General features: G+C 71.2%; 197 protein-coding genes and 1 pseudogene. 99 read left to right on the plus strand and 99 right to left on the minus strand.

Going from position 1 to position 223,499, the window contains the following annotated elements:
• Positions 1-86: pseudogene (locus HNQ01_RS10205) on the plus strand (IS5/IS1182 family transposase); the annotation flags it as partial.
• Between the two features lie 99 nt (positions 87-185).
• On the opposite strand, the gene HNQ01_RS10210 reads toward HNQ01_RS10205, so the two are convergent.
• Positions 186-749 (minus strand): PEP-CTERM sorting domain-containing protein, encoded by a 564-nt coding sequence (locus HNQ01_RS10210; RefSeq protein WP_173805291.1) that lies wholly within the window; start codon positions 747-749, stop codon positions 186-188.
• 128 nt (positions 750-877) lie between these two features.
• Positions 878-6,601: an excinuclease ABC subunit UvrA gene (gene uvrA / locus HNQ01_RS10215; RefSeq protein ID WP_173805293.1), complete on the minus strand. Its 5,724-nt coding sequence runs from the start codon at positions 6,599-6,601 to the stop codon at positions 878-880.
• A 206-nt stretch (positions 6,602-6,807) separates the two neighbouring features.
• Here uvrA and HNQ01_RS10220 point away from each other — a divergent pair, with 206 nt between their 5' ends.
• Entirely contained in the window at positions 6,808-8,985 is a 2,178-nt protein-coding gene (locus HNQ01_RS10220) for a glycoside hydrolase family 9 protein (RefSeq protein WP_173805295.1), read from the plus strand.
• Positions 8,986-8,998: 13 nt separating this feature from the next.
• Here the strand turns inward: HNQ01_RS10220 and HNQ01_RS10225 are convergent, their stop codons facing one another.
• The 9 genes from HNQ01_RS10225 to HNQ01_RS10265 all read right to left on the minus strand — a co-directional run bounded on the left by HNQ01_RS10225 (position 8,999) and on the right by HNQ01_RS10265 (position 19,534).
• Positions 8,999-9,496: a SixA phosphatase family protein gene (locus HNQ01_RS10225; protein ID WP_217427492.1), complete on the minus strand. Its 498-nt coding sequence runs from the start codon at positions 9,494-9,496 to the stop codon at positions 8,999-9,001.
• Positions 9,497-9,846: 350 nt separating this feature from the next.
• Positions 9,847-10,383, minus strand: a complete 537-nt coding sequence (locus tag HNQ01_RS10230) for a hypothetical protein (RefSeq protein ID WP_173805298.1) — start codon at positions 10,381-10,383, stop codon at positions 9,847-9,849.
• A gap of 208 nt (positions 10,384-10,591) precedes the next feature.
• The gene (locus HNQ01_RS10235) at positions 10,592-12,676 is read right to left on the minus strand and encodes an acetoacetate--CoA ligase (RefSeq protein WP_173805300.1); all 2,085 of its coding nucleotides are present in this window, start codon (positions 12,674-12,676) and stop codon (positions 10,592-10,594) included.
• Between the two features lie 96 nt (positions 12,677-12,772).
• Positions 12,773-14,605, minus strand: coding sequence for an ABC transporter substrate-binding protein (locus HNQ01_RS10240; RefSeq protein WP_353621682.1), 1,833 nt, complete (start codon positions 14,603-14,605; stop codon positions 12,773-12,775).
• Positions 14,606-14,667: 62 nt separating this feature from the next.
• Positions 14,668-15,492: an orotidine-5'-phosphate decarboxylase gene (gene pyrF / locus HNQ01_RS10245; RefSeq protein WP_173805302.1), complete on the minus strand. Its 825-nt coding sequence runs from the start codon at positions 15,490-15,492 to the stop codon at positions 14,668-14,670.
• Positions 15,493-15,515: 23 nt separating this feature from the next.
• The gene (gene purB / locus HNQ01_RS10250; protein ID WP_173805304.1) at positions 15,516-16,892 is read right to left on the minus strand and encodes an adenylosuccinate lyase; all 1,377 of its coding nucleotides are present in this window, start codon (positions 16,890-16,892) and stop codon (positions 15,516-15,518) included.
• A 171-nt stretch (positions 16,893-17,063) separates the two neighbouring features.
• The gene (locus tag HNQ01_RS10255; RefSeq protein ID WP_173805306.1) at positions 17,064-17,522 is read right to left on the minus strand and encodes a hypothetical protein; all 459 of its coding nucleotides are present in this window, start codon (positions 17,520-17,522) and stop codon (positions 17,064-17,066) included.
• Between the two features lie 187 nt (positions 17,523-17,709).
• Positions 17,710-18,678, minus strand: a complete 969-nt coding sequence (locus HNQ01_RS10260; protein WP_173805308.1) for an AfsR/SARP family transcriptional regulator — start codon at positions 18,676-18,678, stop codon at positions 17,710-17,712.
• A 94-nt stretch (positions 18,679-18,772) separates the two neighbouring features.
• Positions 18,773-19,534, minus strand: a complete 762-nt coding sequence (locus HNQ01_RS10265; protein ID WP_173805310.1) for a Crp/Fnr family transcriptional regulator — start codon at positions 19,532-19,534, stop codon at positions 18,773-18,775.
• A gap of 93 nt (positions 19,535-19,627) precedes the next feature.
• On the opposite strand from HNQ01_RS10265, the gene HNQ01_RS10270 reads away from it, so the two are divergent.
• Positions 19,628-22,618 carry an ATP-binding protein gene (locus tag HNQ01_RS10270; protein ID WP_173805311.1) on the plus strand — a complete coding sequence of 997 codons (2,991 nt, stop codon included), beginning with the start codon at positions 19,628-19,630 and terminating at the stop codon, positions 22,616-22,618.
• On the opposite strand, the gene HNQ01_RS10275 is transcribed toward HNQ01_RS10270, so the two are convergent.
• The 3 genes from HNQ01_RS10275 to HNQ01_RS10285 form a co-directional block, all read right to left on the minus strand.
• The gene (locus HNQ01_RS10275; protein ID WP_173805313.1) at positions 22,619-23,503 is read right to left on the minus strand and encodes a DUF7092 domain-containing protein; all 885 of its coding nucleotides are present in this window, start codon (positions 23,501-23,503) and stop codon (positions 22,619-22,621) included.
• Positions 23,504-23,676: 173 nt separating this feature from the next.
• On the minus strand, positions 23,677-24,711 hold the full coding sequence (locus HNQ01_RS10280) for a DUF898 family protein (protein WP_173805315.1): 1,035 nt from the start codon (positions 24,709-24,711) through the stop codon (positions 23,677-23,679).
• A gap of 122 nt (positions 24,712-24,833) precedes the next feature.
• The gene (locus HNQ01_RS10285) at positions 24,834-26,021 is read right to left on the minus strand and encodes a YjgN family protein (protein ID WP_173805317.1); all 1,188 of its coding nucleotides are present in this window, start codon (positions 26,019-26,021) and stop codon (positions 24,834-24,836) included.
• Positions 26,022-26,187: 166 nt separating this feature from the next.
• Here HNQ01_RS10285 and HNQ01_RS10290 point away from each other — a divergent pair, with 166 nt between their 5' ends.
• Genes HNQ01_RS10290 through HNQ01_RS10310 form a run of 5 tightly spaced genes read left to right on the plus strand, consistent with a single transcriptional unit; the run spans position 26,188 to position 32,321 of the window.
• Complete coding sequence (locus HNQ01_RS10290) at positions 26,188-27,225, plus strand: SPFH domain-containing protein (RefSeq protein ID WP_173805319.1); 1,038 nt, start codon at positions 26,188-26,190, stop codon at positions 27,223-27,225.
• A 1-nt stretch (position 27,226) separates the two neighbouring features.
• Entirely contained in the window at positions 27,227-28,894 is a 1,668-nt protein-coding gene (locus HNQ01_RS10295; protein ID WP_173805321.1) for a DUF4178 domain-containing protein, read from the plus strand.
• 33 nt (positions 28,895-28,927) lie between these two features.
• Positions 28,928-29,143 (plus strand): DUF350 domain-containing protein, encoded by a 216-nt coding sequence (locus HNQ01_RS10300; RefSeq protein ID WP_173805323.1) that lies wholly within the window; start codon positions 28,928-28,930, stop codon positions 29,141-29,143.
• The gene (locus HNQ01_RS10305) at positions 29,140-30,717 is read left to right on the plus strand and encodes a polyamine aminopropyltransferase (protein ID WP_173805324.1); all 1,578 of its coding nucleotides are present in this window, start codon (positions 29,140-29,142) and stop codon (positions 30,715-30,717) included. The genes HNQ01_RS10300 and HNQ01_RS10305 overlap by 4 nt, the downstream gene beginning before the upstream one ends.
• Complete coding sequence (locus HNQ01_RS10310) at positions 30,714-32,321, plus strand: FAD-dependent oxidoreductase (protein ID WP_173805326.1); 1,608 nt, start codon at positions 30,714-30,716, stop codon at positions 32,319-32,321. Before HNQ01_RS10305 ends, HNQ01_RS10310 begins: the two co-directional genes overlap by 4 nt.
• Here HNQ01_RS10310 and speD read toward each other — a convergent pair.
• On the minus strand, positions 32,266-32,661 hold the full coding sequence (gene speD / locus HNQ01_RS10315) for an adenosylmethionine decarboxylase (RefSeq protein ID WP_173805328.1): 396 nt from the start codon (positions 32,659-32,661) through the stop codon (positions 32,266-32,268). The two genes, HNQ01_RS10310 and speD, sit on opposite strands and share 56 nt — an antisense overlap.
• A gap of 203 nt (positions 32,662-32,864) precedes the next feature.
• Here speD and rplC point away from each other — a divergent pair, with 203 nt between their 5' ends.
• The 11 genes from rplC (at position 32,865) to HNQ01_RS10370 (ending at position 38,270) form a co-directional block, all read left to right on the plus strand.
• Positions 32,865-33,536: a 50S ribosomal protein L3 gene (rplC, locus tag HNQ01_RS10320; protein ID WP_173805330.1), complete on the plus strand. Its 672-nt coding sequence runs from the start codon at positions 32,865-32,867 to the stop codon at positions 33,534-33,536.
• Positions 33,536-34,159 (plus strand): 50S ribosomal protein L4, encoded by a 624-nt coding sequence (rplD, locus tag HNQ01_RS10325; RefSeq protein WP_173805332.1) that lies wholly within the window; start codon positions 33,536-33,538, stop codon positions 34,157-34,159. Before rplC ends, rplD begins: the two co-directional genes overlap by 1 nt.
• Positions 34,156-34,470 (plus strand): 50S ribosomal protein L23, encoded by a 315-nt coding sequence (gene rplW / locus HNQ01_RS10330; RefSeq protein ID WP_173805334.1) that lies wholly within the window; start codon positions 34,156-34,158, stop codon positions 34,468-34,470. The genes rplD and rplW overlap by 4 nt, the downstream gene beginning before the upstream one ends.
• On the plus strand, positions 34,470-35,294 hold the full coding sequence (rplB, locus tag HNQ01_RS10335) for a 50S ribosomal protein L2 (protein ID WP_173805336.1): 825 nt from the start codon (positions 34,470-34,472) through the stop codon (positions 35,292-35,294). Before rplW ends, rplB begins: the two co-directional genes overlap by 1 nt.
• Positions 35,295-35,307: 13 nt before the next feature.
• Positions 35,308-35,583: a 30S ribosomal protein S19 gene (gene rpsS, locus HNQ01_RS10340; protein WP_173805338.1), complete on the plus strand. Its 276-nt coding sequence runs from the start codon at positions 35,308-35,310 to the stop codon at positions 35,581-35,583.
• A 12-nt stretch (positions 35,584-35,595) separates the two neighbouring features.
• Entirely contained in the window at positions 35,596-35,925 is a 330-nt protein-coding gene (gene rplV, locus HNQ01_RS10345) for a 50S ribosomal protein L22 (RefSeq protein WP_173805340.1), read from the plus strand.
• Between the two features lie 16 nt (positions 35,926-35,941).
• Positions 35,942-36,739 (plus strand): 30S ribosomal protein S3, encoded by a 798-nt coding sequence (gene rpsC, locus HNQ01_RS10350; protein WP_173805342.1) that lies wholly within the window; start codon positions 35,942-35,944, stop codon positions 36,737-36,739.
• A 12-nt stretch (positions 36,740-36,751) separates the two neighbouring features.
• Positions 36,752-37,168 carry a 50S ribosomal protein L16 gene (gene rplP / locus HNQ01_RS10355; protein WP_037480914.1) on the plus strand — a complete coding sequence of 139 codons (417 nt, stop codon included), beginning with the start codon at positions 36,752-36,754 and terminating at the stop codon, positions 37,166-37,168.
• A gap of 15 nt (positions 37,169-37,183) precedes the next feature.
• On the plus strand, positions 37,184-37,384 hold the full coding sequence (gene rpmC / locus HNQ01_RS10360; RefSeq protein WP_173805343.1) for a 50S ribosomal protein L29: 201 nt from the start codon (positions 37,184-37,186) through the stop codon (positions 37,382-37,384).
• Positions 37,381-37,653, plus strand: a complete 273-nt coding sequence (gene rpsQ, locus HNQ01_RS10365) for a 30S ribosomal protein S17 (protein ID WP_173805345.1) — start codon at positions 37,381-37,383, stop codon at positions 37,651-37,653. The genes rpmC and rpsQ overlap by 4 nt, the downstream gene beginning before the upstream one ends.
• A gap of 110 nt (positions 37,654-37,763) precedes the next feature.
• Positions 37,764-38,270 carry a peroxiredoxin gene (locus HNQ01_RS10370; protein ID WP_173805347.1) on the plus strand — a complete coding sequence of 169 codons (507 nt, stop codon included), beginning with the start codon at positions 37,764-37,766 and terminating at the stop codon, positions 38,268-38,270.
• Positions 38,271-38,288: 18 nt separating this feature from the next.
• On the opposite strand, the gene HNQ01_RS10375 is transcribed toward HNQ01_RS10370, so the two are convergent.
• The 12 genes from HNQ01_RS10375 to HNQ01_RS10430 all read right to left on the minus strand — a co-directional run bounded on the left by HNQ01_RS10375 (position 38,289) and on the right by HNQ01_RS10430 (position 51,699).
• Positions 38,289-40,151: a zinc-ribbon and DUF3426 domain-containing protein gene (locus tag HNQ01_RS10375; RefSeq protein WP_173805349.1), complete on the minus strand. Its 1,863-nt coding sequence runs from the start codon at positions 40,149-40,151 to the stop codon at positions 38,289-38,291.
• 28 nt (positions 40,152-40,179) lie between these two features.
• Positions 40,180-41,109, minus strand: a complete 930-nt coding sequence (prmA, locus tag HNQ01_RS10380) for a 50S ribosomal protein L11 methyltransferase (protein WP_173805351.1) — start codon at positions 41,107-41,109, stop codon at positions 40,180-40,182.
• On the minus strand, positions 41,109-42,464 hold the full coding sequence (gene accC, locus HNQ01_RS10385) for an acetyl-CoA carboxylase biotin carboxylase subunit (protein ID WP_173805352.1): 1,356 nt from the start codon (positions 42,462-42,464) through the stop codon (positions 41,109-41,111). Before accC ends, prmA begins: the two co-directional genes overlap by 1 nt.
• Positions 42,465-42,477: 13 nt before the next feature.
• The gene (gene accB, locus HNQ01_RS10390) at positions 42,478-42,930 is read right to left on the minus strand and encodes an acetyl-CoA carboxylase biotin carboxyl carrier protein (protein WP_173805354.1); all 453 of its coding nucleotides are present in this window, start codon (positions 42,928-42,930) and stop codon (positions 42,478-42,480) included.
• Between the two features lie 385 nt (positions 42,931-43,315).
• On the minus strand, positions 43,316-43,903 hold the full coding sequence (locus tag HNQ01_RS10395) for a TlpA family protein disulfide reductase (protein WP_173805356.1): 588 nt from the start codon (positions 43,901-43,903) through the stop codon (positions 43,316-43,318).
• Positions 43,903-44,502: a hypothetical protein gene (locus tag HNQ01_RS10400; protein WP_173805358.1), complete on the minus strand. Its 600-nt coding sequence runs from the start codon at positions 44,500-44,502 to the stop codon at positions 43,903-43,905. The genes HNQ01_RS10395 and HNQ01_RS10400 overlap by 1 nt, the downstream gene beginning before the upstream one ends.
• Before the next feature lie 38 nt (positions 44,503-44,540).
• Entirely contained in the window at positions 44,541-45,356 is an 816-nt protein-coding gene (locus tag HNQ01_RS10405; protein WP_173805360.1) for a transglycosylase domain-containing protein, read from the minus strand.
• A 24-nt stretch (positions 45,357-45,380) separates the two neighbouring features.
• Positions 45,381-46,226, minus strand: coding sequence for a shikimate dehydrogenase (aroE, locus tag HNQ01_RS10410; protein WP_173805362.1), 846 nt, complete (start codon positions 46,224-46,226; stop codon positions 45,381-45,383).
• Between the two features lie 73 nt (positions 46,227-46,299).
• A complete protein-coding gene (locus HNQ01_RS10415; protein WP_173805364.1) occupies positions 46,300-47,193 on the minus strand; it encodes an energy transducer TonB family protein in 894 nt (297 codons plus the stop codon).
• A 38-nt stretch (positions 47,194-47,231) separates the two neighbouring features.
• Positions 47,232-49,304 carry an RNB domain-containing ribonuclease gene (locus HNQ01_RS10420; protein ID WP_173805366.1) on the minus strand — a complete coding sequence of 691 codons (2,073 nt, stop codon included), beginning with the start codon at positions 49,302-49,304 and terminating at the stop codon, positions 47,232-47,234.
• Between the two features lie 59 nt (positions 49,305-49,363).
• Positions 49,364-50,983: a sensor histidine kinase gene (locus tag HNQ01_RS10425; RefSeq protein WP_173805368.1), complete on the minus strand. Its 1,620-nt coding sequence runs from the start codon at positions 50,981-50,983 to the stop codon at positions 49,364-49,366.
• On the minus strand, positions 50,980-51,699 hold the full coding sequence (locus HNQ01_RS10430; protein WP_173805373.1) for a response regulator transcription factor: 720 nt from the start codon (positions 51,697-51,699) through the stop codon (positions 50,980-50,982). Before HNQ01_RS10430 ends, HNQ01_RS10425 begins: the two co-directional genes overlap by 4 nt.
• Positions 51,700-51,925: 226 nt before the next feature.
• Between HNQ01_RS10430 and HNQ01_RS10435 the strand changes: the two genes are divergently transcribed.
• Both HNQ01_RS10435 and HNQ01_RS10440 read left to right on the plus strand, forming a co-directional pair.
• Entirely contained in the window at positions 51,926-54,139 is a 2,214-nt protein-coding gene (locus tag HNQ01_RS10435) for a tetratricopeptide repeat protein (RefSeq protein WP_173805374.1), read from the plus strand.
• 117 nt (positions 54,140-54,256) lie between these two features.
• The gene (locus tag HNQ01_RS10440) at positions 54,257-54,901 is read left to right on the plus strand and encodes a DUF3592 domain-containing protein (protein WP_173805375.1); all 645 of its coding nucleotides are present in this window, start codon (positions 54,257-54,259) and stop codon (positions 54,899-54,901) included.
• A 141-nt stretch (positions 54,902-55,042) separates the two neighbouring features.
• Here the strand turns inward: HNQ01_RS10440 and fabG are convergent, their stop codons facing one another.
• The 3 genes from fabG to mpl form a co-directional block, all read right to left on the minus strand.
• A complete protein-coding gene (gene fabG / locus HNQ01_RS10445; protein WP_173805376.1) occupies positions 55,043-55,783 on the minus strand; it encodes a 3-oxoacyl-ACP reductase FabG in 741 nt (246 codons plus the stop codon).
• Positions 55,784-55,878: 95 nt separating this feature from the next.
• Positions 55,879-56,481, minus strand: coding sequence for a YqiA/YcfP family alpha/beta fold hydrolase (locus HNQ01_RS10450; RefSeq protein ID WP_173805377.1), 603 nt, complete (start codon positions 56,479-56,481; stop codon positions 55,879-55,881).
• Positions 56,482-56,486: 5 nt separating this feature from the next.
• Positions 56,487-57,869 carry a UDP-N-acetylmuramate:L-alanyl-gamma-D-glutamyl-meso-diaminopimelate ligase gene (gene mpl, locus HNQ01_RS10455; RefSeq protein WP_173805378.1) on the minus strand — a complete coding sequence of 461 codons (1,383 nt, stop codon included), beginning with the start codon at positions 57,867-57,869 and terminating at the stop codon, positions 56,487-56,489.
• A gap of 125 nt (positions 57,870-57,994) precedes the next feature.
• Here mpl and HNQ01_RS10460 point away from each other — a divergent pair, with 125 nt between their 5' ends.
• A complete protein-coding gene (locus HNQ01_RS10460) occupies positions 57,995-59,056 on the plus strand; it encodes a 6-phosphofructokinase (RefSeq protein WP_173805379.1) in 1,062 nt (353 codons plus the stop codon).
• A gap of 17 nt (positions 59,057-59,073) precedes the next feature.
• Here the strand turns inward: HNQ01_RS10460 and HNQ01_RS10465 are convergent, their stop codons facing one another.
• The gene (locus HNQ01_RS10465) at positions 59,074-59,571 is read right to left on the minus strand and encodes a hypothetical protein (protein WP_173805380.1); all 498 of its coding nucleotides are present in this window, start codon (positions 59,569-59,571) and stop codon (positions 59,074-59,076) included.
• 371 nt (positions 59,572-59,942) lie between these two features.
• On the opposite strand from HNQ01_RS10465, the gene HNQ01_RS10470 reads away from it, so the two are divergent.
• Complete coding sequence (locus HNQ01_RS10470; protein ID WP_173805381.1) at positions 59,943-60,587, plus strand: response regulator; 645 nt, start codon at positions 59,943-59,945, stop codon at positions 60,585-60,587.
• Positions 60,588-60,605: 18 nt separating this feature from the next.
• Here the strand turns inward: HNQ01_RS10470 and HNQ01_RS10475 are convergent, their stop codons facing one another.
• The 4 genes from HNQ01_RS10475 to thiD form a co-directional block, all read right to left on the minus strand.
• The gene (locus HNQ01_RS10475) at positions 60,606-62,348 is read right to left on the minus strand and encodes an ATP-binding response regulator (RefSeq protein WP_217427493.1); all 1,743 of its coding nucleotides are present in this window, start codon (positions 62,346-62,348) and stop codon (positions 60,606-60,608) included.
• A 37-nt stretch (positions 62,349-62,385) separates the two neighbouring features.
• Entirely contained in the window at positions 62,386-63,261 is an 876-nt protein-coding gene (locus HNQ01_RS10480) for a D-hexose-6-phosphate mutarotase (RefSeq protein WP_173805383.1), read from the minus strand.
• A 19-nt stretch (positions 63,262-63,280) separates the two neighbouring features.
• Positions 63,281-64,573, minus strand: coding sequence for a glutamate-1-semialdehyde 2,1-aminomutase (hemL, locus tag HNQ01_RS10485; RefSeq protein WP_173805384.1), 1,293 nt, complete (start codon positions 64,571-64,573; stop codon positions 63,281-63,283).
• A gap of 85 nt (positions 64,574-64,658) precedes the next feature.
• Positions 64,659-65,594 carry a bifunctional hydroxymethylpyrimidine kinase/phosphomethylpyrimidine kinase gene (gene thiD / locus HNQ01_RS10490; protein WP_173805385.1) on the minus strand — a complete coding sequence of 312 codons (936 nt, stop codon included), beginning with the start codon at positions 65,592-65,594 and terminating at the stop codon, positions 64,659-64,661.
• Positions 65,595-65,720: 126 nt separating this feature from the next.
• On the opposite strand from thiD, the gene HNQ01_RS10495 reads away from it, so the two are divergent.
• The 7 genes from HNQ01_RS10495 to HNQ01_RS10525 all read left to right on the plus strand — a co-directional run bounded on the left by HNQ01_RS10495 (position 65,721) and on the right by HNQ01_RS10525 (position 77,134).
• Positions 65,721-65,894, plus strand: a complete 174-nt coding sequence (locus HNQ01_RS10495; RefSeq protein ID WP_173805386.1) for a rubredoxin — start codon at positions 65,721-65,723, stop codon at positions 65,892-65,894.
• 131 nt (positions 65,895-66,025) lie between these two features.
• A complete protein-coding gene (locus tag HNQ01_RS10500) occupies positions 66,026-66,394 on the plus strand; it encodes a response regulator (RefSeq protein ID WP_173805514.1) in 369 nt (122 codons plus the stop codon).
• 57 nt (positions 66,395-66,451) lie between these two features.
• Positions 66,452-66,817: a response regulator gene (locus tag HNQ01_RS10505; protein ID WP_173805387.1), complete on the plus strand. Its 366-nt coding sequence runs from the start codon at positions 66,452-66,454 to the stop codon at positions 66,815-66,817.
• Between the two features lie 18 nt (positions 66,818-66,835).
• Positions 66,836-67,366 carry a chemotaxis protein CheW gene (locus HNQ01_RS10510; RefSeq protein WP_173805388.1) on the plus strand — a complete coding sequence of 177 codons (531 nt, stop codon included), beginning with the start codon at positions 66,836-66,838 and terminating at the stop codon, positions 67,364-67,366.
• Positions 67,367-67,416: 50 nt separating this feature from the next.
• A complete protein-coding gene (locus tag HNQ01_RS10515; protein WP_173805389.1) occupies positions 67,417-69,747 on the plus strand; it encodes a methyl-accepting chemotaxis protein in 2,331 nt (776 codons plus the stop codon).
• 34 nt (positions 69,748-69,781) lie between these two features.
• Positions 69,782-76,027: a hybrid sensor histidine kinase/response regulator gene (locus HNQ01_RS10520; protein WP_353621683.1), complete on the plus strand. Its 6,246-nt coding sequence runs from the start codon at positions 69,782-69,784 to the stop codon at positions 76,025-76,027.
• Positions 76,028-76,039: 12 nt separating this feature from the next.
• On the plus strand, positions 76,040-77,134 hold the full coding sequence (locus tag HNQ01_RS10525) for a GGDEF domain-containing protein (RefSeq protein WP_173805391.1): 1,095 nt from the start codon (positions 76,040-76,042) through the stop codon (positions 77,132-77,134).
• A gap of 8 nt (positions 77,135-77,142) precedes the next feature.
• Here HNQ01_RS10525 and HNQ01_RS10530 read toward each other — a convergent pair whose 3' ends face one another.
• Positions 77,143-78,642 carry a cryptochrome/photolyase family protein gene (locus tag HNQ01_RS10530; protein ID WP_173805392.1) on the minus strand — a complete coding sequence of 500 codons (1,500 nt, stop codon included), beginning with the start codon at positions 78,640-78,642 and terminating at the stop codon, positions 77,143-77,145.
• Between the two features lie 34 nt (positions 78,643-78,676).
• On the opposite strand from HNQ01_RS10530, the gene HNQ01_RS10535 reads away from it, so the two are divergent.
• From HNQ01_RS10535 to HNQ01_RS10575, 9 genes are read left to right on the plus strand one after another with little or no spacing between them, the layout of a single operon-like run.
• Positions 78,677-79,258: a YqgE/AlgH family protein gene (locus HNQ01_RS10535; protein ID WP_173805393.1), complete on the plus strand. Its 582-nt coding sequence runs from the start codon at positions 78,677-78,679 to the stop codon at positions 79,256-79,258.
• Positions 79,255-79,725 (plus strand): Holliday junction resolvase RuvX, encoded by a 471-nt coding sequence (gene ruvX / locus HNQ01_RS10540; protein WP_173805394.1) that lies wholly within the window; start codon positions 79,255-79,257, stop codon positions 79,723-79,725. Before HNQ01_RS10535 ends, ruvX begins: the two co-directional genes overlap by 4 nt.
• A 4-nt stretch (positions 79,726-79,729) precedes the next feature.
• Positions 79,730-80,239: a bifunctional pyr operon transcriptional regulator/uracil phosphoribosyltransferase PyrR gene (gene pyrR, locus HNQ01_RS10545; RefSeq protein WP_173805395.1), complete on the plus strand. Its 510-nt coding sequence runs from the start codon at positions 79,730-79,732 to the stop codon at positions 80,237-80,239.
• Positions 80,239-81,201: an aspartate carbamoyltransferase catalytic subunit gene (locus HNQ01_RS10550; protein WP_173805396.1), complete on the plus strand. Its 963-nt coding sequence runs from the start codon at positions 80,239-80,241 to the stop codon at positions 81,199-81,201. The genes pyrR and HNQ01_RS10550 overlap by 1 nt, the downstream gene beginning before the upstream one ends.
• On the plus strand, positions 81,198-82,490 hold the full coding sequence (locus HNQ01_RS10555) for a dihydroorotase (protein ID WP_173805397.1): 1,293 nt from the start codon (positions 81,198-81,200) through the stop codon (positions 82,488-82,490). Before HNQ01_RS10550 ends, HNQ01_RS10555 begins: the two co-directional genes overlap by 4 nt.
• A gap of 15 nt (positions 82,491-82,505) precedes the next feature.
• A complete protein-coding gene (locus HNQ01_RS10560; RefSeq protein ID WP_173805398.1) occupies positions 82,506-83,264 on the plus strand; it encodes a lysophospholipid acyltransferase family protein in 759 nt (252 codons plus the stop codon).
• A gap of 57 nt (positions 83,265-83,321) precedes the next feature.
• Positions 83,322-83,645, plus strand: a complete 324-nt coding sequence (locus tag HNQ01_RS10565; protein ID WP_173805399.1) for a DUF1840 domain-containing protein — start codon at positions 83,322-83,324, stop codon at positions 83,643-83,645.
• Between the two features lie 50 nt (positions 83,646-83,695).
• Entirely contained in the window at positions 83,696-84,331 is a 636-nt protein-coding gene (locus tag HNQ01_RS10570; protein WP_173805400.1) for a YbhB/YbcL family Raf kinase inhibitor-like protein, read from the plus strand.
• Between the two features lie 11 nt (positions 84,332-84,342).
• On the plus strand, positions 84,343-85,020 hold the full coding sequence (locus HNQ01_RS10575) for a histidine phosphatase family protein (protein WP_173805401.1): 678 nt from the start codon (positions 84,343-84,345) through the stop codon (positions 85,018-85,020).
• Positions 85,021-85,026: 6 nt separating this feature from the next.
• Here the strand turns inward: HNQ01_RS10575 and ruvB are convergent, their stop codons facing one another.
• From ruvB to HNQ01_RS22595, 4 genes are all read right to left on the minus strand, one after another.
• Complete coding sequence (gene ruvB / locus HNQ01_RS10580) at positions 85,027-86,106, minus strand: Holliday junction branch migration DNA helicase RuvB (RefSeq protein ID WP_173805402.1); 1,080 nt, start codon at positions 86,104-86,106, stop codon at positions 85,027-85,029.
• Positions 86,107-86,165: 59 nt separating this feature from the next.
• The gene (gene ruvA / locus HNQ01_RS10585; protein WP_173805403.1) at positions 86,166-86,744 is read right to left on the minus strand and encodes a Holliday junction branch migration protein RuvA; all 579 of its coding nucleotides are present in this window, start codon (positions 86,742-86,744) and stop codon (positions 86,166-86,168) included.
• A 21-nt stretch (positions 86,745-86,765) separates the two neighbouring features.
• Positions 86,766-87,437, minus strand: coding sequence for a response regulator (locus HNQ01_RS10590; protein ID WP_173805404.1), 672 nt, complete (start codon positions 87,435-87,437; stop codon positions 86,766-86,768).
• 154 nt (positions 87,438-87,591) lie between these two features.
• A complete protein-coding gene (locus HNQ01_RS22595; protein ID WP_173805405.1) occupies positions 87,592-89,643 on the minus strand; it encodes a sensor histidine kinase in 2,052 nt (683 codons plus the stop codon).
• A 121-nt stretch (positions 89,644-89,764) separates the two neighbouring features.
• On the opposite strand from HNQ01_RS22595, the gene HNQ01_RS10600 reads away from it, so the two are divergent.
• From HNQ01_RS10600 to HNQ01_RS10620, 5 genes are all read left to right on the plus strand, one after another.
• Positions 89,765-90,772 (plus strand): PhoH family protein, encoded by a 1,008-nt coding sequence (locus HNQ01_RS10600; RefSeq protein WP_173805406.1) that lies wholly within the window; start codon positions 89,765-89,767, stop codon positions 90,770-90,772.
• 61 nt (positions 90,773-90,833) lie between these two features.
• Positions 90,834-91,295, plus strand: a complete 462-nt coding sequence (gene ybeY, locus HNQ01_RS10605; RefSeq protein WP_173805407.1) for an rRNA maturation RNase YbeY — start codon at positions 90,834-90,836, stop codon at positions 91,293-91,295.
• Entirely contained in the window at positions 91,292-93,409 is a 2,118-nt protein-coding gene (locus HNQ01_RS10610; protein ID WP_173805408.1) for a prolyl oligopeptidase family serine peptidase, read from the plus strand. The genes ybeY and HNQ01_RS10610 overlap by 4 nt, the downstream gene beginning before the upstream one ends.
• 11 nt (positions 93,410-93,420) lie before the next feature.
• Positions 93,421-95,124 carry an ABC1 kinase family protein gene (locus HNQ01_RS10615; RefSeq protein WP_173805409.1) on the plus strand — a complete coding sequence of 568 codons (1,704 nt, stop codon included), beginning with the start codon at positions 93,421-93,423 and terminating at the stop codon, positions 95,122-95,124.
• Positions 95,125-95,262: 138 nt separating this feature from the next.
• Positions 95,263-95,526, plus strand: a complete 264-nt coding sequence (locus HNQ01_RS10620) for a hypothetical protein (protein WP_173805410.1) — start codon at positions 95,263-95,265, stop codon at positions 95,524-95,526.
• Positions 95,527-95,655: 129 nt separating this feature from the next.
• Here HNQ01_RS10620 and HNQ01_RS10625 read toward each other — a convergent pair whose 3' ends face one another.
• Positions 95,656-96,837, minus strand: coding sequence for an acetyl-CoA C-acyltransferase family protein (locus HNQ01_RS10625; RefSeq protein WP_173805411.1), 1,182 nt, complete (start codon positions 96,835-96,837; stop codon positions 95,656-95,658).
• Positions 96,838-96,946: 109 nt separating this feature from the next.
• On the opposite strand from HNQ01_RS10625, the gene HNQ01_RS10630 reads away from it, so the two are divergent.
• Together HNQ01_RS10630 and HNQ01_RS10635 are read left to right on the plus strand one after the other, a co-directional pair.
• Positions 96,947-97,954, plus strand: coding sequence for an endonuclease/exonuclease/phosphatase family protein (locus tag HNQ01_RS10630; protein WP_173805412.1), 1,008 nt, complete (start codon positions 96,947-96,949; stop codon positions 97,952-97,954).
• A gap of 83 nt (positions 97,955-98,037) precedes the next feature.
• On the plus strand, positions 98,038-99,405 hold the full coding sequence (locus tag HNQ01_RS10635) for an NYN domain-containing protein (RefSeq protein WP_173805413.1): 1,368 nt from the start codon (positions 98,038-98,040) through the stop codon (positions 99,403-99,405).
• A gap of 31 nt (positions 99,406-99,436) precedes the next feature.
• Here the strand turns inward: HNQ01_RS10635 and HNQ01_RS10640 are convergent, their stop codons facing one another.
• The 3 genes from HNQ01_RS10640 to icmF all read right to left on the minus strand — a co-directional run bounded on the left by HNQ01_RS10640 (position 99,437) and on the right by icmF (position 104,902).
• Positions 99,437-100,075 (minus strand): response regulator, encoded by a 639-nt coding sequence (locus HNQ01_RS10640; protein WP_173805414.1) that lies wholly within the window; start codon positions 100,073-100,075, stop codon positions 99,437-99,439.
• Positions 100,072-101,523: a histidine kinase gene (locus HNQ01_RS10645; protein ID WP_173805415.1), complete on the minus strand. Its 1,452-nt coding sequence runs from the start codon at positions 101,521-101,523 to the stop codon at positions 100,072-100,074. Before HNQ01_RS10645 ends, HNQ01_RS10640 begins: the two co-directional genes overlap by 4 nt.
• A gap of 88 nt (positions 101,524-101,611) precedes the next feature.
• Complete coding sequence (gene icmF / locus HNQ01_RS10650; protein WP_173805416.1) at positions 101,612-104,902, minus strand: fused isobutyryl-CoA mutase/GTPase IcmF; 3,291 nt, start codon at positions 104,900-104,902, stop codon at positions 101,612-101,614.
• 472 nt (positions 104,903-105,374) lie between these two features.
• Here icmF and HNQ01_RS10655 point away from each other — a divergent pair, with 472 nt between their 5' ends.
• From HNQ01_RS10655 to HNQ01_RS10675, 5 genes are all read left to right on the plus strand, one after another.
• Positions 105,375-106,628 carry a CmpA/NrtA family ABC transporter substrate-binding protein gene (locus HNQ01_RS10655; protein ID WP_173805417.1) on the plus strand — a complete coding sequence of 418 codons (1,254 nt, stop codon included), beginning with the start codon at positions 105,375-105,377 and terminating at the stop codon, positions 106,626-106,628.
• A gap of 61 nt (positions 106,629-106,689) precedes the next feature.
• Positions 106,690-107,571, plus strand: coding sequence for a nitrate ABC transporter permease (gene ntrB, locus HNQ01_RS10660; protein WP_173805418.1), 882 nt, complete (start codon positions 106,690-106,692; stop codon positions 107,569-107,571).
• Between the two features lie 34 nt (positions 107,572-107,605).
• Complete coding sequence (locus HNQ01_RS10665) at positions 107,606-108,445, plus strand: ABC transporter ATP-binding protein (protein ID WP_173805419.1); 840 nt, start codon at positions 107,606-107,608, stop codon at positions 108,443-108,445.
• A gap of 236 nt (positions 108,446-108,681) precedes the next feature.
• Positions 108,682-109,197, plus strand: a complete 516-nt coding sequence (locus tag HNQ01_RS10670) for a hypothetical protein (protein WP_173805420.1) — start codon at positions 108,682-108,684, stop codon at positions 109,195-109,197.
• Positions 109,198-109,240: 43 nt separating this feature from the next.
• On the plus strand, positions 109,241-110,011 hold the full coding sequence (locus tag HNQ01_RS10675; RefSeq protein WP_173805421.1) for a type III pantothenate kinase: 771 nt from the start codon (positions 109,241-109,243) through the stop codon (positions 110,009-110,011).
• On the opposite strand, the gene HNQ01_RS22415 is transcribed toward HNQ01_RS10675, so the two are convergent.
• The 7 genes from HNQ01_RS22415 to HNQ01_RS10710 form a co-directional block, all read right to left on the minus strand.
• Positions 109,990-110,805, minus strand: a complete 816-nt coding sequence (locus HNQ01_RS22415; RefSeq protein ID WP_286180686.1) for a potassium channel family protein — start codon at positions 110,803-110,805, stop codon at positions 109,990-109,992. The genes HNQ01_RS10675 and HNQ01_RS22415 overlap by 22 nt on opposite strands.
• Positions 110,806-110,848: 43 nt before the next feature.
• Complete coding sequence (locus HNQ01_RS10685) at positions 110,849-113,239, minus strand: putative bifunctional diguanylate cyclase/phosphodiesterase (protein ID WP_173805422.1); 2,391 nt, start codon at positions 113,237-113,239, stop codon at positions 110,849-110,851.
• Between the two features lie 115 nt (positions 113,240-113,354).
• A complete protein-coding gene (gene hslU / locus HNQ01_RS10690) occupies positions 113,355-114,734 on the minus strand; it encodes an ATP-dependent protease ATPase subunit HslU (protein ID WP_173805423.1) in 1,380 nt (459 codons plus the stop codon).
• An 8-nt stretch (positions 114,735-114,742) separates the two neighbouring features.
• Entirely contained in the window at positions 114,743-115,285 is a 543-nt protein-coding gene (gene hslV, locus HNQ01_RS10695) for an ATP-dependent protease subunit HslV (protein ID WP_173805424.1), read from the minus strand.
• A gap of 87 nt (positions 115,286-115,372) precedes the next feature.
• Positions 115,373-117,121 carry an STAS domain-containing protein gene (locus HNQ01_RS10700; protein ID WP_173805425.1) on the minus strand — a complete coding sequence of 583 codons (1,749 nt, stop codon included), beginning with the start codon at positions 117,119-117,121 and terminating at the stop codon, positions 115,373-115,375.
• Between the two features lie 60 nt (positions 117,122-117,181).
• Complete coding sequence (dksA, locus tag HNQ01_RS10705; protein WP_173805426.1) at positions 117,182-117,655, minus strand: RNA polymerase-binding protein DksA; 474 nt, start codon at positions 117,653-117,655, stop codon at positions 117,182-117,184.
• Between the two features lie 172 nt (positions 117,656-117,827).
• Positions 117,828-118,898 (minus strand): CobW family GTP-binding protein, encoded by a 1,071-nt coding sequence (locus HNQ01_RS10710; RefSeq protein ID WP_173805427.1) that lies wholly within the window; start codon positions 118,896-118,898, stop codon positions 117,828-117,830.
• A 132-nt stretch (positions 118,899-119,030) separates the two neighbouring features.
• Here HNQ01_RS10710 and HNQ01_RS10715 point away from each other — a divergent pair, with 132 nt between their 5' ends.
• Positions 119,031-119,903: an HlyC/CorC family transporter gene (locus HNQ01_RS10715; protein WP_353621684.1), complete on the plus strand. Its 873-nt coding sequence runs from the start codon at positions 119,031-119,033 to the stop codon at positions 119,901-119,903.
• Positions 119,896-121,419: an apolipoprotein N-acyltransferase gene (gene lnt, locus HNQ01_RS10720; RefSeq protein WP_353621685.1), complete on the plus strand. Its 1,524-nt coding sequence runs from the start codon at positions 119,896-119,898 to the stop codon at positions 121,417-121,419. Before HNQ01_RS10715 ends, lnt begins: the two co-directional genes overlap by 8 nt.
• Positions 121,420-121,443: 24 nt before the next feature.
• Here lnt and HNQ01_RS10725 read toward each other — a convergent pair whose 3' ends face one another.
• Together HNQ01_RS10725 and HNQ01_RS10730 are read right to left on the minus strand one after the other, a co-directional pair.
• Positions 121,444-122,571: a YbdK family carboxylate-amine ligase gene (locus HNQ01_RS10725; protein ID WP_173805429.1), complete on the minus strand. Its 1,128-nt coding sequence runs from the start codon at positions 122,569-122,571 to the stop codon at positions 121,444-121,446.
• Positions 122,572-122,631: 60 nt separating this feature from the next.
• A complete protein-coding gene (locus HNQ01_RS10730) occupies positions 122,632-123,951 on the minus strand; it encodes a cation:proton antiporter (protein WP_286180687.1) in 1,320 nt (439 codons plus the stop codon).
• Between the two features lie 223 nt (positions 123,952-124,174).
• Between HNQ01_RS10730 and HNQ01_RS10735 the strand changes: the two genes are divergently transcribed.
• Positions 124,175-126,070, plus strand: a complete 1,896-nt coding sequence (locus HNQ01_RS10735) for an ATP-binding cassette domain-containing protein (RefSeq protein ID WP_173805430.1) — start codon at positions 124,175-124,177, stop codon at positions 126,068-126,070.
• Between the two features lie 8 nt (positions 126,071-126,078).
• Here the strand turns inward: HNQ01_RS10735 and HNQ01_RS10740 are convergent, their stop codons facing one another.
• Together HNQ01_RS10740 and HNQ01_RS10745 are read right to left on the minus strand one after the other, a co-directional pair.
• Positions 126,079-126,507 carry a TerB family tellurite resistance protein gene (locus HNQ01_RS10740; RefSeq protein ID WP_173805431.1) on the minus strand — a complete coding sequence of 143 codons (429 nt, stop codon included), beginning with the start codon at positions 126,505-126,507 and terminating at the stop codon, positions 126,079-126,081.
• Between the two features lie 38 nt (positions 126,508-126,545).
• On the minus strand, positions 126,546-126,920 hold the full coding sequence (locus tag HNQ01_RS10745; RefSeq protein ID WP_173805432.1) for an HPF/RaiA family ribosome-associated protein: 375 nt from the start codon (positions 126,918-126,920) through the stop codon (positions 126,546-126,548).
• 153 nt (positions 126,921-127,073) lie between these two features.
• On the opposite strand from HNQ01_RS10745, the gene HNQ01_RS10750 reads away from it, so the two are divergent.
• The gene (locus HNQ01_RS10750) at positions 127,074-127,994 is read left to right on the plus strand and encodes a LysR family transcriptional regulator (protein ID WP_173805433.1); all 921 of its coding nucleotides are present in this window, start codon (positions 127,074-127,076) and stop codon (positions 127,992-127,994) included.
• Positions 127,995-128,010: 16 nt separating this feature from the next.
• Here HNQ01_RS10750 and HNQ01_RS10755 read toward each other — a convergent pair whose 3' ends face one another.
• The 4 genes from HNQ01_RS10755 to HNQ01_RS10770 form a co-directional block, all read right to left on the minus strand.
• On the minus strand, positions 128,011-128,301 hold the full coding sequence (locus HNQ01_RS10755; protein ID WP_173805434.1) for a metal-sensing transcriptional repressor: 291 nt from the start codon (positions 128,299-128,301) through the stop codon (positions 128,011-128,013).
• 98 nt (positions 128,302-128,399) lie between these two features.
• Positions 128,400-128,630, minus strand: coding sequence for a YgaP family membrane protein (locus HNQ01_RS10760; protein WP_173805435.1), 231 nt, complete (start codon positions 128,628-128,630; stop codon positions 128,400-128,402).
• A 1-nt stretch (position 128,631) separates the two neighbouring features.
• Positions 128,632-131,844, minus strand: a complete 3,213-nt coding sequence (locus HNQ01_RS10765) for an efflux RND transporter permease subunit (protein ID WP_173805519.1) — start codon at positions 131,842-131,844, stop codon at positions 128,632-128,634.
• Between the two features lie 32 nt (positions 131,845-131,876).
• Positions 131,877-132,965 carry an efflux RND transporter periplasmic adaptor subunit gene (locus HNQ01_RS10770; protein WP_286180688.1) on the minus strand — a complete coding sequence of 363 codons (1,089 nt, stop codon included), beginning with the start codon at positions 132,963-132,965 and terminating at the stop codon, positions 131,877-131,879.
• A 110-nt stretch (positions 132,966-133,075) separates the two neighbouring features.
• On the opposite strand from HNQ01_RS10770, the gene soxY reads away from it, so the two are divergent.
• Together soxY and soxZ are read left to right on the plus strand one after the other, a co-directional pair.
• Positions 133,076-133,543: a thiosulfate oxidation carrier protein SoxY gene (soxY, locus tag HNQ01_RS10775; RefSeq protein ID WP_173805436.1), complete on the plus strand. Its 468-nt coding sequence runs from the start codon at positions 133,076-133,078 to the stop codon at positions 133,541-133,543.
• Positions 133,544-133,568: 25 nt separating this feature from the next.
• Positions 133,569-133,874 carry a thiosulfate oxidation carrier complex protein SoxZ gene (gene soxZ, locus HNQ01_RS10780; RefSeq protein WP_173805520.1) on the plus strand — a complete coding sequence of 102 codons (306 nt, stop codon included), beginning with the start codon at positions 133,569-133,571 and terminating at the stop codon, positions 133,872-133,874.
• A gap of 4 nt (positions 133,875-133,878) precedes the next feature.
• Here soxZ and HNQ01_RS10785 read toward each other — a convergent pair whose 3' ends face one another.
• Both HNQ01_RS10785 and HNQ01_RS10790 read right to left on the minus strand, forming a co-directional pair.
• Positions 133,879-135,156 (minus strand): NAD(P)/FAD-dependent oxidoreductase, encoded by a 1,278-nt coding sequence (locus HNQ01_RS10785; RefSeq protein ID WP_173805437.1) that lies wholly within the window; start codon positions 135,154-135,156, stop codon positions 133,879-133,881.
• A complete protein-coding gene (locus tag HNQ01_RS10790) occupies positions 135,156-135,488 on the minus strand; it encodes a c-type cytochrome (RefSeq protein ID WP_173805438.1) in 333 nt (110 codons plus the stop codon). Before HNQ01_RS10790 ends, HNQ01_RS10785 begins: the two co-directional genes overlap by 1 nt.
• 106 nt (positions 135,489-135,594) lie before the next feature.
• Here HNQ01_RS10790 and HNQ01_RS10795 point away from each other — a divergent pair, with 106 nt between their 5' ends.
• On the plus strand, positions 135,595-136,665 hold the full coding sequence (locus HNQ01_RS10795) for an adenosine deaminase (protein WP_173805439.1): 1,071 nt from the start codon (positions 135,595-135,597) through the stop codon (positions 136,663-136,665).
• Between the two features lie 5 nt (positions 136,666-136,670).
• Here HNQ01_RS10795 and HNQ01_RS10800 read toward each other — a convergent pair whose 3' ends face one another.
• Positions 136,671-137,087, minus strand: coding sequence for a tautomerase family protein (locus HNQ01_RS10800; protein ID WP_173805440.1), 417 nt, complete (start codon positions 137,085-137,087; stop codon positions 136,671-136,673).
• A complete protein-coding gene (locus tag HNQ01_RS10805; protein ID WP_173805441.1) occupies positions 137,075-137,284 on the minus strand; it encodes a hypothetical protein in 210 nt (69 codons plus the stop codon). Before HNQ01_RS10805 ends, HNQ01_RS10800 begins: the two co-directional genes overlap by 13 nt.
• A gap of 81 nt (positions 137,285-137,365) precedes the next feature.
• On the opposite strand from HNQ01_RS10805, the gene HNQ01_RS10810 reads away from it, so the two are divergent.
• Positions 137,366-138,307 (plus strand): LysR family transcriptional regulator, encoded by a 942-nt coding sequence (locus tag HNQ01_RS10810; protein WP_173805442.1) that lies wholly within the window; start codon positions 137,366-137,368, stop codon positions 138,305-138,307.
• A gap of 22 nt (positions 138,308-138,329) precedes the next feature.
• Here the strand turns inward: HNQ01_RS10810 and HNQ01_RS10815 are convergent, their stop codons facing one another.
• Positions 138,330-139,577, minus strand: a complete 1,248-nt coding sequence (locus HNQ01_RS10815; RefSeq protein ID WP_173805443.1) for a glycosyltransferase — start codon at positions 139,575-139,577, stop codon at positions 138,330-138,332.
• Positions 139,578-139,694: 117 nt separating this feature from the next.
• Here HNQ01_RS10815 and HNQ01_RS10820 point away from each other — a divergent pair, with 117 nt between their 5' ends.
• Positions 139,695-141,329, plus strand: a complete 1,635-nt coding sequence (locus HNQ01_RS10820; RefSeq protein WP_286180690.1) for a hypothetical protein — start codon at positions 139,695-139,697, stop codon at positions 141,327-141,329.
• Here the strand turns inward: HNQ01_RS10820 and fusA are convergent, their stop codons facing one another.
• The 11 genes from fusA to HNQ01_RS10875 form a co-directional block, all read right to left on the minus strand.
• Positions 141,330-143,387: an elongation factor G gene (fusA, locus tag HNQ01_RS10825; RefSeq protein ID WP_173805445.1), complete on the minus strand. Its 2,058-nt coding sequence runs from the start codon at positions 143,385-143,387 to the stop codon at positions 141,330-141,332.
• A gap of 545 nt (positions 143,388-143,932) precedes the next feature.
• On the minus strand, positions 143,933-144,337 hold the full coding sequence (locus HNQ01_RS10830) for a hypothetical protein (RefSeq protein ID WP_173805446.1): 405 nt from the start codon (positions 144,335-144,337) through the stop codon (positions 143,933-143,935).
• 364 nt (positions 144,338-144,701) lie between these two features.
• Positions 144,702-145,040, minus strand: coding sequence for an antibiotic biosynthesis monooxygenase family protein (locus HNQ01_RS10835; protein ID WP_173805447.1), 339 nt, complete (start codon positions 145,038-145,040; stop codon positions 144,702-144,704).
• A 59-nt stretch (positions 145,041-145,099) separates the two neighbouring features.
• Positions 145,100-146,305, minus strand: a complete 1,206-nt coding sequence (locus HNQ01_RS10840; RefSeq protein ID WP_173805448.1) for an ABC transporter permease — start codon at positions 146,303-146,305, stop codon at positions 145,100-145,102.
• Positions 146,302-147,033, minus strand: a complete 732-nt coding sequence (locus HNQ01_RS10845) for an ABC transporter ATP-binding protein (RefSeq protein ID WP_173805449.1) — start codon at positions 147,031-147,033, stop codon at positions 146,302-146,304. The genes HNQ01_RS10840 and HNQ01_RS10845 overlap by 4 nt, the downstream gene beginning before the upstream one ends.
• Positions 147,030-148,358, minus strand: a complete 1,329-nt coding sequence (locus HNQ01_RS10850) for an efflux RND transporter periplasmic adaptor subunit (RefSeq protein WP_173805450.1) — start codon at positions 148,356-148,358, stop codon at positions 147,030-147,032. Before HNQ01_RS10850 ends, HNQ01_RS10845 begins: the two co-directional genes overlap by 4 nt.
• 13 nt (positions 148,359-148,371) lie before the next feature.
• Entirely contained in the window at positions 148,372-149,847 is a 1,476-nt protein-coding gene (locus tag HNQ01_RS10855) for an efflux transporter outer membrane subunit (RefSeq protein WP_173805451.1), read from the minus strand.
• 142 nt (positions 149,848-149,989) lie between these two features.
• Positions 149,990-151,147 (minus strand): GGDEF domain-containing protein, encoded by a 1,158-nt coding sequence (locus tag HNQ01_RS10860; protein WP_173805452.1) that lies wholly within the window; start codon positions 151,145-151,147, stop codon positions 149,990-149,992.
• A gap of 81 nt (positions 151,148-151,228) precedes the next feature.
• Positions 151,229-152,719 carry an AMP nucleosidase gene (locus HNQ01_RS10865; protein ID WP_173805453.1) on the minus strand — a complete coding sequence of 497 codons (1,491 nt, stop codon included), beginning with the start codon at positions 152,717-152,719 and terminating at the stop codon, positions 151,229-151,231.
• 91 nt (positions 152,720-152,810) lie between these two features.
• The gene (locus HNQ01_RS10870; RefSeq protein WP_173805454.1) at positions 152,811-153,587 is read right to left on the minus strand and encodes an SHOCT domain-containing protein; all 777 of its coding nucleotides are present in this window, start codon (positions 153,585-153,587) and stop codon (positions 152,811-152,813) included.
• A gap of 58 nt (positions 153,588-153,645) precedes the next feature.
• Entirely contained in the window at positions 153,646-154,572 is a 927-nt protein-coding gene (locus HNQ01_RS10875) for an MBL fold metallo-hydrolase (protein WP_286180693.1), read from the minus strand.
• A 147-nt stretch (positions 154,573-154,719) separates the two neighbouring features.
• On the opposite strand from HNQ01_RS10875, the gene HNQ01_RS10880 reads away from it, so the two are divergent.
• Positions 154,720-155,340 (plus strand): Tll0287-like domain-containing protein, encoded by a 621-nt coding sequence (locus HNQ01_RS10880; RefSeq protein ID WP_173805455.1) that lies wholly within the window; start codon positions 154,720-154,722, stop codon positions 155,338-155,340.
• Positions 155,341-155,374: 34 nt separating this feature from the next.
• On the opposite strand, the gene HNQ01_RS10885 is transcribed toward HNQ01_RS10880, so the two are convergent.
• Together HNQ01_RS10885 and HNQ01_RS10890 are read right to left on the minus strand one after the other, a co-directional pair.
• Positions 155,375-156,895, minus strand: coding sequence for a VWA domain-containing protein (locus HNQ01_RS10885; protein WP_173805456.1), 1,521 nt, complete (start codon positions 156,893-156,895; stop codon positions 155,375-155,377).
• Positions 156,896-156,909: 14 nt separating this feature from the next.
• The gene (locus HNQ01_RS10890) at positions 156,910-158,346 is read right to left on the minus strand and encodes an AAA family ATPase (protein WP_173805457.1); all 1,437 of its coding nucleotides are present in this window, start codon (positions 158,344-158,346) and stop codon (positions 156,910-156,912) included.
• A 116-nt stretch (positions 158,347-158,462) separates the two neighbouring features.
• Here HNQ01_RS10890 and HNQ01_RS10895 point away from each other — a divergent pair, with 116 nt between their 5' ends.
• Positions 158,463-160,250 carry an alkaline phosphatase D family protein gene (locus tag HNQ01_RS10895; protein WP_173805522.1) on the plus strand — a complete coding sequence of 596 codons (1,788 nt, stop codon included), beginning with the start codon at positions 158,463-158,465 and terminating at the stop codon, positions 160,248-160,250.
• Here the strand turns inward: HNQ01_RS10895 and HNQ01_RS10900 are convergent.
• The 9 genes from HNQ01_RS10900 to HNQ01_RS10940 form a co-directional block, all read right to left on the minus strand.
• Positions 160,231-160,779 carry a type I restriction endonuclease gene (locus tag HNQ01_RS10900; protein ID WP_353621686.1) on the minus strand — a complete coding sequence of 183 codons (549 nt, stop codon included), beginning with the start codon at positions 160,777-160,779 and terminating at the stop codon, positions 160,231-160,233. The two genes, HNQ01_RS10895 and HNQ01_RS10900, sit on opposite strands and share 20 nt — an antisense overlap.
• Before the next feature lie 319 nt (positions 160,780-161,098).
• Positions 161,099-161,314 carry a hypothetical protein gene (locus tag HNQ01_RS10905; protein ID WP_173805458.1) on the minus strand — a complete coding sequence of 72 codons (216 nt, stop codon included), beginning with the start codon at positions 161,312-161,314 and terminating at the stop codon, positions 161,099-161,101.
• A gap of 23 nt (positions 161,315-161,337) precedes the next feature.
• Positions 161,338-162,198 (minus strand): hypothetical protein, encoded by an 861-nt coding sequence (locus tag HNQ01_RS10910; protein ID WP_173805459.1) that lies wholly within the window; start codon positions 162,196-162,198, stop codon positions 161,338-161,340.
• A gap of 18 nt (positions 162,199-162,216) precedes the next feature.
• Positions 162,217-162,609, minus strand: a complete 393-nt coding sequence (locus tag HNQ01_RS10915) for a hypothetical protein (protein ID WP_173805460.1) — start codon at positions 162,607-162,609, stop codon at positions 162,217-162,219.
• Complete coding sequence (locus tag HNQ01_RS10920; RefSeq protein ID WP_173805461.1) at positions 162,606-163,070, minus strand: M15 family metallopeptidase; 465 nt, start codon at positions 163,068-163,070, stop codon at positions 162,606-162,608. Before HNQ01_RS10920 ends, HNQ01_RS10915 begins: the two co-directional genes overlap by 4 nt.
• Before the next feature lie 47 nt (positions 163,071-163,117).
• The gene (locus tag HNQ01_RS10925) at positions 163,118-163,876 is read right to left on the minus strand and encodes a 3D domain-containing protein (RefSeq protein ID WP_173805462.1); all 759 of its coding nucleotides are present in this window, start codon (positions 163,874-163,876) and stop codon (positions 163,118-163,120) included.
• A 58-nt stretch (positions 163,877-163,934) separates the two neighbouring features.
• Positions 163,935-164,738 (minus strand): hypothetical protein, encoded by an 804-nt coding sequence (locus HNQ01_RS10930; RefSeq protein WP_173805463.1) that lies wholly within the window; start codon positions 164,736-164,738, stop codon positions 163,935-163,937.
• A gap of 21 nt (positions 164,739-164,759) precedes the next feature.
• Positions 164,760-165,347, minus strand: coding sequence for a YiiX/YebB-like N1pC/P60 family cysteine hydrolase (locus HNQ01_RS10935; protein WP_217427494.1), 588 nt, complete (start codon positions 165,345-165,347; stop codon positions 164,760-164,762).
• A gap of 117 nt (positions 165,348-165,464) precedes the next feature.
• A complete protein-coding gene (locus HNQ01_RS10940; RefSeq protein ID WP_173805465.1) occupies positions 165,465-165,683 on the minus strand; it encodes a hypothetical protein in 219 nt (72 codons plus the stop codon).
• Between the two features lie 263 nt (positions 165,684-165,946).
• On the opposite strand from HNQ01_RS10940, the gene HNQ01_RS10945 reads away from it, so the two are divergent.
• Together HNQ01_RS10945 and HNQ01_RS10950 are read left to right on the plus strand one after the other, a co-directional pair.
• Complete coding sequence (locus HNQ01_RS10945) at positions 165,947-167,344, plus strand: HlyD family secretion protein (RefSeq protein WP_173805466.1); 1,398 nt, start codon at positions 165,947-165,949, stop codon at positions 167,342-167,344.
• Positions 167,345-167,352: 8 nt separating this feature from the next.
• The gene (locus tag HNQ01_RS10950) at positions 167,353-169,554 is read left to right on the plus strand and encodes a peptidase domain-containing ABC transporter (protein WP_217427495.1); all 2,202 of its coding nucleotides are present in this window, start codon (positions 167,353-167,355) and stop codon (positions 169,552-169,554) included.
• Between the two features lie 83 nt (positions 169,555-169,637).
• Here the strand turns inward: HNQ01_RS10950 and HNQ01_RS10955 are convergent, their stop codons facing one another.
• The 3 genes from HNQ01_RS10955 to HNQ01_RS10965 all read right to left on the minus strand — a co-directional run bounded on the left by HNQ01_RS10955 (position 169,638) and on the right by HNQ01_RS10965 (position 171,666).
• The gene (locus HNQ01_RS10955; RefSeq protein ID WP_173805467.1) at positions 169,638-169,799 is read right to left on the minus strand and encodes a hypothetical protein; all 162 of its coding nucleotides are present in this window, start codon (positions 169,797-169,799) and stop codon (positions 169,638-169,640) included.
• Positions 169,800-169,973: 174 nt separating this feature from the next.
• A complete protein-coding gene (locus tag HNQ01_RS10960; RefSeq protein ID WP_173805468.1) occupies positions 169,974-170,795 on the minus strand; it encodes a diacylglycerol/lipid kinase family protein in 822 nt (273 codons plus the stop codon).
• A gap of 22 nt (positions 170,796-170,817) precedes the next feature.
• The gene (locus tag HNQ01_RS10965) at positions 170,818-171,666 is read right to left on the minus strand and encodes a 3-hydroxybutyryl-CoA dehydrogenase (protein ID WP_173805469.1); all 849 of its coding nucleotides are present in this window, start codon (positions 171,664-171,666) and stop codon (positions 170,818-170,820) included.
• Positions 171,667-171,863: 197 nt separating this feature from the next.
• Between HNQ01_RS10965 and HNQ01_RS10970 the strand changes: the two genes are divergently transcribed.
• Positions 171,864-174,725, plus strand: a complete 2,862-nt coding sequence (locus HNQ01_RS10970) for a valine--tRNA ligase (protein WP_173805470.1) — start codon at positions 171,864-171,866, stop codon at positions 174,723-174,725.
• Here HNQ01_RS10970 and HNQ01_RS10975 read toward each other — a convergent pair.
• Positions 174,676-175,701 (minus strand): NAD(P)-dependent oxidoreductase, encoded by a 1,026-nt coding sequence (locus HNQ01_RS10975; protein ID WP_173805471.1) that lies wholly within the window; start codon positions 175,699-175,701, stop codon positions 174,676-174,678. The two genes, HNQ01_RS10970 and HNQ01_RS10975, sit on opposite strands and share 50 nt — an antisense overlap.
• A 195-nt stretch (positions 175,702-175,896) precedes the next feature.
• Here HNQ01_RS10975 and galU point away from each other — a divergent pair, with 195 nt between their 5' ends.
• A complete protein-coding gene (galU, locus tag HNQ01_RS10980) occupies positions 175,897-176,766 on the plus strand; it encodes a UTP--glucose-1-phosphate uridylyltransferase GalU (protein WP_173805472.1) in 870 nt (289 codons plus the stop codon).
• A 47-nt stretch (positions 176,767-176,813) separates the two neighbouring features.
• Here the strand turns inward: galU and HNQ01_RS10985 are convergent, their stop codons facing one another.
• From HNQ01_RS10985 to HNQ01_RS10995, 3 genes are read right to left on the minus strand one after another with little or no spacing between them, the layout of a single operon-like run.
• On the minus strand, positions 176,814-177,068 hold the full coding sequence (locus HNQ01_RS10985) for a sulfurtransferase TusA family protein (RefSeq protein ID WP_149502444.1): 255 nt from the start codon (positions 177,066-177,068) through the stop codon (positions 176,814-176,816).
• 46 nt (positions 177,069-177,114) lie between these two features.
• Positions 177,115-179,169, minus strand: a complete 2,055-nt coding sequence (gene ppk1 / locus HNQ01_RS10990) for a polyphosphate kinase 1 (RefSeq protein WP_173805473.1) — start codon at positions 179,167-179,169, stop codon at positions 177,115-177,117.
• A 41-nt stretch (positions 179,170-179,210) separates the two neighbouring features.
• The gene (locus tag HNQ01_RS10995; RefSeq protein ID WP_173805474.1) at positions 179,211-180,758 is read right to left on the minus strand and encodes a Ppx/GppA phosphatase family protein; all 1,548 of its coding nucleotides are present in this window, start codon (positions 180,756-180,758) and stop codon (positions 179,211-179,213) included.
• A gap of 188 nt (positions 180,759-180,946) precedes the next feature.
• Between HNQ01_RS10995 and HNQ01_RS11000 the strand changes: the two genes are divergently transcribed.
• The 10 genes from HNQ01_RS11000 to HNQ01_RS11045 all read left to right on the plus strand — a co-directional run bounded on the left by HNQ01_RS11000 (position 180,947) and on the right by HNQ01_RS11045 (position 191,701).
• A complete protein-coding gene (locus HNQ01_RS11000) occupies positions 180,947-182,173 on the plus strand; it encodes a YncE family protein (RefSeq protein ID WP_434801497.1) in 1,227 nt (408 codons plus the stop codon).
• Positions 182,173-182,973, plus strand: coding sequence for a polysaccharide deacetylase family protein (locus HNQ01_RS11005; protein WP_173805475.1), 801 nt, complete (start codon positions 182,173-182,175; stop codon positions 182,971-182,973). Before HNQ01_RS11000 ends, HNQ01_RS11005 begins: the two co-directional genes overlap by 1 nt.
• 22 nt (positions 182,974-182,995) lie before the next feature.
• Positions 182,996-183,973: a sterol desaturase family protein gene (locus HNQ01_RS11010; protein WP_173805525.1), complete on the plus strand. Its 978-nt coding sequence runs from the start codon at positions 182,996-182,998 to the stop codon at positions 183,971-183,973.
• Between the two features lie 44 nt (positions 183,974-184,017).
• Positions 184,018-184,932: an EI24 domain-containing protein gene (locus tag HNQ01_RS11015; protein WP_286180694.1), complete on the plus strand. Its 915-nt coding sequence runs from the start codon at positions 184,018-184,020 to the stop codon at positions 184,930-184,932.
• Positions 184,929-185,723, plus strand: a complete 795-nt coding sequence (locus tag HNQ01_RS11020) for a competence/damage-inducible protein A (RefSeq protein WP_173805476.1) — start codon at positions 184,929-184,931, stop codon at positions 185,721-185,723. The genes HNQ01_RS11015 and HNQ01_RS11020 overlap by 4 nt, the downstream gene beginning before the upstream one ends.
• A gap of 237 nt (positions 185,724-185,960) precedes the next feature.
• Positions 185,961-187,376 (plus strand): type I glutamate--ammonia ligase, encoded by a 1,416-nt coding sequence (gene glnA / locus HNQ01_RS11025; protein ID WP_173805477.1) that lies wholly within the window; start codon positions 185,961-185,963, stop codon positions 187,374-187,376.
• Positions 187,377-187,591: 215 nt separating this feature from the next.
• The gene (locus tag HNQ01_RS11030; RefSeq protein WP_434801498.1) at positions 187,592-188,146 is read left to right on the plus strand and encodes a hypothetical protein; all 555 of its coding nucleotides are present in this window, start codon (positions 187,592-187,594) and stop codon (positions 188,144-188,146) included.
• Positions 188,143-189,240, plus strand: a complete 1,098-nt coding sequence (gene glnL / locus HNQ01_RS11035; protein ID WP_173805478.1) for a nitrogen regulation protein NR(II) — start codon at positions 188,143-188,145, stop codon at positions 189,238-189,240. The genes HNQ01_RS11030 and glnL overlap by 4 nt, the downstream gene beginning before the upstream one ends.
• 54 nt (positions 189,241-189,294) lie before the next feature.
• Entirely contained in the window at positions 189,295-190,830 is a 1,536-nt protein-coding gene (ntrC, locus tag HNQ01_RS11040; protein WP_173805479.1) for a nitrogen regulation protein NR(I), read from the plus strand.
• A 100-nt stretch (positions 190,831-190,930) separates the two neighbouring features.
• A complete protein-coding gene (locus HNQ01_RS11045) occupies positions 190,931-191,701 on the plus strand; it encodes a Crp/Fnr family transcriptional regulator (protein ID WP_286180695.1) in 771 nt (256 codons plus the stop codon).
• A gap of 25 nt (positions 191,702-191,726) precedes the next feature.
• Here HNQ01_RS11045 and HNQ01_RS11050 read toward each other — a convergent pair whose 3' ends face one another.
• On the minus strand, positions 191,727-193,751 hold the full coding sequence (locus tag HNQ01_RS11050) for a YhgE/Pip domain-containing protein (protein WP_173805480.1): 2,025 nt from the start codon (positions 193,749-193,751) through the stop codon (positions 191,727-191,729).
• Between the two features lie 128 nt (positions 193,752-193,879).
• On the opposite strand from HNQ01_RS11050, the gene rpoH reads away from it, so the two are divergent.
• Complete coding sequence (rpoH, locus tag HNQ01_RS11055; protein WP_149502454.1) at positions 193,880-194,812, plus strand: RNA polymerase sigma factor RpoH; 933 nt, start codon at positions 193,880-193,882, stop codon at positions 194,810-194,812.
• A 126-nt stretch (positions 194,813-194,938) separates the two neighbouring features.
• Positions 194,939-196,921: an SNIPE associated domain-containing protein gene (locus tag HNQ01_RS11060; protein WP_286180697.1), complete on the plus strand. Its 1,983-nt coding sequence runs from the start codon at positions 194,939-194,941 to the stop codon at positions 196,919-196,921.
• Positions 196,922-196,931: 10 nt separating this feature from the next.
• Here the strand turns inward: HNQ01_RS11060 and HNQ01_RS11065 are convergent, their stop codons facing one another.
• Positions 196,932-198,383, minus strand: coding sequence for an aminotransferase-like domain-containing protein (locus HNQ01_RS11065; protein WP_286180699.1), 1,452 nt, complete (start codon positions 198,381-198,383; stop codon positions 196,932-196,934).
• A gap of 104 nt (positions 198,384-198,487) precedes the next feature.
• Between HNQ01_RS11065 and HNQ01_RS11070 the strand changes: the two genes are divergently transcribed.
• Genes HNQ01_RS11070 through HNQ01_RS11080 form a run of 3 tightly spaced genes read left to right on the plus strand, consistent with a single transcriptional unit; the run spans position 198,488 to position 201,581 of the window.
• The gene (locus HNQ01_RS11070) at positions 198,488-199,480 is read left to right on the plus strand and encodes a DMT family transporter (protein ID WP_173805481.1); all 993 of its coding nucleotides are present in this window, start codon (positions 198,488-198,490) and stop codon (positions 199,478-199,480) included.
• Complete coding sequence (locus tag HNQ01_RS11075; RefSeq protein ID WP_173805482.1) at positions 199,477-200,703, plus strand: aminotransferase-like domain-containing protein; 1,227 nt, start codon at positions 199,477-199,479, stop codon at positions 200,701-200,703. The genes HNQ01_RS11070 and HNQ01_RS11075 overlap by 4 nt, the downstream gene beginning before the upstream one ends.
• 2 nt (positions 200,704-200,705) lie before the next feature.
• The gene (locus HNQ01_RS11080) at positions 200,706-201,581 is read left to right on the plus strand and encodes a PhzF family phenazine biosynthesis protein (protein ID WP_173805483.1); all 876 of its coding nucleotides are present in this window, start codon (positions 200,706-200,708) and stop codon (positions 201,579-201,581) included.
• A gap of 22 nt (positions 201,582-201,603) precedes the next feature.
• Here HNQ01_RS11080 and HNQ01_RS11085 read toward each other — a convergent pair whose 3' ends face one another.
• On the minus strand, positions 201,604-202,056 hold the full coding sequence (locus HNQ01_RS11085) for a c-type cytochrome (RefSeq protein ID WP_173805484.1): 453 nt from the start codon (positions 202,054-202,056) through the stop codon (positions 201,604-201,606).
• A 98-nt stretch (positions 202,057-202,154) separates the two neighbouring features.
• Between HNQ01_RS11085 and HNQ01_RS11090 the strand changes: the two genes are divergently transcribed.
• The 12 genes from HNQ01_RS11090 (at position 202,155) to HNQ01_RS11145 (ending at position 212,041) form a co-directional block, all read left to right on the plus strand.
• Positions 202,155-202,853, plus strand: coding sequence for a cytochrome b/b6 domain-containing protein (locus HNQ01_RS11090; RefSeq protein WP_173805485.1), 699 nt, complete (start codon positions 202,155-202,157; stop codon positions 202,851-202,853).
• Between the two features lie 11 nt (positions 202,854-202,864).
• Positions 202,865-203,374, plus strand: coding sequence for a GNAT family N-acetyltransferase (locus HNQ01_RS11095; protein ID WP_173805486.1), 510 nt, complete (start codon positions 202,865-202,867; stop codon positions 203,372-203,374).
• 90 nt (positions 203,375-203,464) lie between these two features.
• Positions 203,465-204,364 (plus strand): SMP-30/gluconolactonase/LRE family protein, encoded by a 900-nt coding sequence (locus HNQ01_RS11100; protein WP_173805487.1) that lies wholly within the window; start codon positions 203,465-203,467, stop codon positions 204,362-204,364.
• Positions 204,365-204,612: 248 nt separating this feature from the next.
• Entirely contained in the window at positions 204,613-205,134 is a 522-nt protein-coding gene (locus tag HNQ01_RS11105) for an ATP synthase subunit I (RefSeq protein WP_173805488.1), read from the plus strand.
• Positions 205,135-205,168: 34 nt separating this feature from the next.
• On the plus strand, positions 205,169-206,065 hold the full coding sequence (gene atpB / locus HNQ01_RS11110) for a F0F1 ATP synthase subunit A (RefSeq protein ID WP_173805489.1): 897 nt from the start codon (positions 205,169-205,171) through the stop codon (positions 206,063-206,065).
• Between the two features lie 162 nt (positions 206,066-206,227).
• Entirely contained in the window at positions 206,228-206,476 is a 249-nt protein-coding gene (atpE, locus tag HNQ01_RS11115) for a F0F1 ATP synthase subunit C (protein WP_163456789.1), read from the plus strand.
• Between the two features lie 59 nt (positions 206,477-206,535).
• Positions 206,536-207,006 (plus strand): F0F1 ATP synthase subunit B, encoded by a 471-nt coding sequence (locus tag HNQ01_RS11120; protein ID WP_173805490.1) that lies wholly within the window; start codon positions 206,536-206,538, stop codon positions 207,004-207,006.
• A 3-nt stretch (positions 207,007-207,009) separates the two neighbouring features.
• Entirely contained in the window at positions 207,010-207,543 is a 534-nt protein-coding gene (locus HNQ01_RS11125) for a F0F1 ATP synthase subunit delta (protein WP_173805491.1), read from the plus strand.
• Between the two features lie 79 nt (positions 207,544-207,622).
• Entirely contained in the window at positions 207,623-209,161 is a 1,539-nt protein-coding gene (gene atpA / locus HNQ01_RS11130; protein WP_173805531.1) for a F0F1 ATP synthase subunit alpha, read from the plus strand.
• A 15-nt stretch (positions 209,162-209,176) separates the two neighbouring features.
• Positions 209,177-210,061: a F0F1 ATP synthase subunit gamma gene (gene atpG / locus HNQ01_RS11135; RefSeq protein WP_173805492.1), complete on the plus strand. Its 885-nt coding sequence runs from the start codon at positions 209,177-209,179 to the stop codon at positions 210,059-210,061.
• A 49-nt stretch (positions 210,062-210,110) separates the two neighbouring features.
• Positions 210,111-211,523, plus strand: coding sequence for a F0F1 ATP synthase subunit beta (atpD, locus tag HNQ01_RS11140; RefSeq protein ID WP_173805493.1), 1,413 nt, complete (start codon positions 210,111-210,113; stop codon positions 211,521-211,523).
• Positions 211,524-211,624: 101 nt separating this feature from the next.
• Positions 211,625-212,041, plus strand: a complete 417-nt coding sequence (locus HNQ01_RS11145) for a F0F1 ATP synthase subunit epsilon (RefSeq protein WP_173805494.1) — start codon at positions 211,625-211,627, stop codon at positions 212,039-212,041.
• A gap of 120 nt (positions 212,042-212,161) precedes the next feature.
• Here HNQ01_RS11145 and HNQ01_RS11150 read toward each other — a convergent pair whose 3' ends face one another.
• The 3 genes from HNQ01_RS11150 to HNQ01_RS11160 are packed head-to-tail and all read right to left on the minus strand — an operon-like array spanning position 212,162 to position 214,270.
• Positions 212,162-212,671, minus strand: coding sequence for a TPM domain-containing protein (locus HNQ01_RS11150; RefSeq protein ID WP_286180701.1), 510 nt, complete (start codon positions 212,669-212,671; stop codon positions 212,162-212,164).
• 35 nt (positions 212,672-212,706) lie between these two features.
• Positions 212,707-213,630 carry a TPM domain-containing protein gene (locus HNQ01_RS11155; protein ID WP_173805495.1) on the minus strand — a complete coding sequence of 308 codons (924 nt, stop codon included), beginning with the start codon at positions 213,628-213,630 and terminating at the stop codon, positions 212,707-212,709.
• A 7-nt stretch (positions 213,631-213,637) separates the two neighbouring features.
• Positions 213,638-214,270, minus strand: coding sequence for a LemA family protein (locus HNQ01_RS11160; protein ID WP_173805496.1), 633 nt, complete (start codon positions 214,268-214,270; stop codon positions 213,638-213,640).
• Positions 214,271-214,405: 135 nt separating this feature from the next.
• Between HNQ01_RS11160 and hemE the strand changes: the two genes are divergently transcribed.
• The 6 genes from hemE to HNQ01_RS11190 all read left to right on the plus strand — a co-directional run bounded on the left by hemE (position 214,406) and on the right by HNQ01_RS11190 (position 223,387).
• Complete coding sequence (gene hemE, locus HNQ01_RS11165; RefSeq protein WP_173805497.1) at positions 214,406-215,488, plus strand: uroporphyrinogen decarboxylase; 1,083 nt, start codon at positions 214,406-214,408, stop codon at positions 215,486-215,488.
• 123 nt (positions 215,489-215,611) lie between these two features.
• The gene (locus tag HNQ01_RS11170) at positions 215,612-217,723 is read left to right on the plus strand and encodes a primosomal protein N' (RefSeq protein WP_173805498.1); all 2,112 of its coding nucleotides are present in this window, start codon (positions 215,612-215,614) and stop codon (positions 217,721-217,723) included.
• Between the two features lie 319 nt (positions 217,724-218,042).
• Complete coding sequence (locus HNQ01_RS11175) at positions 218,043-219,296, plus strand: GNAT family N-acetyltransferase (protein WP_173805499.1); 1,254 nt, start codon at positions 218,043-218,045, stop codon at positions 219,294-219,296.
• Positions 219,297-219,360: 64 nt separating this feature from the next.
• Entirely contained in the window at positions 219,361-220,638 is a 1,278-nt protein-coding gene (locus HNQ01_RS11180; RefSeq protein ID WP_173805500.1) for a carboxylate--amine ligase, read from the plus strand.
• Positions 220,635-221,966 carry an FAD-dependent monooxygenase gene (locus HNQ01_RS11185; RefSeq protein WP_173805501.1) on the plus strand — a complete coding sequence of 444 codons (1,332 nt, stop codon included), beginning with the start codon at positions 220,635-220,637 and terminating at the stop codon, positions 221,964-221,966. Before HNQ01_RS11180 ends, HNQ01_RS11185 begins: the two co-directional genes overlap by 4 nt.
• 152 nt (positions 221,967-222,118) lie before the next feature.
• Entirely contained in the window at positions 222,119-223,387 is a 1,269-nt protein-coding gene (locus tag HNQ01_RS11190; RefSeq protein WP_173805502.1) for a carboxylate--amine ligase, read from the plus strand.
• Positions 223,388-223,499 lie beyond the last annotated feature (112 nt).

Below are 223,499 nucleotides of genomic sequence, written 5' to 3' on the forward strand. Positions count from 1 at the left end.
TGTGGAAGAACTGCGAGCGCTGGCTCAACACCAGCCTGCAGTTCGTCCATCTCGCCTTTCTGGCCTTGCTCCTCAGGAGATCGTGAACACGCTCTGAGAGCGCACCGCCGCTGCCGCGCCACACCACCCCAAAAACAAAGGCCGGCAAAGCCGGCCTTTGATCCCATCCGAGGCGAGGCGCCTGATCAGTCCATCTTGCTGCGGCGGCTCATGAAGGCCAGCGCGCCGAGGCCGGCGATCATCAGGGCGAAGGTCTCGGGCTCGGGGACGGGCGGGGTGACCGGGGCGACCGACACGTTGTCGATGCCGGCGTAGCCCGGGGTGGTGAAGTTCAGGTAGCTCAGGCCGGTCCAGCTCAGCTGGGCCGTGCCGGAGCCGTGCGTGAAGTTCTGCGACAGCGAGCCGGACGAGACCTTCAGGACCGAGGTGGTCTGCCAGTCGAAGCTCGACACGTCGAACGCGGCGCCGTCCTGGCGGGTCATCTGGATGTAGGCGCTGTGGCCGTTGTCGTAGCCGTCGTGCCAGTTCAGCGTGCCCGGCACGTTCGTGCCGTCGCCGATGTGCGGCACCGAGGCGTTCGGCGCGACCAGCGTGAAGACGTAGCCGTCTTCCAGATAGCTCGAGAAGGACGTGTAGTCCGACATCGTCAGGCCGTCGAACGTGATCGTGTCGGCGGCGCGGGCCGGGGCGCACAGGCCGAGGGCGGCGGCGGCCACCAGGCCCAGAAGGGCGGAAGACGTGGACTTCATGGGGATCTCCCTGCTTGAAACGGATGCAGCAAGGATCCATCGGATGCGCTCGCGCCTTAACCCCACGCCCCCGGGAGCATCTGCGCCGCCAAATGAAACCGGGGATCAGAAAGCGCAGTTTTTCGGCTTCACCGCCTGAGCAGCGGCTTCAGCGCCACCCCCGTGTGGCTCCGGCTCTTCACCACCGCCTCCGGCGTGCCGGCCACCACCACGCGCCCGCCGCCTGAGCCGCCGTCCGGGCCCAGGTCGACGATCCAGTCGGCCTCGGCGATGACGTCGAGATCGTGCTCGATGACGATGACGCTGTGGCCGGCGTCGACCAGGCGGTGCAGCACGCGGATGAGCTTCTCCACGTCGGCCATGTGCAGGCCCACCGTCGGCTCGTCGAGCACGTAGAGCGTGTGCGGCGCCTTCTGCCCGCGGCGGGTCACGTCGTCGCGGACCTTGCTCAGCTCGGTGACGAGCTTGATGCGCTGCGCCTCGCCGCCGGAGAGCGTGGGCGAGGGCTGGCCCAGCGTCAGGTAGCCCAGGCCGACGTCCTGCAGCAGCTTGAGCGGGTGCGCGATGCTCGGCATCGAGGCGAAGAACTCCACCGCCTCGTCGACCTCCATCTGCAGCACGTCGCCGATGCTCCTGCCGCGCCAGGTCACGGCCAGCGTCTCGGGGCTGAAGCGCGCGCCGAAGCACTGGTCGCACGGCACCTTCACGTCGGGCAGGAAGGCCATCTCGATCGTGCGCATCCCCTGGCCCTCGCAGGCCGGGCAGCGGCCGTCGCCGGTGTTGAAGCTGAAGCGCCCGGCGGCATAGCCGCGCGCCTTGGCCTCCAGCGTCTCGGCGAAGAGCTTGCGGATGGTGTCCCAGAAGCCGATGTAGGTGGCCGGGCAGGAGCGCGGCGTCTTGCCGATCGGCGTCTGGTCGACTTCGAGCACCCGGTCGACGTTGCTCCAGCCGTCCAGCCCGGCGCAGCCGACCCAGGCCGGGCGCTCGCCGGCCTTCTTGCCGGCAGCCTTGTGCGTCACCACCGCCTGCACGTTGCGCAGCAGCACGTCGCGCGCCAGCGTCGACTTGCCCGAGCCCGACACGCCGGTCACCGCCACCAGCCGCGCCAGCGGCACCGCCACGTCCACGCCCTGCAGGTTGTGCAGCGTGGCGCCGCGGAGCAGCAGGCCCGGCGTCTCGGCGTCCACCGGGCGGCGCGGCCGGGTCGGGTGCTTGAGCGGCGCGTTCAGGAAGCGGCCGGTCAGCGAATCGGCGTTGCGTTGAAGCTCGTCCGCGGTGCCCTGCGCGATCACGCGGCCGCCACGCTTGCCCGCGCCCGGGCCGATGTCGATGATGTGGTCGGCGCGGCGGATGGTGTCCTCGTCATGCTCGACCACCACCAGCGTGTTGCCGCTGGCGCCCAGCTTGTGCAGCGCGTCGAGCAGGATGCGGTTGTCGCGCGGGTGCAGGCCGATGGTGGGCTCGTCCAGCACGTAGCACACGCCCTGCAGATTGCTGCCGAGCTGCGCCGCCAGCCGGATGCGCTGCGCCTCGCCGCCGGAGAGCGTGGGCGCGGCGCGGTCCAGCGTCAGATAGCCCAGCCCGACCTGGCCGAGGAAGGCCAGCCGGCTGCGGATCTCGACCGCCACGTCGCGCGCGATCGCGGCCTCGCGGCCGTCGAGCTTGTGGCCGTCGAGCCAGCGCCGGGCGTCGTCGACCGACTTCGCCGCCACCTCGGCGATCGAGGCGTCGCGGAAGCGCACCGCCTGCGACACCGGATTGAGCCGCGCGCCGCCGCAGGTGCCGCAGGGCTGGTCCTCCAAGCCCTCGACCTCGGGTTCGGCAAAGGTCTTCTCGCGGCCCTTGTCGTCGTCCTGCTGGCTGTCGTCCAGCGCCTTGCGCTGCTCGCGGGTCAGCGCCAGGCCGGTGCCGACGCAGTCCGGGCACCAGCCGTGCTTGCTGTTGTAGCTGAACATGCGCGGGTCCAGCTCGGGGTAGCTGGTGGCGCACTGCGGGCAGGCGCGCCGGGTCGAGAACACCTTGGCCTTGCTGCGGAAGGCGCTCGACTGGAAGCCGGCCTCCAGCGACGCGGCCAGCGCCTTGGCGCTGGTGCCGGCGGACTTCAGCGGCGTCAGCAGATGCAGCACGCCCTTGCCGTGCTCCAGCGCCTCGGCCAGCGCGCGGCGCAGCTCGGCCTCGTGGTCCACGTCGACCAGCAGGCTGGCCACCGGCAGCTCCAGCGTGTGCTCCTTGTAGCGGTCGAGCTTGGGCCACTTGTCGGTCGGCAGGAACTCGCCGTCGACGCGCAGCTGCGTGTAGCCCTTGCCCTTGGCCCATTTCGCCAGGTCGGTGTAGAGGCCCTTGCGGCCGATGACCAGCGGCGCCAGCAGCCCGATGTGCTGGCCGCGGTACTCCTTCAGCAGCTGCGAGGCGATGGATTCCGGCGTCTGCGGCCGCACCGCGACCCAGGTGTCGGGCGGCGCGTGGAAGTCGCTGCAGGCCGGGCAGTACTGCACCCCCAGCTTCACGTAGAGCAGGCGCAGGAAGTGCCAGACCTCGGTGGTGGTGGCCACCGTGCTCTTGCGGCCGCCGCGCGACAGACGCTGCTCGATGGCGACGGTGGGCGGAATGCCCCAGACCGCGTCCACCTCCGGCCGCCCGGCGGGCTGCACGATCGAGCGCGCGTAGGCGTTCAGGCTCTCCAGATAGCGGCGCTGGCCCTCGTTGAACAGGATGTCGAAGGCCAGCGTCGACTTGCCCGAACCCGACACGCCGGTGATGACGCTGAACTTGCCGCGCGGAATGTCGACCGACAGGCCCTTGAGGTTGTGCTCGCGGGCGTTGACGATCTGGATGGCGTCGCTCTGTGCCTGGCGGGCGAGGTCGCGGCGGGCCTTGGCGATCGTCTGCAGCGGCGTGCCTTCCTCGGCGCTCAGCGCGGCGGGCTGGCCGAGCTGGTGTTCGTACTCGCGCAGCGCCCGGCCGGTGTGGCTGGTGGGGTGCGCGCGCAGATCGGCCGGCGTGCCCTCGGCGACCAGCTCGCCGCCGGCGTCGCCGCCGTCGGGGCCGAGGTCGACGATCCAGTCGCTGGCGCGCACGACGTCCAGGTTGTGCTCGATCACCAGCAGGCTGTGGCCGGCCTCGAGCAGCTTGCGGAAGGCCCGCATCAGCTTGGCGATGTCGTCGAAGTGCAGGCCCGTGGTCGGCTCGTCGAACAGGAAGAGCGTGCCCTTCTTCGCCACCTTCTGCTTGCTCGCGGTGGCGTTCTTCGCGGCCTCGGCCAGGAAGCCGGCCAGCTTCAGGCGCTGCGCCTCGCCGCCGGAGAGCGTGGGCACCGGCTGGCCGAGCTTGACGTAGTCCAGCCCGACATCGGCCAGCGGCGAGAGCGCGCGCACCACCTCGCGGTCGTCGGCGAACAGGCGCACGGCGTCGGCCACCGTCAGCTCCAGCACGTCGGCGATCGACATCGCCTTGCCCAGGCGCTCGATCTGCACCTCGCGGATCTCGGCGCGGTAGCGCGTGCCGTCGCAGTCCGGGCAGCGCAGGTAGACGTCCGACAGGAACTGCATCTCGACGTGCTCGAAGCCCGAGCCGCCGCAGGTCGGGCAGCGCCCGTCACCGGCGTTGAAGCTGAACATGCCGGCGCCGTAGCCGCGCTGCTGCGATTCGGGCAGCGCCGCGAACAGCTCGCGGATGGCGTCGAACGCGCCGACGAAGCTGGCCGGGTTGGAGCGCGCCGTCTTGCCGATCGGGCTCTGGTCGACGAAGACCGCGTCGGTGAGCTGCTCGGCGCCGAGCAGGCGGTCGTGCTCGCCGGGCGATTCGGTCGCCTGGCCGAAATGGCGCGCCAGCGCCGGCGCCAGCACGTCCTGGATCAGCGTCGACTTGCCCGAGCCGCTCACGCCGGTGACGCAGACCAGCCGCTGCAGCGGGAACTCGGCGGTGACGTTCTTCAGGTTGTGCTGGCGTGCGCCCTCCAGGATCAGCCGCGGCGTGCTGTCGAGCACCGGCCGCGCCAGGCCCAGGCCGATGGTGCGCCGCGCGCCGAGGTAGGCGCCGGTCAGCGTCTCGGCGCCTTTCAGCTCGTCGGGCGTGCCGTCGAAGACGATGCGCCCGCCCTGGGTGCCGGGGCCGGGGCCGAGGTCGATGATGCGGTCGGCCGCCAGCATCACCGCCGGGTCGTGCTCGACGACGACCAGCGTGTTGCCGGCGTCGCGCAGCCGCGCCATCGCCTGGTTGATGCGGTCCATGTCGCGCGGGTGCAGGCCGATGGAGGGCTCGTCCAGCACGAAGAGCGTGTTCACCAGCGACGTGCCCAGAGCGGTCGTCAGGTTGATGCGCTGCACCTCGCCGCCGGAGAGCGTGCGGCTCTGCCGGTCCAGCGTCAGATAGCCCAGGCCGACGTCGCAGAGGTATTTCAGCCGGTGGCGGATCTCGTCCTGCAGCAGCTCCAGCGCGTCGTCGAGCAGCTGCGAGGGCAGGGCGAGCGTGTCGAAGAACTGCCGCAGCCGCGCGATCGGCATCAGCATCAGGTCGTGCAGGCTCAGGCCGGGCAGGGCTTCGAGCTGCTCGCGCGACCAGGCCACGCCGACCGGCAGGAAGCGCTTCGCCGGCGCCAGCACCGCGTCGGCCTCGGCCTTCTCGCCCAGGCGCCACAGCAGCGATTCCAGCTTGAGCCGCGCGCCGCCGCAGGCGCCGCAGGGCGTGTAGCTGCGGTACTTCGACAAGAGCACACGGATGTGCATCTTGTAGGTCTTGCTCTCGAGGTACTCGAAGAAGCGGCGGATGCCGTACCAGTGCGTCTTCCAGTCGCCGTTCCAGTCCGGCGCGCCGTCGATGACCCAGGCCTGCTGCGCCGGGCTCATCTGGTTCCAGGCGGTGTCGCGCGGGATGCCGGCGTCGCCGGCGCAGCGCATCAGGTCGGCCTGGCATTCGGCCCAGGCGGGCGTCTGCAGCGGCTTGACCGCGCCGCCGCGCAGCGTCTTGCGCCCGTCCGGAATCACCAGCCCGAAGTCCACGCCGATCACCCGCCCGAAGCCGCGGCAGGCCTCGCAGGCGCCGTAGGCCGAGTTGAACGAGAACATCGCCGGCTGCGGATGGCCGTAGCGCCGATCCGACTCGGGGCAGTGCAGGCCCTGGCTGTAGCGCCAGATCGCCTGCGCCTCGTCCGCGCCGGCGTAGACGTTGCAGCGGCCGCTGCCGCGTTTCAGCGCCGCCTCCAGCGCCTCGACCACGCGGCCTTTCTCGGCGTTCGAGAAGCGGAAGCGGTCAGCCACCACGTCGAGCACCTTGCGCGGCCCGGTCGGCGTGGCGACCTCGCGCTCGGCCTGCACGCGGGTGTAGCCGCTGGCGGCCAGCCACTGCTCGATTTCCTCGGGCGTGACGCTGCCCGGCAACTCGACCGGGAAGGTCACCACCAAGCGCGGATCGCCGGCGGCCTCGCTGCGCGCCTTCAGGTCCGCCCAGATGCTCTGCGGGTCGTCCTCGCGCACCGGCCGCGCGGTGTCCTGGTCGAACAAGCGCGCCGCGCGCGCGAACAGCAGCTTCAGGTGGTCGTTCAGCTCCGTCATCGTGCCGACCGTGGAGCGGCTGGTGCGCACCGGGTTGGTCTGGTCGATGGCGATGGCCGGCGGCACGCCTTCGACCGCGTCCACCGCCGGGCGGTCCATGCGGTCGAGGAACTGGCGCGCGTAGGCGCTGAAGGTCTCGACGTAACGGCGCTGTCCTTCGGCGTACAGCGTGTCGAAGACCAGCGACGACTTGCCCGAGCCGCTCGGGCCGGTCACCACCGTCAGCTCACCCGTGCGGATGTCGAGGTCGAGGTTCTTCAGGTTGTGCTGGCGCGCACCACGGATACGGATCAGGCCGGACATCGCGGGAGGTCTCTCTGACGGGCGAAACGGAACATTCTAGGGATGGCCCGTACCGCAGGGGGGCTCCGGGTTACTGCCGTTCGAGGCCTGATTCCGTGCTTGATGTCGATCATCCTCAAATGAAAAAAACGAAAAATGTCGCACAATACCGCCCGGTTTCCGTGAACGGGTGCACGGAGGACCATCGGAAGCCATCGGGGGAATCCATGAACACCACCAAGTCCTCGCGGCCGCGCCTGTGCGCCGGCCTGTCGTTGCTGCTGTCGTGCGGGGCGGCCGTCGCGGCGCCGTCGGCCACCGTGCCGTGGCTCAAGGTCGATCAGTTCGGCTATCTGCCGTCGATGCAGAAGGTGGCGGTGGTCGTCGACCCCCAGGCCGGCTTCAATGCCGCCGAGGCCTTCGCGCCGGGCACCGGCAGCGGCCAGTACCAGATCCGCCGCTGGGCCGACGATGTCGTCGTGCACACCGGCACGCTGCAGGCCTGGAAGAGCGGCGCCACGCACGCGCAGTCCGGCGACCGCGGCTGGCACTACGACTTCTCGGCGCTGACCGCCGCCGGCTCCTACTACGTCTGGGACAGCGCGCGCCAGGTCGGCTCGGGCCGCTTCGAGATCGGCGCCGGTGCCTATGACGCGGTGCTGCGCCAGGCGGTGCGGATGTTCTACATGCAGCGCCTGAACCACGCGAAGGTCGCGCCCTACGTGGACGCGCGCTGGGCGGACGCCGCCGCCTACGAGCGCGCCGGGCAGGACCGCTCGGCCACCAGCCGCTGGGCCAAGGGCAATGCGACGACCGCGCGCGATCTCTCCGGCGGCTGGATGGACGCCGGCGACACCAACAAGTACGTGACCTTCGCGCAGTCGGCGGTGCTGCAGCTGCTCGACGCCTACCGCATGAGCCCGGCCGTGTTCCGCGACGACCTCGGCATTCCCGAGTCCGGCAACGGCCTGCCCGACCTGCTCGACGAGCTGAAGTGGGAACTCGACTTCCTGCGCCGCATGCAGGACGCCAGCGGCACGAAGGGCCTGTTCCTGAAGGTCGGCGTCGACAACTACAACGACGTCTCGCCGCCGAGCGCCGATGCGCGCCCGCGCTACTACCTGCCCGAATGCACCTCGGCGACGCTGGCCGGCGCGGCGATGTTCGGTGCGTCGCATGTCGTCTACCGCGGCTTCGCGTCGCAGGCCGCCTACGCGGCCGACCTGCTGGCGCGCGCCGAGGCCGCCTGGGCCCGCGCGAAGGTCACCACCAGCGGCTTCACCAGCTTCCAGACTTCCTGCGACGACGGCGACATCAAGGCCGGCGACGCCGACGTCGACGCGCAGGGCCAGCTCGAGTCCTCGGTGCTGGCGGCCATCGCGCTGCACGAGGCCACCGGCAAGGCCGAGTACCGCGCCCATGTCGAGGCGAACTACGCCCGGGTGCGCCCGTACAGCCTCTGGTGGTGGGGCCCGTACTGGGCGCCGATGCAGGTCGCGCTGCTGCGCCACGCCGGCCAGCCGGGCGTGTCGGCCACCGTCGCGTCCAACCTGCGCAGCCAGAAGGCGGCGCAGAACGGCGTCGTCTCGCTGACCGACTTCAACGGCGGCAGCAACGGCACCGATCTCTACCGCGCCCACCTGGCCGACGCCGAGTTCAACTGGGGCCATGACATGACCCGCTCGAACGCCGGCCTGATCAACCTCGACTTCGAGGCCTTCAGGCTCAACACCGGCAGCGCCGCGCTCTACCGCCAGATCGCCGAGCAGCACCTGCACTGGCTGCACGGCGCCAATCCGCTCGGGCTGGTGATGCTGTCGAACATGGGCGCCTGGGGCGCCGAGTCCTCTTTGACCGAGATCTATCACACCTGGTTCGCCAACGGCACCGTCTGGGACAGCACGAAGACCTCGGCGCGCGGCCCGGCGCCGGGCTACCTGGCCGGCGGACCGAACCGCACCTACACCGGCAGCGTCGCGGGCGTGTCGAGCCAGCCGCCGCAGAAGGCCTACAAGGACTGGAACACCGGCTGGCCGGAAAACTCCTGGGAGCTCACCGAGCCGGCGATCTACTACCAGGCCGCCTACGTGCAGCTGCTCGCGCGCCTGATGGCGCCGGCCGACACCCAGGCGCCGACCGCGCCGGCCAAGCTGACGGCCGGCTCGATCACCGCGACCGGCGCGGTGCTGAACTGGAGCAGCGCCAGCGACAACGTCGGCGTCGCGGGCTACGACCTGTACAACGGCTCGACGCTGCTGGCCGGCGGCCTGCTCGGCAGCACCCGCACGCTCACCGGCCTGAGCTGCAACACCAGCCACACGCTGACGCTGCGCGCGCGCGACCTGGCCGGCAACGTCTCGGCCGCCAGCCCGGCGCTGACGCTGAAGACCGCCGCCTGCCCCTGAGGCCGCCTCCGGGTCAGTCCATCAGCGCGCAGGGGATCGACCACAGCAGCCGCGCCGGCGCGCCGCTGCCCGGCTCGATCTCCAGGCAGGTCAGCGAGGCCTTCTTGATGCGCAGGATCGGCTGCTCGCTGCCGAGCAGCCGGCTGATCAGCGCCGACAGGTCCGGCTCGTGGCCGACCAGCCACAGCGGGCCGTCGCCGTGCGCGACCTGCTCGAGCACGCCGGCCAGCGCGAGCTCGGTCGGCGTGTCGAGCTTCAGCCAGTCGACCACCTGCGGGCGCGGGCATTCGGGCAGCTCGTCGCCGAGCAGCGTCGCGGTCTCGATCGCGCGGCGCAGCGGGCTGCACAGCAGCCGCGCCGGCAGCAGCGTCTGGCGCTGGCAGAAGCGCGCGACCGCGCGGGTCTGGCGCCTGCCCTTGTCGATGAGCGCGCGCTCGGCGTCGACCGGCGCGAACAGCCGGTCCTCGGCGGTGGCATGGCGAAGGAAGAGGATCTGCTGGAGCACGGGCACGGGCGCGGGGACGGGCGCAGGAGCGAGGACGCGGGCGCCCAGTATCCCGTGCGGGCATGACCCGCCCATGACAGCGGCGTGACGCGCCGCCGGAGGAAAGAGGCGTGGAAGCGGAGCGGGAACGGTGCGGGAATGGCGCGGGCCAAGAGGGTGGCCCCGCCGCGCTGCGGCGGGGCCCGAGGGATGACGAGGAGGCTGTTGGAATCCGTTTCCGGATCGACCGGGGGGCCGTTCTGGCGCTCGCTGCACCGGGTCCCCGTGGCGATGGAATCTCGACAGATTCCAACAGCGCCATCCCCGGTGCGGCACGCCCGCCGGGGGGCCTGCCGCACGGGTTTCTTATCGGCGTCTCAGAGCTGCCACTGCAGCATGACGCTCATCTGGCCGCGGTTCTGGCCGGGCATATTGCCGACCTCGACCTGCAGCGTCGTCTCGTTCGACAGCTGCCAGCTCACGCCGGCACCGGCGCCGACCTGCAGCGCCCGGCCCGGCTCGTCGCGCCGGGTCTTCATTTCGGTCTCGATGCGGCCATAGGCGCGGGTGCGCGCATCCAGCGGCAGCTCGGCGATCGCGCTGCCGCGGATCCGCGAGCCCGGCCGGCCGGAGGCCGCCTGGGGCGCGCCGAAGCTGGCGATCTGCGCGTTCCAGCCGCTGCGCGGCTGGACCGGCTCGCTGTAGCGCAGGCGGATCTGGCGCCCGATCTTCGTCTCGCCGGTCACGCCGGCGCCCTTGGCCTGGGCTGCGCCGCCGCTGCCGAGCAGCGTGCCGCCCATCAGCGCCAGCAGCGTCGCCACCGAGCCCGGACGCCGGCGCACGATGCGCACGACGCGGCGCATGCGGCTGGCGGTGCGGTGCAGGGCGTGGCGGGCAGCAGGTCGGCTGGGCATGGCCGTGATTGGCGCATGCCTCGTTGGCCAGGACGTAACCAGATCTGGTGCCGACAGGTTTTTCAGCCGCCTCCGACAGGGAGCTTTTTCCCCCTCTTTCGGATGAATCTGTGAAAAATTCCCATCAGAACCACGATTTCCGCCTCAGGGTGATTGTTTCATTTGGCGGCTGTTTCGAAGCGCCTGGTAACTGGATCGATGCAGATCGTCACATGATCCCGCCTGCCGGCCGGGGTATTCCCTGATCCGCGACAAGCTGCTCGAGCCAGTCGACGATCTCGGGCGGACTGACGGCGTCGCGGCTCATGACCCGATCGGCCGGCTCGCCCTGCAGCATCCGGCGCACCGGCAGCTCCATCTTCTTGCCCGAGAGCGTGCGCGGGATGGCCGGCGCGGCCAGGATGCGGTCGGGCAGGTGGTGCGGCGAGACCTGGGTCGCGATGCGGGTGCGGATGTGCCCGGCCAGCGTCTCGTCGAGCACCGCGCCGCGGGCCGGAACGACCAGCATGACGATCTCGCCGTCCGGATGCCCGGCGTCGTGCAGGTCGACGACCAGGCTGTCGGCGATCTCGGGCAGCGCCTCGACCGCGCTGTAGATCTCGGCGCTGCCCAGGCGCACGCCGCGGCGGTTCAGCGTCGCGTCGCTGCGGCCGAGGATCACCGCGCCGGTGCGACCCTCCTGCGGGTGCGGCACCAGCCGGATCCAGTCGCCGTGGCGCCAGACCGCGCCGACGCCGTCGTGGCCGGGATAGGTCTCGAAATAGCTCTCGATCAGCCGGCGGTCGCCCTCGTCCTTCCAGAAGTACAGCGGCATCGACGGCAGCGGCCGGGTGCAGACCAGCTCGCCGACGGCGTCGGTCAGCGGCTCGCCGCGGCCGTCGGCCTGCGGCGGCCCCCAGGCCTCGACCGCGGCGCCGAGGCAGCGGCACTGGATCTCGCCGGGCGGGTTGGCCAGCGTCGGCAGGCCGGCGACGAAGGCGCCGGCGAAGTCGGTGCCGCCGGCGATCGAGCTGATCCACATCGGCCGGCCCTCGTCCTGCGGCGGCAGCTGCTGCTGCAGCCAGGCATGGACCTCGGCGGGCAGCGGCGAGCCGGTCGAGCCGACCGCGCGCAGCGCCGACAGGTCGGCGGCCTGCGTCGGCTCGATGCCCGAGCGCGACATCGCGGTCAGCACCGCGGCGCCGGCGCCGAGGTGGGTCGTGCCGGTCTCGGCGGCGAAGCGCCACAGCAGCCCCCAGTCGGGCGCGTCGGCGCGGCCCGCCGGGTGGCCGTCGTGCAGCGCGATCGTCGTGCCGCCGAGCAGCGCGCCGACCTGCAGGTTCCACATCACCCAGCCGCTGGAGGTGGTCCAGTGGAAGACGTCGCCGGTGTCGACGCTGGGGCCGAGGTTGTTGTGCAGCACGTTGAGCTTGAGGTGCTCGAGGATCACGCCGCCGTGGCCGTGCACGATCGGCTTGGGCAGTCCGCTGGTGCCGCTGGAGTAGACGATCCACAGCGGGTGGTCGAAGGGCAGCCACTCCGGCTCGAAGTTCCACGGGTTGCCGGCCAGCAGCGGGCGCAGGTCCCAGGCGCGCCGGCCGGGGGCGGCGAACTCGTCGGCCTCGGCGTCGCGGTCCAGGCAGGGCCACAGGATCATGTGCTCGACCGAGGGCAGGCCGTCCAGCAGCGTGTGCAGCAGCGGGCGTCGGTCATGGTCGCGCCCGCCCCAGGTGCTGCCGTCGCAGCCGATCAGCACCTTGGGCTCGATCTGGCGGAAGCGCTCGAGCACCGCGCCGGCGCCCATGTCGGGCGAGCAGACCGACCAGATCGCGCCGAGGCTGGCGCAGGCCAGGAAGGCCACCACCGTCTGCGGCGCGTTGGGCAGGTAGGCGGCGACACGGTCGTTGCGCTGCACGCCCATGCCGCGCATCGCCACCGCCAGCGAGGCGACCTCGCGGCGCAGCTCCGGCCAGCTCACCCGCAGCGTGCGCCCGGCGTCCTGCAGCATCTCGTTGCGGAACACGATGGCGGGAATGTCGGCGCCGTGCGCCTCGTCGGCGTGGCGGAAGACCTGGCGCGCGTAGTTCAGCTGCGTGCCGGGAAACCAGACCGCGCCCGGCACCCGCCCGTCGGCCAGCGCGACCACCGGCTCGACCGGCGACTCGATGTCGAACCAGTCCCACAGCGCGCCCCAGAAGGCGTCCTGGTCGTCGACCGACCATTGCCAGAGATCGTCGTAATGCTCGAAGCGAAGCCGGCGTTCCTGCGCCAGCCAGCGAAGAAAGAGGGTGATCCGGGGCTCGGGGAGCGCCATGGGCGGGGTCCTGTCCTGAGGTTGGATTGAATTTGCCAACTTTTTATCAGAAACGGCCCGCCTTCCGGGGTCGCGCCCCGGACTGTCAGCGCATCTTCAGCTCGACGAAGCCGCGTCGTCGTCGATGTCGATCCAGCTCCACCAGTTCAGCCAGAACGGCGGGCGCCGGTAGCCGACGACCTGGCGGTGCATCAGGTCGGTGACCATGCGGTGCACATGATGGCGGTAGGGCGCCCAGGCGATCAGCAGCCGGTTGGCCTCGCGGAAGGCCTCGAGCCGCTCCGGGCCGTCGGGCAGCGCGGTCAGGCGGTCGTAGACCCGGTCGAAGGCCGGCAGCACGAAGCGCGCGAGATTGCCCTTGCCGACCGCGGGGCTGTAGCCGCGCTCGAGCGAGCCCTGGCCGTCGGGCGAGCCGGCCGAGGAGCCCACCCGCCACATCATGAACTTGCCCGAGCGGGTCGACTTGAGGTTCTCGCTCCACTGGCCGACCTTCAGCTCCAGGCGCAGCCCCAGCGTGTCCATGTTCTTCTTGTAGATCTCGTCGAGCTGGCGGCTGGTCTGGTCGGACTGCGACAGCATCACCAGCGTGAGCTTCGTGCCGTCGGGGCGCTCGCGCCAGCCGTCGCCGTCGCGGTCGGTCCAGCCCCAGGTGTCGAGCAGCGCGCGGGCGCGCGCCGGGTCGAAGCGGCCCTGCTCGGTGCGCAGCAGCGGGTCGAAGCCGTAGGTGCCCGGCGGGACGCCGGCCTGCGCGGGAATGGCCTCGCCGCGCCGGCCCAGGCGGATCTCGCGCGGGATGTCCAGCCCGAGGCAGATCGCGCGGCGCAGCGCCACCTGCTCCGGCGCCAGGCCGCCGACCACCGGATCCTCCATGTTGAAGACGGTCAGCGTGACGTCGCTGGCGGCGACCCGGCTGTGGCGGATGCCCTTCTTCGCCAGATGGGGCGCGAGCTCGCCCTTGACCAGTGCCTGCGGGATGTAGTCGGACGGCACCCGCTCGAGCAGGTCCTGCTCGCCGTTCAGGAAGGCCAGCCAGCGCGGCTGCGCCTCCTCGATGATGGCGATCTCGACCCGGTCGATCATCGGCAGGCGCCGGCCCTTGAAGCGCGCCAGCAGCGCCTGGCCCTCGGCGTCGTCGGCGTTGGGCTGGGCGTCGTAGCGCAGGTCGCGGTAGCCCTTGAAGCGCTCGAGCACGATCTTCGAGCTGCGCCGCCACTCGGCGAGCCGGAACGGGCCGGTGCCGACGGGGTGCTCCATGATCTTGTCGCCGTGGAACTCGACCACCTCGCGTGCCATCGCCGGCAGGCCGGTGAGCGTGTAGAGGAAGCGCGGGCGCGGCTCGCGCAGGCGGATGCGCAGCGTGTGGCGGTCGATCGCGGTCAGACCCTCGACCGGCCGGTCGTAGTCGAAGGGCTGCTTCGACTTCAGCGCGGCCTCGCGCAGCTCGCGCAGGCCGACGATGCCCTGCTCCTCCAGCGAGCTGTGGCCGGGGCTCTTGGTGGCAGGGTCGTAGAAGCGCTTGATCGTGTAGATGTAGTCCTCGGCGACCAGCTCGCGGGCGCGGCCCTTGAAGGCCGGATCGTCGTGGAACAGGATGCCCGGGCGCAGCTTCAGCGTGAAGCTGCGGTGGTCGTCGGCGATCTCGGGCAGGGCCAGCGCGGTGCCGGGCCGGATCAGGAAGGGCCGGGCCAGCGGGTCGTAGTCCAGCGGGGACTCGAAGATGTTGGCGGTGACGGTCAGCGAGTAGATGTCGCTGAGCTGGACCGGATCGAAGCCGGTCTCCGAGGCCGGAAAGGCGTAGCGCAGCACCTTCGGCCGGGGGCCGGCCGCGGTGCCTGCGCTCGCCGGGGCGGCGTGCAGCCAGTCCGGGGTGCCGGTCAGTCCGGCGCCGGCGGCGGCACCGGCCAGCAGATCACGTCGCGTCAGGGTCACGGCAGCGGCTCCAGCAAAGGCATCGCCGCCGATTATCGTCACCCCGGGCGCCGTGCTCCGCTTCAGGCCCGCGCGGCGTCGAGCTGGTCGCGGGTGGCCATCGCCACGCGGCGCGCCGCTTCGGCGAAGTCCTCGCCGCGGCTGGCGTAGAGCACCGCGCGCGAGCTGTTGACGACGATGGTGCCTGCCTCGGTCAGGCCGGCCTTCACGGTGGCCTCGGCATCGCCGCCCTGCGCGCCCACGCCCGGAATCAGCAGCGGCAGCGTCGGCGCGATCTCGCGCACCCGCGCGATCTCGGCGGGGAAGGTTGCGCCCACCACCAGGCCGATCTGGCCGGTGGTGTTCCACTCGGTCTGCGCCAGGTGCGCCAGGTGCTCGAACAGCCGCGGCTGGCCGGGAACGTCGGCCAGGCGCTGCATCTGCCAGTCGTTGCCGCCGGGGTTGGAGGTGCGGCACAGCAGGATCACGCCCTTGTCCGCGTAGGCCAGGAAGGGGTCGATCGTGTCGCGGCCCATGAAGGGCGACAGCGTCACCGCGTCGGCCTGGAAGCGCACGAAGGCCTCGCGGGCGTACTGCTCGGCCGTCGAGCCGATGTCGCCGCGCTTGGCGTCCAGGATGACCGGCACGTCGGGCGCGACCGCCTTCATGTGCGCCATCAGCCGTTCGAGCTGGTCCTCGGCGCGGTGCGCGGCGAAGTAGGCGATCTGCGGCTTGAAGGCGCAGACCAGATCCTTCGTCGCGTCGACGATCGCCGCGCAGAAGTCGAAGATCCTCGAGGCGTCGCCGGCCCAGGCGCCGGGAAACTTCGACGGTTCCGGATCGAGGCCGACGCACAGCAGGGACTGGTTCTGGCGCGTGGCGCGGGCGAGCTGGTCGGTGAAGGTCATCGCGGGACTCCGGCGGCCGGGACTCAGATGCGCTGCGCCAGCGCGGTGGCCAGGCCGGTGTAGCTGCCCGGCGTCATCGCCAGCAGGCGGTCCTTCTCGGCCTGCGGCAGGTCGAGCGCGGCGACGAAGCCGCGCATCAGCTCGGCCGTCATCGGCTGGCCGCGGGTGAAGGCCTTGAGCTGCTCGTACGGCTCGGGCAGGCCGTAGCGGCGCATGACGGTCTGGATCGGCTCGGCCAGCACTTCCCAGGCGCTGTCGAGGTCGGCGGCCAGCGCGGCCTCGTTGAGCTCGAGCTTGTCCAGGCCGCGCATCAGGCTGTCGCAGCCCAGCAGCACGTAGCCCAGCGCCACGCCCATGTTGCGCAGCACCGTCGAGTCGGTCAGGTCACGCTGCCAGCGGCTGACCGGCAGCTTCTGCGCCAGGTGCGTCAGCAGCGCGCTGGCGATGCCGAAGTTGCCTTCCGCGTTCTCGAAGTCGATCGGGTTGACCTTGTGCGGCATGGTCGAGGAGCCGACCTCGCCCGCCTTGGTCTTCTGCTTGAAGTAGCCCAGGCTGATGTAGCCCCAGACGTCGCGCGCCCAGTCGATCAGGATGGTGTCGACGCGGGTGAAGGCGTCGAACAGCTCGGCCATGTAGTCGTGCGGCTCGATCTGGATGGTGTACGGGTTGAAGGTCAGGCCCAGCGAGCCCTCGACCACCTTGCGGCTGAAGGCCTCCCAGTCGTGCTCGGGATAGGCCGAGAGGTGGGCGTTGTAGTTGCCGACCGCGCCGTTCATCTTGGCCAGCAGCTTGACGCCGGCGATGCGCTCGCGGGCGTTCTTCAGGCGCGCCACGACGTTGGCGACTTCCTTGCCCACGGTGGTCGGGCTGGCGGTCTGGCCGTGGGTGCGGCTGAGCATCGGCACCGACGCGAAGGTGTGCGACATCGCCGTCATCTTGGCGATGATGCGGTCGAGCATGGGCAGCATCACCTCGTCACGCGCGCTCTTGAGCATCAGCGCGTGGCTGGTGTTGTTGATGTCCTCGCTGGTGCAGGCGAAGTGCACGAACTCCTGCATGCGCTCGAGCTCGGCGTGGCCCGCGATGCGGCGCTTGATCCAGTACTCGACCGCCTTGACGTCGTGGTTGGTGGTCTTCTCGATGTCCTTGATCGCCTGGGCATCCTCTTCCTTGAAGTGGATGACCAGCGAGCGCAGCAGGCCGCGGCTGGCCTCCGACAGCGCCGGGAACTCCTTGAAGCCGGCGTCCGACAGCGCGATGAACCACTCGATCTCGACCTGCACGCGGCGGTGCATCAGGCCGTACTCGCTCAGCAGCGGGCGCAGCGCGGTGAGCTTGCCCGCATAGCGGCCGTCGAGCGGCGACAGGGCGTTGAGGGCGGTGAGCTGGGAGAAGGGCATGGTGGGACTCGGGCGGGCAGGAGGGCACGAATGCCGCGCGGCGTGCGCGCGGCCCGGGCGCCCGTCGGCCGCTCCGGACGGACGGAGCGGGCGGCGGCGGATCGGGGCGAAAGGCGGGATTTTACCGGCCCCGCCGCCCCGCGCCATCCCCGCCCGCCGCTCCCGCGCCGATCAGTAGAACTGCAGCAGCGGCCCGTCACCGACGCCGCCGAGCGGGCCGGGCACATGGCCGGGCGCGGGGCCGCGCATCGTGATCGTGACGGCCAGGCGGTAGGCGCCGGCGGGGATGGCGCCGGCCGGGAAGCTGAAGTCCACCGCGTAGGCCTGCGGCGTGGCGGCGATCAGCGGCGTGGTCTGCTGGCCGCCCGGCACCGAGAACGGGCCGCCGCCCATGCGGTCCATGTACAGCGTGACGACCCAGTCGCCGGCCAGCAGCGGGCTCAGCGCCCCGCTGGTGCTCCAGCGCACGCGCACGCCCCAGCCCTGCGTCGGCCCGATGCTGTGCACCGGCGTCACCACGGCCGGGAAGGGGCCGGAGGCGGGCAGCTCGAAGACGGTGGCGGTGGCCGACGGCGCGACGTCGAACAGCGGCAGACCGTCCTCGACGAGGATGGTGAAGGGGTTGGCCATGATCTTGCTCCTTCTGGACAGAGGTTGAGGAAGGGGTCTCTGATGTGTCCGGCATGCCCCCCGGCCTGCCGGCAGAAACGACTGTCCGCCGCCCGGCTTAGCGCGCCGCCCGGCCGGCGCTTGCGCCCGCGCTTACAGGGCGGCCGGCGCGGGCGTAAGCGGGGCCGGTGCGGAGGCCCGGTCCGGCTCAGACCGGCTCGCGCCGGCCGATGCGCCGGTACAGCGCGGTCAGCGCCTCGCCTGGCGGCAGGTCGAGCTGGCGCCGCAGCGCGCCGACGCACTGGCGGTACTGGCGCTCGGCGAGCTGGGGCTGGCCCAGGCGCGCGTAGCAGCGCATCAGCCGCGCATGGGCGGCCTCGTTGCACTCGTCGAGGCCGAGATGGCGCTGCGTGGCGCGCACGCAGCCATGCAGGTCGCCGCTGCCTTCGCGCAGGTCGGAGAGCCGCTCGAGCACCTGGTTGAGGCGGTCGCGCAGCGTCTGCGCATGCATCTGCAGCGCCCGCTCGGTCTCGTTCTCGTCGACCAGATCGGTCCGGTACAGCGTCGCGGCGATCTCGTAGTGGCCGGCGGCCGCGTCGGGCCGGCCGGCCTGCTCGGCCGCCTCGCCCAGCGCCGCCTGCTGCTCGAAATGCTCGACGTCGATCCAGGTCTCGCCGTCGCCGGCGATGCGGTAGCCCTGGTCGTCATGGCGAAGCAGCGCCGGATCGCCGAGCGCGCGGCGCAGGCGGTGCAGCGTGACGTTGAGGCTGTTGCGCGCGGCGGCCGCCTCGGCCTCGGGCCAGAACAGCCCGGCCAGCCGCTGCCGTGCCAGCGGCCGCCGCCGGTGCAGCAGCAGCCACATCAGCAGCGCGCGGGCCTTGCCGTGAGGCAGGTCCTGCAGCGGCCGCTCGCCGATCCAGATCTGGAAGCCGTCGAGCATCTGCACGCTCAGCACCGGCGGGGCCGGCTGCACCGGGGCCGCCGACGCCAGGCCGTCCCGGGCGGGCAGGCGCGGCGGCCGCTCGCCCGGCGTGGCAGGCGCCGGGGGCGGACGCGGCGCGGTGTTCCAGCGCGACAGCGTCGCATCCCAGGCGCCGAGCAGCTGTCGGGTCGCGGCCAGCATGTCGGCCAGCTCGGGGCCGGCCAGGGCGGCCGGCCACATCGGAGGTGTGCTCACTTGGAGCTCCCTGTGGGTCGATTGCTGGGGGGCGGCGCCAGTCTGCCGCGCTCGAGTCGCGACAGGATGTGAGAAAAGTCACGGATTATTTGTTTCAATTCGTGTCGTCGGCGCCCCCCGCGAGCCCCTCCGCCAGACCCTGCGCCAGCCGGCGCAGCCGCCGCGGATCGCTCAGGCACAGCGCGGTGCCGTCGCGCCGCAGCAGGCCCGAGCGCACGAGCCGGGCCAGCGTGCGGCTGACCTGCTCGCGGCTGCTGCCGATGCAGGCGGCCAGGTCGGGGTGGTGCGGAGCGGGGTCCAGGCGCGGGCCGCCGGCCTCGGCGCGGCGCAGCAGCTCGGCGGCCAGACGCTGCGGCACGCTGAGTGCGCCGAGCTCGTAGCAGCGGCCGGTCAGCTCGCGCACCGCGCCGGCCAGGCGCAGCAGCAGCGCCTCGCAGACCGGCCAGTGCCGCTGCAGAAGCTGGAGGAAGTCCTGCGGCGCGAGGTGGCCGAGCACGCTGTCCTCGAGCGCGACGACGCTGGCGCTGCGCGGTCCGCCGTCGATCGCGGCGATCTCGCCGAACAGCTCGCCGGCGCCGAGCTCGCGCAGCCGCAGCTCGCGCCCGCCCGGCGACAGCAGCGTCACGCGCACCCGACCGCTGGCGATCAGGATCAGGTCGCGGCCGGCGTCGCTGTGGCGCACGATGGTGCGGCCGCGCCGCCAGTGGTGCCAGCGCGCGGCCTGCGCGATCTCGGCCAGCTCCGGGTCGGCGAGCCCGTCGAGCAGGTGGATGTGGCGCAGCGCCAGCAGCGGCGCGGGCATCTCCCGGGGGCGGCGACCCGGGGCCGCGGCGGGCGGATCTGTGCGCATCGTCATGAGGGGCTCTCCTGAAGCGATACCTGACAGTTTCGCAGCAGCGATTGCCGGCAGAATGTTCCCGGTTGCCGCGATCGCCCCGATGAGTCCCGAGTGAGCCCTGAGTCCGTTCTCGCCGATGAGGCCCGTGAACCCGCTGCGGGCCAGGAGCGGCTGTCCGAGCCGCCCGCCTGGCCGGTGCTGACGGTGGTGTTCTCCGACCTGGGCGGCGCCGGCGTGGCGGGTGGGCTCGAGAGCGAGCATTACGCGCGGCTGCTGCAGGCGCTGCGGCAGCTCGGCGACACGGTGCTGAGCGCCCACGGCGGGCAGGTGCTGCGGCTGCAGGGCGACGGCGTGCTGGCGGTCTTCGGCCTGCCGCAGCCGCAGCCGGACGACACCCGCCGCGCGATCGAGGCGGTGCTCGACCTGCACGAGCGGGTGCGTGCGCTGCGTCCGCCGGTGCGGCCGGCCGGGCTGCCGGCGCTGGTGCTGCATTCGGGCCTGCATGCCGGGCCGGTGCAGGTCGGTCCGGGCGACGCGCAGCGTGGCCGGCTGACGCTGTCCGGCGACGTGCCCGACCTGGCCGTGCGGCTGTCGATGGCAGCCGGGCGCGACGAGCTGCTGGTCAGCCTGGAGGCGCTCGGCCCGCAGGCGCAGGCCTTCCTGACCGAGCCGCGCGAGCCGCTGATCCTGCCCGGGCGTGACCGGCCGGTCGCGCTGTGCCGGGTGCGCGCGCGGGTGGACCAAGCCGGCGCTCGGGTGCCCCGGCGCCAGCGCGCCCTGCTGCCCTTCGTCGGTCGCGAGGCCGAGCTGGCCTGGCTCGAGGAGGCGGCCGCCACGGTCGGCCAGACCGGGACGCCGGTCTGCCGGCTGCTGCTCGGGGTGCCGGGCCTGGGCAAGACACGCCTGCTCGGCGAGTTCGCCGAGCGTTCGGCCTCCCGGTTCCGGCGGGTGCTGACCGGGCACTGCGAGCGCCAGCTCAGCGCCGAGCCGCTGCAGCCCTTCCTGCAGATGCTGCCCGGCACGGAGCCGCCGCGACGCATCGACGCGCGGGACGCGGCCGGCGATCCGGTGACGCGGCTGTGCGAGCGGCTGCTGGAGGAGGTGCGCGCCGACGCGCCGGTGCTGCTGTGCATCGACGACTGGCAGTGGGCCGACGAGGCAGCGCTGCAGCTGCTGATGCGGCTGCGCCGGCAGGCTGCCGGACTGCCGCTGATGATCGTGCTGACCGCCCGCGATCTGTCGGGCGCCGAGCGCAGCCGGCTCGACATGCCGGGGCGTGTGCTGGTGCCCTTCAGCGACGAGGAGGCGGACCGCACCGTGCACCAGCTGCTGCCCTCGATCGAGCCTGTCGAGATCGACTCGATCCGGCGACTGTCCGGCGGCAACGCGCTCTACATCGAGGAGCTCTGCCATGCGCTGCTGGTGCATGCCGAGCTGCGCCGCCAGGCCGGCCGGCCCTATGGTGGCGCCGCGTGGCTGGACCGGCTGATCGAGGCGCGGCTGGCGCGGCTGCCCGAGCCGGCGCGCGAGGTGCTGCAGATCGCCGCGGTGATCGGCGTGCATGTGCCGGTGGTGCTGCTGTCGGCCGTCACCGGCGAGCCGGTGGAGGGTGCGCTGGCCCGCCTGGCCGCCGAGGATGTCCTGTTCCCTGACGTGTCCGCCGGCCGGCTGCGCTTCAAGCATGGCATCACCCGCGACGTGATCTACCGGTCGATCGGGCTGGCGCAGCGCCAGCAGCTGCACCGCCGGGTCGCCGCGACGCTGGCAGGCACCGATGCACAGGCCCACGAGGCGCTGGCGCATCACTGGCATGCCGCCGGTGTGCCGGAGCAGGCCCTGGAGGCGGCCGAGCGGGCCGCCGACCGGGCGCAGGCGCTGTCATCGCTGGACCGCGCCCGCGAGTTCCATCGCCTCGCGCTGGCCGCGATCGAGGCGCTGCCGTCGACGCCGGCGCTGCGCCAGCGCTGGTTCGACCGCGTCCAGCGGCTGGCGCTGGCCGGGGTCTTCGATGCGGCACGGGCGGATCTGGAGGTGGTGCGGCGCGCGGTGTCGCTGGCGATGCAGGGCGACGATGTCGGGGTGCAGGCGCGCATGCGCTACTGGCTGGCCTACATGCACTATGCGCTCGGCGAGGCGCGCGAGGCGGTACGCGAGGGCCGCGAGGCGCTGGTGCTGGCGCGGCGGGCCGGTGATGCCCCGCTCGAGGTGCAGGTCCGTGCGACGCTGGGCCAGGCCCTGGCCTCGGCGGCGCGGTATCCGGCCGCGCTGGCGCTGCTCGACGATGCCGGCGGCATCAAGCGTCGCCATCGCTCCGGGCGGCGACCCTCGGTCGGCCTGGCCTACACGCTGACCTGCCAGGCGGCGATCCACGGCGACCAGGGCCGCTTCGAGCTGGCCGGGGAGCTGTTCGGCGAGGCGCTGGAGGCGGCTGGCGAGGGCATGCACGAGATCGGCGCGTCGATCCGGGGCTGGCAGGCGGTCGTGCTGCTGTGGCAGGGCCGCTGGCAGGAGGCGGCGACGGCGGCCGCCCAGGCGCACCGCATCGGCGAGCAGGTGCGCAGCCTGTTCTCGTTCTCGATGAGCCATGCGGCGGGCAGCTTCGCGCGCTGGCGCCTCGATCCGGACGGACCGGGGCTGCAGGGCGTGCGCGACGCGACGGTCTGGCTGGCGCCTCGCGACGGCGGGCTGTTCGCCTCGCTCAACCACGGCTGGCTGGCCGAGGGCGAGGTCGAGCGAGGGCAGCCCGATCGCGCGCGCGAGCAGGCCGCGCTGGCGCTGGCCCGCGCGCGCCGCGGCGACTGGCTCGGGGCGGCGATGGCCTCGCGGGCGCTGGCGCGGCTGGCCGGCGGCAGTGCGCCGCCGCAGGCCTGGCACCATCTGGTGCGTGCCGAGCGGGCGGCACGCTGCCGCCATTCGGCGCACGAGCAGGCGCTCAACCGGCTGGCCCGGGTGCGCTGGCTGCTGCAGTGCGGCCGCGACCGCACGCCGGAGGGCGAGTCGGCCGTGGCGCTGCTGGACGAGGCCGAGGCGGCCTTCACCGCGATGTCGATGTCCTGGCATGTCGCGCAGATGGCCCGGCTGCGCGGCATGACCGGCACCTGATCAGTGCCGTGTCATCAGCGGCAGCCAGCGCGACAGCACCGGCCAGGCGACCGCGACCGTCGCGCTGAAGTCGTCGAAGAACAGTCCGAGCAGCAGCGACAGCGGTTCCTGGCGCGCCAGCGTGCGCAGGCCCTGGCGGCGCTGCATCTGCTGCAGCTCCTGGCACAGCGTGTCGAGCAGCGCCGGATCGTCGCCCGGTCGGGACGGCACCCGGTCGTCGGTGATGACGATCGTGCCGCCGGGCAGGCCGAAGGCTGCCGGCGCCCCGAGCCGGCCGCGGGCGCGGAACTGCGCGTCCCACGGCGTGGGCGCGCCGGTCGGGCAGCGGCTGGCAGTCAGCTGGCCGAGCTGCTGGCGCAGGTCCTGCTGGGTGGTGGCGGGCAGCTGGCTGGGCAGCACCCAGCGGGTGTCGAGCTGCGACAGCAGCTCGCGGCCGATGTGGCGGTCGACCTGCGCCGGCACCCGATCGACGAGATGCTCGGCGGTCGCCGGCAGCGCCAGCCAGGCCGCAGCCAGCGCCAGCGCCACGGTCGCGGCGGTGCGCCAGCGGCGCAGGCCGCCGCGCGCAGGGCCCGTGTCCGCGTTCGTCCGGTCGAGCCAGCGCTCGAGATCGCAGTCGGCGGGGCAGTCGAGCAGCGCGCCGTCGGGCAGCTGCAGCAGGCAGCGGCCGCTGGCGCTGCGGTGGCCGATCTGGGTCTGGCCGGGCAGGAAGCGTTCGACGAAGTTGCAGCCGCGCACCTGCAGGTGCCGTTCGTCCAGCGTCAGCAGCACCGGCTGAGGCGCTCGGACCCGGCTGCCGAAGTAGTCGGCCTCGATCTGCCGGTCTTCGCGGGCGGCGGTGGCCGGCGTGTCGAATGTCCCCGTGCCTGCACTGGTCGTGCCCATCAGCTGCTCCCTGTGATTCCCCTGGGACCGGCGGCACGCTCGAGAGGGTCTGGTGGGTGTCTGCCGGTCCGGCGGGGAGGGCGGATCCCCGCTTTGTCAGTGGAACTCTAGCGGCCGGCCGTGGCGCTGGCAGTCCCCATGAGGGTGGAGCAGTTGTTTCAATTCATGTGCATTCATGCGCGCGCGATCCGCACCTGCACCGCCTCGAGCCGCAGCCGCGCGACCGCGACGGCCGCGAACGGCCAGTACAGCCCCAGCGTGACGGTGCACAGCAGCATGTTCTTCAGATAGAGCAGCACCAGCCGGTGCACCGGCAGCGCGCTCGAGAACGACAGGTGCTGGCTGCGCATGCGGTTCCACAGCAGGTCCTGCGTGCGGGCGACCCAGTAGGCCCGCGCGGTCAGCAGCAGGCCGATGTCGACGAGCAGGCCGGTCAGCAGCGGCGCGATCGCCTCGGCCGCCGCGATCAGCGGCGCGCACAGCAGGTGCAGCAGCATCAGCCCGAGCAGCAGGCCGAGCAGGCCGGCGTGCATGCGGTAGAAGTCCCGCGGCGCGATCGCCTCGAGGTGGGTGCTTTCCTCGCCGAGGCCGAGATGCGCATGCAGGTAGCGGCTGCGGCGCTCGTGCAGCCACGGGACCAGGCCGAGCAGCGCCAGCAGCGCCAGGCTGACGACGACCGCCAGCAGCCAGCCGCCGGGCGGATCGGGCTGCGCCAGCAGCGCCTGCCCGATCAGCAGCACCGCCAGCGGCACCACCGCCGGCCGGAAGACCTCGCGCGCATCGGCCGGCGTGCCCTCGAAGCGCAGCGGCTGGCCACGCCAGCGCGTGTGGTTGATGCGCCAGCGCAGCGCGTCGCGCATCCGCCAGGGCCAGGCCGGCGCCAGCGCCAGCAGCAGGATCGCCGCCACCAGCGGCGCCGAGTGCGCGATCAGCGTGTAGACCGCCAGCGCGCCGAGCATCAGCAGGTGCGGCCGCATCTGCTCGCGGCCGTCGCCGTCGAAGGCCAGCGGCTCGCCGCCGACCAGCGTGTGCTCGCGCCAGTAGCGCAGCCGGCGCGCCCGGGCCATCGGCAGCAGCACGCCCAGCGTCAGCGCCACCATCGCCAGGTTGCCCAGCCACAGCCGCGCGTAGTCGCGTCCGGTGCCTGTGAAGCGGATCGGCAGCACCGCCGCGGTGCTGCCGTGTCCGGCCTGCGGATCCTTGGTCATTCCTGAATTTCCCCCACCTCTGCGGCCCGCTTTATAAACAAAAGCGGGCCGCATTCCTGCGGGGCGAGGCTGCCAGGGGCTGGAAATGTTCCCGTGGCGGTCGGAGCGGGGGGACAGTGTGATCAGAGCGCCACGTCGAGCCCGAGCAGTTCGCCCGCCGCGTCGCCGATCGTGCCGGCGGGCTGCTCGGGTCCGGCCGGGGCGCCGGCCAGCTGCTCGAGCGGCAGGCTGCTGCGGATCGTGACGGACTCGAGCCGCAGTCGTGCCACCGCGACGGCCGCGAACGGCCAGTACAGACCGAGCGTCAGCACGGTCAGCAGCGTGTTCTTCATCAGCAGCATCCACAGTGCGGTGGCCGACAGCTGGCTGTCGAAGCGCAGGTGCTGGCTGCGGGTGTGGCTCCACGCCAGGTTCTGCATCCGGCTGGTGGAGTAGGCCATCATCGCGGTGACGATCGCCATGTAGCCCAGCGGTCCGGCGACGAGGGCCAGCGGCGGCAGGACCATGGTCGCCGCGATGCCGGCCGCGCCGAGCGCCAGCCCGAGCACCATCAGCACCAGCATCGACTTGAAGCCCATCGTGTAGAGGTCGCGCAGCCGCACGCCCTCGAGCCGCGTGCGCTCGCCGGCGAAGGTGAAGTGGCCGTGCCGGTAGCGCAGCATGCGCAGCAGGGTCCAGGGGCCTGCCAGATAGACCGCCAGCGTGCACAGCAGGACGGCCCCGATCAGCCAGGCCGACGGCCCCTGCGGAGCGGCCGCGTCCTCGGCGAGCTCGGGCGACGAGGCCAGCAGCGGCGTCAGGCCCAGCAGCACCGCCATCGGCACGATCATCGGCAGGAAGACCCGGTAGGCTTCGGCGACCGTGCCGCTGAAGCCCAGAGGGCGGCCTCGCCAGCGCACATGGCCGAGCCGGAAGCGCAGCGCCGAGCACATCAGCCAGGGCCAGGCGGCGGTGCCCGCCAGCGCGACCGCCAGCGCCAGCATCGGCGCGAACTCGCTGCCGATCAGGTAGCCGGCGACCACTGCGCCGACGATCAGGTGGCCGCGCAGCATCTTCCACGGGTCGCCGTCGAAGCTCAGCGGCGTGCCGTCGACCAGCGTGTGCTCGTGGAAATGGCGCAGCTGCCGGGCGCGCGCGAAAGGCAGGTACAGGCCCAGCGTCAGCACCGTGCGCAGCAGGTTGACGATCCAGATGCGGAAGTACGCGCGTCCGGTGGCGGTGAAGCGCAGGCTCGGCGCCTGTGCCGCCGCGGGGGCTTCGGGTGGCGCCGCGCTGGCGTCGGGTGTGGCGAGACCGGTGTCCGGATGCATCATGCCCTCCCCCTCGTGTCGTCGAGGTTTTTCGCGTTATAGCGCGGTCCCCGGCCGGGGATGATGAATTTCATGGTGTCTGCGTATGATCCCGATCGGTGCCGGGCCGGCCGCCTGCCGAGGACCTGCGCCGTCGTGTCCAGGCCGATTTCCGGGAGAGTGCGCCATGTCGCTGTTCGATTTCATCCGCAAGCAGTTCATCGACGTTCTCGAGTGGACCGAGACCGGCGACGGTACGCTGGCCTGGCGCTTCCCGATGGCCGACAACGAGATCCAGAACGGCGCCTCGCTCACGGTGCGCGAGTCGCAGGTGGCGGTGTTCGTCAACGAAGGCCAGGTGGCCGACGTGTTCGGCCCGGGGCGCCACACGCTCACCACCCAGACGCTGCCGCTGCTGACCAACCTGAAGAACTGGGACAAGCTCTTCGCCTCGCCCTTCAAGAGCGATCTCTATTTCTTCAGCACCCGCCAGCAGGTCGACCAGCGCTGGGGCACGCAGCAGCCGGTGACGATCCGCGACAAGGACTTCGGCGCGGTGCGGCTGCGCGCCTTCGGCAACTTCGCCTGGCGGCTGGTCGATCCGCGCGCCTTCATGAAGGAGGTCAGCGGCACGCGCGAGCGCTGCACCGCCGCCGAGATCGACGGCCAGCTGCGCGGCTTCCTGCTGCAGCACCTGTCGGACGCGGTGGCGCAGTCGGGCATCCCCTTCCTGGACCTGGCGGCCAACCAGGTCGAGTTCGCCGCGCGGCTCAAGGCGGCCACGGCGCCCGAGTTCGCCCGTCTGGGCCTGAGCCTGGAGACGGTCACGCTGCAGAACGTCTCGCTGCCGGAGGAACTGCAGAAGGTCCTCGACCAGAAGATCGGCATGGGCATGATCGGCCAGAACATGGGCCAGTTCATGCAGTACCAGACCGCGCAGGCGATTCCGAAGCTGGCCGAAGGGGCCGGCCAGGGCGGGGGCGTGGCGGGCGAGGCGATGGGCCTCGGCGCCGGGCTGGCGCTGGGCCAGACGCTGGCGCAGACGATGCAGCAGGGCCTGCAGCCGGCAGCCGCGGCGGCACCGGCGGCCGCGCCGGTCGTGGCGCTCCAGCCCGACGAGATCATGGCCACGCTGGAGAAGCTCGCCGACCTGAAGGCCCGGGGCATCCTCACCGACGAGGAGTTCACCGCCAAGAAGACCGAGCTGCTGAAGAAGCTGGTCTGAGGTGGCCGAGACCTACCGCGCCTACCGCGCGGCCTGCCCGAACTGCGGCGCGCCGGTCGAGTTCCGCTCGGCGGCCTCGGCCAGCGCGGTGTGCAGCTTCTGTCGCTCGACGCTGGTGCGCGAGGGCGAGGCGCTGCGCCGCATCGGCGAGAGCGCCGAGCTGTTCGACGACCACTCGCCGCTGCAGCTCGGCGTCACCGGGCGCTGGCAGGGCGTGGCCTTCACGCTGGTCGGGCGCCTCCAGTACGCCTATGCCGACGGGCGCTGGACCGAGTGGCATGCGCTGTTCGACGCGGGGGGCGCGGGCGACCCGGGCGACTCCGGCGGTGCCGCGTCCGCCGGGCGCAGCGCCTGGCTGTCGGAGGACAACGGCGCCTACGTGCTGGCGCTGGATCGGCCCCTGGCCGACCGCGTGCCGCAGGCCGGCACGCTGTTCCCCGGCCAGAAGGCGCTGATCGACGGACGCGCCTGGGAGGTCGCCTCGGTGGTGCAGGCGCAGGTGCACGCCGCCCAGGGCGAGCTGCCGCGCCCGCCGCAGCCCGCCGGGCCGGATCACGCCTTCGTCATCGCCGACCTGCGCAATGCCCAGGACGAGGTCGGCACGCTCGACTACGCCGAGCCGGCGCGGCCGCAGTGGTCGGTCGGCCGCGCGGTGCGGCTGGCCGAGCTGCAGCTCGCCGGCCTGCGCGAGCTGGGCAGCGAGAAGACGCTGGCCGGGCGCAGCATCGAGTGCCCGAGCTGCGGCGCCTCGCTGGAGATCCGGCTGGACAGCACCCGGTCGGTCACCTGCGGCCAGTGCCGCGCGGTGGTCGACGTGTCGCAGGGCGTCGGCGCCGATCTGGCGCACTTCGCGCAGAACGCGGTCACCGAGCCGCAGATCCCGCTGGGCACGGTCGGCACGCTGGCGCTGGGCACGCCGCAGCCGCTGCCCTGGCAGGTGGTCGGCTACCTGGAGCGCTGCGACCTGCCTGAGCCGGGCAGCGACGACGAGCAGACCTTCTGGCGCGAGTACCTGCTCTACCACCCGACCGAGGGCTTCGTCTTCCTGGTCGACACCGAGGAGGGCTGGAGCTGGGTGCGGCCGCTGACCGGCGTGCCGGTGGTGCAGGGCGACCGCGCCACCTGGGCCGGCGCCCGCCATGCGCAGCGCTGGCACTACCGCGCGAAGACGGTCCATGTGATCGGCGAGTTCTACTGGCGCATCCGCCGCGACGAGCCGGTCGAGGTCACCGACTACGAAGGCGAGGGCCCGAACCGCCGAAGGCGCCTGAGCCGCGAGCAGACCGCCGGCCCCGGCGGCGGCGAGATCACCTGGTCGGCCGGCGAGACGCTGGAGGCGCGGGCGGTGGCCCAGGCCTTCGGGCTGGACAGCCGGGCCGGCGCGGCGCTGGCGCGCGATGCCGCGCCGGTGGCGGCCGGCCGGGGCGGCGGCATCGGTGCCGCCGGTGTCATCATCCTGGTGCTGCTGGTGCTGTTCGTCGTGCTGCTGATGGCGCGCTGCAGCGACGACGGCTGCGCCGATGTCCGCAGCACCTTCGGCGAGACCAGCGCCGAGTACCGGCAGTGCCTGGCGCGCCAGCGCACCTCCTCGTCCTCCTCGGGCGGCTCCTATGGCGGCTCGTCCTGGGGTGGCGGCAGCAGCGGGGGCGGCGGAGGCGGCCACAAGTAACCCGCAAGTCACGCGCAACCCGGAGAAGATTCCATGGAGATGCTCAAGCCCGCGGTGATCCTCGGCTCGATCCTGTACGCCGTCATCGGCGTGGTCGTGCTGTGGGTCAGCTTCGTCGTCATCGACAAGCTCACGCCCTACAAGCTCTGGGAGGAGCTGGTCGAGCACAGGAACGTGGCGCTGGCCATCGTGGTCGGCGCGATGTTCATCGCGATCGGGCAGATCGTGGCCGCGGCGATCCACGGGTGAGCGGCGCGGTCGAGGCGCCGCCGGGCCGCGCGCGCATCTCGCCGGCCGAGATCACGCTGCTGGGCTCGGTCTTCCTGATCGCCGCCTGCGGGCTGGTCTACGAGCTGGCGGCGGGCGCCCTGGCGAGCTACCTGGTCGGCGACTCGATCCGGCAGTTCTCGACCGTCATCGGCACCTACCTGTTCGCGATGGGGCTGGGCTCGTGGCTGAGCCGCTTCGTCGAGCGCCAGCTGGTGGCGCAGTTCATCGGCGTGGAGCTGCTGGTGGGCGCGGTGGGCGGGCTGATGCCCGCCGGCCTGTTCGTCGCGCACAACCTGCTGCCCGCCTCGGCCGCCGGCGCCTTCCAGGCGATCCTGCATGCGCTGGTGCTGGCGGTGGGCGCGCTGGTCGGGCTGGAGATCCCGCTGGTGATGCGGCTGCTGCAGCGGCGCTTCCGCGAGCGCTACGGGCTGAAGGACCTGGTGTCGCAGGTGCTGACCTTCGACTACCTGGGCGCGCTGGTGGTGGCGCTGGCCTTCCCGCTGCTGCTGGTGCCGCAGCTCGGGCTGATCCGCACCGGGCTGGTGTTCGGGCTGATGAACGCGGGCGTGGCGGTGTGGGCGCTGTGGCTGTTCCGCGCCGAGCTGCGCCGGCTGCAGGCGCTGGCGCTGGCCGCGGGCGCCACGATGGCGGTGCTGCTGGCAGCGCTGGCCGGCGCCGAGCGGCTGACCACCTGGGCCGAGGACCGCTACTACGGCGACCACATCCTGCATGTGGCCTCCAGCGACTACCAGCGCATCGTCGTGACCGGCGGGCGCGCGGGCCTGCGGCTCTTCCTCAACGGCAACCTGCAGTTCCACGAGCGCGACGAGTACCGCTACCACGAGGCGCTGGTGCATCCGGCGATGGCCGCGCACGGCGCGCCGCGCCGGGTGCTGGTGCTGGGTGGAGGCGACGGGCTGGCGGTGCGCGAGATCCTGAAATACCCCTCGGTCGAGCAGGTCACGCTGGTCGACCTGGACGCGCAGGTCACGCGGCTGTTCTCGACCGAGCCGCGGCTGGTGGCGCTGAACCGCGGCGCGCTGCGCTCGCCCAAGGTCACGGTGGTCAACGCCGACGCCTTCGCCTGGCTGGAGGCGCAGCGCGACCCGGCCGCCACCTGGGACGTGATCGTCATCGACTTTCCCGACCCCGGCAACTTCGCGGTCGGCAAGCTCTACTCGACGAGCTTCTACCCGATCGTCGACCAGCACCTGGCCGCGGGCGGCTTCATGGTGGTGCAGACCACCTCGCCGCTGGTGGCGCGGCGCAGCTTCTGGACGGTGGCGGCGACGCTGGAATCCGTGGGGCTGACGATCACGCCCTACCACGCGCTGGTGCCCAGCTTCGGCGAGTGGGGCTTCATCCTGGCCGGCCACCGGCCGTGGCATCTGGCGCGCGCGCTGCCCGAGGGCTTGCGCTTCCTGACGCCCGAGGTGATGGCGACGCTGCTGCGCTTCCCGCCCGACATGGCCCGCACCGAGGAGGCGCCCAACCGCCTGTCCGACCAGCGCCTGGTGCGGCTGTTCGAGGAGGAGTGGGGGGCGCCGCGTTGAGGCGCCGCGAGCTGCTGGCCGGGCTGGCTGCCGGGCCCGCGCTGGGCCTGGCCGGCTGCGACACGGCACGGCCTGCGCTGGACGGCGGCTGGATCGGCGCCGACTCGGCTGCGCGCGGTCACCGGCTGCGTGAGATCGGCGGCGCCCGGTCCGGCACGCTGCCGGCGCCCGCCCTCACGCGGCGGGTGGCGGTGCTGGTGGTGGGCGCGGGCATCGCCGGGCTGGCGGCGGCGCGTGCGCTGGAGCGCGCCGGCATCGACGACGTTCACCTGATCGAGCTGGAGGACGAGGCCGGCGGCCATTCGCGCGGCCATCGGCTGGCGGGCTTCGACTGCCCGCTCGGCGCGCATTACCTGCCGGTGCCGGGCGAGGCGGCTGCCGAGGTGCGCGAGCTGCTGCAGGACTTCGGCCTGGCGCGGGTCGAGTTCGGCCGCTGGCAGTGGGACGAGCGCCACCTGTGCCACGCGCCGCAGGAGCGGCTCTTCATCGACGGCGCATGGCACGAGGGCCTGCTGCCGCCGGCCGAGCCGGGCAGCCGCCTGCAGACGCAGTACCGCTCCTTCGCCCGCCTCGTGGCCGAGGCGCAGCGGCAGGTCGGCTTCTCGATGCCGGCGCTGCGCACGCCGTGGACGCCCGCGCAGGCCGCGCTGGAGGCGCAGACCTTCGCCGCCTGGCTGGACGTGCACGGGCTGGACGAGCCGCGGCTGCGCTGGTACCTCGACTACTGCTGCCGCGACGACTACGGCGCCGACGCCGCGACCGTCTCGGCCTGGGCCGGGCTGCACTACTTCGCCAGCCGCCACGGCTTCCACGCGCCGGGCGATGCGCAGGCCGAGCGCGAGCCGGTGTTCACCTGGCCCGAGGGCAACGCCTGGCTGGCACGGCGGCTGGCCGCGCCCTTCGCGGCCGGGCGGCTGCATGCCTGCCGGGTCGCGCTGCGGCTGGACGAGGCGCGCGAGGGCGTGCAGGTGCTGGCCTGGGACGCACGGGCCGACCGCCTCGAGGCCTGGCAGGCCGATCGGGTGGTGCTGGCGCTGCCGCTGCATGTGGCCGCGCGGTTCTGGCCCGAGGCGCCCGAGGCGCTGCGCCAGACGGCGGCGCAGGCCCGCCATGCGCCGTGGCTGGTGGCCCATCTGCATCTCGACGGGCCGCTGCTGCAGCGCGTCGGTGCGCCGCCCTCGTGGGACAGCGTCGCCTTCGGCACCGCCTCGCTCGGCTATGTCGACGCGATGCACCAGTCGACACGGCCGCACGCCGGTCCGACGGTGCTGACCGCCTACCTGCCGCTGTCCCCGGCCGAGCGGCCGGCGCTGCTGGGCGCGGACTGGCGCCCGTGGGCGCAGCGGGTGCTGGCCGACCTGCTGCCGCTGCATCCTGACCTGCCCGCCCGGCTGCGCCGCATCGAGCTGGCGCGCCACGGCCACGCGATGCGCATTCCGCTGCCGGGCACGCGCTCGGCGCCAGCGCATCAGGCCCTGGTGCAGTTGCCAGGCCGGGTCACGCTGGCGCATGCCGATCTGGCGGGCTACTCGGTCTTCGAGGAGGCCTTCACGCTGGGCTCGCTGGCGGGGCGCAGGGCGGCGGACCGAGCGCGCCGCGGATGATCTCGCGCTCCTCGACTCGGGCCGGATCCAGCAGCGCGCGCAGCGCCGCCAGCAGCTGGCGCGCCTGCCGGGAGTGATCGCCCGAACGGTTGCAGACATAGACGTCGAGCGTCACCGCCGCCAGCTCCGGCCAGGTGTGCAGCGCCAGGTGCGACTCGGCCAGCAGCACCACGCCGGTCACGCCGCCGGGCTCGGGAAAGGCGTGGAAGACCTCGCCGACGACGCTCAGGCCCGCCTCGCGCGCTGCGCGCACGCCGGCCTCGCGCAGCGTGTCGCGGTCGCGCAGCAGCGCCGTCGCGGCGCAGTCATGCCACTCGGCGCAGAGGTGAAGTCCGTCCATGTTCCGGGTCCGTCATGTGACCAGCATACACATGCCTTGCGGGCACAGGGTGACTGTGCGATACTCGCGAGCTTTTCGGGCGTTGGGATTCCTGCGCCCCATTTCGCCGTTGCGCGACCGGGCCGTCCTTCGCGGGAAGGATCCGAGCGTGCAGCAAGACAAGTCAGCCCGGCCAATCGTTGTCGGGTTATTGGAGAAGAACCATGAGTCTTAGCAATCGCCTCGGGTTGCTGGGCCGCAAGGTGGGCATGATGCGCATCTTCACGGACGACGGTGATACCGTGCCCGTGACCGTGCTGGACGTGTCCAACAACCGCGTTGCCCAGGTCAAAACCGCGGAAACGGACGGCTACACCGCTCTGCAAGTCGCGTTCGGCACCCGCAAGGCGTCGCGCGTGAACAAGCCGGAAGCCGGTCACCTGGCCAAGGCCGGCGTCGAAGGCGCCGAGCTGCTGCAGGAATTCCGCGTCGCTCCGGAAGTCGCCGCCGAGTACAAGGCGGGTGCCGCCCTGTCGGTGTCGATGTTCGCCGCCGGCCAGCTGGTCGACGTGCAGGGCACCTCGATCGGCAAGGGCTTCGCCGGCACGATCAAGCGCCACAACTTCGGTTCGCAGCGCGCCTCCCACGGCAACAGCCGTTCGCACAACGTCCCGGGCTCCATCTCGATGGCGCAGGATCCGGGTCGCGTGTTCCCGGGCAAGAAGATGACCGGCCACATGGGCGACGAGACCGTCACGACCCAGAACCTCGACGTCGTCCGCGTCGACGAGGCTCGCCAGCTGCTGCTGGTCAAGGGCGCTGTTCCGGGTGCCAAGGGTGGCTTCGTCACCGTGCGCCCGGCCGTGAAGGTCAAGGTCAAGAAGGGAGCCAACTGATGGCACAGCTGGAACTCCTGAACGAGCAGGGTCAGGCCGCGTCGAAGGTCGAGGCCGCCGATGCCGTGTTCGCGCGTGACTACAACGAGTCGCTGATCCACCAGATCGTCGTCGCGTACCAGGCCAACGCCCGCCAAGGCACTCGCGCCCAGAAGGACCGCGAGCAGGTCCACCACTCGACCAAGAAGCCGTTCCGCCAGAAGGGCACCGGCCGCGCTCGCGCCGGCATGACCTCGTCCCCGCTGTGGCGTGGGGGCGGTCGCATCTTCCCGAACAGCCCGGACGAGAACTTCTCGCACAAGATCAACAAGAAGATGTACCGCGCCGGCATGGCCGCCATCTTCTCGCAGCTGGCCCGCGAAGGCCGCCTGGTCGTGATCGACTCGCTGTCGGTCGAGGCGCCGAAGACGAAGCTGCTGGCTGCCAAGCTGAAGGCCCTGAATCTGGATCACGTCATGGTCATCGCCGACCAGGTCGACGAGAACCTGTTCCTGGCCGCTCGCAACCTGGCCAACGTGCTGGTCGTCGAGCCGCGTTACGCCGATCCGCTGTCGCTGGTCTTCTACAAGAAGGTCGTCGTGACCAAGGGCGCGATCGACAAGCTGCAGGAGATGTTCGCATGAGCGCACTGAAGTTCGAAGAAGGCCGTCTGGCCCAGGTGCTCGTCGCGCCGATCATCTCGGAGAAGGCCACCAGCGTCGCCGAGAAGCACAACCAGGTGATGTTCAAGGTCCTCCAGGACGCCACCAAGCCCGAGATCAAGGCCGCTGTCGAACAGATGTTCGGCGTGCAGGTCGCGTCGGTGCAGGTCGTCAACCAGAAGGGCAAGACCAAGCGCTTCGGCGGCCGTCCGGGTCGTCGCAACAACGTGCGCAAGGCCTATGTGTCCCTGAAGGAAGGCCAGGAACTCAACTTCTCCGGGGAGGCCGCGTAATGGCTGTCGTCAAGGTCAAACCGACTTCGCCCGGCCGCCGTGCCGTGGTGAAGGTGGTGCACAAGCACCTGCACAAGGGCAAGCCGGAAGCTTCGCTGCTGGAGCCGCAGAAGCAGAACGCCGGCCGCAACAACAACGGTCACATCACCACCCGTCACAAGGGCGGTGGTCACAAGCACCACTATCGCGTGGTCGATTTCGTCCGCAACAAGGACGGCATCCCCGCGAAGGTCGAGCGCATCGAGTACGACCCGAACCGCACGGCCCACATCGCCCTGGTGTGCTACGCCGACGGCGCGCGTTCGTACATCATCGCGCCGCGTGGCCTGGAAGTGGGCCAGACCGTGATCAGCGGCGCCGAGTCGCCGATCAAGGCCGGCAACACGCTGCCGATCCGCAACATCCCCGTGGGTTCGACCATCCACTGCGTCGAGATGCTGCCGGGCAAGGGTGCGCAGATCGCGCGCTCGGCCGGCACCAGCGTCACGCTGATGGCCCGCGAAGGCACCTACGCCCAGGTCCGCCTGCGCTCGGGTGAAGTGCGCAAGATCCACATCGACTGCCGCGCCACCATCGGCGAGGTGTCGAACGAAGAGCACAACCTGCGCCAGTACGGCAAGGCCGGTGCGATCCGCTGGAAGGGCATCCGCCCGACCGTCCGCGGTGTCGCCATGAACCCGGTCGACCACCCGCACGGTGGCGGCGAAGGCCGTACCGGCGAGGGTCAGGTCCCCGTGTCGCCGTGGAACACCCTGACGAAGGGCTACCGTACCCGCAACAACAAGCGCACGCAGAACATGATCGTGTCGCGTCGCAAGAAATAAGGGGTAGCACGACATGTCTCGTTCGCTGAAGAAGGGTCCGTTCGTCGATCATCACCTGCTCGCGAAGGTCGAGAAGGCGGTTGCCACGAAGGACAAGAAGCCCATCAAGACCTGGTCGCGTCGCTCGACGATCCTGCCGGAATTCATCGGCATCACGATCGCCGTGCACAACGGCCGCCAGCACGTGCCCGTGTACGTGTCCGACCAGATGGTCGGCCACAAGCTGGGCGAGTTCGCGCTGACCCGCACGTTCAAGGGTCACCCCGCGGACAAGAAGGCCAAGCGCTAAGGAGCACTGACGATGGAAACGAAAGCAGTCGTCCGCGGCGTGCGCCTCTCGTGCGACAAGGGTCGCCTGGTGGCCGACATGATCCGTGGCAAGAAGGTCGACCACGCGCTGAACATCCTGACGTTCACGCAGAAGAAGGCCGCCGGCATCATCAAGAAGGCGCTGGAGAGCGCGATCGCCAACGCCGAGCACAACGACGGCGCGGACATCGACGAGCTGCGCGTCACCTCGATCTATGTCGAGCAGGGTGCCACGCTGAAGCGCTTCGCCGCCCGTGCCAAGGGCCGTGGCAACCGCATCAGCAAGCCCACCGCTCACATCTACGTGACCGTCGGCAACTGAGGCAGGAAAGAGAACCATGGGACAGAAAATCCATCCGATCGGTTTCCGCCTGCCGGTCACCCGTAACTGGTCGTCGCGCTGGTACGCTGGCAACCGCCAGTTCGCCGCGATGCTGGCCGAAGACATCGAAGTCCGCGAGTTCCTGAAGAAGAAGCTCAAGAACGCCGCTGTCTCGCGCATCCTGATCGAGCGCCCCGCCAAGAACGCGCGCATCACGATCTTCTCGGCACGTCCGGGCGTCGTGATCGGCAAGAAGGGCGAGGACATCGAGAACCTGAAGGTGCAGCTTGCCAAGATGATGGGCGTGCCGGTGGCCGTCAACATCGAGGAAGTGCGCAAGCCGGAGACCGATGCCCAGCTGATCGCCGAGTCGATCACCCAGCAGCTCGAGAAGCGCATCATGTTCCGCCGCGCGATGAAGCGCGCGATGCAGAACGCCATGCGTCTGGGTGCCCAGGGCATCAAGATCATGTCGGGTGGCCGTCTGAACGGCATCGAAATCGCTCGTACCGAGTGGTATCGCGAAGGTCGCGTGCCGCTGCACACGCTGCGCGCCGACATCGACTACGGCTTCTCGGAAGCCAAGACCACCTACGGCATCATCGGTGTCAAGGTCTGGGTCTACAAGGGTGACCGCCTGGCCAACGGCGAGCTGCCGGCCGCCGCGCGCGAAGAGCGTCCGGAAGAGGACCGCCGCCGCCGTGGCCCGCGCAACGATCGTCCGGGCGAGCGTCGTGGCCCGCGTGGCAACGGTGACCGCCGTGGTGGCGCGAACGCTGACGGCGCCAAGCGCGCTGCGCGTCCGGCCGCATAAGGAGAACAAGGAATGTTGCAACCTTCGCGTCGCAAGTTCCGCAAGGAACAAAAGGGCCGCAACACCGGCGTCGCCACCCGTGGCGCCCAGGTGTCGTTCGGCGAGTTCGGTCTGAAGGCCACCGAGCGCGGCCGCATCACCGCTCGCCAGATCGAAGCCGCCCGTCGTGCCATCAGCCGCCACATCAAGCGCGGTGGCCGCATCTTCATCCGCATCTTCCCGGACAAGCCGATCTCGCAGAAGCCGGCCGAAGTGCGTATGGGTAACGGCAAGGGCAACCCGGAGTACTACGTCGCCGAGATCCAGCCGGGCAAGGTGCTCTACGAGATCAACGGCGTGCCGGAAGCGCTGGCGCGCGAGGCGTTCACGCTGGCTGCTGCGAAGCTGCCGCTGAGCACGACCTTCGTGACCCGCCAGTTCGGTTCCTGAGCCGGGAGAGATTGAATGAAAGCATCTGAACTCCGCGCCAAGGACGTCGCTGCGCTCGAGAAGGAAATCAGCGATCTGCTGAAGGCCCATTTCAGCCTGCGCATGCAGAAGGCGACCCAGCAGCTGGGCAACCACCAGCTGCTCGGCAAGACCCGCCGCGACATCGCTCGTGCCCGCACCATTCTGGCCGAGAAGAAGAAGGAGGCCGCGCAATGAGCGAAGCCCAAGCCACCAAGAACGTGCGCACGCTGATCGGCCGCGTCGTCAGCGACAAGCGCGCCAAGACGATCACCGTCCTGGTCGAGCGCCGCGTCAAGCATGAGCTGTACGGCAAGATCGTCGCTCGCTCGCGCAAGTACCACGCTCACGACGAGAACGGCGAGTACAAGATGGGCGATCTGGTCGAGATCGCCGAAGGCCGCCCCATCTCGAAGACCAAGAGCTGGGTCGTGACCCGCCTGATCGAGAAGGCGCGTCTGGTCTGACGCCTGATCGGATCTGACCGATGTTTTCCGGGGTCTTTTGACCTCGGACAACAGAAAAACCGGCACGCTGGAATACTGGCGGCCGGTTTTTTCATTGGAGATGACTCATCATGCTGAAGATCGGTGACGCCCTGCCGTCCGCAACCGTCTACGAATACATCGAGGTCGAGGGCAATGGCTGCTCGCTGGGCCCGAACGCCTTCGATGTCGCCAAGGAAGCGGCCGGCAAGAAGATCGCGATCTTCGCGCTGCCCGGCGCCTACACCCCGACCTGCTCGGCCCAGCATCTGCCCGGCTATGTCCGGACGGCCGAGGAGCTGAAGGCCGCGGGCGTCGACGAGATCTGGTGCCTGTCGGTCAACGACGCCTTCGTGATGGGCGCCTGGGGTCGCGAGAACGCGGCCGGCGGCAAGGTGCGCATGATGGCCGACGGCTCGGCCGACTTCACCCGCGCGGTCGACATGGTGCTCGACCTGACCGCCAAGGGCCTGGGCGTGCGCTCGCAGCGCTACTCGATGCTGGTCGACGACGGCGTGGTCAAGACGCTCAACGTCGAAGGCCCGGGCAAGTTCGAGGTCAGCGACGCCGCGACGATGCTGTCGCAGGCCCGCGGCTGATCCCGCGCGCCTCCCCGCTCAGGGATAGAAGGCGGCCAGCGTGTAGCCGGTGATCCGGCTGTCGCTGCTGGTGAACTCCAGCGACCAGATCGCGTCCGCCTGACCCGGCAGCATGCCGGGCTGGCGGAACTCCGTCGGAGTCAGCACCCGCCGCAGCACCACCTGGCCGCGGGTGTCGGTCAGGCTCAGCTCGATGTGCGGCGCGGCCACCGGGTGCTCGGCACGGTTGTGCAGCGTGACGCCGAGCAGGAAGCCGCTGGCGCCGGGGGGCCGGGTCAGCGAGGTGCTGTCGACCACCAGCGCGTCGAGCAGGCGCGGCGGCTGAAGCTGGCACTGGCACAGCGTCTCCAGCAGCGGCTGCAGCACCGGCCAGCGCGCGCCGAAGCGGTCGCGCCACTGCACGCCCACCTGTGCCATCAGCGTCAGCGTCAGGCACAGCGCCGACGCGCCGAGCGCGCCGCGAACCCAGGGCCGCTGCCAGCGCGCCTGGTTGTTGGCCTTGCGGATGAAGTCCAGCGTCGGCTCCGGATCGATCTCCGGGCCGCCCGCAGGCGTCGCATCCGTGGCCGCATCCTGCGCCTCGGTGCGCGAGGTCGCCGCCTCTTCGGGCGGCGTCTCTTCGACGACGGGTTCTCTCGGCGGCAGTCCGGCGGGTTCGGCCTGAGTCGCCTGTGCATTCGCGCCGGGGCGCTGCGGCGCCAGCAGTTCGCTGGTCAGGTCGATCGTCTTCTCGAAATGGTCCTCGCCCGATCGCGGCACCGCGGCGGGCATCGTGTCGGCCAGCGCTGCATCGGGTCCGGCGGTCGCTTCCACCACGTCCTGTGCCACCCGCTCAGCCGGCGTCTCCGCTGCGGTCGCGGTGAGCGGCTGCATCTCCGCCGGAGGCAGCTGCACTTCTGACCCTTCCTGTGCCTCGTGCGAGGCGCTCGCCTCGGGGGCGGTGGGGGGCGGCTGCGGCGCTTCGGCTTCCGGGGGCAGCGGCTCGTCGTCCGGCGTGGCGGTCGCGACCTGCGCTGCCGCGGCGTCGGCCACCTGCGGCAGGGGGATCCCGCTGGCGGCGGGTTCTTCCTGAAGAGGCGCCTGCTCCGGTTCCGGCTCCGCGAGGGCCGATGACCGCGGTGGCGTGGACGGGGCGGCCTCCTCCTCGGGCTCGGGTCGCACCGGAGCCGGAGCCGCGGCGGGCTCCTGGCGTGGCGCGAACGCGGGCATCGGCCGCGGCGGCGGCGGCATGACCGGGGCCGGATCGGGCAGCGTCAGGTCGACGTCCGGACGGCCGTGGCGCTGCTGCAGCTTCGCGGACGCGAAGGCGCTGAAGGCCTCGGAGCGGAACTCGAGCGTCGTGGCCGGATAGCCCTGGTCGTCGTGCGGCTCGCTCGGTGCGGGTGCCAGCAGGCTGTCGCTGGCGTCGGCCTCGGTCGCGAGCGCCCCGTCGGGCGAGGAGGGGTCGCGCAGCAGCCGCCATGAGCCGGTGTCGGGCTGCGTCGGCGCCATCGACATGCCGGAGTCCTGCACGGACGGATCCCAGGTCGCGGCATGGCGCGTGCCGATGTGCACCTGCTGCTGCGGTCGCGGCGGCGCGGGCGGAGGCAGGCTCGACTTCGAGCCGGAGAACATCGCCGGCCGCGTCTCGGCCCAGGCCGGATCGTTCGGATCGTGGCCGGGGGGCGGCAGGGACGGCTGGGGAGCGGGGCGGGGCGTCTGCGCGATGCCGCTGCGCGTGGTCGCCGAGGATTCGCGCCGGTCGAGGTCGAACAGCCCTTCGAGCGCGTTGAAGACCTCCTGGCACTGGCCGCAGCGGACCCAGCCCTCGGAGGTCTTCAGCTGGTCCTGCACCACCCGGAAGACGGTGCCGCAGGAGGGACAGGAAGTGGCCAGGCTCATGACCGGATCATGCCATCCGCCCCCTGGATCAGGGGCGCCGACCGCTCAGCAGGACCCAGCCTTCTTCACGATCTGCCACTTCCAGCGCGATCCAGGGCGCGTAGGCGGCCTGCAGGTCCTCGATCTGGCGCTCGAGCAGGCCGGCCATCACCAGCGAGCCGCCCGGCGCGACATGCTGGCTCAGCAGCGGTGCCAGCAGCTTCAGCGGCGCGGCCAGGATGTTGGCCAGCACGACCGGATAGAGGCCCTCGGCCTGGTCGGGCAGGCCGACCCGGTTCAGGCTCACGCCGTTGGCGGCCGCGTTGGCGCGGCTGGACTCGACCGCCGCCGGATCGATGTCGACCGCGTCGATGCCGGTGGCGCCGTGCAGGCCGGCGCCGATGGCCAGGATGCCCGAGCCGCAGCCGTAGTCCAGCACCCGCGGCCACGGGGCCGACAGGTCGGCGTGGCGCGCGATCCAGCGCAGGCACATGCGCGTCGTCGGATGCGTGCCGGTGCCGAAGGCCAGGCCCGGATCGAGCCGCATCACGCGCGTGGCGCCTTCCGGCGCCTTGTGCCAGGACGGCACGATCCAGAAGTCCGAGGTGATCAGCACCGGCTCGAACTGCGACTGCGTCAGACGCACCCAGTCCTCGTCGGCCACCGGCAGCAGGCCGTGGATGTGCAGGTCGTCGAACAGCGGCGCGCCGCTGTCGTCGTCCTGCGCCAGCAGCAGCGTGGCGGCCTCGGTGGCGCTGTCCTCGTCGCCGAACAGGGCCTTGACGATCGAGCGCTGCCAGCCGCCGATCTGCGACGACAGCGTCGCCGGCATGCCCGGCTCGCCGAAGATCGGGGCCTCGTCGGGCGTGTCGGCGTCGGCATCCTCGACGGTGACCGCGAGCGCGTCGAGCTCGTCGGTCAGCGCATCGCTCAGCGCGTCGACCTGGTCGGCGCGGGCCAGAAGGACCAGCTCGAACATCACAGCGCCGCCTTCCGTGCCGCCAGCCAGCCTTCCAGGTAATGGATGCTGGTGCCTCCGGCGATGAAGGCGGTGTCGGCCATCAGCTGGCGGTGCAGCGGGATGTTGGTCTGGATGCCCTCGACCAGCATCTCGCTGAGCGCGCTGCGCATGCGTGCCATCGCCTGCTCGCGGGTGTCGCCGTGCACGATGATCTTGCCGATCATCGAGTCGTAGTTCGACGGCACGTAGTAGTTGCTGTACGCATGCGAGTCGACGCGCACGCCCGGGCCGCCCGGCGGGTGCCACATCGTGATGCGGCCCGGCGACGGGGTGAACTTGTACGGGTCCTCGGCATTGATGCGGCACTCGATCGAGTGGCCGCGCAGGCCGATCTGCTTCTGCGTGAACGGCAGCGGCTCGCCCGCGGCGATGCGGATCTGCTGCTGCACGATGTCGATGCCGGTGATCAGCTCGGTCACCGGGTGCTCGACCTGCACGCGCGTGTTCATCTCGATGAAGTAGAACTCGCCGTTCTCGTACAGGAACTCGAAGGTGCCCGCGCCGCGGTAGCCGATCTTGCGGCAGGCGGCGGCGCAGCGCTCGCCGATCTTCTCGATCGTCTTGCGCGGGATGCCCGGCGCCGGCGCCTCCTCGATGATCTTCTGGTGGCGGCGCTGCATCGAGCAGTCGCGCTCGCCCAGCCACACGGCGTTGCCGTGCTCGTCGGCCAGTACCTGGATCTCGACGTGGCGCGGGTTCTCGAGGAACTTCTCCATGTACACGGCCGGGTTGTTGAAGGCCGCGCCGGCCTCCGCCCGGGTCGTGTCCACCGAGTGGATCAGCGCCGACTCGCTGTGCACCACGCGCATGCCGCGACCGCCGCCGCCGCCGGCGGCCTTGATGATCACCGGATAGCCGACCTCGCGGGCCATGCGGATGATCTCCTTCGGATCATCCGGCAGCGCGCTGGCCGAGCCGGGCACGGTGGGCACGCCGGCCTTGATCATCGCGTCCTTGGCCGAGACCTTGTCGCCCATCAGGCGGATCGACTCGGGGCGCGGGCCGATGAAGGCGAAGCCGCTCTTCTCGACGCGCTCGGCGAAGTCGGCGTTCTCGGACAGGAAGCCGTAGCCGGGGTGGATGGCCTCGGCGTCGGTCACTTCCGCCGCCGAGATGATGGCCGGCATGTGCAGATAGCTCTTCTGCGACGGCGGCGGGCCGATGCAGACCGCCTCGTCGGCGAGCTTGACGTACTTGGCGTCGCGGTCGGCCTCGGAGTAGACGATCACCGCCTGGATGCCCATCTCGCGGCAGGCGCGCTGGATCCGCAGCGCGATCTCGCCGCGATTGGCGATCAGGATCTTCTTGAACATGGCGCAGGCCCTGTTATTCGATGATGAACAGCGGCTGTCCGTACTCGACGGCCTGGCCGTTCTCGACGAGCACCTTCGAGACCGTGCCGTCGAATTCCGACTCGATCTCGTTCATGATCTTCATGGCCTCGATGATGCACACGGCCTGGCCCTTCTTGACCTGGGTGCCGACGTCGGCGATGGCCTTGGCGCCCGGGCTCGACGCGCGGTAGAAGGTGCCGACCATCGGCGACTTGATGACCTGGCCGGAAATGGCCTCGGCGGCCGGAGCGGCGGCCGGGGCCGCGGCGGCCGGTGCGGCGGCCGCCGCCGGCGGCGCGGCGTAGACCGGTGCCGGCATCGCGACGACCTGGGTGGCGCTCTGCTTGACGATGCGCACCTTGCCGTCGGCTTCGGTGATCTCGAGTTCGGAGACGTTGGATTCCGACACCAGGTCGATCAGGGTCTTCAGCTTGCGAAGGTCCATGGAGGAGGCTCCGGGATTCTTGGGTTGCAGTGGACGGGACCGGCCAGGCCGCCTCGGCGGCCGGCCTGCGCGGGCAGCGCGCAGGGCTCAGGTCGTGTCCGCAGGAAAAGGCCGATGGCCGGCCTGGGTCGGCGCGGTGTCGTTCATGCCGGTCCGCATCCTGCGGGGATGCGCGGGACGGACCGACGGGAAGCTCTGGAGGCTGCCGATGTGCATGGATACCGCGAGTTTCTGGAGGAAGTCCCGACTTTACGCGCTTTTCGTTTCAAGTCGAGCAGCGTTGCAACGAAGTTGCGGTCGGACAGGATCCCGGCCGGCCGGCGCGGGGGCGCGATGATGCCACGGCGCGGACCCGCCCGGAAACCCGTCGAGGGTATCCGGGGACTCAGGAGCGGGGCAGCGATGCGTCCTGACGACGCCAGTCTTGCAGTTCCTTCAGATCGGTCGATCCGAGCTTGCGCTGCATCACGCGGCCGTCGGCGCCGAGCACGACGGTGAAGGGCAGGCCGCCGCCGTCATTGCCCAGCGAGCGGGCCAGCTCGGTGCCGCCGAAGCCGGCCAGGCCGACCGGAAAGCCCACCGGCGTGCGCGCGAGGAACTCGCGCACCGGCGTCGGGCCGTCCACCGCCAGGCCGATGACCTGCCAGCCCTGCGCGCCCAGCGCCGCCTGCTCGCGCGCGAAGCGGTCGAGCTCGGGCATCTCCTTGACGCAGGGCGGGCACCAGGTGGCCCAGAAGTTGATCAGCAGCGCGCGACCGCGCAGCGAGGCCAGCGCCAGCGTGCCGCCTTCCGGGCGATCGAACTGCAGCGACCACAGCGCGTCCGCCCCGCCGCCGGCCGAGGCGGCCGGGCCGGTCGGCGCCGGTGCCGCGCCGGTGCTCGCGCCCTGACGGCGCAGGCCGGTCCAGAGGCCCGCGCCGACGCCCGCCAGCGCGGCGCCACCGGCCAGCATCATCCAGGTCCTGCGTTGCATCACGCTTCCTCCGAGTCCAGAAGGCGGCGCAGCGCCGCCAGGTCGCCGCGCTGGGTCATGCCGCGCGCGTCGGCCTTGAGCGCGCCGCGCAGGTCGTCATGATCGAGCACCGACAGGAACACCGTCACCGTCTCGCCCAAGGCAGGACAGCGCGAGGCCAGCGACAGCACGTCGATGTCGCGTCCCTGCGGCCCGCGGGTGCTGGCGATGTCGAAGTCGACGCCGCGGTCGAGCAGCGCGATCTCGGCCGACTTGCCGTCGTCGCAGTAGAGCTCCAGGTGCAGCGCCGACAGCCGGGTCGCGGTGCCGCGCCAGACCGCGCCGGTCAGGTGCGGGCGGAAGACGGCCAGGCGCTCCATCCAGACCGCGGCCAGCTCGCGCAGCGCGCGCAGCTCGCCCGGCTGGGTGTCGGCGCAGAAGATGTCGAGGTACTCGCGCACCGCGTCCTCGACCTCGTCGTTGCCGGGCAGCTCGGTCTGGCGCGCGCCGCGGCCGAGGTCGCGCGCGGCGCGGCGCTTGGCCGCGCCGTACTCCAGGCCCTCCTCGACGACAAGGCGGGCGGCGGCGGCGGCGATCTCCGCGGTCAGCGACGAGGGCATCGGGGGCTCTCCTTCAGGAAGGGCTGAGGGCGTGGGGCTCAGCGCGGGGGCTGCACCGCGCCCATGCGTGCGGCGATCGTGCCGGCGCGGCCGACCAGGTAGCCGGAACCCGGGCGCTGCTCGAAGCGCTTCGGGGCCGGCAGCATCACCGCCAGGCGCGCGGCCTGCGCGGAGCCCAGCCGGTCGGCGTCGGTGTGGAAGTAGTGGCGCGCTGCGGCCTGCGCGCCGAACAGGCCTTCGCCCCACTCGACATGGTTCAGGTAGATCTCGAGGATGCGCCGCTTGCTCAGCAGCGCCTCGAGCATGAAGGTGATGGCGAATTCCTGCGCCTTGCGCGCGGCGGTGCGCTCGCCCGACAGGAACAGGTTCTTGGCCAGCTGCTGCGTGATGGTCGAGCCGCCGACCACCCGGGCCTCGACCCGCGCGGGCACCGCGGCCGGCGCGCGGCCGCGCGCCAGCGCCTGCTGCTGGCGTCGCTCGAGCTGCTCGTTGCGGCGCTCGGCCACCGCCTCGGCGCGCTGGTTGCGCTCCCAGGCCTTTTCCAGCGCGTCCCACTCGACGCCGCTGTGCTCGACGAAGCCGGCATCCTCGCTGGCGATCACCGCGCGGGCGATCGGCGTGCCCAGCGCGGCATAGTCGCGCCACTCCTGCGCCCACTCGATGCGGCCGCGCTCGGTGGCCAGGCGCCAGATCTCGCTGCGCTGGAAGGTGGTCGAGGCCGGATCGAGCACCGTCATCAGCGCGATGCGCAGCACGAAATACAGCTGCAGCGCCACGCCGGCGAGCAGCACCAGCGCCAGCAGCCGGCCCAGACGGGCCGGCCAGGACAGCGTCGCGACAGGGGCGTCCGACATCGCGCGTCTCTCCGGGCGGGATGCTCAGCGCGGCGCGTCGACCCGCGCGCGCAGCTCGGCCAGCACCGGCGCGGTGTCGGGCCGCACGCCGCGCCAGGCCAGGAAGGCCTCCGCCGCCTGCTCGACCAGCATGCCCAGGCCGTCGCGGCCGGTGGCGCCGTGCTCGGCCGCCCAGGCCAGGAAGCCGCGTGCGCCGGCGCCGTACATCATGTCCAGCGCCAGCGCGCCCGGGCGCAGCACCTCGGCCGGCACCGGCACGCCGGCGCCCGACAGGCTGGAGGCGGTGCCGTTGATGACGACGTCGAAGGCTTCGCCGGGGGCCTCCAGCGGCGCGATCTGCAGCGCCACGCCGTGCTCGCGCGCCAGCGCGGCATGGCGCAGCGCCAGCGCCTCGGCCTTCTGCGCGGTGCGGTTGGCGATGACGATGCCGGCGGGCCGCGCCTCGATCAGCGGCCCCAGCACGCCGGCTGCCGCGCCGCCGGCGCCGATCAGCAGCACGCGCCGGCCGGCCAGCGCGACGCCGGCATTCACCGTGATGTCGCGCACCAGGCCGGCGCCGTCGGTGTTGTCGCACCACCAGCCGCCGTCGGCCTCGGCGTCGAATCGCAGCGTGTTGGCGGCCTGCGCCAGCTCGGCGCGCGGCGTGCGGCGCGCCGCCAGCTGCCAGGCCTCGAACTTGAACGGCACGGTGACGTTGCAGCCGCGTCCGCCGGCCGCGGCGAAGCCGCGCACGGTCTCGACGAAGCCGTCCAGCGGCGCCAGCAGGCGCTCGTAGACCAGCGCCTGGCCGGTCAGGGCGGCGAAGCGGGCGTGGATGGCGGGGGAGCGGCTGTGCTCCACCGGGTGGCCGATCACGACATAGCGGTCCATGGCAGCGGGCGGGGAAAGGCGTGGGAGGAGGAAGCGCGACGGAGTGGCGATGCGGCGGGTCGGGCGGAGGACATCAGGGCCGCTCCGCGGCGTCGCGCGGTGCGTGCTGGTTTTCCTCGACCGTGGCCTGCAGGCCCTGCTCGCGGGTGAAGCGGAAGCGCGAGACGAAGACCAGTCGGTCGAACTGCGCGCGCATCGCGGTGGTGAAGGGGCCGTACGGGGCGCCGCCGCGCACGATCGACTGCGCCTTGCGGTCGAGCAGGCGGTTGCCCGAGGACTTGATGATCTCGGACTCGACGACGCGGCCGAGGCTGTCGATCTCGATGAGCATGCTCAGCTCGCCGTAGAGCTTGACGCCGCCGGACTCGGGAAAGTTGCGCGTGCCGATGTCCTCGATGCGGCTGCGCAGCGAGTCGTAGTACAGCGCGTGCACGCCCTCGCGGGCGGCCGGGCTGACATAGCGGCGGCGCGGTCTCGCGTTCTCGTCGTTGATGCGCTTCTCGATCTGCGCGAGCTGGTCGATCAGCTGGCGGCGGCGCTCCTCCTCGGCGCGCGCGGCCTGCGGGCTGCGCTCGGCCTGCGCCGCGTCGGGCGTGCTGATCTTCGCCAGCTCGCGCTTCATCTGCGCCAGCAGCTGCATCTGCTGCGCCTGCATCTGCTCGATCTGGCGCTGCGCGTCGTCGAGCGCGTTGCCGGCCTGGTTGGCCGGCGAGGGCGGCAGCGGCGAGGTGGCGCGGCCCTCGGCGGCGTCGCCGCCGCCGGCCAGATTGCGCTGCGCGATGACCTGCGCCTTCGTCGGCTTCTCGGCGGTGCTGGCGTTGACCAGCACCACCTCGAGCGGCGTGTCCTGCAGGATGCGGTCGAAGGCCTCCGGATCGACGACCCGGAGCGTCAGCACGGCGGCATGAAGGCCCAGCGACAGCAGCAGGGCGATCTGGAGGGTCGAGAGTTGCTTGAGGCGCTGCATCGGCGGGGCGTCGGGGCGGAGAGGCGAAGGGATCGGACTCAGGCGGCCGGTGCGGCGCCGCCGTCGGCCGCGGCCGGCGCGTCGGCATCGGCGACGTCGATGGCCAGTGCCAGGCCGGTGGCGGCCGCCTCGGCGCCTTCCTCGGCCTCGTCCTCGATCACCGCGTCGTCGTCCGAGCGGGTCGGATCATCCAGGCGGGCGATCACGCTGCCGCCGATCTCCAGCGTCAGCAGGTCCGGCTCGCCCAGGCGCACGCGCACCCGCGCGCCGCGCGGCAGGCCGTCGGCGCCGACCGCACGCAGCACCAGCGGCAGCGTGTCGGCGCGCACCAGGCCGTCCTTCATCGCGGCGCAGTCGAGCTCGGTCACGCCGTTCTGCTGCAGCCAGCGCAGCGTCCAGTAGCGCTCGATGCCGTTCTGGAAGCCGTTGTAGGCCGAGTAGGCGGCGTCGAAGCCCGAGATGATCGCGAACAGCGCGGTGTCCTTGGGCTTGAAGTGCGCCGCCAGCGCCGCGGTGCGGCCGTGGCGCGCGCAGGCGATGATCTGCCACTGGTTGACCAGGTCGACGTAGCGGCGCAGCGGCGAGGTCGCCCAGGTGTAGTGCGCGACACCCATGCCGGCGTGCGGCAGCGCCTTGGTCGACATGCGCACCTTCACGCCCGGCGCCATGCTGGCCTGGCTGCGGTAGATGCCCGGCACGCCCAGCTCGGCCAGCCAGCCGCCCCAGGTGTTGTTGGCCAGGATCATCGCCTCGGCGACGATGGTGTCGAGCGGCGCGCCGCGGCGGCGCTCGCTGATGACGACCGTCTCGCGGCCGTCGGGCGGCGCGCTCGGCGGCTGGCCGTCGGCATCGACGAGGCGGAAGTTGTAGTCGGGCCGGTTGAAGTTCTCCGGCTTGCCGCGCACCACCTCGCGCTGCGCCTTCAGGTGCCGCGCCAGCCGCCAGCCGAAGGCCAGCTCGGGCGCGAAGTCGAAGTCGGCGGGGGCCTCGCCGCTCAGCGCCGCCTCGGTCACGACCGCGTCGAGCCGGTCATGGCGCAGGTTGGCGACGATGGGCACGCGCTCGAGCTTCGTCACGCTGGACTTCACCTCCAGCGTGGCCTCGTCCATCGTGACGTAGAGCGACACGGCCGGGCAGTCGCGGCCCTCCTGCAGCGTGTAGCTCTGCACCACCTCGTCGGGCAGCATGGTCAGCTTCCAGCCCGGCATGTAGACGGTGGAGAAGCGCTCGCGCGCGACCTTGTCGACGGCCGAGTCCGGCTGGATCGCCAGCGCCGGCGCGGCGATGTGCACGCCGAAGACGATGGTGCCGCTGCCCAGGCCCTGCACCGACAGCGCGTCGTCGATCTCGGTCGTGGCCGAGTCGTCGATCGAGAAGGCGCGCACGCCCTCGGCCAGGGGCAGCTCGTCGCGGATCTCCGGCGCCACCAGCGAGGCCGGAAAGCCCGCGCCCTTCGGGAACTGCTCGAACAGGAATCGGCGCCAGTGGAACTGGTAGGGGCTGTCGATGGCGCCGGCGGCCACCAGCAGGTCCAGCGGCGCGCGCTGGGCCTTCTTCGCGGCATCCACGACGGCCTTGTATTCCGGCGCGTTCTTGTCCGGCTTGAACAGGATCTTGTAGAGCTGCTCGCGCACCGGCTGCGGACACCGGCCGGCGACCAGCTCGGCCGCCCAGCCCTCGATCTGCGCGGCGAGCTGCGCCTTCTTCTCGATGGCGAGCAGGGCCGCCTTCACGATGTCCTCGGGCGCCTTGCGGAACTGGCCGCGGCCCATGCGGCGGAAATAGTGCGGCGCGCCGAACAGGCGGAACAGCGCCGCGGCCTGGTGGCTCGTGCCGGCGCCGGCGTCGAAGTAGTCGCGCGCCAGATCCGCGAAGCCGAACTCGCCCTCGGGCGCGAATTCCCAGGCCAGGTCCAGGTCGATCTCCTCGGCCAGGCGCTGGCCCTCGGCGATCAGCACGGCCGGCGCGGGCTTGTCGAACTTCAGCAGCACGTTGGCCGCCTTGACCTTGACACGCTTGCCCGAGTCCAGCTCGACCTGCATCGAGCTCTCGGCCTCGGACAACACGCGGCCGGCGAGGAACTTGCCGGCGTCTTCGAAGAGGGCATTCATAGGGGCCGGATTGTCGCCGATGGCGGGCCCCGATTCGCGCCGCGGGCCACGCGCGCCTGTCAGCAGGGCGAGGACATCGCGTGCGCGATGCCGGCACCGGCGCCGATCTCGCCGGGAGCCAGCGGCAGCGAGACGGTGAACACGACGCCGTCGCCGCGCTCGTTGTCGCGGGCGCCGACCCGGCCGCTGTGGTACTCGGCGACCAGCCGCACGACATGCAGACCGATGCCCAGGTGGGGGGGGGCCGAAGGCGTCTCGGGCGACGTCGCTCGCAGCGACAGGAAGGGCTCGAACAGCGTGTCGGCCGCTCCCGGTGGCAGGCACGGTCCCTGGTTGGCGACGCTGATGTCGACCCGGTCGCCGCGACGCCGGCAGTCGACCACGATCGGCGTGGCCGGGGCGGCAAAGTCGCAGGCGTTCGACAGCAGCTTGTCGAGCATCTGTGCCGCCCATTCGGGATGGCCGAGCACCGGAACGGCGCCGGCCTCGGTGCGGATCTCGAAGATGTGCTCCGGCCGGCTGGCCGCCCAGGCATCGACATGTCCGCGCAGGAAGTCGGCCAGGTCGAAGCGCATGCGCGGGCAGTCGGCCAGCATGTCCTCCAGCCGCGAGGCCTCGGTCATGGCCGTCAGCACCAGGTTGACCCGTTGCACGCCCCGTCCGGCGCGCTCGAAGTAGATGGCGTGTCCGGGCGTCGTGTCGAGCTCGCGCAGGTTGTCGAGCGACATGCTGATCGACGTGACCGGCGTGCGCACCTCGTGGGCCAGCAGCCGGGCGAGCTTCTGCAGGTAGTCATGATGGCGGTCGAGGCGCTCCAGCAGCGTCGAGAAGCTGCGCGACAGGTCGCCCAGCTCGTCGTGCGCGTCGCGGCAGGCCTGCAGGCCCTGCCCGCGGCGCATGCGGCCGCGCATGTCCACGCTGCTTTCCGCCTCGGCCTGCAGCTGCAGCAGGCGGCGCGTCAGCCTTCCGGCGTAGAGAGCCAGCACGCCCGCCACCGCCAGGCAGGCCAGCAGCGTCATGAGGCCGAGTCGCTCCCGGGCGTGCCAGACGGCCCGCGTGATCGTTTCATCCCCCTGCTCGACGATGAGCACACCCTCGACGCCGGAGGGGCCCCAGATCGGCGCGGCCACCGAGAAGACCTGCGCGTCGCGCCCGGGCAGACGGACGGGCCGCATGCCGATGCTGCCCTGGGCGGCGGCTCGCACCGTGTCGTCGATCGGCGGGGCCTCGGCCGGCTCGAGGTCGGAGAAGTCGACGCTCCGGGGCACCACCCAGGGGTGGACCCAGCGCACGATCCATCTGTCCAGCGCATCGGCCGGCTCCGCGGCCGTCTCGTTCATGAACAGCGGATCGCGCCGCACCAGGCTGCCCCAGTGGTCGCGCACCTGCAGCCGGGTGTCGAGCCGCCAGATCTGCAGGCCGCTGCGTGCGACCGAGACCGGCGGCGGCCGGCGCGACGCGTCGGTCCCGGCGGGCGCGGACTGCAGCGCCCTCGCCCAGGCCTCGGCGATGTCGAGCAGTGCGCGCTGCTGCGCCTGCTGCAGGCGCTGGCGCATCTCCTCGACATGATGCTCGTGCATCCAGGGCAGCACCGCCAGCAGCAGCAGCGCCACCCCCACGCCCTGGGCACGCAGGCCCGGCCACCTGCGCAGGCGCCGACCAGAGCGGGCGGCGTTCATCGGCCGGCTGCGCCGTTCCAGCGGTAGCCGCGTCCGTAGACGGTGTCGATCATCGAGAACGAGGGGTCGACCGCCACGAACTTGTCCCGGATGCGCTTGATGTGCGCCGTCATGGTGTTGGGCTCGACATAGATGTTGGCCGAGCGCATCAGCGTGTCGCGGTCGCGCAGGTGGCCGACCTGCCGAGTCAGCGCGCGCACGATCTCGAACTCGGTGATCGTCAGGTCGACCACCTTGTCCTTCCACCGGGTCTCGAGGCGGTCCAGGTCCAGGCGCAGCGCGCCGATGTCGAGCGGCTGCTGTGCGCTGCGCACCTGCTCGAGCGCATCCTGGCGCCGGAACAGCGCCGAGATCCGGGCCAGCAGCTGTGCCATCGTGATGTGCGCCTTGACAAGGTAGTCGTCCGCCCCCAGGCGCAGTCCGCTGACGATGTCGATCTCGCTGTCCATGTTGCTCAGGAAGATGATCGGCAGCGCCGGATCGCGCGCACGCAGGTCGCGGCACAGTGTCATGCCGGCTTCGCGGTCGGCGCCGAGCCAGATGTCCAGGATGGCCAGATCCGGCAGCCGACGGGCAAAGGCCGCCTCGGCCTCGGCCCGGGTGGCATGGCCCTCGACCTCGTGGCCGGCGCGGGCCAGGGCCTCGAGATAGTTGTCCCGGATGTCCTGCTCGTCCTCGACGACGGCGATCCGGCGTGCTGCGCTCCGTGCTGCCATGGCGTGCTCCCTGCTCCCCGCAGCGTGATGACTGCGATGCCTGACATTGGAGCGCATGTGCCGCCCGCCGGGGGCGGAATCGGGCACCGCGGTCATCATTCGTCATCACCGGCCCGGGATCGGGCAGGATCCGGCCGGTTTCGATGCGTGATCCTCGGGCGGCCCTGGGCTAGGGTCGACCTGTTGCAGCGCATTGCCGCAGCACACGACATGAAGGGAGGTCGGCATGATCGGTTCGACGGGGCGGGCGAGCGTGCCCGTGCTTCTGGCCTGGGTGGTGGCGGGGCCGGTGCTGGCCGCCGACGGACGGGCGGCGGGTCTGGAGCAGGCGGTGGGGCAGGCCGAGTCCTGGCTGGAGCAGGGGCGCCTGGAGCAGGTGGTCGACCGGCTCGAGCCGCTGCTGCGGCTGCAGGCGGAGCCTGTCGGCCTCGGTCCGTCCGACGACGGCGCGACCGCAGCCCTGCTGGGGCGGGCCTGGGCGCTTCTGGCCGAGGCCCAGGAGCGTCGTGGCCAGTTCGCGGCGGAGCTGCGCGCCCGCACGCACGAGATCGCCCAGTGGAGCCGTGCCGTCGGTGCCGCTCACCCGGTGGTTCTCGGTGCCCGTGTCCAGCGGGCTCTGGCGCTGCGCCGGCTGCAGCAGCCCCGCGAGGCCGAGACGGCGTTGCGCGAGGTGCTGGCGCAGCGCATGGCCCTGCTTCCGGTCGGCGCCATGCCGGCCGCACGCGACCATCTGCTGCTGGCACGCCTGTTCCTGATGCCGCAGCGCCGCTTGGCCGAAGCCGAGGCCGCGGTTCGCCAGGCCCTGCAATTGCTGCAGTCCGCCGCGGCCGCCGGGGTCGGCGTGACGCCGGCCGACCTCCTGCCCTGCCGGCTGGCGCTGGCGGCCATTCTTCTCGAGCGGGGGCGGGCCGAGGATGCGCAATCGGTGCTGCTGCGCGTGCTGGCGGTCCTCGACGAGCAGGGGGCGCCCGCGCTGCCGAAGGTGCGACTGGACGCGCTGCGCCAGCTCGGGGAGGTGCAGATGGTCCTGGGGCAGCCGGCTCCCGCCGAGCGCACGCTGCGTGCCGCGCTCGAGGTGGCTGCCGTGCATCCGGGGCCGCGCGACATCGATCTCGATCTGGCACGCACGCGTCTGGCCGAGGTGCTGGTCTTCCAGGAGCGGCCCGCCGAGGCCCTGGTGCAGGTGATGGCCGTGCTCGACAGCCGTCGCCGCGGCGTGCGGGGCGCCTTCCACCCGGATCTGCTGGCGATCTGGACCCGGATCGGCGATCTGCTGATCCGTCTCGATCGTGCCCGGGAGGCGGCGGACCTGCTGGCCCGGCTCGTCGACGAGACCCGGGCACAGCGCGGGGCGCAGCATCCCGAGACCGCACAGGCGCTGGCCTCGCTGGCCCGGGCCCAGCATGAGACCGGCCTGAACGAAGCCGCCGAGCGGCATCTGCGCATCGCGCTCGACATCGAGGCCGCCCAGCCTGCCGGTGCACTCACCGAGGGTCGCATGGCCGGCCTGCGCAACCAGCTGGGCCTGGTGCTGCTGGCCCAGGGGCGGCCTGCCGAGGCCGCGCCGGTTCTGCGCCAGGCGCTGCAGGCCGAGCAGTCCCTGCGGAGCGCGACTTCGCCGGACATCGTCACGCTGCAGTCCAACCTGGCCCTGGCGCTGCGGCAGCAGGGGTTGCTGGGCGACGCGGCGGCCGTCCTGCGGCAGGCGCTGGCGGCACAGGAGTCGCTGCAGGTCGCGGCGCCTTCCCGGCAGGTCGATCTGCTGCAGGATCTGGGGGCGGTGCTCGCCGAGATGCAGGATCTGCCGGCCGCCGAGGCCGCCCTGAACCGGGCCATCGAGATCCGGCGCCGGCAGACCGGCGATCCGCGGGACCTGCGCCTGGCCCGTCTGCAGGGCGCGCTCGGCCGGGTCTGGGTGCAGGCCGGGCGGCTGTCCGAGGCCGAGGCGACGCTGCAGGCATCGCTGATCCTGCTGGAGGCGGCCGATCCTGCCGACCCGGACCTGCCGGGCCTGCTGGTCAGCCTGGGCGGTCTCCATCGTCGTCGCGGCGAGTTCGATCTGGCCCTGGCCCGCGTCGGGCGTGCCGTGGACCTGAGACGGCTGCGCTGGGGCCGCCGGGCGGGACCGACCGCGATCGCGGAGATCGCGCTGGCGCAGGTGCTGGATGCGGCCGGTCGTTCGCGGGCGGCGGAGCCGCTGCTGCGCCAGGTGCTGGAGGTGCTCGATCGTGGCGGGACCCGCGGCACGCCCGCGGTGGCCCAGGCGCACCTGCGTCTGGCCGAGGTGCATCTGCACGCCGGTCGCTTCCCTGCGGCCGCGGGCGAGGCGCGCTCCGCTCTGCAGATCTACGAGCGCACCTATGGGCTCGCCCATCCGGATGCTGTGGCCTGCCGCGACCTGCTCGGGGTCGCGAAGGCCGGGGGGCGGCCGGGCCGCTGAGGCCGCGCCGCGGCCCGCGGTGCCTGTCATCGTTCATCACCGTGGCGTGATGATCGTGTCCGGCCGGATCGGCACGATGGCCTCACGCGATCCGCGTGATGCCCAGGAGGAGATCCGATGACGCTACCGAACGAACCGCCCGTTGCGGGTCTGAGCCCGGCCTGCCGCCGTCTGGCCTTCATCTGCAGGCTGGCGACGCTGGTCGTGCGCATCCATCTGGTGCTGGTCATCGGCCTGGCCCTGGCCGCGGCCTGGACGAGAAGCGGCAGGGATCTGTCGGAGCTGTTGCGATCTCCCCCGCTGACGGTCTTCTTCCTGGCGCTGGGCGTGCAGTTCCTGCTGGCCTCGATGTTCGACGTGCTTCAGGCGTATGTCCTGGGCTGCGCGATCCCGGACTGGCCGCAGGTGCCGGCACGGGTCACCGGGCACCGCACCGAGGTTCGCCACACCGGCGGCGAGGTCAGCGAGGAGTACGACGTGGTCGTCTTGTCCTGCGTCTATGTGCATGACGGCCAGGTGCGCTCCGCCCTCTGCGATCTCCAGGAGACGATGGCCGAGGCGAGGCAGCGGCTGCCGGACGGGCATGAGCTGCGCATCCGTGTCGATCCTGCCGGGTGCTTGCCGCCGGTCTTCCCTTGGCAGGAGGCCGCCGCCCGGCGCGGCCTGCCGGGCACGCTGCTGTCGCTGGCCCTGCGTCTGGCGGGCTACGTCGTGTGCGTGCGCATCGCGCTGGTGCTGTGGCAGGCGAGCGCAGGACTGTGACCGGACGGGGGCGGATCCTTTTTCATCACGATCCGCGGAGGATCTTCCGGATCCGTCTTCCCACAATCGACTCCATTCACCCGAGTCGTGCGTGCCGGGGGTGGCGGGCGGGTCTAGGCTGCGCTGCAGCAAGCGGCAGGATCAGACCGTCAGCCCGCCCGCCACCTCCAGCACCGCGCCGTTGACATAGCTGGCCTCGTCGCTGGCGAGGAAGGCGTAGACATTGGCGATCTCCTCCGGCCGGCCCAGGCGGCGCAGCGGCACCTCGGCGCGCATCTGGTCCATCACCTTGTCGGGAATGGTCGCCAGGATCGGCGTCTCGATGAAGCCGGGCGCCACCGCGTTGACGCGCACGCCCTTGGGGCCGAGCTCGCGGCTCCAGGTCTTCGTGAAGCCGATGACGCCGAACTTGGTCGCGGCGTAGTTGGTCTGGCCGAAGTTGCCGTAGATGCCGACCACCGAGCTGGCGTTGAGGATGACGCCCGCGCCCTGCGCGACCATCGTGTCGGCCACCGCCTGCGCGCAGTGGAAGACCGCGCGCAGGTTCACGTCGATGACCGCGTCGAACTGCTCGAGCGTCATCTTCTGCAGCCGCGCGTCGCGGGTGATGCCGGCGTTGTTGACCAGCACGTCGATGCGGCCGAACTGCGCCTTGACGGCGGCGACCATCGCGTCGACCGCCGCGCGGTCGGTGACGTCGACCGCGAATCCCGTCGCCTGCGCGCCGGCCTCGCGGCACTGCGCGACCGCGGCGTCCACCGCCTCGGGCTTCATGTCGCAGACGATGACGATCGCGCCCTCGGTGGCGAACTTCAGCGCGGTGGCCAGGCCGATGCCCTGGGCGGCGCCGGTGATGATCGAGACCTTGTCCTTCAGTCGCATGCGGGCTGTCTCCTCGTGCAGCAGGGGGAAAGTGGCGGGATGGGCGGGCAGGGTGGGGCGACCCGGCGGGCCACCTCCGGTTTGTAGGCCAGGAATCAGGGGCACAGGTTGAGGAAGCGCAGCATCGCGTCGCGGTGCGTGTCGAAGCTGCTGAGCGCGTGGTCGCCGCCTTCGAGCACATGCAGCTCGGTGGCGGCGTGGCGCGCGGCCATCTCGCGCCAGTCCAGCACCTCGTCGCCCTGCGCGATCCAGGTCTGGACGGCGGCGGGTTCGCGCGGCGCGCCGGGGTCGATCGTCTCCAGCTCGGCGATGAATTCCGCGCGGAAGAAGAAGCGCACGTCCGGATCGTGCCAGGCGGTCTGCTCGCCGATGTATTTCGCCAGGTCGCGTGCCGGATGCACCGCCGGGTTGATCAGCACCGCGCGCCAGCCGCCGTCGCCCGCCAGCGCGGTGGCGTAGAAGCCGCCCAGCGAGCTGCCCATCACCGCGCGCCGGCCGGCCGGCCAGTGGCTCGTGCCCTCGCGCACCAGCGCCATCGCCTCGGCCGGCGAGGGCGGCAGCTGCGGGCACCACCAGGTCAGTCCCGGCTGCTCGGCCGCCCAGGCCGCCATCTTGGCCGCCTTCATCGACTGCGGCGACGAGCGGAAGCCGTGCAGATAGAGCAGATGGGTGGTCGAGGGGGGCGCGGCGGAGGTCATGCGCGTCAGGCCTTTTTCGCGGCGAGGGCGTCCAGCAGCCTGGCGTGGATGCCGCCGAAGCCGCCGTTGCTCATGCACAGGACATGGTCGCCGGGGCGCGACAGCCGCACCACCGCGTCGACCAGCTCGGGGATGCTGCCGTAGACCCGCGCCTGCTTGCCCATCGGCGAGAGCGCCTCGGCCGCGTCCCAGCCCAGGCCGCCGCTGTGGCAGAAGGAGAGGTCGGCCTCCTCCAGCGCCCAGGGCAGCTGCGACTTCATCGTGCCGAGCTTCATCGTGTTGGAGCGCGGCTCGAAGACGGCCAGGATGCGTGCCTCGTCGCCGATGCGCCGGCGTAGGCCGTCGACGGTGGTGCGGATCGCCGTCGGATGGTGGGCGAAGTCGTCGTAGACCTTGATGCCGCCGGCCTCGCCGCGCAGCTCCATGCGCCGGCGCACGTTCTCGAAGCGGCCGAGCGCCTCGGCGGCCACCGCCGGCGTCACGCCCACATGCTCGGCCGCGGCAATGGCGGCCAGCGCGTTGAGCTGGTTGTGCTCGCCCAGCAGGCTCCATTCGACGCGGCCGACCTTCAGGCTGCCGCGCAGCACGTCGAAGGCATGCGGCTCGCCGCGGGCGCGCAGCGCGCCGGGCTCTTCCTTGCGGGCGCCGAAATGCTGCACCGGGCTCCAGCAGCCGCGCGCCAGCACCCGCTTCAGCGCCTCCTCGCGGATGTTGACCACCAGCCGGCCCTGCGACGGCACGGTGCGCACCAGGTGGTGGAACTGCGTCTCGATGGCGGCCAGGTCCGGGAAGATGTCGGCGTGGTCGTGCTCGAGGTTGTTCAGGATCGCGGTGCGCGGGCGGTAGTGGACGAACTTGCTGCGCTTGTCGAAGAAGGCGGTGTCGTACTCGTCGGCCTCGATGACGAAGGGCGTGCGCTCGCCCGGGGCCCCGAGGCGGCCCAGCCGCGCCGACACGCCGAAGTTCTGCGGCACGCCGCCGACCAGGAAGCCCGGCTGCAGCCCGGCCGCCTCCAGGATCCACGCCAGCATCGAGGTGGTGGTCGTCTTGCCGTGCGTGCCGGCCACCGCCAGCACATGGCGCCCGGCCAGCACGTTCTCGGCCAGCCACTGCGGGCCGCTGACATAGGGCAGACCGGCGTCGAGGATGGCCTCCATCAGCGGGTTGCCCCGGCTGACGACATTGCCGACCACGAACAGGTCGGGCTTGAGCGCGAGCTGGTCGGGCGCGAAGCCCTCGATCAGGTCGATGCCGAGCGCGCGCAGCTGGTCGCTCATCGGCGGGTAGACATTGGCGTCACAGCCGGTGACGCGATGACCGGCCTCGCGGGCCAGCGCGGCGACGCCTCCCATGAACGTGCCGCAGATGCCGAGGATGTGGATGTGCATGGACGGCGATTCTAGGATCCGGCTCAAGGTCCGCCGAGCGGAGTCCCCCTAGACTGGAAGCCTTCCGGACCCCGCATCTGCCGGGGCCGCGGTTCGACAGAAATGAAAACCGAGAGGTACCTCTGATGCGCATCGGCATGCTCACCGGCGGGGGCGACTGCCCCGGCCTGAACGCGGTCATCCGCGCCGTCACCAAGTCGCTGATCCGCCAGTGCGGCGCCGAGGTGATCGGCATCGAGGACGGCTTTCTCGGCCTGATCGAGCGCCGGGTGCGCCCGCTGGGCTGGGACGAGGTCGGCGGCATTCTCGCCACCGGCGGCACCATCCTGGGCACCAGCAACACCGCCAGCCCGTTTGCCTGGCGCGGCCGCGACGTCTCGGCCGAGGTCGTCGCCTACCAGCGCGAGCTCGGGCTGGACGCGCTGGTGACCATCGGCGGCGACGGCACGATGACGATGGCCGCGCGGCTCGGCGAGGCCGGCGGCGTGCCGATGGTGGGCGTGCCCAAGACCATCGACAACGACATCGCCGGCTGCGAGCGCAGCTTCGGCTTCGACACCGCGGTGGCCACCGTGACCGAGGCTCTGGAGCGTGTCGAGACCACCGGCCAGAGCCATGGCCGCGTGATGATCGTCGAGACGATGGGGCGCTACGCCGGCTGGATCGCGCTGGAGGCGGGGCTGGCGGGCGCGGCCGACGTGATCCTGCTGCCGGAGATCGACTTCGACGTCGAGCGCGTCGCCGCCGTCTGCCGCGAGCGCCATGCGCGCCGGCGTGCCACGCTGATCTGCATCGCCGAGGGCGCCAAGCCGGTCGGCGGCGCGCTGACGGTCGAGCGCACGGTCGCCGGCAGCCCCGATCCAATCCGCCTCGGGGGTGTGGCGCACCTGCTGCGCGAGCAGCTGCAGCCGCGGGTCGACGCCGAGGTGCGCGCGACCGTGCTGGGCCACGTCCAGCGCGGCGGCAGCCCCACGCCCTTCGACCGGGTGCTGGCGACGCAGTACGGCAACGAGGCCGCGCACCTGCTGCGCCGCGGCCAGTTCGGCCGCATGGTCACGCTGCAGGACGGGCGGCTGGCCAGCGTGCCGCTGGCCTCGGTCGCCGGCCAGAACCGCCGCGTGCCGCTGGATCACCCGCTGCTGGTATGTGCGCGGGAGATCGGGGTGTGTCTGGGGGAGGCCGGCTGACGCGCCAGCCCGACCCCTCAGAGACTGCTGAGATAGGCATTCAGGGTCGCGATGTTCTTGTCATAGGCCGACGAATCCCCCAGGGTCAGGTCCGGCTTGCGGACATAGAAGGCGAACACCAGTTCGCGCGTGGCGAAGAACGGCAGGAGATTGTCCGGCTGCAGCGTGTCGCCATTCAGGCCGATCGCCCAGTTCTTGGCCTTGTAGTCGTTGAGGGTGGCGATCGTGGCCGTGACCAGGGCCTTTTCATTGGCCTTGATTCTGGCCATGTAGACATTCAGGGTGTTGATGTTGTTTTGATAGGCGGTGGGATCACCCAGGCTCACGCCTTGCTGCGAACGGACATAGTAGGCGAAGGGCAGTTCACGATTCGTGAAGAACGCAAGGAATTCGTCGGGAACAAGGGTGTTGCCCGTCAGGCCGATCGCCCAGTTCTTCGACTTGTAGTCGTTCAATTTGGCGATGAGCGCGGTGACGGACTTGATCTCGGTCTTGGCGTTGACATTGATGCTCATGATTTCTCCAGTAAATATCTGAAATGAAAGAGAAGGTTTTCCTACTCGTCTGGCTTTTCGGTTCCGCCCCGGATGGATGTGGTTTCCGGATCCCACTGAAATGATTTTTTGTCGTCGATGAATTGATTCTTTCGGATCTGGAAGAGCTTGCCAATGAGGCTTTGGTCGTAGGTTCGGACCGGGACTGGGACATTGGTCCCGGCGAGCGTGTGCTAATTCATGCGGCCTTTCGTTTGTGTGCCAATGGCTTCCCCTTGAGCGGGGGGATCCGTGAGATCTGTCGGGACAGAGGCCGACACCGATCGATCGGGGCCTAGGCATTCATGCCCCGAAGTGATCAAATCATCCGATTCCCGCTACCACGCTGTCCCATGAAGTTCCTGCTTGTGGATGACCACCCGATGTGGCGGCAGGGCATGGTCTTTTTCCTGCGCAGCCATGCCGCCGCGACGGCCGTGCTGGAGGCTGCCAGCGGGGCCGAGGCGCTGGGGCTGGTCGATCGGCATGACGATCTGGATCTCGCCCTGGTCGACCTCGACATGCGGGGCATGGACGGACTGGAGACCGTCGCGCGGCTGCGCGAACGCCGGCCCGACCTGCGCTCCGTGGTGCTGTCGGCGTCGGACCGGCAGGAGGACGTGTGGCGCAGCCTGTCGGCCGGGGCCTGCGGCTTCATTCCGAAATCGGCCGAGCCCCAGGCGATGAAGTCGGCGCTGGTCGAGGTGATGGGCGGGCGCCCCTGCGTGCCGACGCTGGAGGCCGTGGGCGGCGTCTCGCGCCGGGCCCCGGAGGCGCCGTCGGATTCAAGCGGCGATCTGACGCTGCGGCAGCAGGAGGTGCTGGCCTTGATGTGTCAGGGCCTGCCCAACAAGTGCATCGCGCAGGAGCTGGCGCTGACCGAGAAGACCGTCAAGGTCCATGTCGGGGCGATCTTCAAGGCTCTGGGGGTGACGAACCGGACCCAGGCCGTGATTGCCGCACGGGCATGGCCGGGGTTGGGCGCGGCATTGCTGTAGCGCCACCCCGCGGTCTGTTCAGGGCGCACCGACCCTGGCCAGTCGTTCGATCGTCGCCTTCAGCCGGTCCGGATCGACGGGCTTGTGCAGCAGGGCATGGCCGGCGGCGCGCGCCTCGCGCAGACGCTCGGGCGCGGTGTTGCCGGTGATCAGCAGGGCGGGCAGGTCGCTGTTGAATTCCTCCCGCAGGGCCTCGATGGCCTCCAGGCCGCCGGTGCCGTGCTCCAGGCCGAGGTCGGTGATGATTAGCGCGGGGCATTCATGGTCTTGCGTGGCCCGCTCGCGCAGGGATTCCAGCGTGCCGGCCAGGACCGGCTGCCAGCCCCAGCGGGTGAGCAGCAGCTCCAGCGCGATCAGGATCGACGGGTCGTCGTCGAGCACCAGCACCCGCCGGCCGGTGGCGATGTGGGGCGACGGCGGGCGTGCCGGGGCCGGATCGGCGGGCTCGGGCGTCGGGGTCGTCGTCGGCAGGACGATGCCGACGGCGGTGCCACGGCCGGGATGCGAGCGCATGTGCAGCGGATGCTCCAGCAGCCGGGCCAGGCGCTGCACGATGGCCAGGCCCAGCCCGATGCCCTGCCGCTCCGACGAGGCGGGCTGAAGCTGGACGAACTCCTGGAAGCAGCGCCGCTGATCCTCCTCGGTCATGCCCAGGCCGGTGTCGATGACCTGCACCTCGATGCGCAGGCCGCGCCGGCGGCAGCCCAGCACGACGCGGCCCCGCTCGGTGTAGCGGATGGCGTTCGACAGCAGGTTGCGCACGATGCGCTCCAGCAGCACCGGATCGGTCCGCACCGTGACTTCGGGGCCGTGCAGGCGCAGCCCCAGTCCCTTGGCCTGGGCCAGCGGCCGGGCCTCCTCGGCCAGCCGCGTCAGCAGCGGGCGCAGGGCCACCGCGCGGGGGCGGGCCTCCATCACGCCGGCGTCCAGGCGCGAGATGTCCAGCAGCGACGAGAACAGCGTGCCCAGCGTGCGCACCGCCTCGCCGATGTGATCGACGATCGGGCGGGCGGTGTCCGGCAGGGGTTCCTGTCGCAGCGTGCCCACCAGCAGCGACAGGCTGTGCACCGGCTGGCGCAGATCGTGGCTGGCCGCGGCCAGGAAGCGCGACTTGGCCATGTTGGCCTGCTCGGCGGCGTCCTTCTGCTCGCGCAGGCGCTCGGCCAGGGCCGCGATCTCGAAGCGGGCCCGCAGCGACTCGACCAGCTTGCCGTTGAGGGTGTGCGCGAAGCGGATCGTCAGCAGCACATAGGCGAACACGGCGAAGGCCACCGCCTGGTAGAGCGGTCCCCCCAGCCCGAGGCTGCCGCCCACCGCCCCGACCGCGCAGGGCAGGAAGAAGGCCATGAAGGCCGGCAGGTGGATGGTCTGCGAATGCAGCGAGCTCGACACCATGCCGGCCAGCATGAAGATCACCAGCAGCCGGTGTTCGATCTGGCCGTGCGGCAGGAAGGCCAGGGCGCCGCCCGCCCACAGCAGGCCGGAGGTCAGCGAGAGCGCGGTGTGCCGCCGCAGGAGCGCGTCGACTTGGGCGGGCCAGTCCCGGCGCCGCGCGGTGTGGCGCCACAGCGCCAGGCGCAGCACCGAGTGCAGGCCCAGCAGCGCCAGCCAGGGAAGCAGCCGGCGCGCCGGCACGACGCCCGCCAGCACGCCGGTCTGCGCGGCCGCCACCAGCAGGCTGCCGAGCACGATGAACGGCGTGTTGCGCTGCAGCGCCGCCAGCTGGTGGAGCCGGACGCGGCGGGCATGCATGTCAGGCATGGCGCATGGCGGCGGCGCGTCCCGGCGTCCGGAACGATCAGTCCTCGGCCACCAGCGTCTGCATGCCGGCCCATTCCTCGCCCGGGCTCAGGCGCACCGGGTTGCCGATCTGCGCGGCCTCGACGCAGAGCATCAGCGGCCAGTCCTCGTCGGGCATGTCGGGCAGGCTGGCGCACTTCTCGGGGCCGGGGTTCCAGACCACCGTGTCCTCGAACTGGCTGGCGATGATGCGCACCTTGCGGCCGGCCTCGCGCAGCAGCAGCTCGCGCGGCGCTTCCCAGTAGATGCGGTCGAGCTCCTGGGCGATGGTGACCACGTCGACCCACTGCTGGCGCGGCTGGTCGATGACGGCGTCCTGGTAGTTGACGTTCTGCAGACCCTCGAGCTGCGCGCGGCGCACGTCGCCGCAGCGCAGGTAGGTGTGCAGCGCGGCCTGGAACTCGATCGTGCTGTCGCCGGTGTTGATCACGGCCAGCTCCATCTCGAGGCGGCGCGCGTCGACGCTGATGGTCATTTCCACCGCGAAGCCGTGCGGCCAGATCGCGCGGGTGGCCTCGTCGGCGTCCAGGCGCAGCACCGCGAAGGCGTGCTCGCCGCGCACGGTGGCCTCCTGCAGCGTCCAGGCGCGGTTGCGCGCGAAGCCGTGCTTGGGCAGCGGGCCCTGCTGGTTGAACTGCGGGAAGATCACCGGCACGCCGCCGCGCACCGCGGCCGTGCCGCCCAGCGCGCTGGTGGGCGAGAGGTAGAGCTGCTCCTCGCCGAGCGCCGGAATCCACGACACGACATGCGCGCCGTGCAGCAGGACGGTGGCCTGCGCGCCGGCGGGCGAGCGCAGGTGCACGGCCGGCTGGCCGTCGAACAGGCAGGCGCCGGTGGGTTGCGAGGCGCGGGGCAGGGCGGTGTCGTCGCTCATCGTGCGTGGAGACTGGGGATCAGAGGGTGCGGAAGACCTCGGCGGCGGCGGCCACCGTCGCGGCGATGTCGGCGTCGGTGTGCGCGGCGCTGACGAAGCCGGCCTCATAGAGCGCCGGCGCCAGGTAGATGCCGCGGTCCAGCATGCCGTGGAAGAAGCGGTTGAAGCGCGGCTGGTCGGTGGTCATCACCGTGGTGTAGTTCTGCGGCAGCTCCGGCATCAGGAAGAAGCCGAACATGCCGCCCTGGCTGTCGACGCAGAAGGGCACGCCGGCGGCGTCGGCCGCGCCCTTCAGGCCGTCGACCAGCGCGCGGGTCTTGGCGCCCAGCGCGTCGAAGAAGCCGGGGCGGCTGATCTCGCGCAGCGTGGCCAGGCCGCAGGCGGTGGCCACCGGGTTGCCGCTGAGCGTGCCGGCCTGGTAGACGCCGCCCAGCGGCGCCAGGTGCGCCATGATGCGCCGCGAGCTGGCGAAGGCCGCCAGCGGCATGCCGCCGCCGATGACCTTGCCGAACACCGAGATGTCCGGGCGGAAGCCCGGAATCGCCGCGGCGTACAGGCTCTGCGCCGAGCCCGGCGCGACCCGGAAGCCCGTCATCACCTCGTCGAAGATGAACAGCGCGCCATGCTGGTCGCACAGCTCGCGGATGCGCTTCACGAAAGGCACGGCCGCGCGCACGAAGTTCATGTTGCCGGCGATCGGCTCGATCATCACGCAGGCGATCTCGGGGCCATGCGTCTTGAAGGCTTCCTCGATCTGCTCGACGTTGTTGTACTCGAGCACCAGCGTGTGCTGCACCACCTCGGCCGGCACGCCGGCGCTGGTGGGGTGGCCGAAGGTCGCCAGGCCCGAGCCGGCCTTGACCAGCAGCGCATCGGCGTGGCCGTGGTAGCAGCCCTCGAACTTGATGATCTTCGAGCGGCCGGTGGCGCCGCGCGCCAGGCGGATCGCGCTCATGCCGGCCTCGGTGCCGGAGCTGACCAGGCGCACCTGCTCGATGCTGGGGACGTGGCGGATGATCTCCTCGGCCAGCTCGACCTCGCGCTCGGTGGGCGCGCCGAAGCTGAAGCCCTCGACCGCGGCCTTCTGCACCGCCTCGAGCACCGCCGGGTGGCCGTGGCCGAGGATCATCGGGCCCCAGGAGCCGATGTAGTCGATGTACTGGGTGCCCTCGGCGTCCCACATGTACGCGCCCTGGGCGCGTGCGATGAAGCGCGGCGTGCCGCCGACGGCGCGGAAGGCACGCACGGGGGAATTGACGCCGCCGGGAATCACCTGGCGGGCGCGCTCGAACAGCTGGTCGTTGGTGGTCATCGGTCGCGGGCCGGTCGGAGCCGGCGGTCTTGTTGGAGCCGCGGGCATCCGTCCGGTCCGGGCGGACCCCGATCGGCCGAAGGAATCAGTGGATGCTGCGCGGCTTGCCGGGCGTCGGCTCCAGGCCCGCCGTCATCGGGTCCTCGGCACCTTCCTCGCCCTCCTCGTCCTCGGGCGGCAGCGCCCAGAAGAAGCGGTCGGGCACGACATTGCCCATGCCCGGGCGGAAGCCGGCGTCGAGCGACTGGTCGAGGAAGGCCAGCGCCTCCGACACCGCCAGGTGCAGTTCCTGGCCGGTGGCCAGGAGCGCGGCCAGCGCCGCCGACAGCGTCTCGCCGGCGCCGACGAAGCTGGTGTCGAAGCGCTCGAACTTCTCGCCGGTGATCGCGCCCTGCGGCGAGGCCAGCACGTTGTCGACCTGGTTGTTGGGCAGCTGCACGCCGGTCACCAGCACGTAGCTGGCGCCATGCTCGCCGGCGGCCACCGCCAGCTCGCGCGCCGAGGGCGGGCGCTCGGCGTCCCACTCGGGCAGCAGGAAGTCGGTCAGCGTCTTCTGGTTGCCCACCAGCACCTCGGTCTGCGGCAGCACCAGCTCGCGCAGCGCGTCGTGGTAGGCCTGGGCCTCGTCCTCGTCGTCCATCCAGGACAGCGTGGGCAGGTAGGTGACCAGCGGCACGTCGGGGTAGTCGGAGAGCACCTCGGCGACCGAGCCGACCGTCTCGGCATTGCCGAGGAAGCCGACCTTCCAGGCCGACAGGGTCACGTCCTCCAGCACGCCGCGGGCCTGTTCGGTCACGGTGTCGGCCTCGAGCGTGACCTGCTCGAAGACCTCGGCGGTGTCGCGCATCACGATGGTGGCGACCACCGGCAGCGCATGCGCGCCCATCGCGGCGATGGTGGCGATGTCGCCGGCGATGCCGCCGGCGCCGGTGGCGTCGCTGGCGTTGAAGCTCATCACGCAAGCCGGGGCCGGCAGGTCCTGGGGGTCTTCGCTGGCGGTATCGGTTGCGGCGGGGTTCATCCGGGGAGCGTGAAGGCGCTGGAAGTTTCTGGGAATTGTTGTGGAGGTCGCTGCCTGTTCTTGCTTTTCGGGCAAGGCCAGTGGCTACAATCCTCAGCCATTGTAGTGACAAGCTGACCCTCTGCCGTGAGTTCTCCGAAAACCTGGATGTGCCTGATCTGTGGCTGGATCTACGACGAGGCGGCCGGCGATCCGGAGCATGGCATCGCTCCCGGCACGCGCTGGGAAGACGTGCCGATGAACTGGACCTGCCCCGAGTGCGACGCCCGCAAGGACGACTTCGAGATGGTGCAGATCTGACGGGTGCAGACCTGATCCGCCACCCGGATCCCTGAGACCGCGAGGGCCGTGCCCCGCCAGAACCGAGGAACGCTGCCGTGGAACTGGAACCTGCTCCGACCCCCGCCGACGCCGGCCGCGACCGTGCCGCGATGCGCGTGCTGGTGATCGACGACAGCAACACGATCCGGCGCAGCGCCGAGATCTTCCTGAAGCAGGGCGGCTGCGAGGTCGTGCTGGCCGAGGACGGCTTCGATGCGCTGGCCAAGGTCAGCGACCACCGCCCCGACCTGATCTTCTGCGACATCCTGATGCCGCGCCTGGACGGCTACCAGACCTGCGCGATCATCAAGCGCAATCCGCATTTCGCGTCGGTGCCGGTGATCATGCTGTCGTCCAAGGACGGGCTGTTCGACAAGGCGCGCGGCCGCATGGTCGGCTCCGAGGACTACCTGACCAAGCCCTTCACCAAGGACCAGCTGCTGCAGGCCGTGCAGCAGCATGGTCGGGTCGAAGCCTGATGCCGGGCATCGCCACGGGGCGCGGCTGAGGCCGCACCCGCACGGAGAACCGACCCGATGCCGATCCACAGCATCCTGCTCGTCGACGACTCGAGGACCGAGCTGCATGTCCTGTCCGAACTGCTGGTGCGCCAGGGCTACCGGGTGCGCACCGCCGAGAACGGCGACGAGGCGCTGCGCCGCATCGCCGAGGAAAAGCCCGACCTGATCCTGATGGACGTGGTGATGCCGGGCCTGAACGGCTTCCAGCTGACCCGCACGATCACCCGCGACCCGCGCTACGCCGACGTGCCGGTCATCATGTGCACCAGCAAGGGCCAGGAGACCGACAAGGTCTGGGGCATGCGCCAGGGCGCGCGCGACTATGTCGTCAAGCCGGTGGACCCGGGCGAGCTGGTGCAGAAGATCCGCGCCTTCGGCTGAACCGGGAACCGACACCCCATGGCCAACAAGGAAGCGCTGCGAGAACTGCAGGGCCGGCTCGCCGAGCGGCTCCAGGAGGTGCGCAGCCTCGAGCACACGACCGGCTGGCTCGCGGTGGAATGCGCCGGCCGGCCGCTGCTGTTTCCGCTGGCCGAGGCCGGCGAGATCTTCCAGCCGGGCGCGCTGCTGGAGGTGCCGCATGTGCGGCCGTGGTTCCTCGGCGTGGCCAACCTGCGTGGCGCGCTGACCGGCGTGATCGATCTGGCCGGCTTTCTCGGGCTGCGCGAGCGGGTGCCGCCGGCGGTGCGCGAGCAGGCCCGGGTCGTCGCCTTCAATCCGGCGCTGGAGATCAACGCGGCGCTGCTGGTCGACCGGCTGGCGGGGCTGCGCAATCCGGAGCAGCTGGTCGCGGTGCCGCCCGACGGGCGGCCGGCGCCGGCCTTCGCCGGGGGCTGCTGGCGTGATTCGGCCGGCCGCCTGTGGCAGGAGGTCCGCCTGTCGATGCTGCCCAGGGAGGAGCGGTTCCTGCGCATCGTCGACGCCGGATGAGCGAGGCGCGGGCCGTGTCCGCACACCAACAACAGGACGACGAGGCGTGGATGAGTTTCATTGACAGGCTCAAGGGGCGCGGCACGCGGGAGCCGCGTGCCGGCATGCACGACGCGGAGGACTCGTCGATCGTCGGTCCGTACACGGGCAGCGAGGACGACGGCCGCGACACCGTCCAGGATCATCTGCTCGGCACGACCATCTCGGTGCCCGACGCGATCATCAGCGAGGCCTCGCCTTCGGTGCTGTCGTCGATGGCGGGCCGGCGCAGGCCGGCGCCCACCGGACCGGCGGCGCGGCCGCCCCAGCCGGGCTCGGGCGCGCGGCTGCCGCTGATCGGCCACTGGGGGTCGGATCGCCAGCAGCGGCTGCTCGGCGGCGTGCTGGCGGTCGGCGTGCTCGGTCTGGTGCTGGCCTCGGCGCTGACGGTGCGCTCGGCCAGCGGCAGCGCGGCGCAGGTCGGCGCGACCGGCCAGGCGCTGATGCAGTCGCAGCGGCTGGCCAAGTCGGTGCTGCAGGCGCTGACCGGCCGTCCGGAGGCCTTCGTCGAGGTGCGCGACGCGGTGGCGGTGCTGTCGGCCGACGTGCGCGGCCTGCACGGCGGGCGGCCCGAGACCGGCCTGCAGCCGCTGCCGCTGAGCGTGCGCGGCCAGATCGAGCCGCTGCTCGGCCTGGTCGAGAAGACCGAGCGCAATGCCGCCACCGTGCTGGCGCAGGAGAAGCTGCTGACCCAGGTCGCGCAGGCGCTCAAGGCGATCAACCGCCAGTCCGGCGCGCTGCTCGACACCGCCGAGGCGATCGCCGCGGCCAAGGTGCAGCAGGACGGCCTGCCCAACGACGTCTCGGCCGCCGGCCGGCTGGTGATGCTGACGCAGCGCATCGGCAAGTCCGCCAACGAGGCGCTGACGCTCGACGGCGTCTCGCCCGAGGCGCTGTTCCTGCTCGGCAAGGACCTGAACACCTTCCGCGACATCGCGCGCGGGCTGCTCGACGGCAACGCCGACCTGCGCCTGACCGCCACCCGCGATCCGACGCTGCGCACCCGGCTCGACAGCCTGCTGAAGGCGCACGAGGACCTGCGCGTGCAGGCCGGCGCCATCCTGGCCAACCTGCAGGGCCTGGTGTCGGCGCGCGAGGCGCAGACGGCGATCATCCACGACGCCGAGTCGCTGCGCCGCGGGCTCGAGCAGGTCCAGTCCGAGGTGTCCTCGGCCGGCGGCCTGGGCTGGTTCAACGTCGCGCTGCTGGGCGTGTCGCTGCTGCTCGGCGCCGTCGGCGGCTTCGGGCTGCTGGTCGTGTTCATGCACGACCAGCGCGCGCGCGCCTCCTTCTCCGACCTGCAGCGCCAGGAGGCCGAACGCCAGGAGCGCGAGGCCAAGCGGGTCAACGACGCCAACCAGGCGGCGATCCTGCGCCTGATGAACGAGCTGCAGGTGGTCGCCGAGGGCGACCTGACCCAGCAGGCCACCGTGACCGAGGACATCACCGGCGCGATCGCCGACTCGGTCAACTACACCGTCGAGGAGCTGCGCTCGCTGGTGTCGCAGGTGCAGGGCACGGTCGCGCGCGTCACCGACACCACGCAGCAGGTCGAGGCCACCTCCACCGAGCTGCTGGCCGCGTCCGACGAGCAGCTGCGCGAGATCCGCGAGACCGGCGAGGCGGTGCTGCAGATGGCCGGGCGCATCCAGCGCGTCTCGGGCCAGGCGCAGCAGTCGGCCGACGTCGCGCGCCACTCGCTGTCGGCGGCCACCTCGGGCCTGACCGCGGTGCTCGACACCATCGGCGGCATGAACACCATCCGCGAGCAGATCCAGGAGACCTCCAAGCGCATCAAGCGCCTGGGCGAGAGCTCGCAGGAGATCGGCGAGATCACCGAGCTGATCTCCGACATCACCGAGCAGACCAACGTGCTGGCGCTCAATGCCGCCATCCAGGCCGCGTCCGCCGGCGAGGCGGGGCGCGGCTTCTCGGTCGTGGCCGAGGAGGTGCAGCGCCTGGCCGAGCGCTCGGCCGACGCCACCCGCCAGATCGCGGTGCTGGTCAAGACCATCCAGACCGACACCGCCGACGCCGTGGCTGCGATGGAGCGCTCGACCCAGGGCGTGGTCGAGGGCGCCAAGCTCTCCGACAATGCCGGTACCGCGCTGACCGAGATCGACCGCGTCTCGCGCCAGCTCGCCGAGCTGATCGAGTCGATCTCCGCCCAGGCCCATGTCGAGGCGGAGTCGGCGACGATCGTCGCCCAGAACATCCAGCACATCTTCGCCGTGACCGAACAGACCGGCGAGGGCACCCGTTCCACAGCGCAGCTGGTCCGCCAGCTCTCGCGCACCGCCGAGGAGCTGCGCCAGTCGGTCGCGCGCTTCAAGATCAGTTGAGCGAGCCACCATGCCATCGCACCGAGACCCTGCCGTGACCGACGACCTCAGCGCCCTGGCCTGGGTGCATGACGAGCTGCGTCGCACGCTGGAGGCGGCGCAGAAGTCGCTGCGCCGCTATCTGCGCGAGGTCGACGCGGCCGACGGCTCGGACCTCGACGATGTCGATCCGTCGATCCTGCGCCAGGCGCGCCAGCAGATCCACCAGGGCGTGGGCGCGCTGGAGCTGGTCAACCTGCCGGAGGCCGCGCTGGTGATGCGCTCGGCCGAGCAGCTGGTGCAGCGCTTCGTCGCGCGGCCGCAGCGCCTGGACGCCGCCGGGGTCGAGGCGGTCGAGCGCGCGCTGTTCGCGCTGCTGGACTTTCTCGCGCGCAAGCTCGCCGGCCAGCCGGTGCAGGCGGTCGGCCTGTTCGCGCAGTGGCGCACGCTGCTGGAGCTGACCGGCGCCGAGCGCATCCATCCGGCCGACCTGTGGCTGCGCGACTGGCAGTGGCATGCGGTGCCGGCGGCCGTCGAGGTGCCCGCGCATGCGGTCGACGCGGCGCAGCTGGCGCGCTTCGAGAAGGCGCTGCTGGTGCTGATGCGCCAGAACCATCCGGGCGCGGCGGCGGCGCTGTCGCGCGAGTGCGCCGCGCTCGGCCAGGCCAGCCACGGCGAGGAGCAGGCGCTGTGGCGGCTGGCCGCGGCCTTCTTCGAGGCCTGGGCGCTGGCGCTGCTGGTGCCCGACATGTTCGCCAAGCGCACCGCCTCGCGGCTGATGGCGCAGCTGCGCGGCCGGCTCAAGGGCGAGACGGACGTGTCCGACCGCCTCGCGCATGACGTGCTGTTCCACTGCGCCCGCGCCTGGCCGGCGCCGGGGCAGGCCGCGCCGTGGCTGGGCGCGGTCCATGCGGCCTGGCTGCTGCGTCCGCAGCCGGTGGTCGACTACAACGAGCCGCAGTTCGGCCAGCGCGATCCGGCGCTGGTGCAGCAGGCGCGCAAGCGGCTGCAGGCGGCCAAGGAGGTCTGGAACGCGGTCGCGGCCGGCGACATGCAGCGCGCCATCCACCTCGGCGAGACCTTCGCGCTGGTCGGCGACTCGGTCAGCCGGCTCTACGCCGGCGGGCGAGAGCTGGCGCAGGCGCTGTCCGAGGCGGCCGAGACGACGCTGCGCGGCGCGCGCGCGCCGCAGACCGCGCTCGGCATGGAGGTCGCGACCAGCCTGCTCTATCTCGAGGCGGCCGTCGACGAGGGCGACTTCGACGGCGGCGGCCCCGAGCCGGCGCAGCGGCTGGCCGAGCGGCTGCGCCATGTGCTGTCGGGCCAGCCGGCCCAGCCGCTCGAGCCGTGGATGGAGCAGCTCTACCGCCGCGTCAGCGACCGCCAGACGCTGGGCAGCGTGGTGCAGGAGCTGCGCGGCGCGCTGCTCGAGGTCGAGCGGCAGATCGACCAGTTCTTCCGCGCGCCGCAGGAAAGCGGCCTGCTCGCGGCGGTGCCGGGCCAGCTCGGCTCGATGCGCGGCGTGCTGTCGGTGCTGGGCCTGGAGGCCGGCATCGCGACCATCCTGCGCATGCGCGCCGACGTCGAGCTGCTGCTGCACGGCGATCACGCGCCGAAGGATCCGGCCACGCTGGGCGCCTTCCAGCGCCTGGCGGCCAACCTCGGCGCGCTGGGCTTCCTGATCGACATGCTCAACGTGCAGCCGCAGCTGGCCAAGTCGCTGTTCGTCTTCGACGAGCGGCTGGGCGTGCTGTCGCCGCTGATGGGGCGCACCACGGTCGACGCCGGTGTCATCGAGCGCGCCGAGGCGCTGGCCGAGGCGGTGCGCACCGACGTGCTGCCGCTCGAGCAGGTCGCCTCGCAGCTGCAGGAGCTGCAGCGCGACGCCCAGGTGACGGCGCAGCCGGCGCTGGCCTCGCGGCTGGAGGCGGTGCAGCAGGCGCTCGACCAGGCCGCCACCCGGCCGCAGGAGCTCGAGCCGGCGGGCGCACGCGAGCAGATCGCCCGCGCGGTGCAGGACTTCGCCGCCACCGCGGCCGCGCCGCCGGACTTCGATCCGCTGGGCCCGCCGCTGACCGAGCGGCCGGTCGAGGCGCCGGTGGCGCACGCGCCGCCGGCCTTCGCGCCGACCGGGCTCGAGGACGACGACGAGATGCGCGAGGTCTTCCTCGAGGAGTCGCGCGAGGTCATCGCCGAGGCGCGCGATGCGCTCGGCCAGCTCGCCGGCGAGCCCTCGAACATCGCGCAGGTCACCCGCGTGCGCCGCGCCTTCCACACGCTCAAGGGCAGCGCCCGCATGGTCGGCCTGAACGCCTACGGCGAGGCCGCCTGGTCGTGCGAGCAGCTCTACAACCACTGGCTGGCCGGACAGACCTCGGCCAGCCACGACCTGCGCACGCTGACCGGCGACGCGCTGGACTACTTCGCCGCCTGGACCGAGGCGATCGAGGCGCGCGATGCGCAGGACTTCCTGCCCGAGCCGCTGATCGCCGCGGCCGAGGCGATGCGCCAGGCCGGCGAGCTGATGCGCGTGGCGCTGCCGTCGCACGATCCGGCGCTGCCGCCGGCCCCGCCGGCCGAGGTGCCGCCGCAGCCGGGCGAGCCGGTGGAGGCGGTCGATCTCGAGGTGCCGATCGGCGCCGCGCCGACGCCGGTGGTGCAGGAGCTGCAGGCGACGCGCCCGATGGAGCTGACGGCGCTGCCGTCGCCGGACCCCGAGCCGCAGCCGGCCGCCGTCGATCTGGCGCTGGATCTGGCGCTCGACCTGGACGAGCCCGTGGAGCCGGCGCCGGCCGAAGAGGCCGCGGCACCGCCCGAACCCGTCGAGCCGGTCGAGTCCGCCGGGCCGGCAGCGCCGGACGAGCCCGACATCGCGCTGGACCTGGTGTCGCAGGCACCGGTCGATCTCGAGCTGCCGGACCTCGATGCGGCCGCGCCGGCGCCGGTGACGTCGATCGACGAGACGCTGGTGCTGCCGGCGACCCGCCCGGGCGGGCTGATGCACGAGTCCGACCTGCTGCGCGCGCCGCCGTCGCCGGACATCGTGCTCGAGCCGCTGGAGCTCGACACGCTGCTGTCGGCGCCGATGCCCCAGCCGCCCGAGACGGTGGTGCCGGCCGGGTCCGTCGCGGCCGAGGAGCCGGTGCCGAGCGAGCCGGTGCCGAGCGAGCCGGGCGCACTGCCCGAGGCCGGCGGCGCCGAGGTCATCCGCCTCGACGAGATCCGCGCCCAGGTCGGCGCCGAGGTGCTGCGCGCGGCCCAGCCCGAGCGCGATCCGGACGCCGACCAGGTCAAGGTCATCGGGCCGCTGCGCCTGCAGATCCCGCTGTTCAACATCTATCTGAACGAGGCCGACGAGGTCTCGCGCCGGCTCGGCACCGAGCTGACGCTGTGGTCGATGGAGCTGCCGCGCGCGCTCGGCGACGAGGTCGTCGTGCTGGCGCACCGGCTGGCCGGCAACTCTGCCACCGTCGGCTTCTCCGACCTGGCGCAGCTGGCGCGCTCGCTCGAGCAGGCGCTGCAGCTGGTGCAGGGCCTGCAGCGCCACGGCGCGGTCGACGCGGGCGACGCCGAGCTGTTCGTGATGGTCAGCGACGACATCCGCCGGCTGCTGCACCAGTTCGCCGCCGGCTTCCTGCGGCCGGCCTCGCCGGCGGTGTCGACGCGGCTGCAGGACTGGATCGACAGCGCCGGTGGCCGCCTGAGCGAGCTCGACGGGCTGATGAGCGTGCCGATGCCGCTCAGCGGCCCCGGCGAGCTGGCGCCGGTCGCGCCTTCGCCGGCCCTCGAGGCGGCGCTGGCGCCGCGGGCGCCGCACGACCACGAGTTCGAGGGCGACATCGACCAGGTCGATCAGGTCGATCCGGACCTGTTCCCGGTCTTTGCCGAGGAGGCGCAGGAGCTGCTGCCGCACCTGGAGTCGCAGATCGCCGCGTGGCAGCGCGATCCGGCCAGCAGCGAGCCCGCACCGGCGCTGATGCGCACGCTGCACACCTTCAAGGGCAGCGCCCGCCTGGCCGGCGCGATGCGCCTGGGCGAGATGGCGCACCGGCTCGAGTCCGCCGTCGAGGCGCTCGGCGCCGTGCCGGGCGAGAGCGGCCTGGCGACGCTGTCGCGCCGCGGCGACCTGCTGTCGTCGGCCTTCGAGGCGCTGCGCGAGCGCCAGGCCGGCGCGCCCTCGACGCTGACGGTGTCCTGGGCGACCCGGCCGGCCCCCCTGGCGCCGCCCGCGCCGTCCCGCCCGAACCATCCGCCTGCGGCGGCGATGATCTCGCTGGCCGACACGCCGGCCGAGCGGGCCGCGCACCTGCCGGCGTCCGCCCCGGCCCCGGCCCCGACACCGGCGTCGGCGGCCGAGCCGATCCGTCCGGGCGAGGCGCTGGACTGGAGCGCCTGGCTGGCCGACGCCGCCGCGCTGCCGGCGACGCCGGCGCCGGTCGACCGCTCGCCGGTCAATCCGCAGCCGCTGCGGGTGCGGGCGCCGCTGCTGGACCGGCTGGTCAACCTGGCCGGCGAGGTCAGCATCACGCGCTCGCGGCTCGAGTCCGAGCTGGGCCAGATCCGCGGCTCGCTGGGCGACCTGACCGACAACCTCGAGCGCCTGGGCCGCCAGCTCCATGACGTGACGCTGCAGGCCGACACCCAGCTCGAGTCGCGCAAGGAGGCCGCGCGCGCGGCCGCGCAGGAGTTCGATCCGCTCGAGCTCGACCGCTACACCCGGCTGCAGGAGCTCACCCGCATGATGGCCGAGTCGGTCAACGACGTGGCCACGGTGCGCAGCGCGCTGCAGCGCACGCTGCAGACCGCCGAGGACGAGCTCGCCGCGCAGGCCCGGCTGACCCGCGAGCTGCAGGGCGACCTGCTGCGCACCCGCATGGTCGAGTTCGAGAGCCTGTCCGAGCGCCTGTACCGCGTCGTGCGGCTGGCGGCGAAGGAGACCGGCCGCCAGGTGCGCTTCGACATCGTCGGCGGCTCGATCGAGGTCGACCGCGGCGTGCTCGACCGCATGAACGCCGCCTTCGAGCACCTGCTGCGCAACTGCGTCACCCACGGCATCGAGCCGCCCGAGCAGCGCCAGGCCGCCGGCAAGGACCCGACCGGCAGCATCGTCATCACGCTCGAGCAGGAAGGCAACGAGGTCAGCGTCGAGATCCGCGACGACGGCGCCGGGCTGGACCTGCCGCGCATCCGCCAGCGCGCCATCGAGATGGGCCTGGTCGCCGAGGCCGACCGGCTCGACGAGTCGGCGCTGGCCAACCTGATCTTCGCGCCGGGCCTGTCGACGGTGTCGGTGCTGACCGAGGTCGCCGGCCGCGGCGTCGGCATGGATGTCGTCAAGTCCGAGGTGCAGGCGCTGGGCGGGCGCATCGAGATCCTCAGCCGGCCGGGGCGTGGCACGCGCTTCCGCCTGGTGATGCCGCTGACGACGGTGGTCACGCAGGTGGTGCTGCTGCGCGCGGGCACGCGCTCGATCGCCGTGCCGTCCAACCTGGTCGAGCTGGTGCAGCGCCAGCCCGCCGAGCAGGTGCTGCAGGCCGCGCATGAGGGCCACTACCAGTACGGCGGCCTGAACCTGCCGTTCTACTGGCTGGGCGCGCTGATCGACGGCAGCGGCCGCAGCCTGGAGACGGCCGGCGCGCGCACGCTGCCGCTGGTGGTGGTGCGCTCGGCGCAGCAGCGCGTGGCGCTGCAGGTCGACGAGGTGCTCGGCAGCCACGAAGTCGTGGTCAAGAACCTGGGCCCGCAGCTCTCGCGCCTGCCGGGGCTGGCCGGCATGACGCTGCTGGCCTCCGGTGCGGTCGCGCTGATCTACAACCCGGTCACGCTGGCGGCGGTCTACGGCGCCGAGGCGCAGCAGCTGATGCAGGTGCCCGAGGCGATGCCGGCCGACGCGACGCCGGTCGAGCCGGTGCGGCCGGCGCCGCTGGTGCTGGTGGTCGACGATTCGCTCACGGTGCGCCGCATCACCAAGCGGCTGCTCGAGCGCGAGGGCTACCGGGTCGCGCTGGCCAAGGACGGCATGGAGGCGCTCGAGCAGCTCGCCGGCGAGCGCCCTGTGGCGGTGCTGTCCGACATCGAGATGCCGCGCATGGACGGCTTCGACCTGCTGCGCAACATCCGCGGCGACCTGGCGCTGTCGGCGCTGCCGGTCATCATGATCACCTCCCGGATCGCGCAGAAGCATCGTGATCTGGCGCACGAACTCGGCGCGGACGACTACCTCGGCAAGCCGTACAGCGAGGAGGAACTGCTAAGGCTGATCGGTCGACATGCCGATGTAGCGGCACCCCTTCCGCATTGACGGAGTTCCCCGATGTCCCAGAACCCCCCGAGCCGGTGTGCACCCTCGATCGCAGCCCCGCTGGACCTGCTGATCGAGATGACCTGCACGCGCGAGCGGGTCATGATCGATTCGGCCCTGCTGGCCGCGCTGTCCGACACCGACGGGGTTCGGGAAGCCCGGCTGTGGCGGCTGATCGGCGAGCCGGACGGCCCGCGCTTCTGGATCCTGTGCGGCATCCAGCGGGCCGGGCGCGAGCCCCCGCTGGTGGCCGATCAGCTCCCTGACGACGAGCGCGAGCCGCTGCCGATCGCCAGCTTGGCGTCGCACTGGCAGTGCTTCGAGCGCGCCGAGGTGACCCGCACCGTCGACAGTCGCAGCGGCCACCATCTGCTGCTGCTGCCGATGGCCGGCGACATGCACACCGCCGGCGTGCTCGAGGTGCGTGCGTCCTGCCCGGTCAGCGACCATGTGCGCACGCTCCTGGCCTGCGTGCTGCGGGTGCACGGCAACTACATGTCGCTGCTCGACTACAGCGAGCGCGACACGCTGACCGGCCTGCTCAACCGCAAGAGCTTCGACACCACCTTCCTGCAGGCGACGGTGGTCGACGCGCACCGGCTCTACTCGGTGGTCGACAGTGCCGCGGTCGTGCCGGACCGGCGCCAGGAGGGGCCGCGCCGCTACTGGCTCGGCGTCATCGACATCGACCACTTCAAGCAGATCAACGACCGCTTCGGCCACCTGGTCGGCGACGAGGCGCTGACGGTGATCGCCCGTCTGATGCGCGCGACCTTCCGCTACGACGACCGGCTCTACCGCTTCGGCGGCGAGGAGTTCGTCGTGCTGCTGTCGGCGCCCGACGAGGTCGGCGCCCGCGCCGCGTTCGAGCGCTTCCGCCACGCGGTCGAGAGCCACTACTTCATCGGCATCGGCCGCTCGACCGTCAGCGTCGGCTTCAGCGACGTGCGCGCCGGCGACACGCCGCAGGCCTGCTTCGACCGTGCCGACAAGGCCGTCTACTACGGCAAGACGCACGGCCGCAACCAGGTCTGCTCGCACATCGCGCTCGTCGCCGCCGGCGAGCTCGAGGACAACATGAAGTTCGGCTCGATCGAGCTGTTCTGAGCGCAGCCTCAGGGCCGCGCCGCCACCTTCTTCACCGCGTCGAAGCGCGCCAGCGTGCGCGCCCGGGCCTCGTCATGGTCGACTACCGGATGGGGGTAGCTCTTGCCCAGCTCGACGCCCGCCGCCAGCCGCTCCATCGGCCGGGCCTGCCAGGGCGCGTGGATCGCGTCGTCGTCCAGCGCGGCCAGCTCCGGCACGTAGCGGCGGATGAAGCGCCCCTCCGGATCGAACTTCCGGCTCTGCGTCATCGGGTTGAAGATGCGGAAATAGGGCTGCGCGTCGCAGCCGGTGGACGCCGCCCACTGCCAGCCGCCGTTGTTGGCGGCCAGGTCGAAGTCGTTCAGGTGCAGCGCGAACCAGGCCTCGCCGCGGCGCCAGTCGATCCCCAGATGCTTGGTCAGGAAGCTGGCGGTGATCATGCGCAGCCGGTTGTGCATGTAGCCGGTCTGCGCGAGCTGGCGCATCGCCGCGTCGACGATCGGGTATCCGGTCCGCCCGGTGCACCAGGCCTCGAACAGCGCATCGGCCGCCTTGCCGTGCTCCCAGCGGATCGCGTCGTACTCCGGCTTGAAGCAGTGGCCGACGACGCGCGGGTGGTGGTGCAGGATCTGGAAGTAGAAGTCGCGCCAGATCAGCTCGGACAGCCAGACCTCGGCACCGCGCGAGCCGGCCGTCATGCGTTCGTGCGCCAGCCGCGCGAGCTGGCGGATCGACACCGTCCCGAAGCGCAGGTGCACGCTCAGGTAGCTCGGGCCCTTGATGGCGGGGAAGTCGCGGCTGCTGTCGTAGCGGTCGATGCGCTCGAGGAAGTCCAGCAGCAGGTGCTCGCCGCCTGAGGCGCCGGGATGCAGGCGCGCGGCCATGTCGGTGGGCGTGAAGCCGAGCGCCTCCAGCGTCGGGATGCCCAGGTCGAAGTCGGTCGGCACCGGGGCGAGATGGCGCGCGTGACGCTCGACCGGATAGGCCTTCAGGTAGAAGCCGCCGCCCTCGGCCAGCTTCTTCAGCCAGGCGTTGCGGTAGGGCGTGAAGACCGAGAAGGGCGTGCCGGCGGCGGTCAGCACCTCGTCGGTCTCGAAGATCACCTGGTCCTTCCAGCTGAGGAAGGAGATGCCGGCGTCGGCCAGCGCGCCGCGCACCTTCGCGTCGCGCGCGATCGCGGCGGGCTCGTGGTCGCGCGCGACATGCACGGCCTGCACATGCAGCGCCTTCGCCAGCCGCGGGATCTCCTCGCGCGGGTCGCCCTGGCGCACGATCAGGCCGCCGCCGAGCGCGCGCAGCCGCCGGTCGAGCTCGTGCAGCGCGTGCCAGATGAACTCGACGCGGCGGTCGGCCGGGGGCAGGCCGGCCAGGATCGTGGTGTCGAGGATGAAGACGCACCAGACCTGGCGGGCCTGGCGCAGCGCGCGGTGCAGCGCGGCATGGTCGTCGACGCGCAGGTCGCGGCGCAGCCAGACCAGCGCCCGGTCGACCGGGTCGAGCGAGGGGGAGGGGGGCAGTCGCGTGGGCATCTGCGCAGTGTGCGCGATCGCTACAATCCCTGCCATGTCCGTCCCCGGCAGCATCAATCTCACCAACCAGTTCCTGATCGCCATGCCCGGCATGGGCGACGATCATTTCGCCGGCTCGGTCGTCTACCTGTGCGAGCACACCGAACGTGGCGCGCTCGGACTGGTGATCAACAAGCCCATCGACATCACGATCGCCAACCTGTTCGAGCGGGTCGAGATGGCGCTGGAGCGCGAGGACCTGGCGGCCACGCCGGTCTACTTCGGCGGTCCGGTGCAGACCGAGCGCGGCTTCGTGCTGCACGACCGCCCGGCCGACGACGCGGCGGCCTACGCCTCGTCGCTGCTGGTGCCCGGCGGCCTGGCGATGACCACCAGCCGCGACGTGCTCGAGGCGCTGTCGGGCGGCAACGGCCCGCGCCGGGTGCTGATCACGCTGGGCTACGCCGGCTGGGGCGCCGGCCAGCTCGAGGACGAGCTCTCGCGCAACGGCTGGCTGACGGTCGACGCCGATCCGTCCATCATCTTCGACACGCCGGTCGAGAGGCGCTACCAGCGCGCGCTGTCGCTGCTGGGCATCGATCCCGGCTTCCTGGCCCAGGAGGCGGGGCACGCATGACCGCGCCGCGCCCGCCCGAGACCTACCTGGCCTTCGACTACGGACTGCGCCGCACCGGGGTGGCCAGCGGCAGCCGGCTGCTCGGACGCGGCTCGCCGCTCCGCACCATCGCCGCCGAGGGCCAGGCCCGCTTCGCGCCGATCGAGGCGCTGATCCGCGAGTGGCGCCCCGACGCGCTGGTCGTCGGTGTGCCGCGCCATCCGGACGGCGCCGACCACGAGAACACCCGCCGCGCGCAGCGCTTCGCGCGCCAGCTCCAGGGCCGCTTCGGCCTGCCGGTGTTCGAGGTCGACGAGCGCTACAGCACCACCGAGGTGCTGGCTGCGGGCGTGCGCGATGCCGATGCCTCGGCCGCGGCGCTGCTGCTGACGCAGCACTTCGACGAGCTCGACCGGGCCGCGCGCGCCGCCGCGCTCGCGCCGCCGCAAGAACAAGACCCCGAAGAAACGAACCCACCGAAGGATTGATTCCATGAGTCTGCATCTCGATGCCGAGGCGCTCTACGGCGAGCTGCTCGCCGGCGTGCGGGGGCTGCTGGAGCCCGAGGCCGTCCTGGTCGGCGTGTGGTCCGGCGGCGCCTGGCTGGCCGAGCGGCTGCAGCGCGACCTCGGCCTGGCCACGCCGCACGGCGTCATCTCCAGCACGCTGCACCGCGACGACTTCGGCTCGCGCGGCCTGGGCTCGACCACCGACGCGACGAACCTGCCGTTCAGCGTCGACGGCCGCCCGATCGTGCTGATCGACGACGTGCTCTACACCGGCCGCACGACGCGCGCGGTCATCAACGAGCTGTTCGACTTCGGCCGCCCGGCCTCGGTCCGGCTGGCGGTGCTGGTCGACCGGGGCGGTCGCCAGCTGCCGATCCAGGCCGCCTTCGCCGCCGCGCGCATCGCGCTGCCGGCCACGCAGCAGATCGCGCTCGACCGCGACGAGGCCGGCCGCTTCCGCTTCACGGTCCGCGACACCCAGGAGACCCGCTGATGCTCTCGCGCCGCAATCCCCAGCTCAACAAGCACGGCGAGCTGATCCACCTGCTGTCGATCGAGGGCCTGCCCCGGGCGGTGCTGACGCACATCCTCGACACCGCCAGCACCTTCCTCGCGGTCAACGACCGTGAGGTCAAGAAGGTGCCGCTGCTGCGCGGCAAGTCGGTGTTCAACCTGTTCTTCGAGAACTCGACCCGCACCCGCACCACCTTCGAGATCGCCGCCAAGCGCCTGTCGGCGGACGTGATCAACCTCGACATCGCCAAGTCGAGCGCCTCCAAGGGCGAGAGCCTGCTCGACACCATCTCCAACCTGTCGGCGATGCATGCCGACATGTTCGTGGTGCGCCACAGCGAGTCGGGCGCGCCCTACCTGATCGCGCAGCACTGCGCGCCGCATGTCCATGTGGTCAACGCCGGCGACGGCCGCCACGCGCACCCCACCCAGGGGCTGCTCGACATGTACACCATCCGCCACTACAAGAAGGACTTCACCAGGCTGCGGGTGGCGATCGTCGGCGACATCGTGCACAGCCGCGTGGCGCGCTCGGACATCCATGCGCTGACCACGCTGGGCGTGCCCGAGATCCGCGCGGTGGGCCCGAAGACGCTGGTGCCGGGCAACCTGTCCGAGATGGGCGTGCAGGTCCACCACGACATGGCCGAGGGCATCCGCGATGCCGACGTCATCATCATGCTGCGCCTGCAGAACGAGCGCATGAGCGGCGCGATGCTGCCCAGCGCCGGCGAGTACTTCAAGAGCTACGGCCTGACCGAGGAGAAGCTCGCGCTGGCCGCGCCCGACTGCATCGTGATGCACCCGGGTCCGATCAACCGCGGCGTCGAGATCGACTCGGCGGTGGCCGACGGCCGGCACAGCGTGATCCTGCCGCAGGTCACCTTCGGCATCGCGGTGCGCATGGCGGTGATGTCGATCATCGCGGGGAACGAAGCATGAAGATCCTGATCCAGAACGGCCGCGTCGTCGATCCGGCCTCGGGCCGCGACGAGATCGCCGACGTGGCGATCGCCGCCGGCCGCATCGTCGCCATCGGCGCGGTGCCGACCGACTTCCATCCCAGCCGCACCCTCGACGCACGCGGCTGCGTCGTCGCGCCCGGCCTGGTCGACCTGGCCGCGCGGCTGCGCGAGCGCGGCATGCTCGAGAGCGAGCTCAACGCGGCGGCGGCCGGCGGCGTGACCAGCCTGGTCTGCCCGCCCGACACCGATCCTGCGCTCGACGAGCCCGGCCTGGTCGAGATGCTGAAGTTCCGCGCCCGCAAGCTCTCGCTGTGCCGGCTGTTCCCGCTGGGCGCGCTGACCCGCGGCCTGAAGGGCGAGGCGCTGACCGAGATGGCCGAGCTGACGGCCGCCGGCTGCGTCGGCTTCTCGCAGGCCGAGGCGGCGATCAAGGACACCCTGGTGCTGCAGCGCGCGATGATGTACGCGTCCTCGCACAACCTGTCGCTGTGGCTGCGACCGGTCGATCCGTGGCTGGGCAAGGGCGTGGCCGCCAGCGGCGCGGTCGCGACCCGGCTGGGCCTGTCGGGCGTGCCGGTGGCCTCCGAGACGATCTCGCTGCACACCATCTTCGAGCTGATGCGCGCCACCGGCGTGCGGGTGCACCTGTGCCGCCTGTCGAGCGCCGCCGGCGTCGAGCTGGTGCGCCAGGCCAAGGCCGAGGGCCTGCCGGTCACCGCCGACGTCAGCATCAACTCGCTGCACCTGACCGATGTCGACATCGGCTACTTCAATTCGGCCATGCGCCTGACGCCGCCGCTGCGCCAGGGCCGCGACCGCGACGCGCTGCGCGCCGGTCTGGCCGACGGCACGATCGACGCGCTGGTCTCCGACCACACGCCGGTCGAGGGCGACGCCAAGACGCTGCCCTTCGGCGAGGCCGAGCCGGGCGCGACCGGCCTGGAGCTGCTGCTCAGCCTGGCGCTGAAGTGGGGCCGGGACCATGAGCTGTCGCTGGCGCAGACGCTGGCGCGCGTCACCTCGGACCCGGTGCGGGTTCTGGGCGATGCGCTGGGCTCGCTGGCGTCGAGCGCCGGCCGGCTGGTCGAGGGCGGCGTGGCCGATGTCTGCGTCTTCGATCCGGACGAGACCTGGCCGGTCACGCCCGACGTGCTGCACAGCCAGGGCAAGCACACGCCGTTCGCCTTCGCCGACACCGGCATGGCGCTGCCGGGCCGGGTGCGCGCGACGCTGGTCGCCGGCACCGTCGCGCACGAGCTGCGCTGACGCCGGGCGGTCCGCGTGCTGCGCAGCCTGAGGGCGGTCTGGCGCCTCGGCCGGGTGCTGGTGCACATCCTGCACGGCGTCTGGGTCGCCTGGCGGGAGTTCGACGGTGCCAGCGCCGCGCATCGCTGCGCCCGCATCCAGTGGTGGTCGGCGCGGCTGCTGGCGCTGCTGGGCCTGCGGCTGCGGCCGGACGGCCGCTTCGCGCCGGGCGCGCACCTGATCGCCGCCAACCATGTCTCCTGGCTGGACATCACCGCGGTGCATGCGGTCTGTCCGCAGGCGCGCTTCGTCTCGAAGGCCGACGTGAAGGCCTGGCCGGTGCTGGGCTGGCTGATCACGGCCGCCGGCACGCTCTTCATCGAGCGCGAGAGCAAGCGCGACGCGCTGCGGGTGGTGCACCAGTCGGCCGAGGCGCTGGCCGCCGGCGACACGGTGGCCTTCTTCCCCGAGGGCACCACCTCCGACGGCCACCAGCTGCTGCCCTTCCACGCCAACCTGCTGCAGGCGGCAGTCACCACCGGCGTGCCGGTGCAGCCGCTGGCGCTGCGCTTCTCCGAGCCCGGCCATCCGGTGAGTCCGGCGGCGGCCTACATCGGCGACACCACGCTGCTGCAGAGCCTGTGGCGCATCGCCTGCGCCGACGCCATCGAGGTGCGCGTGGGCATCCTGGCGCCGATCGATCCCGCCGGCCTGGACCGCCGCGCGCTGTCGCAGGCCCTGCGCGCGCGCATCGCCGCGGCGCTCGGCATCGCGTCCGACACGCCGCCGGCCTGAGCCTCGGGCAGAATCGACCGGATCCGGCAACGACGAACCGCTCGAGAAAGTCCGACCATGCTCTACAAGTTCCGCTCCAAGGCGTCCGGCGACGTGATCATGACCTCCGATGTCGGCGACCGGCTGATGCGCCTGCTCGGCCGCGAGCCGGCGCCGCAGGGCATCTTCCAGCCGGCGCAGATGCCGCAGGCCATCGCCGTGCTGGAGGCGGCGGTGCTCGACGAGGAGGAGGCGCGCCGCCGCGCCGAGGCCGAGGCCGCCGCCGAGGGCCGCACGCTGCCGGCCCCGAAGGGCGTGAGCCTGCGCCAGCGCGTCTGGCCGCTGATCGACATGATGCGGCGCTGCGCCGCCGCCGAGGAAGACATCGTCTGGGGCGTCTGAGCGCGCCCCTCGCTCCCCGCGTCCCCGAACCCGCAAGGAAGACCGCTCCCATGCAACTCCGCAGCGACAGCCTGACCGACGGCGCCGCCATTCCCGCCCGCTTCGCCGCCGGCCGCCCCGACGACGCCGGCATCGTCACCTTCTCCGACAACGTCAGCCCGCACCTGGCCTGGAGCGACCTGCCCGCCGGCACGAAGAGCCTGGTGCTGGTCTGCCACGATCCGGACGTGCCCAGCCGCGGCGACGACGTCAACCAGACCGACCGCGAGGTGCCGGCCGACCTGCCGCGCGTGGACTTCTTCCACTGGGTGATGGTCGACCTGCCGCCGACGCTGGCGCAGATCGCCGAGGGCGAGTTCAGCCAGGGCTTCACCGCCCGCGGCAAGGCCGGCCCCGAGACGCTGCACGGCGCGCGCCACGGCCTGAACGACTACACCGGCTGGTTCGCCGGCAACGCCGACATGTCGGGCCAGTACTTCGGCTACGACGGCCCCTTCCCGCCGTTCAACGACAGCCTGGTGCACCACTACGTCTTCACGCTGTACGCGCTGGACCTGGCGCGCTGCCCGGTCGAGGGCGCCTTCACCGGCGCGCAGGTGCGCGAGGCGATCGCCGGCCATGTGCTCGGCCAGGCCGCGATCACCGGCAGCTACACGCTGAACCGACGCCTCGGCGCGGGCGCCTGAGGAAGCGCGGCATGGGCCACGGCACCCGCATCCTCGCGATCCGTCACGGCGAGACCGCCTGGAACGTCGACACCCGCATCCAGGGCCAGCTGGACATTCCGCTCAACGACACCGGCCGCTGGCAGGCCGGGCGGGTCGCCGAGGCGCTCGCCGGCGAGGACATCGCGGCGATCTACGCCTCCGACCTGGTCCGCGCCGCCGACACCGCCGCGGCCATCTCGCTGCGCACCGGTCTGCCGGTCATTCACGACCAGGGCCTGCGCGAGCGGCGCTTCGGCCTGTTCCAGGGCCGCACCGTCGCGGAGATCGAGGCGATCCACCCGGACCTGGTCCGGCGCTGGAAGTCGCGAGAACCCGACTTCGAGCCCGAGGGCGCCGAGTCGCTGCGCGTCTTCTACCAGCGCTCGGTCGATGCCGCCCAGCGCCTGGCGGCGGCTCACCCCGGCGAGACGGTGGTGCTGGTGGCGCACGGCGGCGTGCTCGACTGTCTGTACCGCGCCGCCTGCGGCATGCCCATCGAGGCGCCCCGCACCTGGCAGCTCGGCAACGCCAGCATCAACCGCCTGCTGTTCACCGGCGAGCGGCTGACCATGATCGGCTGGGGCGACATCCAGCACCTCGAAGGCGACACCCTCGAGGAAAGCAGCGATGGCGGCCGCGGCCTCACGCCGGCGCACAGCCTGTCCTGAGCGCGGTCACGCGCCGTCTCCGAACAGGTCGGTGCCGCCGCTGACCAGGCCGGCGCGCTGCGGCGGCGTCACGCCCAGGTGACGCCAGGCCGCCAGCGTGGCCACCCGGCCGCGCGGGGTGCGCTGCAGGTAGCCCTGCTGGATCAGGTAGGGCTCGATCACGTCCTCGATCGTGCCGGCGTCCTCGCCGATCGCGGCGGCGACGTTCTCCAGCCCGACCGGGCCGCCGTCGAAGCGGTGCACCACCGCCTCCAGGAACTTGCGGTCCATCAGGTCGAAGCCGACCGGATCGACGTCGAGCATGGTCAGCGCGCGGTCGGCCACCGTCTTGACGATGCGGCCGTCGCCCTTGACCTCGGCGTAGTCGCGCACTCGGCGCAGCAGCCGGTTGGCGATGCGCGGCGTGCCGCGCGAGCGCCGCGCCAGCTCCATCGCGCCCTCGGCGTCGATCGGCGCGCCCAGCAGCCCGGCCGAGCGGGTGACGATCCGGGAGAGCTCCTCGGGCGTGTAGAACTCCAGCCGCGCGATGATGCCGAAGCGGTCGCGCAAGGGGTTGGTCAGCATGCCCGCGCGGGTGGTGGCGCCCACCAGCGTGAAGGGCTGCAGGTCGAGCTTGATCGAGCGCGCCGCCGGCCCCTCGCCGATCATGATGTCGATCTGGTAGTCCTCCAGCGCCGGGTAGAGGATCTCCTCGACCACCGGGCTCAGGCGGTGGATCTCGTCGATGAAGAGCACGTCGTTCTTCTCGAGGCTGGTCAGGATCGCGGCCAGGTCCTTGGGCTTCTCGAGGACGGGGCCGCTGGTCTGGCGCAGGTTCACGCCCAGCTCGGCGGCGACGATGTGGCTCAGTGTCGTCTTGCCCAGCCCCGGCGGGCCGAACAGCAGCACATGGTCGAGCGCCTCGCGGCGCTTCCGGGCCGCGCCGATGAAGATCTCGAGCTGCTCGCGCGCACGCGCCTGGCCGATGTACTCGCCCAGCAGCTTCGGGCGCAGCGCGCGTTCCAGGGCTTCTTCCTGGGGCGTGCCGGCAGCGGCGCTGACGATGCGTTTCGGGGGTGCGGCGAAGTCGTCGGTCTGGATGGCCATGCGCGGAATTGTCCGTCAAAGCCGGCCGACGACCGGCCGGAAACCGTGCGCAGGACTGTCTATTTCACCAGTGATTTCAGCGCCGCGCGGATGCCGTCGCTCACGCCGATGTCGGCGGGCAGCGCCTTGATCGCCGCGGCCGCGTCCTTGTCGCTGTAGCCCAGCGCGACCAGCGCCTGGACGATGTCGGCCTGCGCGTCGCTGGTCACGACCGCGCCTGCGGGCACGCCCAGGTCGGGTGCGAGCTTGCCCTTGAGCTCGAGCAGCAGGCGCTCGGCGGTCTTCTTGCCGATGCCGGGCACCTTGACCAGGCGGCCGGGCTGCTGCTGGCTCACCGCCTGCGCCAGCTCCTGCGCGCTCATGCCCGACAGCACCGCCAGCGCGATGCGCGGGCCCACGCCGCTGATGCGGATGAGCTCGCGGAAGGTCTCGCGCTCCTCCAGCGTCAGGAAGCCGTAGAGCAGCTGCGCGTCCTCGCGCACCACCATGTGGGTGTGCAGCGTGACGCGCTCGCCCAGGTGCGGCAGGCTGCAGAAGGTGCTCATCGGCACGTCGACCTCGTAGCCGACGCCGCCGACATCCATGAGCACGAGCGGCGGGGATTTCTCCGCCAGGGTTCCGGTGAGTCGTCCGATCATGGACGCGATTATGCGAGCGCCTCAGCGCCGGAACAGGCCCAGGCGCTGCGCCTCCAGCGCCGCCTCGGCGCGCGAGCTCACGTTGAGCTTGCGGTAGATCTGCTTGACGTAGTCGGCGATGGTGTGGCGGGACAGGCCCAGCTGCACGCCGATCTCCGGCAGCGTGAAGCCCTTGGCCACCCGCAGCAGCACCTCGCGCTCGCGCTCGGTGAGCTGCACGTTCGGGATCAGCTGGTCCTGGGTCTGCTGCGGCTGCAGTGCCGGCTTGTTCGCCTGCGCCGAGAAGTAGGAGATCATCCGGCGCGCGATCGACGGCGACAGCGGCGGCTCGCCCTGGCTGATGCGCTGCAGATGCTCCATCAGCTGCTCGCGCGGCTGCTCCTTGAGCAGGTAGCCGTAGGCGCCGGCCTGCAGCGCCGGGAACAGGTGGTCGTCGTCGTCGTGGATGGTCACCACCACCGACTGCGCGTCGGGCTGGGCCTCGCGCAGCGCCTGCACCACCTTCACGCCGGAGCCGTCGGGCAGGCCCAGGTCGATCATCGCCAGGTCGAAGCGCTGCGCGGCGACCTGCTGCAGCGCGTCGTGCACGCGCGCCGACTCGACCACCGTCGAGCCGGGAAACACCTGCATCACCAGGGCGCGCAGCCAGGCGCGGATTTCGGGAAGGTCTTCGAGCAGCAGGATCGTTTTCATGGTCTTTCCTCGGGCAGCCAGCGGCGGTTCGTTCGATCGGACGTGAGTGTGAACCCCGCCGGGCCGGCTGGAGCCCCGTGGCGGAACTGGTTACGAAAATGACCGGAATTCGTGACGGATCACTGGCGTTGCCGGTCGATTGGTACTTGTTGGTTTACAGCGGCAGCGTCAGGCGGATCGTCGTGCCGTAGCCGGGGCCGGACTCGACCAGGCACTGGCCCTGCAGCTGCTTGGCGCGGCCCTTCATCGTCGACATGCCGTGGCCGCGGTCGAGCTTGCCGTCGAGCTCCATCGGAATGCCCTTGCCGTTGTCGGAGATGGTCAGCTCGAAGTCGTTGAGATCCATGCGCATCGAGATCTCGCAGTGCGTCGCGCCGCTGTGCTTGAGCACGTTGCTGACGGCCTCGCGCAGGATGCGGGTGGTCTGCACGTAGGCGCGGGCGCTCATCGCCCGCTCGCTCATCAGCAGCTCGTCGGGCGTGTTCCAGTTCAGCTCCACGCCGCCCTGGCTCAGGCGCATCATGACCTCGCTGCGCCAGTCGCCGATGGCGTCGCCGAGCTGAACCGCCCGGCCGGTCAGGCCGCGCACCGACAGCCGCATCTCCTCGAGCGCCTCGCGCGCCAGCGTGGCGATGCGCTCGCTCTCGCTGGTGTGCACGATGGTCAGCAGCTTGGCGCCGAGGTCGTCGTGCAGGTCGGCGGCGATGCGCTTGCGCTCCTTGGCGGTGACCTGCTCGACGCGCAGCTCGGCCATGTGGCTGTAGTTGTGCTCCATGTCGGCGGTGATCTCCTGCACGCGGCGCTCGGCGGCGACCCGGCCGTCCTCGGCCGCGGCGATGGCCGACTGCATCTGCTGCATCAGCCGCATCACCATGCCGGCGAACATCACCACCAGCGCGACGCTGATGGCGCGGCTGCCGGGCAGCAGGATGCTGCCGGGCACCATCATCTGCTCGAAGGCGCCGACCAGCAGCGCCACGCCCAGCGCCAGGCCGACGACGCGGAAGTCCGCCGGCGAGCACTGCCAGGCGCGGCGCAGGAAGGCGCCGACCGCCACCAGCACCTCCAGCGACAGGATGACCATCCACGGCTGGGTGATCGTGCTGATGCGGTCGGGCGCGGCGATCAGCAGGCTCAGCGGCACGACGATGCTCTGCAGCGCGATCGACAGCTCGAGCCAGCGCACCTGGATGCCGCTGTAGCGCATCAGCGAGAGGATGAGCGCCACCGCGATCGGCGGCATCAGCGCACCGGCCAGCCACTCGTGCGCGGCCACCGTCAGCGGCAGGTGCGCGCCGGTCAGCAGCGCGCACAGCAGCGCCCAGCCGACGCTGGCCGCGCCGAAGTAGCCCAGGTAGGGCAGACGGCTGCGCGCGGCCAGCGCCAGCGCGGCCACGCCGACGACGCCGGCCAGCAGCGCCAGCGCCTGCGTGGTGCTGGTGCGCACCGTGTGCTGGCGCCGCTGCAGGCCCTCGAGCGCCGGCAGCGGGCCGACGCGCACCGGCGAGAGGTGGCCGGCGTGCTCGCTGACGGCCACCTGCGAGCGCACCTGCGCGTCGAGCAGGATGTCGAGCTGGTTGTCGGCCGCGCGCAGCATCGCCGGCGGCAGCGACACCAGCACCGGCTCGAGGCAGTCGTTGGGCCGCGGCGCGCCGATCCGGCCGCGCGCCGACAGCCGCCAGCCGTTGAGCCGGATCTCGTGCGCGCCGCAGATCTGCTCGATGTACAGGCCCTGCATCACCGGCGAGGCCGGATCGAGGCGGGGCAGGTCGAAGCGCAGCCGGTACCACAGCGGCGAGCTGCTGCGCGGAGACTGCTCCCAGGCGTGGGGCAGCGTGATCAGCCGTGCGGGGCCGACCTGCGGCTGCTCCGGGGTCGGCGCGCGCATCACCAGCGCGCTGCGGATCTGCAGCTGGTCCAGCGGGCCGGGGTGGCTGCCGAGCTCGACCAGCCACAGCCCGGCCAGGATCAGCGCGACCACCAGCAGGCCCCAGCGGGCCGGGTGCAGGGCCTCCAGCAGCGAGCGGCCGCCGCTGCTGCGCAGGCGCTCCAGATGAGCCCGCCATCCCGAGGGGGCAGGCTCGACGGTCGAGCCTGCCGCGGCGGGCGTGTCGACGGGAGAGACGGTCTCGACCGCCGAGCTCACCGGCAGGACGGTCGGCAGGGGCGGCGGCGCGTCGTGCGCGGAGGCATCGGTCGAGGTCACTGAAATGTGAAATCCGGAAGAGGTGGCGGGCGGGCGCCCGATTCTGCCGGACCGCCCCGGATGCCGGCGCGCGGCGACAATCGCGGCTCCGGCCCCGTGCCTCAAAGTTCACACTCGAACCGTGATCCTGCGCCACGCCTTCATTCCCCACGACAACCAGCGTCTCGCCCATGTCTGCGGCGCGCTGGACGAGCACCTGCGCACGATCGAGGCCGCCTTCGACGTCAGCATCCGCCGGCGCAACGAGACCTTCCGCGTCGAGGGCGCCCGCCGCGCCGCCGAGCGCGCCGTCGCGGTGCTGCAGCAGCTCCACGAGCGCGCCGCCGCGCCGATCGAGCCGGCCGAGCTGCAGCTGCTGCTGGTGCAGGCGCTGCAGGACGACGGCCCGGCGCTGCGGGTGGTGCAGGCCGGCGAGACGGTGGTCGAGCCCGCCGGCGAGGCGCCCGAGATCGTGCTGAAGACGCGCCGCGCCGAGCTGGCCGGGCGCACCCGCAACCAGGTCGCCTACCTGCGCAACATCCTCGGCCACGACATCACCTTCGGCCTGGGGCCGGCGGGCACCGGCAAGACCTTCCTGGCGGTGGCCTGCGCGGTCGACGCGCTCGAGCGCGGCGGCGTGCAGCGCATCATCCTGACCCGCCCGGCGGTGGAGGCCGGCGAGCGCCTGGGCTTCCTGCCCGGCGACCTGGCGCAGAAGGTCGACCCCTACCTGCGCCCGCTCTACGACGCGCTCTACGACCTGATGGGCATGGAGCGCGTGGCCAAGGCCTTCGAGAAGGGCCAGATCGAGATCGCGCCGCTGGCCTTCATGCGCGGGCGCACGCTCAACCACGCCTTCGTCATCCTCGACGAGGCGCAGAACACCACGCCCGAGCAGATGAAGATGTTCCTGACCCGCATCGGCTTCGGCAGCCGCGCGGTGGTCACCGGCGACACCACGCAGATCGACCTGGCCAAGGGCCAGAAGAGCGGCCTGGTCGATGCCGCGCAGGTGCTGCGCCAGGTGCGCGGCATCGCGATGACCCGCTTCACCGCCGCCGACGTGGTGCGCCATCCGCTGGTGGCGCGCATCGTCGAGGCCTACGATGCGGCGCGGCCGCGTCCGGTGGGCGACCGGCCCGAGGCCTGAACCCGGCCCCCGGACCGCCCGCCGCGCCCTTCCTTCACCGATTCCGAGAAAGCCCCGTTCCATGCCCGCTGCCCGTCCCGAACTGAGCCTGTCGCTGCAATTCGCCGATCCGCGCCACCGCGCGCTGCTGCCGCGCCACAAGGTCGCGCGCTTCGTGCGCGCCGCGCTGGAGCTGCCTGGCGAGATCACTGTGCGCATCGTCGACGCCGAGGAGGGCCAGACGCTCAACCGCGAGTACCGCCAGAAGGACTACGCCACCAACGTGCTGACCTTCGACTACGCCGACGAGCCGGTGGTGGTGGCCGATCTGGTGCTGTGCGCGCCGGTGGTCGAGGCCGAGGCCGCCGCCAACGGCAAGGAGCTGCTGGCCCACTACGCCCACCTGCTGGTGCACGGCACGCTGCACGCCCAGGGCTACGACCACGAGGACAGCGAGGAAGAGGCCGAGGCGATGGAGCAGCGCGAGCGCGAGGTGATGGCGGCGCTGGGCTTCGCCGATCCGTACGCGGAAGGTGCGGCATGAGCGCCGTGTCGCCTGCCGAGGGCGAGGCCCCGGACCTCTGGCTCGAAGACGTGCTGGGCGAGGCCGCGCTGGCCTGGGTGCGCGAGCACAACGCCCGCACCGAGGGCGAGCTGGGCGCGCGCGCCGACTACGCCGAGTTCCGTCCGCGCCTGAAGGCGCTGATGGACGCGCGCGAGCGCATTCCCTACGTCAGCCGCATCGGCCACGACTTCTACAACTTCTGGCAGGACGCCGAGCATCCGCGCGGCCTGTGGCGGCGCACGACGCTGGCGAGCTACCGCCAGCCCGAGCCGGCGTGGGAGACGGTGCTCGACCTGGACGCGCTGGCCGCGGCCGAGGGCGAGAACTGGGTCTGGCACGGCGTGGACGTCTGCACGCCGGCGCGTGATGCCGAGGGCCGCCCGGTCTGGCGCCGCTGCCTGATCGACCTGTCGCGCGGCGGCGCGGACGCCACCGTGGTGCGCGAGTTCGATCTGGTCGAGCGCCGCTTCATCCCGGCCGAGGAGGGCGGCTTCACGCTGCCCGAGGCCAAGAGCAGCGCGAGCTGGATCGACGCCGACACGCTGGCGGTCGGCACCGACTTCGGGCCGGGCTCGATGACCGACTCGGGCTATCCGCGCGTCATCAAGGCCTGGCGTCGCGGCACGCCGCTGGCGGACGCGCCGACGATCCACGAGGGCGAGGCGAGCGACGTCTCGGCCTGGGTCAGCATCGACGACACGCCCGGCTTCGAGCGCGTGATCCACGGCCGCTCGGTCGACTTCTACACCACCGCGATGTGGCTGGCCGGCCCCGACGGCCGCCGCCGCGAGATCCCCAAGCCGGCCGACGCCAGCCTGGGCTTCCACGAGCGCTGGGCGGTGATGGAGCTGCGCAGCGATCTGGTGCAGCACGACGGCACGCGCCATCCGGCCGGCTCGCTGCTGGCGGCCGACGCCGACGCGCTGATGGCGCAGGGCGTCGAGGCGCTGCGCTGGACGGCGCTGTTCACGCCGACGCCGACCTGCTCGCTCGGCGGCAGCGCCTGGACGCGCGGGCAGGTGCTGCTGAACCTGCTCGACAACGTCGCCAACCGGGTGGAGGCGCTGCGCTTCGACGCCGCCACCGGCACGTGGACGCGCCGCGCGGTGGCGCTGCCGGGGCCGGGCACGCTGGGCCTGGGTGCGCTGCATGAGCCGCATCTGCCGGACGATCCGCTGGCCGAGCACTGCTGGGTCACCTACGCCGACTTCCTCACGCCCGACTCGCTGATGCTGCTCGATGCGGGTGGCGCGGGCGCGCCCGAGGTGATCAGGCAGCGCCCGAGCTACTTCGACGCCGCGGGGCTCGTGGCCGAGCAGCGCTTCGCCACCAGCGCCGATGGCACGCGCGTGCCGTACTTCGTCGTGCGCCCGAAGGACGCGCCGATGGACGGCAGCACGCCCACGCTGCTCTACGGCTACGGCGGCTTCGAGGTGTCGATGCAGCCCTGGTACTCGGGCGGCTTCGGCCTGGCCTGGTACGAGCGCGGCGGCGCGCTGGTGGTGGCCAACATCCGCGGCGGCGGCGAGTTCGGCCCGGCCTGGCACCAGGCGGCGGTCGGCGAGCACAAGCCCCGCAGCCACGAGGACTTCATCGCGGTGGCCGAGGACCTGGTCGCCAGCGGCCTGAGCTCGCCGGCGCGGCTGGGCATCATGGGCGGCAGCAACGGCGGCCTGCTGGTGGGCGCGGCGATGACGCGCCGGCCGGACCTGTTCGGCGCGGTGGTCTGCCAGGTGCCGCTGCTCGACATGCTGCGCTACCACCGGCTGCTGGCGGGCGCGTCGTGGATGGCCGAGTACGGCGACCCCGACCAGCCCGAGCAGCGCGCCTGGATCGAGCGCTACAGCCCCTACCAGGCGCTGCGCGAGGGCGTGAGCTATCCGCGTGCGCTCTTCACCACCTCGACCCGCGACGACCGGGTGCATCCGGGCCACGCGCGGCGCATGGTCGCGCGGCTTGAGGCGCTCGGCCAGCCGGTGCTGTACTACGAGAACATCGAGGGCGGCCACGGCGGCGCGGCCGACAACGCCCAGCGCGCGCACCTGCAGGCGCTGGAGTTCGCCTACCTCTGGTCGCGCCTCGGCGACCGCTGATCGCCACGCGCATGGCCTTCCCCACCCTGACGGCAGCCCGCGATCTCGGCCGGCTGCAGGAGATCGCGGCGGTCTTCATCCGCCACGGCCTGGGCGATCTGGTGCGCCGGCTCGGCTGGGCCGACCGGCTGGCTCGCGCCGGCCATGTGCTGCGCATGGACCATGCCGCCGATCTGGCGCGGCTGGAGCCGCCGGTGCAGCTGCGCATGGCGCTCGAGGATCTGGGGCCGACCTTCGTCAAGCTCGGCCAGATCCTGGCCGGGCGCGCCGACCTGTTCGGCCCGGCCTGGATCGCCGAGCTCGAGAAGCTGCACAGCCAGGCGCCGACGGTGCCGGTCGCGGTGGTGCGCGCCCAGCTCACCGAGGACCTGGGCGCGCCGCCCGAGGAGGTCTTCGCTCGCTTCGATGCCGAGCCGCTGGCGGCGGCCTCGATCGCGCAGGTGCATGGCGCGCAGCTGCACGACGGCACCGAGGTCGTCGTCAAGGTGCGCCGGCCCGGCATCCGCCCGGTCATCGAGGCCGACCTGCGCCTGCTCGAGCGGCTGGCGCTGATCGCCGAGGACGAGTGGCCCGACCTGCGGCCCTACCAGCCGGTCGGCCTGGTGCGCCAGCTCGCGCGCTCGCTGCGCCGCGAGCTCGACCTGCAGAGCGAATGCCACAACGCCGAGCGCATCGCCGCCCATTTCGCCGGGCGCGAGCACATCGTCATCCCGAAGGTCTACTGGGACTGGACCGGCGAGCGGGTCAACGTGCAGCAGCGCATCGACGGCATCCCGGGCCACGAGCTGGCGCGGGTGGATGCCGCCGGGCTCGACCGCATGCTGCTGGCGCAGCGCGGCGCGCAGGCGGTGCTGAAGATGATCATCGAGGACGGCTTCTTCCACGCCGATCCGCACCCGGGCAATGTCTTCTACCTGCCGGGCAACCGGCTGGCCTTCATCGACTTCGGCATGATGGGCCGGCTCAGCGACGTGCGCCGCGACCAGCTGCTGTCGCTGATGCTCGGTCTGGTGCAGCGCGATCCGGAGGCGGTCGTCGAGGTGCTGATGGAGTGGACCGAGGACGCCGGGCGCACCGACATGGAGGGCCTGCAGCAGGACGTCGTCGCCTTCGTCGACCAGTACCGCGGCACCGCGCTGGCCAAGCTCAGCCTGGGCGCGATGATGAACGACGTCACCACCATCCTGCGCGAGTACCGGCTGGCGCTGCCGGCCGATCTGGCGCTGCTGGTCAAGACCTTCATCACGCTGGAGGGGCTGGGGCGCTCGCTGGCGCCCGACTTCCACATGGCCACCGAGGCCGAGCCGCTGCTGGAGGCGGCGGTGCGCGCGCGCTATTCGCCCAGGGTGCTGGTCGAACGCGGCTGGAGCTCGGCGGTGCATGGCCTGCGCCTGCTCGGGCGCCTGCCGCGCGAGGCTGCCCGCATGCTGCGCCAGGCCAAGCGCACCGGCGTGCAGGTGCATGTCGAGGTGCGCCATCTCGAGCGGGTCGTCGACCAGCTCGACCGCGCGGTTAGCCGGCTGACGGTGGCGATGGTGGTGGCGGCGCTGATCGTCGGCTCGTCCATCGTCATGACCGTCAAGGGCGGGCCGATGCTGTTCGGTCTGCCGGCCTTCGGGCTGCTGGGGTTCCTGATCGCCGGCATCGGCGGCATCTGGCTGGCCTGGTCGGTGCTGCGCAGCGGCCGGGCCGCGCGGGCGGTGCACCGGGATTGATGTACCTGCTCTGTAATCGAAGGGTATTTTCATAGACCAAGTCAACATGATGGTCTTTGGGGCGTCGACTTGATCAGGGGCCTGGGGTTTACCCTAAACTTCAGCCATCAACCAAGGGTTTTCCCTAAGGAGTTCGTGATGGCCCAGATCCTTGTTCCCGTTCAGTCGCAGGCTTTTGCTGCCGCCCAGGCACCGCTGGTGCGTCTGGTCGGCTGGCTGGTCGATCAGTGGCAGGGCGCGATGAAGGCCGCCAGGAGCAGCCTGCAGCCGCGCGAGCCGCGCACCGCCGAAGAGCTGATCGAGTGGGCCGGCCGCTACGAGGCGACCCAGCCCTCGTATGCCGCCGACCTGCGCGCCGCCGCGGTGCGCGCCCAGCAGACCGCCGGCAGCGTCCGCGCCTGAAGCCGGCGCGGACGCAAAAAAGGCCGGTCGTCGCCGACCGGCCTGTGAACGACCTCTGAATCGAGGCACGCATGAAAGAGGAGGACGGTGCCGGCCGGATGCGGCCTCACCGTCCCGGGCGCCTGCCGATCAGCAGCGCTCGAAGATCGCAGCGATGCCCTGGCCGCCGCCGATGCACATCGTCACCAGCGCGTAGCGGCCGCCGGTGCGCTGCAGCTCGTAGACCGCCTTGGTGGTGATGATCGCGCCGGTGGCGCCGATCGGGTGGCCCAGCGAGATGCCCGAGCCGTTCGGGTTGACCTTGGCCGGATCGAGGCCCAGTTCCTTGTTGACCGCGCAGGCCTGGGCGGCGAAGGCCTCGTTGGCCTCGATCACGTCCATGTCGGCGACCGTCAGGCCGGCGCGCTCGAGCGCCTTGCGCGAGGCCGAGACCGGGCCGATGCCCATGATGGTGGGCTCGACGCCGGTGTGGGCGTAGGACACCAGGCGGGCCAGCGGACGCAGGCCATGGCCCTTGACGGCCTCGCCGCTGGCCAGCATGACCGCGGCGGCGGCATCGTTGATGCCCGAGGCGTTGCCGGCGGTGACGGCGCCGTCCTTCTTGAAGGCCGGGCGCATCTTGGCCAGGCTCTCGGCGGTGGTGTCGGCCTTGATGTGCTCGTCGGTCACGAAGCTGATCGTGCCCTTGCGGCTGGCGATCTCCACCGGGACGATCTGTTCCTTGAAGTAGCCGGCGGCGGTGGCGGCAGCGGCGCGGCGGTGGCTCTCGGCCGCGGCCTCGTCCATCTGCTGGCGGCTGATGCCGAACTGCTCGCCGACGTTCTCGGCGGTGATGCCCATGTGGATCTTGTGGAAGGGATCGTGCAGCGCGCCGACCATCAGGTCGATGAGCTGCGCGTCGCCCATGCGGGTGCCCCAGCGCGCGCCCGGCATCAGGTAGGCGCCGCGGCTCATGTTCTCGGCACCGGCGCCGACCGCCACTTCGCAGTCGCCCAGCAGGATGGCCTGCGAGGCCGAGATGATGGCCTGCAGGCCCGAACCGCACAGGCGGTTGACGTTGAAGGCCGGGGTCTCCTTGGGCAGGCCGGCGTTGACCGCGGCGACGCGGCTCAGGTAGCAGTCGCGCGGCTCGGTGGTGACGACCGTGCCCATCGCGAGGTGACCGACGGCGTCGGCCGGCGCGCCCGAGCGGGCGAGGGCGGCCTTGACGGCGGTGGTGGCGAGGTCGGCCAGAGGAACGTCCTTCAGCGTGCCTCCGAACGTGCCGATCGCGGTGCGTGCGGCGCTGACGACAAAGACTTCACGTGCCATGGCTGTCTTCCTCCGGAAAAATCGGTGTGCGGGGTTGCCACAGTACTTGTCCTCCTCTACAGCGAACTGACACGGGCGATGTCACACTCCGCCGCCGCCGGCTCCCGCCGTGCCGACCTCGCCCGCCGACTGGATCCCCCTGACGGTGGCGAGCTGCAACCTGCTCAACCTCGCGCTGCCCGGGCGGGCCTTCTATCCGAACCAGGCGCCCTACGGCATGGCCGAGCACGAGCGCAAGCTCGAATGGATCGGCCAGATGCTGCGCCGGCTCAACGCCGATGTCGCCGGCGTGCAGGAGGTCTGGGACGAGGCGGCGCTGAAGGCGGCGGTGGCGCGCAGCGGCCTGCAGGCGATGCAGGTGCTGGCGCCGGGCGCCGAGACCGGCGCTGAGGGCACGCCGCGCGTCGGTCTGGTGACGCGGCTGAAGGTCGAGGCGGTGCGCAGCCTGGCCGACTTCGGCCCGGGCGAGTCGGTCGTCGTGCCGGAGGTCGGCGAGCACGCCCGCTTCGAGCGCCCGGTGCTGCACGCCACGCTGCGCACGAAGCGCGGCCAGCGCCTGCATGTGCTGGTGGCGCACCTGAAGTCCAAGCGGCCGAAGTTCCTGCAGGATGCCGAGGGCCGCGCGCTCGAGGACCGCGATGATCCGCGGGTGGTCGCGCGGGCGTCGCTGCGCGCGATGATCATGCGCGGGGCCGAGTCGGCGGCGCTGCGCGCGCGCGTCATCGACCTGACGCGGCACACCCGCGACCCGCTGGTGCTGCTCGGCGACATGAACGACGGACCGCGCTCGGTCACCAGCCAGCTCATCGCCGCGACGCAGGCGGTGGCCTACGACCGCCAGGCCCGCGACGTGGCGCTGTTCCATGCGCTCGACGTGCAGACCGAGCCGGGCCTGAACCGCGACCTGGCCTACTCGCATGTCTTCCAGGGCTGGCCCGAGCTGCTCGACCAGATCTGGGTCAGCGAGGAGTGGGTCGCCTCGTCGCGCTTCGCCCTCGGCGACGTGCGCCGCGTCGAGGTCTTCAACGACCATCTGCACGAGGGCCGGGACCGCACGCGCAGCGACCACGGCTTCGTGCGGGCGCTGCTGCGACTGAAGTCACTGCCCGCCGCCTGAGCGGCGGGATCGCCCTCTCGCCGACGGCGCGCCTGCGTACACTGCGCCCCTCGCTTTCTGCTCCAGCCCCAGATTCCCCACCCATGAAGTCGGCCCTGTTCGTTGATTTCGACAATGTCTATTCGGGCCTGCGCAAGCTCGATCCGGCGGTCGCCGAGCGCTTCGGCCGCCAGCCGGCCGAGTGGATCCGCTGGCTCACCGACGAGCTCGGCCTGCCCGAGGGCCTCGACGAGGCCGAGGCCCGCACCCGGCGCCGGCTGCTGGTGCGGCGCGTCTACCTCAATCCGCAGGTCTACCAGCGTTTCCGCCCGTCCTTCAACCATGCCGGCTTCGAGATCGTCGACTGCCCGTCGATGACCAGCGAGGGCAAGACCAGCACCGACATCCACATGGTGCTCGACATGGTCGAGCTGCTGCAGCATCCGGTGCACTACGACGAGTTCATCGTCTTCTCGGCCGACGCCGACTTCACGCCGGTGCTGCGCAAGCTGCGCCGCTGGGACCGCCGCACCACGGTGCTGGCCGTGGGCTTCCCGTCGGCGGCCTACCGCGCCTCGGCCGACCTGCTGATCGAGCCCGACCGCTTCATCCGCGAGGGCCTGGGCTTCGGCGCGGCCGGCGACGCGGAGGAGGCCGCCGGCGTGCCGGCGGCGCCGGCCGGCGAGGGGGGCGCCGTGCCCGTGGCGCCGGTCGTCGCCGCCGAGGCGCTGACCGGCTGGCTGCGCGGCGAGGTGGCGCGCTCGGACCTGCCGGTGCCCTGCGCGCGGCTGGCCGCCCGGCTGATGGCCGAGCATCCGGGCCTGGCGCCGGAATGGGGCGGTCACGGCAGCTTCCGGCGCTTTCTCGAGGCGCTGCCGCTGGCGCCGCTGCGCCTGGACTGGAGCGGCTCGGGCGGCTACCTGTTCGATCCCGCGCGCCATGTGCCGCGCACGCCGGCGGCCGCGCGGGTGCATCCCGATGCCTCGGCCTGGGGCGTCGAGCCGGCGATGTTCGCGCTGGCGCGCCAGGTGCATGACGCCGTCGGCGTGCCGATGCTGTCGCCGCGCGACTTCCGCGCGCTGCTCGAGACCATCGCCGCCGATGTCGCCGATCAGCCCTTCCAGCTCAACGAGACCGGCAAGCGGGTGCGCGACCGCTGCCGCGAGGCCGGCCACGAGGTCAGCCGCGAGGCGGTCAACTGGGTGCTGCGCGGCCTGCTGCTGTGCGGCCACGAGTTCGGCAAGGGCCGCGACGACGTGCCCACGCTGTCCTACCGGCTGGTCGGCAACCTGCTCAACCTGTGCCGGCGCGAGCAGCTGATGATGGACGAGTCGGCGCCGGCGCTGCTGCAGCGCTGGGTCAGCGGCAAGGCGGCCGCGGCCGAGGCGCCCGTCGAGATTCCCGAGCCCCTGCCGGCGCCGGCCGCCGAACCCGCGTCCGTGCCGGTGCCTGACGGCGACGCGGCCGCCTGACGCCCCGACCGGGCGCCATCGCCGCGTGACCTCAGTCCACCCAGCCCTGCCGCCAGGCCAGCCGGGCCAGGTCGAAGTCGCTGGGCGTGTCGAGCTTGGACTTGATCTGGTAGTGCAGGTTGTGGACGGTCTTGACGCTCAGGCACAGCGCCTCGGCGATCTGGCGCGGGCTGCAGCCCGCCAGCAGCAGGCGCAGCACCTCGAACTCGCGCGGCGTCAGGCCGTGCGGCGTCGCGGTCGGATGCTCGATCAGGTGGCGCGCGACCTCGCCGGCGATGTCGCTGCCCAGCACCCGGCGCCCGGCGTGCACCTCGCGCACCGCGTGGACCAGCTGCTCCGGGTCGCTGCTCTTGGTGACATAGCCGAGCGCGCCGGCGCGCAGCGCCTGCGTGACCCAGACCGCGTCGCGGTACATGCTGAAGGCCAGGCAGCGCACGTCGGGGTCGCGCTGGCGCAGCCGGCTGACGAGCTCCAGCCCGCCCATGCCCGGCAGCGCCAGGTCGACCACCAGCACCGAGGGCCGCGGCTGCATCGCCCGCCACTGCAGCAGCGCCGCATCGGCATCGGCCGCCTCGGCGACCACGCGCACGTCCTCGTGCAGCTCGAGCAGCCGCCGGTAGCCCTCGCGCACCACCGCATGGTCGTCGACCAGCATCACCTCGATCGTCATGTCTCGTTCTCCACGGGAACCGGCGGGCGGATCGGCAGCCGCACGCGCAGCCGCATGCCGCCCGCCTCGGGCAGGTCGAGGGCCAGCGCGCCGCCGAGCGCCTGCACGCGCTCGTGCAGCCCGAGCAGGCCGTGGCCCGGCACCGGGCCGTCCGGGCCGGGGCCGCGGCCGTCGTCGGCGATGTCGATCACCAGCGCGGCCTGCGGGGCGCTGTCCATGTCCAGCCGCACCTGCACCGCGCTGGCCTCGCCGTGGCGGACCGCGTTGGTCAGGCCCTCCTGGACGATGCGGTAGACATGGACGGCCATGTCCGCCGGCACCGCCTCCAGCCCGCCGGGCGGGAGCTGCAGCGTGCAGGCGGGCGGGGCGCCGTCGACCTCGCGGCGGCGCGGCTGCGCGACCAGCGCCTCCAGCGCCGCGCCGAGGCCGAAGCGGTCGAGCATCGTCGGGCGCAGCGCCTGCAGCACGCCCTGCAGTGCCTCCTGCAGCTGCGCGCACAGCGTGGCGATGCGGCCGGCGGCCTGCTGCAGCGCCGGCGCGCCGGTGCGCGCAGCCAGCGCGGCGATGACCGCGGTCTCGGCGCGCAGCGCGCTCAGGCTCTGGCCCATCTCGTCATGCAGCTCGCGGGCGAGGTGGCGGCGCTCCTCCTCGCGGGTGTGCAGCAGCCGGCCGGCGAGCTGCTGCTGGCGCGCCAGCAGCTCGGTCCAGCGCTGCGCCAGCCGGTTGAAGCACAGCGTCAGCTCGCGCAGCTCGCGCAGCGGCGGCACCGGCAGGCGCACCTCGCGCTCGCCGGCCTCCAGCCGCGCCAGCGCCGCCAGGATCTGCCGCGTCGGCCGCAGCGCCCGGCCGACCGGCCGCGTCAGCGCCAGCCCGCCCAGCCCGAGCAGCAGCCCGAAGCCCATCAGCAGCAGCAGCCGGGTGGCCCAGACCGCGCCGACATGGTCCCAGTTCACGCCGACCTCGATCGTGCCGGCCTTGATGCCGCCCGGCAGCAGCAGCGGCAGGTCCACCCGCGCGGGCGCGCCGTCGAGCGCCGCCAGCCGCGCGCCCAGCCAGGCCACCGGCCCGGGGGGCGGTTCACCCGGCGCGCAGTGGCCGCCGATCGGCCGCTCGTCGAGCGTGCGCAGCCGCACGCACAGCGGCAGCCGCCGCTCCAGATCGTCGAGCACCTCGAGGCGCACCGGCACCTCCTGCAGGTCGCGCTCGAAGGCCGTCAGCTGCCGCGCCAGATCCTGATGCAGCAGCTGCGCGACCAGCCGGGCGGTGGCCGGCAGCGCCACGCGCTCGGCCCGGCCCAGCTCGTGCCCCGACCACAGCCCCAGCCCGAGCAGCAGCACCGCCACCAGCAGCGCCCCGCGGCGCAGCAGCGTGCGCTGCAGGTCGAGCGCAGGCTGCAGCGCGTCGGCAGACAGGGCGGAAGAGGAGGTCGCGGGCAACTCGGTCGGCATGGCGGGCGGCAGGGGGCCCGATCTTGCCCGAGGTGCAGCCGCCCGCGGCGGGCCTCCGCGCATGTCGGGCAATCTGCCCGAGGCCGCCTCACATGCTGCGCCGATACTGCCCGCCCACCTCGAACAGCGCGCTGGTGATCTGCCCCAGCGAGCACACCCGCACCGCGTCCATCAGCACCTCGAACACGTTGGCGTTGTCGATCACCGCCTGCTGAAGCCGCTTGAGCATCGCCGGTGCCGCGGCGGCGTGGCGGGCGTGGAAGTCGTTCAGGCGCTGGAGCTGCGACTGCTTCTCCTCCTCGGTCGAGCGGGCCAGCTCGATCGACTCGGGCACCGCGTCGCCGTGCGGGTTGCGGAAGGTGTTGACGCCGATGATCGGGTACTCGCCGGTGTGCTTGAGCATCTCGTAGTGCATCGACTCTTCCTGGATCTTCGAGCGCTGGTAGCCCGTCTCCATCGCGCCGAGCACGCCGCCGCGGTCGGCGATCTTCTCGAACTCGGCCAGCACGGCTTCCTCGACCAGCTCGGTCAGCTCGTCGATGATGAACGCGCCCTGGCTCGGGTTCTCGTTCTTCGCCAGGCCCCACTCGCGGTTGATGATGAGCTGGATGGCCATCGCGCGGCGCACCGATTCCTCGGTCGGCGTCGTGATCGCCTCGTCGAAGGCGTTGGTGTGCAGCGAGTTGCAGTTGTCGTAGATCGCGATCAGCGCCTGCAGCGTGGTGCGGATGTCGTTGAACTGGATCTCCTGCGCGTGCAGGCTGCGGCCGGAGGTCTGGATGTGGTACTTCAGCTTCTGGCTGCGCTCGCTGGCGCCGTACTTGTCGCGCATCGCCACCGCCCAGATGCGCCGGGCGACGCGGCCGAGCACGGTGTACTCGGGGTCCATGCCGTTCGAGAAGAAGAACGACAGGTTGGGCGCGAAGTCGTCGACGTGCATGCCGCGCGCCAGGTACGCCTCCACGAAGGTGAAGCCGTTCGACAGCGTGAAGGCGAGCTGGCTGATCGGGTTCGCGCCGGCTTCGGCGATGTGATAGCCCGAGATCGAGACGGAATAGAAGTTGCGCACGTCGTGGTGCACGAAGTAGGCGGCGATGTCGCCCATGACCTTCAGGCTGAACTCGGTCGAGAAGATGCAGGTGTTCTGGCCCTGGTCTTCCTTCAGGATGTCGGCCTGCACCGTGCCGCGCACGTTGGCCAGCACCCAGGCTCGGATCTTGGCGGCCTCGTCGTCGGTCGGGTCGCGGCCGTTGTCGGTGCGGAACTTGGTCGTCTGCTGGTCGATCGCGGTGTTCATGAACATCGCCAGGATCGACGGCGCCGGGCCGTTGATCGTCATCGACACCGAGGTGGTCGGGCTGCACAGGTCGAAGCCGTCGTACAGCACCTTCAGGTCGTCGAGCGTCGCGATCGACACGCCCGAGTTGCCGACCTTGCCGTAGATGTCCGGACGCGGGTCGGGGTCGGAGCCGTAGAGCGTGACCGAGTCGAACGCGGTCGACAGCCGCTTGGCCGGCATGCCCTCGCTGACCAGCTTGAAGCGGCGGTTGGTGCGGAAGGCGTCGCCCTCGCCGGCGAACATGCGCGTCGGATCCTCGCCCTCGCGCTTGAACGCGAACACGCCGGCGGTGAAGGGGAACGATCCGGGCACGTTCTCCAGCATCAGCCACTTCAGCAGCTCGCCGTGGCATTCGTACTGCGGCAGCGCGACCTTGCGGATCTTGTTGCCGCTCAGCGTGGTGTGGACCAGGCCGGTGCGGATCTCCTTGTCGCGGATCTTCACGACGTACTCGTCGCCGGCGTAGGCCTTCTGCATCGCCGGCCACTGCGCCAGCAGCCGGCGCGCGGCCGGGTCGAGGCGGCCGTCGCGCTCGTCGGCCAGCGCCAGCACGGTGTTCTTCGCGCCGTCGCGGGTCGGGTCGTTCTCGTGCAGCATGCGGGCGGTCTCGCGCAGCTGCTGGACCTCGCGCGCCAGCGCGGCCTGCTTGCGCGCGCGGGCCTTGTAGCCGCGCACGGTGTCGGCGATCTCGGCCAGGTAGCGGCTGCGCGCCGGCGGCACGATCGGCGTCTGGTGCGTGCTGTGGCGGGTGTCGACCGGCGGCAGGCGGCCCTCCTGGAGCCGCAGGCCCAGCGCGCCCAGGCGCACCTTCAGCGCCTGATAGAGCGCGGTCACGCCGTCGTCGTTGAAGCGGCTGGCCATCGTGCCGAAGACGGGCATCTCCTCCGGACGCCTGCCGAAGGCCTCGCGGTTGCGCTGCACCTGTTTGGCGACATCGCGCAGCGCGTCCAGCGCGCCCTTGCGGTCGAACTTGTTGATCGCGACGAACTCGGCGAAGTCGAGCATGTCGATCTTCTCGAGCTGGCTGGCGGCGCCGAACTCGGGCGTCATCACGTACATCGGCACGTCGACGAAGGGCACGATCGCCGCGTCGCCCTGGCCGATGCCGCTGGTCTCGACGATGACGAGATCGAAGCCGGCCGCCTTGGCGGCGGCGATCACGTCGGGCAGCGCCGCCGAGATCTCGCTGCCGGTGTCGCGGGTGGCGAGGCTGCGCATCCAGACCCGCGCGCCCTGGCGCCACGGACCGATCGCGTTCATGCGGATGCGGTCGCCCAGCAGCGCGCCGCCGCTCTTGCGCCGCGACGGATCGATCGAGATGACGGCGATGCGCAGCGCGTCGTCCTGGTCCAGGCGCAGCCGGCGGATCAGCTCGTCGGTCAGGCTGGACTTGCCGGCGCCGCCGGTGCCGGTGATGCCGAGCACGGGCGTCTGGCTCGCCCGGGCCGCTTCATGCACCGCGGCGACCACGCCCGCGTCCGCCTTGCCGTTCTCGAGCGCGGTGACGAGCTGCGCCAGCGAACGCCAGGCGGCCTCGGTGTGGCCCTGCAGCGCGGCGAGTCCGGTCGGCGCGTGGCTCGAGAGATCGCGGTCGCAGCGCATCACCATCTCGCCGATCATGCCGGCCAGGCCCAGGCGCTGGCCGTCCTCGGGGCTGTAGATGCGCACGCCGTGGCTGTGCAGGTCGCGGATCTCGGCCGGCACGATCACGCCGCCGCCGCCGCCGAAGACCTGCACATGCGCGCCGCCGCGCGCGCGCAGCAGCTCGACCATGTACTTGAAGTACTCGACATGGCCGCCCTGGTAGGAGCTGACCGCGATGCCCTGCACGTCTTCCTGCAGCGCGGCCGTCACCACCTCGTCGACCGAGCGGTTGTGGCCGAGGTGGATCACCTCCGCGCCCATGCCCTGCAGGATGCGGCGCATGATGTTGATCGAGGCATCGTGCCCGTCGAACAGGCTGGCTGCCGTCACGAAGCGCACCTTGTGCGTCGGGCGGTAGTTCGCAAGGGCCTGGTGGTCGGCGGCGAGATCGGTCATCTGAGGGCTCCGAGGGACATCCGGACCTCGATTTTCAATTGACGTTTACGTAAACGTCATCTGGGGAGAACCCGCACATGAACCGTCGTGCATCGCCGCGCACCGATCCGCGGCGGCATGCACGTCCGCGGGGCATGGCGTGAATGCATCGAGTCGTGACATGGCGCCTCATTGCCGTGCACCTGTCGCGGGCGTCGCCTGTCGATGGTGCGCCGCACAAGAAAAACCGGCGCCCGAGCGCCCGCGACCTGTGCTCCATGGCACGGAACGGGCGGTGGAGGCGGGTTTTCCAGGGTTGGCACGGTCCCTGCAATACCTGTTGCGAGGCCTCGGCGACGGGGTCTCACTAGGTGGGACATTTTGGACAACGGCGTCCGATCGTCCCGATGTCCCGGCGAAAGCCGGGTGTCGGACACGATCGTGACGCCGCTTTTTTTTGCCGTCCCCGCTTCTTCCCCTGGAGAGATTCCCCATGACGACGCCCTCGATTCCTGTCAACCCGTCCCGGCGCGAGTTCCTGCAGCGCACGGCCGCCGTGGCGGCTGCAGGCAGCGCCGTCACCCTGCCCGGCGGTGCCTGGGCCGCCGGCTCCGATGCGCCCGAGAAGAAGGAAGTGCGCATCGGCTTCATCCCGCTGACCGACTGCGCCTCGGTGGTGATGGCGTCGGTCATGAAGTTCGACGAGAAGTACGGCATCAAGATCATCCCGTCGAAGGAGTCCTCCTGGGCCTCCGTGCGCGACAAGCTGGTCAACGGCGAGCTCGACGCGGCCCATGTGCTGTACGGCCTGGTCTACGGCGTGCACCTGGGCGTCGGCGGTCCGAAGAAGGACATGGCCGTCCTGATGACGCTGAACAACAACGGCCAGGCGATCACGCTGTCGAAGAAGCTCGCCGACAAGGGCGCGGTCGACGCGGCCAGCCTGGCCAAGCTGATGAGCTCGGACAAGCGCGAGTACACCTTCGCGCAGACCTTCCCGACCGGCACCCACGCGATGTGGCTGTACTACTGGCTCGCCTCGGCCGGCATCAACCCGATGAGCGACGCCAAGGTCATCACCGTGCCGCCGCCGCAGATGGTCGCCAACATGCGCGTGGGCAACATGGACGGCTTCTGCGTCGGCGAGCCCTGGAACCACCGCGCCATCATCGACGGCATCGGCGTGACCGCCGCGACCACCCAGGACATCTGGAAGGACCACCCGGAGAAGGTGCTGGGCACCACGGCCGAGTTCGTGCAGAAGAACCCGAACACGGCGCGCGCCATGATCATGGCCATCCTGGATGCGAGCCGCTGGATCGACACCGGCCTGCAGAACAAGATGAAGATGGCCGAGACGATCGCCGAGAAGTCCTACGTCAACACCTCGGTCGACGCGATCAACCAGCGCATCCTGGGCCGCTACCAGAACGGCCTGGGCAAGACCTGGGACGATCCCAACCACATGAAGTTCTTCAACGACGGCGCGGTCAACTACCCCTACCTGTCCGACGGCATGTGGTTCCTGACCCAGCACCGCCGCTGGGGCCTGCTCAAGAGCGATCCGGACTACCTGGCCGTGGCCAAGGCGGTCAACCAGACGGCGCTCTACAAGGAGGCCGCCGCCCAGGTGAAGGCCAGCGTCCCGAAGAGCGACATGCGCTCGAGCAAGCTGATCGACGGCGTGGTCTGGGACGGCACGAACCCGGCCAAGTACGCCGCCAGCTTCAAGATCAAGGCCGCCTGAGTCCCGCGGCCCCCAGACCAAGAAAAGCCAGAGAAGTCCTGTCCGTTCAAGGAGTCCCGAGATGAACGCTGCCACCCTGCCCGTTGCCGGCGCTGCTGCGCCGGCCGCCCCGGTGCTCGACGCCGAGACCCAGGCGCGCATGAAGGCCCAGGCCGAGGCCATGGCCCGCGCCCAGCGCCTGCGCACGATGACCCGCCTTGCCGCGCCGGTGGTGGGCTTCGCGTTCTTCCTGCTGGTGTGGCAGGCGGTGGCGCACAGCGGCGACAAGCAGCTGCCCGGACCGCTGGCGGTCTGGGACGCGGCGGTCAAGCTGTTCTCGGACCCGTTCTACGTCAACGGCCCGAACGACCAGGGCATCGGCTGGAACGTGCTGGCCTCGCTCAAGCGCGTCGGCATCGGCTTCGGCCTGGCGGCGCTGGTGGGCATTCCGCTGGGCTTCCTGATCGGCCGCTTCGCCTTCTTCAACCAGATGCTCGACCCGATCATCAGCCTGCTGCGGCCGGTGTCGCCGCTGGCCTGGCTGCCGATCGGCCTGATGGTGTTCAAGGCCGCCAACCCGGCCGCGATCTGGACGATCTTCATCTGCTCGATCTGGCCGATGGTCATCAACACCGCGGTGGGGGTGCGGCAGGTGCCGCAGGACTACCTGAACGTCGCGCGTGTGCTGAACCTGTCGGAGCTGACGATCATCCGCAAGATCCTCTTCCCGGCCGTGCTGCCCTACATGCTGACCGGCATCCGGCTGGCGGTGGGCACGGCCTGGCTGGTGATCGTCGCGGCCGAGATGCTGACCGGCGGCCAGGGCATCGGCTTCTGGCTGTGGGACGAGTGGAACAACCTGAACGTCGCCCACATCCTGATCGCGATCTTCGTCATCGGTGGCGTGGGTCTGGCGCTCGAGGCCCTGCTGATGGCCATCGCCCGCCGCTTCGACTACTCCTGAGCCACCGACTTCCGATCTTCCGGGGACCCTCATCATGAGCCAAGCCAATCTGGACACCCGCAGCCAGCGCTTCCTGAGCATCGAGAACGTCGGCATGTCCTTCCCGACGAAGAAGGGCACCTTCGTCGCGCTGCGCGACATCAACCTGGAGGTGGCCCGCGGCGAGTTCATCTCGCTGATCGGCCACTCCGGCTGCGGCAAGTCGACGCTGCTGAACCTGGTCGCCGGCCTGACCACGCCGACCTCGGGCGTGCTGCTGCTCGACGGCCGCGAGCTGAAGGGGCCGGGCCCGGAGCGCGCGGTGGTGTTCCAGAACCACTCGCTGCTGCCGTGGCTGACCTGCATGGAGAACGTCTACCTGGCGGTCGAGCGCGTCTTCGGCGCCACCGAGAACAAGGCCAGGCTGCGCGAGCGCTCGCTGGCGGCCCTGGAGCTGGTCAACCTGAGCCACGCCCGGGACAAGCGCCCGGGCGAGATCTCCGGCGGCATGAAGCAGCGCGTGGGCATCGCCCGGGCGCTGGCGATGGAGCCGAAGATGCTGCTGATGGACGAGCCCTTCGGCGCGCTGGACGCGCTGACCCGCGCCAAGCTGCAGGACGAGATGATGAAGATCGTCGCCACCACCGGCTCGACCGTCATGATGGTGACGCACGACGTCGACGAGGCGGTGCTGCTGTCGGACCGCATCGTGATGCTGACCAACGGCCCGGCGGCGACCATCGGCGAGATCCACCAGGTGCCGCTGGCGCCGATCCGCGAGCAGTTCCGCCCGCGTCTCGAGATGGCACACGACGCCGGCTACCTGGCCTCGCGCGAGGCGGTGCTGGAGTTCCTGTACCACAAGCAGGCGCACGTCGAGAAGGACGCCGCCTGAGCCAGGCTGTTGCCAGCGCGTGGCGTGGTCGCCACAGAAGACGGTGAGGCTTGTCTCCAAGGTGACGCCTCGCTTCCGACCCGACGGTACCCCGTCGGGTTTTTATTTGTGCATTTCTGAAACGGTGTGTCGCCGCCCGAGGCGCGGAATCCGGCAGTTTTGCGGTCACAATCGCCTCATGCCGTGTGCGGAATGACGATGTCAGCGCATCGCGCCGACACAGGCTGGAGCCATCTTTGGGGATCCCGTGCAAGACATCGGCCGGTCATGCCGAACTGGCCGCGCGCGAGCAGCGCCTGTCGCAGCGCCATCGGCTGCTGCTGCTGCTGGTGGACGGGCAGCGCACGCTCGAGGAGGTGGTCGAGCAGGGGCGCCGCGCCGGTGTGCCGCGCGGCTACATCGACGAGCTGTTCGCCCTCGGGCTGATCGTCATCGGTCCGCCGCCGACCGCGCCGATGCCGCTCGACGGGCCCGACACGGTCGGGCCGGGCACGGCGGTCAGCGACACCGAGCTGGCCCGCCTCGACGCGGGCGACGCCTCGTTCGCGCAGGCGCGCCAGATGCTGATCGGGCTGCTGCGCAGCCATGTGCCGCTGGCCGGGGCCGTGACGATGCTCAGGGTCAGGCGGGCACGCTCTCGCGCAGAATTGCAGGCCCTGCTGCCGGACGTGCGGGCACGCCTCGAGCGCGTGCGGCAGCCGGGCGAGATGCGCGAGCAGCTGCTGCGCGTCGAGTCGCTGCTGGCGTCCTGAGGCGGGCGCCGGCGTCCGTTTTCCGTCGTCCTGTGGCGTCCTCATGAGTTTCCTGGTCATCGACATCGGCAACACGCGGCTCAAGTGGGGCCTGTACGAGGCGCCCCGGCCCGGCGCGGACCTGATCGCGCAGGGCGCGGTCTTTCTCGAGGCGATCGACCGGCTGTCCGACGAGGGCTGGGCCGCGCTGCCGGTGCCCGGCCGCATGCTCGGCTGCGCGGTGGCGGGGCAGGGCGTGCGCCGCCGCGCCGAGGAGCAGCTCGAACTCTGGGACCTGACGCCGCGCTGGGTGGTGTCGCAGCCGCAGGACGCCGGCGTGACCAACGGCTACGAGCATCCGGCGCGGCTGGGCTCGGACCGCTGGCTGGCGATGATCGGCGCGCGAGCGCGGGTGCTCGCCGCCGGCCCGGCGCGGCCGGCGCTGGTCGTGATGGTCGGCACCGCGGTGACGGTCGACGCGATGGACGCGGACGGGCGGTTTCTCGGCGGGCTGATCCTGCCGGGCTTCGGGCTGATGCTGCAGGCGCTGGAGTCGGGCACCGCCGGGCTGAAGGTGCCCACCGGCGAGGTGCGCGAGTTCCCGACCAACACCAGCGACGCGCTGATGAGCGGCGGCACCTACGGCATCGCCGGCGCGATCGAGCGCATGCACCGCCACCTGCTGCGCCGCTGCGGCGCCGAGCCGGTGCTGCTGATGGGCGGCGGCGCCGCGGTCAAGCTCGCGCCCGAGACCGACCTGCCCTTCGAGCTGGTCGACACGCTGATCTTCGAGGGCCTGCTGCGCCTCGGGGCTCAGGAGTTCCCGGACGGCTGATCCCGCCCGCAGGGGGCGGGCGAGGGCGCAGGCGGGGTCGGCGGCAGCCGGCGCTGCAGCGCCTGCAGCTCGGCGTGGGTGGAGCGCAGCTCGGTGCGCAGCCGGCCGATCTCGGCGTGCAGGTCCTGCAGGATGTCGCGCTCGACCTGGCGCTCGGTCGTCTCGACCCACATCGCCGCGATCGATGCGGTCACCAGCGACAGGATGCCGAAGCCCAGCAGCACGACGAAGACCGAGAAGATCTTCGAGGCCGGCGTGCTCGGCACCACGTCGCCGTAGCCGACGGTCGCGGCGGTGGTGAAGGCCAGCCACAGGCCGTCGGCCAGCGTCGGCGTGCGCGGCTCCAGCCACCAGAAGCCGGCGCCGCACAGCATCAGCACGCCCAGCGCGGTGCCCAGCAGCGCCGGCAGGCTGTCGCGCTCGAGCAGGTGGCGCAGGCACCAGACCATGTGCATCAGCGTCAGCAGCGCGGTGAGCGAGCGCAGCACCAGCGCCGGCGTCGAGGTCGAGCTCGGCGGCAGCAGCGCCGCGGTGACCAGTCCGCCGATCAGCAGGCGCGTCAGGATCAGGCGCAGCCGCGGCAGCCGGCCGCGGCGCGGGCGCTCGGTCAGCACCACGATCAGGGCCGCGATCAGGTAGGCCGCGGCCGCCGCCGGCGGTGACCGGCCGCCCGACAGCAGCTCGAGGTAGAAGGCGGGAATCGTTCCGACCAGGCCGCACAGCAGCAGCCAGTGCCTCGGCACGCGCGAGGGCACGAAGGAGAAGGTCGACGGGGATCGCTCCGGAACGCTCATGCGGCCAGCGTAGCAGAGCCCCCCGCGGCGACCGTGCGCGCGATCAGGCCGGCGCGCGGGGCGTGCGCGCCTGCTGCCAGGCCTGCAGTGCCGCGGCGTCCAGCGGCGCGCCGATGCCCATGCCCTGCAGCTGGTCGCAGCCGTGCGCCAGCAGGAACTCGCGCTGCGCCTCGGTCTCGACGCCCTCGGCGACGACGGTCAGGCCCAGGCCGCGCGCCAGCTCGATGATCGCGCCGGCGATCGCCGCCGACTCGCGCTGCTGCGGCAGCTCCTGCACGAAGGAGCGGTCGATCTTCATCTTGTCGATCGGCAGCTCCTTCAGGTGGCTCAGCGAGGAGTAGCCGGTGCCGAAGTCGTCGACCGAGAGCTTCACGCCGAGCTGGCGCAGCTGCGCCAGCCGCGCCAGCACGCCGGGCACGTCGTCCATCAGCATGCGCTCGGTCAGTTCGAGCTCGAGCCAGCCCGGCGGCAGGCCGGTCTCGGCCAGCAGCGCCTCGATCGAGGCGACGAAGTCGGGCGCCTGGAACTGCAGCGTGGACAGGTTGACCGCCACCGTCAGCGGCGTGCCGGCCGCATGCCACAGCCGTGCCTGGCGCGCGGCCTCGCGCAGCACCCAGGCGCCGATCGGCACGATCAGCCGGTGCTGCTCGGCCAGCGCGATGAACTCGTTGGGCACCAGCAGGCCGCGCTGCGGATGGTTCCAGCGGATCAGCGCCTCGACGCCGACGAACTGGCCGTCGCAGGCCCGCACCTGCGGCTGGAACAGCAGCGCGAACTCCTCGTGCTCGATCGCGTGGCCGAGCTGGCTCTCGAGCATCAGGTTGTCGCGCGCCAGGCTGACCTGGCGCGGCTCGAAGAAGGCGCTGGTGGCGCGCCCGCGCGCCTTGGCCACGTGCATCGCGGCGTCGGCGTGCTGGATCAGCAGGTCGGGCGTGGCGGCGTCGGCCGGATACAGGGCGATGCCGATCGACGGCGTCACCGAGATCGCCTGCGCCTGGCCCTCGAGCGCGACCGGCGCGGCCAGCGCGTCGAGCAGCTTGCGCGCGACATGCGCGACATCCTCGCGGGTGCGCACGCCGGGCAGCAGCACCATGAACTCGTCGCCGCCGAAGCGCGCGACCCGGTCGGTGCTGCGCACCCGCTGGCCCAGGCGCAGCGCGATCGTCTTCAGCAGCGCGTCGCCGGCGGCATGGCCGAGCGAGTCGTTGACGCGCTTGAAGTGGTCGAGGTCGATGAACAGCAGCGCCAGCTGGGTGTCGGAGGCGCGCGCGGCCACCATCAGGTGCTCGAGCTGGCCGAGCAGGGCGCCGCGGTTGGCCAGCCCGGTCAGCGCGTCATGGTGCGCGAGGTAGTGCAGCCGCGCCTGCGCGTCGCGGCGGTCGCTGATGTCGCGCAGCACCGTCATGCGCATCGGCTCGCCGCGCTGCAGCGTGCCGCGCTCGATCAGCTCGACCGGGATGCGCCGGCCGTCGCGCGCCAGCACGCTGGTCTCCAGGCAGAGGTCCTCCTGCGCGTCGAGCCGGCGCGCCAGCCGGGCCTGGCATTCCGGCGCGATCAGGCCGAGCAGCGGGCGGTCGAGCAGCTCGTGCAGCGACAGGCCGAGCAGCTCGCACAGTGCCGGATTGGCGTCGACGATGTGGCCGTCGCGGTGGAAGACGATGCCCTCGACGCCGGCCTGCATGAAGCGCGCGAGCCGGTCCTCGGACTCGAGCAGCGCGCGCTCGGCGTGGTGATGGCGGCTCTGGTCGCTGACCAGCAGGTACAGGCCGAGCGGGCGCCCGCGTGCGTCCAGGTGCGGCGCCAGCGTCAGTTCGGCCCAGATCGCGGTGCCGTCGGCCAGCATCAGCCACTGCTCGGCGCTGACCGCCTCGCCGTCGCGCTCGAGCAGATCGCAGGCGCGGCGCAGCCAGTCGGCCAGCTCGGGCGTGACCGCCTCGTGCAGCGGGCGCTCCAGCGGGCTGAGCGCCTGCGGGCACAGCGACTGCACGAAGGCGCGGTTGGCGTAGCTGCACCGCCGTCCGGCATCGGCCTCGCAGTAGGCCATCAGCACCGGCGCGCTGTCGGCGAGCCGGCAGAGCTTGTCGCGCTCGTGGCGCATCTGCAGCTCGGCCTGGCGCAGCGCGCCGACGTCGCGCAGCAGCACCAGCGCCGCGCCCGGTCCGGCCGGCCAGGACAGCTCGGCCTGCAGCCAGCGCCCGCCGGCCGACAGCGGCTCGGTCGTGCCGGGACGGCCCGCCTCGAGCGCCGCCAGCAGCAGCCGGCGCCCCGAGGGGTCGAGCGGCAGCGCATCGCGCTCGGCCGGCAGCGACAGCCGCTCCAGCGAGGCCAGCCCGGCCAGCGGCCGCGCCTGCACGTCGACCACCACCGCCGCCAGTCCGAGCAGGTCGGCGGCGGCCAGGGCGGAGAGCAGTTCGGGCGCGAGCGGGCTGGGCATGTCGAAAATGATGAAATCGCCCCGCGATCGGGCGGGGCAGGGTCATCATATCGGCCCGCCTGAAGGCAGACAGGGTCTTCCCATCCCCCTGTTCAGGGTGGTACCGCTCGACTTGTCAAAGGATGTAACGTGACAGGTCCTCGTTGCCGGCCAGCTCGCCCAGGCGCGCGTCGACCTGCGCGGCGTCGATCGACACCGTCTCGCCGCTGCGCCGCGGCGCATCGAACGAGATCTCGTCGAGCAGGCGCTCCATCACGGTCGAGAGCCGGCGCGCGCCGATGTTCTCGGTGCGCTCGTTGACGCCGTGCGCGATCTCGGCGATGCGCCGGATCGAGCCGGGCTGGAAGTCGAGCGTCACGCCCTCGGTGGCCAGCAGCGCCTGGTACTGCTTGAGCAGGCTGGCGTGCGTGCTGGTCAGGATGGCCTCGAAGTCGTCGATGCTCAGCGAGCCCAGCTCGACGCGGATCGGGAAGCGCCCCTGCAGCTCCGGGATCAGGTCGCTCGGGCGCGACAGGTGGAAGGCCCCCGAGGCGATGAACAGGATGTGGTCGGTGCGCACCATGCCGTGCTTGGTCTTGACGGTGGTGCCCTCGACCAGCGGCAGCAGGTCGCGCTGCACGCCCTGGCGCGAGACGTCGGCGCCGCCGCTGCCTTCGCCCCGGCTGGCGACCTTGTCGATCTCGTCGATGAAGACGATGCCGTTCTGCTCGGTGTTGTGCAGCGCGCGAGCGACGATTTCCTCCTCGTTGACCAGGCGCTGTGCCTCCTCGTCGATCAGCAGGCGGCGCGCCTCGGCGATGGTGAGCTTGCGGGCCTTGCGCTTGCCCTGGCCCATCTGCGAGAACATGCCCTTGAGCTGCTCGGCCATGTCCTCCATGCCGGCCGGACCCATGATCTCGACCGCGGGCCGCGCCTCGGCGACCTCGATCTCGATCTCCTTGTCCTCCATCGAGCCTTCGCGCAGGCGCTTGCGGAAGGTCTGGCGCGCGGCGCTGTCGACCGGCGCCGGCGCGGGCGCCGCAGGCTCGGCGAAGCCGAAGCCCAGGCCGCCCAGACCGGGCGCGCCGGCCGGGCGCGGCGGCGGCACCAGCACGTCGAGGATGCGCTCCTCGGCGGCGTCCTCGGCGCGGTGGCGCATCAGCTTCACCTGGCGCTCTCGCTCCTGCTTGACGGCGCTCTCGACCAGGTCGCGGATGATGGTGTCGACGTCCTTGCCGACGTAGCCGACCTCGGTGAACTTGGTCGCTTCCACCTTGATGAAGGGCGCGTCGGCCAGCTTGGCCAGCCGGCGGGCGATCTCGGTCTTGCCGACGCCGGTCGGGCCGATCATCAGGATGTTCTTCGGCGTGATCTCGGGGCGCAGCTTCTCGTCGACCTGCTGGCGGCGCCAGCGGTTGCGCAGCGCGATGGCGACGGCGCGCTTGGCGCCCTGCTGGCCGACGATGTGGCGGTCGAGCTCGGAGACGATTTCCTGCGGGGTCATGGCGCTGCTCATGCTCGGGGTCACTCCAGGGTCTCGAGGGTGTGGGACTGGTTGGTGTAGATGCACAGGTCGCCGGCGATCTCCAGCGAGCGCTTGACCACCTCGGCCGGCGCCATCTCGGTGTGCTGCAGCAGCGCGCGGGCGGCGGCCTGCGCATAGGCGCCGCCCGAGCCGATCGCCACGATGCCGTGCTCGGGCTCGAGAACGTCGCCGTTGCCGGTGATGATCAGCGAGGCGCTGCGGTCGGCCACCGCCAGCATGGCCTCGAGGCGGCGCAGCACCCGGTCGGTGCGCCAGTCGCGCGTCAGCTCGACGGCGGCGCGCACCAGGTGCCCCTGGTGCTTCTCCAGCTTGGCCTCGAAGCGCTCGAACAGCGTGAAGGCGTCGGCGGTCGCGCCGGCGAAGCCGGCCAGCACCTGCTCGCGGTAGAGCTTGCGCACCTTGCGCGCGCTGGACTTGACGACGATGTGGCCGAGCGTGACCTGGCCGTCGCCGCCAATGGCCACGGTGTTGCCGCGACGCACGCTGACGATGGTCGTGCCGTGAAAGGATTCGGTGGACATGGGGGAGCTCGCTCCGGGGGATCGCTGCGGGATGGCGCAGGTGGGGGCGGTCTGCCCGGCCTGCAAGGGGGCGCAGCGCCCGGTCGCTCAGCCCTTGCGCACGGTGACGCGCGCCTGCTCGGTGATGCCCATCGCGCCGCAGAACAGCGCGACCAGGCGGTGCGCGTCGACGAAGGTGACGTGGCGGCCTTCGGCGTGGCGGTTGATGACCCAGTTCAGCAGGTCGCCCGCGGCGATGAAGTCGATGCGGATCAGCCGCGCGCACGAGACGTGGATGATCGTCGACTTGCCGATCTGCTCGTCCATGCCGTGCAGCAGTGCGCCGATGTCGCCGAGCAGCTGGCCGTTGAGCTCGACCTGCGCGACCTCGAGCATGCCCTCGTCGGGGGTCTGCGACTCCATGAAGCCGGTGGCGACGTCGGCGATGCCGGTGGTCGGCTGCTCGACGACGATCTGGCCGGAGGTGTCCGACAGGCGCACCGTGCAGCGCGCCGGCATCCACGACGGCGGCGAGACCTCGTAGGTCATGCAGTAGTCGATCGCGGCCTGGTCGAAGTCGTTGGTGCGGTGCGCCAGCCGCAGCGCCTCCATGCGCAGCAGCCAGAACACCGGGTCGGCGTCGCGCATGCCGTTGGGCGCCATCTCGGCCAGCACCGCGAACAGCCGGTCGGCGCCGATCCAGCGCATCTCGACCGGCTCGTCCGACCATTCGTGCAGCAGCCGCGTGAGCATGCCCGCGGCCTGGGTGTCGATGCGGCGCAGCGGGCGCCAGTCCAGCACCCAGGGCAGCGGCATCTGCAGCATCTGCGAGCGCAGCAGGCCGACCGCGTCGATGTCGAGCCCCTCCGGGCTGACCCAGCCGACGCTGCCGTCGAGCTGGGCGGCGCTGCGCGCGCCGCCGCGGCCGGCACCGCGCTCGCTGCTGCTGGCCGCCTCGGCGACCTGCCGAGGCATCGAGAACCACTGCGGCGGCGACACGCCGAAGCGGTGCAGGTAGTCGAGCGCCGCGGCATCGAAGCGGGTCTGCTGGCCGGTGGCGCGGTAGTGGTCGAACAGCACATGCCAGGTCTCGGCATGCTGGGCGCGCGGGCCGCTCAGGCTGACCAGCGACAGCAGCGAGCGCTCGCACAGCTCGAAGTCGGCGTTGGCGAAGGCGATCACCGCCTCGTCGAGGTCCGGATCGTGCGCGAGCTCGGCCACCTCGAGCGCACGGCTGTCCTCGTCGAGCTGGCCGTGCACGCTGCTGATGATGCGCGGCGGCGCCGGCGGCGGCATGCCGGTGGTGTCGATGCCGCGCTTGAAGTCGGACTCCATCTGCATCGGCGCGGTCGGCTTGAATGCGTCCGACAGGTGCGGATGGGCGGCCATGACCTGCGGGGCGGTCGTCTGGTTGAAGGTCGACTCGGAGCGCGGGCCGGCCTGGCGGCCCATCACCGCGGCGGCCGGGCGGCGCGCCTGCGCGCCTTCTCCGACCATCTGGCGCTCGATCGCGTCGATCTTGCCCTTGACGTCGTCGCCGTCGGGGCGGGTGCCGTAGCTGTCGTGGCTGCGGACCTCGGAGTCGTCGAGGTGGGACAGGCTGTCGAGCCCGGCCAGACGTTCGCCGCTCAGGCCCTCGCGGCGGATGCGGCGCAGCGCGTCGAACTCGCGCTTGCGAACGAAGTCGTTGCGGCGCTTGCGCTCGATCATCGCCTTGAGCTCGGAGCGCGCGTAGTCGTCCTGGCGGGAATCCGGGCCGCTGCCGTTCAGGTCAGCCCAGTCGGTGGTCGGATTGAGCGCGAAGCGCACCACCTTGCGGAAGAATCCGCTCTTCGGGGAGTCCTTGGAGTCAGCCATGTGTGTTGCCTGGTGGCGCCGCACGCTGACTCCGGCTGTCTCCCCGGAGCTCGTCTGCGCTCAGTCGCCGAAGAGCTTTTGTTTCAGTTCCCTGCGCTGCTGCGCTTCCAGCGACAGTGTAGCGGTCGGGCGGGCCAGCAGGCGGCCCAGCCCGATCGGTTCGCCGGTTTCGTCACAGTAACCGTAGTCACCGGAGTCGATCCGGGTCAGCGCCTGCGAGATCTTCTTCAGCAGCTTGCGCTCGCGGTCGCGGGTGCGCAGCTCCAGCGCGTGTTCCTCCTCGATCGTGGCGCGATCGGCCGGATCCGGCACGATCGAGGTGTCCTCGCGCAGGTGCTCGGTGGTCTCGCCGGCGTTGGCCAGCAGGTCTTCCTTCTGGCTCTGCAGGCGCGAGCGGAAGAATTCGAGCTGCTGGTCGCTCATGTACTCGCTGTCGGGCATGGCCAGCAGCTCGGCGTCCGTCAGGTCGCGTCCCGCCTTGGTCTTCCAGGCGTTGGCGAGATTCGGGTCGGTCTTCAGGTCGTTCTGGGGCATGGGAGCCTCGGGTGGCTGGCAGTGGAGAAGGCCGTGATGGCCACCGGGTCGATCGTGCCGATTCCGGGCGCGCGGATTGTAGCGATCTCGGCCTGCGACACGCTGATCGTCTGCAGGGCGTGGCGCATCCGCCGCACCCGCTTCAGCCGACCGGGGGACATCGGTGCCTGCCTCAGGCCAGGCACTGGCTCAGGCCGGCCTGGAAGACGTCGCGCGGCAGGTCGATGCCGATGAAGACCATGCGGCTCTCGCGCTTCTCGCCCGGCGCCCACTTCGGGCCCAGGTCGCTGCCCATCAGCTGGTGCACTCCCTGGAAGATCACCTTGCGGTCGGTGCCCTTCATGTTCAGCACGCCCTTGTAGCGCAGCATCTTCGGGCCGTAGATCTGCACGATCGAGCCGAGGAAGTCCTCGAGCCGGGCCGGATTGAAGGCCTTGTCCGAGCGGAAGACGAAGGACTTCACGTCGTCGTCGTGGCGATGGTGGTGCGGGTGGTCGCAGGTCTCGCCGGGCGCGTGGTCGTGGCCGCAGTCGTGATCGTGCGCATGGTCATGGCCGTGATGGTCGTGGCCGTGGTCGTCCGCATCCAGGAAGGCCGGGTCGATCTCGAGCTTGGCGTTGAGGTTGAAGCCGCGCAGGTCGAACACGTCCTTGATCGGCACGACGCCGAAGTCGACGCGGTGCTGCGGCGCGCGCGGGTTCATGTGCTTGATGCGGTGCGCCAGCGCGTCCAGCGTGGCGGCGTCCACCAGATCGGCCTTGCTGATGAAGATCTGGTCGGCGAAGCCCACCTGGCGGCGCGCCTCCTGGCGGGTGTCGAGCTGGGCGTCGCCGTGCTTGGCATCGACCAGCGTCAGGATCGAGTCGAGCAAGAAGCTCTCGGCGACCTCGTCGTCCATGAAGAAGGTCTGCGCGACCGGGCCCGGATCGGCCAGGCCGGTGGTCTCGATGACGACGCGGTCGAAGTGCAGCTCGCCCTTGCGGCGCTTCTCGGCCAGCGTGGCCAGCGTCGCGCGCAGGTCCTCGCGGATCGTGCAGCAGACGCAGCCGTTGCTCATCTGGATGATCTGCTCCTCGGTGTCGCTCACGAGGATGTCGTTGTCGATGTTCTCCTCGCCGAACTCGTTCTCGATGACGGCGATTCGCTGGCCATGGGATTCGGACAGCACGCGCTTGAGCAGCGTCGTCTTGCCCGAGCCGAGGAAGCCGGTCAGGATGGTCGCGGGAATGAGGCCGTTGGACATGGCTGGGCGGGTCCGTTCTGTTCTGGATCGAGGGAAAAAGGGATGGACGACTGTCTGTCAAGCCCCCAGGCCTGTCAAGTCGACCCCGGTCCTTGCGGTATTCTTCGCGCATCTCCACTTCCGGCACACACCGTGTCCGAACCCCAGCCGAGTTCCCGCACCAGCGCGGATCACCGCACGCTGTTCGAGCGGGTGATCGAGTTCATCTCCCCCGGTCCCGACTCGCGCGACGAGCTGATGGAGACGCTGGCCGATGCGGAGCGGCGCGAGCTGATCGATCCCGAGTCGCGCGCGATGCTCGAGGGCGTGATCCGCATGGCCGACCTGACGGCCGGCGACGCGATGGTGGCCTCGCCGCGCATCGACATGATCGACATCGCGTCGTCGCTCGACGACGTGCTCGACGCGGTGGTCGAGACCGGCCACTCGCGCTTTCCGGTCTTCGAGGGCACGCGCGACAACATCATCGGCGTGCTGCTGGCCAAGGACCTGCTGCGCGCGCGCGGCGGCGACGCGGCGCGCGACCTGCGCGCGCTGCTGCGCCCGGCGCTGTTCGTGCCGGAGTCCAAGGGGCTCAACGAGCTGCTGCGCGACTTCCGCTCCAACCGCAACCACCTCGCCGTCGTCATCGACGAGTTCGGCGGCATCGCCGGCATGATCACCATCGAGGACGTGCTCGAGGAGATCGTCGGCGAGATCGAGGACGAGTACGACGAGAAGAAGGACGGCGAGTCGGGCCTGTACACGCTGTCGGACGGCAGCTCGCGGGTGGCCGGCGATGCGGCGGTCGCCGCGGTCAACGCGCACTTCGCCACGGAGCTGCCGGGCGAGGCGTTCGAGACCATCGGCGGTCTGGTCGCGCACGAGAACGGCCGCGTGCCGCGCCGCGGCGAGAGCGTCGACGTCGGCCCGCTGCGCTTCGTGGTGATGCTGACCCGCGGCGGCGCGGTGCGCTGGTTCCGGGTCTCGCGCATTCCCGCCCACGACGACGCCAGCGGTGGCTGAGCGCACCCCGTTCCGCGTGCCGGCGGCCGTCGGCAGCCTGCTCGCGCTTGGCGCCGGCGGCCTGCAGGCGCTGTCGCTGGCGCCCGAGCCGCGCGGCGTGCTGCAGGTGCTGGGCGCGGCGCTGCTGGCGGCGCTGGCGATGCAGGCCGCGCCGCGGCGCGCCTTCGTGCTGGGTGCGCTGGCCGGCGTGGCCTGGCTGGCGGGCACCTTCTGGTGGCTGTTCATCAGCATGTACCGCTACGGCCACCTGCCGGCCTGGCTGTCGGCCGGCGCGGTGCTGGCGCTGGCAGCGGCGCTGTCGCTCTACCTGGCCGGCGCGATGGCGCTGTTCGCGCGCTGGCGCGGGCGCGGCTTCGGGCGCGAGCTGCTGCTGTGGAGCGCGCTGTGGCTGCTGGCCGAGCTGGCGCGCGCGCAGCTGCTGACCGGATTTCCCTGGGGCGCCTCGGGCTACGCGCATGTCGACGGGCCGCTGGCGCTGCTGGCGCCGTGGCTGGGCGTGCACGGCATGGGCGCGGCCGGCGCGGCGCTGGGCTTCGTGCTGGCGCGGCTGGCGCTGCAGCCGTCCGTGCCGGCCCGCGCTGCGGCGCTGGGGATGACCGCGGCGCTGGCGCTCGCCCCGGCGCTGCGCGGGCCGGACTTCACCCGCGCCACCGGCGGCCTGTCGGTGACGCTGCTGCAGGGCAACGTGCCGCAGGACGAGAAGTTCGACTTCAGCCGGCTGCCGCAGACGCTGGACTGGCACCTGCGCGCGCTCTTCGCCTCGACCGCCGAGCTGGTGATCGCGCCGGAGACGGCCATCCCGCTGCTGCCGGCGCAGCTGCCGCAGGGGCTGTGGCAGGGCCTGGGCGAGCACTTCGCGCGCAGCACCACCTCGGCGCTGGTCGGCGTGCCGCTGGGCGATGCCGACAGCGGCTACAGCAACTCGGTCGTCGGCTTCGGCCCGGGCCGGCGCGGCGCCGAGCTCTACCGCTACGACAAGCACCACCTGGTGCCCTTCGGCGAGTTCATTCCCTGGGGCTTCCGCTGGTTCGTCGACATGATGCGCATGCCGCTGGGCGACTTCTCGCGCGGGCCGCTGGCCGCGCCGTCCTTCGCGGTCGGCTCCGAGCGGGTCGGGCCGAACATCTGCTACGAGGACCTGTTCGGCGAGGAGCTCGCCACCCGCTTCGTCGATGCGGCGCAGGCGCCGACGGTGCTGGCCAACGTCAGCAACATCGGCTGGTTCGGCGAGTCGGTGGCGGTCGACCAGCACCTGCAGATCTCGCGCCTGCGCACGCTGGAGCTGCAGCGGCCGATGGTGCGTGCCACCAACACCGGCGCGACGGTGGCGATCGACCACCGCGGCCAGGTCACCCACCGGCTGGCCCCGCATGTGCGCGGCGTGCTGGAGGCGCAGGTCCAGGGCCGCGAGGGCACGACGCCGTTCGCCTGGTGGGCCGGGCGGCTGGGTCTGCTGCCGCTGTGGGCGCTCGGGCTGGCGGGGGTGGCCTGGGCGCGGCGGCGCCGTCCGGGCTGAGCCGGCCGGCCCGAGGCCCGGGATTCAGGCCGCGCCGCTCCAGCGCCGCGCCGCCGCCTCGACCACCTCCGACAGCGGGCCGCCCTCGCCCTGGGCGCGGCGCTGCCGGCGCAGCCAGGTCGCGTCGTTGCCCTCGCCCAGCGAGTCGCGGATCTCCTGGCAGGCCTCCCAGGACTTCAGGTCGACGGCATGGGCGTCGACCTTCGCCAGCGTGCGCACGATGTCGTCGCGCAGCCGCACCCGCTCCTTGGTCTGCGGGTCGACGATCTCGCCGGCCAGCCCGAAGCGGCAGGCCTGGAAGCGGTTGTAGGTGTAGACGAGGTAGTCGTCCTCGGCCGGCTCGAAGGGGCGCTCCTCGAGCAGGTGGCGGCAGATCGCCTGCAGGTAGCAGGCCAGCGCGGCGGCCTTCTCGACCGTCAGCGGCGTGTCGCACACGCGCAGCTCGATCGTGCCGTACTCGGGCTTGGGGCGGATGTCCCAGTAGAAGTCCTTCATCGACTTGACCACGCCGGTGCCGGCCATCTTGTCGAAGTAGGCGCCGAATTCCTCCCAGCTGCGCACGAAGGGCGCGCGCCCCGACAGCGGGAAGGCGAAGACCGAGTTCAGCCGCGCCGAGTCGAAGCCGGTGTCCTGGCCCTGCACGAAGGGCGAGGAGGCCGCCAGCGCGATGAAGTGCGGCACGTAGCGCGACAGCGCGTGCAGCAGCCACAGCGCGCGGTCGCCGTCGGCGCAGCCGACGTGCACATGCTGGCCGAAGACGGTGAACTGCTTGGCCAGGTAGCCGTAGAGGTCGCTGAGGTAGTGGAAGCGCTCGCCGGGATAGATCTGCTGCTCGCTCCAGTGCTGGTAGGCGTGCGTGCCGCCGCCGGCGATGGCGATGTTGAGCCGGCGCGAGGCCCGCACCAGCTGGTCGCGCATGTCGCGCAGCTCGGCCAGCAGCGGCGCGTGCTCGCGCTGGATCGAGGTGCCGATCTCGATCATCGAGCGGGCGATCTCGGGCTTGATGTCCCAGGCGCCGGTGTGGCGCGCGGTCTCGCGCAGCAGGTCCTCGGCCTGCGGCACCAGATCCTGGTCATGCGTGGAGACCAGCTGGAGCTCGAGCTCGACGCCCAGCGTCAGCGGTTCGGAGGTGGCGAAGTCCTGCAGCGGCATGGCGGGGGTCTTTCCGGGTCGCGTCGTTCGGGGCGTTCTGGACGTTCTGGACGTTCGGGGTCAGTCGGGGCGGCCGTCGCTCTCGCGCGCGACGACCCGCAGGCCGAGCTGCAGCCACACCGGGCCGCTGAGCTGCAGCAGCGTCAGCGCGATCAGCAGCGCCTGCATCGGCTCGGCCGGCGGCGCCGGCAGGCCGGCCGGCCAGCCCAGCGTCGCGCTGGTCAGCAGCACCGTCAGTCCCGAGGCGGGCTGCAGCGCCAGTCCCAGCCCGAGCGACTGCCGCCAGCCCAGGCCGCTCGGGCGCGCCAGCAGCAGCACCGTGCCGACCTTGGCCAGCAGCCGCGCGCCGATGATCGCCACCACCAGCGGCCACAGCCGCAGCATGCCGTCGAGCGTCGACAGCAGGCCCAGCGTCAGCAGCAGCAGCAGCGTCAGCGCGGCGCCGCCGCTGCCGAGCTGCGGCTCGACCTGCAGCCGGTGGCCCATGCGCGCGCGCGCCACCATGCCGGCCACCAGCAGCGACAGCAGCGGCGAGACGGTGAACTGCGCCGCCAGCATCGCCGCGATCACCACCAGCGCGAGCTGCAGCGTCGCCAGCCCGGTGCCGCGGATCTGCCGGCTCAGCCGCTCGAGCAGCAGCCCGGCGAAGGCGCCCAGCAGGTAGGAGCCGCACAGCGCGTACAGCACGCCGGCGGCCACCGGCTGCCATTCGAAGCCGTCGGCGTCCAGCGTCACCGCGATCTGCCAGATGCTCAGCGCCAGCACCGCGCAGACGGTGTTGACCGCGGTCATCACCAGCAGCCGCTCGGTGACCTGGCCGCGCGGACGCAGCTCGCCCACCACCGCCATCGTGATCACCGGCGAGCCGGCCATCGCCACCGCGCCGGCCAGCAGCGCCGCCGAACCGGCCACGCCCAGCGCCGACAGCGCCAGCGTGACCGCCACGCCGGCCAGCAGCGCCTCGGCGACGCTCTTGACCGCCAGCCAGGGGTTGTCGCGCAGCCAGCGCGGCCGGATGCGCGTGCCCAGCTCGAACACCAGCAGCCCGACGGCCAGGTCGAGCAGCGGCTTCCAGGGATCGAGCTCGGCGCGGGCCACCAGGCCCAGCGCCAGCGGGCTGGCCAGCGCGCCCACCAGCATCGCGCCCAGCGCGCGCGGCAGCCCGGTGGCGCGGCGCACCGCCTCGCCCGCCAGCAGCGCCACGATCATCAGCACCGCCAGCCCCATCACCGGGTCGGCCCCGCGCAGCGCCTCGATCGGCCACAGCGCGATCTCCCGGCCCAGGTCGGCCGCACCGGCGCGCGTCGGCTCGAGCGCGTTCAGATCCTCGGTCGCCGGCAGCAGCCGGACCATGGCGTCGGACAGGGCGATGCGGCTCAAGTCGGGTCTCCTGGAAGCGGCGTGGGGCTGCGGCGCGGCCGCAGCGTGGGGGGCTGAGGGCCTCGAATCGCCGGATGTCGTGAAAAGAGTCACGATTCGTCGCGAGGGCGAACCAGTGTAGCGATGCACTGCGACAGCACCGTAACAACCGGCTGAAATCGGGGACAGCCGGTGAACCGGGGCGGGCCGGGGATAATGTCCGATTACCCATCGAACCCCTGCCATGGCTCTTCTCTCCCTCCAGGACGCCTGTCTCGCCTACGGTCATGTCGCGCTGCTCGACCACGCGGCGATGTCGCTCGAGCCGGGCGAGCGCCTCGGCCTGATCGGCCGCAACGGCACCGGCAAGTCCTCGCTGCTGAAGATCTTCGCCGGGCTGGAGAAGCCCGACGACGGCCTGATGCAGCTCCAGCAGGGCCTCCGGCGTCACTACGTGCCGCAGGAGCCGCAGTTCGCGCCGGGCGCGACGGTGTTCGAGGCGGTGAGCGTCGGCGTGGCCGAGGCCAAGGCGCTGCGCGAGCGCTACGAGGCGCACGCGCCCGGCGAGGACCTGGACGCGCTGCAGAGCCGCATCGAGGCGCTCGACGGCTGGACCTGGGAGCAGCGGGTGAACGAGACGCTCGAGCGGCTGCAGCTGGCGCCCGAGCGCATCGTCGACGACCTCTCCGGCGGCCTGAAGAAGCGCGTGGCGCTGGCGCAGGCGCTGGCGGCCGCGCCCGACGTGCTGCTGCTCGACGAGCCGACCAACCACCTCGACCTGGAGGCGATCGTCTGGCTGCAGGACCTGCTGGCCAGCTTCCGCGGCGCGGTCATCCTGATCACGCACGACCGCGCCTTCCTCGATGCGGTCTCGACCCGCATCCTCGAGCTCGACCGCGGCCAGCTGCGCAGCTACCCCGGCAGCTTCAGCGCCTACGAGGCGACCAAGGCGCGCGAGCTGGAGGACGAGGCGCTGGCCAACGCCCGCTTCGACAAGCTGCTGGCGCAGGAGGAGGTCTGGATCCGCAAGGGCGTGGAGGCGCGGCGCACCCGCAGCGTCAGCCGCGTCAACCGGCTGGTGGCGCTGCGCGAGCAGCGCGCCGCGCGCCGCGACGTCGTCGGCAAGGTGCGCCTGGAGCTCGACACCGGCAGCCGCAGCGGCAAGATCGTCGCGGAGCTGGAGGGCGTGGCCAAGTCCTACGGCGCCCGAGCCATCGTGCGCGACTTCACCGCGACCATCCTGCGCGGCGACAAGGTCGGCCTGATCGGCCCGAACGGCGCCGGCAAGACCACGCTGCTCAAGCTCATCCTGGGCGAGATCGCGCCGGACGCCGGCACGGTGCGCCAGGGCACGCAGCTGCAGGTGGCCTATTTCGACCAGATGCGCGACGCGCTCGACCTCGACGCCACGCTGGCCGACACCATCAGCCCGGGCAGCGAGTGGGTCGAGATCGGCAGCACGCGCAAGCATGTCATGGGCTATCTGGGCGACTTCCTGTTCTCGCCGGCGCGGGCCAACTCGCCGGTGCGCACGCTGTCGGGGGGCGAGCGCAACCGCCTGCTGCTGGCGCGTCTGTTCGCCAAGCCGGCCAACGTGCTGGTGCTCGACGAGCCGACCAACGACCTCGACATCGAGACGCTGGAGCTGCTCGAGGAGCTGCTGCAGGACTACGCCGGCACCGTCTTCGTGGTCAGCCACGACCGGCGCTTCCTCGATGCGGTGGTGACCAGCACCATCGTCAGCGAGGGCGACGGCCGCTGGCGCGAGTACGAGGGCAGCGTCGAGGACTGGCTGGCGCAGTCGCAGCGCGCCGCCGCGCTGGCGGCCAAGGCGGCGAAGTCCGCGCCGAAGGCCGAGGCGCCGGCACCCGCCGCTGCGCCGGTGGCCGCGGCGGCGGCGCCGACCCCGGCCACCCCGAAGCGCAAGCTCAGCTACAAGGAGCAGCGCGAGCTCGACGAGCTGCCCGCGCGCATCGCCGCGCTCGAGGACGAGCAGAAGGCGCTGGGCGAGCTGCTCAACGGCTCCGAGCTCTACACCCGCTCGCCCGAGAAGGTCGCCGAGACGCACGCCCGCTTCGCCGCGATCGACGAGGAACTGCTGGCGCTGCTCGAGCGCTGGGAAGAGCTCGGCAGCCGCTGAGCGCCCGCTCAGGCCGCCCGGGCGGTCCGGTGGCTGGCGCCCTGGGGCGAGAGCCGGCGGTGCCAGTGCACGAAGGCGGTCGACAGCATCAGCGCCTCGCCGTCGGCGACATGGTGGTCGGCCTCGATCACGGTGCGGCACAGCTGGATCAGCTCGGCGCACAGGCCGGGATCGTCGATGTCGTCGATCAGGTCGCCGATCAGCCGCGGGTCGATGCGCGACGGATCGGTCCAGGCCATCGGCGCCTGCACCTGCAGGTCCTCGCACAGGCCGTGCAGCACGTCGCGGAAGGCCTCGGCGCTCAGGCCGAGGCGCTGCGCGATGTCGTGGCGCTGCAGCGTGTCGATCTCGATCAGGCTGACGTGACCGTCGGCGATCAGCGCCAGCGCGACGATGCGGGCGGCGGCTTCGGGGCTGTTGACGGGATAGCTGCGCATGAGGGGCTCCTGGAGGCGTGGCGGTGTGGGGCGGGTGTTCAGTCGAGGTCGGCGCGGGCGTGCTCGCGATCGCGATCGCGCTCGGCGGGCCGGCGGCGCGAGGCCCGCGGCAGTTCGCGCAGGCGCTGCCAGTGCTCGCCCAGCGCGCGGCTGATGCGCGCCAGCGCCTGCTCGAAGGCGCGCTGCCAGCTGTCGGCCTCGGCGCTGACGGTGAGGTGGCCCAGGCGCGGGCCGCGCAGCTCGATGCGGCACTGCTTGTCGATGCCGCCGCGCGGTCCGTTGACGTCCTCGAGCAGCACGCGGGCCTGCGGCACCAGCGCGCCCAGGCGCCGGGTGGCGAAGCGCAGGCGCCGGATCACCTGATCGCGCAGCGACCGGGCCTGGGCATCGCGGGACTCGAACATCACATCCATCGTCGGTCTCCTTGGGGGTGGCGAGGGGAATCGATGTCTCAAGGCTAAGGTCGGGAACCTTCCCTGAAAACCAGCGTCTGCCTGATGGACCTTCCCTGAAAACGGGAAGGTTGGCCGGAACTCCGCCTCCTCCCTGTCGCTCCGTCCCTGCCGATGAGCCTCGATTTCAGCTACCGCCATCTCTACTACTTCTGGGTCGTCGCCCGCGAGGGCGGCATCTCGCGCGCGGCCGCCCGCCTGGGCATGGCGGTGCAGACCGTCAGCGCCCAGGTGCACGAGCTCGAGCGCGAGCTCGGCCACGCGCTGCTGCGCCCGGCCGGGCGCGGCGTCGCGCTGACCGAGGCCGGCGAGGAGGCGATGCGCCAGGCCGACCTGATCTTCCAGCTCGGCGAGCAGCTGCCCGAGCGGGTGCGCGGCGCGGCGACGACGCCGGTGCGCCGGCTGCAGGTCGGCGTCGGCGACGGGCTGCCCAAGATGGTGGTGTGGCGGCTGCTGCAGCCGGTGCTCGACGAGCCGGACCTGCGCCTGAAGGTGGTCGAGCAGCCGGTCGACGACCTGCTGGCCGATCTGGCGCTGCACCGGCTCGATCTGGTGCTGGTCGACCGCGCGCCGGCGCCGCATCCGGGCCTGCGGCTGCGCACCCGGCTGCTGGGCGTCTCGCCGGTGGCCTGGTATGCGGCCCCCGCGCTGCTCGCGGCGGCGCAGGACGATTTCCCGCGCTCGCTGGCGCGCGTGCCGGTGCTGCTGCCGCTGCCGCCGGCGACGATGCGCGTGCAGATCGATCCCTGGTTCGAGCGCGCCGGCGTGCGTCCGCGCATCGTCGGCGAGTTCGAGGACAGCGCGCTGCTGAAGACCTTCGGTGCGCGCGGCATGGGCGTGTTCCCGGCAGCCGAGTGGGTCGAGGACGAGCTGCTGGCGCGCTACGGCGTGTGCCGCGTCGGCGACTGCGCCGGGGTCGACGAGCCCTTCCACGCGATCTGCGCCGAGCGCAGCGTGCCGCATCCGCTGGTGGCGCGGCTGGTGCCCCCGCGACCGGGGGCGACGGCGCGCCGGGCGCCGGGCCCGCGGGCCTGAGCCCGCGTCGGGCGCCTCAGCGCACCTTGCCGAGCAGCGTCTGCACGTCGCCGAGCATGGCCTCGAGCTTGGGCGCGTCGTCCTCGCTGAGGTTCAGCTGCGCGCGCATTTCCTGCTGCATGAAGCACACCGTCATGCGCACGTAGGCGCTGTCGAGCGCCTTGCGCACCGCGGCCATCTGGCTGGCGATGTCGAGGCAGGGCTCGCCGCCTTCGATCATGCGCTGGATGCCGCGCAGCTGGCCCTCTGCGCGCTTGAGCCGGTTGAGGATGTCGGTTCGACTGGATTCGTCCTGGAGCTGGGCCATGTTGCAAGCCTGGATGGGATTGACCGAGGGTTTCGGGATGCGCATTGTCCCTGCTCCGTGACACATCGTGGTGGATTCCTGCGAAACGTTTCCACCGCTCAGCGGCAGCAGGCTCCTCCGGTCGTGTCGTCGCGCACGCCGAGCTTGCGCAGGATCGTGCCCAGCGGGCAGACGTTCGTGAAGCCGAACTGCAGCAGGTTGGCGCCGACGAAGGCGGTGAAGGCCAGGGCCCACCTGCTGACGAACAGCGGGCTGCCCTCGACGCCCAGGGCCAGCGAGATCAGGATGAAGCTGCCCGCGAAGATGCGGATCAGGCGGTCGACGGTCATGTCAGGCTCCTTGGGAATGGCGGCGTCGGTAGACGGCGAAATACAGCACCGGGATCACGACCAGCGTCAGCAGCGTCGAGACCAGGATGCCGAAGATCAGGGCGATGGCCAGACCGTTGAAGATCGGGTCGTCGAGGATGAAGAAGGCGCCGATCATCGCGGCCAGGCCGGTCAGCGCGATCGGCTGCGCGCGCACCGCGGCCGAGTTCATGACGGCTTGCTTGAACGCCATGCCCTGCGCGACCTGCAGCTCGATGAAGTCCACCAGCAGGATGGAGTTGCGCACGATGATGCCGGCCAGCGCGATCATCCCGATCATCGAGGTCGCGGTGAACTGGCTGCCCAGCAGCGCGTGGCCCGGCATCACGCCGATCATCGTCAGCGGGATCGGCGCCATGATGATCAGCGGCGTCAGGTAGTTGCGGAACTGCGCCACCACCAGCAGGTAGATCAGGATCAGGCCGACGCCGTAGGCGGCGCCCATGTCGCGGAAGGTCTCGTAGGTGATCTGCCACTCGCCGTCCCACTTGATCGCGTACTGGCGGTAGGGGTCGCCGGGCTGGCGGATCCAGAACTCGGCGATCTCGCCGGTGCCGGGCAGCGCGGCGTCCCCCAGCTTCGGGCGGATCGCGAACAGGCCGTACAGCGGCGAGTCGAGCCGGCCGGCCATGTCGCCGAAGACGTAGCTCACGCCGTGCAGGTCCTTCGTGAACAGCGGCTTGTCGATCACGCCCTTTTCCACGCGCACCAGCTCCGACAGCGGCACGAGCTGGCCGTTGGCGGCGCGCAGCGGCAGGGCCAGCAGCGCGTCGAGCCCGACCTGCGCCTCGCGCGGCAGCTGCAGCCGCACCGGCACCGGGTACTTGCTCTGGCCGTCGTGCAGCCAGGCGGCGTCCAGGCCCGAGAGCGCGCCGTACACCGTCTGCGCCACCGCGGCCACCGGGATGCCGAGCGACTCGGCACGCTGGCGCTGCACGCGCAGGAAGGCGCGCGGCGCGTCCTCCTTCAGCGTGGTCTCGACGCCGACGATGTCGGGCGTGGCGCGGAAGGCCGCGGCGACGCGCGCGGCCAGGCGCTGGCGGCCGGCCTCGTCGGGGCCGTAGACCTCGGCGACCAGCGGGCTCATCACCGGCGGGCCCGGCGGCACCTCGACGACCTGGATGCGCGCGCCGTGCGCGGCGGCGATTCGCTCCAGGGCCGGGCGGTGGCGCTGCGCGATGACGTGGCTCTTGTCGCTGCGGTGGTGCTTGTCGACCAGGTTGACCTGCAGGTCGCCCTGCTCGGCGTCGGCGCGCAGGTAGTACTGCCGCACCAGGCCGTTGAAGGTGATCGGGCTGGCGGTGCCGGCGTAGCCCTGCAGGTTCTGCACCTCGGGCTGCTTCGCCAGATACGCGCCGAGGTCGTGCAGCGTCGCCGCGGTGTCCTCCAGCGCGCTGCCGGCCGGCATCTCGACGATGACCTGGTATTCCGACTTGTTGTCGAAGGGCAGCATCTTCAGCACGACCAGCTGCACGACCGCCAGCCCGACGCTCAGGAACAGCGCGCCGAGAATGCCCGCCAGCAGCAGCCAGCGCTTCGCGGCGCTCTCCAGGAAGGGCGACAGGATGCGCGTGAAGAGCGCCGGCAGCTTCGCCGCCATCCCGCTCGGCGCGGCGTGGCCGTCGCCGTGGCCCTGGGCGTGCGACTTCATCAGGTGGGCGGCCAGCCACGGTGTCACCGAGAACGCGATCGCCAGCGAGATCGCCATCCCGAGGCTCGAGTTGATCGGGATCGGGCCCATGTACGGCCCCATCAGCCCGGAGACGAAGGCCATCGGCAGCAGCGCCGCGATCACCGTGAAGGTGGCCAGGATGGTCGGGCCGCCGACCTCGTCGACCGCGGCCGGAATGATCTCCAGCAGCGGCCTGTGCGGCTCGAGCTGCTGGTGGCGGTGGATGTTCTCGACCACCACGATGGCGTCGTCGACCAGGATGCCGATCGAGAAGATCAGCGCGAACAGCGAGACGCGGTTGAGCGTGAAGCCCCAGGCCCACGAGGCGAACAGCGTCGCCGTCAGCGTCAGGATCACCGCGGCGCCGACGATGACCGCCTCGCGCCGTCCGAGCGCGAAGCCGACCAGCAGGATCACCGAGCCGGTCGCGAACGCGAGCTTCTGGATCAGCTTGTTGGCCTTCTCGGCGGCGGTCTGGCCGTAGTCGCGCGTGACCGTCATCTCGATGCCGGCCGGGATCACGGTGCCGCGCAGCTCCTCGAGGCGGGCGCGCGCGGCCTGCGCGACGTCGACGGCGTTCTGGCCGGGCTTCTTCGTCACGGTGATCGTCACGGCCGGGTGCACGCTGCCGGCGTCCGAAGCGGCGCCGGCCGGCGTGAACCAGACATGGCGCTGGGGCTGCGCGGCGCCGTCCTCGATCGCGGCGACCTCGCGCAGGTAGACCGGCCGGCCGGCATGCACGCCGACGACCAGGTCGCCGACCTCGTCGGCCGAGCGCAGGAACTCGCCGGTCTCGACCGACAGCATCTGCGCGCCGCCGTCCGGGGCACGGTTCGCCTCGCGGTCGACCACCGTGCCGGCCGGCATCGCCAGGCTGGCGGCCTTCAGGGTCTGCTGCAGCCGCAGCACGTCGACGCCGCGCTCGCGCAGCCGGCTCGGGTCGAGGCTGACCTGCACCGCGCGGCCCGGGCCGCCGATCGTCTGCACCTCGCGGCTGCCGGGCACGCGCTTGAGCTCGACCTCGATCGAGCGCGCGACGCGCTCGACCTCCAGCGCCGAGGCCTCGTCGCGGCTCCACAGCGTCACGCCGAGCACCGGCACGTCGTCGATGCCCTTGGGCCGCACGATCGGCGCCAGCGTGCCCAGGCTCGCCGGCAGCCAGTCCTGGTTGGCGTTGAGCACGTCGTACAGGCGCACCAGCGCCTCGGTGCGCGGCACGCCGACCTGGAACTGCACCGTCAGCACCGCCACGCCGGGCCGCGCCACCGAATAGGTGTGCTCGATGCCGGCGATCTGCGAGAGCACCTGCTCGGCCGGCCGAGCGACCATGTTCTGCACGTCGGCGCTGCTGGCTCCGGGGAAGGGGATCAGCACGTTGGCCATCGTGACGTTGATCTGCGGTTCTTCCTCGCGCGGCGTCACCAGCACCGCGAACAGGCCGAGCAGCAGCGCGACGATCGCCAGCAGCGGCGTGATCGCGTTGGCCTGGAAGACGGCCGCCATGCGGCCGGCGATGCCGCGCTCGCCCGGGCCGCTCACGGACGGGCTCCCGCCAGGCCGGCGCGCACCGCGTCGGCGGCAATGCGCTCGCCCGTCTTCAGTCCGGCGAGCACCTCGGTGCTGCCGCCGTGGCTGGCGCCGGCGCGCACCTGGCGCAGCACGAATCCGTTCTCGCGCACGACATAGACGGCGGTCAGCTCGCCGCGGCGCAGCAGCGCCGCCGCCGGCACCGTCGGCACGCTGCGCGCGCCCGTCGGCGCGAGCTCGGCGCCGGTGAAATGCACCCGCACCGTGCGGCCGGGGCGCAGGTCGGCGGCGTCGCCGGGCGCCAGGTCCAGCCGCCACTCGACGGTCTGCGCGACCGGATCGGCGCCGGGCAGGTCGGCACGACGCACCGGCGCGACGCGCCGGCCGTCGGGCAGCTCGATCTCGACCTGGCGCGCCGAGCGCGCCTGCGCCGCCTGCGAGGCCGGCACCTGCACGGTGGCGCGCAGCGCGCCCGGCAGGTAGAGCGTCGCCACCGGCCGGCCCGGCGCGGCCAGGTCGCCGGCGTCGAGGTGGGTGGCGAGCACCACGCCGTCGAAGGGCGCGGCGACGCTGGTGAAGTCCTGGCCGAGCGTGGCCTGGCGGCGTCCGGCGCGTGCCTGCGCCAGCCCGGCCTCGGCGGCACGGAACTGGTTCTCGGCCGCATCGAGCGCGGCCTGGCTGATGTAGCCCTGCGCGCGCAGCTCGCGGGTGCGCTCGAGCTGGGTGCGGGCGTTGCGCAGGTTCGCGTCGGCCTGCACCACGCCGGCCTCGCTCTGCGCGACGCCGGCCTCGGCGCTGCGCGCGTCGATGCGCGCGATCACCTGCCCGGTGCGCACCCGGTCGCCGGCGCGCACCGTCAGCTGCTGCACGCTGCCCGCGGCCTGCGCGGCGACCACGGCCTGGCGCTGCGGCTCGAGCGTGCCGTCGAGCTCGAGGCCGGCGGCGTCGTGGCTGGCCTGCACCGTCAGCGTCGGCACCGTCAGGCCGGACGCGGCGGCGGACTGGGCCCGGGCGCCCGGCCAGGTGGCGGCCAGCAGCAGCGCGCCGGCCAGCCAGGGCAGGACGGCTCGACGGTCGGGGGCGGCGGGGGTGCTCATCTTGGCGATCTCCATGATGGAACGCATGGTAGCAAAATACCCATTAGGGTATCAATCGATCCGAAGAAAAGGGCTTTTCGCAGGACGCCTGGCGCAGCTAGCATGCAGGCATGTCCACCTGTCCTGTCCGTCGCGAGCTGCTGGGTCGCAGCGCGGCCGTCGCCGGTCTGCTGGCCGGTCTCGGGCTGCTGCCTGCGCCGGCACAGGCCGCCTGGAACGAGGCCGCCTTCGCCGCCATCGGCATCGACGCCGCGCTGGCCGCGCTCGGCCTGGCCGCGCCGGTCGAGAGCGCCGACATCCGCCTGAACGCGCCCGACATCGCCGAGAACGGCGCGGCGGTGTCGCTGGGCTGCGCGACCCGGCTGGAGGGCGTGCACCGGCTGCTGCTGCTGGTCGAGCGCAATCCGGCGGCGCTGTGCGCGCTGTTCGAGGTCGATCCGGCGCTGGAGCCCGATGTGGTCATCCGCACCCGCATGGCCGAGTCCTCGCCGGTCTGGGCGGTCGCGCTGATGCACGACGGCCGGGTGCTGTACGCCCGCAAGACGGTCGAGGTCACGCTCGGAGGCTGCGGTGGCTGAGCCGCTGCCGACCTCGCCGCAGCCGATGCGCATCCGCGCGCTGCGCCAGGGCGAGCGCGTCGTCGTGCGGGTGCTGATGAGCCACGAGATGGAGAACGGCCGACGCCACGACGAGGCCGGCCGCCGGGTGCCGGCCTGGCACATCCGCGAGGTCGTCGCCCGGCTCGACGGCCGGGTGGTGCTGCAGGCGCACTGGGGGCCGTCGGTGTCGCGCAATCCCTATCTGCAGTTCGTGCTGCGCGCGGCGGCCGCGCCGGCCGGCAGCCGGCTGAGCGTCACCTGGACCGACAGCCGCGGCGAGCAGCGCAGCGACGAGACGCTGATCGGCTGAGGCCTCAGCCCAGCATGTCGGCCCAGATGTTGCGCGCCCAGGCCTCGGCGTGCCGGGCCTCGAGCGAGGAGCGCTGCGCCGACAGGCCGCCGGCGCCGGGCACCGGCACGAAGCTGCGCTGCTCCGGCTGCCAGGCGTGCACGCTGGCGACATGGATGGCCTGGTCCGTGTCGACCAGGCTGTAGCAGACGTTGTTCAGCATCGGCCGGGCATCGGCCTCGAGATCGAGCAGCTCCGCGACGATGGCCGCGGCGGCGACCTTGGCCTGCGCGTTGGCCATGTGGCCGGACTTGGGCATGCCCGGCGCGATCTGCAGCGCGTCGCCGAGCACATGCAGGCCGGGCGCGTGCACCGAGCGGAAGTCGCGGAAGTCCACCGGACACCAGCGCCCGTTGGCGGTGGCCAGGCCGGCGTGCACGGCCAGGTCGCCGGCACGCATGTCCGGCAGCAGGTTGATGACGTCGGCGCGCAGGTCCTCCTGGACCTCGAAGCGCAGCGTCATCGTGCGGGCGTCGACGCCGGTGACGCGGTGCTGCGGCCGGTACTCGATCATGCCCGGGTGCAGATCCTTCCAGGCCTGGCGGAACAGCGCCGCCTTGGAGGTGATGTCCGGATTGGCGTCGAGCACCAGCACCTTCGCGCGCGGGTGGGTGCGGCGCAGCCGGGCGGCGATCAGGCAGGCGCGCTCGTAGGGCCCGGGCGGGCAGCGGTAGGGCGCCTCGGGAATGGCGATGACGCAGGTGCCGCCGTCGGGCATCGCCTCGATCTGCCGCGCCAGCGCCAGCGTCTCCGGGCCGGCCTTCCAGGCGTGCAGCACGCGGCCCTCGTCATGCGCGGCCTTCAGGCCCTCGATGCGGTCCCACAGGAAATCGACGCCCGGCGCCAGCACCAGCCGGTCGTAGCCGAGCCGCTCGCCGCCGGCCAGCGTCGCTGTCCGGCGCTGCGCGTCGATCGCCACGACACGGTCCTGCACCCGCCGCACGCCGTGGCGCGCGCTCAGCCGCTCATAGGACAGCGTGATGTCGTCGAGCGTGCGCAGGCCGCCGATCACCAGGTTCGACACCGGGCAGGACACCAGATGCGGATTCGGCTCGACCAGCGTCACGTCGACGGCCTGGTCCGACAGCAGCCGCAGGTACCGGGCCGCGGTCGCGCCGGCATAGCCGCCGCCGACGACCAGCACGCGCGCCCGTGCCAGCGCCGAGCCGCGCGGCGCGGCGCAGCCGTTCAGGCCGGTCACGCCGGCGGCCATCAGGGCCTGGAGACAGCGGCGGCGGCGCATCACGGACTCTGGCGGGCGAAATGCTGCGCCAGCGCGTCGAGCTGCTCGGGGCTGTAGCCGCGGGCGATCTGGTGCATCACGGTGGCGGGCCGCTCGCCCGCGCGGAAGGCCCGCAGCAGCGCGCGCAGCTCGCCCGCGTCGCGGCCGGCCAGCGCCGCCATGCCGCCGCCCTCGACCGCGCGCCCGTCGGTGCCGTGGCACTGCGCGCAGCCGGCGGCCAGCGCGCGCAGGTGCAGCGCCTCGGCGCGGGGGCCGGCCTCGGCGGCGCCGGCCGGCGGCGTCAGCATCAGGCCCAGCAGCGCGGGCGCGAGCAGGCGGGAGGGCGGGGGCATCGTGGCTTCTTCCGTGAACGATTCACACTCGGGTGCCCATGGTGCCGCCGCCGGCGCGGCTGCGGATAATGGGGTCTTCCCTCAGATCCCTGGAGTTCCATTCATCATGACCGCCGCCCTGCTTGCCGGAATGACGCCCGCCCGCCTCGACGCGATCGCGCCGGAGCGGCTGCCCGCGCTGCTGCGCCTGATGCCCAAGGCGGAGCTGCACATCCACATCGAGGGCTCGCTCGAGCCCGAGCTGATCTTCCGGCTCGCGCAGCGCAACGGCGTGACGCTGCCCTATGCCGATGTCGAGGCGCTGCGCGCGGCCTACGCCTTCACCGACCTGCAGAGCTTCCTCGACATCTACTACGCCGGCGCCAGCGTGCTGCTGAAGGAGCAGGACTTCTTCGACATGGCCTGGGCCTACCTCGAGAAGGCCGCCGCCGACAACGTCGTGCACGCCGAGATCTTCTTCGACCCGCAGACCCACACCGCGCGCGGCGTGCCCTTCGAGACGGTCATCAAGGGCCTGAACCACGCGGTGCACCGTGCGCACGCCGAGCTGGGCGTGAGCGCGAAGCTCATCCTGTGCTTCCTGCGCCACCTGAGCGAGGAGGAGGCCTTCGCGACGCTGGAGGAGGCGCTGCCGTGGCGGCACCACTTCATCGGCGTCGGCCTCGACAGCAGCGAGGTGGGCCACCCGCCGAGCAAGTTCGAGCGTGTCTTCGCGCGCTGCCGCGAGCTGGGCCTGCACATCGTGGCCCATGCCGGCGAGGAAGGCCCGCCGGCCTACATCGTCGAGGCGCTGGACCTGCTGCAGAGCGAGCGCATCGACCACGGCGTGCGCAGCCTCGAAGACCCGGCGCTGGTGGCGCGGCTGGCGGCCGCGCGCATTCCGCTGACGGTGTGTCCGCTCTCCAACGTCAAGCTGTGCGTCTTCGACGACCTGACGCAGCACAACATCGGCGCGCTGCTCGACGCCGGCCTGTGCGCGATGGTCAACTCGGACGATCCGGCCTACTTCGGCGGCTACATGAACCAGAACTTCGTCGAGCTCTTCAATGCGCAGCCGCAGCTCACCGCCCGCCACGCCTACCAGCTCGCACTCAACAGCTTCGAGGCCAGCTTCGTCGACGCCGACCAGAAGCGCGCGTGGCAGCACCGCCTCGACGAGGTGTTCGCGGCGGGCTGAGGCCCTCAGCGGGACTGCCGCGCCGCCTGCGTGCGGCCGCCCCAGCCCCAGTCGTCGGCCGGCAGCTCGAGCACGCTGACATAGCTGGCCTCGACCAGCGCATCCGGCAGCGCGCGTCGCAGCGTGTCCCAGGCGGCGGCGATCCAGTCGGCCTTCTGCTGCGCGGTGTTGGTGCCCGCGGTGATGCGGATCTCCAGCGCGAAGGTGGAGCGCGCCGGGCCGGCCTCGGCCGCGGAGCCGGGCGGCTCGACCGGCTCGCCGCCGAGGGTCCAGCCGATCGGCTCGGCCAGCACCGCGACCGCGGTCAGCGAGCGCTTCTTGCCGAGCAGCCGCTCGGTGTGGTCGGTCAGCTCGCGGGCGATGGCGTGGCGCTGCTCGGGCTGCGTCAGCGCCGGCCAGGTGCTCAGGGTCAGCAGGGGCATCGCTGCTCTCCGGTGCGCTGGGAGGGGGTGGGTTGCGCGGGCTGCACAGGTGGCGTGACGGGCCGGCCTTGGCCTGGCGCTTGGCGCCACAGCAGGGTCAGCAGGCGATCCAGTCCGGTGGCGATGGCCTGGCGGCGCAGGCGCTGCGCCTCGTGGCGGTGGTGATCGAAATCGATCTGGAGCGGCGGTCGGGGCATGGCGATCTCCCGTGGAACATGGCGCTAGACTAGGTTTCACGCCTGTCCGGGGACAGCCTCATCCGTGCCCAGCGCCTTTGCATGCCGAGCAAAACCCGTCCTGATGCCCCTGCGCCCGAGGCGCCCGGCCATGCCGCGCCGGCCGATCTGGCGCTGTTCGTGCGCGTGGCCGAGCTGGGCTCGTTCTCGGCGGTGGCGCGCGAGCGCGACGGCGTGGCCTCGCAGGTGTCGCGTGCGGTCGACCGGCTGGAGGCGATCTATCGGGTGCGGCTGCTGCGCCGCTCGACCCATGGCCTGAGCCTGACGCCGGAGGGCGGCACGCTGCTTCAGCACGCCCGCCAGGTGCTGGCCGCGCTGGGCGATCTGGCCGACGAGCTGTCGGCGCGGCGCGAGCGTGCCAGCGGCGTCGTGCGGCTGGCGGTCAGCCCGGCGCTGGCGCAGTGCTTCGTCGTGCCGGCCCTGCCGGCGCTGGCGGCGCGACATCCCGACCTGCGCATCGAGCTGCATGCCGACGACCGCATCGTCGATCTGGCGGCCGAAGGCTTCGATGTCGCGCTGCGCACCAACCATCTGCGCCACGAGGGGCTGGTGGCGCGCCGGGTCGGGCGCTTCCGGCGCATCGTCTGCGCGGCGCCGGCGCTGCTGGCGCGGCTGGGCACGCCGCAGACGCCGGTCGATCTGGCGCGCTTTCCGCTCGTCACGCACCTGAACGCCGGGCATCTGAACCGCTGGACCTTCCTGATCGAGGGCGAGCGCCGGCCCTGGCCGGTGAGCGGCCGCTTCAGCGCCAACACCACCTGGCTCGGGCTCGAGATGGTGCGCGCGGGCCTCGGCCTGGGCTGGCACAGCACGCTGCTGGTGGCGCCGCTGCTGGCGCGCGGCGAGCTGGTCGAGGTGCTGGCGCCGTTCCGCGATCCGGGCTGGGCGCCGGTCTGGGCGGTGATGCTGCCCGAGCGCGACCGGCTGCCGCGCATCCGGGCGGTGGTCGACTTCCTGGCCGAGGCGATGCGCGAGGCCGGCTGATCCTGCCGGTCCTGCTGACCGATCAGGCGATCCGCGGGCCGCGCCCGATCTCCTCGACCAGCGCCACCTGGCCCGGCAGGCAGACCCGGCGCAGGTCGTAGCGGTGCACGACCGTCTCGCGCGCGGTGCTGCGGATCGCGTCATGCGTGCCGGGCGGCGCGGCCAGCGCGTCGGCCATCGTGCGCACCAGGCCCTCGCGGTCGAAGAAGTCGACCAGCAGGCCGTTGCGGCCGTGCTCGATCACCTCCTCGACCGGCGCGGTGCGCGAGCCGATCACCAGCGCGCCGGCCGACATCGCCTCCAGCATCGACCACGACAGCACGAAGGGGTAGGTCAGGTAGACATGGGCGCGGGTCACCTGGTAGAGCTTCATCAGCTGCGGATGCGGCAGCCGGCCGACGAAGTGGATGCGCGCGCGCATCGCCTCGTCGAGCTGGGGCGCGATCTCCTCGAGCAGCGTGTCCTGCCAGCTGCGGCCGTCCTGCGGCCGGGCGCCGTAGGACACGCCGTTGCCGCCGACCATCACCACCTGCACCTGCGGGCGCTCGCGCAGCAGCGCCGGCAGCGCGCGCATGAAGACGTGATAGCCGCGGTTGGGCTCGAAGTTGCGGTTGATGAAGCTCAGCACCTCGTCGCCGTGGCGCAGGCGCAGCGGGCCGTGCTCGAAGACCGCCTCGGGATCGGGGCGGATCAGGTCGGTGTCGACGCCGTCGTGCAGCGTGCGGATCTTGTGCTGGAAGGCCGGCGGCACCGTCGAGCGCTGCCAGGCGGTCGGCGACACGCCGGCGTCCATCTCGACCAGGCCCTGCAGCAGGTGGGTGTTCTTCGCGCGCAGCCGCAGCCGCGCCTCGATGCCGCGCGGCGGGAACTCCGGATCGAAGGTCACGTCGTGGCCCTCCCAGCCGTAGAACCATTCGACGAAGTGCAGCTGGCGCGCCTCGGGCCAGATGTCGCGCAGGAACAGCGCCTCGCCCCAGCCGGGATGCACGCAGATCACGTCGGGCATGAAGCCGTGCTGCTCGCGCAGCGCCAGCGCGGCGCGCGCGCAGCCTTCGCCGCGCAGCACCTTGGTCTCGTATTCCGCCACCCACGGATGGATCTGCGGCGTGCTGCTGCGCGTCACCCTGTAGCGGGTGCAGGTCACGCCGGGCAGCGGCCGCGCGGTGGGCTCGAGCATCAGCGCGCGCACCTCGTGGCCGGCCTGGGCGAGCGCCGGGGCGAGGTGGACGTACTGGCCGGGAAAGTTCTGGTGGACGAAGAGGATGCGCATGGTGCCGGCCAGTATGCGCAGCCGCCGGATGTGAAAAAAGGAAGGATCACCGCTTCCCCGCGCGGATGCGGGCAATCCGCATGGGCGGGGGGGATCGGCGCAGGTCCAATGCCGGGCATGACGACGATGATCCGACACTTCCGCCAGCGCCTGCTGTGGCCGCTGCAGCTGCTGCCGCGCCAGGACGAGCGGCTGCGCCTGCAGCCCTGGGCCGCGGTGCTCGAGCGCCCGGGCAGCCCGTGGCGCGAGGCCGCCGAGATGCGCCGCGGCCCGTCGAGCGAGCGCCACTACCAGGAGTTCGTGACCTTCCTGCCGCATGTGCAGCGCTTTCTCTACGGCGACGGGCCGCGCGCCGGCAGCGCGCGCACCGGCGGCGGCTCGTCGATGCGGGTGCTGCGCCGCGACGACGTGCAGGCGGTGCGCCTGCGCCTGGCGCCGGACCGGCCGGCGCTGCGGCTGGCGGTCGAGCATGTCGATCTCTATTTCTTCCACGATGTCGACGTGGTGGTGCTGCATGTCGAGGTCCATGCCGACGAGCTGCCGCTGCCGGTGGCGCAGGAGCTGCTCTACCGTTTCGGCCGCGCCTATCCGCCGGGCTGGGACGGCGAGGGCCAGCCGCTGCACTGCGCCAGCGAGGTCGAGTGGCTCGGCGCCGGCGACCGGGCGCTGTGCGCGTCGGACGCGACCGACCGCCAGGCCTTCCTGGACTTCGTCGGCCTGCACCGCGCGCCGCGGCTGGCGGCGCACTGGCGCTGGCTGCTGCAGCCGCTGCGCCCGGAGCAGGACGAGGAGCCCGACGACGGCGCCGGCCCGCTGCTGCGGGTGCGCCAGATCGAGTACCACCGCATGCCGGTGATGGCCTGGCTGGCGCTGGACGATCCGGCCGCGCTGGGCCGCGCCGACTTCATCCGCCTCGGGCTGGTGGCCGGGCAGGGCAGCGACGGCGAGGCCGAGCTGCCCTTCGCCGAGCGCCATGTCGCCGACTTCGAGGCCCGCCACTGCTACGACCGCTTCTGGCGCCCCGGCGGCGCGGCGCCCTTCACCCGCTACCTGTGCTGCGGCCACGCGCTGGTGGTGGTCGGGCGCGCGGGCTCGCGCTTCTTCGTCGACCGCGAGCGCGGCGTGCTGGCGCAGTTCCGCCACCAGCATTTCCTGATGTTCCTGATCGCGCACTTCCAGAAGGCGGCGCTGCTGATGTTCTCCGACCGGCTGGTGGTGGCGCTCGACGCGCTGGAGATCCGCGACGCCGCCTCGGTCAAGCAGTTCAAGCGGGCGGTGCGCGGCAACTTCGAGACCTTCCTGCGCTTCACCCACCGCTACTGGTTCCACGACCTCGCCGAGCAGGCGCAGACCCGCGCGCTCTACCGCCTGTGCGCCGACCACCTCGGGCTGGACGCGCTGCACCCGGAGGTGCGCGAGCGCATCAGCGAGATGAACACCTACCTCGACACCGACAGCCTGCGCCGTCAGGCCAACACCGTGGTGCGGCTGACGGTGGTGACGATCGCCGGCCTGATCGGCACGCTGTCGACCGGCTTTCTCGGCATGAACCTGCTCGACGAGGCCGGCTCGTCCTGGCCGCGGCGGCTGCTGATCTTCGCCGTCACGCTGGCGGTCTCGCTGCTGCTGACCGGCTACATGATCGTGCGCTCCAAGCGCCTGTCGGACTTTCTCGACCTGCTGTCGGACGAGCGGCTGACGCTGGGCGACAAGCTCGGGCTGGCGCGCGGGCCGCGCCCGCCGCGCGCGTGATCAGTCCTCGTCCTTCAGCTCGAAGCGCCGGGTCATCTCCGCCTGCACATGCGCGGGCACGACGTCGAAGTGCGCCAGCGCCAGCGTGTAGCGGCCCTCGCCGCGGGTCAGCGAGCTGAGCCGCGTCTGGTAGCCCGACAGCTCGGCCAGCGGCACGCGCGCCCGCACCCGCGCCTGGCCGGCGGCCAGCGTGTCGGTGCCGCGCACCTCGCCGCGGCGCGAGGCCAGATCGCCGGTCAGGTCGCCGATGCGCGCCTCGGGCGCGGTGATCTCGACGTCGACGATCGGCTCGAGCACGATCGGCGAGGCTTCGCGCATCGCCTGCACGAAGGCCTTGCGGCCGGCGGCGACGAAGGCGACCTCCTTGCTGTCGACGCTGTGGTGCCTGCCGTCGAGCACCGTCACGCGCACGTCGACGACCGGATGGCCGGCGATGACCCCGGCCTCCATCGCCTGGCGCACGCCCTTCTCGACCGCCGGGATGAACACGCCGGGAATCGCGCCGCCGCGCACCCTGTCGACGAACTCGAAGCCGGCGCCGCGCGGCAGCGGCTCGACCTGCAGATGCACCTCGCCGAACTGGCCGGCGCCGCCGGTCTGCTTGCGGTGGCGGTGCTGGGCCTGCGCGGCTGCGGTCAGCGTCTCGCGGTAGGCGATGCGCGGCGGCGCGGTCTCGACCTCGACATGGTGGACCTCGCGCAGCCGCTCCAGCATCACGCGCAGGTGCAGCTCGCCGAGCCCGAACACCACCGTCTCGCGGGTCGCGCTGACCTGCTCGATCTTCAGGCACGGATCCTCGGCGGCCAGCCGCGCCAGCACCTCGGCCAGGCGCTGCTCGTCGCCGTGGCGCCGCGGCTTCAGCGCCAGACCGTGCACCGGCACGGGAAAGTCGAGCGGCTTCAGATGGATGTGGTCGTCCTCGGCGGCGTCGTGCAGCACCGCGTCGAAGGCGATCTCGTCGATCTTCGCGACCGCGACGATCTCGCCGGGGCCGGCGCTGCGGATCTCGGTCGCCTCCTTGCCCTGCAGCCGCAGCAGATGGCCGACCTTGAAGGGCTTGCGGCCGTCGCCGACGTAGAGCTGCGTGCCCGGCGTGATCGTGCCCTGGTGCACCCGCATCACGCCGAGCCGGCCGACGTAGGGATCGATCGCGACCTTGAAGACATGCGCGAGCACATGCTGCGCCGGGTCGACCCGGGCGTGCATCGGCCGGGCGTCGGCGCCTTCGCCCTTCAGGAAGTCGGGCAGGTTGCCCTCGGTCGGGTCGGGCAGCAGCTGCACGATCACGTCGAGCAGCGCCGCGACGCCGGCCCCGGTGCGTGCCGAGGTGAAGACCACCGGAATCAGATGGCCCTCGCGCAGCGCCTGCTCCAGCGGCGCGTGCAGCTCGCGCGCATCGACATCGCCCTCGTTCAGGTAGCGCTCGACGAACTCGCCGTCGACCTCGACGACCTGCTCGACCAGCGCGCGGTGCGCCGCGGCGACCGAGGAGAAGTCCGCCTCGTGGCCCGGTTCCGCCTCGGGCGCGAACCAGCAGTCGACCACCTCGCGCCCGCCGGCGGCCGGCAGGTTCAGCGGCAGGCATTCGCGGCCGAAGGTCGTCTGCAGCGCGGCCAGCAGCGCCGCGCAGTCGACCCCGGGCATGTCGATGCGGTTGACGATGATCATCCGGTCGAGCTGGCGACCGGCCGCCCAATCCATCATCCGCACCGCCATCGGCTCGATGCCGGCGACCGCGTCGACGACGATCGCCGCCGTCTCGACCGCCTCGAGCGCCGGCAGCGACTGGCCGAGGAAGTCGGCGCTTCCGGGCGTGTCGAGCAGGTGGACGAGATGGTCGTCATGCGTCAGGTGCATCGTGCTGGTGGCCAGCGAGTGCTGCATCCGGCGCTCGACCGGATCGAAGTCGCTGACGGTGCTGCCGCGATCGACGCTGCCGGCGGCGCCGATCATGCCGGCGCGCTGCAGCAGCGCCTCGGCCAGCGTGGTCTTGCCGGCGCCGCCGGGGCCGACCAGCGCGAGCGTGCGGATGCGGGAGACGGAGGACGGCGTGGACATCGTGACTCTCCTCGAGGGCGTGGACCGGATGCGGTTCACCCTACGCCGATCCCCCAGGCTCGGCAAGCCGCCCGGTCAAGCCGGTGCCCGATGCGGGCACTCGGCAGGGGGCGGCCGGACTTGAGTTCCAGGGCGTACCGATGAAGGGGACTGTCCGGGGGCTTCTCGGCCGGACGCGCGACGGGGGCCGCGGGACGATGGGGGCGATGGATGGATGACGGCGGCCCTGCACGATGACCCGCACCCGTTCACGCCGGCCGCGGGATCGGGCCATGCCGGCGTCCCCGCCTTGCCCGGGAGGGCAGGAAGAAAAAAGGCCCGCGTGAAGCGGGCCTTCTGCATAGGTCGAAGATAGGAAGAACAGAAAGATAATATCAGGAGAGATCAGTAATATGGAAAGTGTCGCCCTGTCATTCCCGGACCCGGCGGGAAGCCCGCGACCAGCGCCAGAGCAGGAAGACGAATATCGTCGCGGAAACCAGCGTGATGGCGGAAAGATCGTCCATGGAAGAATATCCTGCGATGATGACGTGACAATGATGGTTTCATGAAACCGTGCCGGGCGGGGAGCGCCGGCTGCTGTAGCGCGGAATCTGCATGCCCAGCAGCCATTCCGCGTGGCTGACGCGACCGGGTGCGGTGCTGACCGCCCGGTAGCCCTGCGCGATCAGGCGGCGCAGGTGGCGCCGGTTGGCGCGCGGCGCCATCAGGATCTGACCGGCCAGCGGCAGCACCAGACAGACCAGCGCACCGCTCCAGTCGCGCCGGCGCGCCATCGCCAGCGGTCCGAACAGCAGCACCGGCCAGGCGTAGCCGATCGGCGCGTGGCATTCCCGACCGCTGGCCGGATGACGCATGAGCAGCCGCTTCGGCGCGGCAGCAGCCGCTGCCGGTGCCGGCGGGCTGGACGTCATCGGCGGCTCGGCCGCGGGCGGGAGGGTCTCGGGCATGGCGGTCGGTGATCCTGGGGGCGTGTCCTTGTCATTTCCGCGAGGAAATGGGCGAAGCCTTTTCCTGTCGACACAGGTTCAGGTCGGAGCGGGTCTTGAAAAAATGTAAAGCCAGTATTGATACGGGACAACCCTTAGTCAAGGGGAGTGATTTGCGGTGTCGGTCTGGACCGGACCGGAAAATCTTGAGGCCGGCCCTGGAATGGGTCGGGAAATGCACCGTGAAAAGGACGGCGCCCCCGTTCGGGGGCGCTTCGCGGATCATCATGGTGCATTGCAGCAAACGATCGATCCGGTCCGGATCGGCCTGCACCAGCGCAGGGAAGGCCGGCGATCACGATCGCTTGCTCATCTTGTGAACTATTCACGTCGGACCGGAACCCTCGGGAGCCGGCGCAGGCGGTGCCGCGGTGAATCGTGTCTCGCGGCGCAGGTCGCAGACCTGCAGCGAGTACTCGAGGTAGAAGTCGGCGCGGCCCTTGCCCTGGGCCGCGACATGCTCGGGATGGGTGGCCCAGGCGTGCATGGCCGCGTCGGTCTCGAACTCGACGATGGTGACGCGCTCGCCGTCGGCGGCGGTGAAGCCCTTGTGCGAGACATGGCCCGGCATCGTCCGGGCCAGATCGCTCATGCGGGTGGCCCAGGCGGTGTATTCGTCGACGGACTCGGGCCTGAGGCGGTTGCGGAAGATGACGACGGGCATGGCGGGCGGCTCCTGGTGGAAGGATGGAGGGGCCGATTGTGGGCCGCCCGCGGCCATGCTCACTCGTGGCGCAGCGCCTCGATCGGGTCCAGCCGTGCCGCGCGCCGCGCCGGCACATAGCCGAACACCACGCCGATCGCCGCCGAGAAGACGAAGGCCAGCAGGTTGATGCCGGGCTGGAAGACATAGGGCATGGCCAGCAGCGCCGACAGCCCGATCGAGGCGACGGTGGCCAGCGCGATCCCCACCAGGCCGCCGAAGCTGGAGAGCACCACCGCCTCGATCAGGAACTGCAGCAGCACCTCGTGCTCGAGCGCGCCGATGGCCAGGCGCACGCCGATCTCGCGGGTGCGCTCGGTCACGCTGACCAGCATGATGTTCATGATGCCGATGCCGCCGACCAGCAGGCTCACCGCCGCGACTGCCCCGAGCAGCGAGGTCATCAGCTGCGTCGTGCCCGACATCGTCTCGGCGAGCTGGCGGGTGTCGAGAATGTTGAAGTTGTCGTCGTCGGCCGCGGCCAGCTTGCGCCGCTCGCGCAGCAGCTGGCGCAGGCCGGCCTGCACCGCGCGGCTGTCGGCCGTGTCGTCGAGCGAGACCAGCAGCGTGCCGATGTTCAGGTTGCCGGTGACCCGGCGCTGCAGCGTGCGCAGCGGCACGATCACCGTGTCGTCCTGGTCCATGCCCATCGCCGCCTGGCCCTTGGAGGCCAGCAGGCCGACGATCGTGCAGGAGAACTGCTTGATGCGCAGCATCTGCCCGAGCGGATCGGCGCCGTTGAAGAGCTCGCGGTGCAGCGTCTCGCCGATCAGGCAGACGGCGCTGCCGGCGCGCAGCTCGGTGTCCTCGAAGGTGCGGCCCGAGGCCAGCGTCCAGTTGCCGGTCTTCAGCCAGGCGTTGGTGGTGCCGGTCACGCTGGTCGACCAGTTGCGCGCGCCGCTCACCACCGTGACGCTGCTGCGTGCCTCGGGCGCGACCGCGGCGATGCCGGCGATCTGCGTGGCGATCGCGTCGAGATCGGCCTCGCGGAAGGCGGGCGCGCCGCCGCTGCCGCCCGGCCCCAGGCGCTGCCCCGGGCGGATCTGCAGCAGGTTGGTGCCCAGGCTGGCGATCTGCGCCTGCACCGCCTGCGTGGCGCCGCGGCCCAGCGTGACCATGGTGATGACGGCGCTGACGCCGATGACGATGCCCAGGATGGTCAGGAAGGAGCGCAGCAGGTTGCGGCGGATCTCGCGGATCGCCAGCAGCAGGGTGTTGCCGATCATCGCGGCACCTCGGCGCGCGCGGTCTGGCGGACGTCGCTGTCCATCAGGCCGTCGACGAAGCGGATGACGCGGTGCGCGTACTCGGCCATGTCGGGCTCGTGCGTGACCATCAGCACGGTGATGCCGCGGTCGCGGTTCAGGCCGGTGAGCAGCTCCATGATCTCGCGGCTGCGCGCGGTGTCGAGGTTGCCGGTGGGCTCGTCGGCCAGCAGCACGGTGGGCTGGCTGACGATGGCGCGCGCGATGGCCACGCGCTGCTGCTGGCCGCCCGAGAGCTCGGCCGGCGTGTGGTGCTCCCAGCCGGTCAGGCCGACGGCGGCCAGCGCCTCGCGCGCGGCCTTCTGGCGCGCGGCGGCCGGCTCGCCGCGGTAGAGCAGCGGCAGCTCGACGTTCTCCTGCGCCGAGGTGCGCGCCAGCAGGTTGAAGCCCTGGAAGACGAAGCCGAGGTACTGCCGGCGCAGCCGCGCGCGCTGGTCGCGGTCGAAGCGCTCGACATGCACGCCGCGGAACAGGTACTGGCCGGCGCTGGGCACGTCCAGGCAGCCCAGGACGTTCATCACCGTCGACTTGCCCGAACCGCTCGGGCCCATGATCGCGACGAAGTCGCCCTCGTCGATGTCGAGATCGATGCCGCGCAGCGCCCGGAACGCGGCCTGGCCGCTGCCGTAGACCTTCTCGATGCCGCGCAGGCGGATCAGCGGCTGCGCCGGGCCGTGCGCCGCGGTCATCGCGCCCCCGCGGCGGCGCCCGCCTGGCCGACGATGACGGCCGAGCCCTCGACCAGACCTTCGCCGACGACCTCGGTGCGACGGCCGTCGCTCAGGCCGGTGGTGACCGTGAGCGGCTGCGGCGCGCCGTCCTTCAGGATCCAGATCTGGCGCTGGCTGCCCTCGGCCGTCTTCGTGCCGCCGCTGCGCTTCGGGGCGTTGCCGCCGGGCGGGCGCGGCATCAGCTTCGACAGCAGGCCGCCGCTCGAGGCGGCCTGGGGGCCGGCGACGGTCGGCGTGAAGCGCAGCGCGGTGTTGGGCACCGTCAGCACGCCGCGGCGCTCGGTGGCGGCGATCGTCGCGGTCGCGGTCATGCCCGGGCGCAGGCTGAGGTCGGCGTTGTCCACCGTCAGGTCGGTGGCGTAGGTGACGACGTTGTCGGTGGTCGTCGAGCCGTAGGCCACCCGCCGGATCGCCGCGGGAAAGCTGCGCGAGGGCCAGCTGCTGACGGTGAAGCCGGCCTTCTGCCCGGGCCGGACCAGGCCCACGTCGGCCTCGTCGACCTTGACCTGCAGGTTGAGCTGGCGCAGGTCCTGGGCCAGCGTCAGCAGCGTGACCGCCTGCAGCGAGGCGGCCACCGCATTGCCCGGCTCGGCCGAGCGGGTCAGCACGACGCCGTCGATCGGCGAGCGGATCGCGGCCTTGGCGCGGTTGGTCTCGTCCATGCGCAGCGCGGCGCCGGCGTCGGCCACGCTGGCCTGCGCGCTGCCCAGCGCCGCCTCGGCGCGCGCCAGCGCGGCGCGTGCGGCGTCGAGCTCGGTGCCGGAGGGCACCTTGCCGCCCGACAGCCGCGAGACTTCCTCCAGCCGGGCCAGGCCGGCGCGCTGCTCGGCCCGCGTCGCCTCGGCCTGGCGCACCGCGGCCTGCGCCGAGGCCAGCGTGGCGCGCGAGCGCGCGATCTGGTCGTCGAGCTTGGTGGTGTCGAGCTCGATCAGCACCTGGCCGACCTTCACCATGTCGTTGACGTCGACGTTGACCCGGCGGATCGTGCCGGAGAGTTCCGAGCCGATCGTGACCTGGCGGGTTGGCTGCAGCGTGCCGTTGGCGGTGACGGTGATGGCCAGGTCGCCGCGGGCCAGCGGCTCGGTGAGAAAGCGTGGCGCGGTCTGCGCCTGCTGGCGGCCCTGCCAGGCGACGAGGCCGGTGCCGGCGGCCGCCAGCAGCGCCGCGCCGATCCAGATCGTGCGGCGGCGCCACCAGGGCCGCGGCAGCGCCGCGGTGCCGAGCAGGTCGGCCACGGCGGCGGAGTCATCGGGGCGGGAGCGGTTCGGTTCAGCGGAGGCCATGGGGACAAGCGGTTCAGCGGGTGGAGGCGGCGCGCACGGACAGCGCCGCCAGATCGGCCGCGGACACGCCGCCGCCGAGCGCCTTGAACAGGCGGACGAGGTTCTGGCGCCGCTCGACCTCGGCGCCGACGCGGCTGGTCTGCAGCGTCAGCAGCGTGCGCTGTGCGTCGAGCAGCGTGGTGAAGTCGATCAGTCCGGCTTCGTAGCGCTGGCGCGCCAGCGTCAGCGCCTGCGTCGCGGCCTCGACCGCGGTGTCGAGCGCGCGGGCCTGCTCGCGGCTGCCGGCGGCGGCCGACAGGCTGTCCTCGGCGTCCTGCGCCGCCGCGAGCGTGGCGGCGCGCCAGCTCAGCCGGGCGCGCTCGAGCACCGCCTGCTGCGCATCGATCCTCGCGGCCTGCAGGCCGCCGTCGGTCAGCGTCCAGTCGACCGAGGCCGCCAGCGTGGCCACCAGCGAGGCGCTGTTGCCCAGCGCCGCCAGCGTCAGTGCCTTCCAGCCCAGCGTGCCCGACAGCGCGAAGTCCGGCTGGCGTGCGGCGCGGCTGGCGTCGAGCCGTGCCAGCTCGGCCGTGATCGTCGCCTCGGCGGCGATCAGGTCGGGGCGGCGCAGCAGCAGCCCGGCCGGCACGCCGGCCTCGAGCTGACGGTCGAGCCCGGCCAGCGCGTCGCCGGGCGAGGGCAGGCGGCCGTCGTCGCCGAGCCGGGCCTGCAGCGCCCGCGGCTCCCGGCCGAGCAGCACCGCCAGCGCATGTTCGCCCTGGGCGATCGCGGTGTCCCAGGCGGGCAGCTGCGCACGGGTCTGCTCGACGCTGGCGCGGGCCTGCTCGACATCGAGCGTCGAGGCCAGGCCGGCCTGCGCGCGCCACTGCGTCAGCTGCAGCGTCTGCTGTTGCGCCTCGAGGCTGGACTGCACCAGCGCCCGCCGCGCGCGGTTGCCGCGCAGCGCGATGTAGTCGATCGCGACCTCGCCGGCGACGCTGTGCGCGCTGGCCTGCAGGCCGGCCTCGGCCGAGGCCAGGTCGGCCGCGGCGCCGCGCTCGGTGGAGCCGAGTCGGCCGCTGGCGTCGAGTTCCCAGCTGGCCGAGAGCTGCGGCACGGCCAGCACGGTGCTCGTGCTGCCGCTGCTGCGCTGGCGGGTCGCGCTGGCACCCAGGCCGATCTGCTGCGCCAGCGCGGCCGCGGCCTGCTGGCGCAGCGCGCGGGCCTGGTCGACGCGGGTGCGTGCGGTGGCGAGGTCGGTGCCGCCGGCCAGCGCCTCGTCGACCAGCGCGGCCAGCAGCGGATCGTCGAAGGACTGCCACCAGCGTGACAGCGCCGGCAGGGTCTGCGCGACCGCGGCGTCCTGCGGGGTCGGGCTCGCCGAGGCGATCGGGGCGGGCGCGGACGCGGCCGGGCGGGGGCCGCTGGCGCAGCCGGCCAGCGCGAGCGCGCCGGCCAGGGCGGCCGCCAGACCGGCGTGCCGGCGCTGGCGGAGAAAGAAGGGCGAGGTCATCGGCAGGTGCGGCAGCGACGCGACGGAGGATTCATCGTCGCCACCATCCGGAGAGTCCAGCCTGATTTGTATCAATCCCGATCCGGCCTTCGCATGACCTGACGGTAAAGAAACTTGTTTGCCGGCGGCGGTCCGGCCCGGTTCAGCGCGCCGCCAGCACCACCTGCGCGCGCCCGGCGCGCTTGGCCTCGTACAGCGCGCCGTCGGCGCGGCGCAGCAGGTCGTCGAGCGTGATGTCGCCCTGGCCGAGCGAGGCCAGGCCGGCGCTGTACTCGAGCACGAAGCCGAGCTCCTGCTCCGACTGCAGCCGCAGGCACTGGCGCAGGCGCTGGTCCAGCGACAGCGCCGGGCCCTCGCGGGTGTGGGTCAGCAGCAGGCAGAACTCCTCGCCGCCGTAGCGCCCGGCCAGGTCGCCCGAGCGCAGCTCCTCGCGCAGCATGCGCGAGAGCAGCTGCAGCGCCTGGTCGCCGCAGGCATGGCCGCGCTCGTCGTTGACGCGCTTGAAGTGGTCGATGTCGATCATCAGCAGCGCCAGCGGCTGGCCGTAGCGGCGCGCATCGGACAGCAGCGCCTCGGCGCGCTCGGTCCAGGCGCGGCGGTTGAGCAGGCCGGTCAGGCCGTCGGTGATGGCCTGCTCGCGCAGCTGGCGTTCGGCCTCCTCGCGGTAGGCCATCAGGATGCCGACGGTCGACAGCAGCAGCGTCACATGGCTGAGCACCGCGGCGGCCTGGTTGACCGGATGCGGCGCGGTCAGGTAGGGATAGGACGCGGTGAAGAAGGCTCCGAGCACGCCGCGCCAGAAGGTCGCCACCGCCATCGCCGCCATGCACGAGCCGATCAGCGCGCGCCAGCGCCAGCCGGTCTGCGGCGAGTGCCGCAGCGCCGCGTGCGTGACCGCCAGCATCTGCAGGCCGAGCACGCCGTTGGCCAGCCCGACCCGCCACGGGTAGCTGTCGAAGCCCAGGCCGTAGCCCAGCGTCATCAGCCCGGTCAGCGTCCACAGCGGCCAGGCGCGGCCCTCGCGGCCGGTCCACAGCGCCAGCGCCCGCCACAGCGTCACCAGCCCGGCCGAAATGCCGGCCATCGCCAGCGTCGACAGCAGCTGGTCGGGCCACAGGTCGCGCCACAGCGTCGACAGCACCAGACCGAACCAGCCCAGCGCCTGCAGCCCCGTCGACAGCACCGCCTGCCGCGCCGCCGGGCCGATGCGCCAGCCCATGATCGCCGGCAAGGCCAGCGCCACGGCGAACACGTTCACCGTGAACATCATCATCAGCGTGCGGACATCGAGCGGCGGCATCGGAGCAGGGCGGCAGAGGGGTCCGGCCGGCGCGGACCGCACGAAGGGAAACGGGAGCGGCGAGCCAGCGGCCGCGACGGCTTACTGGAAGGCCACTTCGGCGAAGCTGCGCAGCTTGCGGCTGTGCAGGTGGTCGAGCCCCTGGTGGCGCAGGATCTCGATCGCGCGGATGCCGATGCGCAGGTGCTGGTCGACGCGCTCGCGGTAGAAGTGGTTGGCCATGCCGGGCAGCTTGATCTCGCCGTGCAGCGGCTTGTCGGAAACACAGAGCAGGGTACCGTATGGAACCCGGAAACGGAACCCATTGGCCGCGATCGTCGCGCTTTCCATGTCCAGCGCCACGGCGCGGCTCTGGCTGAAGCGGCGCTCCGGACCCGGATGCGGCAGCAGCTCCCAGTTGCGGTTGTCGGTCGAGGCGACGGTGCCGGTGCGCATGATCTTCTTCAGCTCGTAGCCGGCGAGCTGCGTCACCTCCTCCACGGCCGATTCGAGCGCGACCTGGATCTCCGCCAGCGGCGGGATCGGCACCCACAGCGGCAGCTCCTCGTCGAGCACATGGTCCTCGCGCACGTAGCCGTGGGCCAGCACGTAGTCGCCGAGCTGCTGCGTGTTGCGCAGGCCGGCGCAGTGGCCCAGCATCAGCCAGGCGTGCGGGCGCAGCACGGCGATGTGGTCGGTGATGGTCTTGGCGTTGCTGGGCCCCACGCCGATGTTGACCATCGTGATGCCGCTGTGGCCGTGGCGCTTGAGGTGGTAGGCCGGCATCTGCGGCAGCCGCGGCGGCGGCGCGCCCAGCTCGTCGCCGGGCTCGGCGGGCAGGCCGGCGCGGCGGGTGACGACGTTGCCCGGTTCGACGAAGGCGGTGTATTCGCCCGCGTCGTCGGCCATCAGCTCGTGGCCCAGGCGCACGAACTCGTCGATGTAGAACTGGTAGTTCGTGAACAGGACGTAGTTCTGGAAGTGCTCGGGCAGCGTGCCGGTGTAGTGGCGCAGGCGGTGCAGCGAGTAGTCGACCCGCGGCGCGGTGAACAGTGCCAGCGGGTGGCGCGGCTGGCCGTCGGCGCCGGTGCTGGACTCGTGCGTGCCGTTGGCGATGCCGTCGTCCATCGCCGCCAGATCGGGCAGGTCGAAGAGGTCGCGCAGGCGCGAGCGCCGCTCCGCGGTCATCGTGCCCTCGATGTGGTCGTGCTCGGCGAAGCTGAAATGCACCGGGATCGGCTGGTGGGACAGCCCGACCTCCAGCGCCACGCCGTGGTTGCGCAGCAGCAGCTTGAACTGCTCGCGGTAGTAGTAGCGGAACAGGTCCGGCCGGGTCAGCGTCGTCTCGTAGGTGCCGGGGCCGGCGACGAAGCCGTAGGCCAGGCGCGAGTCGGCGCGCTCGACGGTGTCGACCCGCACCCGCACGAAGGGATAGCAGGCCCGCACCCGCCCGCCGAAGTCGTCGCGGCCGCCGACGAATTCCTTCAGCGACTGGCGCAGGTGCGCGATGCCGGAGTCGTAGATCGCCTTGGCATGCGCGAACGCGGCTTCGGCGTCGGTGAAGCTTTGGGTGGTGATGAGCGTGCGGGGCATGAGCCATTCTGCCCGCAGCCCGCGGATTCTTGTAGATCCGCGCCGCGTGCAGCGGCCGCGGCCGGGATCATTGCGGTTTCAAGGTGTGATTTCAGAGCCGCGCCAGCAGCTCGGCCTTCTTCGCGGCGAACTCCTGCTCGGTCAGCAGGCCGCGCTGCAGCAGCGCGCCGAGCTTCTCGATCGTCGCCAGGATGTCCTCGCCGCCGGCGGATCCGGTCGGCATCGCCGCGGGCGGCGACATCGGCGCGATCTGGGCGATCGGCGCGAAGGCCGGGGCGGGCACGGGGGCCGGCGCCGGCACCGGCACGACCGGCATGCCGCCGCGCATCACCACCGGCAGCCGCGCCAGGTCGACCGGACCGAACTGGCTGCTCATCGCGATGCCGCCGCTCGCGCCCTGCTGCTGCGAGAAGCCGCCGATCTGGTGGTCGAGCGTGTCGTAGACCCACACGTCGCCGCCGCTGTCGAGCGCCAGGCGGCGCGCCTGCGGGAACCAGGCGTAGCGCATCTGGTTCTGCGCGCCGCTGGCGGCCGGCTGGCCGAGCTCGGCCGGCCACCAGGCGCTGCCACCGCCGAAGACCGGCGCGCTCAGCCACAGGTCGCCGCGGGTGGCCGTCAGCGTGGCCAGCTCGCGGCACAGGCCGTCGACCCGCGCCTTCAGGCCGTGGTTGAACATGTCGCCGAGCATCAGCATGCCGCCGCTCATCCACTGGCCGGAGCCGCCGAACTCGGGGTGGCTGAACTGCGCCATCGTGCCGCCGCCGGCCTGCACCGCCTGCAGCATCACGGTCACCGCCTCCGTGCTGAAGCCGTGGCGCGCGGCGATCGAGGCGACGGCCTGAAGGCCGGTGTCGGAGAGCTGGAGCATGGGGTTTCCTCGGGAGTGCTGCCGGCCAGCCTAGCAGACACCTCCGCGCCGCGGCATGTCAGAGCCGGTCGAGCGGGATTTTCAGATAGCGCACGCCGTTGGATTCCGGCGGCGGCAGGTGGCCGGCGCGCATGTTGACCTGCACCGAGGGCAGCATCAGCACCGGCATGTCCAGCGTCGCGTCGCGCGCGCGGCGCATCGCCACGAAGGCGTCCTCGGCGACGCCGTCGTGCACATGCACGTTGGCGGCGCGCTGCTCGGCCACCGTCGCGACATGCGCCAGCGCGCGCCCGCCGGGGCGGTAGTCGTGGCACATGAACAGCCGGGTGTCGCCGGGCAGGTCAAGCACCCGCCGGACCGAGCGGTACAGCGTCGCGGCATCGCCGCCGGGAAAGTCGCAGCGCGCGGTGCCGTAGTCGGGCATGAACAGCGTGTCGCCCACGAAGGCGGCCGGCGCGGCCTGCGCGTCGTCGGGATCCTCGACCACATAGGTCAGGCAGGCCGGCGTGTGGCCGGGCGTGTGCAGCGCCGTCGCGCGCAGGCCGCCGATCGCGAAGGTGTCGCCGTCGGCGAACAGGCGGCCGAACTGGCGCCCGTCGCGGGCGAAGTCGTCGCCGGCGTTGAACAGCGTGCCGAAGGTCTTCTGCACCGTGGTGATCATCGCGCCGATGGCGATCGTGCCGCCCAGTCGCGCCTGCAGCCACGGCGCCGCCGACAGGTGGTCGGCATGCACATGCGTCTCGAGCAGCCACTGCACCGTCAGCCCGAGCGCCTCGACCTGCGCGGCCAGGCGCTCGGCGCCCTGCGTGCCGGTGCGGCCGGATCTGGCGTCGAAGTCGAGCACGCTGTCGACGATCGCGGCCTGGCGGCTGTCCGGATCGATCACCAGGTGCGAGAAGGTCGAGGTCGCCGCGTCGAAGAAGGTGTCGACGCGCATCCGCCCGGTGGTCTGGCTGGCGAAGGGGGAGGGAATGGCCGTGTCCATGCGGGGCATTCTATATACCCGCCAAGGTACTGGAGGGATCATTGATGTGCGTCATGCCCGAGGCTGCGCCGGCGCCGGGTCCGCCGATAGACTCGCGGCCTTCGGCTGGAATTACCCGGGACCGTATGAAGATGAAGGAGGCGACTCATGACGAAGGTGACCAAGGTGACGATGGAGGCGACGCTGCGGCGAGCCGTGGCGATGGCGGTCCTGGGCGCGGCGGCCGGCCTGGCCGGGGCGGCCGAAGGGCCCGACGTGGCGGCGATGACGGCCGAGGCGCGCCAGGTCGGCCTGCCTTTCCTGCGCCAGCTGGTCACGACGCTGCAGGCCGAGGTGCAGGCGCGCGGCCCGGAAGGTGCGGTGACGGTCTGCCGCGATCTGGCGCCGCGGCTGGCCGGCGAGGTCTCGCAGGCCAGCGGCTGGCGGGTCACCCGCATCGGCACGCGCACCCGCAACGCGCTGCTGGGCGGCCCGGACGCCTGGGAGCAGACGGTGCTCGCCAGCTTCGCGAAGCGCCAGGCCGCCGGAGAGAAGCTCGACGCGATGGAGCAGGCGGAGGTGGTCGAGGAGCCCTCCGGACGCGCCTTCCGCTACATGAAGGCCATCGGTCTGCAGCCGGCCTGCGTGGCCTGCCACGGCGGCGCCGACGAGGTGTCCGCCGGCGTGCGCGCGCAGCTGCAGCAGCTCTATCCGCATGACCGCGCCACCGGCTACGCGCCGGGTCAGCTGCGCGGCGCGCTGTCGATCCGCCGCCCGCTGCGCGACTGAGCCCGCGGCTGGGCCCGGAGCGCGCCGCGCAGCCTCAGCCCGGACCGGCGCGGTGGCGTGCCGCCCGGCTCGACAGCGCGTTCGGGAAATACATCGCCGTCAGGCTGCGGCTGTGCACCGGCGAGGCCTCGGTGACCGCGCCGGGGTCGTCGGTGTAGCGGCGCCAGTCGCGCACCCAGTGGATGTCGTCGCAGGCGTCGAGCAGCCCCATCGTCTCGCGGTCGCCCACCAGCACGCCCTGCACCCGCAGGCCCAGGCGCTCGCGGGCCTGGTCGAGCCGCGCCAGCGTGGCGGGCATGCAGCCGAACTCGCCGTCGGTGACGATCAGCAGGTCGGCCTGGTTCCAGCGCGCCTGGTGGACACGCTCGACCGCGCGCTCGATCGGCGTCTGCACGTCGGTGCCGCCGTCGAAGGCCTGGCCCATCAGGTCCATCAGCGCCTGCAGGCCGCCCGGGCTCAGGTCGAGCTCGCGCTCGATCACCTCGCCGGGGCCGCCGAAGGCGATCAGCACGCAGCCACGCCGCTCGGCGTGCGCCGCGCGCATCGCGGCGATGACGACCGCGCGGGCGATGTTCTCGGGCGCGCCGCGCATCGAGCCGGAGGTGTCCAGGCACAGGATGAAGGGGCCGCGGCCGCGCGACTCGGGCTCGGGCGGGGTCGCGGCCGAGCGCGGCGGCGCGGCCGGATCATGGCGCCAGTCGGTCAGCACCGCCTCGGACTGCCAGCCCAGCAGCCGCGCCTCGGCCTGGCGCGCGCGCCACAGCCGGCACAGCACCGGGTGGCGCAGCATGACCGCCTCGGAGGCCAGCATGCGGTCGATGCGCCCGGTGAGCTGCACGCCGGTGAGCTCGCCCGGCGCGTCGGGCAGGCGGGTCTCGACCGCGCGCAGGCCGGTCACCGCGCGCGCGTCCGGGCGCGGCTCCACGGCCGGCGCGGGCGCGGCCGTCTGGCGCTCGGCGCGGCCGAGCCGGCGGATCAGCGCGGCGAGCTGCGGCAGCTTCTCCAGCCAGGCCGCGGCCTGCTGCGCCTGGCGCCACGGGCGCGAGTTCAGGTGGCCGCGCAGCTGGTCCCAGCTCAGCCGCGACGGGTCGCCCAGGCTGTCGAGCAGCACGAAGCGCTCGTCCCAGCCGCTGCTCTCGAGCTGCCATTCGGCGCGGAAGTCGGCCGCGGCGAGTGCGATCGCCGCCGCGCGCTCGAGCCGCGGCTGGTGGTCGACGATGCGGTCCAGGTGCCACAGCAGCGTGCGCAGCACCTGCTCGGCCAGCGCCGGCACGCCCCGGCTCAGGCCCGGCAGGCCCAGCTCGGCCACGGCCACCCGCAGCGGCGCCAGCGCCTCGGCATCGCCGAAGTCGGCCTGGGGCCGCGGCAGCGTGCCGGCCTCCAGCGCCTGCTGCCAGCGCCGGGTGTCGCGCAGTCGGGCCTCGGCGTCGCCGACGCTGGCCACCAGCGCGGGCAGCCACAGTTCGCGCGGCAGCTCGGCCAGCCGGTCGTAGGGCCGATCCGCCGGACCTGCCGGCACGGGCGGCTGGGCGAGGCCTGGGGATGGAGTGCGCATGACTGCGGCCGTGCTCAGGCCTCGAGCGCGACCGGCGTCGGCGTGGCGGGCGGCTCGGCGCCGGGCGCCTCCTCCAGCGGCAGCGCCTCGAAGCCCTGGCGCACGGCGCCCAGCCGCGCCAGCAGCGCGTCGAGCACCAGCGCGGTGTGCGCATGCGCGGCCAGCAGCGCCGCCACGCGCGACGGCGCCATCCACAGGCGGCCCTCGAGCCGCGCCGCCAGCGCCTCGGCCGCGGCGACGGCGGCCTCGCGGTGCGGCCGTGCGGCGGCGATCGTCTCGTCGACCTGCGCGACGCGGGCCGCCACATGCACCGCGCTCCAGCGCCGGCGCGACGAGGCCTCGAGCTGGCGGGCCAGCAGCCGCATCGAGCCGGCGGCGCCGTCGTCGTCGCGGCCGCCGCCGATCGCGCGGGCCAGCGCCATCTTGCCGGCGCTGTCGCTCTCGCCGTCGGCCTCGGCGCGCTGCTCGAGCTCGAGCTGGCGCTCGAAGGCCTCGACCGCGCGGGTCAGCCACGGTGCATCCTGCGGCACCGCCTGCGCGATCTCGCGCGCGAACCAGTCCTGCAGCGCCGGCGCCAGCTCCGGCCGAGGCGCGGCCGCCTGCGGCGCGAGCCACAGGTCGAGCGCGTCGACCTGCGCGCGGCCCTCGGTGGCGGCGGCCACCCGCATCAGGCCGACGAGCTGGCGCCAGCGCCGGTCCGACAGCGCCTGCGGCGGCGTCTGCGCCGCCAGCCAGGCGCGCAGGCGTCGCAGCGCCTCGACAGCGTCGTCGCCGAGTCCGACCTGCGCGGCCGCCGTGGCGACCGCCTCGCGCTCGGCCGGGCGCAGCGGCTCGGCCGGCACGGGCGCGGGCCGGTCGGCCAGGCGCAGCAGCGCCTCGAAGGCCTCGTCGCCGACCGGCGCGATCGGCAGCCGCACCAGGAAGCGGTCGAAGAAGGCCTGCAGCGTCTCGTCGCCCGGCACCTCGTTGCTGGCCCCGACGACGCTGACCAGCGGCACCGTCGTGCGGCCGCTGCCGTTGTCGAACTCGCGTTCGTTGAGCAGCGTCAGCAGCGTGTTGAGAATGGCCGAATTCGCCTTGAAGACCTCGTCGAGGAAGGCGATGCCCGCCTCGGGCAGGAAGCCGGCGGTCAGGCGCTCGTAGCGGTCGTTCTCCAGCGCCTTCAGCGACAGCGGGCCGAACAGCTCCTCCGGCGTCGAGAAGCGGGTGAGCAGCCGCTCGAAGTAGGTCGCGCCCTCGAAGGCGCGGTGCAGCCGGCGCGCCAGCTCGCTCTTGGCGGTGCCGGGCGGGCCCAGCAGCAGCACATGCTCGCCGGCCAGCGCGGCCAGCAGCGCCAGGCGGACTTCGGCGTCGCGTTCGAGCAGGCCGTCGCCGAGGGTGGCGATCAGCGCGTTCAGGCGGTCGGGGCAGGGCAGGGACGGGGCGGCAGCGGCGGGGCAGGCGGGCGACATGGGGCCCCATTCTCGGCGCACGTCGGTAGCCCGGCAACCTGTCACGTCCCGGACGTGGGCCCTGGCGAGAATCGGGACCGTCGTTGCCTTGCTGCCCCGGAGTTGCCGCCATGCCGCTGAATCGTCGTCAGTTTCTGTCCCGCTCCGCGTTCTTCGCGGTCGTGCCGGCCGCCCTCACGGCCTGTGGCGGCGGTGGGGATGCGGATGACGGGGGGACCGCTCCCGCCACCGGCACCTACCGATTTCCGCAAGGCGTCGCCAGCGGCGATCCGCGCCCGGACAGCGTCGTGTTCTGGAGCCGCTGCGTGCACGCCGACGGCACGGCGGCGGACGTCGCGCTGACGCTGGAGGTGTCGGCGCGCGAGGACTTCGCCAGCCTGCTCGCGTCGGTGGCGCTGAGCGCCCGCGCCACCTGGGACCACACGGTGCGCGCCAAGGTCACCGGCCTGCCGGCGGCGACGGCGCTGTACTACCGCTTCCGCGCCGGCGCCGACAGCAGCGCCGTCGGCCGCACCCGCACCGCGCCGGCCGCGGACGCCACGCCCGCGCAGGTCCGCTTCGCCTGGTTCACCTGCCAGGACTGGAGCGTCAACCACTGGGGCGCGATGGACCTGATCGCCGCCGGCGACCACGACTTCGTCGTCCACGTCGGCGACTACATCTACGAGACCACCGGCGCGGCGTTCCAGGCCGGTGCGGCCGAGCCGGCGCACGGCGCGATCAGCCTGCCCGACGGCACGGCCCTGCCCGGCGGCGGGCGCTATGCGACGACGCTGGCCGACTACCGCACGCTCTACCGCACCTATCGCGGCGACGCCCGGCTGCAGGCGGTGCACGCGAAGTTCGCCTTCATCGGCATCTGGGACGACCACGAGTTCAGCGACGACTGCTGGCAGGACCACCAGACCTACACCAACGCCAACCTGCAGCAGACCGCGCGCCGCCGCGCCGCCAGCCAGGCCTGGGTCGAGTACATGCCGGTCGACTTCGGCGACGTCTCGTTCGACACCGCGAACGCGGCCTACGACAACCTGCGCATCTACCGCGACTTCCGCTTCGGCACGCTGATGCATCTGGTGATGACCGATCAGCGCCTCTACCGCGACGACCATGTGGTCGACGAGGCGACCCTCGCCGCTGCGCAGGGCCACGATCTCGTCAACGGCAGCGACTCGCTCGGCGCGCGCTACTTCGTGCAGCAGCCGGTGCTGGCGCAGTTCGAGGCGGCCCGCACGGCGGCGCTGGGGCGCGCGCCCGGCGTGCTCGGCACGACGCAGACCGCCTGGTGGAAGACGACGATGAAGAATTCCCCGGCGACCTGGAAGGTCTGGGGCAACGAGGTCACGCTCGGCCGCATGTGGCTGGACCTGCGCACGCTGGCGCCGGCGCCGTACAACGCGCTCTACGTCGTCAACGCGGACGGCTGGGACGGCTACCCGACGCACCGCACCGAGCTGCTGAGCCACCTGAAGACGAACGCGATCCGCAACGTCGTCGCCATCACCGGCGACCTGCACGCCTTCCAGTGCCACGTCGTGCGCGACAACCCCGATCCGGCCGTCGGCACGCCGGTGCTGGTCGATTTCGTCAGCGCCGGCATCAGCAGCTCGAGCTTCTACAGCTACATCAAGGCCGGCGCCGGCGGCACGCCGCTGGCCGCGCTGGCGGCCACGCCGGCGGTGTTCGACGCGACGCTGAAGGCGCACAACCCGGATCTGCGCCATGGCGACCACGACGCGCAGGGCTATGCGTCGGCGGTCGTGACGGCGACGTCGTTCGACGTCACCTTCCACAAGGTGCGCCCGCTGAATGCGGAGGGCACGGCACCGGCCAGCCCGCTGCTGTCGGACACGCGCCTGACGGTGGCGGCAGGCAGCGCGTCGGTCAGCGTCGCCGCCGGCTGAGGCTGGCGCCGGGACCGGCCCTGCCGGTTCCGGCCTTCCCGCGACGATTCAGGAGCTGAGGTCTGGTACCGCGCGTCCATCTTCCGCCCCGAGGGGATGGCCGGGCGGCGTCCAGCACGCGCACGAGGTCAGGGCCGTCTTCGCGCCAGGTCAGGTAATGGCGTTCGGGCGTGCCGATGGTGCTGTCGCGCAGGCCTTCGGTGTCGCTGCCGGCCATGACGAACTGCAGCGTCGAGAAGAAGCCTTCGATGAATTTGGGTTTCTGGTTGTCGAGGTTCTGGCGGATGCCTTCGGACACCGAGACGGTGGAGCGTTTCAGCTCGATCATGGCCAGCGCAATGCCGTTGACATAGAGCACGAGGTCGGGGCGCTTGGTGTGGGCGCGCGGGTCGTGCGGCTTGACGGTGACTTCCTCGGCGATGCCGAAGTGGTTGCGCTCGGGGTGTTTCCAGTCGATCAGCCAGACATCGCGGGTCTGCTCGCCCGCGTCGGGGCGCACCTTGACGCCGTAGCGCAGCAACTCGTACACGGCGCGGTTTCGGTCGTGCAGGCGCTGGACGCGGTCGTTGGCGGTTTGTTCCAGGTGTGGAATATGGCGCGGTTGGCGAGTGCGGCGTCCACGCCTTGCGCCAAGAGAAAAGCCCGCAGCAGGGCGGGCTCGATGTTGCGGTTGTCGGGGCGGTCGGACCAGCGGCCGAGGTAGGTGTAGGGGAGGGAGTCGGTGAAGATTCGGACGACACGGGCCTGGGTGGCCGACTCCTCCAGGTCATGGGTGTTCATCAGACAGGTTCCCCGGCGTCGTGTGGTTCTTGATGCGAGGGATTGTAGGTCTGACGGTGGTGCTGGCCTTATCTGGTGGCGATCAGTACCCAGACATCGGAGCCATCGTCCTGGGATGCGACATCCGGATATTTTCCCGCGTCCGCTTCCTTGAGTTTTTTGTCCCAGGTCGCATCCCTGTAGGAATCCACTGTGGTCTGGAATCCCCTGGCGTCGAAATATTCAGCGCGATCTTGCGCGCCACTCCTTGAAGCGTGGATTTCTATCTCGATGCTGTGTGGCATGACTAGCCTCGTCGTGTGAAGTGTTAAAGGGCGTCGAACAAGGGCTTGGCGGCGGATTCGTAATGGTCGGACAGGAAGGACCGCAAGTCCTGCTCATCTTGTGAGTTGATCACCCGTTCCTTGACTCCCGTGCCACCGAACTTGGCCTTGTCCGCGAGCGTTTTCAGGCTGTCTTTCGACAATACCTTATTCTTGTCGGTGACGGCATACATCACCCGATCGATCGCTGCGTCTTCTGCGGTGATTTTGGACCTCACGGCATCGGTCGCCTTTGGCGTGCTGGCGGTCGAGTTTTTCGATCCACCGGCCGTGTTGACGATCGACGATCCTTGTTCGGCCAGCACACGGGCCGCCAGACCGGTGGCAAAGAACTGGGCGAGCGCACCGCCTGCCGAGGCTTCCGGTTTTCCGGCCGCGGTGCCAGCAACACCCTTGCCTTCGCCGCTGAAGGTCGCCAGCACAGAATAGGTGTCCTCCGCGCCAGTCCCGTTGGTGCTGGTCGATCCCGCTTTTCCGGTGAACTTACAATCCATGACTTTAGGATCTTTCGATCCGGGAGTCACATTAACGGTATCGGGTGCTGTCGAATTTGAGCAGTCTGCCGGCAACATATCTGAAGACGTGTTCGATTTTCTGGTGTTGGCGAGCAATGGCATCCACACCGCCTCTTGGCGCTTGTATCCCAGCGTGACGCCGACAACGCCGGTGGGGTCTTGCGATACATCCAGTGCAATCTTGGTATTTGTTCCAAAAATTAGGGTATTGGTATGGTTGGGGGTGCTCTGGCACCCGCTGAGGACACCAAGTGCCAGCAGGATAGCGGAAGCGGGTATTTTCATGTGACGGGACATATTTCCTCCAAGGATCGGGGTGAGAAATAACAAGTCTTGTGCCGGATGAGGTCAGGGCTGGGTTTGCGCCTTGGGTGCCACCATGCACAGCCGATCCGGGCTGATCTGGTGCTGGCTCAACAGGTTTTTCAACTGCTCCAGGCTCTTGTCCGAGTCGATCCAGACAATCATCTGGCAGCGCGACGCATCGCCAATGAGGGCCGTGGTTTCATCGACCCACCCTAGCGTGCCGCCTCGTGGTGACACCAGCAGACCCAGACCTCGGGCCTTGTAGATCAACGAGCCTTTGCCTTCCGCCGTCAGGTTGCTGCTGATGTGGGTGAAACCGATGTTCCTGGCTACGGTGATTTGTGTGCCGTCGTCGCTGCGGACGTAAACCGTTGTGCAGCCGAAGCCACTAATTGTGAAAAAAATCAGTAAACCCCATTTTTTAAAAATATTCATGGATATTTGGCCTTGGGCAACTCGTAATGCGGCCCATCAAGGAATACTTTTTTTCCGGCTCGTTTGCGTCTGGCCGAGTAGTCCGCTACAAGATCCTCGGTATGATCATTGGAGCTGGTGAAATCGATATCCCATGCTCCACCCCAGCGTAAAGGAATTTCCAATTCTTTCGCTGCTGTTCTGACAGCGTCAGCAATACGGTAAATTGGATCCCATTCCCAACGGAGTTTGCCGTTGATGACGGGTACCAAGTCGACAGCATGACCCGTCAGATGCCTTGAATCCAAAGTCTGACTGGCACCAGCTCTGACCAGTTCCTTTTGTTCCTCCAATGTTCGAATTCCGTCATGAACGGCAAATTCTTCTGCTGACAGTTCAGCCGCACGTCGAATCACGGACACAAGGTCATCATGCACACCAGTCAGTTCTTTTAACGAACGCTCACTTAATTTGTAGGGCATGGAATTCTCTCCGGTGATTGTTTGAATGTGGGGCGTTACTTAATATGTCATTTCTTGTGCTGATCGGTAAGCTGCTTAACTATCTCTTTGTCTGAGATCATTATGGCGCTGAATGTTATATTTTTATCGCTCCGCACAAAACCAGGAAGGCAATTCTTGCTTGATGTCCCGCAAAATACATCAATGTGCTGACCTTTGATTGCGCCGCCTGTGTCTCCAGCAAAGAAATATCCGTCATGCTTTGCGGTTAAGCCTGTTGGTAGTTGAATCTCGATTCCGCGTGCCGTGGGGATATATATGACGCTGCCATAGGGGAGTGTCTTTCTGTCGACAGCGATTGTCCGAAAAGGAATCAGTTGATAACCTGTGATGCCATCGCCGTAAATGCCATTTGCCTTCGTGAAAAATGATTTTCCTGTTCTGGTTATCCATGGTTTTTTCAACGGGTCAATCCGCAAGACGGCGGCGCAATCCACATTATTTTTGCTGCCGATGCCGCCGTAATTTAGCGTCCGAGGTTCGCCGTTGAAGTCGACTTGTACAGTTCCTTCTATTGCAGCAAGGCACCAGTCCCTGGGTGAAACCTTGTCAGAAAGTGCTGTTCCGGTTTTGTCTTGGAATGGAATGCCGGTTGGTGTGCTGGGGGCCGCATGCACAAAGTAGTGGGTCGCCCAGAGTTGCAGTTGTTCGCCTGCCTCTGCCGAAGGTGGTGGCAACGAGAAGTCAGATGAGCTTTGTCCAGCACTTGTGGTTGCATGGGACAAGGTGATCGCAAGGCACAGATATTTCAGTATCGTCGACTGCATGATTATTGCTTTGGAATGGTAATTTAAGAGTGTTGGTTTGATGTGGCTTTGCCAACTGTCAATCGGCTCGCCACGGAGGAAATTCCCGGAACTTCCCCAATTGCTCAGAAAATTGCTTTTCAAGCTGGGAATACGATCCGGTCAAGCCGTACATCTCGGAAGAGACCCCCCATACCACGCGAGACCCTCTGATGATTTCCATGGTGTGCTCATCTAGCGCAACAGCGTCGACCTTTTGGTGGCGCTCTGACAATCGGCGAGGCAGTGACCACCGATCCCAGAAAACGGAACGTCCGTTCTGAATCAGCCGCCTTGCCAACCCGAATGCTTGTTCTGTGCCATCCTGGATTCTGTAACTGATGAAATCTGGGGCCATCTGCTCTATGGCTGTAGCGTGATCAATCAGGCAGCGTGGATTGAAAATTTCCCGAGGGAATCGCAGGGCTTGCCCTACGGTCTGTTGATTTGCACTGATCAACGGTTGTATTTTTCGAGCCGCGTTCGTGGTGCATATCCTGCTGACCAAGCTACTTGCGTCATAGAGCGGATACCACCTTGATTCGATGTCGGCATCAAATCGGTATCTTCCTAGCATGTTGTTGTTCTTGTCGATCTTTGCGACTTCTATTTTTCCGTCGAGAGATGGTGGAAAACTTCCCCAGGGACTTGAGAGTTGAGAAAATAACCATATGGTGTCTCCCTGCTCTATTTTGGGGGCTACTCCGGAATTGATGGCTATTGAGTGATAGACAGGGCTGATGAAGCCTTCTTCGGGGGATTGGTGTGCAGCGTATGCAGGTGAGGTTGGCGTAATATCATTGAGGCGCACTCTGCGCTTGACATAGTGTGCGAAGTGATGCATTTTCAGTTTGATGGTCGATTGTTATCTGAATCTGCCGAGGAGTGCTACCTTCGAATCTCGCCATATCTCTTCCGGACTGATGAACTTGTTTTCGTTGTAAGCGAACGTTCTTCCAGCCTTGAGAAAACACTCGTACACCAGTTCGGAGCAGATGTATTCGCGATCCCTCTCCAGCTTCCCGATTTTTAATGCGATCCGAGCTATGATTTTTGAAACTTCGTCCTTGTCATATGGCCTGGTAAGTTCGTCGATGCCGAATTTTGCGATTGGTGCGATTCCGGATGGAGCGAAATCATTGATCCTGGCCACCACGAGTCTGCCATCGTAAGGCGCTCCATTCTCATAGTCATCGGTGTATTTAGACAGAGGGGCAAAACGAACCCCCATGTCTTCAACGCTCTCCAGCAGCAGAACTCGGTCAATCTCCTCTATTTTGAAGATGATGCCGATGTGGCTCCATGGACTTTTGGTGATTTTTTGAATGGCTCTGGATACAAGATAATCTCCTGAGGCAAACAGAAGATCGCCTGTCCGGAGGCTTGCGCGAAGGATGAGGTAATCGGTGATTGGTAATGCAGATACTGCATTCTTGTTCATGTGGTCGGCCATGTTTTCTCCGTGTGTCGTATGTTCCAGAGAACCCATCTTGATCTTGAGCCGAGTGGAAAAGGCCGTCATCATTAATTTGTAGGATAAACCTCTGGACTCATGCCGTAAGCTCCCCCGTCAAGCAGACAGCTGATTCCCAGAGTCTGCAGCGGTTGTGGTGATCAATCGGCGCATGAACTGCCTGGGGGGCTTGCCGCTTTCGGTGGTGAAGTGGCGCATCAGGAATTCGTAGGCGTCTCCCAGCAGGTCATCGCCCTTGGCCCGGTTGCCGCTGAGATCCCGCCCCGGCGTGTTGAAGATGCCAATCAGGTTCGAGAGCCGATCGACCATCTTCATGGCCCTTGCCGAGCTTGTCCGGGTCGTTGAAGTCCACCAGCGTGATCACGCCCGTCAGGTCGTTCTCCCTGTCGCCCATGCGCGTCACCCTCTGGCTGTCCGGATCGCCTGCGTGCCGGTCGCTGGTGCACTTCATGGACAACAGCACCAGCGCCTGACACACCCCATCGGCCCTGCCGGTTCCGGCTCCCGCGGACGCGGGGCGGCGTGGGACCTGTCCCGAACGGTTGTTACGATGTGTGTCCCATTGTTTCAACCCGAAGATGTCCCGCGCCGCTGCCCCGCCTGCCGACGACGATTCCGGCTTTCCCGCGACGATCCAGGAGCCGCCGCCCGGTGCCGCGGCGTCTTCCGCCGAGGAGGACGACGACAGTCCGCTGTTCCGCCCCGAGGTGATGGCCGGGCGGCGTCCGCGTCTGGCCGGCGAGGTGCTGCTGGGCGCACGGCCGCTGTGGCACGCCGCCGTCTGGGGCGCGCTGCTGCTGGCCGGGGCGCTGGTGCTGCTGGTGGCACAGGGCAGCTACACCCGGCGCGCCACCGTCGGCGGCCAGCTGGTGCCGCTGCAGGGCGTGATGCGCATCGTCGCGCCGCAGGGCGCCACCGTCATCGAGCAGCGCGTGCGCGAGGGCCAGCCGGTGCGCCGCGGCGAGGTGCTCTACGTGCTGGGCACCGACCGGCCGGCCGGTGCCGAGCCGGCGGTCACCGGCCAGGCCGGCTACCAGGCGCAGATCAGCGGCAGCATCGCGCAGCGCCGCGAGCTGCTCGAGGCCGAGCGCCGGCGCACCGTCGAGTCGCTGGAGGCCGACATCGGCGCGCTGCAGCGCCGGGTGGCGACGATGGGCGCCGAGCGGGCGCAGATCGCGCAGCAGCAGGACGAGCAGCGCCGCCGCATCGCGCTGGCCGACGAGAGCCGCCAGCGCCAGCGCCTGCTGTTCGACCAGGGCCTGGTGACGCGCGAGGCCTGGCAGGAGCGCGAGCGCGATCTCTCCGACCAGCGCCAGCGCCTGCAGGGGCTGGTGCGCGACGCGCTGGCGCTGGCGCGCGAGCAGGCGCAGGTCGAGCAGCAGCTCGACCAGGCCCGCGCCGCGCGCCAGACCCGCGAGCAGTCGATCGAGCGCGAGCTGGCGCTGCTGGGCGAGCAGCTGGCCGATGCCGAGGCGCGCCGGCGCATCGTCATCACCGCGCCGCAGGACGGGCGCGCGACGCTGCTGCAGGGCGCGCCCGGCACGACGGTCGACGCGGTGCGCCCGCTGCTGGTGCTGGTGCCCGACGACGCGACGCTGCAGGCGGTGCTGTACGCGCCCAGCCGCACCGTCGGCTTCGTGCGGCCGGGCACGCCGGTCTGGCTGCGCCACGAGGCCTTCCCGTACCAGAAGTTCGGCCACCAGCGCGGCGAGGTGGTGGCGGTGTCGACCTATCCGGCCGGTGTCGACGACCAGCTCGGCCTGGCGGCCTTTGCGCCCGAGCCGGCGGGCGGCGCCGGCGGCGAGCCGCTCTACGCGATCACCGTGAAGCTGGCGACGCAGGTCTTTCCGCCGGGCGCCGCCGCGCCGCTGCGCCCGGGCCTGCGGGTGCAGGCCGACCTGATGATGGAGCAGCGCCGGCTGTGGGAATGGATGCTCGAGCCGCTGCTGACCGCGGCCAGGGCGGTGAAGGCGTGAGCGTGGGCATGGACATGAAGAACGACGCGTCGGGCAAGGCGCAGCTGCTGATCGACAGCCTGCGCATCGCGCTGGCGATGCGCTCGCGCGTGCCGGTGGTGCTGCAGACCGAGGCGGCCGAGTGCGGCCTGGCCTGCCTGGCGATGGTGCTGGGCCATTTCGGGGTGCGCACCGACCTGCTGGCGCTGCGCCGCCGCCATGCGGTGTCGCTGTCGGGCATGAGCCTGGGCGCTCTGGTGACGGTGGCCGCGGCCGAGCAGCTGGCCTCGCGCGCGCTGCGGCTGGAGGTCGACGAGCTGGTGCAGCTGCGCCGGCCCTGCATCCTGCACTGGGACCTGAGCCACTTCGTCGTGCTGAAGGAGGCCGATGCCCGCGGCGCGGTCATCCTGGACCCGGCGCGGGGCGAGCGCCGGGTGAGCCGGCGCGAGCTGTCCGAGCATTTCACCGGCGTGGCGCTGGAGCTGTGGCCGGCCGAGGGCTTCCGGCCGCGCAGCGAGCGCACCCGCGTCACGCTGCCGCGGCTGATCGGCCAGGTGCGCGGCGGCGGCGCGATGCTGGCGCGGCTGCTGGCGCTGTCGCTGGCGCTGGAGGTGTTCGCGCTGGCGCATCCGCAGTTCACCCAGTGGGTGACCGACCAGGTGCTGCTGTCGCGCGACCATGAGCTGCTGACGCTGCTCGGCCTGGGCTTCGTCGTCATCACGGTGACCGAGCAGGGCCTGGCGCTGCTGCGCGGCTGGCTGCTGGCGGCGGTGTCGGCCTCGCTGAAGCTGCAGTGGCGCAGCAATGTGCTGCAGCATCTGCTCGATCTGCCGGTGGCCTGGTTCCAGAAGCGCCACCTGGGCGACGTGATCTCGCGCTTCCAGTCGATCGACCACATCCAGCAGGTGCTGACCACCACCTTCGTCGAGGCCACGCTCGACGGGGTGATGGCGCTGTTCGCGCTCGGGCTGATGCTGATGTACAGCCCGAAGCTGGCCGGCGTGGCGGTGCTGGCGGTGCTGCTGTACGCGCTGCTGCTGGTGCTGATCTTCCGGCCGCTGCTGCGCGCGCGCGAGGAGGAGATCGTGCGCGAGGCCACCCAGTCCTCGCATGTGCTGGAGTCGGTGCGCGGCGTGCGTGCGCTCAAGTTCTTCGGCCGCCAGGTCGAGCGGCGCGCGCACTGGCAGTCGCTGCTGGCCGCGCAGCTCAACGCCGGCCTGCGGGTGCAGGCGCTGCAGCTGGTGCGCGTCATCGGCCGCAGCCTGTTCTCCGGCCTGTCGACGGTGGCCATCCTGTGGCTGGGCGCGCAGGCGGTGCTGGCGGGCGAGCTGACGCTGGGCATGCTGCTGGCCTTCACCGCCTACCGCACCCAGTTCGACGGCCGCATGACCGACCTGGTGATGAAGCTGCTGGAGCTGCGCCTGCTGCGGCTGGACGCCGAGCGCCTGGCCGACATCGTGCTCACGCCCACCGAGACCGAGGAGCAGGACGGCCGCGCCCCGCAGGGCCTGCCGCCGCCGGGCGCGGGCCGGCCGCTCGACATCCGCTGCCAGGGCGTGCGCTTCCGCTACTCCGACCACGAGCCCTTCGTCATCGACGGCCTGGACCTGGTGATTCCCGAGGGCCAGTGCGTGGCCGTCGTGGGGCCCTCGGGCGGCGGCAAGAGCACGCTGGTCAACCTGCTGCTGGGCGACCTCCGGCCGGTCGAGGGCGAGATCCGCGTCGCCGGCGTGCCGCTGGCGCGCATCGGCCGCACGCCCTGGCGCGCCTGCGTCGGCGCGGTGATGCAGGACGACGCGCTCTTCGCCGGCACGCTGGCCGAGAACATCGCCTTCTTCGACCCGCAGCCCGACCTGGAACGCATCGGCCTGTGCGCGGAGCTCGCGGCGATCCGCGAGGACATCGAGGCGATGCCGATGGGCCTGCACACCCTCGTCGGCGACATGGGCACGACGCTGTCGGGCGGGCAGAAGCAGCGCGTCCTGCTGGCTCGCGCGCTCTACAAGGGCCCGCGGGTGCTGATCCTCGACGAGGCCACCAGCCACCTCGACGTGCAGCGCGAGGCCGGCGTCAACGCCGCGGTCGCGCGCATGGGCATCACCCGCATCGTCATCGCGCACCGCCCCGAGACGGTGGCCGCGGCCGAGCGGGTGGTGGCGCTGGAGGGCGGGCGCATCGTCTTCGACGGGCCGCCGGCGGCGTGGCTGCGGCGCATGGGCACCGGGCGCTGAAAAAGGCAAAGGACCGCGATGGCGGTCCTTCCGGGGGAGTGTGCGGAATCGGCCCGGCGGTCCGGCCCGATTCGGCGGTTACATCAGCACTTCGGCTGCTGGACCGGCTTGCTCGGTGCGCAGGTGGTCGTCTGGACCGGTGCGCAGTAGGTCTTGACCGGGAACAGGCAGCTCAGCAGGCCGCCGAGGAGCCAGAGGGTGCCGCCGGAGACAGCCTTCAGTTCTTCCTTCTTCAGTTCACGCATGATCGTTCCTTCCGTGATGGGTGGGGATGACGAGGGATCCGGCCGGGATCTCGACACGACGGGTGCCGTGTTGCGTGAAGTATTTAACAAGTGGTTACATTGCGCAATGCGGGTGGCGGTATTGCGCCGCCCTTGTCAGGGCCGCTTAAGTCGGATGTCGGGTGCTCGGGATGCTCACCAGCTCGTGTCGGCCAGCCGGTGCGGATCGAGCACCGGCACATGCGAGCCGGTCATCTCGAGCGCGCCGGGCAGCACGTCGACGCGGGCGCTGCGGCTGGGCAGCAGCATCTCGCCGTCGACCTGAAGCTGCATCGGCAGCTCGCACTCGACGCGCACGCTGCTGGCCGGGCGGGCCGGCGGGCGCCGGTCCGGGCCGAACAGGCGCCGCCAGGCCGGGCGGGGCGGATCGCACAGCACATGCATCAGCTGGTCGTCGGCCAGCACCGGCAGCACCCGCTCGGGCGGATCGCCGTCGGCGATCGGAGGCGGCAGGTTGCAGATGCGCAGCCGGGTCGTCGGCGGGCGCAGCGCGAGGCGCCGCTGGTTGATCCACAGCACCAGCGGCCGGGGCGCCTCCAGGCGCACCAGGCCGGCGAAGTGCAGCATCGTCGCGTCGGTCTCGAGCAGGCCGATGTCGACCGGGGCGGTCGGTGCGTGCAGCGCGTGCATCAGCGCGCGGGTCCAGCCCAGGGTGTCGAGGTGCAGGCCCTGGCCGATCCGGTTGGCCTGGCCGCCCGGTACCAGACCCACCCGCAGGCCGCCCTTGAGCAGCGCCGGCAGCATCGCGTGCAGCGTGCCGTCGCCGCCGATCAGCGCGATCCGGGTGCGCGGGGCCAGGATGGTGAGCAGCGCACGCGCCTCGGTCACGCTGGGCGCCGACAGCAGCGGCACGCCTGGCGCATGCCGCGCCAGCCAGTCGCCGACCGGGCGGCGCAGCTCGCCGGCGCGCCCCTGCGCGGCCAGCGGGTTCAGCAGCACGACGGCCGGTGGCGCCACGGTGCTGCCGCGACGGCGGGAATCAGTAGCTGTAGACGCCGCGGCCGGTCTTGCGACCCAGCCAGCCGGCCGCCACGTATTCCTTCAGCAGCGGGCAGGGACGGTACTTGGAGTCGTTGAACTCCTCCATGTAGACGTTCATCACCGCCAGGCAGACGTCCAGGCCGATCATGTCGGCCAGCGCCAGCGGGCCGATCGGCTGGTTGCAGCCCAGCTTCATGCCGGCGTCGATGTCCTCCGGCGAGGCCAGGCCTTCCGACAGCACGAAGAAGGCCTCGTTGATCATCGGCACCAGGATGCGGTTGACGACGAAGCCCGGCGCGTTCTTCACGGTGATCGGCGTCTTGCCCAGGCGGGTGGACAGCTCGTGCACCGCGGCGTGGGTGGCGTCCGAGGTCTGCAGGCCGCGGATGATCTCGACCAGCGCCATCATCGGCACCGGGTTGAAGAAGTGCATGCCGATGAAGCGGTCGGCGCGCTGGGTCTTGGCGGCCAGCTGGGTGATCGAGATCGAGCTGGTGTTGGTGGCGACGATCACCTCCGGCGCCAGCAGCGCGTCGAGCTGGCCGAGGATCTTGATCTTCAGCGCCTCGTTCTCGGTGGCGGCCTCGATGACCAGCTGCGCGGCCTTCAGGTCGTCGTAGCTCGTCGAGGGCTTGATGCGGGCCAGCGCGGCAGCCTTCTGCTCGGCGGTGAGCTTCTCCTTCTTGATCAGGCGGTCGAAGCTGCCGGCGATCGTGGCCAGGCCCTTCTGGACTGCCGCCTCGCTGATGTCGACCATGACGACGTCGAGACCGGCCTGCGCGCAGACCTGCGCGATGCCGTTGCCCATGGTGCCGGCGCCGATGATGCCGACGGTCTGGATGCTCATGTGGGTGCTCCGGGAAAGGTGAAGGGAATGAAGGGGCTCGGACAGGGAGTCCGAAAAAAGAACGGTCGTTCGATTCTGCCTGAGGCCGCTCACGCCGGCCTGACGCGGGTCACACTTCTTAGAATCATGCCCTTGTCCGCGCCTGACCGCGAGCGTCGTGCGCACGCGGCCAGCGGACCCGATCACCCGTGCCCACCATGACCGACGCCCTCAACGCCCTGTCCAAATCGTTCGAACCGTCCCCCATCGAGGCCCGCTGGGCGCCGCAGTGGGAGGCCAGCGGCGTCTACGCGCCGACGCTCGACCCGAGCAAGCCCTCGTTCTGCATCCAGCTGCCGCCGCCCAACGTCACCGGCACGCTGCACATGGGCCATGCGTTCAACCAGACGATCATGGACTCGCTGGCGCGCTACCACCGCATGTCGGGCCACAACACGCTGTGGGTGCCCGGCACCGACCACGCCGGCATCGCCACGCAGATCGTCGTCGAGCGCCAGCTGCAGGGCCAGGGCGTCAGCCGCCACGACCTCGGCCGCAAGAACTTCGTCGCCAAGGTCTGGGAGTGGAAGGCACAGTCCGGCGCCACGATCACGCAGCAGATGCGCCGCATGGGCGACTCGGTGAGCTGGTCGCACGAGTACTTCACGATGGACGAGAAGCTCTCGAAGGTCGTCACCGAGACCTTCGTGCGCCTGCATGAGGAAGGCCTGATCTACCGCGGCAAGCGCCTGGTGAGCTGGGATCCGATCCTGAAGTCCGCCGTCTCCGACCTGGAAGTCGAGAGCGAGGAGGAGAACGGCAGCCTCTGGCACATCCGCTACCCGGTCGACGGCTCGGACGAGTCGCTGGTGGTGGCCACGACCCGCCCCGAGACTCTGCTGGGCGACACCGCCGTGATGGTCCACCCGGAAGACGAGCGCTACACGCACCTGATCGGCAAGCAGGTGAAGCTGCCGATCACCGGCCGCCGGGTGCCGGTGATCGCCGACGCCTATGTCGACAAGGAGTTCGGCACCGGCGTCGTCAAGGTCACGCCCGCGCACGACACCAACGACTACCAGGTCGGCCTGCGCCACGGCCTGCCGATGCTGACCATCTTCGACCTGGAGGCGAAGGTCAGCGCCCACGAGGCCGCCGACATCCCGACCGAGTACGTCGGCCTGGACCGCTTCGTCGCGCGCAAGCAGATCGTCGCTGCGCTGGAAGCCGACGGCCTGCTGGTGGAAGTGAAGCCGCACAAGCTGATGGTGCCGCGCTGCGCCCGCACCGGGCAGGTGATCGAGCCGATGCTGACCGACCAGTGGTTCGTCGCGATGACCAAGGCCGGCGCCAACGGCAAGTCGATCGCCGAGGAAGCCATCGAGGCGGTCGATTCGGGCGACGTCAAGTTCGTGCCCGAGAACTGGGTCAACACCTACAACCAGTGGATGAAGAACATCCAGGACTGGTGCATCTCGCGCCAGCTCTGGTGGGGCCACCAGATCCCGGCCTGGTACGGCACGGACGGCCAGCTCTTCGTCGCCCGCAGCGAGGACGAGGCCCGCGAGAAGGCCGCCGCCGCCGGCTACACCGGTGAGCTCAAGCGCGACGAGGACGTGCTCGACACCTGGTACTCGTCGGCGCTGGTGCCCTTCTCGACGCTGGGCTGGCCCGAGCAGACGATCGAGCAGGACCTGTTCCTGCCGTCCTCGGTGCTGGTGACCGGCTACGACATCATCTTCTTCTGGGTCGCCCGGATGATCATGATGACCAAGCACTTCACCGGCAAGGTCCCGTTCAAGCACGTCTACATCCACGGCCTGGTGCTGGACGCTCAGGGCAAGAAGATGTCCAAGTCCGAGGGCAACGTGCTCGATCCGGTCGACCTGATCGATGGCATCGCGCTGCCGGAGCTGCTGGACAAGCGCACCGTCGGCCTGCGCAAGCCCGAGACCGCCCCGAAGGTGCGCAAGGCCACCGAGAAGGAGTTCCCCGAGGGCATCCCGGCCTACGGCGCCGACGCGCTGCGCTTCACCTTCGCGGCGATGGCCACGCTGGGTCGCTCGGTCAACTTCGACTCCAAGCGCTGCGAGGGCTACCGCAACTTCTGCAACAAGCTGTGGAACGCCACCCGCTTCGTGCTGATGAACACGGAGGGGCAGGACTGCGGCCTGAAGGACCACACCGCCGAGGAATGCGCCACCGGCGCCTACCTGCGCTTCAGCCCGGCCGACCGCTGGATCACCGGCGAGCTGCAGCGCGTCGAGCATGCGGTCGCGCAGGGCTTCAAGGACTACCGCCTCGACAACGTCGCCAACGCGATCTACCAGTTCGTCTGGGACGAGTACTGCGACTGGTACCTGGAGATCGCCAAGGTCCAGCTGCAGGTGGCCAAGGACGCCGGCGACGAGGCCTCGGCGCGCGCGACCCGCCGCACGCTGATCCGCGTGCTGGAGACGACGCTGCGCCTGCTGCACCCGGTGGCGCCCTTCATCACCGCCGAGCTGTGGAACGGCGTGGCGGTGGTGGCCGGCCGCAAGGCGGCGGACGCCGCCGACTCGATCGTGACCGCGGCCTACCCGGTGGCGGTGCTGGAGAAGGTCGATCCGGCCGCCGACGCCTGGGTCGCGCGCCTGAAGGAGATCGTCGGCGTGGTGCGTGCGCTGCGCAGCGAGATGAACCTGTCGCCGGCCGAGCGCGTGCCGCTGCTGACCTGCGGCGACGCCGACTTCGTGGCCTCGGCCGCGCCGGTGATCCGCGCGCTGGCCAAGCTGGCCGAGGTGCAGGTCATCACCGACGAGGCCGCCTTCGCCGAGGCCAGCGCGCTGGCGCCGGTGGCGGTGCAGGGCGCGGCGCGCCTGGCGCTGAAGGTGGAGATCGACGTCGAGGCCGAGCGTGTGCGCCTGGGCAAGGAAGTCGCCCGCCTGAGCGGCGAGATCGCCAAGGCCCAGGCCAAGCTGGCCAACGAGAGCTTCGTGGCGCGCGCGCCGGCGGCCGTCGTCGAGCAGGAGCGCGCGCGGATCGCCGCGTTCAGCGAGACGCTGGCGAAGCTGCAGTCGCAGCTGCAGCGCCTCGGCTGAGGCCGGCGCCGCTGCCGCCGATCGGCGGCAGCACCAGCTCGTCGAGCTCGGCCGGCATCGTGACCACCCGGTCGCCGGCCGGCAGCTGCTTCAGGATCTCGTCGATCCGGCGCGCCACGCCCCAGGCGCTGCGCAGCCGCGCCTCGCGGGTGTAGGACGCCAGCCGCGGCGTCAGCACCAGGCCGCGCACCCCGTGCAGCGGATGACCCTCGCCGCGCACCTCCGGCCCGGCCTGGTCCATCCAGGCGGCGGTCAGGCGGCCGCTGCGCAGCACCCGAGCCAGCGCCGCCGCATCGAACAGGTCCAGCGGCGAGACGCTCGCCAGCACCAGCCCGGGCCGGCAGCCCGCCAGCACCCGCTCGCCCAGCAGGCGCGCATAGCGCGGGAAGAAGTCGAGCTGCACGCTGACCGCGTCGCAGCCGGCGAACAGCTCCGGCAGCGCGACCGGGCGCACGCCCCAGCGGGCCCAGTGCGCGCTGCCGGCGTGCAGCGCCGGGTCGTAGCCGACCACCGTCGTGCCCAGCGCCTGCAGCAGCCGCGCCAGCCGGCGTGCGGTCGCGCCCATGCCGACCAGCCCGACGGTGCTGTGGCCGAGCTCGCGTCCGCCCACCGGCGCATGCTCGCGCGGATCGGGACGCAGCAGCGACATCAGCGCGCCGAGCAGGAATTCCGCCTCGGCCGGCGCCGCCGCGTCCGCGCAGCGCACCACCTCGACCTGCGCGCGTGCGCAGGCGGCGAAGTCGATGTGCTCCGCCCCGCCGACGACGCGGCCGACCGCACGCAGCTTCGGCGTGCGCAGCAGCAGCCGGCGGTCGATCGCGACCGAGGCCGGCAGCATGGCCGCGCGAGCCTGCGGCAGCAGGTCCATCAGCACGCGCGGGTCGTCGGCCAGGCGCGGGGCGTGGAAGACCTGATGTCGATCCTCGAGCCAGCGCAGCACCTCGGGTTCGAGCGGTTCGGCAACAAGCAGGTCCATGTAAATGCGGCAAAACGTGACGGATCGGTGAGCTTCGATGTTAATCAGTAGCCGGATGTATTACGGTCCCCTGATCGGGCGTGGAGATGTCACTATCTCGTGCCAGAATTGATCGAGAAGACGGGCTTTTGCCGTCCATTCAACAACTTTGGCGTCCCGGACAACGTTCCAGTTCCTTAGGGGGATCCTTCGCTTATGCAACTCGTCAAGAAAGCCATCTTTCCGGTCGCCGGTCTCGGCACCCGTTTCCTGCCCGCCACCAAGGCTCAGCCCAAGGAGATGATGCCGGTCGTCGACAAGCCGCTGATCCAGTACGCGGTGGAGGAGGCCTACGCTGCGGGCGTGCGCGAGATGATCTTCGTGACGGGCCGCCACAAGCGCGCGATCGAGGACCATTTCGACATGACCTACGAACTGGAGGTCTCGCTCGAGAACGCGCAGAAGCACGAGCTGCTGAAGGTGGTGCGCAGCATCAAGCCGAAGGACATGGAGTGCATCTACGTGCGCCAGGCGCAGGCGCTGGGCCTGGGCCACGCGGTGCTGTGCGGCCAGCGGCTGGTCGGCAACGAGCCCTTCGCGGTGCTGCTGGCCGATGACCTGATGATCGGCGAGCCGCCGGTGCTCAAGCAGATGGTCGACCAGTTCAACGACTGGCGCGCCTCCATCCTGGCGGTGCAGGAAGTGCCGGCCGAGCACACCAAGCGCTACGGCATCGTCGCCGGCACGCTGGTCAACGATCACCTGATGGATGTCAGCAACATCGTCGAGAAGCCGGACCCCGAGGTCGCGCCGTCGCGCTGGGGCGTGGCCGGCCGCTACATCCTGACGCCGGGCGTGTTCCACGAGATCGCCACCCAGCCGCGCGGCGTCGGCGGCGAGATCCAGCTGACCGACGGCATCGCCGCGCTGCTGCGCCGCGAGAAGGTCTTCGCCTACCGCTACGACGGCCGCCGCTACGACTGCGGCAGCAAGGACGGCTTCCTCGAGGCCAACGTCGAGCTGGCGCTGCGCCACCCCGAGCTGGGCAAGGGCTTCCGCGACTACCTGCGCAATCTCGAGATCTGAGGATCGCCGGGCCCTCGGGCCCGGTCGCGGCTGCCTGCGGCGCGCGCTCAGCGCCGCCGCAGCAGATGCACCATCTCGCCGTCGTCCAGCGTCTGCTGGGCCAGCAGCGCGTTGCCGGTCTGGCGGCTGAAGGCCTGGAAGTCGCGCAGCGAGCCGGGGTCGGTCGCCCGCACCTTCAGCACCTGGCCGCTGTCCATGTCGGCCAGCGCCTTCTTGGCCTTCAGGATCGGCAGCGGGCAGTTGAGGCCGCGCGCGTCGACCTCGCGGTCGGCGGCGGGCAGGGTGGTGTCATCGGTGTTCATCGGTGGCCTTCTCGTCTCGATCTGCCACCGATTCTAGTTCGCGGGCTCAGCCGTGCCGCGCCACCAGCGCCTGCTGCGCGCTGAGGCCGTCCTCGCCGGCGCGGCGGTAGCGCCCGTCGGCGCCGAGCAGCCAGGCGTCGCGGCCGTCGTGCAGATAGGGCACCAGGCATTCGTCGATGACCCGCTGGCGCAGCGCCGGATCGCGCACCGGCCAGGCGATCTCGATGCGGCGCAGCATGTTGCGGCTCATCCAGTCGGCGCTGCTGAGGTAGAGCGCCTCGTCGCGCTCGCTCTCGCCCCAGCGGAAATACAGCACCCGGGTGTGCTCGAGAAAGCGCCCGACCACCGAGCGCACGCGGATCCTCTCGCTCAGGCCCGGCACGCCCGGCGGCAGCATGCAGGCGCCGCGCACGATCAGGTCGATCTCGGCGCCGGCCTGGCCGGCCGCGACCAGCGCCTCGATCAGCACCGGATCGGTCAGCGCGTTGAACTTGGCGACGATGCGCGCCGGCCGTCCCGCCCGCGCCGCGCCCGCCACCTTCTGCATCAGCTCGACCAGCGTCGACTGCAGGTCGAAGGGCGCCACCAGCAGCCGCTTCGTGTGGTCGAGCGGATTGAGGCTGGCGAGATGGCGGAAGACCGCATCGGCGTCGGCGGTGATCTCCGGGTCGGTCGTCAGGAAGCCCAGGTCGGTGTAGAGCCGCGCGGTCTTGGAGTTGTAGTTGCCGGTCGACAGGTGGGCGTAGCGCACCATGTGGCGGCCCTCCTTGCGGGTGGCCAGCAGCAGCTTGGCGTGCGTCTTCAGTCCGACGATGCCGTAGACCACCTGCACGCCGACGCGCTCGAGCCGCTCGGCCCAGTTGATGTTGGCCTCCTCGTCGAAGCGCGCCTTCAGCTCGACCACCGCCAGCACTTCCTTGCCGCGGCGCGCCGCCTCGATCAGCAGCTCCATCAGCACCGACTCGGTGCCGGTGCGGTAGATGGTCTGCTTGATCGCCAGCACCTTCGGGTCCTCGACCGCCTCGCGCAGGAACTTCACCACCGGGTCGAAGGACTCGAAGGGCTGGTGCAGCAGGATGTCGCGCTCGGCCATGCAGTCCATGACGCGCCGGCTGCGCGGCAGCTGCGCGGCCGGCCAGGTCGGCTCGTGCGGCGCGAAGCGCAGCTTCGGCGCGACCGCCAGGTCGATCAGCGTGTTCATGCGCACCAGGTTGACCGGGCCGTTGACCCGGTAGAGCGCGGCCGGCGGCAGGTCGAACTGGTTCAGCAGGAACTGCGCGAGCTCGGGCGGGCAGGTGTTGACCACCTCCAGGCGGATCTCGCGGCCGTAGTGGCGGGTGGTGAGCTCGCTGCGCAGCGCCTGGCGCAGGTTGGTGACGTCGTCCTCGTCGACATCGAGGTCGGAGTCGCGGGTCACGCGGAACTGCGAGAAGGCCAGCACCTGGCGGCCGGGAAACAGCTCGGCCAGATGGGCGCGGATCACGCTGGTCAGCATCACGAAGGCCTGGCGGCCCTCGGCGACGCGCTCGGGCAGGCGGATGATGCGCGGCAGCACCCGCGGCACCTTGATGATGGCGATCGAGTTCTCGCGGCCGAAGGCGTCGGCGCCGGCGAGCTGCGCGATGAAGTTCAGCGACTTGTTGGCGACCTGCGGGAAGGGATGCGCCGGGTCCAGCCCGAGCGGCATCAGCAGCGGCTGCACCTCGCGGTGGAAGAACTGCGAGACCCACTGGCGCTGCGCCTCGGTGCGGTCGGCGTGGTTGACGATGGCGATGCGCTCGGCCGCCAGCGCCGGCATCACTTCCTCGTTGAAGACGCGGTACTGCTCGTCGATCAGCGCGTGCGCCTCGACGACCACCCGGGCCAGGTCCTCGTCGTCGTCGAGCTCGTCGGTCAGGCGCGCGGCCTCCAGCGCGTCGGCGAAGCGCACCTCGAAGAACTCGTCCATGTTCGACGAGACGATGCAGATGTAGCGCAGCCGCTCGAGCAGCGGCACGTCCGTGCGCCGGGCCTGCGCCAGCACGCGCCGGTTGAATTCGAGGATCGAGCGCTCGCGGTTGAGCAGCGTCAGGGCGGGAACGGTCGGCGACGAGTCAGGCATCGGGCCATGCTAGGCGGCCCGTGTGACAGGTCCGTGACGTGTCACGAAGGGTTGCGCCCGGGCTGGAACTTCAGCACGCCCGCGCGGGCCCAGGCCTCGCCCTCGGCCTCGAGCAGGTGCAGCGTGCGCGGATGGCGATCGGCCCAGCCGGCGGGCAGCGCCAGCCGGGCGTGGCGGCCCTCGGCGACCAGCCGGGGCAGCGGCTCGTCCGGCGCGCAGCGCGCATGGCACAGCAGCACCGCCAGCCGCAGCGCCAGCACCTGCCAGACCAGCGCCGGGTCGGCCAGCGCGGCCTCGATCTTGCGCAGCCCGCCGCGGTGGCCCAGCACCAGGTCGGCCAGCCGGCGCTGCTGCGTCTGCGAGAAGCCGGCCGCGTCGACATGGCCGATCAGGTAGGCGCTGTGGCGGTGGTGGTCGTGGTGCGAGACCATCATGCCGATCTCGTGCAGCGCCGCGGCCCAGCCGAGCTCGCGCTGGTGATCGAGCTCGGCGCGGGGCTGGGCCTGGCGGTGCAGCTGCAGCGCCACCGCCTGGACCCGGCGGGCCTGCATCACGTCGGCGCGGAAGCGCTGCTGCAGCTCGGCGACGGTGTCGTCGCGCAGGTCGTGGTGGACCGGGTCGCGGTCGGCGTCCAGGCGCTCCTGCAGGTCGAAGATCACGCCCTGGCGCAGCGCGCCGCGCGCGGGCTGCAGCGTCTCGATGCCGAACTGCGCCGACAGCGCCGACAGGATGGCCAGGCCGCCGCCGAGCACCGCGCGGCGCTCCGGCTTCAGGCCGGGCAGCTCCAGCGCGTCGATGCGGCCGGCGCGCACGCAGGCGTTCATGCACCAGGCCAGGCCCTCGGGCGTGATCGCGCCGTCGGTGACGCCGGCGGCCGCCAGGATCTGCGAGACCGCGCCGGCCGTGCCCGACGAACCCAGCGCCTCGCTCCAGTGGCGTCGCGAGAAGGTCTCCAGCGCCTCCTCGAACTCGGCGCCGGCGGCGACCTGCGCGGCGCGGAAGCGCTCCTCGGTGAACAGGCCGTCGCCGAAGTAGCGCATCGACAGGCTGACGCTGCCGATGCCGAAGGACTCGGCCTGCAGCGGCACGCTGCCCGCGCCGATGATCAGCTCGGTCGAGCGCCCGCCGATGTCGATCACCAGGCGCGGGTGCGGCGAGGGCTGCAGCCGCGCCACGCCCTTGTAGATCAGCCGGGCCTCCTCGCGGCCGGAGATGACCTCGACCGGATGGCCGAGCGCCTCGGCGGCGCGGGCCAGGAAGGCGTCGCGGTTGGAGGCCTCGCGCAGCGTCTGCGTCGCCACCGCACGCAGCTGGCGCGGCGGAATGCCGGCCAGCCGGGCGCGGAAGCGCTGCAGGCAGGCCAGGCCGCGCTGCGCGGCCTCCTCGCCCAGCAGTCCCTGGGCGTCGAGGCCGGCGCCCAGACGCACCGTCTCCTTCAGGTAGTCGATGCGGCGGTAGCGGCCGCGGCTGAGCTGGCCGATCTCGAGCCGGAAGCTGTTGGAGCCGATGTCGATCGAGGCGAGCACGCCGCGCCACGACGGCACGGTGGAGGCGGCAGGGGCGGTGGAGGCGGAGGACGAGGCAGGCATGTCCGGCATTGTCCATGCTTCCGTCGCGGCCGGGCGCCCCGGCGCGCGGTGCGGCGATCCGGCTGATTCGCGCCGGTCTGATCCCGCTCAAGCGGGTGCCGGGTCCGCGGCAGTCGCGGGGGCGCCGGCTTCAGGGGGCGCCGCTACACTGCCGGGCCTGAGGCGGCCGCCCGACCGCCTGACGCCCGATGCCTGATACCGATCTGGATCCCGCCTGCATGATCTCGCGCCGCGACTGCCTCCGTTCCTCCACCGCCGGCCTGCTGGCGCTGTCCCTGGGGGCCTGCAAGCCCACGACCGCCGCCGCGCCGGCGACACCCGTGTCGGCGGCCGTGCCGCCGGTGCCGACCGCCTCGGCAGCCTCGGCGGCCTCGGCGGCCTCGGCCGCCGCGGGGCTGCCGGCCTCGTCGCCCGCCTCGGCCGCCACCGCGCCGGCGGCGACGTCGCCGGCCTCGTCGGCCGCGGTCGATCCGGCCGCGCCGTTCTCGGTGCGTTCGCCGATCTTCGTGCTGAACTCGCTCGACGCGACCATCAGCATCATCGATCCGGTCACGATGACCGAGACGCGGCGCATTCCCTCCGGCAAGGAGCCGCACCACCTCTACCTGTCGCCCGACGAGAAGTCGCTGCTGGTGGCCAACGCGGTCGGCAACACGATCACGCTGGTCGATCCGCGCACCGGCCAGGTCCAGCGCACGATGACCGACATGGTCGATCCCTACCAGCTGCGCTTCTCACCCGACATGAAGTGGTTCGTCACCGCGGCGAACCGGCTCAACCATGTCGACATCTACAGCGTCACCCGCCCGGCCGGCGGCGGCTTCGAGCTGAAGCTGGCCAGGCGCCTGCCCACCGGCAAGACGCCCAGCCACGTCTTCTTCGACACGAAGAGCACGGTGGTCTACGCCAGCGTGCAGGACGACGACCAGCTGATCGCGATCGACCTGGCCACGCAGACGCCGCGCTGGACCATCCCGAGCGGCAAGATGCCCGCCGACGTCTTCGTGACACCTGACGACCGCACGCTGCTGGTCGGCCTGACCGGCGACAGCGTCGTCGAGGCCTATGACGTCACGGTCAATCCGCCGAAGCTGATCAAGCGCATTCCGACCGGCGCCGGCGCGCACGCCTTCCGCGCCTGGGGCGACCAGCGCCACCTGCTGGTGAGCAACCGCGTGGCCAACACCATCAGCCGCATCGACATGCAGACGCTCTCGGTGGTCGACAACTACCCCGCCCCCAGCGGCCCGGACTGCATGGACCTGTCGCCGGACCGGAAATTCATCTTCGTGGCCTCGCGCTGGGCCGGCAAGCTCACCGTCATCGACACCGAGCAGAAGAAGGTGGTGCGCCAGGTGAACGTGGGCAAGTCGCCCCACGGCGTCTGGACGCTGGACCACGCCGGGCGGCTGTGATGCGCGCCGCCGTGGCCTGCGCGCTGGCGGTGCTGGCCGGCGCCGCGCAGGCGGCGGGCTGCGCCCGGCCGCTCTACCTGACCTTCGACACCGGCCACATGGGCGTGGCGCCGCTGGTGGCCGAGGTGCTGCGCCGCCAGGACGTGAAGGTCACCTTCTTCCTGGCCAGCGAGAAGACGCTCGACGGCGGCTCCAGCCTCGACGACGCCTGGGCGCCGTGGTGGAAGGCGCGTGCGGCCGAGGGCCATGTCTTCGGCTCGCACACCTTCGACCATGTCTACTGGCGCGGCGACCGGGCCGAGCGCGACGGCGGCGGCTTCGACGTGCGCCCGAGCGCCGGGCCGAAGACCGGCGTGTCCGCGACGATGACGCCGGCGCAGTACTGCGCCGAACTCGCCCGCCCGGCCGCGCGCCTGGCGGCGATGACCGGCGGCACCGGCCGCATGGCGGCGATCTTCCGCGCGCCCGGCGGCAAGACCTCGCCTGCGCTGCTGGCGGCCGCCTCGCGCTGCGGCTGGACGCATGTCGGCTGGAGCCCGGCGGGCTTCCTGGGCGACGAGCTCTCGAGCGAGCGCTTTCCCAACGAGCTGCTGCTGAAGAAGGCGCTGCGCGACATCCGCCCCGGCGACATCCTGCTGGCGCACCTGGGCATCTGGTCGCGCCAGGACGCCTGGGCGCCGGCGGTGCTCGAGCCGCTGATCACCGGGCTGAAGGCGCGCGGGCACTGCTTCGCGACGCTGGCCGAGCACCCGACGCTGGGCGAGGCCGCGCGCCGGCCGGCACCGGCTCCCGTTCCCTGACTTCCATGTTGTCGCCGCGATGATCGACTTCCTTGTCCAGCTCTTCGGCCAGGTCCAGCAATGGCTGTTCGAGACGGTGGTGCAGCCGCTGCTGTTCGCGCTGGGCGGCGGCTCCATCCTGGAGGACGGCTACAACGCCACCGGCTGGCTGCTGGTGGGGCTGCTGCAGATCGCGGTGCTGGTGGCGGTGATCGGGCCGCTGGAGCGCTGGCGGCCGGTGCAGGCCATCGCCGACCGCCGCGCGGTGCGCATCGACGTGATCTACACGCTGATCCACCAGCTCGGGCTGTTCCGCATCGGCATGTTCTTCGCGTTCGATCCGCTGTGGAACGACCTGTGGGGCGCGCTGGCGGTGCACGGCTTCGCCGGCTGGCAGCTCGACCAGCTCGTCGCGCCGTGGTGGCCGGGCGTGACCGACACCGCGCTGGCCGCCTTCGTGCTCTACCTGCTGGTGTTCGACTTCGTGAACTACCTGCTGCACCGCGCGCAGCACCAGTTCGAATGGTGGTGGGCGCTGCATGCGGTGCACCACAGCCAGCGCGACATGACGATGTGGACCGACCGGCGCAACCACCTGCTCGACTCGGTGCTGACCGACATCGTCATCGCGCAGGTCGGCCATCTCGTCGGCGTGCCGCCGGGGCAGTTCGTCGCCGCGACCGCCTTCGCGCTGCTGGTCGAGAACTTCTCTCACGCCAACCTGCGCCTGAGCTTCGGCCTGATCGGCGAGCGGCTGCTGGTGAGCCCGCGCTTCCACCGACTGCACCACGCCATCGGCCTGGGCCACGAGTCGACCGCCGGCAAGGGCACGCTGGGCGGCTGCAACTTCGCGGTGCTGTTCCCGGTGTGGGATGCGCTGTTCGGCACCGCCGACTTCCGCAGCCCGGTCGGCCCCACCGGCATCCGCGACCAGCTGCCCGAGGAGGGCGGGCGCGACTACGGCCGCGGCTTCTGGGCGCAGCAGCGGCTCGGGCTGCTGCGGATGATCGGGCGCGGCTGAGCCGACCTTCAGCATCCGCGCGCCGGCTTCGCTATGCTGGCGGGATGACGAGCCTGTCGAGAGTCCTGGACGCCTTCTGGCGCGCGATCGGCTACTGCCTGCTGCCGCGCGTCATCCTGCTGTCCTTCGTGCCGGTGCTGCTGCTGGGGGCGCTGTCCTTCGCGCTGGCCTGGTTCTTCTGGGATCCTGCGGTCGAGGCGGTGCGCGTCGCCGTCACCGGCACGCCGCTGCTCGGCCAGGCGGCCGAGTGGCTCGACGGCCTGACGCACGGGGGCTTCCGCAGCGTCATCGGGCCGCTGGTCGTGGTGGCGCTGTCGGTGCCGGTGCTGATCATCGCCTCGCTGCTGGCGGTGTCGGCGTTCATGGGACCGACGGTCATCGGCCTGGTCGGGCGACGCCGCTTCGCCGATCTGACGCTCGGCGGCGACGTCGCCTGGTGGCAGTCGCTGGCCTGGGTCGGCGGGGCGATCGTGCTGGCGCTGCTGGCGCTGGTGCTGACGCTGCCGCTGTGGCTGATCCCGCCGCTGGCGCTGCTGCTGCCGCCGCTGATCCTGGGCTGGCTGACCTGCCGGGTGATGGTCTTCGACGTGCTGTCGGCGCATGCCCGCGCCGACGAGCGGCGCGAGCTGATGCGCCGCCACCGCGTGCCGCTGCTGGCGATCGGCGTGATCTGCGGCTACCTGGGGGCCGCGCCGTCGCTGATCTGGGCCTTCGGCGTGATGGCGCTGCCGATGATGCCGCTGCTGCTGCCGGTGTTCGTCTGGCTCTACACGCTGGTCGAGGTGCTGGCCTCGCTGTGGTTCGCCCACTATGCGCTGGCCGCGCTGGCCGATCTCCGGCGCGAGCGCGCCGAGGCGGCCGGTCCGGTCGTCGCCGACGTGCCCGCGGTCACGCTGCCGGCCGCCTCGACCTTTCCGTCCTCCACGACTCCCCCGCATTCCCCGCATCTGCTGCCATGAACTTCGGCCTCATCATCGTCGGCGACGAGATCCTCTCGGGCAAGCGCCAGGACAAGCACCTCTCGAAGGTCATCGAGCTGCTCTCGGCACGCGGCCTCGCGCTCGCCTGGAGCCACTATGTCGGCGACGACCCGCGCCGCATCACCGACATCCTGCGCACGGCCTTCGCCAGCGGCGACGTGGTGTTCTCGTGCGGCGGCATCGGCGCGACGCCCGACGACCACACCCGCCAGTGCGCCGCGGCCGCGCTGGGCCGGCCGATGGCGCTGCACCCCGAAGCGCGCGAGCTGATCATGGCGCGCGTGCGCCAGCTCGCCGTCGAGAAGGGCTGGACCGACGACCCCGAGCACCCGGACACCGTCCACCGGCTCAACATGGGCGTCTTCCCCGAGGGCGCGACCATCATCCCGAACCCGTACAACCAGATCCCGGGCTTCTCGGTCGGCGACGTGCACTTCGTGCCCGGCTTCCCGGTGATGGCGCACCCGATGATCGAGGCGCTGCTCGACACCCGCTATGCGCACCTGCACGGGGCAGGCGCGCAGCAGGAGCGCTCGCTCATCGTCTACGGCGCGATGGAGGCCAGCCTGACGCCGCTGATGATCGACCTCGAGGCGTGCTTTCCCGGCATCAAGGTGTTCAGCTTGCCCAGCGTCGACCATCCGGTGCACGGCCGGCACATCGAGCTCGGCGTCAAGGGGCTCGGCGAGGCGCTGGAAGCGGCCTATGCGGCGCTGAAGCTGGGCCTGGTCGAGGCGGGTGCCCGCACAGGCCCCGAAATGGTGCGTTGAAGTGAGCCTGAATGGTGCATCTCTGGGGTGATCCTGTGCACCATGATTGTGCGTTGCGGGTTCTGAGCCAGATCAGGGCCTGTCCACACGCATCCGCTCTCGGTGTGCAAAAGGGGCGCAGCAGGGGGTGTCACGGGCACGCTTTCTGCTACATTGCCATGCGGTCCCGACCCAGGGTCAGGGACCGATCGACTGCCTGATCACTCACTGATTCCCCATCTCGCTAGGAGCCCTCTGATGGCCAAGACCGTCGCCGACGTGATGAAGATGGTGAAGGAGAACGAAGTCAAGTTCGTTGACTTCCGTTTCACCGACACCCGTGGCAAGGAACAGCACGTTTCCGTGCCGGTTTCGCACTTCGATGAAGACAAGTTCACGTCGGGTCACGCGTTCGACGGCTCGTCGATCGCCGGCTGGAAGGGTATCGAGGCATCGGACATGCTGCTGATGCCGGACCCGAACACCGCCAACATCGATCCGTTCTTCGAAGAGCCGACCCTGATCCTGACCTGCGACGTCATCGATCCGGCCGACGGCAAGGCCTACGAGCGCGACCCGCGCTCGCTGGCCAAGCGCGCTGAAGCGTACATGCGCGCTTCGGGCCTGGGCGACACCGCCTTCTTCGGTCCGGAACCCGAGTTCTTCGTGTTCGACAGCGTGCGCTGGAGCGCCGACATGTCGGGCTGCTTCGTCTCGATCGAGTCGGAAGAAGCCGCCTGGAACACCGGCAAGGACTACGAGCACGGCAACAAGGGCTTCCGTCCGACCGTCAAGGGCGGCTACTTCCCGGTCCCCCCGGTCGATTCGGGCCAGGACATGCGCTCGGAAATGTGCCTGATCCTGGAAAGCCTGGGCATTCCGGTCGAGGTGCACCACCACGAAGTGGCCAACGCCGGCCAGATGGAGATCGGCACCAAGTTCAGCACGCTGATCGAGCGCGCCGACTGGGTCCAGCTGCAGAAGTACGTCATCCACAACGTGGCTGGCGCCTACGGCAAGACCGCGACCTTCATGCCGAAGCCGATCGTCGGCGACAACGGCTCGGGCATGCACGTTCACCAGTCGGTCTGGAAGGACGGCAAGAACCTGTTCGCCGGTGACGGCTACGCCGGCCTGAGCGACTTCGCGCTGTACTACATCGGCGGCATCATCAAGCACGCTCGCGCGCTGAACGCCATCACCAACCCGGGCACCAACTCGTACAAGCGTCTGGTTCCGGGCTACGAAGCCCCGGTGAAGCTGGCCTACTCGGCCAAGAACCGCTCGGCCTCGATCCGCATCCCGTTCGTCGCGAACCCGAAGGGCCGTCGCGTGGAAGCCCGCTTCCCGGATCCCCTGATGAACCCGTACCTGGGCTTCGCCGCGCTGCTGATGGCCGGCCTCGACGGCGTCGAGAACAAGATCCATCCGGGCGAAGCCGCCACGAAGGATCTGTACCACCTGCCGCCGGAAGAGGACGCGCTGATCCCGACCGTCTGCTCGTCGCTGGAGCAGGCCCTGGAAGCCCTGGACAAGGACCGTGCGTTCCTGACCAAGGGCGGCGTGTTCACCGACTCCTACATCGATGCGTACATCGACCTGAAGATGCAGGAAGTCCAGCGCATGCGCATGACGACCCACCCGATCGAGTTCGACATGTACTACGCGCTGTGATGCCCGTGCGGCCGCGTCGCCGCATCGCCTCGCGCGATGTGGTCCGCGGTCCCGGCATCGCGCGAATGTCGCGGAAGGACGGCCTGCGGGCCGTCTTTTTTTTGCCTCTGCCCCGGCGGCGGTCCCCCGTCGGGGTGACGCATCGCGTTGACGGTCTTGCGCCATACTGAGGCGCGACCGGCCTTCCGGTGGAAGGCCCAGCGCAGGACGACACGATGACGATTTCCCGTGCAGTGACGACAACGACGATGGCCGCCGCGCTGGCGGTCATGGCGGGCGGCGCGGCCGCGCAGGAGCGCGCGGTCTACCGCTGCCCCGGCAACCTCTACACCGACCAGCTCACGCCCAAGGAGGCCGCCGAGCGCGGCTGCCGCACGCTCGACGGCGCCCCGGTGACCGTGGTGCAGGGCGGCGCGACCCGCCGCCCCGCGGGCGCCGGCTCGGGCGAGGGCGCGGCCCGTCAGGCCGCGTCGGGCGCGTCCGGCGCCGCGCGGGCGCCGGCCTCGGGCGAGATGCGCGTCGACGCCGCGCAGCAGCGCGCCCGCGACAGCGACGCCCGGCGCATTCTCGAGACCGAGCTGTCGCGCGAGGAGTCCGCGCTGGCGGCGCTGCGCAAGGACTTCAACAACGGCGAGCCGGAGCGCCGCGGCGACGAGCGCAACTTCGCCCGCTACCAGGAGCGCGTCGCCGAGATGAAGGCGGCGATCGCGCGCAAGGAAGCCGACGTCGCCGCGATCCGGCGTGAACTCAGCAAGCTGCCCAGTCCGTGAGCCTCTTCCGATCCCGTTCCCGATCCCGCGCGAGCACCTCGTTCGACGCCTTCGACCACCTGGCCACGATGGTGGCGGTGCTCGACCGCGAGGGCCGCTGCACCTATGTCAACGCCGCGTTCGAGAGCACGCTGGGCCTGCCGCGCCGGGCGCTGCAGAACAGCCGCGTCTTCGACTGGTTCATCGATCCGGCGACGCTGAAGGTCACCTTCGACGCGGTCGTCGCCAACGAGTTCAGCACCGCCCGGCTCGAGGCCCAGCTCGGCCGGCCGGCCGGCGCCTCGTCGGGGGATCCGCTGCCGGTCCACGCCATCGTCACGCAGATCGACCACGGCGAGCAGGTGCTGCTGGAGCTGGTCGAGATCGAGCAGCAGACCCGCCAGGACCGCGAGACCCGCACGCTCGACCAGGCGCGCATCACCAAGGAGCTGATCCGCAACCTCGCCCACGAGATCAAGAATCCGCTCGGCGGCATCCGCGGCTCGGCGCAGCTGCTCGAGATGGAGCTCGACAACCGCTCGCTGCACGAATACACGCAGGTCATCATCCATGAGGCCGACCGGCTGCAGTCGCTGGTCGACCGGCTGCTGGCGCCGCATCGCCGCCCGCACATGGTGGCCGACGTCAACATCCACGAGGTGCTCGAGCGGGTGCGCTCGCTGATCCTGGCCGAGTTCCCGAAGGGGCTGGTGGTGCAGCGCGACTACGACACCTCGCTGCCCGAGTTCCGCGGCGACCGCGAGCAGCTGATCCAGGCGGTGCTCAACATCACCCACAACGCCGCGCAGGCGCTGGCCGAACGCCGCCAGGCCGGCGACGCGCGCATCGTGCTGCGCACGCGCGCGGCGCGCCAGGTCACGATCGGCCGCCAGCGCTACCGGTTGGCACTGGACTTGCATATCGAGGACAACGGACCCGGCGTGCCGCCCGAGATCCGCGATCGCATCTTCTTTCCGCTGGTTTCCGGCCGCGACGGCGGTTCGGGGCTCGGCCTGACGCTGGCACAGGACTTCGTCCAGCAGCATCACGGCCTGATCGAGTGCGAGAGCGAGCCGGGCTGCACGCTGTTCAAGATCCAGATCCCGCTGCCCTGAGGCCCGAGACGTGGCCGGGGAGGCGGGATCTCACGCCATGACAGGCCACGACGCATGAAACCCATCTGGATCGTTGACGACGACCAATCCATCCGCTTCGTGCTGGAGAAGGCGCTCGCGCGCGAGGGGCTGCCGGTGCGCAGCTTCACGAACCCGCGCGACGTGCTGACCGCGCTCGAGGACGATGCGCCGCAGGTGCTGGTCAGCGACATCCGCATGCCCGGCGGCACCGGCATCGACCTGCTCGCGCGGGTCAAGGCCAAGCACCCGGGCCTGCCGGTCATCATCATGACCGCCTACTCCGACCTGGACAGCGCGGTCTCCGCCTTCCAGAGCGGTGCCTTCGAGTACCTGCCCAAGCCCTTCGACCTGCCCAAGGCGGTCGAGCTGATCCGCCGCGCGGTCGACGAGAGCCTGCGCGAGGAGAGCGTCGAGGACCGCGGCGCGCCCGAGGTGCCCGAGATGCTCGGCCAGGCGCCGGCGATGCAGGACGTGTTCCGCGCCATCGGCCGCCTCAGCCAGAGCAACGTCACCGTGCTGATCACCGGCGAGTCCGGCGCCGGCAAGGAGCTGGTCGCGCGGGCGCTGCACAAGCACAGCCCGCGCGCGGGCGGCCCCTTCGTCGCGATCAATACCGCGGCGATCCCGAAGGACCTGCTCGAGAGCGAGCTCTTCGGCCACGAGCGCGGCGCCTTCACCGGCGCGCAGGCGACCCGGCGTGGCCGCTTCGAGCAGGCCGAGGGCGGCACGCTCTTCCTCGACGAGATCGGCGACATGCCCTTCGACCTGCAGACGCGGCTGCTGCGCGTGCTGTCGGACGGCCAGTTCTACCGCGTCGGCGGCCACCAGCCGCTGAAGTCGAACGTGCGCGTCATCGCCGCGACGCACCAGAACCTCGAGGAGCGGGTGCGCGAGGGCGGCTTCCGCGAGGATCTGTTCCACCGCCTGAACGTGATCCGGCTGCGCCTGCCGCCGCTGCGCGAGCGCCGCGAGGACATCCCGGCGCTGGCGCGCCACTTCCTGCAGCGCAGCGCCAAGGAGCTCGGCGTCGAGTCCAAGCGGCTGTCGGAGGCGGCGCTGCAGCAGATCGTGCTGTTCGACTTTCCCGGCAACGTGCGCCAGCTCGAGAACCTCTGCCACTGGCTGACGGTGATGGCGCCGGCGCAGGTGGTCGACCCGAAGGACCTGCCGCCGGAGGTGCAGTCGCATGCCTCGGCCGTGCAGGCCGCGGCGGCCGCGCCCGCGGGCCTGCCGCCGCTGCCGTCCGACGGCGTGCCGGCGCCGGCCGCGGCGCCCCTGGGCGTCGGTCTGCCGTCGTTCCAGCCGGTGCGCGAGAACGTGATTCCGGCCGGGGCGGCGGGGCTGCCGGTCGCCCAGGACGCCTGGCTGGCCGATCTGGAGCGTCAGGCGCGCGATCTGCTCGAGAAGGGCCATCCGGAGGTCTGGGACACGCTGACGCGCCAGTTCGAGGCCCGGCTGATCCTGGCGGCGCTGTCGCTGACCAAGGGGCGGCGCATCGAGGCCGCCCACAAGCTGGGCATCGGCCGCAACACGATCACGCGCAAGATCCAGGAGCTCGGCCTGGACTGAGGGGGCATCGGCCGGCTTGACTTGTCTCAACAGTCGGCCCGGCGAGTTCGGCGACAGTGCAGCAGCGCCTTTTCGCGTCCGCACAGCCAGACTGCCCGCCATGGAGATGTTCACCGCCCGGGCCGAAGGGATTTCCCCTGCGGCCGCCTCGCTTCCCCGCCCGCGTCGCCGCATCGCCGCCCCGCCGCCGTCCCCGGCCGACCCGGCGCCGTGGCGGCGCGTGCTGTCGGCCTCGCCGCTGGCCCAGCCCGAGATCGAGACGCTGATGCGTCTGGCGCGCCGCCGCACGGTGGCCGCCGGCGACCTGATCCTCGACACCCGCCTGCCGGCGCGCTCGCTGGTGCTGCTGCTGTCGGGCGACGTGGTGATGGGCTCGCGCGCCTGCGACGGCAGCCTGCGCACCGAGCGCAGCGTCAACGGCCCGGCCTGGCTCGACGTCAGCGCCGCCTGGCTCGGGCTGCCGTGCGCGATGGAGGCGCAGGCCCTGTCCGACGCGGTCGTGGCCGAGCTGCCGATCGACGACGTCACCCGCCTGATGACCCAGAACCCGACGCTGGCCGGGCTGCTGTGCCAGGCGCTGGCGCAGCAGGTGCGCCAGATCACGCTGGCCTCGCGCAACCTGCTGCACAACGACGCGCCGGCGCGGCTGGCGCAGTGGCTGCTGCAGCGCTGCCCGTCGCGCAGCGGCCCGGTCGAGCTGAGGCTGCAGGAGCGCAAGCGCGACATCGCGCAGCAGCTGGCGATGTCGCCGGAAACGCTGTCGCGGCTGATGCGCAGCTTCCAGACCCGCGGCGTGCTGTCGGTGCGCGGCTATCAGGTGCGCGTGCCGGAGGTGGCCGAGCTGTGCACGCTGGCCGGCCAGGACGGCTGAGCCGGGCGCGCCGGCTCAGCCGGCTTCACTCGAACTCGATGCCGGGCTGGTAGTCCCGCGCGTCGACCAGCCGCCAGCGGCCGGCCAGCATCGCGCCGAGCAGCGCCGCCAGGCCGCAGCCGGTCACCACGCCCCAGTGCGCCAGCCACTGGCCGTCGTAGGCGCCGAACAGGCTGGCGCGAAAGGCGCGCACCACCCAGGTGAAGGGCAGCCACGGATGCAGCGCCTGGAAGAAGGGCGAGGCCAGCTCGATCGGCAGCGCCACGCCGGCCGACGACATCTGGATCACCAGCAGCAGCAGGCCCAGCGCCTTGCCGAGATCGCCGAACCAGCGGATCAGCAGGAACACGATCGCCAGGAAGGTCAGCGACGAGGCGACGACCGTCAGCACGAAGGGCCCGACATGCGCGACGCGAAGGTCCAGCAGCACCGTCAGCATCGCCACCATCACCACCGCCTGGCCCAGCACGATCGCCGCCGGCCAGGCCAGCTTGCCCAGCACCTGCAGCGGCCGCGCCAGCCCGGCCGCCTCGTGCGGCAGCCGGCGCAGGTGGAACATCAGCGCCGCGGTCACCGCGCCGATCCACAGCGACATCGGCACGAAGTTCGGCGCGAAGCCGGCCCCGTCGCTGCCCACCGGCGCGACGATCTCGAGCTGCGGCTCGACCGAATCGGCCAGCCCGCGCGCGCTGCCCTCGGGCAGCGGCAGGTCGGCCGGCAGCGCCCGGGTCAGCAGCGTCAGCGCCTCGTGCAGCTTGCGCCCGCCGTCGTCGAGCTCGATCAGGCCGTGCTGCAGCCGCTGCTGGCCGCCCTGCAGCTGGCGCAGCCCGTCGCCGAGCGCCAGCGCGCCGCCGCCGAGCTGCTGCGCGCCATGCGCCAGCGCGTCGATGCGGCCGTCCTCGGGCAGCGCGCCGACGATCTGGTGCAGCGCGCTGCCGCCCTGCGCGACGCCGGCGGTCAGCGTCTGCACGCCGGCGGCGAGCTGCTGGCTGCCCGAGTGCAGCTGGCGGCTGGCCTCGCGCGCCTGGCCCAGACCGCCGGAGAGCCGCTCGGCGCCTTCGCCGAGGCGGCCCGCGCCGTCGGCCAGGTCGTCGCCGAACAGCGGGATGGGCGACGCGGCCTGCTGCAGCGCCTGCGCGCCCTGGCGCAGCGTCTGGCTGCCCGCCTGCAGCGTCTCCAGGCCGCGGCCGAGCTCGGCCTGGCCCTGCACCAGGCGCTGGCTGCCCTGGCGCAGCGCCTCCAGGTCGGACGGGGGCGGGCGGTGAGCGTCGAGCGAGCGCAGCGACGAGGCCAGCGGGCGCCAGCCGGCGGCGAGCTGGCTGCTGCCGTCGGCGAGCTGCGCGGCGCCGCGGCGCAGCTGCTGGCTGCCGTCCTGCGCGCGCTCCAGGCCGCGGCCGAGCTCGCGCCCGCCCTGGTCGGCCTGGCGCAGGCCCTCGGACAGCTGCCGGCTGCCGTCGCGGATCTGCTCGACGCGGTCGCGCAGCGTCGCCAGATCCAGCCGCGAGCCGGCGGCCGTCTCCAGCACCAGGCTCCAGCGCTGCTCGTTGAGCGCCTCGTTGACGCGGTGCGCCAGCTCCGGCGCGAAGCGCTTGGCAAAGCCGGCGCCGCTGTAGCTGTTGCCCTCCGAGGTGTAGATCGTCAGCCGCGCCGCGCCGGCCTCGCGCCCGGGCAGCGCCTGCTCGCTGAAGTCGGGCGGAATCAGCACCGCGAAGCTCAGCTGCCCGCGCCGCACCGCCAGCCGCGCCGCCTCGGTGTCTTCGAACACTTCCCAATGGAAGAGCTGCTGGCGCAGCAGCGTGCGCCGCACCTGCTCGCCCATGCTGACCTCGATGCCGCGGTGGTAGGCGCCACGGTCGGCATTCACCAGACCGGCGCGCAGCGCGCCGGTGCGCGCGCTCGGATCCCACATGCTCGACAGGTAGATCAGCGCATACAGCGCCGGCACGAACAGCGCGCCGAGCGCCGCCAGCGCGAAGCGCCGGTGGCGTCGCAGCAGCGCGGTGTCCAGCGCCACCAGCCTGCGCCATTGCTGCCCGGACCAGTGCCCCATGCCCTCTCTCTCCCTTTTTCCTACCCCTCGATTGTCACGAGTCTGACCCTTTTCTGCCGTTTCAGGCCTTAGCACTCCTTGAGAGCGAGTGCTAAGATCAATGGAACTCCAGGAGGCTGAAACAGTCTATGGCCAACATGCAACTGTCCTCTTCCACCGCTCTTGCTGTCCGTGATCCCTGGGCCCTGGTGCCTTCGCTGGGCAATCTCGACGCCTACATCAGCGCCGTCAACCGGCTGCCGATGCTCAGCGCCGAAGACGAGTCGCGTCTGGCGCGCCGCCTGCGCGACCAGCAGGATCTGGACGCCGCCGGCCGGCTGGTGCTGTCGCACCTGCGCCTGGTGGTCTCGGTGGCACGGCAGTATCTCGGCTACGGCCTGCCGCAGGGCGACCTGATCCAGGAAGGCAACGTCGGCCTGATGAAGGCGGTCAAGCGCTTCGACCCGGACCAGGGCGTGCGCCTGGTCAGCTACGCGCTGCACTGGATCAAGGCCGAGATCCACGAATACATCCTGAAGAACTGGCGCGTGGTCAAGGTCGCCACGACCAAGGCGCAGCGCAAGCTGTTCTTCAACCTGCGCTCGATGAAGCGCCAGATGAAGGGCGAGGCCGCCGACGGCGCCACCCACCGCGCCGGCCTGACCGAGGCCGAGATCGACCGCGTCGCCGCCGAGCTGAACGTGCGCCGCGAGGACGTGATCGAGATGGAGACGCGCTTCGCCGGCGGTGACGTCGCGCTCGAGCCGGGCGGCGACGACGATGACGAGTCCTTCGCGCCGATCGCCTACCTGGCCGACGACCGCCAGGAGCCGACCCGCGCGATCGAGGCCCGCCGCCGCGACGAGCTGGCCGGCCCGGGCCTGCTGCGCGCGCTCGACGCGCTCGACGCCCGCAGCCGCCGCATCGTCGAGGAGCGCTGGCTCAAGGTCAACGACGACGGCTCCGGCGGCATGACGCTGCACGAGCTGGCCGCCGAGTACGGCGTCAGTGCCGAGCGCATCCGCCAGATCGAGGTCGCGGCGATGAAGAAGATGAAGAAGGCGCTGGTCGAGGCGGCCTGACAGACGAGGTACTTTTGCACGGAAGAAGCCGGCCACATGGCCGGCTTTTTTGCGTGTGGAGCGGGGGAGCCTTGTTGTGGGAATTTTGCATTTCTATGATCCGGCCTCTACTGGCAGGGAGATCAAATGCAGGATGTCGTATGGATCTTGATCGCGGCAGTGGCTGTGCTGGCTGCAGTCATCATGTGGGCACAGAAACGAGCAGCCAGGGAGGGCTTGCTGAGGTCCCAAAGCCAGTTCGAAGATGCTGCTGCCAAGATCGAGAACTTGCAACGGCATTGCGATGAGTTGCAGGCCCAACTGGTGGATTGGCGACCCGTGGCCCATGTGCAGGATGAGGTGAGGCGTCTGCGGGCCGAAGCTGAAATCGAGATCGAGAGAGACTTGCATGAGGCGAGGCAGCACATCCAGGGCATGCAAGACCAGATCCTCCAGGAGCGGAAGGAAGCCGAGTCTCGATTGAATGACATCCAGCGTCGGGAGACCGCGGCGCGAGACAGGCTATCTCGTCTTGATGGCGAGATCGACGGGCTGGTCAATGCGGGGCGGCGGCAGGCGGATCAGATCGTTGCGGATGCAGTTTTGTCGACCAGTCAGATGTCTGTTGCGGCAAGGCATGAAGCGGAGATCCTGAAGAAGGCTGCAGTCAGGCAGTGCGACGAATTGATCGAGAGTGCGCGCAAGAAAGCTGATGACGCGTTGGCGATCGCAGCGAAGCAGGCAGACACAACAAGGCTGGTTGCACAGAAAGATTTGGCTCAAGCCAAATTGGATGCAGATCAGATGAGATCTGCTGCGCAGAAGGACTCTCGAGCGAAGCGAGATGCCGCCGAGATTGTATTTGCCGAGGCTGGCATGAGCGCAAAGAAGATACTTGATGATGCGCATCGGCAGGCCGAGGAGATCGCCGGTGATGCTTATCGCGCACTCAAGGATTTCGATCGTCTCCAAGCGGCATCCACGGCACTGAAGAACATGATTGATGGCTATGGAAATTCATATGTCGTGCCATCGCACAGTCTGCTGGATGAATTGGCAATCTCCTATTCTCATGTGGAGGCTGGCAAAGAGCTCAAAGGTGCCCGAGAAAGATCCCGTCTAATGGTGATTCAGGCAAGAGCGGCATCCTGCGACTATGTAGAGCGCACGCGGAGGGAGACGGCAGTTCGGTTTGTTCTTGATGCGTTCAACGGCAAGGTCGATTCCATATTGTCAAGGATCAAGAGTGAGAACGTGGGCGTCCTTGAGCAGGAAATCCGCGATGCTGCTGCGCTGGTCGGCCTCAACGGAGCAGCGTTCCGTGGCGCCAAGATCAGCGAGGAATATGTGAACAGCCGTATTGATGAGCTGCGCTGGGCCGTTCTGGTCAACGAGCTCCGGGCAGCCGAGCGCGAGGAGCAGCGGCGCATCAAGGAACAGATCCGTGAAGAGGAACGGGCCCGCCGTGAATATGAGAAGGCCTTGAAGGATGCGGCCAAGGAAGAGGAGCTTGTGCAGAAGGCGATCGAGAAGACCCGTGCCCAGATGGAAAAGGCGGGTCTTGATCAACGCCGCATGTACGAGGAGCAGATGGCCGAACTGGGGCGTCGCTTGGCCGAGGCGGAAGAGAAGAACCGTCGTGCCCTGTCAATGGCGCAGCAGACCAAGGCAGGGCATGTTTATGTGATCTCCAACGTCGGCTCGTTCGGCGAAGACGTGTACAAGATTGGAATGACCCGCCGTCTTGAGCCGATGGACCGGGTCCGCGAGTTGGGTGATGCCAGTGTCCCGTTTGGTTTTGATGTGCATGCAATGATCTGGTCAGATAATGCGCCTGCCTTGGAGTCCTTGTTGCACAAGAAGTTCGTGCAGTGCCAGATGAACAAGGTCAATCCGCGGAAGGAATTCTTCCGAGTCACAATCCGGCAGATCAAGGAAGAGGTCGAGCGGATCGGTGGTCTTGCCGTATGGACGCTGTCAGCGGCTGCGCAGGATTATCGGGAAACTCGTGCGATTGAAGAAAGGATCGCTGCTGATGAATCGGCTCGCCAAGCCTGGATTCACCAGCAACTGGTCTACGAGGACTCGATTGCGCACGGTCAGGAGGAAACGGCTGAGTCGGTCGAGTGATCGCCTTTCTTCAGCGCCGCATCGCATCGCGCTCATTCTCGAAGTCGCGCCAGAACGCCGCGTCCTGTGCCGTGGCGAAGTTGATGCGCATGCGCGTGCTGGGCTGGCGGTCTGGGTGGAACAGACAGCCGGGCGCGGTCAGCCAGCCGTCGTCGAGCAGGCGCTGTGCCAGCGCCTCGGTGTCGACGCCGGTCTCGACCCAGCCGAACAGTCCTTGCGGCGGGCAGACGAACTCGCAGCCCGCGCCCTGCGCCAGCCGCACGCTGCGCCCGCGCGCGGCGTCGAGCCGCGCCACCACCCGCTCGGCATGGCGGCGCAGCAGGCCCTGCTCCAGACAGACCGCCACCGCCTGCTCCAGCAGCGCCGGCGTGGTGAGGCTGGCGAGCATCTTCACGTCGATCAGCCGCTCGATCCAGTCGGAGGGCGCCGCGACGAAGCCGACCCGCCAGCCGGGGGCCAGGATCTTCGAGAAGCCGCTGATGTGGAAGCAGCGCTTGAGCCCGTCGAGCGCGGCCAGCCGGGGCGCGTGCGCGGGCGCCAGGTGCGCGTAGGTGTCGTCCTCGATGACGTGGAAGTCGTGCGTCTGCGCCAGCTGCAGCAGCTGGTGCGCGCTGGCCAGCGACAGCATGCCGCCGGTCGGGTTGTGCAGCACCGAGACGGTCACGTACAGGCGCGGGCGGTGCTCGCGCGCCAGCGCCTCCATCACCGCCAGGTCGGGCCCGTCGGGGCCGCGCGGCACCGGCAGCAGCCGCATGCCCAGCAGCGTCAGCCGCGCGTATTCGACCGACCAGCCGGGCTCGTCGACCAGCACCGCGTCGCCCGGCGCCAGCAGCGCGCGCGAGACCAGATCGAGCGCCTGGGTCGCGCCCAGCGTGGTCATGATCTGGCGCGGCGCGGCACGCACGCCGACATCGGCCAGGCGCTGCGCCAGCGCCTCGCGCAGCCGCGGGTCGCCCGCCGGCTCGCCGTAGTGCAGCGCAGCGGCGCCCAGCTCGTCCTCGCGGCCGCTGGCCAGCACCCGGCGCAGCGCGGCCTGCAGCATCGGCGCATCCAGCCAGGCGGGCGGCAGGGTGCCCAGGCCGGGGCCGTGCCGCCCGCCGCTGCCCAGCATGCCGCGGATCAGCGTGCTGGCGTCGACCGGCACCCGCGGGCTGTCGGGCGGTGACGCGGCCGGAGCCTCGCCGCGCTGCGCAGGGGCCGCACGCTCGCGCACGAAGAAGCCGCGCTGGCGCTGCGCCTCGACCAGGCCCTGCGCCAGCAGCTGGTCGTAGGTGGCGACGATGGTGTGCGGGCTGACGCCGTGGCGGCTGGCGCCTTCGCGCACCGACGGCAGGCGGCTGCCCGGCGCGAGCAGGCGCTGGCGGATCAGCGCGGCGTAGTGCGCGGCGAGCTGTTCGGACAGCGTGCGGCTGCCGTCGCGGCTGAGCAGCAGGGCGGACGGGGCGGGCAGCGGGGCATTCATCGGGGCAGGGCGCGGCTGTGTCGATCGATCGGGCAATACAGTGTGCCGACGCGTCGGTCGAACTGTACTGTCAGTGTACTGCTCACTGTTCCTAGACTGTGCACATGACTGAGCGCACGATCCCTCCGACGTCTTTCTCCCCGCGCGATCCGGCGGCCGAGCGCCGCGGCCTCTGGCTGGGCCTGCTGGGCGTGGCGGTGTTCGCGCTGACCACGCCGATGACGCGGCTGGCGGTCGGGCCGCTGGAGGCGCCGCAGCTGCCGCCGCTGTTCGTCACCGCCGGGCGCGCCGCCGGCGCCGCGCTGCTCAGCCTGATCTTCCTGATGCTGACCCGCGCCGCCTGGCCGACCCGCGCCGAGCGCGGCGCGCTGCTGCTGTCGGCCGCCGGCACGGTGCTGGGCTTTCCGCTGTGCCTGGCGATGGCGCTGCGCGAGGTGCCGTCGATGCACGCCTCGGTCATCACCGGCCTGCTGCCGCTGTGCACCGCGGCGGTCGGCGCCTGGCATCTGCGCCAGCGGCCCTCGCGCGGCTTCTGGATCTGCGCGCTGGCCGGGGCCGCGCTGGTGCTGGGCTTTGCCGGCCTGAAGGGCGGCGGCCGGGTGAGTGCGGCCGACGGCTGGCTGCTGCTGGCGATGCTGTGCGGGGCGGCGGGCTATGTGTCCGGCGCGCGGCTGTCGGCGGCGCGGCTGCCCGAGCAGGTGATCTGCTGGGTGCTGGTGATCAGCCTGCCGCTGACGCTGCCCGCGGCGCTGTGGTCGTGGCCGCCCGAGCCGCGGGCGGTGTCGGCCGCGGCCTGGGCCGGCTTCGCCTATGTGACCGTGTTCTCGATGTGGCTGGGCTTCTTCGCCTGGTACCGCGGCCTGGCGCTGGGCGGGCTGGTGCGGGTCAGCCAGGTGCAGATGCTGCAGCCCTTTCTCGCGCTGCTGGCGGCCGTGCCGCTGCTGGGCGAGCCGCTGCAGGCCGACACGCTGGTCTTCGCGCTGGCGGTGATGGCCTGCGTGGGCATCGGACGGACAATGCCGGTCGGGCGCACGCCACCCCGAGTCCTGGCGGTCCCGTCTTCCCTGAATCGATCCGAGCCGGAGTGCCGTGCATGACTGCTGCTGAACCTTCTTCCCCGTGGACCCCGGCGCGCCGCGCCGAGCGCATGAATCCGTCGATCCTGCGCGAGATCCTCAAGGTCACCGACCGCCCCGGCATCCTGTCGATGGCCGGCGGCCTGCCCTCGCCGGAAAGCTTTCCGGTCGAGGCGATGCGTGCCGCCTGCGAGCGCGTGCTGCGCGACACCCCGCGCGAGGCGCTGCAGTACGCCGCCAGCGAGGGCTTCGCGCCCCTGCGCGAATGGGTCGCGGCCCATCTGGCCGGGCAGGGCATGGCGGTCGGCGCCGACCAGGTGCTGATCACCACCGGCTCGCAGCAGGGCCTGGACCTGGTGGCCAAGGTGCTGGTCGATCCGGGCGCGCCGGTGGCGGTGGAGACGCCGACCTACCTGGGCGCGCTGCAGGCCTTCTCGCCGATGGAGCCGATCTTCGCCAGCGTCGCCAGCGACGCCGACGGCCCGCTGCCCGAGGCGGTGGCGGCGCTCGCGCATGACGCGCCGGGCACGCGCTTCCTGTACGTGCTGCCGAACTTCCAGAACCCGAGCGGCCGGCTGATGCCGGAAGCCCGTCGCGAGGCGCTGGTGGCCGCCGCGAAGCGCGCCGGCGTGCCGCTGGTCGAGGACAACCCCTACGGCGACCTGTGGTTCGACGAGGCCCCCCCGCGCCCGCTGGCCGCGCGCTGGCCGGAGGGCACGATCTATCTGGGCTCGTTCTCGAAGGTGCTGGCACCGGGGCTGCGGCTGGGCTATCTGGTGGCGCCGCGCGCGCTCTACCCCAAGCTGCTGCAGGCCAAGCAGGCCGCCGACCTGCACACGCCAGGCTTCAACCAGCGCGTGGTGCACGAGGTGATCCGCGACGGCTTCCTCGACACCCATGTGCCCAAGATCCGCGCGATGTACCGCCGCCAGCGCGACGCGCTGTGCGAGGCGCTGCGCGAGCACCTGCCCGCCGGCAGCGAGTGGCAGCCGCCCTCGGGCGGCATGTTCTGCTGGGTGCGGCTGCCGGCCGGCTGCGACGCCACGGCGCTGCTGCCGCAGGCGGTGGAGCAGGGCATCGCCTTCGTGCCCGGCGCGGCCTTCTACGCCCGCCAGCCCGATGCGCGCACCGTGCGCCTGTCCTTCGTGACGCTGACGCCCGACGAGATCCGCACCGCGGTGGCCACGCTGGGCGCGCTGCTGCGCCGCCACCTGACCGAAGACGCGCCGACCCCGACGCCCTGACCATGAACGCTGCTGCCCGGACCCGCCGCTACGCGGTGCTCGATGTCTTCACCGCCACGCCGCTGCTCGGCAATCCGCTGGCCGTCGTCATCGACGCCGAGGGCCTGAGCGATGCGCAGATGGCCGCCTGTGCGCGCTGGACGAATCTCTCCGAGACCACCTTCCTGCTGCCGCCGACCGATCCGGCCGCCGACTACCGGGTGCGCATCTTCACGCCCGGCGGCGAGCTGCCCTTCGCCGGCCACCCGACGCTGGGCAGCGCCCAGGCCTGGCTGGACGCGGGCGGCGTGCCGCAGCGCGCCGGCGAGGTGGTGCAGGAGTGCGGCGTGGGTCTGGTGCGCGTGCGCCGTGTCGAGGGGCATGCCCCACGGCTGGCCTTCCAGGCGCCACCGCTGCGACGCAGCGGCCCGGCTGGTGCCGAGACCGTCGCGCAGGTACTGGCCGCGCTGCGGCTGGCGGCGCCTGCGGTGCTGCAGGTGGAATGGATCGACAACGGCCCGGGCTGGCTCGGCGTGCGGCTGCAGGATGGGGCGGCGGTGCGCGCGCTGCAGCCCGACTTCGCGGCGATGGCGGCGGCGGGGCTGAAGATCGGCGTCGTCGGCGCCTGGCCGGCGGGCGGCGAGGTCGATGTCGAGGTGCGCGCCTTCGTGCCGGAGCTGGGCGTGCCGGAAGACCCGGTCACCGGCAGCCTGAACGCCGGTCTGGCGCAGTGGCTGACCGGCGCGGGCCTGCTTCCGGCGCGCTACGTGGCGGGGCAGGGCCACGCGCTCGGCCGCGACGGGCGGGTGCATGTCGAGCGCATCGCCGCCGGCGAGAACGCCGGCGTGTGGATCGCCGGCGACGTGACGGGCTGCGTCAGCGGGACGCTGCGGCTCTGAGCCGGGCCCCCCGGCCCGGGCGTCATTCCTTGCGGAAGTTGTCGTGGCAGCTCTTGCAGGTCTGCGCAGCTGCGCCGAAGGCGGTCTTGAGCTGGGCCAGATCACCCGTCCTGGCCGCGGCATTGAGCCTGGCGGTCTCCTCGACCATCTTGCTCATGCCCGCCTTGAACTTGTCCGATTCGGTCCAGATCTCGGGCTTGGCGCGCGTCTCGCCCTTGTCGGTGCCGGGGCCGAAGGCGGTGCCCGGCAGCGAGGCCAGCTCGGCGACCAGCGCGGCGTTCTCGGCCGCGGCCTTGGCATCGAAGGGCGCCTTGCCGTTGGCCATCGCGCCGATGCGGCCGAAGTGGTTCGCCATCACGGTGAAGGCGGCCTTGCGGTACTTGATCGCATCCTCGGGCTTCTGGAACTGGGCGCTGGCGGGCAGGGCGGCCAGCAGGCCGGTGGCGGTGCACAGGACGAGGCAGAGACGTTTCATCGGCGGAAGCTCCGGTCGGAAATGGCGGGCAGGGGTGACCCGAAGGTCCGGGCCAGTGTAGCCTTCGCTCCGAAGCCCCTCATGACGCAGGACACCCGATGAATCCGACTTCCTCTCCCCGCTCGGCCGCGCTGGTGCGGGTGCGGATCTGGGATCTGCCGACGCGGCTGTTCCACGGGCTGCTGGCGCTGGCGGTGACCGGCGCGGTGGTGTCGGCCAAGGTGGGCGGCAACGCGATGGTCTGGCACCAGCGTCTCGGGCTGGCGGTGCTGGCGCTGCTGGCCTTCCGGCTGGTCTGGGGGCTGGCCGGCGGGCGCTGGTCGCGCTTCGCCAGCTTCGTGCACGGCCCCGGCGCCTTGCTGCGCCACCTGCGCGGCCGGCCGCGCCCGGGCGAGCATCTCGACGTCGGCCACAGTCCGACCGGCGCGCTGTCGGTGTTCGCGCTGCTGGGGCTGCTGGCACTGCAGCTCGCCACCGGGCTGGTCAGCGACGACGAGATCGCCTTCACCGGGCCGCTGTACGCCTGGGTCGAGTCGTCGACCGCGCTGAAGGCCACGTCCTGGCACCGCGGCTGGGGCCAGTGGCTGCTGCTGGGCATGATCGGGCTGCACCTGGTGGCGATCGCCGTCTACCGGCTGCGCGGCACTGACCTGGTCCGGCCGATGCTGTGCGGCGACAAGCTGCTGCCGTCGCAGGTGCCGCCTTCCCGTGACGATGTTCGCACTCGCGCGCTGGCGCTGCTGCTGGCGGCGGCCGCGGCCGCGCTGGCGGTCTGGGTCGGCGCGCAGGGCGGCTAGACTGCGCTGCCATGGACGTACCCGAGACACGGCTCGTCATCGCCGACACCCCGGCGCTGATCGAGTCCGCACGCGAGATCTTTCGCGACTACGCCGCCAGCCTGGCCTTCGACCTGTGCTTCCAGGGCTTCGACGAGGAGCTCGCCAGTCTGCCCGGCCCGTATGCGCCGCCGCACGGCACGCTGCTGCTGGCGCTGGTCGACGGCGAGGTGGCCGGCTGCGGCGCGCTGCGGCCGCTGACCGACGTGGACTACCCGAACGCCTGCGAGATGAAGCGGCTGTTCGTGCGTCGCGCCTTCCGCCGCTTCGGCCTGGGCCGGCAGATCGCCGAGGCGCTGATCGACGCCGGCCGCCAGGGCGGCTACTCGTCGATGCTGCTCGACACGCTCGACGACATGGAGGCCGCGCGCGAGCTCTACGCCTCGCTGGGCTTCGTCGAGGTGCCGCCGTACTACTTCAATCCGGTGCCGGGCGCGCACTACCTGCGCGTCGACCTGGACGCGGTGACGAGCCGCTACTGAGCCGCCGCCACGGCGGCGGGCGCGGTTACATCGCGGTACGGCGCTAGGATCTCGGGCCTCGACCCTGATGCATCCCGGAGATCCCGCTTGATGGACGACACCCCGATCCGCGCTGTCAGCCCGCCCTGCCTGCTGGGCGAATCGCCGATGTGGCACCCGCAGGAGCAGGTGCTCTACTGGTGCGACATTCCCGGCCGGCGCGTGCACCGGCTCGATCCGGTGCGCGGCACGACCGCGGCCTGGGACTTTCCCTGCGAGCCGGCGAGCCTGGCGCCGCTGCTCGGCGGCGGGCTGCTGCTGGCGATGCGCGACGGCCTGTGGCGCTTCGATCCCGCCAGCGGCCAGCGCGAGCGCCTGGCCGAGCCGCCCTACGACCCGGCGAAGGAGCGCTTCAACGACGGCAAGAGCGATGCGCTCGGCCGCTTCTGGGTCGGCACGATCTACGAGCCGCGCGAGCCGGCGCTGGCGGCGCTGTACTGCTGGTCGCATGGCGAGCTCCAGCGCATGGCCGACGGCGTCACCGTCTCGAACGGCCTGGGCTGGAGCCCGGACGGGCGCACGATGTACTGGACGGACACGACCTCGCACACCATCCATGCGCTCGATGTCGACGCACACGACGGAAGCCTGTCGCGCCGGCGCGTCTTCGCCACCTTCGCGCGCAAGCAGGCCGGCCAGCCGCTCGAGGGCTATGGCGGTCGTCCCGACGGTGCCGCGGTCGACGTCGAGGGCTGCTACTGGGTGGCGATGTTCGAGGGGCAGCGCGTGCTGCGGCTGTCGCCCTCGGGCGAGGTGCTGCGCGAGATCCGCCTGCCGGTGCGCTGCCCGACCATGCCCTGCTTCGGCGGCGCCGACCTGAAGACGCTCTACATCACCACTGCGCGCGAGAAGCGTCCGGCCGAGGAGCTGGCCGCCCAGCCGCTGGCCGGCTGCGTGCTGGCGCTGGAGGTCGACGTGCCAGGCCTGCCGGCGCAGTTCGCGCTCGGCTGAGGCTGCGGGCCTCGGGCGCACGTTCGTGGTGCGTCGCCATGAAAGCGGGCTGTCATCGAGCTTGCGCATCATCATGGCGATGCACCGTCAAGTGTGGTGATCCCGCGAATGAATGCACATCGGCAGCGCAGTGTTGTATGCCGTGCACGCTTCAGGGGCGCCTTGCATCCGGTGCGCTGAAACGATGCTGAAACGTCTGAGCTGTCGGGGTTTCCACGTATAATTCGATGGTTTTGCCGAGCAAGCCGATGAACACCGTGAAGACGAGCACGGCCGGGACGTCCCGGTGGCAGGTCGACCTCGATGACCCATCAGCTGAGGACGGCGAAGAGGAATTCAAGAGCCTGACGAGGGAGGAGGCGCAAGCGCTCCGAAGCCGTCTCCCGCAGATCTCTCCGTGGCGGGTGGTGGCGGCGCAAGCCGTGGCAGGCGTGGTGATGACGGTGCTGTGCTGGCTTGTCGTCACCGGGCGGGGAGCGGTCTGGTCCGCGCTTTACGGTGCGGCCACCGTGGTGGTGCCGACCGCGCTTCTGGCGCGCGGCATGGCCCGGATGAACCGGCTGCCGGAGGTGAAGGCGAACGTCGCTGCGTTCAACTTCATGTTCTGGGAGTTCCTGAAGATCGGGATCTCGGTGGCCATGCTGGCAGCTGCGATCCTGGTCGTGCCCGATCTGAGCTGGCCGGCGCTGCTGGTCACGATGATCGTGTGCATGAAGATGAATTGGCTGGCCCTGCTGTGGCGGGGTCGGGTGACAACCACTCGGTCTTAAGACACAAAAGACGACAACCGTTCGAGAGAAGACGATGGCTGCCGAAGAACACGCTGCTGAGCATGCGCCGACCGCGGGGGAGTACATCTCCCACCACCTGACCCACCTGACCAACCGCGTCCAGACCGGCATTGCCGATTTCTCGACCAGCGATCCGGTCCTGAAGCTGGACTCGCTGTTCTTCTCGATCCTGCTGGGCGTCGTGGGCTGCTTCCTGCTGTGGAGCGTGGCCCGCCGCGTGAGCTCGGGCGTGCCGGGCCGCATGCAGGCTGCCGTCGAGTTCCTGGTCGAGATGGTCGACACCCAGGCCAAGGGCATCGTGCACAACGCCGAGTCGCGCAAGGCCGTCGCCCCGCTGGCGCTGACCGCCTTCGTCTGGATCTTCCTGATGAACGCGATGGACCTGCTGCCGCTGGACCTGCTGCCCAAGCTGTGGGCCGGCGTCTACGGCGCGATGGGCCATGACCCGCACCACGCCTACCTGCGCGTCGTGCCGACCGCCGACCTGTCGGTCACGCTGGGCATGTCGGTCACCGTGCTGCTGGCCTGCCTGTACTACAGCATCAAGATCAAGGGTCTGGGCGGCTGGATCGCCGAGCTGTTCTCGGCTCCGTTCCATGCGCACGGCCCGGCCGCGCTGCTGCTGGCCCCGATCAACTTCACGCTGCAGATGATCGAGTTCGCCGCCAAGACGATCTCGCACGGCATGCGACTGTTCGGCAACATGTTCGCCGGCGAACTGGTGTTCATGCTGATCGCCCTGATGGGCGCGGTGGGCTTCGGCTCCTTCGGTGGCATCGCGCTGTGGGTCGGCAACGTCATCGCCGGCACCGCCTGGGCCATCTTCCACATCCTGATCATCACGCTGCAGGCCTTCATCTTCATGATGCTGACCCTGGTGTACGTCGGCCAGGCGCACGACAAGCACTGATCCGGTCCTGAAGCACTCGGATCGATGCCGATCGGCATCGATCTTCCGCGCGAAATCTGTCACAGTCACGCCGGCCCGAAAAGGCCGGCGAGGCCGGAGTCGCGCCTGATCCCCGGTTTCCCTTTCCCTTCCGTCCGTCAACAACCTCTCTTAGGAGCAATCATGGAAAACATCCTCGGTCTCGTCGCTCTGGCTTGCGGCATCATCATCGGTCTGGGCGCCATCGGTGCTTGTATCGGTATCGCCCTGATGGGTGGCAAGTACCTCGAAGCCTCGGCTCGCCAGCCGGAGCTGATGAACGAACTGCAGACCAAGATGTTCCTGCTGGCCGGTCTGATCGACGCGGCCTTCCTGATCGGCGTCGGTATCGCGATGCTGTTCGCCTTCGCGAACCCGTTCGTCCTGAAGTAATCGGTCTTTCTCGTCGTTCCCTGTTCCCCTAAACGACTTACACGAGAAAGGTCGAAGCCGTGAATCTGAACGCAACACTGTTGGCGCAGATCGTGGTCTTCGCGATCCTCTGGTGGTTCACGATGAAGTTCGTGTGGCCGCCGATCACGAAGGCGCTCGATGATCGCGCCAAGAAGGTCGCGGACGGCCTGGCTGCGGCCGACAAGGCCAAGCTCGAACTCGCCAGCGCGAACAAGCGCGTCGAGGAACAGCTTGTCCAATCGCGCAACGAGACCGCCAAGCTGCTGGCCGACGCTGAAAAGCGTGCACAGGCCATCATCGACGAGGCCAAGCGTCGCGCCGAGGACGAAGGTGCCAAGATCGTCGCCGCTGCGAAGGCCGAAGCCGACCAGCAGTCGATCCAGGCCCGCGAGACCCTGCGCTCGCAGGTCGCCGCACTGGCCGTCAAGGGCGCCGAGCAGATCCTCAAGCGCGAGGTCAACGCTGGTGTCCACGCCGAGCTGCTGGCTCGCCTGAAGACGGAGCTGTGACACATGGCCGAGCTCACTACCATCGCACGTCCCTACGCCGAAGCCCTGTACCAGGTCGCCGCGAAGGGTGACGTGACGGCCTGGAGCCGTCAGGTCGCCGCGCTGGCCGCAGTCGCCTCCGACGAGAAGCTGCGCCAGTTCGCCGACAGCCCGAAGGTGACCGGCGCCCAGGTCTTCGACCTGATCAGCAGCGTCGTCGGCATGCCGCTGGAGACCGGCGTGCAGAACTTCCTGCGCACCGTGATCGACAACGGCCGCCTGGTGGCCCTGCCCGCCATCGCCGAGCAGTTCCATGCCTTGGTCAACGCCGCATCCGGCGTGTCCGATGCCGTGATCTACAGCCCCTACCCGATCGCCGGCGAGTCGCTCGCCGAGGTCGTGGCAAGCCTGGAGAAGCGCTTCGCGCGCAAGCTGTCGGCCCGTGTCGAGATCGAGCCGGAGCTGATCGGCGGCATCCGCGTGGTGGTGGGCGACGAGGTGCTCGACACCTCCGTCAAGGCCCGACTCGAACGCATGAAGGTGGCGCTGAGCGCTTGAATCGAATCCATCCTCCGTGTCGGAGCCTGCCGTCGCGCCACCCTGGCGAGGCATGGCTCCACCGGACTGGGAGCAAGCTATGCAATTGAATCCCGCAGAAATTTCTGAACTGATCAAGAGCCGCATCGACGGCCTTGGCGCCGCCGCCGACATCCGCAATCAGGGCACCGTGGTTTCGGTGACGGACGGCATCGTCCGAGTCCACGGCCTGAGCGACGTGATGCAGGGCGAAATGCTCGAGTTCCCGGGCGGCGTCCTGGGTCTGGCGCTGAACCTGGAGCGCGACTCCGTCGGCGCCGTGATCCTGGGCGAGTACGAGAGCATCTCCGAAGGCGACACGGTCAAGTGCACCGGTCGCATTCTGGAAGTGCCCGTCGGCCCCGAACTGATGGGCCGCGTCGTCAACGCGCTGGGCCAGCCGATCGACGGCAAGGGTCCGATCAACGCGAAGATGACCGACGTCGTCGAGAAGGTCGCGCCGGGCGTGATCGCACGGAAGTCGGTGGACCAGCCGGTCCAGACCGGCCTGAAGTCGATCGACTCGATGGTGCCGATCGGCCGTGGCCAGCGCGAGCTGATCATCGGCGACCGCCAGACCGGCAAGACCGCCGTGGCGATCGACGCGATCATCAACCAGAAGGGTCAGAACATGACCTGCGTCTACGTCGCGATCGGCCAGAAGGCTTCGTCGATCAAGAACGTGGTGCGCGCTCTGGAACAGAACGGCGCGATGGACTACACCATCGTCGTCGCCGCATCGGCCTCCGAATCGGCGGCCATGCAGTACCTGTCGGCCTACACCGGCTGCACGATGGGCGAGTACTTCCGCGATCGCGGCCAGGACGCGCTGATCGTCTATGACGATCTGTCCAAGCAGGCCGTCGCCTATCGCCAGGTCTCGCTGCTGCTGCGCCGCCCGCCGGGCCGCGAAGCCTTCCCTGGCGACGTGTTCTATCTCCACAGCCGTCTGCTGGAACGCGCAGCCCGCGTCAACGCCGACTACGTGGAAGCCTTCACCAAGGGCGAAGTCAAGGGCAAGACCGGTTCGCTGACCGCGCTGCCCGTGATCGAGACCCAGGCCGGTGACGTCTCCGCCTTCGTTCCGACCAACGTGATCTCGATCACCGACGGTCAGATCTTCCTGGAAACCAGCCTGTTCAACGCCGGCATCCGTCCCGCGATCAACGCCGGTATCTCGGTGTCCCGCGTCGGTGGTGCCGCCCAGACCAAGCTGATCAAGGGCCTGTCCGGCGGTATCCGTACCGACCTGGCGCAGTACCGTGAACTGGCCGCGTTCGCGCAGTTCGCCTCGGATCTGGATGCCGCGACCAAGCGTCAGCTGGACCGCGGTGCCCGCGTGACCGAGCTGCTGAAGCAGTCGCAGTACGCCCCGCAGCCGATCAGCCTGATGGCGGCGACGCTGTACGCGGTGAACAAGGGCTTCCTGGACGACGTGGATGTCAAGAAGGTCCTGGCCTTCGAATCGGGCATGCACCAGTTCCTGAAGACCAGCCACGGCGCGCTGCTGAAGACGCTCGAAGAGAAGAAGGCCATGGACAAGGACGCGGAAGCGGCCCTGAACGCAGCGATCGCCGCGTTCAAGAAGTCCTTCGCCTAAGCCGGGAGCAGCGTCATGGCGGCAGGCAAGGAAATTCGCGGCAAGATCAAGAGCTTCGAGAACACGAAGAAGATCACCAAGGCCATGGAGATGGTCGCCGCGTCCAAGATGCGCAAGGCGCAGGATCGCATGCGTGCGGCTCGTCCGTATGCGGACAAGATCCGCATCATCACGGCCAACCTGTCGCAGGCGACGCCCGAGTACAAGCATCCGTTCGTGGTGAAGAACACCGGCACGAAGCAGGTGGGCATGATCGTCGTCTCGACCGACAAGGGTCTGTGCGGCGGTCTGAACACCAACGTGCTGCGTGTGGTCACCAACAAGATGCGCGAGCTCGAGGCTGCCGGTACCAAGGTCCAGGCTGTCGCGATCGGCAACAAGGGCCTCGGCTTCCTGAACCGGGTCGGCGTCAAGGTGGTCGCGCAGGCGACCCAGCTTGGCGACGTGCCCCACCTCGAGAAGCTGATCGGCCCGGTCAAGATCCTGCTGGACCAGTACGCCGAGGGCAAGCTCGACGCGGTCTATCTCTGCTACACCAACTTCATCAACACGATGAAGCAGGAGCCTCGCGTCGAGCAGCTCCTGCCGCTGTCGTCCGATCGCCTGTCGCAGTCCGCGGCCGAGAAGCAGGCCCATGGCTGGGACTACCTGTACGAGCCGGACGCCAAGTCGGTCATCGATGACCTGATGGTGCGCTACGCCGAAGCCCTGGTCTACCAGGCGGTCGCAGAGAACATGGCGTCCGAGCAGTCCGCTCGCATGGTGGCCATGAAGGCCGCCACCGACAACGCGGGCACGCTGATCGCCGACCTCAAGCTGGTCTACAACAAGACCCGCCAGGCCGGCATCACCAAGGAACTGTCCGAGATCGTCGGCGGCGCCGCGGCCCTGGGTGGCTGACGCGGGTCCGGGCGACAGACGCAACGAATCAAGATTGAAGGAACGAAAAATGGCGACTACTCAAGCAGTGGGCAAGATCGTTCAGTGCATCGGCGCCGTGGTGGACGTGGAGTTCCCGCGCAACCAGATGCCGAAGATCTACGACGCGCTGAAACTCGAAGGCAGCGCACTGACGCTGGAAGTGCAGCAGCAGCTGGGCGACGGCGTGGTCCGTACCATCGCGCTGGGCTCGTCGGACGGTCTGCGTCGCGGCATCGAGGTGAAGAACACCGGTGCTCCGATCACCGTGCCGGTCGGTCCCGCCACGCTGGGCCGCATCATGGACGTGCTGGGCAGCCCGATCGACGAGCGCGGCCCGGTCTCGATGGAGCTGTCGGCGTCCATCCACCGCAAGGCCCCGGCCTACGACGAGCTGAGCCCGTCGCAGGAACTGCTCGAAACCGGCATCAAGGTGATCGACCTGATCTGCCCGTTCGCCAAGGGCGGCAAGGTGGGTCTGTTCGGTGGCGCCGGCGTCGGCAAGACCGTGAACATGATGGAGCTCATCAACAACATCGCCAAGGCTCACTCGGGTCTGTCGGTGTTCGCTGGTGTGGGCGAGCGTACCCGCGAGGGCAACGACTTCTATCATGAAATGGCCGATTCCGGCGTCGTGAACCTGGAGAACCTGGGCGAGTCCAAGGTCGCCATGGTCTACGGCCAGATGAACGAGCCCCCGGGCAACCGTCTGCGCGTGGCGCTGACCGGTCTGACGATCGCGGAATCGTTCCGTGACGAAGGCCGTGACGTGCTGTTCTTCGTGGACAACATCTACCGCTACACGCTGGCCGGCACGGAAGTGTCCGCTCTGCTGGGTCGCATGCCGTCCGCGGTGGGCTACCAGCCGACGCTGGCCGAGGAAATGGGCCGTCTGCAGGAGCGGATCACGTCGACCAAGGTCGGCTCGATCACCTCGATCCAGGCCGTCTACGTTCCCGCGGATGACCTGACCGACCCGTCGCCGGCGACCACCTTCGGTCACCTGGACGCCACCGTCGTTCTGTCGCGTGACATCGCCGCGCTGGGCATCTACCCGGCCGTCGACCCGCTCGACTCGACCTCGCGCCAGATCGACCCGAACGTCATCGGCGAAGACCACTACACGACGACCCGTTCGGTGCAGGGCATCCTGCAGCGCTACAAGGAACTGCGCGACATCATCGCCATCCTGGGCATGGACGAACTGGCACCGGAAGACAAGCTGGCCGTGGCTCGCGCCCGGAAGATCCAGCGCTTCCTGTCGCAGCCCTTCCACGTCGCGGAAGTGTTCACCGGCTCGCCGGGCAAGTACGTTCCGCTGAAGGAAACCATCCGCGGCTTCAAGATGATCGTCGCCGGCGAGTGCGATCACCTGCCGGAGCAGGCCTTCTACATGGTCGGCACGATCGACGAGGCCTTCGAGAAGGCGAAGAAGATGCAGTGAGCCGGCTGACGGTCGCTGCCCGTTCCCGCCCCGTGCGGGTGGCTGCGGGCGGCGCCGCCACCTCCGTCTCCTGACTCTCTTCAAACCAACGAAGGAACACCATGGCAACGATCCACGTGGACGTCGTCTCCGCGGAAGAGTCGATCTTCTCGGGCGAGGCGAAGTTCGTCGCGCTGCCGGGCGAGAACGGCGAGCTGGGCATCCTGCCCCGCCACACGCCGCTGATCACCCGCATCAAGCCGGGCGCGGTGCGCATCGAGCGCGCCGACAATGGCCAGGAAGAGTTCGTGTTCGTGGCTGGCGGCCTCCTCGAGGTGCAGCCGGACCGCGTGACCGTGCTCGCCGACACCGCGATCCGCGGCCATGACCTCGACGAGGCCAAGGCCCAGGAAGCCAAGCGCAAGGCCGAGGAAGCGATCAAGAACGCCAAGAGCGACATCGACCTGGCCCGCGCCCAGAGCGAATTCGCGATGATGGCCGCCCAGATCGCCGCGATCCAGAAGCTGCGTCGCAAGTGACGAGGTGAACGCCCGCGGCCTGGCCGCAGGCGGACACCGACGACCCCAGCGCCCGCGAAGGCTCACGCCTCGCGGGCGTTGTCATTGGTCCGTGCGCCTCGTGTCGCGCGCGGAGCGCCTTCAGCGCAGGTCGACCTGGTCGGGCAGCTCGTTGATGCGCTCCGGGCCGGCGGCGGCCGCCGGCAGACGGCGCAGCCAGCCGTCGAGCGTGGCGATCGCGCTCTGCAGCGCCTGCTCGTGCCGCCCTTCGGCCAGCAGCGGGCGCATCGCTTCGACCAGCGCCTGCCAGTCGGCCGGACCGATCTGCCGGTGCAGCGCGCGATCGGCGACCACCTCGATCGCGCGGTCGGCCAGCAGCAGGTAGACCAGCACGCCGTTGTTGCGCTCGGTGTCCCAGACGCGCAGCTTCGAGAACATCGCCAGCGCCCGGTCGCGCGGGCGGGCCCGCCCGCGCAGGTAGCGCCAGGGCAGCGCCGCCTCGACGCACAGGCGGATCTGGCCGTCATGGCCCTGTTCGCTGGTGGCGATGGCCTGCTGCAGCCGCTGCAGCGCCGCGTCGTCGAGCGCGCGGCGCACCGCCCGCCGGCCGGTGGCCAGATGGCGCAGCATGCGCAGCACGGTGTCGCTCATCATCCTTGCATTCCTTCCTCCGGCGCCGTCCGCGCTCACCAGCTGCCCGACGAGCCGCCGCCGCCGAAGTCGCCGCCGCCGCCCGACGAGAAGTCGCCGCCGCCCGACGACGACGAGCCGCTGCCCCAGGAGCCGCCGCCGAAGCCGCCCGGCCCGAAGGGGCCGCGCCCGGCCGTCACCCGCGACACCGCCGAGATGAAGGCCATCAGCGCCCCGACCAGCAGGCCCACCAGGCCCAGTCCGATGCTGACCGCCAGCAGGCCGCCGCTGAGCAGCCCGCCCAGCAGCGCGCAGGCGCCGCCGCTGAGCAGCGGCCCGAGCAGGCGCCCGAACAGGCCGACCAGCGTGCGCGCGATGACCGGCACCGCGATCACGCAGAAGACGACCCAGGTGAAGACCTCGTCCTGCCCGGTGTCGGCCGGCCCGTGCGAGCCGCTCTCGCCCTGCGTGGCGGGGGCGGGCAGCCGCTCGCCGCGGATCAGGCCGTCGAGCTGCGTGACTGCCGCGGCGACGCCGCCGGCGTAGTCGCCCTGGCGGAAGGCCGGCGCCATGCGTTCGCGGATGATGCGGCCCGCCACCACGTCGGGAATCGCGCCCTCGAGCGTCCTGGCGACCTCGATGCGCATGCGCCGGTCCTGCACCGCCACGACGATCAGCAGGCCGTCGCCGACTTCGCGCCGGCCGATCTTCCACTGGTCGGCCACCCGGTGCGCATAGGCGGCGATGTCCTCGGGCTGGGTGGTGGCCACCGTCAGCACCACCAGCTGCGCGCCGGTCTCGCGCTCGATGCGCGCGAGCTGCTCGACCAGCGCGGCACGGCCGCTGCCGAGCACGCCGGCCTGGTCGATCACCCGGTCCGACAGCGCCGGCACCGGCTGCAGGTCCTGGGCCTGTGCGCCCAGGGCCAGCAGCAGCAGGCACCCGGCCAGCCAGCGCAGGAAGCCGCGCGCGGTCCTCATGACCGGCTCAGCGCGACGCCGCCGGGGCCGGCTTGTCGAAGCTGACCGTCGGCGGTGCGCTGATCTGGGCCTCGTTGGCGACCGTGAAGCTCGGCTTGACGGGATAGCTGAAGATCATCGCGGTCAGGTTGGTCGGGAAGCTGCGGGCGAGAATGTTGTAGTCCTGCACCGCCTTGATGTAGCGGTTGCGCGCCACGGTGATGCGGTTCTCGGTGCCCTCGAGCTGCACGCGCAGGTCCTGGAAGGCCTGGTTGGCCTTCAGGTTCGGGTAGTTCTCGGTGACGACCAGCAGGCGGCTCAGCGCGCCGGAGAGCTCGCCCTGTGCGTCCTGGAAGCGCTTGAACGCGGCGGGGTCGTTGATCAGCTCCGGCGTGGCCTGGATCGAGGTGGCCTTCGCGCGGGCCTCGACCACCTTCGTCAGCGTGTCCTGCTCGAAGCTGGCCTCGCCCTTGACGGTGGCGACCAGGTTGGGCACCAGGTCGGCGCGGCGCTGGTACTGGTTGAGCACCTCGGCCCAGCCCGACTTGACCTGCTCGTCCAGGCGCTGGAAGTCGTTGTAGCCGCAGCCCGACAGCGCGGCGGCGAACAGCATGGCCGCACCCAGGCGCAGCCATGACCATGAAAAGAGGCGCAGGAACATCAGGGATCCCTCCGAAGGTGTCTTCACTGTGAAAGTGTGTCAGGCTGCGCGCTTCGACACAGGTCAAGACTAGCGCAGCCGGCTGAGGGCGGGATGACGGTCCGCAGGCAGGCGCGCTCCTACAATCCCGCCACCATGCACGCCCCTCTCCTGAACGACAACTTCCTGCGCGCGCTGCGCCGCCAGCCCACCGATCACACGCCCGTCTGGCTGATGCGCCAGGCCGGCCGCTACCTGCCGGAGTACTGCGCCACGCGCGCGAAGGCCGGCAGCTTCATGGGCCTGGCCACCAACGTCGACTACGCCACCGAGGTCACGCTGCAGCCGCTGGAGCGCTATGCGCTGGACGCCGCGATCCTGTTCTCCGACATCCTGACCGTGCCCGACGCGATGGGCCTGGGCCTGAGCTTCCAGGCCGGCGAAGGCCCGAAGTTCGCCAAGGTGGTCCGCGACGAGGCCGCGGTCGCGGACCTGGCGGTTCCGGACATGGCGAAGCTGCAATATGTGTTCGATGCGGTGAGCTCGATCCGCAGGGCATTGAGTGGCCGCGTGCCGCTGATCGGCTTCTCCGGCAGCCCGTGGACGCTGGCCTGCTACATGGTCGAGGGCGGCGGCAGCGACGACTATCGCCAGGTCAAGTCGCTGATGTATCGCCGGCCCGACCTGATGCACCGCATCCTGGCGGTCAACGCCGACTCGGTCGCCGCCTACCTGAACGCCCAGATCGAGGCGGGCGCGCAGGCCGTGATGATCTTCGACAGCTGGGGTGGCGTGCTGGCCGACGGCGCCTTCCAGGAATTCAGCCTCGCCTACACCCGGCGCGTGCTGGCGCAGCTCAAGCGCGACCAGGACGGCGTGCAGATCCCGCGCATCGTCTTCACGAAGGGCGGCGGCCTGTGGCTGGACGAGATCGCCGCCAGCGACACCGATGCGGTGGGCCTGGACTGGACCGTCAACCTCGGCCGCGCCCGCGAGCAGGTCGGCCACAAGGTCGCGCTGCAGGGCAACCTCGATCCGAACGTGCTGTTCGGCACTCCGGAGGCGATCGAGCGCGAGGCCGTCCGCGTGCTCGAGAGCTTCGGCCCGCATGCCGGCCATGTCTTCAACCTCGGCCACGGCATCAGCCAGTACACCCCGCCGGAGTCGGTCAGCGTGCTGGTCGAGACGGTGCATCGCCATTCGCGGGCGATGCGCGCGGCGGCGACTGCCCGTTTTTGAGGCAATCTGTAGAAAGTCCTTGCACGACAAGGACTTGAAACGGCTCGTCAGGACTTCTCTACAGAGTTATCCACAGCTTCGGTGGAAAGTGTCACGGAATATTCACAGCCCGGCCGGACGACCGTGCGGCTGAAGGTGCTGGTGGATCTGCCGCGGCACAGCCGGCTCGATCCGCTGCTGGACTATCTGGCGCCCGAGGCCTGGCCGGCGGGCACGCTGGTGCGGGTGCCGCTGGGCCGGCGCGAGGTCTGCGGCATCGTCTGGGGCCCGGGCGACGAGGCGGCCAGTCCGGACGGCGAGGGCGCGGCGGTCGCGCTGCGCGAGATCGCCCAGGTGCTGGACGCGCTGCCGCCGCTGGGCGAGGCCTGGCGCCGGCTGGCGGCCTTCGCGGCCGGCTACTACCAGCGCAGCCTCGGCGAGGTGGCGCTGGGCGCGCTGCCGCCCGATCTGCGCGAGCTCGACGCCACCCAGCTCGCGCGCCGGCTGCGCCGCAGCGACAAGCTCGACCGGGATGCCGCAAAGGCCGCAGCGTCCCCGTCGGCCGATCCTGCCGTCGCCGCTCCGCTGCCCGAGCCCTCCGCCGAACAGCGCGAGGTGCTGGCGCAGCTCGCGGCGATGCCGCCCGGGCCGGTGCTGCTGTTCGGCGCCACCGGCAGCGGCAAGACCGAGGTCTATCTGCGCGAGGCCGCGCGGGTGCTCGAGGCCGGCGGCCAGGTGCTGGTGCTGGTGCCCGAGATCAACCTGACGCCGCAGCTGGAGGCGCGCTTTGCGGCGCGCTTTCCCGGCCGGCGCCTGGTGTCGCTGCACAGCGGCCTGACGCCGGCGCAGCGGCTGCAGGGCTGGCTGGCGGCGCACCTGGGGCGCGCCGACCTGGTGCTGGGCACGCGCATGGCGATCTTCGCCCCGCTGCCGCGCCTGGGCCTGATCGTGATCGACGAGGAGCACGACCCGTCCTACAAGCAGCAGGAGGGCGCACGCTACTCGGCCCGCGACCTGGCGGTCTGGCGCGGCCGATCCGAGGGGGTGCCGGTGCTGCTCGGCTCGGCCACGCCCTCGCTGGAGAGCTGGCACAACGCGCTGCCGGCGGCCGAGGGCGGGGCGGGGCGCTACCGCCGCCTGGACATGCCCGCGCGCATCGGCGGCGGCGCGCTGCCGCGGGTGCGCACCGTCGATCTGGCACGCATCGCCGCGCAGTTCGGCAAGCGCGCGGTCTACAGCCAGCCGCTGGCGCCGCCCCTGGTGGATGCCATGCGCGAGCGCCTGGAGCGCGGCGAGCAGAGCCTGGTGCTGCTGAACCGCCGCGGCTACGCGCCGGTGCTGCACTGCACCTCCTGCGGCTGGAAGAGCGACTGCGCACACTGCAGCGCCTGGCGGGTCTTCCACCGCAGCGACCGCACGCTGCGCTGCCACCACTGCGGCTTCTCCGAGCGCGTGCCCTTCGCCTGCCCGAGCTGCGGCGACCCGGACCTGCAGCCGATGGGTCGCGGCACCGAGCGGCTCGAGGAGCAGATCGCCGAGCTGCTGCCGGGGGCACGCATCGGCCGCATCGATGCCGACACCACCCGCCACAAGGGCAGCCTGGAGAGCCAGCTCGCGCAGGTGCACGACGGCGAGATCGACGTGCTGGTCGGCACGCAGATGGTCGCCAAGGGCCACGACTTCCGCCGCATGACGCTGGTGGCGGCGGTGCAGGCCGACGCGGCGCTGTTCTCCAGCGACTTCCGCGCCCCCGAGCGGCTGTTCGCGCTGCTGATGCAGGCCGGCGGGCGCGCCGGGCGCGATGCCGAGCTGGCCGGGCGCAGCGAGATCTGGCTGCAGACCTGGCATGCGGCGCATCCGCTCTATGCGGCGCTGCGCCGGCACGACTACCCGGCCTTCGCCGCCGCGCAGCTGCTCGAGCGCGAATCGGCGGCGATGCCGCCCTACGCCTTCCAGGCCCTGCTGCGCGCCGAGGCCCGCAGCCAGCAGGCCGCCTGCGCCTTCCTGGATGCGGTGTCGGCGGCGACGCTGGACTGGCCCGAGGCGGCCGAGGTGCTGATCTTCCCGCCGGTGCCCGCGCCCATCCAGCGCGTGGCGGATGTCGAGCGTGCGCAGATGCTGCTCGAGGCCTCGTCTCGCCAGGCGCTGCACCGGCTGCTGGCGCGCTGGCAGCCGGTGCTGGCCGAGGCGGCTGCTGGTACCGGAGAAGCCCGAATCCTGCGCTGGGCTCTCGATGTCGATCCGCTTTCGATCTGAGCGCTGATTCCGTCGCGGACCGAGCAGAGTTCACGCCAGGGCGTGGTGATTTGCCACGCTTGTCAACCGGCTTCAGTCTGGCTTAAGCTTGGCGCAACGTCTGGGTTACAGACACTTACTCACGGGGGTGGCCGGTGCATCCGATCCCTGAGATCTGGGGTACAACCCTCGTCTGCCAATCCACGCGCAGAGGCACGCCCCCGTGCACAGGGGGGGCCGCAGCCGTTCAGAGGGGGGAGTCGTGGGATCCATCGACAAGAACATGGTCAGTCGTCATCAGCCGTTTCAGGGGGGCGCCCCGTCGGCGCCGCGTGCACACATGGCTGGCGTGATCCAGGCCGCGCAGGAGCGGCCGAGCGGGGCCGCCGGCCGCCTCGAGGTGCGCTGGCGCCGCATCGAGGAGCTCGACGAGCGTGACCTGCAGGCCTGGGCCGGGCTGGAATCGCGTGCCGCCGAGCCCAATGTCTACCTGTCGCCGAACTTCGTGCTGCCGGCGCTGCGCCATCTCGATGCCGGTCTGCGGCCGGTGATCGCGTGGATCGAGGCCCGCGAGGGCAGCGGCCGCGAGCTCGCCGGCGTCGGCGTCTTCCGGCGCAGTCCGGGCAGCCGCAGCTTTCCGTGGCCGCACCTGAGCGCCTACCTGTCCTGCCACAGCTTCCTCGGCGGGCTGCTGCTCGATGCCGAGATGCTGGACGCGGCGGTCGCTGCGCTGATGCGCGCCATCGGCGGCCTGTCGCCCTGGCAGGGCCTGGTGCTGCCGAAGACCGACTGCGACGGCGTGCTGGCGCAGGCCCTGGAGCGCCAGACCGGCGCGCGCGCCCTGTCGATGCTGCGCCTGGGCCCGCAGGAGCGCGCGATGCTCGACATGAGCCGCTGCGGCGAGGACATGCTGCGCGAGCTGCTCGGCAAGAAGCTCAACGAGGTCAACCGCTGCCGGCGTCGCCTGGCGGAAATGGGCGAGCTGAGCTGGCACTGCCTCGGCCAGGACGGTCCGCTGCCGGAATCGGCGGTCGAGAACTTCCTGCACCTCGAGCACCAGGGCTGGAAGGGCGAATCGGGCACCTCGGTGCGCTCGGTGCCGGCCGAGGAGGCCTTCTTCCGCGAGATGGTCGCGCGCTTCGACCGCGAGGGCCGGGCGCTGTTCACCGAGCTGAGGATCGACGGCCGGGCGGTCGCGTCGACCTGCAACTTCGTCTCCGGCACGATGGGCTTCGCCTTCAAGGTGGGCTGGGATCCGGAGCTGCGCAAGTTCGGGCCCGGCATGCTCAACGAGATCGAGTTCATCCGCCAGGGCCGCGAGCGCTGCCCGAACCTGACGATGTTCGAGAGCGGCGCGTCGGCCGACTCCTTCATCAGCAAGCTGTGGCCCGGGCGGCGCCATCTCGGCGCGCTGCTGGTGCCGGGCAACCGGATCGCCAGCGCGGCGATGCTCGCGGCCGAGCGGCTGCGCCAGTCTCGCCAGTCGCGCCGGCTGGCGCAGGCCGAGGCCGATGCGCCGGCGGACACACCTGATACGCCTCCGAACCAATCTTCGGCCGAAGGTGTGACTCAGGTCACTGCAGCCCGTACCTGAGGCGGGCACAGTCCGGCCTCGGGGTCCCCGACAATCCCGGGGACACAAGAAACCGGAGCCGCCCATGTCCCGACCGATCCTTCCCGTCGATCCGTTGCCGTGCGTGGTGCTTTCCTGCATCGGGGCGGTCGAGGGTGACATGAACGTGGTGCGCGCGCTCGGCGCGGTCGGCATCCCGGTGATCCTGATCGGCGAGCATGAAGCGCCGCCGGCGAGCCTGTCGCGCCACTGCTGCGAGTTCATCCGCGTGCCGGACTTCGCGCGCATGCCCGAGCGGCTGCGGGACGTGCTCGAGACGCTGGCGCAGCGCCACGGCGAGCCGCTGCCGGTGATCCCGTCGGCCGATCCGGACCTGCAGGCGATGCTGACGCTGCAGGAGCAGGGCGCCACCTGCTTCGTGCCGACCTGGCCGGAGGCGGCGCTGACCCGGACGCTGATGGACAAGCAGGCCTTCGACCGGCTCGCGGTCGCGCAGGCGCTGCCGGTGCCGCTGGGCTTCGCGCCCGAGACGCTGTCCGAGGCGCGCGAGGCGTCCGAGCGGCTGCGCTATCCGGCCATCGTCAAGCCGGCCACGCCGGTGGCCTGGTGGCACCAGACGGCGCTGCCGGCGTCGGTGCGTCGCGCCAAGGCGATCCGGGTCGAGTCGGCCGACGAGCTGATGGCGCTGTGCGCGCAGCTGCTGCCGCTGCGCGCGGCCACGCTGGTGCAGGAATTCGTCGACGGCCCCGACGAGGAGCATTTCGACGTGCACGCCTACATCGACCGCGAAGGCCGGGTGCAGGCGGTGTTCGGCGGGCGCAAGTGGCGCATCTGGCCGCCGCACGCCGGCAGCGGCTGCTTCGTCGAGAGCCTGGACGAGCCGGCGCTGGAGGCGCAGGCGCTCGAGATCCTGCAGCGCATCGGCTTTCGCGGCATCGCCAACATGAACTTCAAGCGCGACGCGCGCGACGGCCGCTTCGTGCTGCTGGAGATCAATCCGCGCGTCAGCCAGTGGGGCATCCTGACGACGCGCTGCGGCGTGAACCTGCCGTGGCTGGCCTGGCGCGAGGCCTGCGGGCTGTCGATGCCGCCGCAGCCGCTGCGCGGCCAGGCCGGGCGCTGGTACGTCAACGCGCTGAAGGACTGGCACGCGATGCGCCAGTACCGCGCCGAGGGCCTGCTGGGCCCGCTCGCCTGGCTGCGCTCGCTGCTGCACCGGCCGATGGTCTGCCAGACGTTCAGCGTGTCCGACCCCTGGCCGGCGATGAAGCTGACGGCGCGCTGGATCGCGGGGAAAATGCGGTCTCGGTCCCGGCCTGCGCCGGCGGTGACCGAGGATGCCCACAAGACCCGCCATCGATGACTGCCGCCTCCGAGACCGTTCCTGCCGCTTCCTCCTCTTCCTCCCCGTCCGCGCCATCAGCGCCATCAGCGCCGCTGCATCTGGCGGTGATCGGGGCCGGCCCGGTCGGGCTGGCGCTGGCGCTGCATGCGGCGCGGCGCCTGCCGCAGGCGCGCATCTGCGTGCACGACCGCCTGCCCGCCTCGCATGACGTGACCGCCGACCCGCGCACGCTGGCGCTGTCGCAGGGCAGCGTGGTCGAGCTGCGCCGGCTCGGCGTCTGGGACGCCATGGCCGAGCAGGCCGAGCCGATCCGCTGCGTGCATGTCTCGCAGCAGCAGCCCGGGCTGATGGAGCTGCTCGGGCGCGGCGCGGCACCGGCGCTGCGCATCCGCGCCGAGGACGAGCGCGTCGAGCAGCTCGGCGCGGTCATTCCCTACGGCCGGCTGGTCGCGCCGATGCGCGCGGCCTGGCTGGCGGCCTGTGCGCGCGAGCCGCAGCGCCTGTCTGCACCGTGGGGGCGGCCGGTGCTGGACGTGCGCACCGTGCCGGCCGGCGTCGAGGTCGACCTGGCCACCGAGCTGCCCGGCGAGGGCGCGGACCCCTCCGGCGAGCGCGGCCGGCTGGTCGAGACGCACCATCTGGCGGTCATCGCCGAGGGCGGCGTCTACACCGAGCAGGCGCGCCGCGCCGTCACCCGCGACTACCGCCAGAGCGCCTGGGTCGGCACCGTCGAGGTCGAGGGCGGCGAGCCCGGCTGCGCCTACGAGCGCTTCACGCCGCACGGGCCGGTGGCGCTGCTGCCGCTGCCCGGCCTGATCGAGCGTCCGGGGCAGGCGACGCGTCGGCGCTTCTCGCTGGTCTGGTGCGTCGACAGCGGCGACGATCCGGTCGTCGGGCTGGACGAGGCGCAGCGGCTGGCGGTGCTGACGCACCTGCTGCCGGGCGAGGTCGGACGGCTGGCGGGCATCGGGCCGCTGAAGTGCTTCCCGCTCGGGCTCAATGCCGAGCGCACGCTGGTGCGCGGCCGCACGGTGCGCATCGGCAACGCGGCGCAGACGCTGCACCCGGTCGCCGGCCAGGGCCTGAACCTGGGTCTGCGCGACGCGCACGAGCTGGTGCGCCGCCTGGCCGCCAGCGACGACGTGGACCAGGCGCTGCGCCGGGTCGAGTGGCAGCGCGCGCCCGACCGCTGGGCGATGATCGCCGCCACCGACTTCCTCGCCCGCAGCTTCACCTGGAACCTGCCGGGGCTGGGCACGCTGCGCGGCTCGGCGCTGGCGGCGCTGGAGCAGGCCGGGCCGCTGAAGTCGCTGCTGGCGCGCCACATGATGTTCGGCCGGCGCTGAGCGCATGCGTGGCGAGGGGGCCCGTGGCGTGCAAATGCACCGCGCCGGGCCCTCGGGATCGCGGCGGTCCCCGTGTTGAGGGGACGACGCCGCACGATCCAGCGGCGACGATCGCGTCGCAGTCTTTCATTTCAGGCCAGCGCGACACCGTCATGAACCCGCTCCGTCCGACCTCCACGAATCCGCTGCCGGCCGTCGTGCTGGCCTGCCGAGGCGCGCCTGGCGCCGACCTGAACCTGGTGCGATCGCTGGGGCGGGCCGGAGTGCCGGTGATCGTCGTCGGCGAGTACCCGTTCCCGCCCTCGGGCTACTCGCGGCACTGCATCGAGTTCATCTGCGCGCGCGACTTCACGCTGCAGCCCGAGCGGCTGCTGAAGGTGCTGCGCGAGCTGCGCATGCGCCACGGCCAGGCGCTGCCGGTGTTCGCGTCGGCCGATCCGGACCTGCGCGCGCTGGTGGCGCTGCATGCCGATCTGGTCGGCACCGCGCTGTGGGTGTCGTCGTCGCCGGACATGATCGCGCGGCTGCAGGACCAGCGCCGCTTCGCCGAGCTGGCGCGCCAGCACGAGCTGCCGGTGCCGGCGCTGCACGCGCCGCGCACGCTCGAGGAGGTCGAGGCGCTCGGGCGCGTGCTGGCCTATCCGGTGGTGGTCAAGCCCTCGCAGGCGGGCAGCTGGCACCGCCCGGGCATCGACCCGGCGCTGGCGCGGCGCTGCGCGGTGCGCATCGACGATGCCGACGCGCTGATGCGGCTGTGCTGCCAGCTCGCGCCGCAGGGGCTGGAGCATCTGGTGATCCAGGACCATGTGCCGGGCGACGTGGACGAGCAGTGGACGGTGCATGCCTGCATCGCGCGCGGCGGCAGCCCGGTGCTGGTGGCGACGACGCGCACGCTGCGCACCTGGCCGGCCGACTTCGGCGCGGCCAGCCATCTCGAGACGGTGTCGATGCCCGACCTCGAGGCCGAGGCCGGCGCGATGCTGCGCCGGCTGCGGCTGCGCGGCATGGTCTCGATGAACTTCCGCCGCGACCCGCGCACCGGCCGCATGTGGCTGCTGGAGATCAACCCGCGCGCCAGCGGCGCGAGCCTGCTGCTGGCGCGTGCCGGCATGAACCTGCCGGCGCGGGTGTACGACGAGGTGTGCGGCCGCGCCGCGATGCCGCCGGCGGTGCACTGGCGCACCGGGCTGCGCTACCGCCACGGCCTGGCGGACCTGCACGCCTTCCTGGTGCGCCGCCGCGAGGGCCGCGAGGGCTGGCTGCGCTACCTGTTCTCGCTGCTGCACCCGCGCACCGTCTTCCGGGCCTTCGATCCGTCCGACATGGGCCCGCCGGTGCAGATGAGCACCGACTGGCTGCTGCGCAAGCTGCGCGGCAGCGGCCGCTGGGTGTGGAGCCGGCTGGGGCAGGGCGCGGCCTGACGCTGGACGCCAGCCCCCCCCCTCGTCATCCTCGCGCAGGCGAGGACCCACGCCCGCCAAAACCCGTCATCACCCCGCGTGGGTGCCCGCCTTCGCGGGCATGACGGGTCGC

This window comes from Sphaerotilus uruguayifluvii (assembly GCF_013294065.1).
GTDB lineage: Bacteria > Pseudomonadota > Gammaproteobacteria > Burkholderiales > Burkholderiaceae_C > Sphaerotilus > Sphaerotilus uruguayifluvii.

Excerpts from the sequence above, each read along its gene's own strand:
- HNQ01_RS10760 (WP_173805435.1), bottom strand. The coding sequence starts at position 128,630 with ATGACCGTCGACCGCCTGATCCGCATCTTCGCGGGCAGCTTCATCCTG.
- soxY (WP_173805436.1), top strand. The coding sequence starts at position 133,076 with ATGTCCACCTGTCCTGTCCGTCGCGAGCTGCTGGGTCGCAGCGCGGCC.
- rpmC (WP_173805343.1), top strand. The coding sequence starts at position 37,184 with ATGAAAGCATCTGAACTCCGCGCCAAGGACGTCGCTGCGCTCGAGAAG.
- soxZ (WP_173805520.1), top strand. The coding sequence starts at position 133,569 with ATGCGCATCCGCGCGCTGCGCCAGGGCGAGCGCGTCGTCGTGCGGGTG.
- ppk1 (WP_173805473.1), bottom strand. The coding sequence starts at position 179,169 with ATGCCTGACTCGTCGCCGACCGTTCCCGCCCTGACGCTGCTCAACCGC.
- HNQ01_RS10290 (WP_173805319.1), top strand. The coding sequence starts at position 26,188 with ATGTCGCTGTTCGATTTCATCCGCAAGCAGTTCATCGACGTTCTCGAG.
- HNQ01_RS10275 (WP_173805313.1), bottom strand. The coding sequence starts at position 23,503 with ATGGGCACGACCAGTGCAGGCACGGGGACATTCGACACGCCGGCCACC.
- HNQ01_RS11190 (WP_173805502.1), top strand. The coding sequence starts at position 222,119 with ATGAACCCGCTCCGTCCGACCTCCACGAATCCGCTGCCGGCCGTCGTG.
- HNQ01_RS10500 (WP_173805514.1), top strand. The coding sequence starts at position 66,026 with ATGCGCGTGCTGGTGATCGACGACAGCAACACGATCCGGCGCAGCGCC.
- HNQ01_RS11070 (WP_173805481.1), top strand. The coding sequence starts at position 198,488 with ATGACTGAGCGCACGATCCCTCCGACGTCTTTCTCCCCGCGCGATCCG.
- rplP (WP_037480914.1), top strand. The coding sequence starts at position 36,752 with ATGTTGCAACCTTCGCGTCGCAAGTTCCGCAAGGAACAAAAGGGCCGC.
- HNQ01_RS10470 (WP_173805381.1), top strand. The coding sequence starts at position 59,943 with ATGAAGTTCCTGCTTGTGGATGACCACCCGATGTGGCGGCAGGGCATG.
- rpsQ (WP_173805345.1), top strand. The coding sequence starts at position 37,381 with ATGAGCGAAGCCCAAGCCACCAAGAACGTGCGCACGCTGATCGGCCGC.
- HNQ01_RS10815 (WP_173805443.1), bottom strand. The coding sequence starts at position 139,577 with ATGCGCATCCTCTTCGTCCACCAGAACTTTCCCGGCCAGTACGTCCAC.
- HNQ01_RS11015 (WP_286180694.1), top strand. The coding sequence starts at position 184,018 with ATGACGAGCCTGTCGAGAGTCCTGGACGCCTTCTGGCGCGCGATCGGC.
- hslU (WP_173805423.1), bottom strand. The coding sequence starts at position 114,734 with ATGAGCAGCGCCATGACCCCGCAGGAAATCGTCTCCGAGCTCGACCGC.
- hemE (WP_173805497.1), top strand. The coding sequence starts at position 214,406 with ATGCACGCCCCTCTCCTGAACGACAACTTCCTGCGCGCGCTGCGCCGC.
- HNQ01_RS11175 (WP_173805499.1), top strand. The coding sequence starts at position 218,043 with ATGGCTGGCGTGATCCAGGCCGCGCAGGAGCGGCCGAGCGGGGCCGCC.
- HNQ01_RS10555 (WP_173805397.1), top strand. The coding sequence starts at position 81,198 with ATGAAGATCCTGATCCAGAACGGCCGCGTCGTCGATCCGGCCTCGGGC.
- HNQ01_RS10535 (WP_173805393.1), top strand. The coding sequence starts at position 78,677 with ATGTCCGTCCCCGGCAGCATCAATCTCACCAACCAGTTCCTGATCGCC.
- HNQ01_RS10930 (WP_173805463.1), bottom strand. The coding sequence starts at position 164,738 with ATGCATCACTTCGCACACTATGTCAAGCGCAGAGTGCGCCTCAATGAT.
- HNQ01_RS11065 (WP_286180699.1), bottom strand. The coding sequence starts at position 198,383 with ATGAATGCCCCGCTGCCCGCCCCGTCCGCCCTGCTGCTCAGCCGCGAC.
- HNQ01_RS10975 (WP_173805471.1), bottom strand. The coding sequence starts at position 175,701 with ATGGACCTGCTTGTTGCCGAACCGCTCGAACCCGAGGTGCTGCGCTGG.
- HNQ01_RS10395 (WP_173805356.1), bottom strand. The coding sequence starts at position 43,903 with ATGCAACGCAGGACCTGGATGATGCTGGCCGGTGGCGCCGCGCTGGCG.
- HNQ01_RS10430 (WP_173805373.1), bottom strand. The coding sequence starts at position 51,699 with ATGGCAGCACGGAGCGCAGCACGCCGGATCGCCGTCGTCGAGGACGAG.
- HNQ01_RS10765 (WP_173805519.1), bottom strand. The coding sequence starts at position 131,844 with ATGGCGGCCGTCTTCCAGGCCAACGCGATCACGCCGCTGCTGGCGATC.
- prmA (WP_173805351.1), bottom strand. The coding sequence starts at position 41,109 with ATGTTCGAGCTGGTCCTTCTGGCCCGCGCCGACCAGGTCGACGCGCTG.
- HNQ01_RS10995 (WP_173805474.1), bottom strand. The coding sequence starts at position 180,758 with ATGCCTGCCTCGTCCTCCGCCTCCACCGCCCCTGCCGCCTCCACCGTG.
- HNQ01_RS10970 (WP_173805470.1), top strand. The coding sequence starts at position 171,864 with ATGACCGACGCCCTCAACGCCCTGTCCAAATCGTTCGAACCGTCCCCC.
- mpl (WP_173805378.1), bottom strand. The coding sequence starts at position 57,869 with ATGCACATCCACATCCTCGGCATCTGCGGCACGTTCATGGGAGGCGTC.
- HNQ01_RS10235 (WP_173805300.1), bottom strand. The coding sequence starts at position 12,676 with ATGGCGCTCCCCGAGCCCCGGATCACCCTCTTTCTTCGCTGGCTGGCG.
- atpA (WP_173805531.1), top strand. The coding sequence starts at position 207,623 with ATGCAATTGAATCCCGCAGAAATTTCTGAACTGATCAAGAGCCGCATC.
- HNQ01_RS10565 (WP_173805399.1), top strand. The coding sequence starts at position 83,322 with ATGCTCTACAAGTTCCGCTCCAAGGCGTCCGGCGACGTGATCATGACC.
- HNQ01_RS10840 (WP_173805448.1), bottom strand. The coding sequence starts at position 146,305 with ATGATCGGCAACACCCTGCTGCTGGCGATCCGCGAGATCCGCCGCAAC.
- HNQ01_RS10400 (WP_173805358.1), bottom strand. The coding sequence starts at position 44,502 with ATGCCCTCGTCGCTGACCGCGGAGATCGCCGCCGCCGCCGCCCGCCTT.
- HNQ01_RS10735 (WP_173805430.1), top strand. The coding sequence starts at position 124,175 with ATGGCTCTTCTCTCCCTCCAGGACGCCTGTCTCGCCTACGGTCATGTC.
- HNQ01_RS10450 (WP_173805377.1), bottom strand. The coding sequence starts at position 56,481 with ATGACCTCCGCCGCGCCCCCCTCGACCACCCATCTGCTCTATCTGCAC.
- ruvA (WP_173805403.1), bottom strand. The coding sequence starts at position 86,744 with ATGATCGGACGACTCACCGGAACCCTGGCGGAGAAATCCCCGCCGCTC.
- HNQ01_RS11160 (WP_173805496.1), bottom strand. The coding sequence starts at position 214,270 with ATGTTCCTGCGCCTCTTTTCATGGTCATGGCTGCGCCTGGGTGCGGCC.
- HNQ01_RS10950 (WP_217427495.1), top strand. The coding sequence starts at position 167,353 with ATGGACATGAAGAACGACGCGTCGGGCAAGGCGCAGCTGCTGATCGAC.
- HNQ01_RS10890 (WP_173805457.1), bottom strand. The coding sequence starts at position 158,346 with ATGTCGCCCGCCTGCCCCGCCGCTGCCGCCCCGTCCCTGCCCTGCCCC.
- HNQ01_RS11050 (WP_173805480.1), bottom strand. The coding sequence starts at position 193,751 with ATGGGGCACTGGTCCGGGCAGCAATGGCGCAGGCTGGTGGCGCTGGAC.
- HNQ01_RS10645 (WP_173805415.1), bottom strand. The coding sequence starts at position 101,523 with ATGCCGACCGAGTTGCCCGCGACCTCCTCTTCCGCCCTGTCTGCCGAC.
- atpG (WP_173805492.1), top strand. The coding sequence starts at position 209,177 with ATGGCGGCAGGCAAGGAAATTCGCGGCAAGATCAAGAGCTTCGAGAAC.
- glnA (WP_173805477.1), top strand. The coding sequence starts at position 185,961 with ATGGCCAAGACCGTCGCCGACGTGATGAAGATGGTGAAGGAGAACGAA.
- HNQ01_RS10265 (WP_173805310.1), bottom strand. The coding sequence starts at position 19,534 with ATGACGATGCGCACAGATCCGCCCGCCGCGGCCCCGGGTCGCCGCCCC.
- HNQ01_RS10905 (WP_173805458.1), bottom strand. The coding sequence starts at position 161,314 with ATGCCACACAGCATCGAGATAGAAATCCACGCTTCAAGGAGTGGCGCG.
- HNQ01_RS10515 (WP_173805389.1), top strand. The coding sequence starts at position 67,417 with ATGAGTTTCATTGACAGGCTCAAGGGGCGCGGCACGCGGGAGCCGCGT.
- HNQ01_RS10435 (WP_173805374.1), top strand. The coding sequence starts at position 51,926 with ATGATCGGTTCGACGGGGCGGGCGAGCGTGCCCGTGCTTCTGGCCTGG.
- HNQ01_RS10685 (WP_173805422.1), bottom strand. The coding sequence starts at position 113,239 with ATGCCCAGCCCGCTCGCGCCCGAACTGCTCTCCGCCCTGGCCGCCGCC.
- HNQ01_RS10510 (WP_173805388.1), top strand. The coding sequence starts at position 66,836 with ATGGCCAACAAGGAAGCGCTGCGAGAACTGCAGGGCCGGCTCGCCGAG.
- HNQ01_RS11180 (WP_173805500.1), top strand. The coding sequence starts at position 219,361 with ATGTCCCGACCGATCCTTCCCGTCGATCCGTTGCCGTGCGTGGTGCTT.
- HNQ01_RS10820 (WP_286180690.1), top strand. The coding sequence starts at position 139,695 with ATGACGACGATGATCCGACACTTCCGCCAGCGCCTGCTGTGGCCGCTG.
- HNQ01_RS11125 (WP_173805491.1), top strand. The coding sequence starts at position 207,010 with ATGGCCGAGCTCACTACCATCGCACGTCCCTACGCCGAAGCCCTGTAC.
- speD (WP_173805328.1), bottom strand. The coding sequence starts at position 32,661 with ATGGACGGACTTCACCTCTGCGCCGAGTGGCATGACTGCGCCGCGACG.
- HNQ01_RS10570 (WP_173805400.1), top strand. The coding sequence starts at position 83,696 with ATGCAACTCCGCAGCGACAGCCTGACCGACGGCGCCGCCATTCCCGCC.
- HNQ01_RS10835 (WP_173805447.1), bottom strand. The coding sequence starts at position 145,040 with ATGCCCGTCGTCATCTTCCGCAACCGCCTCAGGCCCGAGTCCGTCGAC.
- HNQ01_RS10610 (WP_173805408.1), top strand. The coding sequence starts at position 91,292 with ATGAGCGCCGTGTCGCCTGCCGAGGGCGAGGCCCCGGACCTCTGGCTC.
- accC (WP_173805352.1), bottom strand. The coding sequence starts at position 42,464 with ATGTTCAAGAAGATCCTGATCGCCAATCGCGGCGAGATCGCGCTGCGG.
- rpoH (WP_149502454.1), top strand. The coding sequence starts at position 193,880 with ATGGCCAACATGCAACTGTCCTCTTCCACCGCTCTTGCTGTCCGTGAT.
- HNQ01_RS10220 (WP_173805295.1), top strand. The coding sequence starts at position 6,808 with ATGAACACCACCAAGTCCTCGCGGCCGCGCCTGTGCGCCGGCCTGTCG.
- HNQ01_RS10655 (WP_173805417.1), top strand. The coding sequence starts at position 105,375 with ATGACGACGCCCTCGATTCCTGTCAACCCGTCCCGGCGCGAGTTCCTG.
- HNQ01_RS10810 (WP_173805442.1), top strand. The coding sequence starts at position 137,366 with ATGCCGAGCAAAACCCGTCCTGATGCCCCTGCGCCCGAGGCGCCCGGC.
- rplD (WP_173805332.1), top strand. The coding sequence starts at position 33,536 with ATGGCACAGCTGGAACTCCTGAACGAGCAGGGTCAGGCCGCGTCGAAG.
- HNQ01_RS10805 (WP_173805441.1), bottom strand. The coding sequence starts at position 137,284 with ATGCCCCGACCGCCGCTCCAGATCGATTTCGATCACCACCGCCACGAG.
- HNQ01_RS10665 (WP_173805419.1), top strand. The coding sequence starts at position 107,606 with ATGAGCCAAGCCAATCTGGACACCCGCAGCCAGCGCTTCCTGAGCATC.
- HNQ01_RS10640 (WP_173805414.1), bottom strand. The coding sequence starts at position 100,075 with ATGACGATCGAGGTGATGCTGGTCGACGACCATGCGGTGGTGCGCGAG.
- atpE (WP_163456789.1), top strand. The coding sequence starts at position 206,228 with ATGGAAAACATCCTCGGTCTCGTCGCTCTGGCTTGCGGCATCATCATC.
- HNQ01_RS10230 (WP_173805298.1), bottom strand. The coding sequence starts at position 10,383 with ATGCCCAGCCGACCTGCTGCCCGCCACGCCCTGCACCGCACCGCCAGC.
- rpsC (WP_173805342.1), top strand. The coding sequence starts at position 35,942 with ATGGGACAGAAAATCCATCCGATCGGTTTCCGCCTGCCGGTCACCCGT.
- HNQ01_RS10855 (WP_173805451.1), bottom strand. The coding sequence starts at position 149,847 with ATGACCTCGCCCTTCTTTCTCCGCCAGCGCCGGCACGCCGGTCTGGCG.
- HNQ01_RS10530 (WP_173805392.1), bottom strand. The coding sequence starts at position 78,642 with ATGCCCACGCGACTGCCCCCCTCCCCCTCGCTCGACCCGGTCGACCGG.
- HNQ01_RS11095 (WP_173805486.1), top strand. The coding sequence starts at position 202,865 with ATGGACGTACCCGAGACACGGCTCGTCATCGCCGACACCCCGGCGCTG.
- HNQ01_RS10830 (WP_173805446.1), bottom strand. The coding sequence starts at position 144,337 with ATGCCCGAGACCCTCCCGCCCGCGGCCGAGCCGCCGATGACGTCCAGC.
- HNQ01_RS22415 (WP_286180686.1), bottom strand. The coding sequence starts at position 110,805 with ATGAGCGTTCCGGAGCGATCCCCGTCGACCTTCTCCTTCGTGCCCTCG.
- HNQ01_RS10750 (WP_173805433.1), top strand. The coding sequence starts at position 127,074 with ATGAGCCTCGATTTCAGCTACCGCCATCTCTACTACTTCTGGGTCGTC.
- HNQ01_RS10955 (WP_173805467.1), bottom strand. The coding sequence starts at position 169,799 with ATGCGTGAACTGAAGAAGGAAGAACTGAAGGCTGTCTCCGGCGGCACC.
- HNQ01_RS10785 (WP_173805437.1), bottom strand. The coding sequence starts at position 135,156 with ATGCGCCGCCGCCGCTGTCTCCAGGCCCTGATGGCCGCCGGCGTGACC.
- HNQ01_RS11030 (WP_434801498.1), top strand. The coding sequence starts at position 187,592 with ATGACGATTTCCCGTGCAGTGACGACAACGACGATGGCCGCCGCGCTG.
- HNQ01_RS10925 (WP_173805462.1), bottom strand. The coding sequence starts at position 163,876 with ATGCAGTCGACGATACTGAAATATCTGTGCCTTGCGATCACCTTGTCC.
- HNQ01_RS10915 (WP_173805460.1), bottom strand. The coding sequence starts at position 162,609 with ATGAATATTTTTAAAAAATGGGGTTTACTGATTTTTTTCACAATTAGT.
- rplC (WP_173805330.1), top strand. The coding sequence starts at position 32,865 with ATGAGTCTTAGCAATCGCCTCGGGTTGCTGGGCCGCAAGGTGGGCATG.
- HNQ01_RS10725 (WP_173805429.1), bottom strand. The coding sequence starts at position 122,571 with ATGCCGCTGCAGGACTTCGCCACCTCCGAACCGCTGACGCTGGGCGTC.
- HNQ01_RS10935 (WP_217427494.1), bottom strand. The coding sequence starts at position 165,347 with ATGGCCGACCACATGAACAAGAATGCAGTATCTGCATTACCAATCACC.
- hemL (WP_173805384.1), bottom strand. The coding sequence starts at position 64,573 with ATGACCACCAACGACCAGCTGTTCGAGCGCGCCCGCCAGGTGATTCCC.
- accB (WP_173805354.1), bottom strand. The coding sequence starts at position 42,930 with ATGGACCTTCGCAAGCTGAAGACCCTGATCGACCTGGTGTCGGAATCC.
- pyrR (WP_173805395.1), top strand. The coding sequence starts at position 79,730 with ATGAGTCTGCATCTCGATGCCGAGGCGCTCTACGGCGAGCTGCTCGCC.
- HNQ01_RS10710 (WP_173805427.1), bottom strand. The coding sequence starts at position 118,898 with ATGTCCAACGGCCTCATTCCCGCGACCATCCTGACCGGCTTCCTCGGC.
- HNQ01_RS10875 (WP_286180693.1), bottom strand. The coding sequence starts at position 154,572 with ATGGACACGGCCATTCCCTCCCCCTTCGCCAGCCAGACCACCGGGCGG.
- HNQ01_RS10475 (WP_217427493.1), bottom strand. The coding sequence starts at position 62,348 with ATGCCTGACATGCATGCCCGCCGCGTCCGGCTCCACCAGCTGGCGGCG.
- ruvX (WP_173805394.1), top strand. The coding sequence starts at position 79,255 with ATGACCGCGCCGCGCCCGCCCGAGACCTACCTGGCCTTCGACTACGGA.
- HNQ01_RS10460 (WP_173805379.1), top strand. The coding sequence starts at position 57,995 with ATGCGCATCGGCATGCTCACCGGCGGGGGCGACTGCCCCGGCCTGAAC.
- HNQ01_RS11005 (WP_173805475.1), top strand. The coding sequence starts at position 182,173 with ATGCGCGCCGCCGTGGCCTGCGCGCTGGCGGTGCTGGCCGGCGCCGCG.
- HNQ01_RS11090 (WP_173805485.1), top strand. The coding sequence starts at position 202,155 with ATGAATCCGACTTCCTCTCCCCGCTCGGCCGCGCTGGTGCGGGTGCGG.
- HNQ01_RS10745 (WP_173805432.1), bottom strand. The coding sequence starts at position 126,920 with ATGGATGTGATGTTCGAGTCCCGCGATGCCCAGGCCCGGTCGCTGCGC.
- HNQ01_RS10280 (WP_173805315.1), bottom strand. The coding sequence starts at position 24,711 with ATGACCAAGGATCCGCAGGCCGGACACGGCAGCACCGCGGCGGTGCTG.
- rplB (WP_173805336.1), top strand. The coding sequence starts at position 34,470 with ATGGCTGTCGTCAAGGTCAAACCGACTTCGCCCGGCCGCCGTGCCGTG.
- dksA (WP_173805426.1), bottom strand. The coding sequence starts at position 117,655 with ATGCCCCAGAACGACCTGAAGACCGACCCGAATCTCGCCAACGCCTGG.
- HNQ01_RS10465 (WP_173805380.1), bottom strand. The coding sequence starts at position 59,571 with ATGAGCATCAATGTCAACGCCAAGACCGAGATCAAGTCCGTCACCGCG.
- purB (WP_173805304.1), bottom strand. The coding sequence starts at position 16,892 with ATGCCCTTCTCCCAGCTCACCGCCCTCAACGCCCTGTCGCCGCTCGAC.
- fabG (WP_173805376.1), bottom strand. The coding sequence starts at position 55,783 with ATGCGACTGAAGGACAAGGTCTCGATCATCACCGGCGCCGCCCAGGGC.
- HNQ01_RS11020 (WP_173805476.1), top strand. The coding sequence starts at position 184,929 with ATGAACTTCGGCCTCATCATCGTCGGCGACGAGATCCTCTCGGGCAAG.
- HNQ01_RS11000 (WP_434801497.1), top strand. The coding sequence starts at position 180,947 with ATGCCTGATACCGATCTGGATCCCGCCTGCATGATCTCGCGCCGCGAC.
- HNQ01_RS10885 (WP_173805456.1), bottom strand. The coding sequence starts at position 156,895 with ATGCGCACTCCATCCCCAGGCCTCGCCCAGCCGCCCGTGCCGGCAGGT.
- HNQ01_RS11085 (WP_173805484.1), bottom strand. The coding sequence starts at position 202,056 with ATGAAACGTCTCTGCCTCGTCCTGTGCACCGCCACCGGCCTGCTGGCC.
- HNQ01_RS10590 (WP_173805404.1), bottom strand. The coding sequence starts at position 87,437 with ATGAAAACGATCCTGCTGCTCGAAGACCTTCCCGAAATCCGCGCCTGG.
- HNQ01_RS10575 (WP_173805401.1), top strand. The coding sequence starts at position 84,343 with ATGGGCCACGGCACCCGCATCCTCGCGATCCGTCACGGCGAGACCGCC.
- HNQ01_RS10420 (WP_173805366.1), bottom strand. The coding sequence starts at position 49,304 with ATGAATGCCCTCTTCGAAGACGCCGGCAAGTTCCTCGCCGGCCGCGTG.
- HNQ01_RS10880 (WP_173805455.1), top strand. The coding sequence starts at position 154,720 with ATGACGAAGGTGACCAAGGTGACGATGGAGGCGACGCTGCGGCGAGCC.
- HNQ01_RS10285 (WP_173805317.1), bottom strand. The coding sequence starts at position 26,021 with ATGCATCCGGACACCGGTCTCGCCACACCCGACGCCAGCGCGGCGCCA.
- HNQ01_RS10480 (WP_173805383.1), bottom strand. The coding sequence starts at position 63,261 with ATGAGCGACGACACCGCCCTGCCCCGCGCCTCGCAACCCACCGGCGCC.
- rpsS (WP_173805338.1), top strand. The coding sequence starts at position 35,308 with ATGTCTCGTTCGCTGAAGAAGGGTCCGTTCGTCGATCATCACCTGCTC.
- HNQ01_RS11080 (WP_173805483.1), top strand. The coding sequence starts at position 200,706 with ATGAACGCTGCTGCCCGGACCCGCCGCTACGCGGTGCTCGATGTCTTC.
- HNQ01_RS10740 (WP_173805431.1), bottom strand. The coding sequence starts at position 126,507 with ATGCGCAGCTATCCCGTCAACAGCCCCGAAGCCGCCGCCCGCATCGTC.
- HNQ01_RS10865 (WP_173805453.1), bottom strand. The coding sequence starts at position 152,719 with ATGCCCCGCACGCTCATCACCACCCAAAGCTTCACCGACGCCGAAGCC.
- thiD (WP_173805385.1), bottom strand. The coding sequence starts at position 65,594 with ATGAACCCCGCCGCAACCGATACCGCCAGCGAAGACCCCCAGGACCTG.
- HNQ01_RS10945 (WP_173805466.1), top strand. The coding sequence starts at position 165,947 with ATGTCCCGCGCCGCTGCCCCGCCTGCCGACGACGATTCCGGCTTTCCC.
- HNQ01_RS11145 (WP_173805494.1), top strand. The coding sequence starts at position 211,625 with ATGGCAACGATCCACGTGGACGTCGTCTCCGCGGAAGAGTCGATCTTC.
- rplV (WP_173805340.1), top strand. The coding sequence starts at position 35,596 with ATGGAAACGAAAGCAGTCGTCCGCGGCGTGCGCCTCTCGTGCGACAAG.
- HNQ01_RS10940 (WP_173805465.1), bottom strand. The coding sequence starts at position 165,683 with ATGAAGATGGTCGATCGGCTCTCGAACCTGATTGGCATCTTCAACACG.
- HNQ01_RS10985 (WP_149502444.1), bottom strand. The coding sequence starts at position 177,068 with ATGAACACCGATGACACCACCCTGCCCGCCGCCGACCGCGAGGTCGAC.
- HNQ01_RS10615 (WP_173805409.1), top strand. The coding sequence starts at position 93,421 with ATGGCCTTCCCCACCCTGACGGCAGCCCGCGATCTCGGCCGGCTGCAG.
- ntrC (WP_173805479.1), top strand. The coding sequence starts at position 189,295 with ATGAAACCCATCTGGATCGTTGACGACGACCAATCCATCCGCTTCGTG.
- HNQ01_RS10405 (WP_173805360.1), bottom strand. The coding sequence starts at position 45,356 with ATGTCGGACGCCCCTGTCGCGACGCTGTCCTGGCCGGCCCGTCTGGGC.
- HNQ01_RS10870 (WP_173805454.1), bottom strand. The coding sequence starts at position 153,587 with ATGCTCCAGCTCTCCGACACCGGCCTTCAGGCCGTCGCCTCGATCGCC.
- ruvB (WP_173805402.1), bottom strand. The coding sequence starts at position 86,106 with ATGGCCATCCAGACCGACGACTTCGCCGCACCCCCGAAACGCATCGTC.
- HNQ01_RS10800 (WP_173805440.1), bottom strand. The coding sequence starts at position 137,087 with ATGCCCCTGCTGACCCTGAGCACCTGGCCGGCGCTGACGCAGCCCGAG.
- HNQ01_RS10440 (WP_173805375.1), top strand. The coding sequence starts at position 54,257 with ATGACGCTACCGAACGAACCGCCCGTTGCGGGTCTGAGCCCGGCCTGC.
- HNQ01_RS10845 (WP_173805449.1), bottom strand. The coding sequence starts at position 147,033 with ATGACCGCGGCGCACGGCCCGGCGCAGCCGCTGATCCGCCTGCGCGGC.
- ybeY (WP_173805407.1), top strand. The coding sequence starts at position 90,834 with ATGCCCGCTGCCCGTCCCGAACTGAGCCTGTCGCTGCAATTCGCCGAT.
- HNQ01_RS10795 (WP_173805439.1), top strand. The coding sequence starts at position 135,595 with ATGACCGCCGCCCTGCTTGCCGGAATGACGCCCGCCCGCCTCGACGCG.
- HNQ01_RS10790 (WP_173805438.1), bottom strand. The coding sequence starts at position 135,488 with ATGCCCCCGCCCTCCCGCCTGCTCGCGCCCGCGCTGCTGGGCCTGATG.
- HNQ01_RS10620 (WP_173805410.1), top strand. The coding sequence starts at position 95,263 with ATGGCCCAGATCCTTGTTCCCGTTCAGTCGCAGGCTTTTGCTGCCGCC.
- HNQ01_RS10425 (WP_173805368.1), bottom strand. The coding sequence starts at position 50,983 with ATGAACGCCGCCCGCTCTGGTCGGCGCCTGCGCAGGTGGCCGGGCCTG.
- HNQ01_RS10415 (WP_173805364.1), bottom strand. The coding sequence starts at position 47,193 with ATGCAGCGCCTCAAGCAACTCTCGACCCTCCAGATCGCCCTGCTGCTG.
- HNQ01_RS10755 (WP_173805434.1), bottom strand. The coding sequence starts at position 128,301 with ATGGCCCAGCTCCAGGACGAATCCAGTCGAACCGACATCCTCAACCGG.
- HNQ01_RS10635 (WP_173805413.1), top strand. The coding sequence starts at position 98,038 with ATGAAGTCGGCCCTGTTCGTTGATTTCGACAATGTCTATTCGGGCCTG.
- atpB (WP_173805489.1), top strand. The coding sequence starts at position 205,169 with ATGGCTGCCGAAGAACACGCTGCTGAGCATGCGCCGACCGCGGGGGAG.
- HNQ01_RS11060 (WP_286180697.1), top strand. The coding sequence starts at position 194,939 with ATGCAGGATGTCGTATGGATCTTGATCGCGGCAGTGGCTGTGCTGGCT.
- ntrB (WP_173805418.1), top strand. The coding sequence starts at position 106,690 with ATGAACGCTGCCACCCTGCCCGTTGCCGGCGCTGCTGCGCCGGCCGCC.
- HNQ01_RS11075 (WP_173805482.1), top strand. The coding sequence starts at position 199,477 with ATGACTGCTGCTGAACCTTCTTCCCCGTGGACCCCGGCGCGCCGCGCC.
- HNQ01_RS11185 (WP_173805501.1), top strand. The coding sequence starts at position 220,635 with ATGACTGCCGCCTCCGAGACCGTTCCTGCCGCTTCCTCCTCTTCCTCC.
- HNQ01_RS10210 (WP_173805291.1), bottom strand. The coding sequence starts at position 749 with ATGAAGTCCACGTCTTCCGCCCTTCTGGGCCTGGTGGCCGCCGCCGCC.
- HNQ01_RS11045 (WP_286180695.1), top strand. The coding sequence starts at position 190,931 with ATGGAGATGTTCACCGCCCGGGCCGAAGGGATTTCCCCTGCGGCCGCC.
- HNQ01_RS10770 (WP_286180688.1), bottom strand. The coding sequence starts at position 132,965 with ATGAGCACCCCCGCCGCCCCCGACCGTCGAGCCGTCCTGCCCTGGCTG.
- HNQ01_RS10850 (WP_173805450.1), bottom strand. The coding sequence starts at position 148,358 with ATGGCCTCCGCTGAACCGAACCGCTCCCGCCCCGATGACTCCGCCGCC.
- pyrF (WP_173805302.1), bottom strand. The coding sequence starts at position 15,492 with ATGACCTTCACCGACCAGCTCGCCCGCGCCACGCGCCAGAACCAGTCC.
- HNQ01_RS11150 (WP_286180701.1), bottom strand. The coding sequence starts at position 212,671 with ATGAGCGACACCGTGCTGCGCATGCTGCGCCATCTGGCCACCGGCCGG.
- HNQ01_RS10675 (WP_173805421.1), top strand. The coding sequence starts at position 109,241 with ATGAGTTTCCTGGTCATCGACATCGGCAACACGCGGCTCAAGTGGGGC.
- galU (WP_173805472.1), top strand. The coding sequence starts at position 175,897 with ATGCAACTCGTCAAGAAAGCCATCTTTCCGGTCGCCGGTCTCGGCACC.
- HNQ01_RS10625 (WP_173805411.1), bottom strand. The coding sequence starts at position 96,837 with ATGGCACGTGAAGTCTTTGTCGTCAGCGCCGCACGCACCGCGATCGGC.
- HNQ01_RS11100 (WP_173805487.1), top strand. The coding sequence starts at position 203,465 with ATGGACGACACCCCGATCCGCGCTGTCAGCCCGCCCTGCCTGCTGGGC.
- HNQ01_RS10700 (WP_173805425.1), bottom strand. The coding sequence starts at position 117,121 with ATGGCTGACTCCAAGGACTCCCCGAAGAGCGGATTCTTCCGCAAGGTG.
- HNQ01_RS10920 (WP_173805461.1), bottom strand. The coding sequence starts at position 163,070 with ATGCCCTACAAATTAAGTGAGCGTTCGTTAAAAGAACTGACTGGTGTG.
- aroE (WP_173805362.1), bottom strand. The coding sequence starts at position 46,226 with ATGGACCGCTATGTCGTGATCGGCCACCCGGTGGAGCACAGCCGCTCC.
- HNQ01_RS10300 (WP_173805323.1), top strand. The coding sequence starts at position 28,928 with ATGGAGATGCTCAAGCCCGCGGTGATCCTCGGCTCGATCCTGTACGCC.
- uvrA (WP_173805293.1), bottom strand. The coding sequence starts at position 6,601 with ATGTCCGGCCTGATCCGTATCCGTGGTGCGCGCCAGCACAACCTGAAG.
- HNQ01_RS10860 (WP_173805452.1), bottom strand. The coding sequence starts at position 151,147 with ATGCCGCCGCTCGATGTCCGCACGCTGATGATGATGTTCACGGTGAAC.
- HNQ01_RS10965 (WP_173805469.1), bottom strand. The coding sequence starts at position 171,666 with ATGAGCATCCAGACCGTCGGCATCATCGGCGCCGGCACCATGGGCAAC.
- fusA (WP_173805445.1), bottom strand. The coding sequence starts at position 143,387 with ATGTCCACGCCGTCCTCCGTCTCCCGCATCCGCACGCTCGCGCTGGTC.
- rplW (WP_173805334.1), top strand. The coding sequence starts at position 34,156 with ATGAGCGCACTGAAGTTCGAAGAAGGCCGTCTGGCCCAGGTGCTCGTC.
- atpD (WP_173805493.1), top strand. The coding sequence starts at position 210,111 with ATGGCGACTACTCAAGCAGTGGGCAAGATCGTTCAGTGCATCGGCGCC.
- icmF (WP_173805416.1), bottom strand. The coding sequence starts at position 104,902 with ATGACCGATCTCGCCGCCGACCACCAGGCCCTTGCGAACTACCGCCCG.
- HNQ01_RS10525 (WP_173805391.1), top strand. The coding sequence starts at position 76,040 with ATGTCCCAGAACCCCCCGAGCCGGTGTGCACCCTCGATCGCAGCCCCG.
- HNQ01_RS10375 (WP_173805349.1), bottom strand. The coding sequence starts at position 40,151 with ATGAGCCTGGCCACTTCCTGTCCCTCCTGCGGCACCGTCTTCCGGGTG.
- hslV (WP_173805424.1), bottom strand. The coding sequence starts at position 115,285 with ATGTCCACCGAATCCTTTCACGGCACGACCATCGTCAGCGTGCGTCGC.
- HNQ01_RS10550 (WP_173805396.1), top strand. The coding sequence starts at position 80,239 with ATGCTCTCGCGCCGCAATCCCCAGCTCAACAAGCACGGCGAGCTGATC.
- HNQ01_RS10370 (WP_173805347.1), top strand. The coding sequence starts at position 37,764 with ATGCTGAAGATCGGTGACGCCCTGCCGTCCGCAACCGTCTACGAATAC.
- HNQ01_RS11105 (WP_173805488.1), top strand. The coding sequence starts at position 204,613 with ATGAACACCGTGAAGACGAGCACGGCCGGGACGTCCCGGTGGCAGGTC.
- HNQ01_RS10505 (WP_173805387.1), top strand. The coding sequence starts at position 66,452 with ATGCCGATCCACAGCATCCTGCTCGTCGACGACTCGAGGACCGAGCTG.
- HNQ01_RS10255 (WP_173805306.1), bottom strand. The coding sequence starts at position 17,522 with ATGGCCAACCCCTTCACCATCCTCGTCGAGGACGGTCTGCCGCTGTTC.
- HNQ01_RS11155 (WP_173805495.1), bottom strand. The coding sequence starts at position 213,630 with ATGAGGACCGCGCGCGGCTTCCTGCGCTGGCTGGCCGGGTGCCTGCTG.